Source organism: Clostridium acetobutylicum ATCC 824, from assembly GCF_000008765.1.
Classification (GTDB): Bacteria; Bacillota; Clostridia; order Clostridiales; family Clostridiaceae; genus Clostridium_S; species Clostridium_S acetobutylicum.
The window spans coordinates 3,168,404-3,399,089 of the sequence record NC_003030.1 but is presented as its reverse complement, the minus strand read 5'-3'; the positions used below and the strand labels follow the sequence as shown (position 1 = coordinate 3,399,089).

Genomic DNA, 230,686 nt, shown 5'->3' with positions numbered 1-230,686 from the left:
AAAACATTGAGGTTGTTATTAAATTTGTGGATAATCCGGCCAATTTAAAAAGTTCTGTGGATAATTTAGGAGGAAGCTTTGAGGATTTAGGCTTTGGTTTTGGAATTGTAACTATTCCTATAAGTAATCTTAATAGACTAAATGAGATAACTCAAATTGAGTATGTAGAGCTGCCTAAAAATCTATATGCTGATTTTATGCCTGCAAATACGGCTAGTTGCGTAGAAAGTGCTTGGAATGTTTATAACCTTACAGGTAAAGGAGTGCTTGTTGGATTTATAGATTCAGGAATAGATTATACGCATCCTACATTTATGAATAAGGATGGTACGAGTAGAATCTTATATATATACGATTTAAGCATGGGCGGAAAGGTTTGGAATAATAATGATATAAATAGGGCTATTAAATCAAATAATCCAGCTTCAATAGTTCCAGAAAGAGATCAATTAGGACATGGAACACATGTAGCGGGAATAGCTTGCGGTGGAGGAAATATAGATAGAAGATATTTTGGACCTGCTTATGAAAGTAATATAGCTATGGTGAAAATGACTGGAGAGGGTAAGACAGCCTATGGAAAAAGTACACAGCTTATGCGTGGAGTAAAATTTCTAGTGGATAGAGCAAACTCTATGAATATGCCGCTTGTAATAAATTTAAGTTTTAGCACTAATGATGGTGCCCACGACGGAACAAGTCTTCTTGAACAATATATAGAAAATATATGTTTACTTGAGAAAATAAGTTTTGTGATTTCGGCAGGAAATGAAGGAGATATGGGACATCATGTAGGAGGGGTACTTAGGGAAAGTCAAACTATATCTATGAATATAGCCGAAGGAGAGAGAAGTATAATTCTTCAGCTTTATAAAAGTTTTACACAGGACATAGCTGTGGAAGTTAAAAATCCAGCAAATGTATCCACAGGAGTAATTAACATAAAAGAAGGTTACAACGAAGGGCGTATACAAAATGACAGATATTTTATATATTACAGTGGCCCTAAACCTTTTAGTTTGAATGGAGAAATTTTAATAAATTTGGTATCAGATAATGAGATACTCACTACAGGTACATGGATGATAACAATAACTAAAAGATCTAAAACCGTTGGGAATTATGATATTTGGATGCCTGTAACGGAAGGACTAAATCCAAAAACAAGATTTTTAAGACCTAATGTATATGATACTTTAGGAATACCAGGAACTGTAAGAGATGCTGTAACAGTTGGGAGTTATAATTATTTAACTGGTGCAATATCAAGCTTTTCTGGAAGAGGAAGAGAAACAGGAAATCCTATAAAACCTGATGTTATAGCACCAGGAGAAAATATAGAATCTTCAACTCCTGGAGGAGGCTATGATGCTCTTTCAGGAACTTCTATGGCGTCTCCTACTGTATCAGGAATTTGTGCTCTTTTAATGCAATGGGGTATAGTTCTTAAAAAAGATATATATTTATATGGAGACAGATTAAAGTACTATTTACTTAATGGAGCAAAGAAAGATAGGGAGGACATTACGTATCCAAACCCATCTTTTGGCTATGGTGCAGTATGCATTAGTAATGCACTTAATCTAGCTGTAACTCGTGGAGAAAAAGAATTAAGGCAAACAATAAAGACATGTGCAAATGTGTATTTAAGACCAGATTATTTAAATATTACGGTAGAAGCAGATAGTGATATTATGCAAAAAATGTCAAAGATTGATTATGCCTGTGCATTTCCAATAGGCGATAATTATTATGTTGTAAGTGTGCAGGAAAACAGAATAGATGAACTTTTAAGGGCTATTCCCGAAATTTTATATTATGAGATTCCAGCTTTGTACAGCTTGTGTGCTTTATCTCCTTTGGATACTGCAAATATAAATAAATTTCATGATAATCCTTACCTAACACTTACAGGAAAAGGTGTTATTGCAGGAATTATAGATACAGGAATGGACTATATGAGTAGTGAATTTATGTATGAGGATAATACAACTAGGATTATGACTGTGTGGGATCAAACGGCAACAAATGACACTAACAATACTAATGTAAACTATGGAAGAGAATACTCCGCTGCGGATATAAATGCGGCAATTGCACTTAAGAAAAATAACGGAGATCCTTATAGTAAGGTGAATTTTAAAGATGAAAACAGTCATGGCACAAAGCTTGCTGGAATAATAGGGGGAAGAGGCAAATATGTTGGGGCAGCTCCAGATTGTAGCTTTGCTGTAGTTAAGCTTATTCCACCCAAAAGAGTTACTCTTGAGAGAAATGGAGTTTCAAATCCTAAATGTCCTGTATATGCTAGTAGCTCTATAATTCAGGGCATAAAGTATTTATATGATTATGCTCATAAGGTAAATATGCCTATTGTTATTTATATACCACTTGGAACTAATGAAGGAGGACATGACGGTAATACTCTTATAGAGAGATATATAGATCAAATTTCAAGAGTAAGAGGAGTTGCAGTGGTATGTGGAGCTGGAAATGAAGGGGATACGAACACTCATACCTCAGGAACTCTAAGAAATACTAATGATGTAAATGTTATCGAGGTTAAATCAGGGCAAAACCAAAAGAATCTTCCCATTAATATATGGATTAACAGTCCTGATAGGGTTTCAATAAGTATAACTTCACCATCAGGTGAGATTGTGGAAAAGATTCCACCTAAGTATAAAGGACCAAGTGTAACTAGGCTTGTGTATGAAGGGAGTACAGTTACAGTAGAATACCATTTTCCAGAAGCTTTAACGGGAGATGAGCTTATAAGAGTATATATACAAGATATAAAGCCGGGAATATGGAAATTAAATCTAACAGGTGAGTATGTACAGAATGGTCAATATAATGCATGGCTTCCTCAGAAGGTGCTTTTAGAGGAAGGAACAGAATTTCTAAATCCATCTCAGTATATAACCTTAACGGTACCGTCAACCAGTCAGAGCGTAATAGCCTGTAGTTATTATAATCAGGATAATAATACCTTAATGTCTTCTTCAGGAAGAGGATATACGAGAGATAATAGGATATCACCAATAATTGCGGCTGGTGGATACATGGTGCCAACAGTTGATGGTGATGGTCAGCCAGTAACGCTTACAGGAAGTAGTCCTGCTGCAGCGGTACTTGCAGGAGCAGTTATTTTAATGCTTCAGTGGGGAATAGTTGATGGAAATGATAGAACATTATATTCAACAAAAATAAAGACTTATTTAATAAGAGGCGCAAATAGAAGAGAAGGGGAAGTTTACCCAAATCGTGAAACTGGTTATGGCTTGTTAGATTTAAGTGGAGTTTTTGAAAGGATGAGGAGTAAAAGAAGAGGGGTGTTTGTAAGAATACCTAAAGAAATCAGAAAGTTTTTTATAAAGTAGTAATAAAAGTATAGTAGATGAATATTAAATATAATGAATAGTTTTTATAAGGATGGATTATTATGGCTAAGGGTAGATTGCAAGTTCAAGTATTTCGAGGAGATAATTATACACCAGTAAGTAAGTCAAAGGTTACAATAACACCTACTACTGGAACCTCAACAAAGAATATAGAGCTTAATACAGACAGCTCAGGACTTACACAAGAAATTGAATTAGATACACCACCAATAGAATATTCGATGCGTCCAACGGATCAAATTCCATATGGACTTTATGACATAAGAATTGATGCTGCAAATTTAAATTCACAGCTGATAAAAGGGTGTCAGGTTATGCCAGACAGAGTAGCACTTCAAAATGCTAATTTGACTGGTACAGCCCAAAGACAACAAATAATAATTGAAATACAACCTAATGTACAAGTGGGAAAATATCCACCAAAAATACCAGAGGCTCCAGAAAAACCAGCACCATCGGGACCAAGTGGCTTTGTTGTACTTCCAGAACCAGAAGTACCTCAATATATTGTTGTGCATGCAGGTCCACCAGATTCATCTGCACCAAATTATACTGTAAGGTTTATAGATTATATAAAAAATGTATGTTCCTCTGAGATATTTTCAACCTGGTCAGATAGTACAATAAGAGCTAATGCTTTATGTATAATATCCTTTGTGTTGAATAGAGTTTACACTGAATGGTACAGGGGTAAGGGAAAGGATTTTACAATAACAAACTCAACAGCCTTTGATCAGGCCTTCAGTTTTGGAAGAAATATATATAAAAATATAAGTAATATAGTAGATGATATATTTACAACTTATATTAAGCTTCCAGGAAGGAAACAACCACTATTAACACAATTTTGTGATGGAAAGAATGTACAATGTCCTGGATGGCTTACACAGTGGGGAAGTAAGTATTTAGGTGATCAAGGAAAGACTGCTCCACAAATAATAAGAAGTTTTTATGGTTCCGAAGTTCAATTTGCTACAGCTCAAAAGGTGCAAGGTATACCTATGTCTTATCCAGGTTATGCGTTAAGAGTTGGATCTACGGGAATTCCTGTTAGAACTATACAGACTTATTTGAATAGAATCTCAAATAATTACTCTGCTATTCCTAAGGTTGCTGTTACAAGTACCTTTGGCACTGAAACTAGAAACTCAGTTCAAGCATTTCAAAGGATATTTAATATTCCAGTTACAGGTGTTGTAGATTATGGTACATGGTATAGAATCTCGGATATATATGTTGCAGTAACTAAAATAGCAGAACTTAGAGGAGAAGACTTTGAAGAGGAAGGAATCTTTTATCCACCAATAGCATACCCAGATAGACCTGTTCCTTATATAGATTATCCACAGCTGTAAATAATAATCATTATTTCTTACAAAAGAATACTTAACAAAAACCATTGCATGCTGTATAATATTATCATAGAAACTTAAGTTTTCTATGAAGGGAGAATGAGAAGATGAAGGGAACAGTAGTAGGAACATGGGTAAAAACCTGCAAAAGATTATATGGTGAAACTGTAGTAGAAAATGCACTTGAAAAAGTTGGCTTTGAAAGAAAAAAGATATTTTCTCCATTTGAAGATGTTGAAGATAGCAAAGTAAATAATTTTATTGAAGATATATCAAAGAAGGTTAATGAGGAGAAAAGCATAATATGGGAAAAGATAGGTGAGGATAATGTAATTGCCTTTCACAAAGATTTTCCCGCTTTCTTTGAACATGAAAATTTATATTCCTTTTTTAAATCTATGTTTGATGTGCACGTGGTTATGACTAAAAAGTTTCCAGGAGCTAAGCCACCTCTTATATTGATAAAACCAATATCTAAGAGAGAAGCAATCTTTACATATAGGTCTAAAAGAGGAATGTTTGATTACTTAAAAGGACTTATAAAAGGTAGTGCTAATCATTTTAATGAGAAAATTGAAATTGAAGAGGTAGAAAAAACAAAAGAAAGTGTTGTTCTTAAATTTACCTTCGATAAGGACATATATTATAAGAAATCCTTTAAAATAAACAAATTATTATCACTTGGATTTATAAAAAGCATTCCTGTTAAGATATCAATGTTTACGCTTGTAATTGGAATAATAACTTTTTTACCTATATTAGGATTAGATAATGTTGTGAAAGCATTGGTGTGTTCAGTAATAGAAGCTTTAGCAGCACTTATAGTATCAACATTTTTAATGGGACCTTTAAGGATCATAAAAGAAGAGATAAATAATTTAAGGCAGCACGAGTTTTCAGTTGATGGAGATATAGAAACCTCCGATTTTTGGGAGGATATATATTCAGAACTTAAGGAATATAGTAAGGAAATGACTAAGGATTTTGTAGGCTTTAAAGGACTTACTGATGAAATGAACACATTTGTTGAAAGTATAAATACTATAACAAAAGCTATGGATAGTACTTCAAGAGAGATATCAGAGGTAGTTGAGCAGGTTGCAGATGGTGCTGTAAGTCAAGCTGATAACACTCAAACAAGCGTAGCTGTACTCAATGACAATATAAATGGATTAAAAAGAGTGGTAGATGTTGAGAATCAAAACAAGGTTCAACTAGAAAAGACTATAGGAAAGATAGACAAGAGCTATGAAAGTGTTGATGCTACAAGTAAAAACATCACAAGAAGTATTGATGAATTTAAAATAGTTAAGGATAAGGGACAAGAACTTTCAAATAAGGCTAAGGATATAACGAGTATAGTTTCAATAGTTTCTGAAATATCTGATCAAACTAATTTACTAGCTTTAAATGCGTCAATAGAGGCAGCTCGTGCGGGAGAAGCAGGACGAGGTTTCTCAGTGGTAGCAGAAGAAGTAAGAGAACTGGCAGAGCAGACTAAAGGAGCAGTGCAAAACATTAATAGTAACCTTGAACAGTTTGTAGTAAATATAAATGAGCTTGTTAGCAGAATTGAAACACAATATGGAGTGCTCGAAGGTGAAATATCAACGCTTAAAAATGTAAGAGAATTGAGCAAGGACGCAAATGTATCAGCTAAAGAAGTATCCAACGCGATGATAAGTACAGTTACAGAGTTAAATAAAGAAGCTGAGTCAATATCTCAAATTTACGATAAGATGGAGACACTTGCATCAATAGCAGAAGAAAATTCCGCTTCATCAGAAGAAGTAAGTGCTAGTGTAACAACTTACGCAGCAGAAATAGCAAAATTAACAAATAAGATAGGGGAATTTAAAGAGATAGCAGAGAACTTCAGAAATGATTTGAAGAGATATAAAATTTAGGGCATTTCAGTGAGTTATATGATATTTGAACTTAAAGCTGTGAAAAGTATATAAAAAAACAGGAGAAGTTAGATTAAACCTTCTCCTGTTTTTTTAGCAATTTCTCAAATCAAATTCAGGTATAAAGCTTTCGGAATTTGTTCCAGTATCCTGTATAAAGCCATTTTCTATGCCTATAGACAGGCAATAATCTATAAGGGCATCATAATGTTTTGGGTGTAAAGGTTTATTAATTTCTGGGTAATTTTCAGCTTTAAAGGTAGGAGTGTACTGATTCATAATGCTAACATAAACTGAATTTCCAAAAGTATTGTATATAAAATCCATTACCTTTTTAGAATCAAATAATAGTCCCGGCAGCATTAGATGTCTTATTATAACTCCTTTTTTTATTAAACCATTTTCATCAAATACAGGCGTGCCTACTTGATTAAACATTTCTTGTATAGCGTTAGAGGCTACATTAAAGTAGTTTGGAGCCTTTGAGTATTTAATGGCGTATTTATCATTAAAATATTTCAAATCCGGCAGATATACATCTATGTATCCATCAAGAAGCTTTATAGTTTCTCTATTAACATAACCATTTGAATTATATAAAATAGGTAGAGTAAGTCCTTTTGATTTAGCCATTTTTATAGCCTCTATTATCTGAGGTACATAATGAGTTGGCGTTACGAGATTAATGTTGTGTGCACCTCGATTTTGCTGTTCTAAGAAAATATCACTTAAGCGTTCTATTGAAACTTCTTTTCCTGTTCCCTCAGAGCTAATCTCATGATTTTGGCAAAACACACATCTTAGTGTACAGTTAGAAAAGAACACCGTACCAGAACCATTTTTACCGGATATGCAAGGCTCTTCCCAGGCGTGAAGAGAAACTCTTGCAATTTTAACCTTGTCACTTGATAAACAAAAACCTTTTTTATTTTCTAATCTATTAACGCCGCATTTTCTAGCGCACAGCGTACAATTCTTTAGTGAATCCATTTATAAAAACACTTCCCTCTAATGTTTTATATAGAAATAAATACATTGTACCATAAATATTATACCTATACATCCGAAGGCTGGGTATAAGACTGTTATTAAATTTTTAAAACCTATTTGAGATACAGGCAAAACAATTACTAGAATTATAGCTGTAGATTTTATATAAGAAAAATTAAATAAACTTTCTAGAGTTTTAGCTATACTGTAGATATCAGATACCTCTGTAGATAGCATTTCACACCAAATTATTACAAGCAGTAGTAGCTGAATTATCTTGCTAAAACTGCTAGCTACATAAAGAAGTGGTATTTCATATTTAAATATATATGGAATATTTGCAATCAGTAAATAATTTATCATAGAGGAGATTGCTGTTAGTATTATTGATCCTAGGCAAACACCTAAAAAGAGATTTTTAAGACTAAAATCTCTCTCAGAGCTAAGAGGAACAAGAACACCAGAACAGCATAGTATGTTAAAACCTCCATATAATAAACTTGATAATAGCCAAGAACCCTTTTTTAAAGGAAGAGGGTTGTACAAAAAGCCCTTTGAAGTAAAAAAATACAAACAAAAGATAGTTACTATTACCGTTATCAATAGTGGTACTATAAAAGAATTGACCTTAATTAAGCCTTCTGTATTCTTTAAAGTTATTACTATTGATATAATCAGCATAAATATAATTCCAACCCATTTTGGAATGTTAAAGTATTCATTAAGAAGAGAACCACTACCAGCGAGTATTATGGAGCAGCTCATTACCATAAAGAAACTTGTGAGAAGATTTATTATCTTTCCAAGTATCCCAGGACTTACGACGGATATTATGTCGTTATAGGAATGAAGATTGAATTTCTTGCCTAGTGTTAATATTACAAATCCAACCATTATGTATATTACAGTGCATAAGGCTAAGCCGAAAAAACTGTTGTAGCCATAAGAAGCGAAAAACTGAAATATTTCCTGTCCTGAAGCTAAACCCGCACCAACTATGGTGCCTATAAATACATTTGCAATAATTAATATCGTTTTAAAATTTTTTATCATAAAAATCCCCCATATCATTAAGTAACCTAAGTTATTTTATGAGTTAGCTTATTATTATATATATAATTAAAAATTTTTTATTATAGTACTTTTTATCAAAAAACAATGACTATGTTTGAGAAAATTGAGCAAACTATAATGAGGAAATGACATATTGGGGGAATTATTTATGAAAAGATTCTTCAGTTATATTTGTATTTTATTAATTGTATTTACCAGTACTAGTTGTACAAAAAATGAGAAATTAACCAACATAAATGAATTTCAGATGAACAAGGCAATAGCAACTGTTAATAAGTATATGACAGCATACACGAATAATGATTTTTCAAAAATGCAGCAGCTATACGGTAAAAGTCTTAAAAAGGAAGCTAGCGGTTCGCAGCAATCTGCTCTTAAAATAACCTCTTATAAAATAATGGATACTACAGAAATGGGAACAACTGCAAATATAAGAGTTAATGTGATTAGATCAGATCAAAATTCACCCTACACAAGTATTGATACGGATATTTTTAAGATAAAAAAGAGCAAGGGTAAATATTTGATAGAAAAAATATCTAGTACTAGTGATAAAGAAGTATTTCAATATAAAAGAAATTTGATGGTTAAAATTAAAGATGAGGCAAAAAGCAATATATTAATAAATTTAGTGGGAGTGCCAGAATACTATTTTTCTAAAGGTGATCCATTAAAAATAGACAAAATTAAGGTATCAAAGGATGGATTCAGTTTTTTAAGTGCTTCTAATGATGGAAATATGGCTATTATATCTACAGCTGGAGCTAACCCGCTTATTGGTGTATGTGAAATACAAGATCTTGAGCAGCAAGGTGGTGGAAATGGTGGAAATGGCCAAAATGCTTCCCAAAGTCAAAGTGATCAAAGCTTAAGTGATGAGAGTCAGCCTTTTCAAGTAGCTGCAAAATCAATTAAAGTTATAGATGTATACAAAAATGCTCAGGTTAAAGATATAGCTTATTCTAATGATGATGGAATTATTGCCGTTCAATGTCTTGAAAACAATAGTATGAGAATAAAAATGTATGAAGCTCAATCAGGAGATTTGGTATCCAAACAAGTAGATAAAAAGTTTCCAGCTGATAAGTTCGATTTAACACTTGTAAAGTTTGATGAGAAATATTTAATTTTTGATAGTAAGCCTAGAAATGCTAATGAACCTAAATCTAAGGATAAGGCAGGACAGTGGAGAGTGAATTTAAAAACTTATAAGGTAAGTAAGGCTAAAGGAAAAAGTTGACGGAAAATATAATAGACTATAAAATAAATCGTGTAACGAAAATATCGTTACACGATTTATTTTGGAGGAAAATATGAATAAGAAACAAAAAATTGAAGATATTATAAAATGCAGAAAACAAATAGATTTATTAATACGTGAAAAATATTATAAGTTATCTAAAAAATATGATTTAAGCCTGGAGCAATTTCAGCTTCTTATAGAAATAAATGAGCTTATAGTTGATATAGCACCTACTGTTGGTGAGATAGCAAAGAATATAAATAACTCTCCAAACACAGTTTCCGAAAGAATAACTAGACTTGAGAATAAAGGACTTGTAGAAAAAATAAGAGATAAAAATGATAGAAGAATAAGCAGAGTTTTTTTGACAGAGAGCGGAAAAAAGCTTATAGAAGATATGGACAAGGAATCCAGTGGAACATTTTTATTTGATTTTTTACATGGTATGAAAGAAGAGGACATAAATAATCTTTTAAAATGTTTAAAGGGTTTAGTAGAAAAGATGAGCAAAAGTAAATTATAGTGAAACAATACTAATATAGGTACATATAAGGTAAAGCTGAAGAAATAAAGGGTGAGGTGTGATAAAGGTGAAGGAAGATAAAAATGAACAAGTAAAGAAAAGATGGGGAGATAAGCCCTATTACAGTTTAAATTATTTTTTAAGAGAAAAATTTCAGGATAAGGTATTTAAGATATCTTTAGATGCAGGATTTTCTTGCCCTAATAGAGATGGCACTATAAGTAGAGGTGGCTGCATGTTTTGCAGTGAAAGGGGATCTGGAGATTTTGCGGGTAATAGAAAGTTTTCCATATCAACGCAATTTGAGGATATAAAGGATATGATGAAAAACAAGTGGAAGAATGGTAAGTACATAGCCTATTTTCAGGCATACACAAATACCTATGCCCCAATTAAGGTGCTTAGAGAAAAATATAGTGAGGCAATAAGTAAGGATGGAGTTGTTGGCCTTGCAATTGCAACTAGGCCAGATTGTTTGAGTGAAGAGGTTTTAGATTTAATACAGGAATTTAGCAAAAGAATTTATGTTTGGGTGGAACTTGGGCTTCAGACAGCTAATGATAAAGTAGCGAAAGTAATAAATAGAGGATATGATACTATCGTATTTGATGATGCTGTAAAAAAACTTCGAGAGAGAAAAATAGATGTGGTGGTTCATACTATATTTGGATTGCCAGGAGAAAAACCAAAGGATATGCTTTCAACCATAGATTATGTAGCGCATAAAGAGGTTCAAGGGATAAAGATACACTTACTTCACTTAATGAGGGGAACTCCATTAGTGGAACTTTATAATAATGGACAATTAACTTTCATGAGTGAGGAGGAGTATGTAGAAACTGTTTGCAGAGCTATAACTATGCTTCCTCAAAATATTGTAATACATAGGCTTACAGGTGATGCACCTAGGGACTTACTTATTGAACCTAAATGGAGTCTTAAGAAGTGGGAAGTTCTTAATTCTATAGATAATAGTATGAGGAAAAATAATCTATATCAAGGTTTGTATTTTTCTACAAATAAGTGGATATAAATTTGTGAAATTCATGCATGGATAAACATATCTTTATAAACTACAATGTAAGTATAATACAAAACTAGGGGGAGTTAGTATGGCAGATTTATCTTTAAAGCACATTTATAAAGTTTATGATGGTAATGTTACTGCGGTTAAGGATTTCAATCTTGACGTTGCGGATAAGGAATTTATTGTATTTGTAGGACCTTCCGGTTGTGGTAAGTCAACTACGCTTAGGATGATAGCAGGACTTGAAGAGATAACTAAGGGAGAACTAACAATAGGTGGAAGAGTAGTTAATGATGTTTCCCCAAAGGATAGAGATATTGCTATGGTGTTCCAAAACTATGCTTTATATCCTCACATGACTGTTTATGAAAATATGGCTTTTGGGCTAAAACTAAGAAAAACACCCAAAGATGTTATAGATGAGAAAGTTAAAAAAGCAGCAGAGATTTTAGATATAGCACACCTTCTCGATAGAAAACCGAAGGCACTATCAGGAGGACAAAGACAGAGAGTTGCTATGGGAAGAGCGATAGTAAGGGAACCTAAGGTATTTCTTATGGATGAACCTCTATCAAATTTGGATGCAAAACTTAGAGTTCAAATGAGAACTGAAATAGCCAAGCTTCACAAGGATCTACAAAATACATTTATATATGTTACTCATGATCAGACAGAGGCTATGACTTTAGGAACTAGAATAGTAGTTATGAAGGATGGAGTTATTCAGCAGGTTGATACTCCACAAAATATATATGAAAAGCCAAAGAATATGTTTGTTGCAGGTTTTATTGGAAGTCCTCAAATGAATTTTGTTGATTCTAAGGTGACTGAAGATAGCGGAAAAATTATGGTATCAGTTGAAGGACAAGAAATTCCTGTTTCAGGTGATATCAGTAAAATACTTAAAGAAAATGGTTATATTAATAAAGAAGTTATTTTAGGTATAAGGCCTGAAAATATGGATGAAAGTCCTGAATTTCTTCAAAAGCATAAGGACGCAATAATCAATGCAAAAGTAGAGGTTACTGAACTTATGGGTGCTGAAACATATATACATCTTGCAAAGGGCAAGGCTAATTTTATAGTGAGGGTTAATGGTGCATCTACTTCAAAAGCAGGAGACGAAATTAAAATTGGAATAAATATTAACAAACTTCATGTGTTTGATAAAGAAACGGAAGAAACTATATTATAATTAAGAGGTGAATATGAAAGAGTTAAATACATTTCTTAATGAACTGGAAAATAGGTCTGGTATAGAATTTGAAATATCAACCGAGGATGGGAGCTTAATATATAAAAGCAATTCTTATGTTGAGAGCCATAGCAATGTGTACTATCCATTGAACTTAGGTTATGATAGATTTGTTTTAAGGTTAGATAAAAGCTTTAAGGCATGTGTGAAATTACTTATGTATTCAATAGAAAATAAATACAATGAGATATGTTCAAGGAGATACAAAAATATTCAAAAGCTTCTTGAAGAAGAAGACCTAGAGCAGAATAAAATACTGAATAATATGTTTGTTGGTAGCCCAGTGCTTTTTATTGTAAGGTTAAACTCAAATGTATATGATGGACTTAATATAGTAAATCAAATGTACACTAGTAGTGATATTATAACTATGGTATATAAATCAGATATTATAATTATTGGAGACTTTGAAGATGTATATGACCATGCTGTTAGTATGAGAGAGGCAATTATATCAAACTTATTTTGCAAGTGTGTTGTAAGTTTTAGCGAAATTTCAAAAGATAATTTTAATTTGAAGCAGGCTTATGATAATGCAATAGAGGCATTAGTTTTATTTAGAAGGTTTTCCCTTAAGGAAGAGGTTATTGATTATAATAAACTTTTTCTAGAGAGAATGGCCTATTATATGGACAATAATTTAAAGAAAAAAATAATGTATAAGTTTAAGGATAAATTCGATGAGCTTGACTCAGAAATGCTAAATACAATTGATGAATTTGTTAAAAATGGACTTAATATAAGCAATACTGCTAAAAGACTATTTATTCACAGGAACACGCTTATATATAGGATTGATAAATTAAAGAAAGAAACGGGTTTTGATATAAAAAACTTTAAAGAGGCTGCTGTGTTTGTAATTTCATTTTTAATATGGAAGGAAAATAAATAAAAAAGGCTTTACATTTGTAATGGAAAATTCAAATGTAAAGTCTTTTTTATGGTAACTCAAGGAACAATATTCCTAAAATTACATTAGTTTATTTTACTACATTAAAAAAATATAGTAAAATGTAGAAGATAATTAATAATATCGCAAGTTTAACGATATATATTGGCACTTTAGATAATAATTGGTGCTCTGGAAGGAAGGTAAGTATGAAACTCTGTGCTAATTGTAGTAATGAATTAGAAGATAATAAAAATTTTTGCTTTAATTGTAGAACTGAGGTGATTATATGAGTGGAAAGGATAAGGAAGAGGATTCTATGCAAAAAGAAAGTACTAATTTCAATTCCCAAGGCAATAGGCTTTTAAATAATATCTTAAATCAAAGGAAACTAAACTTCTCAAAAAAAAGTAAACTAGTAATAACGGGACTTATAATAGGTTTAATATTAATTATTCTACACAGCTTATTTTCAAAAATGCAATCTAACCCAGCTACAGCAGTAGAATCACTCAAAACAGCAATCAGTAGAGATGATAGAAGTGAAGTGAAAAATTTAATAAAATCTTCAAATAAGTCACAACACATTAATGAAGATGATATAGAGATTCTTATACAGTATCTTAAAAATCATCATGATTATTCAAAAGGATTATTTAAAGAGTTAAGTAGTCAGGCAGATAAATTAGCAAGTGATTCAGATGCACATTTAAGCTCGAAATACTTTATGAATTTAAAACCAGCAGAAAAGAAGTATGGGATATTTCCTGATTATAAAATATTAGTAAAACCAGCGTATATAACAATTAAAAGCAAAGTTAAGGGTACTAATATTTATATTAATAATAAACAAGTTGGAACAAGTACAAGTGATGATTTTACACACACATATGGACCGTACATGCCTGGAATTTATACGGTAAAGGAATCTTACAGAGGAAATTATGCTAAGGTAGATAAAGTTGTTAAGGTTGATACAACGAAAAACACCGAAGTAAAGAATATTGATTCTGTGAAATATGTTAATGTTACTAGTGAAAATGAGGATGCAGAAGTTTTTATAGATAATAAAAATATAGGCAAAAAAATTAAAGACGTTAAAACTTTAGGACCTATCACTAATAATACAAAGATATATGCTGTTGCAGTTATAAATGGTAAGCAGTATAAGAGTGAAGAAAAGGAGATAGGCGGTGAGTATAATAAAGAGGAGACTCCTAAGCTTTATTTAGATTTTCCTACATACCCAGGAGTACCAAATCCTAATGGGGGACAAGTACAACAGCTTATCAAAAACTATTTAGTCTTCAAATGTGTTGCTGTAAATACTGGTAACTTGGGTGCTATGAATTCTTATATATATCCAGGAAGTGAACTTTCTGATGAAGTAAAGGCTTTAGTAAAAAAGTATCAAAGTAAAGATGAAAAGATAACAACTAAAAGCTGTAATATTACTGGATGTAAGTTCAATCAGGATGGTAAGAGTGGTGTTGTAAATACAGAGGAGGTTTATAATGTGGATAAGTATGGCGTACAGTCAACAAAAGAATATAATTGTTCATATAGTTTTAAATTTAATGGTAAAACAAATACATATCTAGTATATAAACTGTTAGAAAGTGTAAGTAGGTAGTTTTTATAATATATTATTGGAGGAAATATAGTTATGAGATTTTGCACTAAATGTGGTCATAAGTTAGAAGACGAATACAAGGTCTGTCCCAAATGTGGAAGTAGTGTCACAGATAAAAAAAGTCAAGCTTCAGCTTTAAATAAAATCAAAGCTGAAGAAAGCAAGGTTGAGACAATATCACCTGTAAGGAAGAGTATATCAAAAAAAATGATTATAGCAATAGCTTCGGTAGCTGTAGTAGTGATTTTTGTTGGAGTATTTATTTATTTTGGGAAAACTCAATCCAATCCATCGAAAGTAGTAAAAAATTTTGAAGAAGCAGTAGCAAAGAAAGATAAAGCTAAGATAGAAAAATTAGTAGAGTATTCAAATAATAATGCCAAAATGGATGATGCAAGTGCAAATATACTTATTAAATATTTTAATAGCAATAAGTCATATTCAGATAGTGTCTTAAGTGAATTAAATGATGAAGCAGATACGATAAATGCAGACAGCCCTTCACTTACATCAAATTCATATGCCTTTAGGATGGAACGTGAAGGAAATAAGTATTTATTTTTTCCTAATTATAAAATAATAGTAAAGCCAGCCTATGTAACAGTTAAGACAAAATTTAAGGGAACAAATATTTACTTGAACAACGAAAAGATTGGTACCGTAACAAAAGATAATGATAATAAACAATACGGGCCTTTTCTGCCAGGTAAATATACCATAAAAGCAGTGTATAAGGGCAAATATGCAAGCCCAACTGATTCTAAAAATGTTAATACGCTAAAAACTAAAAATAATAAAATTTCAATTGTACTGCTTAAGGATTTAAAATACGTTAAAATTGACAGTGATGAAAAAGATGCAGAAATATTTATAGGTGATAAGGACACAGGAAAAAAGATAAAAGATATTAAAACTATTGGACCTGTTGATAAGAAAACAAGTATATACGGAACTATTAAAAAAGATGGAAAAATAATAAAAAGTGATATTCAAAAGTTAGAGTATTCTTATGATATAAATGGGCCACAAGTATACTTAGATTTCTTTAATTCAAAATATAAACCGGATTCTAATGAGTGGAAGATTAAACAGTTGCTTCAGGATTATACTCTTTACTTTGGAGAAGCTGTAAATGACAATAATATGTCGCTTATACAAAAGTATCTCTACCCAGATAGCGACCTTTATAAACAGCAAGAGGCATATATAAAAGATGCTTATAGTAAAAAAATAGTAGAGATGAATCAGCAGTGTAATATTGTTTCATGTGATTTTAGTAGTGATAGTAAATCAGGTACGGTAGTTACACATGAAGTGTATGACATAGATAGTGATAATGGTGAGACTTATGTTACATCTAAAAAGGAATTTAACTATAAATATACCTTTAAATATAATGATGCAGTAGGAGCTTACCAGCTAGCAAGTGTTGAAAATGTCAAATAATTAATTATGAATCTCCATAAAGATGATTACAAAGAAAAATTTCATCTTTATGGAGAATTTTTTGTTAAATTATTTATTAAAATATTTAGATAATGGTAAAATATTTTTATAAAGATTATAAGGAGTGGGTAGCTTGAAAATAGATTTGATTATATCTGCTGATGATATAAAAGAAGAAAAGGTAAAAAATAAAACTGCTGTTGTAATAGATATGCTTAGGGCAACCTCTGTTATTACAACTGCTTTAAACAATGGCTGCAAAAGAGTGGTACCAGTACTTACAGTTGAAGAGGCTTTAAAAAAGGTAAAAGAATACGGTAAAGATGCTATTTTAGGAGGAGAGAGAAAAGGCCTTAAAATAGAGGGCTTTGATTTTTCTAATTCTCCTATGGAATATACCGAAGATGTTGTAAAAGGTAAAACTTTAATTATGACAACAACAAATGGAACCAGGGCCATAAAGGGATCAGAAACAGCAAGGGATATACTTATAGGGTCTGTTCTTAATGGAGAAGCAGTAGCAGAAAAAATAGTAGAGCTTAATAATGATGTGGTAATAGTTAATGCAGGAACCTATGGAGAATTTTCAATTGATGATTTTATTTGTAGCGGATATATAATAAATTGTGTAATGGATAGAATGAAAAAGCTAGAGCTTACAGATGCAGCAACCACGGCTCAATATGTTTATAAAACTAATGAGGATATAAAAGGATTTGTAAAATATGCAAAACATTATAAGAGAATAATGGAACTAGGATTAAAAAAAGACTTTGAATATTGTTGTAAAAAGGATATTGTAAAATTAGTACCTCAGTACACTAATGGAGAAATTTTATAAGCAGTAAATAATTATAGATACTAGTACATATTATATAGTGAATAGATGTTTTGAGAGGTATTGCCTTTGATTATACTTGTAGTGCTCATATTTTTTGGCGTTTGTATATATTTTGCAGTTGATCTTATAAAAAAAGAGGAAGAACAAAAAAGACACATAATGGTTTTAACAAGACAAAATAATAAAATGAAAAAAGCTTTAAAAGGTTATTCAGATAAAAAAGAAGAAAGGTTTAATAATTCTGTTGTTATAAAGTATATACCTGTTAAGAGTAAAAATGGAGTGGTTAGTAAAAATACTAAGCTTTATATTGCACCTGTATATGATTCTTATATATTAACGAATGTACAAAGCGGAACCAATATAAAAATAATTGATAGTGGACAGATTGAGAATAATTTATGGTACGAGGTAATGATCAATTTGAATATTGATACTAATAATAAGGGATGGATACCTAGTTCAGATTTGATTTTAGAAGAAGATATTATTGAACCTAAATAGAATATTTACAAGTAAAAAATAACTTTTAGAGAACCAATGTTAATTTTATTGGTTCTCTAATTTGTATTGAAGAATTACGCAATGATTTCATCATAAGATACAATGAATTTATCTGCTTTATCCTTTATATCAACTAAGCTTTTAATGGAAGATTCATCATGTACAGCGACAACGGTCATTCCAGCTTTTTTGGCTGACAATATAGCAGGCAAAATATCTTCAAAAACTATGCATTCATGGGGTGATACGCCTAATCTCTTAGCGGCAAGTAGGTAAACATCTGGAAAGTTTTTATCTTTATCAACTTCATCGGTAGTTGTAATTGAGTCAAATAAATCATATATTCCTAGAGGCTTTAGTGCTGCTTCAACTAAAAGATTACAATTACTTGTTGCTAAACCTAACTTTATGTTTTTATTTTTTAAATATAGTAAATATTCCTTAGCATAAGGCTTTAATTTTATATCATCTGCATAATGTTTGTATGCCATCTGAGTCCAATCATCAGTTATCTCTTCAATTGATTCCTTAAGGTTAAATCTTTCTTTAAAATATCTAGCTGTAGCATGAAAACCTAAGTGTTCAATTGCAGCTTTTAAATCATCAGGAAATGATATATTTTTTTTCTTTAAATACTCCACATCGATTGATTGCCAAATCCACATAGAATCTACAAGTGTACCATCCATGTCGAAAATGGCTGCTTTAATTTTACCAGTCATATGCAATCACCTCACAATTATAGGAAATTGAAAGTAAAACCTAGTTAATACATTTAAAAGTTTCAAATCTAAGTATAGGTTAAACTGAGTTTCCATTACGTTATATATTAAGTATAACATGAAAACTAAGCCTTATCGACTGATAAATTTATATTAAAATCTTCTTTCAAAAATATCTACTTTAGATTTATCTCCGAAATCTTCTATTGAGTTAATTCCTATTCGACTTAAAATATCCTTCATTCGTTCACTATCAACAGATATTTTAATTTCAGAACTTTCTGCTGTTTTATTTACACTTTCACGTCCCTGATCTTTGTGAACTATAGCTTTTGGACCACCAACGCAGCCACCAACACAGCCCATACCTTCTAAAAAATTTGCACCTATATTACCAGCCTGCGTTTTATTAAGTATATCCTTACAATCCTTAACACCATCTACTTTTGTGGATTTAAATAAATGATGTTTGTTAGGGAAAATTCTTTTTACAGCTTCATCTACAGAGGTAGATACTCCACCTGTGCGACCATAAAGTCTGCCCTCTCTTGAGGCATAACTCTTTGTATGTGTTTCTGGCAGCTTTTCTGGATCTATATCTAGTACATCAAATATACCTTTTAACTCTTCGAAGGTAAGCACGAAATCTATTGCATCACTTATATCTTGACTTCTAGATTCGGCTTTTTTAGCAATACAAGGACCTATAAAAACCACCTTGCAATTTGGATTTAGTTTTTTTATAACTCTTCCAGAGGCAATCATAGGAGAGACCGAAGGTGAAACGTGTCTAGCTAAATCCTTGTATATTTTTCGTATCATGGAAACCCACATTGGGCAACAACAAGAGGTTATCATTAAATCATCCTTTGAATTTACTAGTTCATTAAATTCAAAAGCTTCCTTTATAGTAAGCATATCTGCAAAAAAAGCCACTTCTACCATATCTGCAAATCCAACCTTTTTAAAAGCAGTTCTAAGCATTTCAAGTGAAACATTTTCTCCAAACTGACCAGCTATGGCAGGTGCTACAGCAGCTATTACTGTCTCATTATTTTTAAATAGATTTAATAGAGGCATAAATTCAATTTTATCCAATATTGATCCAGAAGGACATGAAGTTATACAGTTGCCGCAATCTGTGCATAAATCTTTCTGTATGTGTGAAGTCTTAGTGTTTTTATCTACCAGTATAGCATCAAATGGACATGATTTTTGGCAGGGAGTTTCTCCTTCGTTGCTGTGACAAGAAGAATCGCATTCTTTGATTTTTTCTACTATGTTATCAGTACATTTATAATTTGAGATTGCTTTTTTTAATTCACTTATGTAAGTTTCAGTATCTTTAAATTCAACACTAACGCCACATAAGGATGATATTACTTTTGAGAGCTCTTTTTTATCTACCTCTTCATCTGAAAGGATGTGATATACAAAAGAATCAAAAGTATCGTTGTAATAGGAATCTACGAGTGATTTGAAAAGTTCTATATACTTGTTATTCATATAAAAACCCCCTTAAAATCATGATATACAATATATGCTAACCAAATTTTACAGGATTTATACAGAAGAAAAGTTGTACATTTAAGAAAAGCATGAAAAAACAAAAAGCCAGGATTGTATAAAAATAATAAACATAACCCTAGCTTTGACTTATTATATAAATGTCTAATTGAAAGCTCTTTCATAAGGCTTTGGAAAATCTATATTTATATTCTTAAGTCTTGCTGAACTTAATACGAAGTAAGGATTTCTTAAAAGTTCTCTTCCAAGAGCTACAAGATCAGCACGGTTATTTGAAAGAATTTCCTCTACCATATTTATATCACATATAAGTCCTACAGCTATAGTTGGTACGTTGCACTCATTCTTTATAACTTCAGACAATTTTACTTGATAACCTGGATATAAGTTTATGTGTGCAGGAGCAACTCCACCAGAGCTTACATCAACAACATCTATTAGATCTTTTACTATATTTATAATGTTAACCATCTCATTTGGAGTTATTCCAGAGCCGCCTCTATAGTCTTCAGCAGAAACTCTCAAAAGTATAGGTTTTTCTTTAGGCCATACTTCTCTTACAGCTTCCAATACTTCTTTTAGAAATCTGGTTCTATTTTCGGTGCTTCCGCCGTATTCATCGTCCCTAAAGTTTGATAGAGGAGAAAGAAATTGGTTTATGAGGTAGCCATGAGCTCCATGTATTTCTATAGCATCAAAACCGGCTTTTTCAGCTCTTTTAGCGGCAGCTTTAAATGCCAAAATTATTTCTTTAATCTCATTTTTAGTGAGCTCTTTTGGCGTTTTGCTGTTTTCATCAAAGGCTAATGCGCTTGGAGCAACAGGTTCACCAGAAGTGCCTTCATATTTTCTTCCACTGTGATTTAATTGTATGGCTATTTTCGAACCATACTTTTTAACTTCCTTTACTAAAAAGCTTAACCCCTCTGCATGTTTTTCACTCCATATTCCTAAATCTTTATCGCTTATTCTACCGTTGGGTGTAATGCCAGTGGCTTCTACTATTATAAAACCTACACCGCCTATAGATCGTGTAGTATAATGTACTAAATGAAAATCATTTATATTACCTGTATTATCAGAAGAATACATGCACATAGGTGGCATTACAATTCTATTTTTTAAACACATGTTCTTTATAGTATATGCTTCAAATATCTTCACAATAAGAACCTCCTTACCCTATTAGAGCTTTATTAAAATCTAATGAAGATTAAATTTAAATCCGTTTCTTTAATAAAGCACTCCTTTTATAAACTATACAAATTATTGTTTTATATACATAAATAATGAATAAGGGGATGTAAAACTATCAAAAATAGTTTTACATCCCCTTTGGATTTATTCAAGTGGGTTAATAGGGTTTTTGTTTGTTGCATTAGTTAGAACTGAATTTGTTGGTAAATTATCAAATTCTATATTATATTGAAAACCAGCAGGGTTTAGTGTATTTCCAATTGGTGAGGCAATATAATTCATTATCTCAGTCTCTAGTTCAATAATAATTGAATCCCAATTTCGAACAATTGGTGTAGGGGAAATGTTTGAAATAGATACGGATTGAGATTTAATTGTTTGCCAATTATATGGTGAAGTTTCAAATAATGATTGCGCGGGAGAAAATTTTCCGCAGTAAAACTGCTGATTGTAAGAGTAATCATACTCAGGTGCAGTTCCTATATAAGGCATGATATAAACGTTTGATATAAACGCATTATCTGCAACCATTTTCATAGAAATATTTATTAAGGTTTCTGTTGTTAATGCAGGGAAGGTTATTATGCAGCGTCTATAAAAGTAAGCCGTTTCTCCTGAGGCAATAAGAAAAGGGTTTGTACTGGGCAGATACCATAAATATATAGGTTGTTCAGTATCTCCTGTTGTAGGAGAAGTATTGGTGGTTATATTAGGCCAACCACTATATGGTTCGGCTACAGGTACAGCTACATTGTTTGGGAGATATGGATTACCTGTACCTCCAGAATTTTTGAATAAAGTTGTATTTGGAAGACTTGCTATACGAGCTAATGCCATTTGTTAATCAACTCCTAATCTAATATATTTAAGCTTATGGTTTTTTAGTCAATATATTATATGAGTTGATGAGTTAATATGTACAAGCTGAATGTATTAAATTGAATATAAGTTAAAATATTGAAATAATCGGGGTGACAAGAGTTGAACTTGCGACATCATGCTCCCGAAGCATGCGCGCTACCACTGCGCTACACCCCGCAAATATAAATTTAAATAAAAAAAAACCCTTCCAGGTTTTAATGGTCGGGGTGACAGGGATTGAACCTGCGACCTCATGGTCCCAAACCACGCGCGCTCCCATCTGCGCCACACCCCGTAGGCATATATTATTATATACCATAATATATAAAAAATCAATAGCAAAATAAAAAACTATTTTACTATTGATAAAATTAAATATATAAGTTCTTAATCTTAGATTTTATTCATTTGATTATTCTCATCCTCAACTCCTCGTGTAGGAACTGTCGATATTACAAATCCAACAAAAACAGATACTAGAGCAGGAGCTACTATATTTAAATAAGATACAAATCTTGTTCTGTACATAATATATGCTGCAATACCAGTTATAGCTGCGGAAACTATAAATATATATATGACAAACTTACCAAAAGAACTTATAAACTTCTCGTATATTTTATGCCTTGTAGGACCGCTTATAATACTTCTGAATATAAAATAAGCAGCAAAGATTAATACTATATCAAGTGCTGATGAAATCAAAAAATTGGACATGATAGCTTCCTCCTATTAAATTGTTTTACAGGTATTTTTCCCTATAATATTAATTTTAAACGGAAAAGAAAAAATTAATATTTGCCTAATTATATTGAGAAGTATAAAAAATTACATGCTTACTTATTGCAAGCATGTAATTTTTTATTTATATGAGGATTATTTACTTAAAAACATTTCTCCAATTTTAAAGACATCACCTGCACCAACAGTTAAAAGAATATCGCCGTCATTTAATTTGCTTTTAAAGTAATTTACTATATCTTCAAAGCTGTGTAGGTTTGAAGATTTTACACCATTTTTATTTATAGCCTCAGAAAGCTTTAGAGAGCTTACAACTCCAGTATCCTTCTCTCTTGCAGCATATATGTCAGCTAGAACTAATTCATCTACACCTGAAAAAGAATTTGAAAAATCATCAAACAGACTTAAAGTTCTTGAATAAGTATGAGGTTGAAATACGCAGTAAATTTTATTGTGAGGATAGTTTTTTGCGGCATCTAGTGTTGCTTTTATTTCAGTTGGATGATGAGCATAGTCATCAATCACTGTAATACCATTCTTAACTCCTTTAATTTCAAATCTTCTATGAGTTCCTTTAAAGCTTTTAAGTCCATCGATTATAGATTTATGACTGATTTTAAGAGTTAAAGCTGATGCTATAGCAGAAAGTGCATTTAAAATATTGTGCTTTCCAGGAACATTAAGCTCAATGTTGAATAAAAGTTCACTTGATTTATATACATCGAAAGAACTAAAACCACTTTCATTAAAAGATATATTTTTCGCTCTTATATCTCCGTTATCAATTCCAAAGGATACTACATTGCATGTTGCATTTGAAGCAACTCTAGCAACTCTTTTATCGTCTGCATTTGCTATTAAGTAGCCTTCTTTTGGGATTAAGTTTACAAATTTAGCGAAAGTGTTTTCTATATCATCTATATTTTTATAATAATCAAGATGATCAGCATCTATATTTAATATAACACCTATATAAGGATAAAATTCTAAAAATGAAGCTTTATATTCACAAGCCTCAGTTATAAAATAATCACTTTTTCCAGCAAGTACATTTCCGTTTATGATATCTAAATTTCCACCAACTAATATTGTTGGATCAACATCCTCTGTCAAAGCTATATGTGAAACCATAGAGGTAGTAGTGGTCTTACCATGAGTTCCGGAGATTGCAATATTATATTTATGTCCTTTCATCAATGAACCTAGAAATTCAGCTCTTGTCATTAAGGATATATTATTTTTTCTTGCATAAATTAATTCTGGATTATCTTCTGGAATAGCAGCTGTGTAAACTACTATATCTACATTATTAATATTTTTTTCATTATGACCTAAATATATTTCAGCGCCATGCTCTTTTAATTTATCTATCATTGGAGAGCCGTTCATATCTGAACCTGAAACCTTAAAGCCTCTTTCAAGCAGTATTTCTGCAAGACCGCTCATACTAACTCCACCAATACCAATAAAGTGTATTTTTTTACTTATATCGTTTTTTAGATCAAAAGACATAAAAATTCAACTCCTAACAAAAATAAGTTCTATGCACAGTACTTAATTAAACACTGGTAAATTAAAACTAAATACTCGCTCTTTCATTCTTCATTATACTATATATTATGATTTTATAAAGGATTCATATTGAAAAGTTAGAACTAAAGTGTTAAAAACTATTGCTTAAGGATATAAATAAGAATAAAATAAAAATAATAGGATTTTTTAATATAATTATTAGTAAATTAAAAAATCAGTTTTAAAATAATAGAATAGGTGATGTGATGGAAAAGTTCAGCAGAAATCAAAGGGTTTCGGCTATAACTAAAACTTTGATTGAATGTCCAAACAAAGTGATAAATTTAAATTACTTTACAGATTTATTTAATGCAGCGAAATCAACAATAAGCGAAGATCTGGTAATAGTAAGAGATATTATGGATAAATTAGGATATGGAAAAGTTGAGACTATAGCGGGTGCTTCAGGTGGCGTAAAATACAGTGTTTCAATATCTGAAGAAAAAATTAATATATTTGTAAAAAAATTATGTTTGATTTTACAAGAAAAGGATAGAATAATACCAGGGAATTTTATTTATATGACAGATATAATGTGTAATCCCCAAATAGTACATATGGCAGGGTTAACATTAGCCTCTAAGTTTATGACGTTGGATATAGATTATGTGGTGACGGTTGAAACCAAGGGAATTCCTCTTGCGTATGAGGTTGCAAGACTTCTTGGAGTGCAGCTTGTTATTGTAAGAAGAGATGCTAAGGTTACTGAAGGAGCTACTGTTACTATAAATTATGTTACAGGTTCTCTTAAAAGAATTCAAAGTATGTCTTTATCTAGAAAATGTATGAACAAGGGAAGTAAGTGCGTTTTTATAGATGATTTTATGAAAGCTGGAGGAACAGCGCTTGGAATAATTGATCTTTTAAAAGAATTTGAAAGTGAACTTTTAGGTATAGGTGTTCTTGTAGATAATAAGGAAAATCCAGAAAAGTTAGTTCATGATTATTACTCTATATTGGATTTTAATGGAATAGGTGATGATGGATCAGCTATCGTCGTTCCTTCAATCTGTTAAAAAATAATACGAAATTTAAAAAGTTTAATAATTTTTTTAAATTTCAGAAGGATTATTATAAAATATAAAGAATATAAAGAGTAGATATAATTTATTCTAAAATGTGAGCATCTTGGAGGTGTATTGTATGCAAATTACAGATGTAAGGATAAGGAAAATAACATCAGAAGGGAAAATGAAAGCTATAGTATCAGTAACTTTTGATAATGAATTTGTCGTTCATGATATAAAAGTTATTGAAGGACAAAACGGCTTATTTATTGCTATGCCTAGTAGAAAGACACCAGATGGTGAGTTTAAGGATATAGCTCATCCAATAAATACAGCTACAAGAGAAAAGATTCAAAGTGCTATATTAGCAGAGTATGAAAAAGTTAAAAATGAAGAAGAAACAAAAACAGAGACAGAGGAATAAAGTAAAAAGGAGTTTATTAGCTCCTTTTTATTTTGCGTAAACATATATTGTTTATTAATGGATTTTTTTCAAGTTAAGTATAAAATTTAAATAATCATTGTTTTAAGTAGGGATGAATTAAAACATAGTGAGAATATTGAAATTGTATCTTTAATAAAATATAATAAAATAAAGCTAAGTAGTTATCTTTTAGGATAGTTAGTTATGCAAACAGAAGGGAGTTGAAAGGCGTTATTCTAGAAGTTTTATTTTAGATAACGTATTTAATTATGTATAAATGTGCTTTGATATTAGCTGCAGGTAAAGGCAAGAGGATGAAATCAGATTTGCCAAAGGTACTTCATAAGGTATGCGATAAGGAAATGGTGAACCATGTAATAGATACTATGAGAAAATCAGAACTTCAAGATGTGAATGTGGTTATAGGTAAGGGAGCAGAATTAGTAAGAGAGGCCACATCTAAAAAAAATATAAGCTATTCTTTACAGAGTGAGCAATTGGGAACAGGACATGCAGTTAAATGTGCTGAGGATTTTCTTAGAGGCAAGGATGGAGTTGTAGCTATTTTTACTGGAGATGCGCCTCTTATAACAGAGGATACCGTAAAGAATTTAATTGATTTTCATGAAAAAGGCGGATATAAGGCAACTATTATTACAGCTCTTATAGATAATCCTGAAGGATATGGAAGGATAATAAGAAATGTAGACGGTTCGGTAAAAAAGATAGTAGAGCATAAGGATTGTACAGAGGATGAGCTTAAGGTTAAAGAGATAAATTCAGCAATGTATTGTTTTGATATAAAAAGCTTACTTGAAAGCCTAGATAAATTAAATAACAACAATGTTCAAGGCGAATACTACCTAACTGATGTTATTGGAATTCTTGAAGAAGAGGGCGCTAAAATAGGTGCTATATCAGTTCCTTTTGAAGAAATTTTAGGCGTTAATTCAAGACTTCAGCTTTGTCAGGTTGGCAAGGTTATGCAAAAAAGAATAAATGAAAAACATATGGAAAACGGAAGTACATTAATAGATCCTGATAACACTTACATAGGTGCTGACGTTGAGATAGAGAGTGATACAATAATATATCCAGGCAATGTCCTTCAGGGAAAAACAGTTATAAAAACAGGCTGCGTTTTGTATCCTAATTCAAGAATAGAGGACAGTGTAATCGGAAAGAACGTTACAGTTCAAAGTTCTGTAATACTTGAAAGTAAGGTTGGAGAGGATACAACAGTTGGTCCTTTTGCGTATATAAGACCAGAAAGTAATATAGGAAATAAGGTTAGGATCGGAGATTTTGTTGAGATAAAGAAATCTACTATTGGAAATAATACAAAGGTTTCTCATCTAACATATATCGGAGATGCTGAAGTTGGTGAAGGCTGTAACTTTGGATGTGGTACAGTAGTAGTAAATTACGATGGCAAGGATAAACATAAAACTGTTATAGGAAATAAATCCTTTATAGGATGCAACACTAATTTAGTTTCACCAGTAACAGTGGAAGATAATACTTATATAGCAGCAGGTTCAACTATAACAAATAAGGTTCCAGAGGGATCACTTGCTATTGCAAGGGCGAAACAAGTAGTAAAAGAAGGATGGGTTGATAAAAAAGGATTACTAAAATAAATTAGGGGGACTAAGGTTAAATGATAAACCACGGTAAAAATATAAAAATATTCACAGGAAACTCTTATCCAAGTTTGGCAGAAGAAATAGCTGATATAATTGGCGTTCAAGTTGGAGATTCAAGAGTAGGAAAGTTCAGCAATGGAGAGACAGCGGTTGATATCAATGAGACAGTTAGAGGTACAGATTTATTTTTAATTCAAACTTTATGTGAACCTGTTAATGATAGTATAATGGAACTTTTAATTATGTTAGATGCTTTTAAAAGAGCTTCTGCAGGAAGAATAACAGCTGTAATTCCTAATTATGCTTATGCAAGGCAGGATAGAAAAGCAAAGGCAAGACAACCTATTACAGCAAAGTTAATGGCAGATTTAATACATACAGCAGGTGCAGATAGGGTACTCACTATGGATCTTCATGCACCACAAATTCAAGGATTTTTTGATATACCAGTGGATCATTTAGAAGGAGTACCGATTTTAGCTAAGTACTTTATAAATCAAAATTCGAATACAGATGATTTAATAGTGGTTTCACCGGATATAGGTGGAGTTAAAAGGACAAGAAAGTTTGCAGAGAAACTTCATGCACCAATTGCCATAATTGATAAAAGAAGACCTAAACCTAATGTTTCAGAAGTTATGAGTATTATTGGTGATGTTAAAGGTAAAAAAGCTATATTAGTTGATGATATGATTGATACGGCAGGTTCAATTGTAAATGCAGCTGAAGCATTAGTTAAGATGGGAGCAAAAGAAGTCTCAGCTTGCTGCACACATGGGGTTTTATCAGGTCCTGCAATAGAAAGACTTGAAAATTCACCATTAAAGGAAGTAGTTATTTTGAATACTATTCCAATAGAGGGGGATAAGAGAATTGATAAGATAAAGGTTTTATCAGTTGCTCCGATATTTGCTGAAGCTATAAGAAGAATTTATGAAGACATGCCTGTAAGTAAAATATTTCAAGAAGAATAGTTTTAAGAGTGCTCAAGAGTATTAAAAATATTTTGAGCACTCTTATTTTATACTCAATATAATAAGTTTCTATTAGTTAACATTTTGTAACAATAGTGATTAAGTTGAAAAAATGTGTTAAATTATTATTATGGGTGCTATAAATAAATACTGCTCAATAGATAATTGAAGCAGAAAATGTGTAACATTAAAAGATAAGTAATTATTTTAAATCTATGAATGGTAACCAAAAAGATTCTTAACTTATGAAGTTATAAGTTAATAGACCAGCTGGTTTCCTATACGAAGAATGTTTAGGAGGAGTATTATGGATAGTTCATTAGCTAAGGTTTTAATAGTGGATGATGATGAAAATATATGTGAAGTAATAAAATTATATCTTGAAAGCAGTGGGTATGCTACAAAAATATCCAATGATGGAAAAAGCGCACAGAATGTGTTTGTAGAGTATAAACCTGATATTGTTTTACTTGATATAATGCTTCCACAAGAAGATGGTATAGATGTTTTAAAGTGGATAAGAAAAGCGGACAATACGCCTGTTATAATGCTTACAGCTAAAGGAGAAACTTTTGATAAGGTTTTAACATTAGAACTTGGAGCAGATGATTACATAGTGAAACCATTTGAACCAAAAGAATTAGTAGCAAGAGTTAAAGCAGTCTTAAGAAGAGCTAATTCTGAAAATGTATCAAGCCAAGTATTGAATTTTAATGGACTTAAAATAGATATGGGTTCATATACAGTAATATATAATGAAAAAGATATCAAGATGCCACCTAAGGAGTTCGAACTTCTCTATTATCTTGCGAATAACAAGAACAAGGTCTTTACACGTGAACAATTGCTTTGTGAAGTATGGGGATATGATTACCCAGGCGATTCAAGAACAGTGGATGTGCATGTTAAAAGGCTTAGAGAAAAACTTCATGAAGGTAATGGATGGGATATTCAAACTGTTTGGGGTGTTGGATATAAATTTGAGGTGAAATAATGAGAAAGGGAATTTTCTCAAAAATGATAGCAACATATACTGGCATTATTGCAATAAGTTTTGTTGTGACTTCTGCTGTGCTATCGTTTTGGTTTCAAAATTTTTATTTTTCCCAAAAAAGAAGTCAAATCACTACAGAAGCCAAGTATGTTCAGGCTGTTGCATTTCAATATATAGAAGGCAATATGTCGGTGGCAAGGGTCAATGAAACATTAAAGGAAGTAGTTGCGTATATAAATACGGACATAGGAGCAGACATAGTTGTTATGGATATGTATGGCTACGTGTATGCTGTTTCAAACCCAAAATATGATTACTTAGTTGGAACGCAGGTTAATACTAAAGATTTGAATGAGATAGCTAAGAATCAAGAGGCTATAGAAAAAACTGTTGACTATAGTGAAATATTTAAAAAGCCTGTTAGATTATATGAGATACCTATGATTTTTAATAAATCCTTTGAGGGAGTTATAATGATAGCTACTCCAGCATCAGAGGTAAAGCATTCTGTTAATAGGGTTTATCAGATAATTTGGTTTTCGGCGATAATTGCAATAATTGCAGCATGCATAATTATATACTACTTCTCCCAAAAGATAATAATAAGTCCTTTAAAGAATATAAATGATGTTGCTAGAAAAATAGCTAAAGGAGAAGTAGAAAAGAGGGTAAACATTGAGTCCAATGATGAAATAGGTGAACTCGGTGAATCCTTTAATTTTATGGCAAATGCTATTGAAAAATCTGAAAAAAACAGAAGAGAATTTATATCAAATGTATCACATGAAATACGTTCTCCAATAACTTCAATAAAGGGATTTATTGGTGGTATGCTTGATGGTGTTATTCCAAAAGAAAAGGAAAGATATTATCTATCGCTTACCTATGATGAAATAAATAGACTTACTAGATTAGTAAATGACTTATTGGATTTATCTTCAATAGAGGCAGGTCACCTTAAGCTTAACTTAACTAAAATTGATATAAATGAGATAATAAGATTTACTGTTCTTAAATTCGAAACAAAAATAAAAGAAAAAAAATTAAATGTAGATGTATGCTTTAATAACGATAAAGTATATGTTATAGCTGACAAGGATAGGATAAGTCAAGTAGTTACTAATTTGATAGATAATGCTGTTAAATACGTATATGCTGAAGGCGAGATTAAGATATCTACAAAAGAAAGATATAATAAAGCATATATAACAATATATAATAATGGGCCACAAATCCCTGAAGAGGATTTTAATCATATATGGGATAGATTTTATAAATCTGATAAAGCTAGAACTACTAAAATGAGCACAGGACTCGGACTGCCTATAGTAAGGAGTATACTTACAGAGCACGGGCAGGATATAAATGTTATAAATAAAAAAGAAGGTGGAGTGGAATTTACCTTTACATTAAAGTTGGCCAAATAAATATAAAAGCAATTTATCGAATTTATTACAGTTTATTCACAGTTAATTAAACAATTAACTATATAATAATAAAGAAATCAATCTCATTGAAAAGTGTAGTTTACTGAAGGGTAAAAGATGTGATATATATGCCGGAAATGTCTTTACTATAACAAATAATGTGTATGGGGGTGCACTGATTGTTCAACGATAAAAATGAAATAAAGGATGTATCTTGGAAGGAAGTTAATATGAACAATTCAAATGGGAATGAGGGAAATATTAATTTTAGAAGTAGAAATAAACTTAGATTAAATAAGGTGCTGAAATTTATATCTTTTATAACAATTTCTGCGTTATCCGGTGCAATAACTGCCACATATGTTGTAAATACAAGATACTATGAGCTAGCAGAAAAGAGCAACACTCCTATGTTTCAAGAAAAAAAATCTGTTATAGGGAACAGCAGTGTTCCAACAAATTCAGTAAATAAAGTTTCAGAAGAGGTTGGTCCATCTATAGTTGGCATAATTAATTCAAACGATGCAGGTTCTGATGGAGAAGAGCAAACTATCAGTTCAGGTATAATATTTAAATCAGATGGATATATAGTTACAAATTACCACTTGATAAATGGAGCAAATAAGGTACTTGTGAGACTGTCAAATGCAAAAGCTGGAAAAGAAATTGAAGCCAGTCTTGTAGGTTTCGATAGTGCATCTGATATAGCTATAATAAAAGTCAATAGTCACAATTTGCCTACTGCGATTTTTGGGGATTCTTCCAAGGTTAGAGCAGGTGATCTTGCTATAGCAATAGGAAGTTCTCTTGGAAATGAAGCTTCTGGTTCTGTAACAGCTGGAATAGTGAGTTCCGCAAACAGAAATTTAAAGCTTCAGGATGATGCAAATACTCAAGGTTCAAGTTACAAAGTATTGCAAACAGATGCATCAATAAATCAAATAAATAGCGGTGGAGCTTTGTGTAACGAAAAGGGTGAAGTTATAGGCGTAAACAGTTCTAAAATTGGCTCACAGTATAATTCTGAAGGTATGGGATTTGCTATATCCATAAATCAAGTTAAAGATATAATAGATCAGATAATGAAGAATGGAAAGGTTATAAAGCCCTTTGTTGGTATAGTGGGAGGAGATATTAAGGTAAGGTCCCAAGATAATATGAAGGGTGTTTATGTTAAGGAAGTAGTGCCAGGAAGTGGAGCTGCAAAAGCAGGATTAAGACCAAGCGATATAATTTTAGAATTAAATGGTCAAAGAATATTATCTACTAATGATATTGGCAGTATAGTTAGTAGTAGTAAGATAGGCGATAAAGTACCGTGCAAAGTTAATAGAAATGGAAAAATAGTTAAGATTCAAATAACATTGACCGAGAATATGAGTAAAGATGATTAATGCAAAGTGATTATAATTACAAGTTGTCACTCTTAGTTTTTACTTTAAAGCTTTGTTTGTTGAAGCTTTAAAATATAAATTAATTGTTGACAGTTTTTTTTATTATCTTCATAATATAAGTATTGAAAATTAAAAGAAAGCAGTGATAACAATTGTTTTTAATAGTGGGACTTGGAAATCCAGGTTTAAAATATGAGCATACAAGGCATAACATGGGTTTTGATGCCATTGAAAATATTGCAGCTAAGCACAATATAAGTATAGATAAAAAAGGTTTTAAAGGTTTATACGGAAAAGGAATTATAGATGGTGAAAAAGTAATTTTATTAAAACCGTATACATACATGAATTTAAGTGGAGAAAGTGTGGTAGAGGCTGCAAATTATTATAAAATTAACAAGGAAAATATAGTTGTAATATATGATGATATAAGTCTTGATGTTGGAAAAATAAGAATAAGAACCAAAGGAAGTGCAGGAGGACACAATGGCATAAAAAACATAGTGCTTCACTTATCCTCTGAAGAGTTTCCTAGAGTAAAGGTAGGGGTAGGTGAACCTACTGAAAACCTTGTGAATTATGTTTTGGGAAAATTTAGTCAAGATGAAAGAAAGAAGATAGAAGAAGTTTTAAATATAGTTACAGAAGCAGTTGAATGTATGGTAGTAGATGGTGTACAAAATGCTATGAATAAATTTAACGGCTTAAAGTTATAATAATTTAAGAGGTGTTAAAATGAGACTTGATGGGCTTATGCATCCTCTGAAAGGTAGTAATAAATTTCAAGATGCTATTTATAAAATAAAAAGTAATGAATTTCCTATGGAATTGTCCGGAATTTCTGAATCGGGAAAAAGTTATTTAATAAGTGGGTTGTATGAAGAATTAGACAACCCTTTTTTGGTGATTACAGACAGTGACTCGGAAGCTAAGAAGATATATGAAGATCTATTATTTTACACACAAAGCGTATATTATCTTCCAACAAAAGAAGTTGTCTTTTATAATATATATGCTGTATCTGGAGATTTAAGGTGGGAAAGATTAAAGGTTATAAGAAAAATGATGTCTAGAGGTAAGAAAATAATAGTAACCTCTGTTGAAAACTTAGCAGCGGTTTATTTGCCTGTAGAGTTATATAAAGAATATACCTTTAAACTGACCTTAGGTGATACGGTTGAGGCAAAAGAACTTCAAAAAAAGTTGGTTCAATGTGGATACGAGCATGTTGAAAGTGTAGATGCTAAGGGACAATTTTCTATTAGGGGAGGTATAGTGGATATATATTCTCCTATAGATGATGTTCCTTATAGAATTGAATTTTTTGGTGACGAAATAGAATCAATAAGAAGTTTTAATACTGAATCACAAAGGAGTATAGAAAAGGTAAATAAGATAGAAGTTTTCCCAGCAAAAGAGATAATACTTACTGATGAAGCATTGAATAAAGGATATGAGGCTATTAAAGATGAATTGAATCAGTCGCTTGATAGACTTAAGGGCAATAATGAAGAAAGCTATAATAAGCTTAAAGAAACCATGGAGTATAATCTTGAAGCCTTAAAAGAAAGAGCTGGATTTGAAACTATAGATACTTTTATTCCATATTTTTATGATAATACATCTAGTTTTTTTGATTATCTTAAGAACTCTATCATTTTTGTAGACAATTATGAAAGATGTAAAGGAAAGATAGATAGTGTATATTGTGAATTTGAGCAAAATTATGAAAACTTCCTTGAAAGAGGAGATATCCTTCCAAAGCAAGGTAATATAATAGTTTCTAAGGAAAATATATATGAAATATTAAAAACAGAAAAAAGAATAAACTTAGAATCTATAGGAAGAGCAGCTAATAATAACTTTAGGACTGGAATAGCATTTGAAGAAATCACTCTTTCAAGTTATCAGGGACAAATGGATCTGCTCATTAATGATATAAAGGAATTGAAAGAGGAAAAGTATAGAACGGTTATATTATGTGGAACAAAATCTAAGGGACAAAGGCTTGTTGAGACGCTTGGTGATAGGGGAATCGAGAGTGTGTATAAAGACAGCATTCTTAATGTAGATTATGGGGAGGTTGTCATATCACCTGGAAGTCAGCTTAGAGGTTTCAGGTATCCGGAGATAAGGCTATGTGTAATTTCGGATAAGGAGATATTTGGAACAGCTAAAAAGAAGAAAGAGAAAAGAAAAAATAAAAAAGGTGTAGGAAAGATTAAAAGCTTTACAGAGCTTAAACCTGGCGACTATATTGTACATGTTAATCATGGTATTGGTGTATTCAAAGGCATAAAGCAGCTTGAAGTTCAAGGGCATAAGAAAGATTATCTAGAGCTTAGCTATGCAGTTGATGATAAATTGTATGTACCAGTAGAACAACTTGATTTAGTACAAAAGTATATAGGAAGCGAAGGTAAGGTACCTAAGGTAAATAAGCTTGGAAGTAGTGAATGGACTAAGGCTAAAAATAAGGTTAGGAAGTCCATAAATGAGATAGCTGAGGAACTTGTAAAATTATATGCAGTAAGGACAACTGTTAATGGTTTTAAATATTCAAAGGATACTGTTTGGCAAAAGCAGTTTGAAGAAGAATTCCCATATAATGAAACACAAGATCAACTTCTTGCAATAGATGAAATAAAGAATGATATGGAAAGTGGAAAAGTCATGGATAGGCTTATATGTGGAGACGTTGGATACGGTAAAACAGAAGTCGCCATAAGAGCTGCCTTTAAAACAGTTATGGATGGGAAACAAGTGGCTTTTCTTGTACCAACAACAATACTTGCAGAACAGCATTATAATAATTTTAAAAAACGATTTAAGGATTTTCCTGTCGAGGTAGACATGGTAAGTAGGTTTAGAAGTCAAGCTCAACAGAAGGCAACTTTTAAAGCCTTAAAAGAAGGAAACATTGATATAATAATAGGAACTCATAGAATTTTAAATAAAGAAATTACTTTTAAGGATTTGGGACTTCTTATAATAGACGAGGAGCAAAGATTTGGAGTTTCTCATAAGGAAAAGCTTAAGAAATTTAAGAAGAATATAGATGTTTTAACTTTATCAGCAACTCCTATACCAAGAACTCTTCATATGTCACTTACAGGAGTTAGAGATATAAGCGTAATTGAAACGCCTCCAGAAGAAAGATATCCGGTACAAACTTATGTAGTAGAATACAATGATCAATTAATAAGAGATGCGATAATGAGGGAAATTGGAAGAGATGGTCAAGTATTCTTTGTGTACAATAAGGTGGAGTCAATAAAGGAAATGGCTGCTAATTTAGGGAAGCTTATACCGGAAGCTAGAATTGCAATAGCTCATGGGCAGATGTCTGAAAGAGAACTTGAAAAAGTAATGATTGATTTTATGGAAGGAAATTATGATATATTACTTTGTACAACTATAATAGAGACTGGAATTGATATACAAAATGTAAACACCCTTATAATTTATAATGCTGATAAGATGGGGCTTTCTCAACTTTACCAGCTTAGAGGAAGAGTTGGTAGAACAAATAGGATGGCATATGCTTATTTTACTTACAAGAAAGATAAAATTTTAACAGAGGTTGCAGAGAAGAGGCTTAAAGCAATAAAAGAGTTTACTCAACTGGGATCCGGATTCAAAATTGCAATGAGAGATCTCGAAATAAGAGGCGCTGGAAATATAATGGGATCTGCACAACATGGACATATGGCTACTATAGGATATGATTTATACTGTAGAATGTTAGAAGATACTATAAAGGAAATAAAAGGTGAAATTCAAAATGAACCTGTTGAAACCACTGTGGATTTAAAAGTAGATGCGTATATACCAAGTTTATATATTGAAGATGAAACTTTGAAAATATCAATATATAAGAAGATAGCAGCAATAGATTCCTACGAAGAAATGATGGATGTAAAAGAAGAGCTTGAAGATAGATTTTCTTCAATACCACAGTCAGTTAATAATCTTATGACTATAGCTTATTTAAGAAGTATAGGTAGACAATTAGGTATTCTGGAAATAAAGGATAAAATGACTCAGCTTGAAATTAAATTTGAGAGCAACGACAGAGTTAATAAAAAATTAATAAATGGACTGCTTAAGAATTACAGTAAGTCTATTTTGTTTAAAATGGGCGATAATCCAGTGATTTTGTATAATTTAAAAGATGTAAAGAGGGAAGATATGTTAGAAAATTTACAAAAATTCTTAAAATATATGAAATCTCTAGTTGAAACAAATTAAATTTATGGTAAAATTATAGTTATAAGTTAAAAAATAATAAATGTTAAAAATGGCTTATAATCTTATTTGGAAAAACAAAAAAAGTTAAACAAATAAGTTTACAATTTAATATGCGGGTTCTAGTAAGGAGTTTCAATTATGCATATTCTAAGGTTTGCAGAATCGATGCATGGTGAAATCTAAACTAAATACCTGTAAAAAAACAAAATATAAGAAGCGGGGTATAAAAATGAAAAGCGCAAAACAAATAGCTACTGCACTTTTAGTGGGTATGTTCACTTTTTCTGCTGTGGGATGTAGCATGGTAGAAAAAAGACCTGAGGCTATAAACTCAAAGGTGGTTGCAACAATCTATGGAAACCAAACTATAACTAGGGGGGAAATTGACAAATTAGCAAAAGGTACTGTTGAGCAATTAAAATCTCAGTATGGAGATAGTTATGAAAAAAATGAAGAAGCAGTTGCGGCACTAAAAAAACAAAAGGAACAGATCCTTACAAGTCTTATTGATCAAAAAATATTCTTAAAGAAGGCAAAAGATCAGAAAATAACTTTGACTAAGGATGAAATTAAAACAAATGTAGATGATGTATATGCTCAATATCAGCAAGAATTTAAGACAGAAAGCGAATTTAAAAGTCAGTTATCACAATATGGATATACAGTAGCTGAATTTAAAGATCAGTTAAAAAATAGAGCTATTTCTAATAAATTGATACAGCAAGTAGTAAAAGATGTTAAGGTGTCTGATGATGAGGCAAAGAAGTATTATGATTCTCATAAAAATTCATATACACAAAGCCCTAATACAGTACATTTAGCACATATATTAGTTAAAACTGAAAAAGAAGCAAAAGCTGTAAAGGCAAGAATTGATAAAGGAGAGGATTTTGCAACTGTAGCAAAGCAAGTCTCAACAGATGGATCAAAAGAAAAGGGTGGAGACTTAGGAGACATTCAGGAAAATGACAGTAACTATGATAAAACTTTTATGGCAGCAGCTTTAAAATTAAATGATAATCAAGTTAGTGCTCCTGTACACACTCAATTTGGATGGCATGTAATAAAGTGTATAAAGAAAACAGAATATCCAGTAAAAGATTTTAACAGCGTTAAAGATGATATTAAACAAACTGTTTTAAGCACTAAACAAAAAAGCGTATATCAAAAAACATTAAAGAAATGGGAAAGTCAAGCTAATATAGACAAAAATGAAAAAAACCTTATGTAATGCAAACAAATAGGTAATATAAATTGTGAAGATGAGAAGATTAAACTCATTTTATCAATAAAAAGCAGAAATACTCTCTAGCGAGTATTTCTGCTTTTTTATGGTGAAATATAGATTTATCTTCTCGTTTTTTTATTTGAATTTTATCCTATGAAAAATAAGTAAATGTATGTGCATAAAATTTCAAGATAAGTTGGATACTATAAATGTAAAAATATTTTACATAAACTTAGGAGGGAATAATATGAAGGCAACAGGTATTGTTAGACGTATAGATGACTTGGGGAGAGTTGTAATACCAAAAGAAATAAGGAGAACTCTTAGAATAAGAGAAGGGGATCCTTTAGAAATATTTACAGATAGAGAAGGGGGAGTAATTCTAAAAAAATATTCTCCAATAAATGAATTGAGTGATTTTTCAAAAGAATATGCTGAATCTCTTAATGCATCTATTGGTCACACGGTTATCATATGTGATAGAGATGGCATAATAGCGGTAAGTGGTGGTGCTAAAAAAGAGTATAATGATAAGAGAATCAGCAATGAAATAGAGACTGTAATGGATCAAAGGAAGACATTTAATATGTCAAAGGAGGGTAAGAGCATTCCTGTATACGATGGAGATGATTCCTTAGATAAATACAAGGCACAAATCATATCCCCTATACTTGCAGAAGGTGATGCAGTAGGGGCAGTAATTATTTTTTCAAGTGATGAGGGAGTCCAGTTTGGAGATCTTGAAACAAAAATGGCAGAAACTGCTGCATCATTCCTTGGAAAGCAAATGGAACAATAAAATAAATAAAGTAATAATACCTTCAAATTATAAATATTAATATATTTATAGAGAATTTGGAGGTATTATTAATGAAAAAGCAAACTTTAATAAAAGGAACCTTAATATTAGGTATTACAGGTATATTTGCAAAAATCTTAGGGATGTGTTTTAGGTGGCCTCTTATTATGCTTATAGGTGATGAGGGAATAGGTTACTACCAAATGTCATATCCCTTGTATATGTTTTTTATAGCAATAGCTTCAGGTGTACCAGTTGCTATTTCAAAGATGGTTGCAGAAAGAAATGCTGTTAATGACAGAGAAGGCATTATTCTAGTTTTAAAAAAGGCAGTTTTGCTTATGCTAATTATGGGTGGAGGCTTCAGTTTATTTCTAATAATTTTTTCAAGACAGTTGGTTCATTTTTTTAATTGGAATGAGAAATCATACTATTCATTAATAGGCATATCATTAGCGCCGATTATAATATCCCTGGTAAGCTCATTTAGAGGCTTTTTTCAAGGTATGCAGAATATGGTGCCTACCGCAGTATCACAGATAATTGAGCAAATAGGAAGAGTTTTAGTAGGAGTTGGACTTGCATACATACTTTTGCCAAAAGGAATAGAGTACTCTGCAGGGGGAGCGGCTTTTGGAGCAGTATTTGGGGCAGGGATTGCTGGTGTATATTTATTCATAAAATATACTAGAGCTAAAAGTGAGTTTAAGGGCGTAAAGACAGGAAGAAATTATAAAATATTAAGTGAATTATTATACATAGCAATACCAATATCAATAGGATCAGCAGTTAGCAGTATAATGAGTCTTATAGATTCCATATTAGTACCACAAAACCTAATTAAAGCTGGATTTAACTATAGTGAGGCAACTAAATTATATGGTCAGCTTACAGGTAAGGCTTTTGTACTTATTAATGTTCCACTTACACTTTCTATTGCTTTATGTACATCTCTTATGCCAGTTATTTCAGAGGCTTTTGTACTTAATAGAATGGATGAATTAAAAGGTAGAATAGAATCAGCTCTAAAGATGTCAATGTTAATAGCTATTCCATCTTTTGCGGGTTTATTTTTTATGTCTAATCAAGTTATGACAATAATATTTCCTGGACATTCAAGTGGTGGAGATATACTAAAATACTTAAGTATTAGTATACCTTTTATCGTACTTTCACAGGTGACTACATCGGTGCTTCAGGGAGTTAAAAAATATGCTATCCCTGTCATAAATCTGTTTTTGGCTTGTATTCTTAAGGTGGTAATAAATAACTATTTAGTTCCTATAAAGATGTTCAATGTTTACGGAGCAGTTATTGGCACTATTAGTGGATATATGTTATCCTGTATATTGAATGTAATTGCTGTTAAAATAATTTGTAATTTTAAAATAAAATGGTATGATATAATAATGAAACCGGCGTACGCATCTATTTTGATGATTATAGGAGTTATGTTCTTATATATGAATATTTATACTAAAACTATGAATATGTTACTTAGCTTTGGTATATCAGTATTTTCAGGAATAATAGTGTATTTTATATTTATTATTCTGTTTGGTGTATTCGATTATAAGAGAATAAAAACTAGATTTAAAAGTTTTAGGTGAAGGGAGAGGATTTAATATTGATTAAAGTAGTGGGGCTTGGGCCTGGCTCGAAAAATGCACTGACCCTCGGAACACTTGAGGCAGTTAAAAATTCACAAAATATTTTCTTTAGGACTAAAAAGCATCCAGTGGTAGAGTATTTTGATGAAATTGGTATAAAGTACAGTACATATGATGATAAGTACGAAACAGGCGAAAGCTTTGATGAGGTATATGACTTTATAGCCCGGGATTTGGTTAGTAAGGCTAAGGAGCTTAAAGATATAGTGTATGCTGTGCCAGGTCATCCTCTTGTTGCAGAGAAATCAGTGCAGATATTAATAGAATTATGTGAAAAAGAAAATATAAAAGTTGATATAGTTCCAGCTGTAAGCTTTATAGATGCCTTGATGGAATCGCTTAAGATTGATCCGGTGAAAGGTCTTAAAATAGTTGATGCCTTTGATATTAAAAATCAAATTTTGGATAAGAGGCTTGGAATTGTCATTACTCAAGTATATAATAGTTTTATAGCTTCTGATGTAAAGCTAGCTCTTTTGGAGTATTATAAAGACGATACGGAGATTTATTTCGTGAGAGCAGCTGGAATCGAAAATGAAGAGAGCGTTAGAAAAATACCTCTATATGAATTGGATAGACAAAGTGATATAGATTATCTAACATCAGTGTATGTTCCTTGTGATATTAATAACAATAAGGATTTTTACGATTTGTTAAATATAATGGAAATACTTAGAGGAGAAAATGGTTGTCCGTGGGATAGGGAACAGAGCCATGATACAATAAAGAGGGCGCTTATAGAGGAATGCTATGAGGCTGTTGAGGCAATTGAAAAAAACGATGATGATATGATGGTAGAAGAGTTAGGTGATGTATTATTTCAGGTGGTTTTTCATGCCAAGATAGGTAAAGATGAAGGGTACTTTAACATAAATGATGTGATTTCAGGGATTTGTAACAAGATGATAGAAAGACATCCACATGTTTTTAAAAATGAGCAAATAAAAAATTCTACTGAAGTTTTACAAAAGTGGGACGAAATAAAAAGAAAACAACAGGATTTAAATTCTTATACTGAAGAAATGAAACACATACCCAAAATTTTACCAGCTCTTATAAGGGCTGAAAAAGTTCAAAAAAAGGCTTCAAAAGTAGGATTTGATTTTCGTAATGTTGAAGAGGCGCTAGATAAAGTTTTAGAGGAAACTCGCGAAGTAAAAGATGTATATAAAGGGATAATAAGGGATAGAATAGCAGAAGAAGTTGGAGATTTAATTTTTTCTGTAGTAAATATTGCTAGACTCCTTGACATTGATAGTGAGTTTGCATTAAATTATACTATAGACAAATTTATTAAACGTTTTTATTACATAGAGAAAGCAGCCAAGGATAAAAATCTTAAAATTGAGAGCATGTCTTTGGAGGAAATGAATGCTTTATGGGATGAAGCAAAACTAAAAATTCAATAAAAATGTCCTTTAAAAGAAGGATTTTTATATTATATGCAGAATATGCTTATATGGTTATAGCATACTCTTAAAATTTAAGGAGGTAACAAAAGTGAATAAGGCTGAATTAATCACTAGTATATCAGAGAAAAGTAAATTAACAAAAAAAGATGCGGAAGTTGCATTAAAAGCATTTATAGAAAGTGTTGAAGAAACTTTAGAGAAACATGAAAAAGTTCAATTAGTAGGTTTCGGTACTTTTGAAACTAGAGAAAGAGCAGAGAGAAAGGGAAGAAATCCTAGATCAAAAGAGGAGATAGTAATACCAGCTTCTACTGTTCCAGTTTTTAAAGCAGGAAAAGAATTTAAGGAAAGAGTTAATAAATAATTATCTTAAAATTGGAAATCCCGGTTATTAACCGGGATTTTTAAGATTTTATATAAGATTTAATACTATACTTTTTATCGGAGGATTAGTATGAGGTTAGATAAATATTTAAAAGTTTCAAGGATAATAAAGAGAAGAACTGTTGCTAAAGAGGCTTGTGAAAGCGGAAGGGTATCTATAAATGGCAAAGTAGCAAAGCCTGGTACAGACGTTGAAGAAGATGATATAATAGAAATAAGATATGCAAGCAAAGTCTTTAAAGCAAAAGTAGTTAACATTACCAATCATGCTCTTAAAGAAGATGCAAAAAAGATGTATGAAGTAATTAGTGGTGAGGAAATTTAATGTTATAAAATCTTTCTATCTCACATATATATTAAAAAGTGGGATAGGAGGTAATTTATATGGAAGTTAAAAAGGAATTAAACGCACAAAGCGGTAAAAAAAGTTTAATGACTATAGAAAATAGAAAAAGACTTTTACTTACAGGAGTAAGTGAAGTTGTTAATTTTAATGATGAACAAATAGTTCTTAATACTAATTTAGGATCACTTATAATAAAAGGCAGAGAGCTTAAAATGAATAAATTAGATGTTCAAAATGGTGATATAGCTATAACTGGAACTATAAATGCCTGCGTATACAGCGGTAATGAATCCTCCAATAAAAAAGATAGTATAATATCTAGATTGTTTAAATAGGGTATAAATATGATTTTATCAATTTATGAACAATTAATATTTTTTATATCTAATTTTGTTGCTGGAGTTATAGCAGCATTGTTATTCGATGTATATAGGGTTTTGCTTGTATGTGAACATCCTAATAAAATTGTGACTTTTTTGGAAGATATATTATTTCTAGTTCTAGATGCTATAGTAGTTTTCGTGTTTTTACTGTACACAAATGAAGCTTACATAAATGCGTATGTATATGTGTTCATAATACTTGGATTATGCTTTTATATTAAATTTATAAGTCCTCTGTTTGTGAGTGTCATAAGGAAATTCCTTAATCAGTTTCTAAAATGTGTTAGAATATTGTTTAAATTTATTATATATATTCTTGAGTGTTTATTTTTAAGCAAAAAATAAACATAAATATCTTGAACAAAAGACAAAAAGCTTTTAAAATATATATATAGGTGTTTTAATAAAATTTATAACCTTGAAGGGGAATTGAGTACAAAAATGAAATTGAGTTCAAAAATCAAATATATAGTTTTTTTTATTGTATTGATTAATATGGGCTATATTTTTGTAAATCAACAAATAACCATAAACAGGATAAATAAAAACATTTCAGAAAGTCAAAAGAATATTGACGGTTTGAAAAAGGAAAATCAAAAATTACAGGATGAAATCAAATTATCTAAGACTGATAGTTATACTGAAAAGCTTGCAAGAGAAAAATTAGGTCTTATAAAACAAGGCGAAATCCCTGTAATAGATAGTAAGAAGTAAAAATATAATAATACACAATAAATATCAAGGAGGAGTCTTTTTATATGACCTTAAAGGCAGGAAGTATCTTAACAGGTACTATTGTTAACATTACTAATTTTGGTGCATTTGTGGAGGTTGATGGTAAAACAGGTTTAGTTCATATATCTGAGGTAGCTGATTCGTTCGTTAAGGATATACATGATCATTTAAAAGAAAAAGATAAAGTTAAAGTAAAGGTTCTCTCAGTAGATGATAATGGAAAGATAAGTTTATCAATAAAGCAAGCTATTGATCACAAAAAATCAGTTAAACCTATTGAAATTGACTGGGAAAAGAAAAATACTCAAAATGCCGTTAATTTTGAAGATAAGCTATCAAGATTTTTGAAGGATAGTGAAGAGAAATTCCAGGATTTAAAAAGGCATCAAGATTCAAGAACAAGAGGATATAAGAAAAACACAAGTCATTAATTAAAATATGAATTTAAGCACGGGATAAAATCCGTGTTTTATTTTTTCTTGTGAAAAAGTACAGAAAAAGAGATAGAAGATTAAATATTTTATATTATATTACGATAGTGTATAAGCCTTGATAAAAGCTGGTTGATGAAAGAAATAAGTGTTTTAAAATACTAATATATAAAATTTTATTTAATAAATTTAAATTTATTGTTGACATCTATATAGCTATGGGATATAATAGTTATTGTCGCTGATGAGTGACATGCCGAAGTGGCGGAACTGGCAGACGCACAGGACTTAAAATCCTGCGATGCTAATCACATCGTACCGGTTCGATTCCGGTCTTCGGCACCAATATAAATATCGCGGGGTGGAGCAGCTGGCAGCTCGTCGGGCTCATAACCCGAAGGTCACAGGTTCAAGTCCTGTCCCCGCAACCATAATATGGCGGAATAGCTCAGCTGGCTAGAGCATTCGGTTCATACCCGAAGTGTCGTAGGTTCAAGTCCTATTTCCGCTACCAAGTCAAGAAGCTTTCACAAGTATGTGAAAGCTTCTTTTTTATGTTATGTAGAATTTTATTTTAACTAAATTTTATAAATTATTGTAGGGATAAATGTCTTAAAAAAAATAAAATAAACATCCAACAATTGACAAACATTTCCAAAAGCATTTGATATAATAGGAGATAAACTGGATATGGAAATTACTTACATATTGCTATTTGAAATAGAATAATATGTGGTTTATAGATTGGGGATGTTGATATGCTATATAATAGTGAAGTTATTACATATGAAAGAGCACCTAAATCAGAAAAAGATACAAAAGTAGAAAATATAAAAAAACTATTTATATTAAAAGTATTAATTTATGCAGTGAGTTCATTTGCTATAAGTAGAGTTGTAATGATAAATTCTATGGTACCATTCGGAATAGCTTTTTTAGCATGCGTTTTAATATATAAGAAGAATGATAAAGCTTCGTTTTTAGCAGCTGTGGGAAGTTTGGTTGGTTATATATCGATTAGCGGTGAAGTGAAAGATAGCGTTATGTATGAGATTGGTGTAATTATTATTACGCTGCTTATGGTGGTTATGAAAGAAAAAGAAGATATAAAGAAGTTAGTAACTTCGGCAATATTTTTATTGATAGAATTTATTATGTTTAAAATACTTGTTGAAAAATTAACAGTACAATCAGCACTTATATTTACTTTAATTGAGATAGCATGTGTTTGTTCAGTATATTATATTATTAGGTATGGAATTATATGCCTTGATAACATAAGAACAAAACATCTTTTTACAAATGAAGAGATAATAAGCATGTCAGTTTTGGTGGCTTTAGTTATTTCAGGAACAAGAAATTTTGATATTTATAATGTATCGATAAGAAACGTTTTAGCTATGGTTTTTGTAATTGCTATTTCATATATAGAGGGAAGTTCAGCAGGAGCAGCTGGTGGTATTGCTATTGGAGCAATCATTGGTATGAATAGCAGCGATGTAATGATTTATATAGGAGTATTTGGATTTTTAGGATTTATAGCAGGAGTTTTTAAGGATTTTGGAAAGTGGATTACTGCAGGAGTATATCTTATTATATTTTTGATAATAATTATTTATTGTAAGAATCATGTTGATTTTAGCCTAATGGAAGCAGCTATAACATGTATTATATTTGCGGGGATACCTAATAAGCTTTACAAGAAAATGGAGTGTGAGTTTAATTGGGATAGAAAGCAATCAGATATTACTAATAGATATATTGAAAAGATGAAGGATATTTTTGTTAAAAAGCTTGAGAATTTTTCAGAAGTTTTGTTTACAATGTCTACTACCCTAAATAATCTTGCTGACAATGACAAACTTACAATGAAGAATAAGAGTTGCAGACTAGTTGAAAATTTGGCCGATAGAGTATGCGGAAAGTGTAATATGAACTCAATATGCTGGAAAAGAGAGATATATTATACTTATGCAGCCTTCGAAGAGCTTATACAAAATTTTCAGGAGGGTATAAATAAAATTCCTGATGAGATTGAGAGAAAATGTGTCAGGAGAAAAGAGCTTATAAAGCATACGGACATGATAATAAATGACTATATAATGAACGAGATGTGGAGAATGCAGGTATGCAGTGGAAGAGAATTTATGTCCGCTCAGGTTAAGAATATAGGTACATCTGTTGAGAATATAATAGATGAATTTAGCAATGAATTAAAGTTTAATGTTGATGTAGAGGAGAAAATAATAAGATTGCTAAATAAGATGGGGATACCATATAAGGATATAATGTGTGTAAATGATAAAAGAAACAGAAATCTTGTAAAGCTTACAATGGAAGCGTGTGGGGGAAGACAGATTTGTGTTAAACATGTACTTCCAGTTATTAATGAGGCTGTAGGAACGCTTATGTGTGTAGGAGATGATGGATGCAGTATATGTCCAGAAACTAATTTATGCAGTGTTACTTTTGAGGAGACGCCTAAGTATTATATATCCTCACAAATAGTAAGAGCTTGCAAAGATGGTGAAGAGGTAAATGGCGATAGTTATAGCTTTGGAAAAGGAAAAGATGGAAACTATAATATAATAATAAGTGATGGTATGGGACATGGAGTTCAAGCGGAAAAAGAAAGTAGAGCAGTTATTGATTTAATAGAAAAATTTAATGAATCAAGTCTTAATAGAACTATGGCTATAAATACAGTTAACTCTATAATGACGCTTAAATTTGAAGAAGATGAGAAATTTTCAACGGTAGATTTGTGTAGCGTGGATTTATACTCTGGTGATGCTGAATTTATAAAGGTTGGAGGAGTAACAAGTTTTATAAAGAAAAAAGATAAAATTGAAGTTATAAATGCTAAGACACTTCCTATAGGAGTACTTGATACAGTTGATATGGAGGTTAATCACAAGAAGGTTGAAAATGGAGACATGATAGTAATGATAAGTGATGGCGTAGTTAATTATGATGACGAGAATGCTGGAAAAGTAAATTGGATAATAGATTTTCTTAAAAATAGTAGTGCAAATAAGCCTAAAGAGTTAGGAGAAGCTATGCTAAAAAAAGCTATAGAACTTTCTGGTGGAAAAGCAAAGGATGATATAACCATAATAATTTCTAAAGTATACAGCTTATATTAATTTTTAATTTGAGGTAAAGTATTTGTAAAAATATGATATAATTATAAAGCATAAATATATTATGGGAGTGTTTTTGTTGATAAATGATGTTATCAATACCATAGAAAAAAATTCTATGATTAAACAAAACGATAGAATTGTTGTAGCAGTTTCAGGAGGCCCAGATTCAATTTGTCTCCTTCATATACTATTTAAGCTTAAGGATAAATTTAATACATCCATTTGCGCTGCACACGTTAATCACTGTATTAGGGGTGAAGCTGCAGATAAAGATGAAGAGTATGTGAAAAAATTTTGTGAGAAACTAGATATACAATTTTATGTGAAAAGAGTAGACGTAAATAAAATAGCACATGAAAAAAAGATATCCTCGGAAATGGCAGGACGAGAGATTCGGTATGCATTTTTTGAGGAGGTTAAAGAAAGGTTTAAGGCAAATAAAATAGCTATTGCACACAATGCAAACGACCAAGCTGAAACTATAATGATGAGAATAATAAGAGGAACAGGAACAGAAGGAATTAAGGGAATAAGGCCTGTTAGAGATGGATACTATATACGACCACTTATTGAAATTAGAAGATCTTCCATAGAAAAGTATTGTGAAGATGAAAAGCTTATGCCTAGGATAGATGCTACTAATCTCGAGAGGGATTATAATAGAAATAAAATCCGCTTAGATTTAATACCATATATAGTGAAGAATTTTAATGAGGATATAGTGGGTGCTTTAAACAGATTAGGAGAGCTTGTTACCATTGACAATGATTATTTAGAAAAACTTGCAAAATCAAAGTATAAGTTGTATTGTAATGAATGTGAAAAACAGGTTATAATAAGTAAAGAGGCATTTTCGAATGATACGGCAATACTATCAAGAATTATAAGAAGAGCTGTATTTTATTTAGTCAATAGTAAGTATAATCTTGAGAAGAAACACATTGACAGTATTATAGGATGCCAGAAAAATACTACAGGAAAGCAAATAAATCTACCCAATAATATGAGGGCATATAATAACTATGGTGATATTTGCCTTAGGATAAAAGAAGATGAAAGCTGCATAGGTAAAAAAGAGTATAATCTTCATATGGATAAACTTAATTCTGTACACGAGGAAAATTTAATTATAGGAATAAGGTTAATACATAATTCAAAAGATATAAGACTAGAGGGAAACAAAAATGTAAAATATTTTGATGCAGATAAAGCGGGAAAATATATAACTTTAAGGTACAGATCTGAAGGAGATAAGTTTATGCCTTTTGGTATGAAAAATAATAAAAAACTAAAGGATATATTTATAAATTTAAAAATACCTAGAGAAGAAAGAAATAAGATTCCTCTCATATGTTTTGGTGGTGAAATAGCTTGGATAACAGGGTTTAAAATAAGTGAAAAATTTAAAATAGATAACAACACTAAAAAAATATTAGAAATAAAAATTGAAAGAGAGGAATAATAATGAGAGAAGACATTAAAGAAGTATTGCTTGACGAAGAGAAAATAAACGAAAAAGTTAAGGAACTTGGCAAAAAGATAAGTGAGGATTACAAAGGAAAGGATCTTATACTTATTGGTATTTTGAAAGGTTCTGTTGTTTTTATGGGTAACCTTGTAAAATACATTGACATTCCTTGTGCTATAGATTTCATGTCAGTTTCAAGTTATGGTAATGGCACATCAACATCTGGAATTGTAAAGGTACTTAAAGATTTAGATTCAGATGTTGAGGGAAAAGATATCTTGATAGTTGAAGACATAATAGACTCAGGAGTAACACTAAAATATCTTATGGGACATATATCAGGGAAGAAACCAAACAGCATAGAAATAATTACATTACTTAATAAACCAGAAAGAAGAAGAGTTGAAATAAATGTAAAATACACAGGATTCATAGTGCCAGATTATTTCCTAGTTGGATATGGACTTGACTATGCAGAAAAATACAGAAATCTCCCATATATTGGGATACTAAAAGATGAAATATATGAATAATTAATGGAATATTATATTGTAAACAGTTTTTTGTTATGATACAATCTTTAAATAACACAATTATATACATAGAGAGGGGGGCCTAGATTGAAAAAAATTTCTAGTGCTACGGTCTGGATTGTAGTGTTTTTAGTGGTCATTTTTACTATTTTGATGCTAGTGCAAGGTGGTAAGGCTACTAATACTGTAAGCTTTGATCAATTTCAAAAGCAGTATATGGGAAATAATATAAAAAGTTTTGAAATGAAAGACGATAAGATGACAGTTGATGGTAAATATAAAGATGGTTCATCTTTTGAAACTATCGTGCCTTTAGAAAGACTCAATCAATTTCTTGCGGATCATCCTACTAATGGTGAAATAGGTGAATCATATGCCGCACCAGCCAATATACCTGTTTGGATAAGTTGGATGCCAACTATAATAATGATTTTGGCTATGGTTGTAATATTAGTGCTTTTCATGCAGCAAACACAAGGTGGTACAGGTAAAGGCGTAATGGGCTTTGGAAAAAGTAGAGCAAAAATGTCATCACCTGATGATTTAAAGCAAAAAGTCACCTTTAAAGATGTTGCGGGGGCTGATGAGGAAAAAGGAGAATTGGAAGAAATAGTTGATTTTCTAAAACAGCCTAAGAGGTATATTGAAATGGGAGCTAGGATACCTAAGGGAGTTCTTCTTGTTGGTCCTCCTGGAACTGGTAAGACACTTTTAGCAAAAGCAGTTTCAGGTGAAGCAGGTGTGCCATTTTTCAGTATATCAGGTTCAGACTTTGTTGAAATGTTTGTTGGTGTAGGAGCTTCTAGAGTAAGAGACCTATTTGAGCAGGCAAAAAAGAATTCTCCATGCATAATTTTTATAGATGAAATAGATGCAGTTGGAAGACAAAGAGGAGCAGGACTAGGTGGAGGACATGATGAAAGAGAACAAACTCTTAATCAGCTTCTTGTTGAAATGGATGGTTTTGGAGTAAATGAAGGTATAATAATACTTGCAGCTACCAATAGACCTGACATATTAGATCATGCACTCTTGAGACCAGGTAGATTTGATAGACAGATTCTTGTTGGTGCTCCAGATGTTAAAGGAAGAGAAGAAATTCTTAAAGTTCATTCTAAAAATAAGAATTTAGATGATTCAATACGTTTAGATGTTTTAGCTAAGAGAACACCTGGATTTACAGGTGCAGATCTTGAGAATTTAATGAATGAAGCAGCACTTTTGGCTGTAAGAAATAAAAAGCCTATAATTGGAATGGAAGAACTTGAAGAAGCAACTACAAGAGTTATTGCAGGACCAGAAAAGAAGAGCAGGGTAATAAGTGAAGAGGATAGAAAGATCACAGCTTATCATGAGGCAGGTCACGCTGTATTGATGGAACTTTTACCTTACTCTGACCCAGTTCATCAAATAAGCATAGTTCCTAGAGGTATGGCAGGTGGATATACAATGCATCTTCCTGAAAAGGATAGTTCATACATGTCTAAGAATAAACTTAAAGATGAAATGGTTGGGCTTCTTGGTGGAAGAATAGCTGAGAAGTTAGTAATAGGAGATATTAGTACTGGTGCTAAAAATGATATAGATAGAGCTACTAGTATAGCTAGAAAAATGGTTATGGAATACGGAATGAGCGACAAACTTGGAACTATAACCTTTGGAAAGGATCAAGACGAAGTATTCCTTGGAAGGGATCTTGGAACTAGTAGAAACTTTAGTGAAGAGATTGCAGCTAAGATAGACAATGAAGTTAAGGAATTAATAGATGAAGCATATACTAAAGCTGAGAATCTATTGAAAGATAATATGTCAAAACTTGATGCAGTAGCTAAGGCTTTACTTGAAAAAGAAAAGTTAGAAGCTGATGAGTTTAAAGAAATATTTGAAAATGCTTAATATACTAAAATAGCGATAAGTAATTTGAGAATGGATAATAATATTATTGAAATAATAAACTTATTACCATTCTCTTAACTTATCGCTATTTTTTTCACTATATTATGGTATAATAGTAAAGGTTAATATAAGTAGTTTATATTTTAAGTTTATTACATATAAAAAGGGGTGCATTTAACTCATGAAAACTGATATTGAAATAGCTCAAGAAGCTAAAATGGAACCTATAGTAAAAATAGCAGAGAAGATTGGTTTAAATGAAGACGATATTGATTTATATGGTAAATATAAGTGTAAAATATCGCTAGATGTATTGAAACAAAACAAGAACAAACAAGATGGTAAATTGGTGTTGGTTACTGCTATAAATCCTACACCAGCTGGTGAGGGAAAATCTACAGTTACAGTGGGACTTGGGGAAGCCCTATGCAAAATGAACAAGAATACAGTGATTGCACTTAGAGAACCTTCTCTTGGACCTGTTTTTGGTATTAAAGGAGGAGCTGCTGGAGGCGGTTACGCTCAAGTAGTACCAATGGAAGATATAAATCTTCATTTTACTGGAGATATGCATGCTATAACTTCAGCAAACAATTTACTCTGCGCAGCTATAGATAACCATATTCACCAAGGAAATAGTTTGAAAATAGACCAAAGAAGAATAGTATTTAAAAGAGTTATGGATATGAATGATAGAGCTCTTAGAAGTATAGTAGTTGGTCTTGGAGGAAAAGTAAATGGTTTTCCAAGAGAAGACGGTTTTATGATAACAGTTGCTTCTGAAATAATGGCTATACTTTGTTTGGCAAATGATCTTATGGATTTAAAAGAGAGAATGGGAAAGATACTAATAGCCTATGATTTGGATGGGAATCCAGTATATTGTAGGGATCTCAAAGTTGAAGGTGCTATGGCTATGCTTATGAAAGACGCAATGAAGCCTAATTTGGTTCAAACGCTTGAGAATACTCCAGCTATAATTCATGGTGGACCTTTTGCAAATATAGCCCATGGATGCAACAGTATCTTAGCTACAAAGATGGCGTTGAAGCTTGGAGATTATGTTATTACAGAGGCAGGTTTCGGTGCAGATTTAGGAGCTGAAAAATTCTTAGATATAAAATGTAGGTACGGAAACTTAAACCCTGATTGCGTTGTATTAGTTGCAACAATTAGAGCACTTAAACATCACGGTGGTGCACTAAAGGAGGATTTAAGTAAACCAAATGCAAAGGTTCTTGAAAAAGGACTATCAAATTTAGGTAAACAAATAGAGAATATAAAGAAATACGGTGTGCCTGTTGTTGTTGCAATAAATAAATTTATAACAGACAGTGAAGAAGAAATAAAATGCATCGAAGAATACTGTAGTAAACAGGGAGTAAAGGTATCGCTTACAGAAGTTTGGGAAAAAGGCGGAGAAGGTGGAACAGATCTTGCAAATAAGGTTTTAGACACTTTAGAAAATGAAAAGAGCAATTTTAAGTATCTATATGATGAAAAGCTAAGTATAAAAGAAAAAATGGATATAATAGCTAAAGAAATATATGGAGCAGATGGAGTTCAGTATACTCCTCAAGCAAACAAACAGATAAAAGAAATTGAGAAATTTAATTTGGATAAACTCCCTATATGTGTTGCGAAAACACAGTATTCTTTATCTGATAATCCAGCTCTTTTAGGAAGACCAACTAACTTTACTATAAATGTTAAGGAAGTAAGAGTATCTAATGGAGCAGGTTTTGTGGTAGTTCAAACCGGAAATATCATGACTATGCCAGGACTTCCAAAGACTCCAGCTGCAAATAAAATGGATATATTTGAAGATGGCTCTATAGTAGGTTTATTTTAAAATTTACTTGACCATACATTTTGAAATTGATAAAATAACTTTATTGAATTTTTCAATATAAGTGCTTTGAAATAAGAGAGCAGCTTTTATGCTGCTCTTATTTTTAAGGAGTGTATTAAAAGTGATTTTAGTTTTAGATGTTGGCAATACTAATATAGTGTTAGGAATATACAATGATACGAAACTTACAGCTGAATGGAGACTATCAACAGATGTATTAAGATCTGCTGACGAATATGGAATTCAAGTAATGAACTTATTTCAACAAGATAAGCTCGATCCAACATTAGTTGAGGGAGTAATAATATCCTCTGTTGTACCTAATATCATGTATTCTTTAGAACATATGATAAGAAAGTACTTTAAGATAAATCCATTAGTTGTTGGACCTGGAATAAAAACAGGAATTAATATTAAATACGATAATCCTAAAGAAGTTGGAGCCGACAGAATTGTAAATGCTGTAGCAGCACATGAAATTTATAAAAGATCTCTTATAATAATAGATTTTGGAACAGCAACTACATTTTGTGCAGTAAGAGAAAATGGAGATTATCTTGGTGGAGCAATATGCCCTGGAATTAAAGTTTCATCAGAGGCTCTTTTTGAAAAGGCAGCTAAGCTTCCAAGAGTAGAGCTCATAAAACCAGCGTATGCTATTTGTAAAAATACTATTTCAAGTATACAATCTGGAATTGTTTATGGATACATAGGTCAGGTAAGATACATAGTTGAAAGAATGAAGGAAGAACTGCAGGAGGAAGGAGAAAAAGAACCTCTTGTAGTTGCGACAGGTGGTCTTGCAAAACTTATAAGTGAAGAGGCTAAAAATGTTGATGTAATAAATCCTTTTTTAACTTTGGAAGGGCTCAGAATAATATATGAAAAAAATAGAGTTAAGGTGATCTAATGAAGGTAGGTAATCTTAGTTTTGAAGGAAATGTGTTTTTAGCACCGATGGCAGGAGTAACAGATATAGTATTTAGAAAGATATGTAAAGGTATGGGAGCAGATCTTACATATACGGAAATGGTAAGTGCAAAAGCTCTTTACTATGGAAGTGAAAATACAGAAGAACTCATGAAGATATCAGATGAAGAAGAGTATGCTGCAGTTCAAATGTTTGGGAGTGAACCAGATATAATGGCAAAGGCATGTGAAAAATTCAATGAAGATGATAAAATTTGCATTATAGATATAAACATGGGATGCCCTGCTCATAAAATAGTTAAAAATGGTGAAGGATCTGCACTTATGAAAAGCCCTAAGCTAGCATATGAGATTGTAAAAGCAGTTAAAAAAGCTTCCAATAAACCTGTAACCGTAAAGTTTAGAAAAGGTTTCGATGAAGATAATATAAATGCTGTAGAATTTGCTAAGGTAATAGAGGATGCAGGAGCAGACATGATAACAGTCCATGGAAGAACAAGAGCTCAGATGTATGAAGGAAAAGCGGATTGGGATATAATAAAGGCGGTCAAAAAATCAGTTAGTATACCTGTAATAGGAAATGGAGATATAGTATCAGGAGAAGATGCTGTTAGAATGTTAGAATATACTAATTGTGATGGTGTGATGGTTGCTAGAGCTGCAATGGGAAATCCATGGATATTTAGAGAGATAAAAGCTGCGATTAATTCAACGCAAATCATAAAACCTACTCCAGTTGAAAAATTAGATATGTGTATATTTCACTATAAAGAAGCAGTAAAATATTATGGTGAAAAAAAAGCAGTACGTGAAATGCGAAAAAATATAGCATGGTACATAAAATCACTAAAAAATTGTACAGATATAAAATGTTTAATAAATTCAGAGGAAAGCAGTGATGAGGTTATTGGTATTCTTGAGCAGTATAGAAAAGATTTTCTTTAAAAATTGTAATTAAAATTATGCACAGGAATAAACATATATAAAACAATATATATTGACAATGCAATAATGCTGTTTTATAATTACCTCAATATATACTGTTACAATAATCTGGGGTATGATTCAATTTTTTGTAGAGGGGAGAAAAACAATGAGTCAGGAAAAAAAATATGTTATTACTTATAAAGGCGTAAAAAAATTAGAGGAAGAATTAGAATATTTAAAAACTACAAAAAGAAAAGAAATAACTGAGAAGATTAAGGTAGCTCTTTCTTTTGGTGATTTAAGTGAGAATTCAGAATATGATGAAGCTAAAAATGATCAGGCATTTGTAGAGGGAAGAATAGCCCAAATAGAAAATATGCTGAAGAATGCTAACGTTATTGATGAGAGTGAGCTCAAAAATGATGTTGTAAGTGTTGGGTCAAAGGTAATGGTTAAAGATTATCAATTTGACGAGGAAATCGAGTTTTCGATTGTAGGTTCTGCAGAAGCTGATCCTATAGAAAACAAAATATCGAATGAATCACCTGTTGGCAGTGCTCTTATCGGTAAAAAGGTAGGAGACGAGATAGAGGTTAATGTGCCTGATGGTGTTGATAAATATAAAATATTAGCTATTAAGTAGAGGTGGGATACAGTAATGTCAAATGATGAAAAGCAATTGACAAAGGAAGAAATGAAGGCAATTAAGCTTCAAGCAAAAGAAGAAGCTAAGATGAACGATCTTTTAAAAGAGAGAAGGCAAAAACTTTCCGATGCACAAGAAAGAGGAAAGGATCCTTTTGATGTATATAAAGTTGAAAGAACACACACATCAAAACAAATCGTTGATAATTATGATGAGCTAGAGGATAAAATTGTAACTGTAGCTGGAAGACTTATGTCGAAAAGAGTTCACGGTAAAGCAGGATTTTCCGACATATATGATAGATACGGCAAAATACAACTTTATCTTAAAATTGACGATGTTGGAGAAGAGAAATTAAAAGAATTTAAAACCTTCGATATAGGAGATTTCGTTGTAATAACGGGAAAAGTTTTTAAAACTAAGACAGGGGAAATTACTTTACATGTAACTAAGCTTGAGCTTATTGCAAAATCATTAAAACCTCTTCCTGAAAAGTTTCATGGACTTAAAGATCCAGATTTAAAGTATAGACAAAGATATGTAGATCTAATTATAAATCAAGATGTAAGAGAAACATTCATGAAAAGAACAGCAATTATAAAGGCTGTAAGAGAGTTCTTGGATAATAAGGATTATTTAGAAGTAGAAACACCTGTATTGTCAACTATTGCTAGTGGTGCATCTGCTAGGCCGTTTTCAACACACCATAATGCTCTTGATTTAGATATGCATTTAAGAATAGCTACAGAGCTTTATTTAAAAAGATTAATAGTGGGTGGATTTGAAAAAGTTTACGAAATAGGTAAAGACTTTAGAAATGAAGGAATAGACGTAAGACATAATCCAGAGTTTACAATGATTGAATTATATGAAGCATATGCTGATTATAATGATATGATGGAAATTACGGAGAATATGGTTGCATATGCATGTCAAAAAGTAAATGGAACTACAAAAATAACTTATGAAGGAACGGAAATAGATTTAACACCTCCATGGAGAAGAGTAACTATGGTGGATATAGTTAAAGAACATTCTGGAATAGATTTTTCTACAGTAAAGACTGATGAGGAAGCAAGGGAAATTGCAAAAGAAAAGAAATTAGAGTTAAAGAAGGAATTAAAAGATTGTACAAAGGGAGACATTCTAAACGCTTTATTTGAAGAATATGGTGAAAAGAAGCTAATACAGCCTACTTTTGTATGTGATTATCCTGTAGAAATTTCACCTCTTACAAAGAAAAAGAGAGGAAATCCAGAGTACACCGAAAGATTTGAAGGATTTATATATGGTAGAGAAATATGTAATGCATATTCTGAGCTTAATGATCCTATAGTACAAAAGGATAGATTTATGCAGCAGCTTAAAGAAAGAGAATTGGGTGACGATGAAGCATATCAGATGGATGATGACTTCATAAATGCACTTGAAATAGGTATGCCTCCTACAGGGGGAATGGGAATGGGAATGGATAGATTAGTAATGTTCCTTACAGATTCACCATCTATAAGAGACGTAATATTATTCCCAACAATGAAACCAACACCAAATAGAGATTAGTAATAAAAGACGGCAGAAAGCTTAAATAGTGTCTGCCGTCTTTTATTTATGGGTGCTTTGGAATGCTATACCTATGTAACTAATTGAAAAAAAGCTATTAAATATGATTTAAGGAAAAAAAGTTTAAAAAAAGTGTTGACATTATGTGTGGATATGATATAATAATATTCGTAGTCAAGACATGGAACATTCCGCGATAGCTCAACGGTGGAGCACTCGGCTGTTAACCGATAGGTTGAAGGTTCGAATCCTTTTCGCGGAGCCATTTTATTTTTTGATAATTTAATATCTATACAATGACAAAGATAGAAATTGTATTTTCTTCAAAGAGAGGCTGTGGAGGGTGTAAACGGTCAAGAAAATTCAGTAGTGGAGTCTTTCGAGTATTTTTAAAAGAAAAGCAGGGCTATTGCCAATAAGGGTGGAACCGCGGAAGTAATTTCGTCCCTTTGAGGTGATAGTCTTTTTTATTTTTATAAAATTATATTAGGAGGTAAAAGCAAATGAAAGATGAAAAGACTATGGACAAAATAGTTTCTTTGGCGAAAAATAGAGGATTTGTTTTTGCTGGATCTGAAATATACGGTGGTCTTGCAAATTCATGGGATTATGGTCCTCTAGGTGTGGAACTGAAAAACAATGTAAAAAAATTATGGTGGAAAAAGTTTGTGCAGGATAATACATATAATGTAGGACTTGATTGTGCTATATTAATGAACAGCGAAGTTTGGGTAGCGTCTGGTCATCTTGGAGGCTTTTCAGATCCTCTAATGGACTGTAAAGAATGTAAATCAAGGTTTAGAGCAGATAAAATTGTTGAGGACTATTTAACAGAGCAGGGAGCCGAAGTGGCGAGTGCTGATGGATGGTCAAATGAAAAACTAGAAAACTTCATAAAGGATAAACATATTAAATGTCCTAAATGTGGTAAAGAGAACTTTACTAGTATCAGAAAGTTTAATCTTATGTTTAAAACTTTCCAAGGAGTAACAGAAGATGCTTCATCAGAAATATACTTAAGACCAGAAACAGCACAAGGTATATTTGTTAACTTTAAAAATGTTCAGAGATCATCAAGAAAAAAAGTTCCTTTTGGAATAGGACAGATAGGTAAAGCTTTTAGAAATGAAATAACACCTGGAAACTTTACATTCAGAACTAGAGAATTTGAGCAAATGGAATTAGAGTTTTTCTGTAAACCTGGAACAGATTTAGAGTGGTTTAAATATTGGAAAGATTATTGCTGGAGTTTCTTGTTGGATTTAGGCATTAATAAAGAAAATTTAAGATTTAGGGATCATTCAGCAGAAGAATTAGTATTCTATAGTAAAGCAACTTCAGATATAGAGTATAAATTCCCATTTGGTTGGGGCGAGCTTTGGGGCGTAGCTGATAGAACAGATTATGACCTTAAGAAACATATGGACCATTCAGGAGAGGATATGAATTATTTAGATCCATCAACTAATGAGAAATATGTTCCATATGTAATAGAGCCTTCTTTAGGAGCAGATAGAGTTGCACTTGCATTTTTAATTGATGCCTACGATGAAGAAGAACTTGAAGGTGGAGATCAAAGAATAGTATTACATTTTCATCCACAAATTGCACCTATTAAAGCTGCAGTTCTTCCTTTAAGTAAGAAGTTATCTGAAAAAGCTTTAGATGTATATAGTAAGATTAGTTCTAAATTTAACATTGAATATGATGAAACAGGAAGTATTGGTAAGAGATATAGAAGACAGGATGAAATAGGAACACCTTATTGTATAACTGTTGATTTTGACACTTTAGAAGATGAAGCGGTTACTATAAGAGATAGAGACAGCATGAGTCAGGTAAGAGTTAAAATTGAAGAGTTAGAAAAATACTTAGAAGAAAAAATAAAATAGATTATTTAATAAAGTAAAGGATTTTCTTATAAAAACTGTTGAGGTTTGTAATATAGAAAGTCCTTTATTTTAAAAGCTTGTACAAAAAGAAAAAGCCGGATACTAAAATCCGGCAAAATAGGGTTTAATCATGGGGATATGTTATATGTTCAATTAAAACTTGGGGAATTATATTAATGTTTTCCTTACGGCACTTCTATATTATAGCACAATATATTAATATTTTTCAATACTTTACATAAAAAATATATATTTTTTATGTAAAGTGTCACTATAAAGCAATTACTGTTAATATTTTAGATGTAAAATTTCTATTTGTTATAGTTTTGTAAAGTGATATAATTGAATCTGAAATGGGAGGATTTAGCGATATGAAAAGAGATTTTAATGAATTTGTGAAATTTATAAAAAATAAAAAAACTGCAGTTGTTGGAATGGGAATAAGTAATAGACCACTTATACATTTTCTAAGTAAATTAGGAGCTGAGATAACTGCGTTTGATAGAAAAACAAAAGAAGAATTAGGTGATGAAGTAATTAATGAATTTTCAAGTGAGAACGTAAAGTTTGAGCTTGGAGAGAATTATTTATCTGCATTAAAAGGCTTTGATGTAGTATTTAAAACACCGTCCATGAGAATAGACAGCGAAGCATTAGTGAAAGCAAAACAAGAGGGTGCATATATAACATCAGAAATGGAAGAGTTTATAAAATATTGCCCAGCTAAAATTTTTGGTGTAACAGGTAGCGATGGAAAGACTACAACTACTACACTTATATATAATATGCTTAAAGAAGAAGGTTATAAAACGTGGGTTGGAGGTAATATAGGAACACCTTTGTTTTCAAAAATAAAAGAGGTTTCTACAAAGGATAAAGTAGTATTAGAATTATCTAGTTTTCAACTTATGACAATAGATGTTTCACCTGAAGTAGCAGTTGTTACAAATCTTAGTCCTAATCATCTTGATATACACAAGAACATGGAGGAATATATAAATGCAAAGAAAAATATATTTACCCATCAAAGCAAAGGTAATGTTCTGATAATAAACAGAGACAACGAAATAACAAATAATATGGAGAGCGAAGCTTTAGGAGATTTGTTGAAATTTAGCAGAAACGAAAAGGTCAAAAATGGAGCATATTATAATAAACAAGATGGAAATATATATTTATTTGAAAATAAAATATGCAACAAGGATGATATAAAAATAAAGGGAATGGATAATGTAAAAAACTTTATGGCAGCGTTTTGTGCAGTGAGCAAGGATGTGTCAAAAGAAAGTATGATAAAAGTAGCAATGAATTTTGCTGGAGTAGAGCATAGGCGTGAATTTGTAAGAGAATTAGATGGAGTAAAGTATTATAATGATTCAATAGCATCAAGTCCTACAAGAACTATTTCAGGACTTAATGCTTATGAAAGACCAGTTATACTTATAGCAGGAGGATATGATAAACACATTCCTTTTGAGCCACTTGCAGAAAAAGGGTATGACAAAATAAAGGTACTAATTTTAATGGGAGCTACAAAGAATAAAATAAAAGAAACTTTTGACAAGGTTATTTGTGAGAAAAATATAAAATTACCTATAATACTATCAGATAATTTAGAAGAGGCTGTATGTGAAGCTAAAAAGGTAGCTACTAATGGGGATATTGTAACATTATCACCAGCATGTGCAAGCTTTGATTCTTTTCCTAATTTTGAAGTGAGAGGTAATAAGTTTAAAGAAATAGTAAACAACTTAAAGTAGGAAAAACAAAAAAATATAAATTTTAAACTTTTTTAAAAAATACTGTTGACAAACATATTTAAATGATCTATAATATCTTACTGTAAGTTGTTTGCTACGGTTTAGCCTAGCAAGTGATTTAACTAACAATATTTAAATTGTTGCTAGGAAATGGATCTTTAGCTCAGTTGGTTAGAGCAACCGGCTCATAACCGGTCGGTCCGGGGTTCGAGTCCCTGAAGGTCCACCATGGGGGATTAGCTCAGCTGGGAGAGCACCTGCCTTGCACGCAGGGGGTCAAGAGTTCGAATCTCTTATTCTCCACCAAAAAGAACAGTCAGTGATGGCTGCTCTTTTTTTTATATAATAGTATAAGAAGGTAAAAACAAGGCATACTAAGTTTATATTTGTTTTTTAGTATACCTTGTTTTGTCGTTTTAGGGTCTTATTTTCAAAATTATGTCATAAACTACTCCTTGAGTATCAATATAAGAAATATTGAGTATAATGTAAAAAAACAGAGAGAAAGAGGTATATTTATCTTAAATGATGTTAATAATAAAAGTATATAATACACTATGTGATATTATATTACATGTCGCCGCACTAAGCGACAACATTCAATCTTAAAAACGAAAAAAGTAGTTGACAAGATTAAATGTAGATGTTATTATAATTAAGCTGTCTGAGTGCAGCGAACAATTGAACTTTTAAAATTAAACAGAGAATTAAAGAACCAGCAATTCTTTTGAATAGAATTTATTCTATTTAAATAAATTTAGCGATGAGCTAAAGGAATACAGATTAGCATCTGTATTATATCAAAACTTTTAAATTGAGAGTTTGATCCTGGCTCAGGACGAACGCTGGCGGCGTGCTTAACACATGCAAGTCGAGCGGGGAACTTCGGTTCCCAGCGGCGGACGGGTGAGTAACACGTGGGTAACCTACCTCATAGTGGGGAATAGCCTTTCGAAAGGAAGATTAATACCGCATAATACTCGAGAATCGCATGATTCTTGAGCCAAAGGATTTATTCGCTATGAGATGGACCCGCGGCGCATTAGCTTGTTGGTGAGGTAACGGCTCACCAAGGCTTCGATGCGTAGCCGACCTGAGAGGGTGATCGGCCACATTGGAACTGAGACACGGTCCAGACTCCTACGGGAGGCAGCAGTGGGGAATATTGCACAATGGGGGAAACCCTGATGCAGCAACGCCGCGTGAGTGATGAAGGTCTTCGGATCGTAAAACTCTGTCTTATGGGACGATAATGACGGTACCATAGGAGGAAGCCACGGCTAACTACGTGCCAGCAGCCGCGGTAATACGTAGGTGGCAAGCGTTGTCCGGATTTACTGGGCGTAAAGGATGTGTAGGCGGATATTTAAGTGAGATGTGAAATCCCCGGGCTTAACTTGGGGGCTGCATTTCAAACTGGATGTCTGGAGTGCAGGAGAGGAAGGCAGAATTCCTAGTGTAGCGGTGAAATGCGTAGAGATTAGGAAGAATACCAGTGGCGAAGGCGGCCTTCTGGACTGTAACTGACGCTGAGGCATGAAAGCGTGGGGAGCAAACAGGATTAGATACCCTGGTAGTCCACGCCGTAAACGATGAATACTAGGTGTAGGAGGTATCGACTCCTTCTGTGCCGCAGTTAACACAATAAGTATTCCGCCTGGGAAGTACGGTCGCAAGATTAAAACTCAAAGGAATTGACGGGGACCCGCACAAGCAGCGGAGCATGTGGTTTAATTCGAAGCAACGCGAAGAACCTTACCTAGACTTGACATCTCCTGAATTAGTCCGTAATGGATGAAGTCCCTTCGGGGACAGGATGACAGGTGGTGCATGGTTGTCGTCAGCTCGTGTCGTGAGATGTTGGGTTAAGTCCCGCAACGAGCGCAACCCTTATCATTAGTTGCTAACATTTAGTTGAGCACTCTAGTGAGACTGCCCGGGTTAACCGGGAGGAAGGTGGGGATGACGTCAAATCATCATGCCCCTTATGTCTAGGGCTACACACGTGCTACAATGGTGGGGACAAAAAGATGCAATACCGCAAGGTGGAGCAAAACTCAAAACCCCATCCCAGTTCGGATTGTAGGCTGAAACTCGCCTACATGAAGCCGGAGTTGCTAGTAATCGCGAATCAGAATGTCGCGGTGAATACGTTCCCGGGTCTTGTACACACCGCCCGTCACACCATGAGAGTCGGCAACACCCGAAGCCCGTGAGGTAACCTTTTGGAACCAGCGGTCGAAGGTGGGGTTGATAATTGGGGTGAAGTCGTAACAAGGTAGCCGTAGGAGAACCTGCGGCTGGATCACCTCCTTTCTAAGGAGTCGACATGGAAATGTAATTTCCATGAAGGTTCTTTGTTCTCTGTTTAATTTTGAGAGTTTAATTCTCTCTAAATTTGTACTTTGAAAATTGCATAGTAATCAATATAGAGTAATACTCTAAAGCAAGGCAAAGTTAATTCTTTGTTGTTTGAATTTAAATATATTTACTTAAGGTCAAGCTACAAAGGGCGCATGGTGAATGCCTTGGCACTAGGAGCCGATGAAGGACGTGATAAGCTGCGATAAGCTTCGGGTAGGCGCAAATAGCCTGTGAACCGAAGATTTCCGAATGAGGAAACTCTCATGGGTAACCCCATGAACTGTATACTGAATTCATAGGTATATAGAGGTAAACCCGGGGAACTGAAACATCTAAGTACCTGGAGGAAGAGAAAGAAAAATCGATTTCCTTAGTAGCGGCGAGCGAAACGGAAAGAGCCCAAACCGGAAACTTGTTTCCGGGGTTGCGGTCAGATCATTAAGGCTTTATATCTTAACCGAAGATTTCTGGAAAGTTAAACCATAGAAGGTAATAGTCCTGTAGGTAAAAAGAGAAAAAAGCCCGATCTGTACCAGAGTACCACGAGACACGTGAAACCTTGTGGGAAGCTGGGAGGACCACCTCCCAAGGCTAAATACTACCTAGTGACCGATAGTGAAGAAGTACCGTGAGGGAAAGGTGAAAAGAACCCCAGGAGGGGAGTGAAATAGAACCTGAAACCGTGTGTCCACAACCGATCAAAACACGTTAATGTGTGATGATGTGCTTTTTGTAGAACGAGCCAGCGAGTTACGGTATGCAGCAAGGTTAAGCACTTAAGGTGCGCAGCCGAAGGGAAACCAAGTCTGAATAGGGCGTATAGTTGCATGCTGTAGACCCGAAACCGGGTGACCTATCCATGGCCAGGGTGAAGCGGAAGTAAAATTCCGTGGAGGCCCGAACCACAATGGTGTTGAAAAACCATGGGATGAGCTGTGGATAGGGGAGAAATTCCAATCGAACTCGGATATAGCTGGTTCTCCTCGAAATAGCTTTAGGGCTAGCGCCATGAATGAGTACCGGAGGTAGAGCACTGAATGAGGTAGGGGCTGACAACAGTTACCGAACTTTATCAAACTCCGAATGCTGGATACTTGAATCATGGTAGTCAGACTGCGAATGATAAGATCCGTAGTCAAAAGGGAAACAGCCCAGATCACCAGCTAAGGTCCCAAAGTATAGATTAAGTGGTAAAGGATGTGGGATTTCTAAGACAACTAGGATGTTGGCTCAGAAGCAGCCATACATTAAAAGAGTGCGTAATAGCTCACTAGTCAAGAGATCCTGCGCCGAAAATGTCCGGGGCTAAAATCTAACACCGAAGCTGTGAACTTGTACTTCGTACAAGTGGTAGAGGAGCATCCTGTATGGGCTGAAGTCGTACCGAAAGGAGCGGTGGACTGTACAGGAGAGAGTATGCTGGCATAAGTAGCGAGAACTAAGTGAGAATCTTAGTGGTCGAAAACCTAAGGTTTCCTGGGGAAGGTTCGTCCGCCCAGGGTAAGTCGGGACCTAAGCCGAGGCCGAAAGGCGTAGGTGATGGACAATCGGTTGATATTCCGATACCGCAGAGTAACGTTATGAGAAATGGGATGACGCAGGAGGATAGGATATGCGTACGTTATTGGAAGTACGTCTAAGCACTGAGGATGAAAGATAGGAAAATCCGTCTTTCGTTAAGTCTGGGGTGTAATGGTGAGGTAGTTTACTACCGAAATATCTGATTTCATGCTGCCAAGAAAAGTCTCTATCCAGGAGCTCTGTGCCCGTACCGCAAACCGACACAGGTAGGTGAGGAGAGAATCCTAAGACCATCGGAAGAATTGCTGTTAAGGAACTCGGCAAATTGACCCCGTAACTTCGGGAGAAGGGGTGCCTACGAGAGTAGGTCGCAGAGAATAGGCCCAAGCAACTGTTTATCAAAAACACAGGTTTCTGCTAAAGCGAAAGCTGAAGTATAGGAGCTGACGCCTGCCCGGTGCTGGAAGGTTAAGGGGAATGCTTAGCGCAAGCGAAGGCATGAACTTAAGCCCCAGTAAACGGCGGCCGTAACTATAACGGTCCTAAGGTAGCGAAATTCCTTGTCGGGTAAGTTCCGACCCGCACGAATGGCGTAATGATTTGGGCACTGTCTCAACAGCAAATCCGGCGAAATTGTAGTGCAAGTGAAGATGCTTGCTACCCGCGATTGGACGGAAAGACCCCGTAGAGCTTTACTGTATCTTAGCATTGAATCTCGGTATTGTCTGTACAGAATAGGTGGGAGACTTGGAAGCAGTTCCGTCAGGGATTGTGGAGTCGTCTTTGGGATACCACCCTGACAGTACTGGGGTTCTAACCGGAGGCCATGAAACTGGTCACGGGACATAGCTAGGAGGGCAGTTTGACTGGGGCGGTCGCCTCCTAAAAAGTAACGGAGGCGCCCAAAGGTTCCCTCAGCGCGGTTGGAAACCGCGCGTAGAGTGCAAAGGCAGAAGGGAGCCTGACTGCGACACAAACAAGTGGAGCAGAGACGAAAGTCGGGCTTAGTGATCCGGTGACACCTCGTGGGAGGGTCATCGCTCAACGGATAAAAGCTACCTCGGGGATAACAGGCTGATCTCCCCCAAGAGTCCACATCGACGGGGAGGTTTGGCACCTCGATGTCGGCTCGTCGCATCCTGGGGCTGAAGTAGGTCCCAAGGGTTGGGCTGTTCGCCCATTAAAGCGGCACGCGAGCTGGGTTCAGAACGTCGTGAGACAGTTCGGTCCCTATCCGTCGCGGGCGAAGGAAATTTGAGAGGAGCTGTCCTTAGTACGAGAGGACCGGGATGGACTGACCTCTGGTGTACCAGTTGTCTTACCAAAGGCACGGCTGGGTAGCTATGTCGGGAAGGGATAAACGCTGAAGGCATCTAAGCGTGAAGCCCACCTCAAGATTAGATTTCCCATAACATAAGTTAGTAAGACCCCTGTAAGAACAACAGGTGATAGGTCAGAGGTGTAAGAATGGTAACATTTTAAGCTGACTGATACTAATAGGTCGAGGGCTTGACCAATATAAAGGTAAATATATTAAGATTACTATGCAATTTTGAAAGTACAAAGTACTTTCGAAAACTAAATAAATTAATCCGGTGACCATAGCTTGGTTGTAACACCCGTTCCCATACCGAACACGAAGGTTAAGAACCAAAGCGCCGATGGTACTGCAGGGGCAGCCCTGTGGGAGAGTAGGTCATTGCCGGGTAAAATGTTATTCCGCGATAGCTCAACGGTGGAGCACTCGGCTGTTAACCGATAGGTTGAAGGTTCGAATCCTTTTCGCGGAGCCATTTTATTTTTTGAATAATTATGAATGTACAGGGTGGTTTTATTATATTTAAACCATCCATTTTTGTTTTTTTGTTTTGATTGAAACATTTATGAATATTAAATCTATAATTGCAAAAAATATTATAAACTATAGGGAGGAATAAACAAATGACAGAGTACCAATTAAAGATTAATGATAAAATAAATTTAAGCGATTATAGTAATATTCATGATTACATGGAATTTATAAATAAGGATGATAAATTTACTATAGTAATGGAAAATGGAGATAAAAAAAATGTTGATATAATATGTAATATGCTTGAAAATAATAAGTTTCAAATAAAGCAAAGATACGTAGATAAAAATGGTAAGTGCAATATTAAAGCGCTTAAAATGAATAGATAGATTTATATAGTTCTTGTTTGAATTTTAGAAGAAGAAAAAATGGACAAATAGAAATAGGGTTTAATAGTAAGTATTTAATTTGTATATGTTTATAAAAAGATAATTAGATATTTAGATTAGAACTCTATTTTTATCTTTTAACCTAAAATGGAAGATAAAAAATTATTATGATATAGTATTGAAAAATACAAAATTATGTTATATAATAAAGTCAAAGAAAGTCAAAGTAAAGTTAATATAAAGGGGAAAACATAATGCGATTATCTGATATAATAGAAGAATTTTTAAAGGAATTGATTGCTGAAAACACTGAAAATGAGCTGGAAATACAGAGAAATGAATTAGCTAATCACTTTAGTTGTGCTCCTTCTCAAATAAATTATGTTTTAACAACTAGATTTACTACGGATAAGGGATACTATATAGAAAGTAGGCGTGGTGGAGGCGGATGCATAAGAATTCGTAAAGTTGAATATAGAGAAAATGAAAAAAAGCCGTTTATAAATTCTATTGTGGATAGAATAAAAAATAGTATAACTTATGATGCTGGATGTAAGATAATAGATGGTCTTTTTGATATGAATCTTTTAACATCTAGGGAAGTGGCAATAATAAAGGCCTGTATAAATGATAGAGCATTATTATATGCGGGCGATAAAAGGAATGAGTTGAGAGCCCAAATCATGAAATCTGTGCTTATTATTTTGTCTGTATAATATATTGAAAGGTTGGTGAAAATTATGATATGTGAGGTTTGTCATAAAAATGAGGCTAATGTTCATATAACACAAATAATAAATGGAGATAAAAGAGAATTAAATGTATGTGAAAACTGTGCTCAAAATATTCAAGGAGTTAATATAGCTTCTGATATTGACTTTATTTCTCCATTCTCTTTTCAAAATATTTTAAGTGGAATAATGGATTATATTGGAGGTAGTTCTCAAAGCACTAAATGTGAAGAATTGGTATGTAAAAATTGTGGAACTACTTATAGTGAATTTAAAGATAAAGGATTATTTGGATGTAGCGAATGCTACAAATACTTTAATTCAATGTTATTACCTATTATAAATAGGGTTCAAGGCAACGTTGAACACAACGGTAAAATACCTAAAAAAGCAGGAAGAAAAATAATAAATAAAAATAATATACTAAAACTTAAGGCAGAACTTCAAAAAGCTGTGCTTGAAGAAGAGTATGAAAAAGCAGCAGAACTTAGGGATAAAATAAAAAGCCTTCAAGAAAAAGATGGAGGTGAAAAATGATATGAAAAATTGGCTTAATAGCGATTTAAAAGACAATGATATAGTAATAACAACAAGAATTAGGCTAGCTAGAAATATAAAAGGAATACCTTTTCCAGATAAATTATCCGATGATGAAGGAAGAGATGTAGTAAAAAAAATTAAAGATACACTTATCGTTTCTAATGATGGAAAAGAAAATTTTACATGTATAGATTTATGGAAAAATGACAACAATTGTAATGCAGAGTATCTTGAAAAACATTTAATAAGTAAAAAACTTATAGAAAATTATAATAGATCAGCATTTATACTAAATAAGGATGAGACTATAAGTGTAATGGTAAATGAAGAAGACCATTTAAGACTTCAGGCAATAACTGCTGGGCTAAATTTGGAAGAAGCATACGAATGTATAGATAGAATTGATGACAAAATTGAGGAAAACTTAGATTATGCATTTGATGAGAAAATAGGATATTTGACTGCATGCCCAACAAATATAGGAACTGGCATGAGGGCATCTGTGATGATTCATCTTCCAGCATTATCAATGAATAATGAGATGCCAAGAATATTAAATGCGTTATCCCAAATAGGAATTACTATAAGAGGTCTTTGGGGAGAAGGTTCTAAGGCTATTGGTAGTTTGTATCAAATATCAAATCAAATTACTTTGGGTATGAGTGAAAATGACATTATATCAAATTTAAAAACTGTTGTTGAACAAATTATTAACCAAGAAAATTTATCAAGAGAACAACTGATGAAAAAGTACAAATATGAATTAGAAGATAAAATAGCTAGATCACTTGGAATACTTAAAAACTCCGTAATTCTAGACAGTAATGAATGCTTAAATCTTATTTCGAATGTAAGAATGGGTGTAGAAATAGGAATTATAAATGATATAAGTAAAAAATCATTAAACAATTTGTTAGTTAATACGCAAAGGGCAACACTACAGGAGATTTATAATAAAGAATTATCTAAGAAAGAAGAAAATATAAAGCGAGCCCTTTATGTAAGAGAAAATTTAAGGTAGGTGAATATTTATGATGTTTGGTAGATTTTCCGACAGAGCTCAAAAAATGATTTATTATGCTCAGGAGGAAGCACAAAATTTCAAACATGGATATGTTGGAACAGAGCATATACTTCTTGGCATTTTAAGAGATGAAAATGGGAAAGCTCAATCTCTCTTAGCCAATATGGGAGTTACAATAGAAAAGGTAAGAAGGCTTATAGAGGAGTATGAAGGTTTTGGGGATTCTGATCTTTACAAAGAAGAACCACCTCTTACACCTAGGACTAAAAGGCTTTTGGAAATAAGTTTACTTGAAGCTAGAAATTTAAACCATAACTATATAAACCCAGAACATGTACTATTAGCACTTATAAGAGAAAGTGAAGGAGTAGCATTTACTATTCTTGGTAATCTTGGAGTAGATTTTGAAAGACTTAGAAAAGAAATTTTAGATAGTTTATCTGGTAGAGAAGAGAACACGGGAATAAAAACAAGTTTTAGTTCAAATACTTCAGTTACGCCAACATTGAATCAATACGGAACTGATTTAACACAAATGGCATTAGAAGGAAAGTTGGATCCTGTTATTGGAAGAGATAATGAGACGCAAAGAATATTAGAAATACTTTGTAGGAGAACCAAAAACAATCCATGTCTTATAGGTGATCCAGGAGTTGGTAAAACGGCTATCGCAGAAGGCTTAGCTCAAAAGATAGTTGAGGGTAATATCCCAGAAATACTTAAAGATAAAAGAGTTATTACTTTGGATGTATCATCGTTAGTTGCGGGGTCAAAATACAGAGGAGAATTCGAGGAAAGACTTAAGAAAGTTATGACAGAGATAAAGGCGGCTAAAAATGTAATACTTTTTATTGATGAGATTCATACTATTGTTGGTGCAGGTGGAGCTGAAGGTGCAATTGATGCATCAAATATTTTAAAACCTTCACTTGCTAGAGGAGAAATTCAGTGTATTGGTGCGACTACAACAGAGGAATATAGAAGATATATAGAAAAAGATGCAGCTCTTGAAAGAAGATTTCAGCCAGTAGATGTAGGAGAGCCTAGTAAAGAAGAAGCAGTTCAAATACTTGAGGGACTTAGGGACAAATATGAAGCTCATCATGGAGTAAAAATCACAGATGATGCAATAGAGGCAGCAGTAAATCTTTCAACAAGATATATACAAGATAGATTTTTACCGGATAAGGCTATAGATTTAATAGATGAGGCAGCTGCAAAAGTTAGAATTCAAAACCTTACAGCACCGCCAGATTTAAAAAATCAAGAAGAAGAGCTAGAAAAAACTACACGAGAAAAATCAGATGCGATAAGACTTCAGGACTTTGAAAAAGCAGCTAAACTTAGAGATAAAGAAAAGAAGTTGAGAATTGCTATTGAAGAATTTAAAAAGAATTGGAAAAATACAAGTGATAACGAAAATTATATAGTAACACAAAAGCAGGTTGCTGCAGTTGTTGCTAAGTGGACCAGTATACCAGTTGAAAAACTCACAGAGAAAGAATCAGAAAGGTTACTTAAACTTGAAAGTATACTTCATAAAAGAGTTATAGGTCAAGAAGAAGCAGTTGAGTATGTTTCAAGAGCAGTACGAAGAGCTAGAGTTGGTCTTAAGGATCCTAAAAGACCAATAGGTTCATTTATATTCTTAGGGCCAACAGGCGTGGGAAAAACTGAATTATCAAAGGCATTAGCTGAAGCTATGTTTGGTGATGAGAATAATATTATAAGAATTGATATGTCAGAATACATGGAAAAACATACGGTATCTCGTCTTGTGGGTTCTCCTCCAGGATATGTAGGGTATGATGAAGGCGGACAACTTACTGAGAAAGTAAGAAGAAAACCTTATTCCGTAGTGCTTTTTGATGAAATAGAGAAAGCTCACCCAGATGTATTTAATATATTACTGCAAATTCTTGATGACGGAAGACTTACCGATTCTAAAGGAAAGACTGTAAGTTTCACTAATACAATAATAATAATGACTTCAAATGTTGGAGCTTCTACAATAAGAAAACAAAAGACTTTAGGATTTGAAACGGCAAAAGATGCAGTAAGACAAGAATATGACAAAATGAAAGAAAACATTATGGAGGAACTTAAAAATTCATTTAGACCTGAATTTTTAAATAGAATAGATGAAATAGTTGTGTTCCATAAGCTGGAGGAAAAAGATCTTAGACAAATAGTAAAACTTATGCTTGAATCAGTAAAAGGAAGATTAAAGGAACAAAATATAAAAATTAATTTTACGGAAAAAGCGGAAGAAGTTCTAGCAGAAAAGGGATTTGATCCGACTTATGGGGCAAGGCCTTTAAGAAGAACTATAATAAAAGCTGTTGAAGATAAACTTTCAGAAGAGATATTAAAGGGAACAATAAGTAAAAATGATAATATTTCCGTAGATGTGGATAAAGATAAAGAGTTACTATTTACAAAAGCTTAATAGTTTATAAATGTTTAAGTGACAGGTTGTTAGTCATTTGGTATAAGATAGTATACCATGATAGCATCTGTCACTTATTAATTTTATATGAACTAAGTAAATTGGGCTATTGTATATGTTTATTTTACTGACAAATAAGTGAAAAGTATTGTATAATTATTTATGTACTAATAGGAGTGATTAAGATGAGCAAAGTAAAAAGTTTTTTTGTGTGTCAGGAATGTGGGTATCAGTCAGTAAAATGGCTAGGAAAATGTCCTTCATGTAATAGTTGGAATAGCTTTGTTGAAGAAGAAAGAGTAGAAAACAAAAAAGCAAGTAAGATCACATTAAATAGTGAACCTAAATGTATAAATAATATAAAATCAGGACAGTATGAAAGATATGATACAAATAATACAGAGTTAAACAGAGTACTTGGTGGAGGACTTGTTAAGGGTTCAATTACACTTATATCTGGTGCGCCAGGTATAGGAAAATCAACACTCTTATTGCAAATCTGTCAAGATATAGCTTTAAAATATGGAAAAGTACTTTATGTTTCAGGAGAAGAATCTGAACATCAAATAAAAATGCGTGGAGATAGACTAGGAGTGACTTCAGCTAATATATATATATTAGCTGAAACCAATATGGAGAGTATAGAGAGACATGTTGAAAATATAAAACCTGCTTTTGTTATAATAGATTCAATACAAACTCTGTATAAAGACCAGATAACTTCTGCACCTGGAAGTGTATCACAGGTTAGAGAGTGTGCTAATGATATTATGAGAATAGCGAAGACGGATAATATACCTTTCTTTATTGTAGCACATGTAACAAAGCAGGGGGAGCTTGCAGGACCAAGGGTATTAGAACATATTGTAGATACAGTACTTACTTTTGAGGGACAAAGAACAGAAGAATTTAGAATACTTAGAACGGTAAAAAATCGTTTCGGAACAACAAGTGAAATAGGTGTTTTTGAAATGAAGGAAGAGGGACTTGAGCAAATACACAATCCTTCAAGTTTATTTTTAGAGGAGACAAATTTTAATCAGGAAGGATCAGTTGTAATAGGTATTATGGAAGGAACAAGACCAATTCTTGTTGAAATACAAGCGTTAGTTTCAAAAACAAATGCTGTAATGCCTAGAAGAACTTCTGTGGGAATCGATAGTTCAAGGTTAAATTTAATTTTAGCGGTGTTAGAGAAAAAACTTAAGGTGCCATTCTATAATTGTGATGTTTATGTAAATGTTGTAGGTGGGCTAAATATAGAAGGAACTTATGGAGATCTGGGATTAGCACTTGCTCTAGTTTCTAGTGTTAAGGGAGTAAGTATAAAGCTAGATAAGATGATAGTAGTAGGAGAAATTGGACTAACAGGAGAAGTTAGACCCGTATCATTTTCTGATCGAATTGTTAATGAAGCCGACAAATTAGGTTTTAAAAATATATTAATGCCACAAAAAAATATTAAAAATGACAAAAATATTGCGATAAATATAATAGGTGTATCTTATTTAAAGGAAGCTGTAAATAAAGTTTTTTAAGGGTGATTAAAGTGAATGATTTGAGATTGAAAAAAGATAGGAAGCTTCTAGAAATATTGAAAACAATGGCCCCAGGTACTGATATGAGAGAAGGACTTGAAAATATTTTAAGAGCAAAAACTGGGGGATTAGTAGTCTTAGGTGATAATGAAGAGGTAATGAAATTAAGTGATGGCGGTTTTAAAATCAATTCTGAATATAGTGCATCTTACATATATGAGCTTGCAAAGATGGATGGTGCAATAATTTTAAGTAGTGATTTAAAAAAAATTGTAAGGGCTAATGTTCAATTAGTACCGGATTCTTCTATACCTACATTTGAGACTGGAACTAGACATAGAACAGCACATAGGGTGGCAAAACAAACAGGAAATGTTGTTGTGGCAATATCACAAAGAAGAAATGTAATAACTATTTATAAGGATGATATAAAATATATTTTACGTGATAGTAGTATTATACTTGCAAGGGCAAATCAGGCAATTCAAACTTTGGAAAAGTATGTTGCTGTTTTGGATAGAGTGATGGGAAATTTAAATTTACTTGAATTTGAAGATTTATGTACTCTTCACGATGTTGTGGCAGCCATTCAAAGAACTGAAATGGTAATGAGAGTAGTAACTGAAATAGATAGATATATATGTGAGCTTGGTAACGAAGGAAGGCTTATATCTATGCAGTTAAATGAGCTTGTAAAAAATGTTGAACAGGATGGAATGCTTATAATAAGGGATTACTGTCAAAATGAGATGAATTACAGTAAAGTTTGTGAAACAATACAAAGTATGTCGTCTGAAGAGTTTTTAAACAGTGAAGCTATTTCAAAAGTAATGGGATACGGCGATGTTCCTCTTATAGATACACTTATATCTCCAAGAGGATATAGGATGACAAGCAAAATACCTAGGATACCTTTTATTGTAATAGAGAATCTTGTTAAAAACTTTAAGGAGCTTAAAAAGATTTTAGAGGCGTCTCATGAGGATCTTGATAAGGTTGAAGGTATAGGAGAAGCAAGAGCTAGAGCGATAAAAAGTGGACTTAGAAAGTTAAAAGAGCAAACCATAATAAGAAAGCAATTATAGTGTAAGAGTTATACAATATGTATAACTCTATATATTATCTTAAGTTGTATTTCCCTAATGTATCTATTTTATCGTATTCTCTAAGTAATACATCATATAAATTTATATCAAGAGTATTGCAGAGAGCTGATAAATAGAATAAGTTGTTTCCAATTTCGTTTATTAAAATATCTCTGCAACCTTCACATAGCTTTCCGCTAACGTGAGTTTTTAGACACTTCTTTAAAGCATTAATGTCAGATAAATCATTTGGTATTTGCTGCTTTGAAGCATTTATTTCTATACATCCGCAGCGAGTTACTGATTTTGTCACAGCTCTATTGATTCTTCCTTGTGATTCTTGAAGTTTAGAAAGTATATCTAATAAACTTGAATGCCTTATTAACGATTCATCTACTAAATTTTGAAATTCATCAAAAATTAAATCTTGCATTTTATTCATCTCCTTGAACATATTGGTGATATGTATAAAGTAATTATAAAGAAGTTTGTGGAGTATTTTGTAGGTTGTAATTAAATTGTTTTTTTAGTACATTATAAAATTACTTATACAATTATGCTGCTATATAGAAATGTACTAGAACGATTTATTACCCTTTTGATTTATTTCACTTTATATATTAAAACAATATCTAATTAAATAATAGGGGGATAAATATTTGAAAATATTGTAAACAATCTTGATATATTTGTAGTTTTAACGTATACTTTATTGTTGAAAGCATATAAAATTTATTTTATATTACATTAAGAAAAAAATTACATTTTTTAGATTTAAAATTATAAAACTGTTAATAATTAATAAAGGAGGTGGCTTAAATTGCTAAATAAAATATTGAGAGGACTTTTTACCGTTATAGGATTGGTTTTGGGATATCTATTGGCCAGTATTATGTTACGAGGTAATTATTTTTCTCAACTTAATTTTGTCAAAAATAATGATGTTGAAAAAATAATTTTCATAGTATTTTGTGTATTGCTATTAGGTATAATATTTTTCATAATATCCCCATGGATTAATTCTTTAATATTAAAATTTATGGATTATTTGGAAAGAACTATTCAGAAGATTCCAGTTTCTGAGGTCTTATTTGGAACAGGGGGTGCCATAATAGGACTTATAATTGCTTCTTTATTAGCAAGTTCACTTAATAGATTATCATCAGGTGCATTTGCATATATATTTACAATAATATTTATCATTGTAAACATTATAATGGCTGTTTTTGGTGCAGATGTGGCAATAAAGAAAAGAGAAGAGATTATGAATCTATTTTATAATCTTAGAAAATCAGGAGCTGCAAAAGATAAGAAAACTAAGGGCGTTTCTAAAGGAAGTCCTAAAATTTTGGATACTTCGGTTATAATTGATGGAAGGATATTTGATATATGCCAAACTGACTTTATAGAAGGTACTCTTGTAATACCAGGTTTTGTACTTAAAGAATTAAGACATATTGCCGATTCTTCAGATGGACTTAAAAGGAATAGAGGAAGAAGAGGTCTTGATATATTAAATAAGATTCAAAAAGAGTTAAATATAGAGGTTAAAATTTATGACAAGGATTTCCCAGATATACCAGAGGTTGATGTTAAACTTTTAAAGCTAGCGGAGGTTATGAAGGGAAAAGTAATAACAAATGATTATAATTTGAATAAGGTAGCAGAATTTCAAGGTGTTCCTGTACTTAATATAAATGAACTTGCCAATGCTGTTAAGCCTGTTGTCCTTCCAGGGGAAGAAATGACTATACAAATTATTAAGGATGGAAAAGAGTCTGGTCAAGGTATAGGATATCTTGATGATGGAACAATGATAGTTGTAGAAGGTGGAAGAAGTCATATAGGAGAAACTAGAGAAGTTACGGTTACGTCTGTTCTTCAAACAGCAGCAGGTAGAATGATATTTGCAAGGCAGAAGAATTAAGATAGACAAGGAGTTAATAACTAATGAATTGTGCAATTATAATGGCAGCTGGCAGAGGTAGTAGAATGAAGGTGAATAAGAACAAACAGTTCATTCTTATTCAAGGTAAGCCTATTTTAGCATATACAATAGACAAGTTTCAAAGAAGTCCGTTAATCGATGAGATAATAATCGTGGCAGCTGAGAGTGAAATAAATTTTTGTATGCAAGAAATAGTTTATAAGTACAAATTCAATAAGGTTAAAAATATAGTTTCTGGTGGCAGTGAGAGGCAGCAGTCAGTTATGAATGGCCTTAAAGCTGTTAAATCTGCGAATATTGTATTAATACATGATGGAGCAAGACCATTTGTAGACAATAAAATTATAGAAAATGGAATAAAATATGCTGAAAAGTATGGTGGAGCAGCTTGTGGTGTGCAGCCTAAAGATACTATAAAGATAAAAAGTGAAGATGGATTTTCTGAAAAGACAATTGATAGAAGTAAATTGTTTTGTGTTCAAACTCCACAATGTTTTAAATATGATTCAATACTTAAGGCTCATATAAATGCTGAAAAAGAAGGTATTTTAGCAACTGATGATACCATGATATTTGAAATGTCAGGAAACAAAGTATACCTTTATGATGGGAGTTATGAAAACCTAAAAATTACTACACCAGACGATTTATATGCTGCAGAAACACTATTAAAAAAAAATAGTATACAATAGAGGATACCATAATTCTTGAAAAATAGGATTATGGTATCTTGTTATTTTTAAGTAGGTATTTAAACAAGGTGGCATGCTACCTTATGTGAATTTGATACATCCTTAAGCATTGGTTGAATTTCTTCACAAATCTTTTGGGCATGTGGACAGCGAGTATGAAATCTGCATCCATAAGGTGGATTTGTAGGGCTTGGAATGCTGCCACTAAGTATTATTCTATTTCTTTTTAACGTTGGATCAGGTATTGGTACTGCCGACAGAAGAGCTTTAGTATATGGATGTTTAGGAAAGCTAAATAATTCATCACGAGATGCTAATTCTACAATAATTCCCAAATACATAATAGCAATCCTATCACATAGATGTTCCACAACGCTTAAATCATGCGATATAAATAAATAAGACAATCCTTTCTCATTTCTAAGATCACTAAATAAATTTATTATTTGTGCTTGTATAGAAACATCTAGGGCGGAAATGGGTTCATCTGCAACTATGAACTCTGGATTTAATGCCATAGCACGAGCAATTACTATCCTTTGTCTTTGCCCACCTGAAAATTCATGTGGAAGTCTATTAATATAACTTGGATCTAAACCACATAAAGAGAGAAAATATTTTACCATATCAATAACGTCATCTTTGGTAGCTAAACCATGTTCTAGTAAAGGCTCAGCTATAGCACGTCCTATCTCCATGCGTGGATTTAATGAACTATAAGGATCTTGAAATATATATTGAGCTTTTGAACGCAGCTTTTTTAAATCCTTTTTAGGAAGAGAATATATATCGATATTACTAAAATTTACGTTTCCAGAAGTTTTTGAAGTCATTCTAAGAACTGCCTGACCAAGTGTTGTTTTCCCACTGCCAGATTCTCCAACTAACCCAAAAGCTTCACCTCTATTAATATTAAAACTTACTCCGTCAACAGCCCTAACGTATCCTGTATTTTTACTTAAGAAGGCACCTGCACCTGTAACAGGAAAATATTTTTTTAAATTTGTTACTTCAAGTAGTTTGTTACTCATTTATATCTCCTTTCATAAAGCCAGCATGCAGTTTTATGATTGTTATTTACTGTAAAGGCTGGTGATTTTTTTGTGCATATATCTTTGCAATGTTCACATCTATCATGAAAGTAACATGATTCATTAAGTTTAGATAAATCAGGAACAGAACCCTTTATAGAATAAAGCTTATCTCTATGCTTCCCAATAATTGGTTTTGAATTTAAAAGCCCTTGTGTATATGGATGCTTAGGGTTTTTAAATAGTTCTATAACTGGAGCTTCTTCAATTATCTTTCCAGCATACATTACAATTACATAATCAGCTATTTCGGCAACAACTCCAAGGTCATGGGTAATAAATAAAATTGATGTATTTAAAGTTGATTTTAATTTTTTTAGTAAATCTAAAATCTGTGCTTGTATTGTTACATCTAAAGCTGTAGTTGGTTCATCTGCAATCAAAAGCTTTGGATTAGAACTTAAAGCCATAGCAATAATAATTCTTTGAAGCATACCACCACTTAATTTATGTGGATATGATTTCATTATTTCTTCTGCTCTCGGTAATCCAACTGAATTGATTAAACGGATAGCTTTTTTATAGGCTTCATCTTTATTAATTAATTCATGCTCAAGTAATATTTCTGTTATCTGATGACCTATTGTAAAGACGGGATTTAATGATGTCATAGGTTCCTGAAATATCATTGAAATTTCTTTACCTCGTAACTTCTGCAAATCACTTTTGGATAGTTTTAAGAGATCATTATTTTTATATAAAATTTCACCGTTTATAATTCTTCCAGGTTCATTTATAAGTCCCATTATAGAGAGGGAAGTAACGCTTTTACCACAGCCTGATTCACCAACAATACATACAGTTTCACCTTTTTTAACTGAAAAACTGATGTTATCTACAGCTTTACGTATATCATTATCAATATAGAAATAAGTTTTTAAATTACTGATTTTTAACAAATCTTCTTTCATAGTTACTTATCTACCTTTCATTTTAGGATCCAAAGCATCTCTCAATGCATCACCAAGTAAATTTATTGAAATTACAGTGAGAAATATAGCCAGACCAGGTGGTATCCAGAGCCAGGAGCGTTTTTGAAAATCTATTAAGTTATTGGCCGCATTTATCATATTTCCCCAGGATGGTGTTGGTGGAATTACACCAAGACCAAGAAAGCTTAAGGAAGATTCACTTAATATACCGTCGGCAGTACTCAAAGTAGCAACGACTATTAACAAAGGAAAGGTATTCGGTAGTAAATGATGAAAAATCTTTCTTTTATCACTTAGTCCTAGTATATCAGCTGCTTTCATAAAATTTTGTTCACGAAGAGAAAGAACTTGACCTCTAACCATTCTAGCAAGGCCTGGCCAGCCTACAAAGCTTAACATTAGCATAACGATATAAAGTCTATAATCAGATGGAACTTTTAATTCCGATAGAAGTGCAGCAATTATAATTAAAAGAGGTAATCCAGGAATGGACATCAATATATCGGATAATCTCATAAGTATGATGTCTAATATACCTCCATAATATCCTGATAAACAACCAAGTATACTTCCTAAAAGAAGAGAAAGAATCATGGAAGCAAGGCCAACAGTAAGAGATATTCTACCTGCGTACATTAATCTAGTAAGAACATCTCTACCGTAGTCATCTGTTCCTAATAAATGAGAGATACTAGGAGGCTGTTTAATTAAACTTACATCAATATCATTGTAAGAATAGGGAGAGAAAAATGGGCCTAAAAAATTAAATATGAGTATAGATATAAGGAAAATGATACTCATTATAGCTAACTTATTTTTTAAAATTCTTTTAAGTGTTTGTTTTGATAAGGATTTATTAGAAGTTTTGATATTCTTATTCTTAAAAAGAAACACGTAGTATTCACCCTTTCTATTCTAATCTTATTCGTGGATCTGCTGCTGCATATAAAATATCCGCACAGAAATTACCGAAAATAGTGAGAAATGAAAGTAGCATTGTAAAAGTCATGAGTACGGGGTAATCTCTGAAACTAAGAGCTTCAAGCTGTATTCTTCCTATTCCAGGCCAATTGAAAATTTGTTCAGTTATAATAGCACCTGAAAAAAGTCCGGGGAGCTCGAAAGATAGAAGTGTAATTGCAGGTAGAATAGCATTTTTTAGAGCATGTTTAAAGATGATTTTTCTTTCTTTAAGTCCATTTGCACGAGCAGTTCTTATAAAATCTTGTTTAAGTACGTCTAACATACTACTTCTGAAATATCTTGTAAGTGATCCAATACTTAAGAATGTAAGTATACCAACTGGAAGAATCATATGACGAATTACTTCTAAAATATGAGAAAGTCCTATGGTGGTGCTTCCGGTTTCCACCATACCACCGATGGGTAAAATTTTTAAATCAACTCCAAAGAATTTAATCATTAAAAGGCCTATAAAAAATGATGGAAAAGACAATGATGCAAATACAAGCAGTGTTATTACTCTGTCAAAAAAGGAATATTGTTTTGTAGCTGAGAATATTCCGATTACTAGAGCAATGGACCAAGTAAGAATTAGGGTAACAATAGCTATGATGAATGAGTTCCATATATACTGATTTATTAGAGTTGTTACTGGCTCTAAATATTTCAATGAAAATCCAAAATCTCCGTGCAAAATATTTCTTAACCATATAAGATATCTAACTATGATTGGTTTATCGAAACCATTTAGAACTCTAAGTTCGTGTGCCCTTTGTGGTGTAAGGTTTCGGTTTGAATCTATATAATCTCCAGGCATTAAAGAAAATAAATAGAAAATAATAATGGAGACTCCTATAAGTGTAGGAATCATTTGAAGAAATCTGCGTAATATATATTTTTTCATAAGCATCCTCCTATAAATATTAACCTATACATGCTATAAAAGATTAATAAGGGCATGTATAGGCTAAAAGCTTAATTAGAAACTGTACACAGTTAATTTTCTATCTTTAATTTTGATAAATTAGTAGATGAAACTCCTGCAAAATTATCATTTTCCATACCCTTAATTCTACTGTTCCAAGCCTTTAAGCCCTTCCTATAATCTATTAATATAACTGGTGGGTCGTCTGATAATTCTTTATAGAGTTTTTTATATATTGCTTTACGTTTCTTAACGTTTAAGGTATTTACACCCTCTGAAATTAATTCATCAACCTTTGGATTGAAATATCCACTGACATTTTCAGAAGTTTTTTTAGATGAAAATTCTTCAACAGAGTCATTTGGATCTACAAGTCCGCTTGTGCGTACAGCAGCTAGGTCGTAGTCACCTTTATTTAATTTCTCAACTAAAGTGTTGAAATCCATGATTTCAGGCTCGAAGTCGATACCTAGTGCTTTATAGTTTTCCTTAGCTATAGGTATTGTTTGATCCGTATTTTTTGAAGTTAAGTATGATATCTTAAGCTTTTGACCATTTTTTTCGCGTATTCCATTAGAATTAAGCCGCCAACCATCATCTTCTAATAATTTTTTTGCTTTTTCAGGATTGAATTTATATGAATTAATTCCATCTGTAGTGTAGGACAATACAAGAGGTGAAGTAGGTACGTTAGCCACCTCTCCATAGCCTTTGTATGCTACATCAACAATTTTTTGACGATCAAGACCATAAATAAGAGCCTGCCTAACATTTTTATCTTTTAAGTAAGGTTTTTTGTTATTCATATATACAAAACCATAGTCACTTACAGTGCTAATTCGTATATTGGCAAACCCTAAGTTTTCAAGCTGATCTACGGTGTCTTTGTCTGTGCTAAATGAATCAGAATCAATTTCTCCTGTCTGAAACAATTGAAGGTTTGTATCCTTACTAGTAACCTTAAAAATAAAGTTTTCTATTTTAGGTTTTCCTTTGTAATAATTTTCATTTGCAGTATATCGTATTTCTTGACCGGGAATGTATTTATCAAGTTTATATGGACCTGCGCCTAAAGGTCTTGAGTATAGCGATTTTAAGTAATCAAGATTTCCTTTTTTGTAGTCTTTTCCGTAATAAGCTTTTGATAGTACTTGACCACCTAGCCTAGTTAGGTTTAAGGGATTTATCTTTTCAGTTGTGATTTTTATGGTTAAAGGGTCTACAACGGCAATACCTGATATTGAAGTAGCTTTACCGTTTTTATAATCGGTACTTCCTTTTATATAGCAAGTTGAGATGTCAAAGCTGCCACTATAGGAGGGATCATCTAAAAGTGTCAAGGTAAATGCAACATCATCAGATGTTAGGGGAGAGCCGTCACTGAACTTTAATCTTTTTCTTAAGTGATAGGTATAGGTTAGATTATCAGAGGATATGTCCCACTTTTCTGCTAAATCTGCAATTGGATTCCCTTTTTCATCCGTGCTAACTAGAGAAGGAAAAATAGGATCTGTGGCATTTCCATCCCAGCCATTATCGTAGAAGTATGGAAGAAAAACTCCTCCTGGTTCGCTTATTGCAGCAATGAAGGTATCTTTGCGATTTTTTGCTTTTTCCGGGTTTTTGCTAGGCAAACTAGCTTTAATATATTGATCTTTTAGACTAGATACTTTTGTAGCTTTTGCTGCAGTTGAATTAGAAGTATTTGTGCAGGAAGATAAAAGTGAAGCTATAATTATTGATGGAATAACTACAGTAATAAATTTTCTTTTCAATATTAACACCCCTTATAATTTATAAAATAAAAGGCAGAGTATTTTTCATATTATAAAAAATACTCTGCCTCCAGTTTGTCTGGTAAACAGATGAACTATTAAATTTATTTTGAAGAGACCAGATACAGTAAAGCTTTTAAACTGGTTTCTTTATTTTATACCAACTGAATTATAGTAAACATATATGTTTAGTGCAATTATATTATAAAATTACACTTAAGTCAATAATATGTTTAATTTGATACAAAACACAATAAGAGGTAATAAAACTATTGACACATAATATTTAAAAACGTATAATAATAAATTAAGAAAAACTAATAGTAAAACTGTGATAAAGAATAGTAGAAGCTTCATAAATTCAGAGAGAAAATCCATGGCTGAAAGATTTTCAACCTAGCTTTGAACCTGCTTTTGAGTTTTAATTAATGAGTACAAATTTAGGTGGTACCGCGATCATACTCGCCCTAATACTGGGGGAGTTTTTATTTTTTTTGTAAATAAAATTTATAGGAGGACAATTAAAAATGAAAATGTCAAACATGCTAATGTTAACTTTAAGAGAGAGTCCAGCAGAAGCGGAAATAGAAAGTCATAAACTTATGCTTAGATCTGGAATGATAAGAAAAATGGCATCCGGAGTGTATAATTATATGCCACTAGGATTAAAAGCATTAAAGAAGGTTGAGAATATAATAAGAGAAGAGATGAATGCTGCTGGAGCTCAAGAATTTCTAGCATCAGCTCTTTTACCATCAGAGCTTTGGAAGGAATCGGGGAGATGGGAAGTATTTGGACCAGAAATGTTCAAACTTAAGGATAGAAATGAAAGAGAATTTTGTCTTGGACCTACACATGAAGAGGTCTTTACGGACTTTGCTAGAAGTGAAATAAAGTCATATAAGCAATTACCTGTAAATTTGTATCAAATTCAAACAAAGTATAGAGATGAGAGAAGACCAAGATTTGGTATGATACGTTCAAGAGAGTTTGTTATGAAGGATGCTTACAGCTTTGATAAGGATAATGAAGGATTGGACGTATCTTATAATAAGATGTATGAAGCCTATACTAAAATATTTAAAAGATGTAATGTAAGTTGTAGTGCAGTTGCCGCAGATTCAGGAGCTATGGGTGGATCTGGTTCAGCTGAATTCATGGTTAAGTCCGAAATAGGAGAAGATGAAATAGCTTTTTGTACAGAATGTAATTATGCAGCTAATATAGAGAAGGCACCAGCTGTTCCAGAAAAAGCTGATAAAGAAGAATTAGGGGAACTTAAAAAAGTTGAAACACCTCATGCGAAAACCATAGAAGAGTTAGTGGAGTTTTTTGGTGTGGATTCCAAAAAATTTGTTAAAACTATAATATATAGAGCAGAGAATAAAGTTGTTGCTGTAATGGTAAGAGGAGACAGAGAAGTCAATGAAACTAAGGTTAAAAATGCAGTAGGTTCAGTAGATGTTGAGCTTGCAGATGAAAAAACAGTTAAAAAAGCAACAGGAGCTGAGGTTGGATTTGCAGGACCAATAGGTTTAGATGTGGATTATTTACTTATTGATAATGAAGTAACATATATGTACAATTTTATTGTAGGAGCTAATGAGACAGGATACCACTATGCAAATGCAAATTATGATAGAGATTTCAAAGGTACAGTGGGTGATTTCAGAAATGCTGTTGAGGGAGAAAAGTGTCCTAAATGTGGCAAACCATTAACAATAGCAAGAGGAATAGAGGTTGGTCACATATTTAAGCTTGGAACAAAATATTCAGAGGCTATGAAGGCATACTTTGTAGATGAAAATGGAGAAAGTAAGCCACTTATAATGGGCTGCTATGGTATAGGAGTTAATAGAACTATGTCAGCAGTTGTTGAACAACACCATGATGATAACGGAATAGTTTGGCCTTTATCTGTAGCACCATACGAGGTTATAGTTGTTCCAGCGGTATTTAAAAGCGAAGAGCAAATGAAAGAAGCTGAAAAGTTATATACCGAGCTTAAGAAAATAGGGGTAGATGCCCTTTTGGATGATAGAAATGAAAGAGCCGGAGTTAAATTTAAAGATGCAGATTTAATAGGTATTCCAATGAGAATAACCGTTGGAAAGAAAATATCTGAAGGCAAAGTAGAATTTAAGTGCAGAAACAGTGAAGAAGTAGAAGTTATAGATTTAGATAAAGTTATAGCTAGAGTTGAAGAAGAGTTTGAAAAAAATAACTTAGCGTTGAAATAGAATTGAAAGTTAAATACTGTAGACAAGGAGGAATAACATGAAAATATATAATACTATGACTCGGAAAAAAGAAGAATTTGTTCCGGTAAAGCCTAATGAGGTACAAATGTACGTTTGTGGTCCAACAGTTTATAATTTTTTTCATATAGGAAATGCTAGAACCTTTATTGTTTTTGATACTGTAAGAAAATATTTTGAGTATAGGGGATATAAGGTTAACTTTATTCAAAATTTTACTGATATAGATGATAAAATGATAGCAAAGGCTAATAATGAAGGAGTTAGTGTAAAGGAGCTTGGAGACAGATATATAAAGGAATACTATGAGGATGCAGATGGTCTTAATTTGGAAAGGGCAACTTGTAATCCAAGAGCAACAGAATATATAGGTAAAATAATAGATTTTGTAAAAGGTCTTCAAGATGAAGGTTATGCATATGAAATTGATGGAGATGTATATTTTAATACAAACGCCTTTAAGGAATATGGAAAGTTGTCAGGGCAGAATTTAGAGGATAGAATGGCTGGAGCAACTATAGCAGTTGATGACAGAAAAAAGAGTCCTGCAGATTTTGCATTATGGAAGAGCGAGAAACCTGGAGAACCATCTTGGGAGAGTCCATGGGGGAAAGGAAGACCAGGATGGCATATAGAATGCTCATGCATGGCTCGAGATTTACTAGGTGATACTATAGATATTCACGCAGGAGCTATAGATTTAATTTTCCCTCATCATGAAAATGAAATAGCTCAAAGTGAGGCTAGAACTGGAAAGCCATTTTCAAAGTATTGGATGCATGCAGCTTACTTAAATATAAATAATGAGAAAATGTCTAAGTCATTAAATAATTTCTTAACAGCAAGAGACATTCTTAAGGAGTATGATGCAGAGGTTATAAGATTATTCCTATTATCAGCTCATTATAGAACACCACTTAATTTTACTGAGGAGTCAATAGAGGCTGCTAAGACATCTCTTGAAAGACTTTATAATACAATAAACAATTTGGGAAGCCTTTTAAATAATACAGCTGAGAGTAATGATGATAGTGAATATTTAAAAGCACTGGATAGCTATAGAGAAAAGTTTATAGAAAAAATGGATGATGATTTTAATACAGCAGACGGTATTTCTGTAATATTTGATTTAGCTAAGGATATTAATATAAATATAAATGGAAAATCAAGCAAGGCTGCTGTTGAGAAGGCTATAAGTCTTATGAGAGAACTTGGAAAACCTCTTGGAATACTTCAAAAGGTTGAAAAACATAATCTAGAAGATGAAATACAAAATCTTATAGAGCAAAGACAAAATGCAAGGAAAAATAAAGATTGGGCACTTGCGGATAAAATAAGAGATGACCTTAAAGAAAGAGGAATAGTATTAGAGGATACACCTGAAGGAATAAGGTGGAAGTTTATTGATAAATAATGAATAATAAAAATAGCAGGTTAGAATGTTTTATGAAATGTTCTAATCTGCTATTTTGTTAAATTAAACTTTTGTACATGCATCATTTTTAAAATGTTAAAAGTATAATAGCTTTAATTATCATATTATTATTTTTTTAACTTGTTTGTTGACTTTTAGTTTGCAAAGTGGTAAATTTTAAAGAAAATTATAATTCAAAGATAAGGGAGAGGTGTTATTTTGCGTTTATATGTTTTATCAGTACTAGTTGATAATATTCCTGGGGTACTTACTAGGGTTTGTGGGCTCTTTAATAGAAGAGGATATAATCTTGAAAGTGTAACAGCAGGAGTTACAGAGAATGATAAGATATCAAGATTGACTTTAATAGCAAGTGTTAAAGATGAAAATGAAATAGACCAAATTGTAAAGCAGATAAAAAAGATTGAGGTGGTTCATAAGGTAGTGCTTCTAAATAGAGAAAATTCAGTATGTCGTGAAATAATGCTTATTAAAGTGAATGCTGAGGGAGTGCAAAGACAAGAAATACTAAATACGGTATCCATTTTTAGAGCATCAGTTGTTGATGTTACAACTAAAACTTTCACTATAGAGATAACTGGAAATAGCAGTAAAATAGAAGCATTTCAAAAAATGCTAGAACCTTATGGAATTATTGAAGTTGTAAGCAGCGGAAGCATAGCTATAGAGCGAGGCCAAAATTCTATACTAAGTTAATAATATATTGGAAATCAGAAATATAGATGATTTCCTTTATTTTTCTAAAAATTTTTGCAATTGCAAATTTTTAATAGTCTAATTGATTGATGTATGATGAGAGTTTCTAAACAATAATAAAAGCAAAATGAGTACAAAAAAACAACCACAGACCGCCATGGGGCGAATATCTGTCGCTGTACCACCCAAATTATTACTCTTATAATTATAACGGCGTCTACCGGCGTCACCTAGTCTTTATATTGTTACATATAAATTTCAGCTTGCAACTCTGGAGTGATTTTCAACAACTTTAGCTTATGGGTTCGCACCAACTCCCACTCTCTGAAAGCATATTTTTGTTTACTTTTCTCCGTCATAGTTTTTGAACTTATGATTACTATACTATAAAAAAAAATATGTGTCAATAATCCTTTTTTGTATTTTTTCATGTTTAACAAATTTCCAGTATTAAACTTATTTATCTAAATATTATATTATTAATAATATAATATTTAGAAGAAATGAAATTACTAAATCGTTAAATAATATTGTTTTCAAGATTGACATTATTAAAAAAAGATTACTATATAAAAAATAATAACAATAAAATAAAAATAGTGTTGACATTTTTTGAATTAGGTATTATTATCATTTCATAGTCCAATTGATGATGAGTTGAATTTGTATATCGAGTTTTTAAATAATCAAATAAAAGCTTTAGTCACTATTTAATTAAATGTGAATTTAAAGAAGTACGTTTAAATTTAAAAGTTAGTAGTGCCTTGTTATTGCTTTAAGTTAAAAGTTTGGGTGGTACCGCGCGGCCAGAGTTCTCGCCCCAAGGAGAGAATGTGGGTCGTTTTTTTATACCAAAAATTATTGAACTAAAAGATAATCTGAAATTAAAGAATAATCTAAAAATTTCAATAATCTTAATAGTCATAATTTTAAATCTAATTCAACAAGTTAGGAGGTTACAATATGGGCAAGGAAAAGAAGGTGTACATTTTTGATAGTATACTTAGAGACGGTTCTCAAGCACAAGGTGTTTCCTTTAGTGTGGCTGATAAGATTAAAATAGTAAAAAAGTTAGATGAACTGGGAATTGACTATATAGAAGCTGGAAATCCTAGCTCAAACCCAAAAGATAGAGAATTCTTTGAAGAAATAAGAAGTTTAAAGCTTAAACATTCTAAGTTGTGTGCATTTGGAAGTACTAGAAGAGCAGGTGCAAAGGCTGAGGAAGATGAAGGAATAAAAAAACTCGTAGATAGTGGAGTAAATGTATTCTCTATATTTGGTAAGGCATGGGACTTTCATGTTACAGATATAATAAAAACCTCTATTGAAGAAAATTTAAACATGATTAGAGATAGCATAAAATACTTAGTTTCTTTGAATAAGGAAGTTGTATTTGACGCAGAACACTTCTTTGATGGTTTTAAAAGCAATAAAGAATATGCCATAGAAGTTTTAAATACTGCGAGATTAGCAGGAGCAAAATGGATTGTGCTTTGTGACACCAATGGAGGAACTATGCCAAATGAAGTGAGTGACATAGTCAAGTACTTAGTAAGGGATTTAAACTTTGATAATTTGGGAGTACATTTTCATGATGACAGCGGCATGGCAGTAGCCAATTCAGTTGTAGCAGTGCATTATGGAGTTAATCATGTTCAAGGAACCTTTACAGGTGTAGGAGAAAGATGTGGAAATGCTAATTTATCAAACATAATAGCAAATCTAAGCCTTAAAATGGGCTATAATACCATAAAAAATGATAAGCTTGAATATTTGACAGTGGCTTTTAGATATATATGTGAAGCCTGTAATATGACACCTAATGAGAGGGTTGCTTATGTTGGAAATTGTGCTTTCTCTCATAAAGGTGGTATGCATATAGATGCTGTAAGAAAGAATCCAAAGTCCTTTGAACACATAGATCCATCTAGGGTTGGAAACTCAAGAAGAATACTTGTATCTGAGGTATCTGGAAGGAGTACAATACTTCCAGCTTTAAAAAGGATAAATCCTAAAATAGACAAGGATTCTCCCGAAACAAAGGCAGTAGTTAAAAGAATAAAGGACTTAGAGTATCTTGGATATCAATTTGAAGGAGCAGAAGGAAGTTTTGAGCTTCTTATGAGAAAAGAACTTAACGTATTTAGACCATCTTTTGAACTTGTAGAGTATAAGGTAATTGCTGAAAGGCCATATCTAAGTGACTTAAGTGCTACAGCAATAGTTAAAATAATGGTTAATGGCAAACTTGAAACAACCGCAGCAGATGGTAAAGGACCTGTAAACGCACTTGATAAAGCTTTAAGAAAAGCACTTGGAGTGTTCTACAAAGAATTAGCAAATGTTTATCTTACAGACTATAAGGTAAGAGTAATCAGTGGAACTAAGGCTACAAGTGCAAAAATAAGAGTATTAATTGAGTCTACAGATGGTGTATCAACATGGACAACAGTTGGTGTTTCCTATGACATAATAGAAGCCAGCTGGCTAGCACTTGTAGATTCAGTAGAATATAAATTAATACAATGCAATAAGGAGGAAAATAACAATGAAAAAACCGATGACTATGACACAAAAAATACTTGCGAACCATGCAGGGCTTGATTATGTAGAGGCAGGACAACTTATAACAGCTAACCTTGATCTTGTTTTAGGAAATGATGTAACTACACCAGTAGCTGTTAAAGCATTTAAAACTATGGGAACTAACAAGGTGTTTGATAAGAAGAAAGTAGCTATAGTACCAGATCATTTCACACCTAACAAGGATATAAAATCAGCGGAACACTGTAAGATGATAAGACAATTTGCTAAAAGTAAAGAAATAGAGAACTATTTTGAAATAGGTGAAATGGGAATTGAGCATGCACTTATCCCTGAGAAAGGACTTGCTGTTCCTGGAGATGTAATAATAGGAGCAGATTCACATACCTGTACCTACGGAGCACTCGGAGTTTTTTCAACAGGCGTCGGAAGTACTGATATGGCAGTTGGAATGGCTACAGGTAAAGCTTGGTTTAAGGTTCCAGAGGCTATAAAATTTGTTCTTAAAGGGAAGCCAGCAAAATGGGTGTCTGGTAAAGATATAATACTCCACATAATCGGAATGATTGGTGTTGACGGAGCTTTATATAAATCGATGGAGTATACAGGTGATGGTCTAGAGTATCTTTCAATGGATGACAGATTTACAATTGCAAATATGGCAATAGAAGCAGGAGCTAAGAATGGAATATTTCCTGTAGATGAAAAGACTATTGAATACATGAAGGGTAGAAGTGATAGAGAATTAAAGAAATTTGATGCAGACGAAGATGCTGAATACAGCAGGGTTATAGAAATAGATTTAAGTACATTAAAGCCTACAGTTGCATTTCCACATTTACCTGAAAATACAAAAACTATAGATCAGGTTGGAGAGGTTAATGTAGATCAAGTAGTAATTGGTTCATGTACTAATGGAAGAATGGAAGACTTAAGAATTGCAGCTTCGATCTTAAAAGGAAAGAAAATTAAGAAGGGAATAAGACTTATAGTATTCCCAGGAACTCAAAACATATACCTTGAAGCTATGGAAGAAGGACTAGTTAGAACATTTATAGAAGCTGGCGGAATAGTAAGTACCCCAACTTGTGGACCTTGCCTTGGAGGTCATATGGGAATACTTGCAGAAGGAGAAAGAGCTATATCTACAACTAATAGAAACTTTGTGGGTAGAATGGGACATCCTAAGAGTGAAGTTTACTTAGCAAGTCCAGCGGTAGCAGCAGCTTCAGCAATAGCAGGAAAAATAGTATCACCAGAGGAGGTTTTATAATTATGAAAGTTAATGGAGATGTTTTAAAATATGGAGATAATATTGATACGGATGTTATAATCCCAGCAAGATATTTAAATACTTCGGTACCTGAAGAGCTTGCAAAACACTGTATGGAAGATTTAGATGTGGATTTTCTAAAAAAGTTAAAAACAGGTGACATTGTAGTAGGAGGAAGAAATTTTGGATGTGGATCTTCAAGAGAACATGCCCCAATATGTATTAAGGCGGCAGGAGTTTCTTGTGTTATAGCAAAAAGCTTTGCTAGAATATTCTACAGAAATTCCATAAATATAGGTTTTCCAATACTAGAATGTGAGGAAGCTGTTAATGATGCTAGCACAGGAGATAAGCTTGAGGTTGATTTTATAGAAGGAATAATCAAGAATGTAACTTTGAATAAAGAGTACAAGGCTCAACCTTTCCCGGATTTCATGCTTAAAATCATGAAAAATGAGGGACTTACTAACTGTGTAAAGAAAGGTTTATTTTAATTAAATACATTTTTATTTGGAGGGTTATTAATGAAAGAATATAAGGTGGCCGTTATACCTGGTGATGGAATCGGTGTTGAAATAGTAGGAGAAGCTCTTAAGGTTCTTGAAAAAGTAGGAGCGAAATACGATACTAAGTTTAATTTTACAGAGGTTAAGGCAGGAGGATGTGCTATAGATGAATTTGGAGTACCTCTTCCAAACGAAACTTTAGAAATCTGTAAAAACTCGGATGCAGTACTTTTGGGAGCGGTAGGAGGACCTAAGTGGGATACTCTTCCGGGAGAAAAAAGACCTGAAAAGGCTCTTATGGGTTTAAGAGGTGGACTTGGACTTTATGCTAACTTAAGACCAGCAAAGGTTTATGATATTTTAAAATCTGCATCTCCTTTAAAGGAAGAAATCATAAACAAGGGAGTAGATTTACTTGTTGTAAGAGAGCTTACAGGAGGAATTTACTTTGGAGAAAGAGGAAGAGATATTCAAAACGGAATAAACTCAGCTTATGATACTGAAAGATATAATGTAGAAGAGATAAAGAGAATTGCACATGTTGCTTTTAAAGCTGCTCTTAAGAGAAATAAGAAGGTTACTTCTGTAGATAAAGCAAATATATTGGAATCTTCAAGGCTTTGGAGAGAAACAGTAACAGAGGTTGCAAAGGAATATCCAGAGGTTGAATTAAACTATCTTTACGTTGATAATGCAGCAATGCAGCTTGTACGTGAACCATCACAATTTGATGTAATAGTAACCAGCAACATATTCGGAGATATTCTTACAGATGAGGCTTCAATGGTAACAGGCTCAATAGGAATGCTGCCATCGGCAAGTCTTAGAAATGATACTTTTGGAATGTATGAGCCAATACACGGTTCTGCACCAGATATTGCAGGACAAGATTTAGCAAATCCATTAGCACAAATATTATCAGTTGCAATGATGCTTGAATATTCATTTAATATGACTGAAGCTGCAAGAGATGTAGAAGATGCAGTAGAAAAAGTTTTAAATAGTGGATACAGAACTGGTGATATATACACAGAAGGAAGTAAAAAAGTTGGAACAAAAGAAATGGGTAAGCTTGTTTTAGCTGAACTTTAATAAGTATAAACAGTCAAATCCACCAAAATGAAAAGGAGTGATTTATGTGAATTCTGATAAGGCAATGAAAGGAGTAGAAAGAGCTCCCCACAGATCTCTTTTTAAGGCTTTAGGTTTTATAGATGAGGAAATGGATAGACCTCTTATAGGAATAGCTAATTCTTACAGCGAACTTATACCAGGTCATATGAATCTTGATAAAATAGTTAAGGCTGTAAAAGATGGAATAAGAATGGCAGGAGGTGTTCCTGTAGAATTTGGAACCATTGGAGTTTGTGATGGTATTTCTATGAATCATAAGGGAATGAGTTATTCTCTTCCATCAAGACAGATTATAGCAGATAGTGTTGAGATCGTGGCTAAAGCACATGCTCTTGATGGGCTTGTACTTGTGCCAAATTGCGATAAGGTAGTTCCAGGAATGCTTATGGCGGCTGGAAGAGTTAACATACCTTCAATAGTAATAAGTGGAGGACCAATGCTTTCTGGTAGAACAAATGGAAGGGTCACAGATCTAAACTCTGTATTCGAAGCAGTTGGAGCAGTTTCAGCGGGAAAAATGTCTTTAGAAGAATTAGCTGAGCTTGAGAATACGGCATGCCCTACTTGTGGGTCTTGTTCTGGAATGTTTACAGCAAATTCAATGAACTGTCTTTCTGAGGTTTTAGGTCTTGCGCTTCCTTACAATGGAACTATACCAGCTGTATTTTCAGAAAGATTAAGACTTGCTAAAAAGGCAGGTATGAAAATAGTTGAATTGGTTCAAAAGGACATAAGACCAAGTGACATACTTACAGAAGCTGCATTTATGAATGCAGTCGCAATGGATATGGCACTAGGGGGTTCTACTAATTCACTTCTTCATTTACCAGCTATAGCTTATGAATGTGACGTGGATATTAATTTCGATAAAATAAATGAGATAAGTGAAAAGATTCCGCATGTGTGTAAGTTAAGTCCTGCAGGATTTCATCACATAGAGGACTTGCATATGGCAGGTGGAATACCGGCTGTTGTTAATGGAATTATAAAAAAAGGACTTCTAAATGGAGAGTGTATGACAGTTACAGGTAAAACTTTGTATGAGAATGTGAAGGATGCGAAAATCAAAAACATTGATGTAATAAGAATAGATAATCCTTATAGTGAGACAGGTGGACTTTCAGTATTGAGAGGAAATTTAGCTCCAGATGGCGCTATAGTTAAAAAGGCAGCAGTAGCACCCGAAATGATGCAGCATACTGGTCCGGCTAGGGTATTTAATAGTGAAGAGGAAGTTTCTAAGGCAATACTTGGTGGAAAAATAAATCCAGGTGATGTTGTTGTGATAAGGTATGAGGGCCCTAAGGGTGGACCAGGAATGAAGGAAATGCTTTCGCCAACAGCTTCACTTGCAGGAATGGGACTTGATAAGAGTGTGGCGCTTATAACTGATGGAAGATTCTCAGGTGCTACAAGAGGAGCATCCATTGGACATGTATCTCCAGAAGCGGCAGAAGGTGGTCCAATAGGGTTGGTTGAAGAGGGAGACACAATTGAAATAGATATTGAAAAGAAAACTATAAACCTACTTGTTCCGGAAGAAAAATTAAAAAACAGAAAACCGGAAAAGGTTGAAAAACCTGTGAAGGGATATTTAAATACGTATAGGCAGGGGGTATCATCTGCTTGTACAGGAGCAGTTTTTCATAGTACAAAGGAGTGATGAGAGTGAAATATAACGGTTCCAGAATTATACTTGAATGTTTGAAAGAACAAGGTGTAGATACTATTTTTGGATATCCGGGAGGAGCAGTCTTAAATATTTTTGATGCTTTATATTCATTTTCAGAAATAAGATGTGTACTAACATCTCATGAGCAGGGGGCATCACATGCAGCAGATGGATATGCAAGGGCTACAGGAAAAGTTGGGGTTTGCCTTGCGACCTCTGGACCAGGGGCTACAAATCTTGTAACTGGAATTGCAACAGCGTATATGGATTCAGTACCTATGGTAGCTATAACGGGGCAAGTAGCTACATCATTAATAGGTAAAGATTCTTTTCAAGAAGTTGATATAACAGATATAACTATGCCAATAACTAAGCATAATTTTATAGTAAGAAAAGTTGAAGATTTAGCTGATACTATAAGGAAAGCATTTTATATAGCACAAAGTGGTAGACCAGGTCCTGTATTAATAGATATTCCTAAAGACGTAACGGGAAATGAATGTGAGTACGAACCTAGGAAGCCAGAAAAAATTGAAAAAAGCTCTGTAAGGGATGCGGAGGTAGAAGGGGCTATTGAACTTCTATTAGAAAGTAAGAGGCCTGTTATAATTGTTGGTGGCGGTTGCAATATATCGGAAGCATCAAAAGAGCTTAAAATTCTTCAAGAAAAGCTTAAATGTCCTGTTTGTTCAACTATGATGGGACTTGGGGCATTTAGTGGCAAGGACGATATGTTTACTGGTATGGTTGGAATGCATGGAACAAAGGCATCAAATAAATCTATATGCGAAAGTGATTTAGTTATAGCTATTGGATGTAGATTTAGTGATAGAGTTACAAGTAATGCAGATACCTTTGCTAAAAATGCAAAAATACTTCATATTGATATTGATGAAGCAGAGGTTTCTAAAAATATTAAAGCAGATAGTTTTATTATTGGGGATGTAGAAGAGGTTCTAAAAAAAGTAAATGAGAAGCTTACTGCAAGAGAAGGTAATGAGTGGACAGAATATGCTCTAGGTCTTCTGAAAAAAGATAAATCTAAGGTACTTAGGATAAATAAATGTGACTCTGTAAATCCTGTATATGTAATAAAAAAGTTATATGAACTTACAGATGGAGAAGCAATAATAACAACAGAAGTGGGACAAAACCAGATATGGGCAACTCAAGGATATATTTATACAAAGCCTAGAAGTTTTATAACTTCAGGTGGACTTGGCACAATGGGATACGGATTTGGAGCGGCAATAGGGGCTAGCGTTGGGAAAGATAAAATGACATTTGATATTGCTGGTGATGGAAGCTTTAGAATGAACATAAATGAGCTTGCAACAGTTGTTAGATATAAGTTGCCAGTAAAAATAATTGTATTAAACAATAATGTTCTTGGCATGGTAAGACAGTGGCAGAATTTATTTTACAAGAAAAGATATTCAAGTACTACTCTTGAGAGAGACACTGACTTTGTAAAAATAGCTGAAGGATACGGTGCCCTTGGTTTAAGAGTTGATACAAATGCAGGAGTAGAGTCAGCTCTTAAAAAGGCAATAGATTATGATGGACCAGTAGTAATTGACTTTACCGTTGGAGAGGATGAAATGGCAACGCCTATAGTTCCCCCTGGGGCTGATATTGAAAATATGGTTGTACTTGATTAAAAATAAAAATGGTTATGCAATGATATTAAGTTGTATAACCATTTTTTTATAGAAATTTTAAACTTAAAGCATAAATAAAGGCACAAATTGAATAAAAATTTAAATTAAATTAAATATCAAATTGAATAAAAGAGTAAAGTATTTTATAATTAATATTATTATGTAAAATTAACTAATGAGGAGCTTTTAATATGACAAAAAAAATTTCTACATTCACTTCACTTATTTTTATCCTTGTCATTTGTATAATAGGTTTTATAAAATTTAGAACTATCTTTATGAATGTATTAGTCATACCAGCCAAAATTATTTCAAATTTACGTTTTAGAAAGTTAAATATACCTAATGTACTTATGTACTCAGGATATTACTCTCTTTTATCAATGATTTTTTCAATTATTTTTTGCGTATGTTTAGTATTACTTATTATACATTTATTGAGTAGAGCGCAAGGACCGAATTTTTATTCTTATATAATAAAAATGCTTATTGTAATGGGCATAAGTGGTGCAGTAATATATAGTAATTTTTGGACTATTACAAAAGATAAAATATATGTTAGTTCGCCTGAAACCCTAGGTTCTATCATTAGATATGACTACAATGATGTATCGAGTATAGCTATAAGTGTAGATGATGAAAAAGGTGCTGGACCAGTACTAAAAGTTGATTTAATTGTGAATAAGAATAACCTAGATCTTTGGCAATCCGTTTCTGTTAATGAGAATAATAAAAATAAAGAAGTGAAAGATTTAATTATTACTTTAAAAACAAGATTTCATACTTCTGTAACAGTTAATAAACATGGACATACTGAATATGATAAAGATATAAACTATTTGTTAAATTAATCCTTATTAAAAGAGAAGAATTTATGGGTTGCTATTAGGTAGCAGCTCTATTTTTTATTTTAAGGGATAAATGGAAGCAAATTAATAAATGTGAATGTTTGTAAGAAAAAATTATATATTGTATAATGTAAATGGCATATGCCAAAAATTTTATTTGGTTTTTATACAGATTAAACATAGAAAGGGTGAGTGCTGTGAAAATAGCGATACCTAATAATGAAAATATGATAAATCAGCATTTTGGAAAGAGTAAAAGTTTTATTATAACAACCTTAGAAGATGATAAGATAGTAAATGCAGAAAAGATATCCTCTGTAGAGCTTTTACATCAACATCAAGGTTTAGCTGATTTACTCGTGAAAAATGGAGTAGATGTGGTTATAGTAGGGGGTATAGGGGCAGGTGCCCTCACAGCTTTAAGGCAGAAGGGCTTTAAGGTTATAAGAGGAGCATCGGGAATATATACAGAGGTTATTAAAGAATATATTAATGGTAATTTAGAGGATAAGAATGTAGTATGTAATCATCATGGTGAACATAGTCATCAATAGTTTAGGAACTCTAAATGTTGGATATAAGCTAGCATTTGGAGTTTTTGTTTAATATAGAATAAACTGAAGTCCTTTTTATAGCTTAGAAAATAATTGAGTTTAATGAGAAGTTATATGAAATTGCAAATAAAAATGCGGGGAGGAAATAAAATGTCAAGGCCAACAAAGTTTAGGAAAGTGGATTTTTTTCCTAAGAGCACATGCTTTATTCCATTGGGAAAACCTAAATGTGAAGTCGAAGAAATAGCTTTAAAGATAGAAGAGCTTGAGGCTATTAGATTAAAAGATATTAAAGAATTAAATCAAGAAGAATGTGCTGCTAAAATGGAAGTTTCAAGGCAGACGTTTCAAAATATTATAGATAGTGCAAGAAAAAAGATAGCAATTGCATTAACAGAAGGAAATGCAATTGCTATAGGAGGCGGAAACTTTAAATCGAAATTTTGTAAATTTAAGTGCTTGGATTGCAGAAATACATATGAAATAAATTGTGAGAATGATAAGCATATGTGTCCGTCTTGTGGTTCTAATAATATTGTCTGTAATAAAAAAACAGGCTCTTGTGAAAATCTATGTAAGTAAATACGTTTCTATGAAATTATATAGCATTTATATTATTTTAGATATTTTTGATCGCAGTAGTTTTTATTTGATAATTTTAAAAGGTTGGTATTTTATAATATAAAATACCAACCTTTATACTTCGCCATGATTATCAATTAACCAAGGTGAATTTTTATTTTTTCTTACAACTGTAAACCATTCAACGTTTCTTCCGGTGGTAAATGCACTAGCATCATCTTTCTTGCATTTAACATCAAATGTAACTTTGTAAATTCTTACATTTTCCTCTTTTACCCCATTAACACTTCCACGGCCGTATTTCATGTAGGCTTCCTTTTGCTTTAAGTTTGAATCTTCAACTATATTAATAAGGTTAATAGATTTTAAATTGTCAAATTCAAAGTTCGTGTTGGGTTTGTTTTGCCAAGGTGTTAAAGTAGAAAGTATGCCTGTCCTACTCTTTTCACCATAGTACTTGAAATAATTTTCTATCACTTCATTAGGCTTTAATTTTAGTTTTTCAGAATTAGAAATATTAACTTTTTTCTCTCCTAGAGAACAGCCTGTAAACATAAACATTATAACAACAGCTATTAGTATAAGTTTTCTCTTCATTTTTCCTCCTATTCTTTATCTAAGCTAAGTAATAAAATATTAAATCCTGTGTATATATTATACAAAAAATACATTATAAAGTATAGAGGGGTATAATCATATACTAATTTATAGGATGCTTTCATATAAGGTTTTTTAAAAAATTATATTTATAAATATGTCCACATATGATATAATACTTTAAGACTTTATTGTCTTAGTGCTTTAGCACTTTATCATAGTGAAATTATATTTTAGTGTAAGAAATTTAAAGAATTAACTTTTAGTATATTAGAACAAAAGAGGGGGCAGTTTTAGTGTCTGCAGAGTTAGAGAAAGATAAAAATGGTGAATTAAAGAGAAGTTTAAAAACACGACATATGAATATGATTGCCATTGGAGGATCAATTGGTACAGGTTTGTTTTTTACTAGTGGTAATACAATAAGTACGGCGGGTCCAGGAGGTGCTATTGCAGCCTATGCTATTATGGGGGTGCTTGTGTATTTTTTAATGACATCGCTGGGAGAAATGGCTACAATGATACCAAACGCTGGTTCATTTGAAACCTATGCCTCAAAGTTTGTAGATCCAGCATTAGGTTTTGCATTAGGTTGGAACTACTGGTTTAACTGGGCGATAACTGTTGCAGCAGAATTAGTTGCAGGCGGACTTGTTGTTAAGTTTTGGTTGCCAAATACAGGGACAACTATTTGGAGTATAGGATTTTTAGTTATTTTATTTGGTCTGAATTTGCTATCTGCAAAAGCATATGGTGAAGGAGAATACTGGTTTTCAAGTATAAAAGTCGTAACAATTATAGTATTTCTTATTATGGGAGTGCTTATTATATTTGGAATAATGGGCGGACATGGAGTAGGTTTTAGCAATTGGGTGCTTAAGGATGGAAAAGGGAATTCAGCACCATTTGTAGGTGGAGGAATGGCTATATTAATGAGCTTTTTAACTGCCGGATTTTCTTTTGCTGGCACAGAGGTAGTAGGTTTAGCTGCTGGTGAAGCTGAAAATCCGGAAAAGGATGTACCAAAAGCAATAAATTCAGTTTTTTGGAGAATACTTATTTTTTATATTGGTGCAATTATAGTTATTGGTTTTATCATTCCTTTTAATGATTCTAATTTGCTTAAAAATGGTGTATCAGATATAGCGTATAGTCCATTTACTATAGTGTTTAAAAGATCTGGAATTGCTCTTGCAGCGTCAATAATGAATGCAGTTATACTAACTTCTGTGCTTTCCTGTGGTAATTCAGGTCTTTATGCAGGTTCACGTATGATGTATGCTATGGCTAAAGAAGGAAAAGCACCAAAGATATTTGGTAAATTAAATAAAAGTGGTGTACCACTAAATGCTCTTATTTTTACTTCTGTTATTGCATCAACAGCGTTTTTTGCATCGCTTATTGGTGACGGTAAGATATATTCAATTCTTTACAATTTATCGGGTATAACAACATTTATAACATGGCTTGGAATAGCAATTTGTCATTATAGATTTAGAAAAGCTTATATTGCTCAAGGAAATAAAATTGAAGATTTAAAGTATAAGGCTTTATTGTATCCATTTGGTCCTATATTTGCAATGATACTTTGTACAGTAGTTTTATTTGGTGCTAATATATGGGTGTTTCAAGCAAAAACCTTCAGTTGGTTCGATTTTACAACTAACTATGGAAGCATTCCTTTATTTTTATGTTTTTATTTTATATATAAAAAAGTGCATAAAACAAGGATAGTTTCTTTAATGGAGTGTGATCTTAATAAGTAGAGGATAGAAGAATTTTTATGCCTTAAACGGTGACAAGAATTAAAGTTTTAATCCACTAAAGGAATAAATATCTAAATTTTATGTTGACACTATATTCTGAATATTATATAATTACATTACAATTTAGTTGATACAAGTCTGTGAATAGAAGTAGTAGCTATTAAGAAATTGGTTAAAGCGAGTCGGGTTAGTGTGAGCCGGTACCGTAGCTTGTAGTGAATGGATCTATGAGACGATGCTGTGAAAGAGGTATTCAGTAGTAGCATTCGGAAAGTCTACCGTTAAAAGGACAGGATATCGAAATTGTAATTTCCGTATCTGTAAAAGATGATCTATTTATTTACTTAGATTAAAATGGGTGGCACCACGGACCACTTCGTCCCATACAAAGGAACGAAGTGGTCTTTTTGCGTTTTTTATTAAAATTTGAAACTAATATCGTAGAACTTTTAAAAGCATAGTTGCACAGATAAAAGACATAATAATCTAAAAATTTTTAATGTTTTGAAAAAAGGAGAGTGTGTTATGTACAATATTTCAGAAGAACAGTTTAATGATAACAAAAAGTTAAAAAAAGCATTTCAAGTTATTTACGAGGAAAATGGAGATGAGATAACTCCAATATCATTATTTTATAATCTAGAAGGGAAAAACAAGTTCTTGCTTGAGAGTAACTTATTTTCGGAATCTAAAGGAAGATATTCTTTCATAGGAGCTAATCCTTATGCAATAATAAAAGGATTTAGTAACAATACTGAAATTATTAGGAATGGCTATGTAAAAAAAGTAGAAGATAAATTCCTTAAGGTTGCAAGAAAGCTTACTGAGGAAGGAAAGATTGAAAAGAGTAAATATCCTTTTTGTGGTGGAGGAGTAGGGTATGTAGGCTACGACATAATAAAGCAATACGAAAAAATACCCAGCTTAAATGAAGATGATTTAAAAATACCAGATGCTATTCTCATGTTTTATAAAAAAATTATCTGCTATGACCATGTGAAAAACAGTATTGTATACATCTATAATGTGTTTAGAGAAGATGATAAATCCTACAAAGAAATCAAACAAGAACTTTTTGAATTGAGTGAAATTTCAAAAAAAACTAGAGAAATGCACAAGCTTCCGGAAAGTCATAATCCAGCTAATATAAGTTCTAATTTTACAAAGGATGAATTTTGCAAAATGGTAAAAAAAGCTCAGGAATATATAGTTAAGGGTGATATTTTTCAAATGGTTCCTTCTCAAAGGTTTGTAATGGATATAGATGAAAGACCGTTTAATGTGTACAGAAGGCTTAGAGGCAAAAATCCATCCCCATATCTTTTCTATATAGACTTTAATGATTTTCAGGTTACAGGTTCATCGCCCGAGAGTTTGGTATGTGTGTTTAAGGATAGGGTAATAACAAATCCAATAGCGGGAACAAGACCTAGAGGAAAAAATGAACAAGAGGATATTAAGCTTAAGAGCGAGCTTATAAATGATGAGAAGGAAATAGCGGAACATTCAATGCTTTTAGACCTGGCTAGAAACGATATAGGGAAAATAAGTGAGTTTGGCACAGTTACTGTGGATAAGTTTATGGAAGTGGAATTGTATTCACATGTTATGCACATAGTGTCTAAGGTTTCTGGAAGGCTTAAAAAAGAATACGATTGCTTTGAAGCTTTAAAATCATGTCTTCCAGCTGGTACAGTGTCAGGAGCGCCTAAAATAAGAGCTATGGAGATAATAGACGAATTAGAGAACACAAAGAGAGGCTGTTATGCAGGTGCAGTCGGGTATTTTTCTTATGACGGAAACATGGATACATGTATTGCTATAAGAACTCTTGTCATAAAAGAAGGTAAAGCATATGCACAGGCAGGCGGTGGAGTTGTGTATGATTCCATCCCTGAAAATGAGTACGAAGAGAGTATGAATAAATCCCAAATTCTTAAGGAAGTGATATAAGTGATTTTAATAATAGATAATTATGATTCCTTTACTTATAACCTATATCAATATGTGGGTGAGATATACAAGGATGTAAAAGTTGCAAGAAATGATGAAATTTCGCTAGAGGATATAAAGAAAATGAAGCCAGAAGGAATAATAATTTCTCCGGGACCTGGCACTCCTTATGATGCTGGAATTTCTATAGAAGTCGTTAAAAGATTAGGTGAATTTATACCTATTCTAGGAATTTGCTTAGGACATCAATCTATAGCCGAAGCCTTTGGAGGCAAAGTAATTGGGGCACAGACTATTATGCATGGTAAGACATCTGTAATAAAGCATGACGAAAAGGAAATTTTTGAAGGTATAAAAAATCCTTTAAAAGTCATGAGGTATCATTCTCTTGTTGCTGATAAATATAGTTTTCCTAATGAACTTTATATAACAGCAGAAACTGATGATGGAGTAATAATGGCAGTAAGGCATAAAAGATACAAAATATTCGGAATTCAATTTCATCCTGAGTCATACTTTACGGAAGATGGAAGAAAGCTTATTAAAAACTTTTTAGGGGGTATTTGTAATGTTAAAGGATGCTATTAAAAAAATTGTTCGATTTGAAACTTTAAGTGAGAATGAAGCTTATGGCGCGATGAATGAAATTATGGACGGAAAAGTAAGTGAAATAGATATGGCAGCTTTTTTAACTGGTCTTAGAATGAAGGGTGAAGAGGTAGAAGAAATATTAGGCTGTGCGAGGGCCATGAAGGAGCATGCTGTTAAAGTAGAGGTGAACAATTTATACGCTATAGATACCTGTGGAACAGGAGGAGATGGTGGAAAAACCTTTAATGTGTCCACTTGCTCAAGCATAATTGCAGCAGCGGGAGGAGTTAAGATAGCTAAGCATGGTAATAGGGCAGGTTCTAGTAAAAGTGGAAGTGCAGATGTATTAACAGAGCTTGGGGTAAGTATAAATCTAAAGCCAGAAGAGGTTAAAAGAGAAATTGAAGAAAAGGGTATGGCTTTTATATTTGCACAAAGTTATCACAAGGCTATGAAAAATGTTGCCCCTGTGAGAAAAAGCCTTGGTTTCAAAACCATATTTAATCTTTTAGGACCACTTACAAATCCATGCAATATAGGTGGGCAGGTGCTTGGAGTATTTGATCAAAAATTAACTCATCCATTAGCAGAAGTTCTCCTTAAGTGTGGATTAGAAAAAGCAATGGTTTTAAATGGATGTGATGGCTTAGATGAAATAACTATAACAGGCTCAACCTTTGTAAGTGAAATAAAAGACGGAAGAATAAAAGATTATGTAATAAAACCTGAGGATTTTGGAATCAAGCGTTCTAAAATTGAGGATGTAAGGGGCGGAACTCCTAAGGAAAACGCAGAGATAATAATAGATATTTTAAAGGGAAAAGGTGGACCTAAAAGAGATATTGCAGTTTTAAATGCAGCAGCAGCCCTATATATTGGGAAAATCACAGAAAACTTAAAGGACGGAGTAAGGCTAGCTTGCAATATTATAGACAGCGGTAAGGCGTTTCAAAAATATGAAGAACTTGTATAGGAGGGATTTTAGTTGATACTTGATGATATTGTTCGTGATAAAAAGCTCCAGCTTATAGAGGATAAAAAGGCGCTTAGCTTAGATGATATAAAATCAAAATTGAATTCTTTAAATTTAGATAAGAGAAATTTTAAAGAAGCTCTCGAAAAAGAAAATATATCTATAATAGCAGAAATTAAAAAGGCATCACCATCTAAGGGAGTTATAAGGGAAGATTTTAATCCCGTAAAAATAGGACAAATTTATGAAAATATAAACATAGATGCAGTGTCGATTCTTACGGAAAAGAAATATTTCCTGGGAAAAAATGAATACATTAAGATTGTAAAAGAAGTGAACTCTAAACCCATACTTAGAAAGGATTTTATAGTAGATGAATATCAACTTTATGAAGCCAAGCTTATAGGAGCAGACGCTGTTTTGTTAATAGCAGCAGTACTTAAAGATAAGCTGGAATGCTTTTACAATAGAACACTGGAACTTGGACTTGATTCTATAACTGAGGTTCATAATGAGGAAGAAGCAAAATTAGCGTCTGAAATTGGTTGCAGCATAATAGGAATAAACAACAGAGATTTAAGGGATTTTTCTACAGATATTACAACTACAAAGAGGCTTATGAAATACGTACCAAGGGATAGAATAATTGTTTCAGAAAGCTCAATAAAAACACCAGAAGATATATTGTATTTGAGATCAATAGGAGTGAATGCTGTTTTAATAGGTGAAACCTTTATGAGAAATATAGATGATTTAAAGGGTATAAATGAATTTTTAAAGAAGGCTAAGGATAATGGTTAAAATTAAGGTATGTGGAATAAGAAGAGAAGAAGATATAGAAATAGTAAATAAGTATAAGCCTAACTATGTAGGTTTTGTATTTGCTAAAAGTAAGCGTCAGGTCGATATGTACAAAGCAGAAAAACTTGCAGACAAACTAGATGTATCTATTAAAAAAGTTGGTGTGTTTGTAAATGAGGACATAGAAAAGGTAAAGGAAGTTTCTTTTAGAGTAAAACTTGATATAGTGCAGCTTCATGGGGATGAAAATGAAGAATATATAGATAAATTAAAGGGATTTAAAGTATGGAAAGCAGTTAATGTAACAGCTGGTAAAGATGTAGAAAAATTTAAAAATTACAGAATAGATGCTTTTTTAGTAGATGGATATGATGGCACTAATAGAGGAGGTACTGGGAAGAGTTTTAATTGGAATTTACTTAAGGAAAACCAAGATAAAATACTAAAGCCAATTATTGCAGCGGGTGGCTTAAATATAGACAATGTTGAAAAATGTATAGAGGTACTTAACCCTTTTGCTGTAGATGTTTCCAGTGGAGTAGAGACAGATGGCTTTAAGGATGAAGAGAAGATAAAAAAATTTATAATGAGAGTGAGGAAGTTTAAATGAATGGAAGATTTGGAAAATTTGGAGGACAGTATGTTCCAGAGACATTAATGAATGCAATAAATGAACTTGAGGTTGAATTTAATAAGGCAATAAATGATGAAAAATTTATGATGGAATACAAGTATTATCTTGAAAAATATGTTGGAAGAGAAACACCACTATATTTTGCTGAAAACATGACAAAGAATCTTGGTGGAGCAAAAATATATCTAAAAAGAGAGGATTTAAATCATACAGGTTCCCATAAGTTAAATAATGCTTTAGGACAAGTACTTTTGGCAAAGAGAATGGGAAAAAAGAGAGTCATAGCAGAAACAGGAGCAGGACAGCATGGAGTTGCTACGGCTACAGCAGCAGCTTTGTTTGGATTAGAATGTGAAGTGTTTATGGGAGCAGAAGATGTTGAAAGGCAAGCGCTTAATGTGTTTAGAATGAAGATATTAGGAGCAAAAGTGAATTCAGTAAAATCGGGCACTAATACTTTAAAGGATGCAATAAACGCAGCTATGAGAGATTGGGTTACGAATATAGACAATACTTACTATGTAATAGGTTCAGTAATGGGTCCGCATCCGTATCCAACTATAGTAAAAGACTTTCAAAAGATTATAGGAGAAGAGGCTAGAAAGCAGATATTAAAAGCAGAAGGAAGACTTCCAGACTATGTTGTTGCATGTGTAGGAGGGGGAAGTAACTCCATGGGTATATTTTATCCTTTTATTAAGGATGAAGGAGTGAAGCTTATAGGTGTTGAAGCAGCTGGGCTCGGGATTGATACTCCAATGCATGCGGCAACGCTTACAAAAGGAAGTGTAGGTATAATACATGGAATGATGACTTATGTGCTTCAAGACGAAGATGGTCAAATAACTCCAGCATATTCAGTATCTGCGGGGCTTGATTATCCAGGAGTGGGACCACAGCATTCTTACTTAAAGGAAAAAGAAAGAGCAAGCTATGAGGCTGTAACTGATAAAGAAGCCTTAAAGGCGTTTTTGTATTTATCGGAAAAGGAAGGAATAATACCTGCGCTTGAGAGTTCTCATGCAGTAGCCTATGCTATGAAACTGGCACCTAGCCTATCAAAAGATGAGATTGTTATTATAAATCTTTCTGGAAGAGGAGATAAGGATGTAAATACTGTAATGAAAAATATGGAGGAAAATAAAAATGGCAAATAAAATTGATTTGAAATTTAAGGAGTTAAAATATAAAAACAAAAAAGCTATGATTCCATTTGTTACAAGTGGATATCCTGATGTTGAAACGACAAAGAAAATAGTTATTGAAATGGAGAAATCCGGAGCTGATTTAATAGAGCTTGGAATACCTTACTCAGATCCCGTTGCAGATGGTCCTATTATACAAATATCTTCATCTGGAGCTCTTAATAATGGACTTAAGATAAAGGATATAATGAATATGGTAAAAGAGGTACGTAAAAATGTTAAAATACCAATAGTCTATATGGGATACTTTGGATGTGTTTTTAAATATGGATTAGAGAAGTTTATTAAAGATTCCAAAGAATCTGGCGTAGATGGAATAGTAATACCAGATTTACCTCTTGAAGAAAGAGAAAGGGTGAAAGAAATAGCAGACAGATATGAATTTTATATAATACCACTTGTAGCACCTACTTCAGAGGATAGAATAGGTAAAATAGTTAATGGGGCCAAGGGCTTTATATATTGTGTTTCTACTAATGGAGTTACTGGAGTTAGAAATATTATAGCTAATGATGTTAAAGCTTATATAGATGTAGTTTCAAAAGCTTCGAATGTACCTAAATGCATAGGCTTCGGCATATCTAGTCCAGAAATGGCACAAAAGATGAAAGAATATTGTGATGGAGTTATTATAGGAAGTGCTGTTATGAAAATTGTTGAGGAGGATATACCAAAGGAAGAGATGATTCGTAAAGTAGGAGAATTTATTTCACAGGTTAATGAAGTATTATAAGCATAAAAAGTTTTTTTAGAAGTTGGGAAGACAGCCTGACTTCTTTTTACGTATATTATAACCAAAAAACTTCGAGAATCATTTTTTATATGATATAATCTTTTTTATAATATCTTTATCATAGATAAATGAATAGTTTTTATTATTTAAAACTGATAAAATTAGGAGATGCTTTAATGGATTTTAATATATTAAATGATAAATTTACAAAGACAAGAGCAGTACAGCTGAATCCCTTAGTATTAGCTTTTGTAGGAGATGCTGTTTACGAAAATTTTGTGAGGATATACATAGTAGATAAATACGATGAAATGACAGTACATAGGCTTCACATAAAGGCAATTGAATTTGTAAAAGCTCATGCACAAAGTACCTTTATGAAGGAAATTTATGACGAGTTAAATGAAGAAGAGGTAAGGATATATAAGAGAGGAAGAAATGCAAAATCAGCTACTTCGCCTAAAAATGCTGATATATGCGAGTATAGAGCGTCAACTGGTTTTGAGGCTTTAATAGGATATCTTTATCTAACAAATCAAATTGATAGGCTAAATTTTATATTAGAAAAGGTCGTAGAAATAAAGGAAAATAGCAAAGGGTGAAGATAAATTGAAGATAACTAATTTTGAGCAAACAGGATTATGTGAAATTGAAGGAATATTAAGTATAGAAAATACTGAAAATATAGAAGTTAGTGAGTTAAGAGAAATTTTAAAGTGTGCAAATGTTTCTTTTGTTTTAGAAGGAATTAATAGGCTTCAAAGTACTTTGATATGTGAACTTAAGGCATCATATGTTCAGCAAAGTCAAAGGTATGTAACACTTAAAGAAAATTCTTTTGATCTTCCAGACTTAAGGCATGAAGACGAATTAAAAGCAAAAGAGCTACTTAGAAAAGCTTTTGAACTTTATGAGGAGATGTCACGTCTTAAAGAGGGACAATTTAAAGGGAGACCTAAAGCCGAAAACTATTTATATGGTATACCTATTGAGGATGCTAGATATATACTTCCTTTAGCCTGTAAGACGAATATAAGCATGGCAATGAACGGGGAAAAGCTTATAGATTTCTTTTACTTGCTTAATGATAGACATTACAGTGAAATTTTTAGCGATTTAAAAAAGCTTGTTTTAAGTAAGTTGCCGGAAAAGCTTTCCTTGTTTTTATCAAAGCTAAAAAGTAATTATAATCGTAAACTTATTGAAAACTTTTATAAATCAGCGTTTGATAAAATAAGTGAATGTGATAATATAGTTCTACTTAATTCTTTTGAAGACTTGGATCTTAAGGTTGGACTTGGTGCTATAACCAGTACTCACGATAAAACTCCGTCAGAGGTTATGGAGCTTTGGGGAGACAATGCTACAGAAAAGGCAAAGGGTGTATCTGAAAGAGTATTAGGATATGGTCATGAGAGTATAGCAGAGCAAGCAAGAACTACCTTTGGAATGATGTGCAGTATGGTAACTTATCATCAACAGATAAGGCATAGGTTATCTGAAAATCATAGGGAAGCTTTATTTAATATAATACAAGATGAAAAAAGAGAAGTAGTAGTTCCAAGTACCGTTAAGGAATCTGAATTTTATAATAGATTTGTTGAATTAACACATGAATTTAAAAAGTTTAGAAAATATGTGCTTAAAGAATATGGTGAAGAGAAATCGCTAAATTTTCTTCTTAACTGTGATCGAATAAAGCTTGTTATATCAACAAATGCGAGAATAGATTGTCAGATGTTGGCTGATAGAATATGTTTTAATGCTCAATGGGAAATAAGGGAACTTTCAACTAAGAAGCTTGAAAAACTAAGAAAGCTATCTCAAGTATTATATGTTAAGGCGCTTCCTTCATGTGTATTTGGAAAGTGCAAAGAAGGAAAATTTACTTGTGGAAAACAAATGATTATGAAAAATAAATTTGCTTAAAATATGTATTTTGGAGGAAATATGGATAATAAAGAAAGAGAAGATTTAATAGAAGGTAGAAATGCTGTGATAGAGGCATTAAAATCTGATTCAACTATAGAGCAAGTATTAGTTTCTAGTGGAAAAAGTGAAGGTTCCATAAATGTAATACTTGCAAAAGCTAAAGAAAAAGGAATACCTGTTAAATATGTTGATAGAAAAAAGCTAGATAAGATATCTAATGGAGGAGTACATCAAGGTGTAATAGCCATATCAACGCCTTATAATTACTGTGATGTAGATGATATCATTTTAAATGCAAAGGAAAAGAATGAAGATCCTTTTATACTTGTGTTAGATGAAATAGAAGATCCTCATAATTTGGGCTCTATTATAAGGACTGCTGAATTATGTGGAGTACATGGAATTATAATACCTAAAAGAAGAAATGTAGGTGTGACCCCAACAGTATACAAAACTTCTGCGGGTGCAGTTAAATACGTAAAAATAGCCAAAGTAAGTAACATAAATCTTGCAATAGATAAGCTTAAAAAAGAGGGAATTTGGGTTTATGGAGCAGAAATTGATGGAGAAAATTACTGCTACAATCAAAATATGACTGGGGCCTTAGCTCTCGTAATAGGAAGTGAAGGAAGGGGAATTTCAAAGCTCACAAAGCAAAAATGTGATGTGCTTGTAAAAATCCCAATGGTAGGTAAAGTCAACTCTCTTAACGCATCTGTTGCTGCAGGTATTGTTATGTATGAAATTTTAAAGCAAAGAATTGTAAAAAGAGGATAGGAAAATTGAAAACTATTCTTGTGGATGGGTACAATGTTATAAATAGTTGGGGAAAACTCAATTCTATTAAGGATGATGTGAGTTTAGAGAGTGCAAGAGATAAGCTTATAGAGGTATTAGTAGAATACGGCGAATTTACGAATTGCAAGATTATAGTTGTTTTTGATGCGCATCATATCCCTGGGAACACTGGAGAAAAGATTAAAATGTACGATAAATTTACTATAGTGTATACAAAGGCAGGAGAAACAGCAGATAGTTTTATTGAAAGATATGTAAATAAAGTTGGAAGAAAATCTGAAGTTTGTGTAGTTACATCCGATAATTTAGAACAGCAGGTTGTTTTTCAAAGAGGATCTACTAGAATGTCTTCCATAGAATTTTATAATGATGTACAAAAAATTCATGGGAGAATAAGCAAAAAAGCTGAGAAAATTAGAAATGAAAAGAAGTATAATCGGTTAGAAGATAGAATTGATAAAAATATAATGGAAAAACTGGATAAAATAAGAAAAAATCTTTGAAAATATTGACTTGAAAAATATTACTATTGTATAATTGTTTTGTGGGTTACATAGGGGGGATATCAGTGGAAAATGAGATTGCTAGCAATCGGCAAATTAATTTTGATGACAAACTAGATGAAGAAATAGTAATGATGGCAAAACTCGGGGATGAGAAATCACAAGAATACTTAATTAACAAGTATTCTAATTTTGTAAAAGTAAAAGCAAAATCATATTTTTTAATAGGTGCAGATAAAGAGGATATATGTCAAGAGGGAATGATAGGACTGTACAAGGCTATAAGAGACTTCAAGCCTATCAAATTAGCTTCTTTTAAGGCTTTTGCAGAAATCTGCATAACTAGACAGATAATTACGGCAATAAAGACAGCAACAAGACAAAAGCATATACCGCTTAATACATATGTTTCTTTGAACAAGCCGATATATGATGAAGATTCTGATAGAACATTATTTGATGTAGTATCAAGCGTCGAAGTATCTGATCCAGAAGAACTTATTATAAGCAAAGAAGAAGTAGCAAAGATAAGAAAAAATATGCTTAAGGTACTTTCTAGCTTAGAAATAGAGGTTTTAGAGTCTTATTTAGAGGGAAAATCGTATCAAGAAATTGCAAAAGATTTGGACAGATGTTCTAAATCAATAGATAATGCACTTCAAAGAGTTAAAAGAAAATTGGAAAAGTGTTTGGAAAAAAGATAAAATATATTGACAAAGAAAATTGTTGATAGTAAAATTAATAATTGGTATATAGCTCATAACTTTGAGCATTATAAGAGTGTGCGGGAATAGCTCAGTGGTAGAGCACTAGCTTCCCAAGCTGGGTGCCGCGGGTTCGATACCCGTTTCCCGCTCCAATAAAGTTGCCCATGTGGCTCAGTAGGTAGAGCGTCACCTTGGTAAGGTGGAGGTCGCCAGTTCAAATCTGGTCGTGGGCTCCAAAACTTATTGCATAGAACACACCAGGAACAGTTTACATGAATGGACTAAGTTTCGTCATGTTTTTAGTGTTTGCTTGTAGTTATATACATAATGCTAATTATGCATATAGATAATGGTGTTCTATAATAAAAATTTTTAATACATTACTAATTGTGGTGTAATACAATAAATATTAATTGTTTACCATAAGTATTAAGGAGGAACCAAAAATGGCAAAGGAAAAATTTGAAAGAACGAAACCACATGTAAACATAGGAACAATAGGACACGTAGATCACGGTAAAACAACATTAACAGCAGCAATAACAACAATATTAGCAAAAGAAGGAAAAGCAAAAGCATTCAATTACGAAGAGATTGATAAAGCACCAGAGGAAAAAGAAAGAGGAATAACAATCAACACAGCACACGTTGAGTATGAAACAGAGAATAGACACTATGCTCACGTTGACTGCCCAGGACATGCTGACTATGTAAAGAACATGATTACAGGAGCAGCGCAAATGGATGGAGCAATCCTAGTAGTAAGTGCAGCAGATGGTCCAATGCCACAAACAAGAGAGCACATACTATTGGCATCAAGAGTTGGTGTTGAATATATAGTAGTATTCTTAAATAAAGCAGACCAAGTAGATGATCCAGAATTAATCGACTTAGTAGAAATGGAAGTAAGAGAGTTATTAAACGAATATGGATTCCCAGGCGATGATACACCAATCGTAGTAGGAAGTGCGTTAAAAGCATTACAGAATCCAGATGATGCAGAAGCAATAAAACCAATAAAAGACTTAATGGCAGAAGTAGATGCATACATCCCAACACCAGAAAGACCAACAGATAAAGCATTCTTAATGCCAATCGAAGATGTCTTCACAATAACAGGAAGAGGAACAGTTGCAACAGGAAGAGTTGAAACTGGAACATTAAAAGTTGGAGACGAAGTAGAAATCGTTGGAATGAAAGATGAAATAACAAAAGTAGTAGTAACAGGCGTAGAAATGTTCAGAAAAATACTTGATAGTGCATTAGCAGGAGATAACATCGGAGCATTATTAAGAGGAGTACAGAGAGAAGACATCGAAAGAGGTCAGGTATTAGCAAAACCAGGTTCAATAACTCCACATAATAAATTCGTAGGTCAAGTATACGTATTAAAGAAAGAAGAAGGCGGAAGACATACACCATTCTTCAATGGATATAGACCACAATTCTATTTCAGAACAACAGACGTAACAGGATCAATCCAGTTACCAGATGGAGTAGAAATGGTAATGCCAGGAGACCACATAGATATGACAGTTGAATTAATAACAAAAGTAGCAATGGGAGACAACTTAAGATTCGCTATCAGAGAAGGCGGAAGAACAGTTGGATCAGGAGTTGTTACTAGTATAATAGAGTAATAAAAGAGAAGTTGTTTTCCTACATGTGTAAGCGGACTGGGTGACAGACCCAGTCCCTTTAAGTAGGATAAAGTTAATTATAAAAATAAAGTAGAAAAAAACTAATGAGTCCTTGATATGTGTTTGACACGCTGTAATAATTGTGATAATATATTGAGGTAGTGCGTATTTTAGCAAGGCATAGGAAATTTTCTTAAAAATTGGGAGGTGTAGATTGTGAGAGTAAAACTAACACTAGCTTGTACTGAGTGCAGACAGAGAAATTACAACACAATGAAAAATAAGAAAAATGATCCAGATAGATTAGAAATGAAAAAATATTGTCCATTTTGCCACAAACATACACTTCATAAAGAGACAAAATAGCATATCGGGCCGTAATTTCATAAATAGGATGTGAATAAAAATGGCTGCTAATGTAAAAAATAGAAATGTGGAAAAATCACCATTAAAAGGTTTTGTTGGATTTTTTAAGGATCTTGGGGCTGAAACTCATAGGATTACTTGGCCTTCAAAATTGGATCTTAAAAAAACCACAATAGCGGTACTCACTTTTTGTGCTGCGTATATTATAGTGGTAGCAATAATGGATTATGGTTTTAATAACCTCTTTAGGGTGATCTTTAAGTAAGATGTAAGGGAGGTTATGGGTTCAGAAAAAAATTCTGTTCCATAAAATTATGAGTGAAAAAGCTAAATGGTATGTTGTACATACATATTCCGGTTATGAGAATAAAGTAAAAGCAAACATTGAAAAAACCATTGAAAACAGAAATTTGCAAAATCTAATTATGGATATTCAAGTTCCACTTCAAGAGGAAGTTGAAGAAAAGGATGGAAAGAAAAAAGTAACTTTGAAAAAAGTATTTCCAAGTTATGTCCTTATAAAAATGGTAATGACTGATGAATCATGGTATGTTGTTAGGAATACAAGAGGATGTACTGGATTTGTTGGCCCAGGATCAAAACCTGTTCCTTTGACTGATGATGAAGTTAAATCAATGGGCATAAGGGAAAAAGTAGCTAGCATAGATATTGTTGTTGGTGAAAATGTAAAAGTTATTTCTGGTCCACTTATGGATCAAGTAGCTCTCATCCAAGAAATCAATTTAGAAAAAGGCAAATTAAAAGGCTTAGTTAATATGTTTGGCAGGGAAACTCCTGTTGAGCTTGATTTTAATCAAATAGAAAAACTAGATTAGTAAGGGTAATACCTTATAGGAGGTGTAAGTTTCATGGCAAAGAAAGTAGTAGGTTTAATAAAACTACAATTACCTGCAGGAAAAGCAACTCCAGCACCACCAGTTGGTCCAGCATTAGGACAGCATGGTGTAAATATCATGGCATTCTGTAAAGAATACAATGCTAAAACTGCTAATCAAGCTGGATTTACTATTCCAGTTGTAATTACAGTTTATCAGGATAGATCTTTTAGTTTCATACTTAAGACTCCTCCTGCAGCAGTTTTGATAAAGAAAGCAGCTGGTATTGAAAGTGGTTCAGGCGTTCCTAACAAGAATAAAGTTGGTAAAATAACTAAAGAACAAGTTAAGGAAATTGCTCAAACTAAAATGCCAGATTTGAATGCAGCATCTTTAGAAGCTGCAATGAGCATGATAGCTGGAACAGCTAGAAGCATGGGTGTAGAAGTAGTAGATTAGTTTTTAAAATAGTGGGAGGTAAAACCGTTATTACCACAAAGGAGGATTAAAAATGGGCAAGAAGTATATCGAAAGTGCAAAATTAGTAGATAAAAACACTCTTTATGCTCCAGATGAAGCAGTAGATTTAGTTGTGAAAACATCTAAGGCTAAATTTGATGAGACAGTAGAACTTGCTGTAAGGCTTGGAGTAGATCCAAGACATGCAGATCAACAAGTAAGAGGTGTTGTTATTTTACCTAATGGAACTGGTAAAAAAGTAAGAGTTTTAGTTTTTGCTAAAGGCGATAAAGCTAAAGAAGCAGAAGCAGCAGGTGCTGATTATGTAGGAGCAGAAGAATTAGCAACAAAAATACAAAGTGAAAATTGGTTTGACTTTGATGTTGTTGTAGCTACTCCTGATATGATGGGTGTAGTAGGAAGATTAGGAAGAGTTCTTGGACCAAAAGGTTTAATGCCAAATCCTAAATCAGGTACTGTTACATTTGACGTAGCAAAAGCATTAACAGAAATCAAAGCTGGTAAAGTTGAATATAGAGTAGATAAAACTGCTATTGTTCACGTTCCAGTAGGAAAAAGTTCATTTGGTGCAGAAAAGTTAAAACAAAATTTCCATGCATTAATGGATGCAATAGTAAAAGCTAAACCAGCTTCAGCTAAAGGACAATATGTAAAATCAGTAGCTTTATCAAGCACAATGGGTCCTGGAATAAAGATAAATCCTGTTAAAGTGTTAGATTAGTTTCAATTTTATAGTATTATTAAATATGTAAATACTCCGTAGAAAGTAGGTGCGTGAGCGTAACGGATAACCAACCTACCGAGGATTCCAATATATATGAAAGTATATGGTCTCTTCGTACGTCTGCGGAGGGGCCTTTAGTTTATTATAAAGAGTCAGTTTTTACTGAGGAGGTGTTTATTGAAGTGGTAAATAAGAATAGACAATTAAAAGAACAAAAAGTAGCAGAGATAAAAGAAAAGATGGGAAAAACCGAAGCTATGATAATGGTTAAGTACCAAGGTTTAAATGTTGAGGAAGACACAGAGCTTAGAAAAGCTTTAAGAGAAGCTGGTGTTGAATATAGAGTATACAAAAATTCATTAGCAGTACGTGCAATAAATGAATTAGGATACGAAGGAATTGCTCAATATTTAGAAGGACCAATAGCTATAGCTATGAGTTATGATGACCCAACAGCTCCAGCAAGAATAATAAACGATTTTGCTAAAACTCATAAGGCATTAGAATTAGTTGCAGGATATGTTCAAGGAGAAGTATTTGACGTTAATAAAGTTAAAGAACTTGCTTCTGTTCCAGCAAAAGAAGTGCTTATTGCAAAATTACTTGGAAGTTTCAAAGCTCCTTTATCAAATTTCGCTTATCTTTTAAGTGCAATTAAAGATAAAAAGGAAGCAGAAGAACAAGCTTAATACAAATAAAAAATAATTAGAATGATAAAAAATTTTGGAGGTGCCATAAAAATGACAAGAGAAGAAATTATAGAAGCTATAAAAGGTATGTCAGTTTTAGAATTAAATGAATTAGTAAAAGCATGTGAGGAAGAGTTCGGTGTTAGCGCTGCAGCTCCAGTAGCAGTAGCAGGCGCAGCAGGTGCAGCAGGTGCAGCAGCTGGTGAAGAAAAAACTGAATTTGACGTTGTACTTGCAGAAGCAGGTGCTAAGAAATTACAAGTTATAAAAGTTGTTAGAGAATTAACTGGTCTTGGATTAAAAGACGCTAAAGCTTTAGTTGATGGAGCTCCTAAGACTATTAAAGAAGGCGTAGCTAAAGAAGAAGCTGAAAGCATGAAAGCTAAAATAGAAGAAGCAGGCGGAAAAGTAGAATTAAAATAAGATTTTACAGCAAGATATTTGTTAAAAGCACTCCTTTCGGGGTGCTTTTTTAGGACTTAATATACATGACGTAGAATCTTAATATAAAATCTATTTTTATATTATTATGATAAAAATAGTTGAAATATAAAGTTTTTATATAAATTATAGTTTCTGCGATATCTAAAAAAACTATATAGAGATGTTTTACTGTAAATAAATTAAAACATATAAAAATGGCTTGAAAAGGGTGTTGACAATTCAAATTATTTATGGTAAAATAACGAAATGCAATGGAATGTTTAATTATATAATAATATTAATTGTATTTTTATTAATTAAATGGTTATAATAAAGAAATAGTTGTTTAATGTACGCAATCCAAAAGTGTACTTTATTGTAGTGCATTTTTGGTTATTTTAGTTTATACAAGGGGTGAAGGCTAATGATACATCCTGTCCAAGTTGGTAAAAGAACTAGAATGAGTTTTTCTAAACTCGATGAAATTGGGGTAATGCCTAATCTTATTGAGGTACAGTTGGATTCATATCAGTGGTTTTTAGACAATGGGCTTCAAGAGATATTTGATGACATTAATCCAATTCAAGATTATACAGGAAATCTCATACTAGAATTTATTGGTTACAAGCTCGATATGGATAATATCAAATATTCCGTTGAGGAATGTAAAGAAAGAGACACCACTTATGCGGCACCACTTAAGGTTAAAGTAAGATTACTTAATAAAGAAACTGGTGAAGTAAAAGAACAAGAAGTATTTATGGGTGATTTTCCTTTAATGACAGAGCAGGGAACATTTATAATAAATGGTGCAGAAAGAGTTATTGTAAGTCAGCTTGTTAGATCACCAGGAGCTTACTACGATTATATAGTAGACAAAAATGGTAAGAAATTATTTTCAGCAACAGTAATCCCTAACAGGGGGGCGTGGTTAGAGTATGAAACTGATTCAAACAGCGTTATCCATGTTAGAATAGATAAGACAAGGAAGTTGCCAATTACTATACTTGTAAGGGCAATGGGATTTGGTTCTGATGCCGAAATAGTTAATTATTTTGGAGAAGAAGAAAGACTTAAGGCTACTATAGAGAAAGACAACACTAAAACTAGAGAAGAGGCTCTTCTTGAAATATATAAGAGACTTAGACCTGGTGAACCACCAACCGTTGATAGTGCATTTTCTCTTATAAATTCTTTGTTTTTTGATCCTAAAAGATATGACTTATCTAGGGTTGGAAGATACAAATTCAATAAGAAATTAGCAGTTAGCATAAGAATAGCTAATAAAACAGCTGCCAAGGATATTGTGAACCCTGAAACAGGTGAAATTATTGTAGAAAAAGGTCAAAGAATAAGTAAAGAAAAAGCGTTAGAAATTCAAAATTCAGGTATAAATTCAGTTGATATTTCAGTTGACGACAATATAATAAGAGTTATTGGTAATAATTTTGTTGATATAAAAAGTTACATAAAGTTTGACATAAGCGATTTAAATATTAGAGAGCTAGTATATTATCCTGTTCTCAAAGAAATTTTGGAGAACTATACAGATGAAGAAGCGATAAAAGAACAGCTTAAGAAGAATGTTCATAAGTTAGTTCCAAAACATATTATCAAAGATGATATGTTTGCAACAGTAAGCTATGAGTTAGGATTAGCTTACGGAATTGGTAATGTAGATGATATAGATCATCTTGGAAATAGAAGAGTTAGATCTGTTGGTGAATTGCTTCAAAATCAATTTAGAATTGGTCTTTCAAGAATGGAAAGAGTAGTTAAAGAGAGAATGACTATTCAAGATCAAGAAGTTATAACTCCACAAGCTCTTATAAACATAAGACCAGTGGCTGCATCAATTAAAGAGTTCTTTGGAAGTTCACAGCTTTCTCAGTTCATGGATCAGATTAATCCTCTATCAGAGCTTACACATAAGAGAAGATTGTCTGCGTTAGGACCTGGAGGACTTTCGAGAGAAAGAGCAGGATTTGAAGTAAGAGACGTTCATCACTCTCATTATGGAAGAATGTGCCCTATAGAGACACCAGAAGGACCTAATATAGGACTTATAAACTCACTTGCAACATATGCAAAGGTAAATGAGTATGGCTTTGTAGAAACTCCTTATAGAACTGTAGATAAGGAGCAAGGAAGAGTAACTGATGAAATTCATTATATTACAGCGGATGAAGAAGATCGTTGTTTAATAGCAAGAGCTAATGAAGCTTTAGATGAAAATGGATATTTTATAGATAAAAAGATAACTGTAAGAGCTCCAGATGAAGTTTTAGTTGTTCCTGCAAATGAAGTTGATTTAATGGATGTTTCAGCAAGGCAGATGGTATCTGTCGCAACTGCTATGATTCCTTTCCTTGAAAATGACGATGCCAGCCGTGCCCTTATGGGATCAAACATGCAACGTCAGGCTGTTCCACTTTTGAAACCTCAAGCGCCTGTAGTTGGTACTGGTATAGAGCATAAAGCAGCGGTAGATTCAGGAATTCTACCTAAGGCTAGAAATGCCGGAGTTGTTGAGTATGTAAGTGCAAATGAAGTAAGAGTAAGACGTGATAGTGATGGCGGAGTTGACACATACAGACTTCTTAAGTTTAAAAGATCAAACCAAGGTACGTGCATAAATCAAAGACCTATTGTAGAAAAGAATGAAAAGGTTGAGAAGGGAACTGTTTTAGCAGATGGACAGTCAACTGATTTAGGAGAGATTGCACTTGGTAGAAACATAAGAATGGGATTCATAACATGGGAAGGATACAACTACGAGGATGCTATGCTTATATCAGAGCAGCTTGTTCGTGATGATGTGTTTACTTCTATCCATATAGAAGAGTATGAAGCAGAAGCTAGAGATACAAAGCTAGGACCTGAGGAAATAACTAGAGATATACCAAACGTTGGTGAGGATGCTCTTAAGGATATTGACGAAAGAGGAATAATAAGAATAGGTGCTGAAGTTAGATCAGGTGACATACTTGTTGGAAAGGTTACACCAAAGGGTGAAACTGAACTTACAGCAGAAGAAAGACTTTTAAGAGCAATATTTGGTGAAAAAGCAAGGGAAGTAAGAGATACATCTCTTAGAGTTCCACATGGAGAAGCTGGAATAATAGTTGATGTAAAAATATTCACAAGGGAAAATGGTGATGAATTACCTCCTGGTGTAAATGAGCTTGTAAGATGTTATATTGCGCAGAAAAGAAAAATATCTGTCGGAGATAAAATGTCAGGAAGACATGGTAATAAGGGTGTTATTTCAAGAGTATTACCTGAAGAAGATATGCCTTTCTTACCAGACGGAAGACCTCTTCAAATATGTCTTAACCCACTTGGAGTTCCTTCTCGTATGAATATAGGTCAGGTTTTGGAAGTTCATCTTGGCTGGGCTGCTGCTAATCTAGGATGGCATATTGCTACACCAGTATTTGATGGAGCATTGGAGCCAGAGATAGTTGAATGCCTTAAGAGAGCAGGATATGCTGAAGACGGTAAGACTGTACTATATGATGGTAGAACCGGAGAGGCTTTTGATAATAGAGTTACAGTAGGGTATATGTATATACTTAAACTTGCCCATCTAGTTGATGATAAGATTCATGCTAGATCAACTGGTCCGTACTCGTTAGTAACACAACAGCCATTGGGTGGTAAAGCTCAATTTGGTGGTCAGAGATTTGGAGAAATGGAAGTTTGGGCACTTGAAGCTTATGGTGCTGCACATACACTCCAAGAAATACTTACAGTAAAATCTGATGATGTTGTTGGAAGAGTTAAAACATATGAGGCTATAGTTAAAGGTGAAAATATACCTGAACCAGGAATACCGGAAGCATTTAAGGTTCTTATTAAAGAGCTACAAGCATTATGCCTTGATGTTAAAGTGTTATCTGATAATAACAATGAAATAGAATTAAAAGAATCAATAGAAGATGAAACTGAAGATTTGGATGTTAATATAGAGGGTAATGAAGATTCTAAAGTGGAACCAATAAGGCCACAAGATGTTCAAGAAAATGTCAGCGGAGAAAATGTAGATGCTGGCTATGAAAATGAAGATGTAGATATCGATTATGAAGATTTAGATATAGATGATCTGAAAAATGGATTAGGGCTTGAAGATTTCAATGATGAACATTAATTATGAAGGGAGGACGTACCCTTGGAATTAAATAAATTTGATGCATTGCAAATAGGATTGGCTTCACCTGAAAAGATAAGAGAGTGGTCCAGAGGGGAAGTAAAAAAACCAGAAACTATAAACTATAGGACATTAAAACCTGAAAAAGACGGTCTGTTCTGTGAAAGAATATTTGGACCAATAAAGGATTGGGAATGTCACTGCGGAAAATATAAAAGAGTTAGATATAAGGGTATAGTTTGCGATCGATGTGGAGTAGAAGTAACTAAATCAAAGGTTAGACGTGAGAGAATGGGGCATATAGAACTGGCAGCCCCAGTATCTCATATATGGTACTTTAAAGGTATACCATCACGTATGGGACTTATACTTGATATGTCTCCAAGAGCTTTGGAGAAAGTATTGTATTTTGCATCTTATCTTGTTTTAGATCCTAAAGAAACTCCTTTACTTAAAAAGCAGCTTTTAAATGAGAAAGAGTATAGAGAAGCAGCTGATAAGTATGGCGAAGAATCATTTGAAGCTGGAATGGGTGCAGAGTCAATTAAGAAGTTACTTCAAGAAATAGACTTGAATCAATTATCAGAAGAACTTAAGGAAAACTTGAAAACAAGTACAGGACAAAAAAAGGTAAGAATTATAAGAAGACTTGAAGTAGTTGAGTCATTCAGAAAATCCACTAATAAGCCAGAGTGGATGATAATGGATGTAATACCTGTAATACCTCCTGACTTAAGACCTATGGTTCAATTGGATGGTGGAAGATTTGCTACTTCTGATTTAAATGATTTATATAGAAGAGTTATAAATAGAAATAATAGATTGAAAAAATTATTAGATCTTGGAGCACCAGATATAATAGTAAGAAATGAAAAAAGAATGCTTCAAGAAGCTGTTGATGCTCTTATAGATAATGGTAGAAGAGGAAGACCTGTAACAGGACCTGGAAATAGACCATTAAAATCATTATCTGACATGCTTAAGGGTAAGCAAGGAAGGTTTAGACAAAACTTACTTGGAAAACGTGTTGACTATTCAGGACGTTCTGTTATAGTTGTTGGACCAGATTTAAAAATGTATCAGTGTGGACTTCCAAAAGAGATGGCACTTGAATTATTTAAGCCTTTTGTAATGAAAAAACTTGTTGAAACAGGAGCTGCACATAATATAAAGAGTGCAAAGAGAATGGTTGAAAGAGTTCAGAATCAAGTGTGGGATGTACTTGAAGAAGTTATTTCTGATCATCCAGTAATGTTAAACCGTGCCCCTACACTACATAGACTTGGAATTCAAGCATTCCAACCTATATTAGTAGAAGGAAGGGCAATAAAACTTCATCCACTTGCATGTACAGCATATAACGCAGATTTTGATGGAGACCAGATGGCTGTTCACGTACCGCTATCGGTTGAAGCTCAAGCAGAGTCAAGATTTCTTATGCTTGCAGCACATAATATATTAAAGCCTTCAGATGGTAAGCCAGTTTGCGTACCTACTCAGGATATGGTACTTGGATCATACTACCTTACAATAGATAAGGATGGAGTTAAGGGTGAAGGAAAAGCCTTTACTAATGTTGATGAAGCACTAATGGCATATCAACTTGGAGAGATTGATATACATGCTAAAATAAAAGTAAGATTAGAAAAAGAAATAGATGGAAAAATGGTAAGTGGAATAATAGAAACTACCATTGGAAAACTTATTTTCAACGAATCTATACCTCAAGATTTAGGATTTATAGATAGAAGTATTGCCGGAAATGAATTACTTCTTGAAATCAACTTCCTTGTTGGTAAGAAGAATTTAGGTGGAATAATAGATAAATGCTATAGAAAGCATGGACCTACTAAAACTAGTATTATGCTTGATAAGATAAAAGCAAAAGGATATCATTATTCAACAATAAGTGCTATAACAGTTTCAACTTCTGATATGACTGTACCACCTAATAAAGGAGAGCTCATGTCTGAGGCAGAAACAGCAGTTGAAAAAATAGAAAAGATGTATAGAAGAGGATTCATATCCGATGATGAAAGATATGAAAGAGTAATATCCACATGGACTAAAACAACTGAAAAAGTTGCAGATGCCCTTATGGATAATCTTGACAGATTTAATCCTATCTTCATGATGGCTGATTCTGGAGCCAGAGGTTCAAAGAGTCAGATTAAACAGCTTGCTGGAATGAGAGGACTTATGGCAAATCCTTCTGGTAAGATAATAGAGCTTCCTATAAAAGCTTCCTTCAGAGAAGGTCTCGACGTATTAGAGTACTTTATCTCAACACATGGAGCTAGAAAAGGTAATGCGGATACTGCTCTTAAAACAGCCGATTCAGGATACCTTACAAGAAGACTTGTTGATGTAAGCCAAGACGTTATAGTAAGAAATGAAGATTGTGGAGCAACAGAGGGTTTTGAAGTTTCTGAAATAAAAGAAGGAAACGAAGTAATTGAAAGCTTATCTGAAAGATTAATAGGAAGATATACATCAGAAGATATAATAGATCCTACAAGTAAAGAAGTTCTTGTAAAGCAAAATGAATATATAGATGAAGATAAGGCTATAAGAATAGAAAAAGTTGGAGTTAAGAAAGTAAAAATAAGATCTGTATTTACATGTAATTGTAAATATGGAGTTTGCGCAAAATGTTATGGAATGGATATGGCAACTGCTGAAAAGATAAGCATGGGAGAAGCGGTTGGTATAGTAGCAGCACAGTCAATTGGAGAGCCTGGTACACAGCTTACAATGAGAACATTCCATACAGGTGGAGTTGCAGGATCAGATATAACTCAAGGTCTTCCAAGAGTTGAGGAATTGTTTGAGGCAAGAAAACCTAAGGGACTTGCAATTGTAAGTGAAGTATCTGGTACAGTAAGAATAGAAGAGACTAAGAAAAAGAGAATAGTATTTATAGCTACTGAAAGTGGAGAAGAAGTAAGTTATGATATACCATTTGGTTCTAGTCTAAAAGTTAAAAATGGTGAGACTATAGGTGCTGGAGATGAAATCACAGAGGGTTCTGTAAATCCTCATGATATTATCAGAATAAAGGGAGTAAATGCTGTTAAAAATTACTTGCTTTCTGAGGTTCAGAAGGTGTATAGACTACAGGGTGTTGATATAAACGATAAGCATCTTGAAGTTGTAATTAGGCAGATGACGAGAAAAGTTAAAGTAGAGGACTCAGGTGATACTGAATTACTTCCAGGAACTATGATTGATATATTTGATTTTAGGGATGAAAACAAAAAAGTAGAAGAGAATGGTGGAAGACCTGCTCAAGCCAGAGTATCATTGCTTGGTATAACAAAAGCAGCACTAGCTACTGATTCGTTCTTATCAGCAGCATCATTCCAAGAAACTACAAGAGTTTTAACAGATGCAGCAATAAAAGGAAAATCAGATCCTCTTGTTGGATTAAAGGAAAATGTAACTATAGGAAAGCTAATTCCAGCAGGAACAGGAATGAATAGATACAAGAACATAGAAATAGATCCATTGGTTACTGAAACAAACGCTGATGATGAAAATTTTATAGCAGAAGATAAAATTGAAGGTTAAAGAGCATTTTATTGACATAGCAATTCATAGATGCTAAAATAGAAACTGCGTGTAGTTTTCAGAATGAACAATAATTAATATTGTAATATATTGTAGAGGTAAGCTATTACTTTGCCTCTACAATTAAATATTAAGGAGGATCAGTTTATGGTAAACAGGTTGCCGAAGAATAAAGTAGTAGGCATGAAACAGTCTCTTAAAGCTATAAATGAGAAAAAAGCTCAAATGGTTTATATAGCTAAAGATGCAGAAAGTGAGTTGTTTCAAACTGTTGAAAAATTGGCAAATGAACATTCTCTACAAATAGTATATGTAGATACTATGAAGGAATTAGGCAAATTATGTAATATTGATGTTGAAGCTTCAACTGCTGTAGTTTTGAAGTAATGTTGTGCTGAAATTACATATTTGTGTAAATTAATGTGCTATTAAGTAAAATTTTTAATAGATTGATATGATTATAAACAGGAGGTGAAAACATGCCAACAATAAGTCAATTAGTAAGAAAAGGCAGAAAGACATTAGCAGCAAAGTCAACTGCACCAGCATTAAAAGAGTGTCCTCAAAAGAGAGGAGTATGTACAGTCGTAAAGACAACAACTCCTAAAAAGCCTAACTCAGCATTAAGAAAAATAGCCAGAGTTAGATTAACAAATGGATATGAAGTAACTGCTTATATCCCAGGAGTAGGTCATAACCTTCAAGAACATAGTGTTGTCCTCATAAGAGGAGGAAGAGTTAAGGATTTACCAGGTGTTAGATACCATATTGTAAGAGGAACTTTGGATGCAGCAGGTGTTGCTGATAGAAAACAAGCTAGGTCTAAATACGGTGCTAAAAAGCCAAAGCAAAAATAGTTATCGTATTTAGTAGTGCTATGTCTTCGGCATTTATATAGATATATTGAGTATTATTTATTCATCTAAATTGAGTTTATATGCTTTATTAGAATAGCTATAAAATTTGCAGGAGCAAAGCACTTTGCGGTTTTATAACCGAGTACCTATGAACTTAAATTAAAATTGTTAAGGAGGGAAGAAAAGTGCCAAGAAAAGGACATATAGCTAAAAGAGATGTATTACCAGATCCATTATACAACAGTAAGGTTGTTACAAAATTAATAAACAACATAATGGAAGATGGAAAAAAAGGTGTAGCACAAAAAATTTGCTACAACGCTTTTGAGTATTTAAAAGAAAAAACTGGCAAAGAACCTATGGAAGTATTTGAAGCTGCAATGAATAATGTAATGCCTTTGCTTGAGGTAAAAGCAAGAAGAATCGGAGGAGCTACTTATCAGGTACCAATAGAAGTAAGACCTGAAAGAAGACAGACTCTTGGAATAAGATGGATGCTTGCAGCAGCAGATAAAAGAGGCGAAAAATATATGCACTTAAAGTTAGCTGGAGAATTATTAGATGCTTCAAATAACACAGGTGCTGCAGTTAAGAAAAGAGAAGATACTCATAAAATGGCAGAAGCTAATAAAGCATTTGCACATTATAGATACTAATAAAAACTTATGTTTTTAAGTTGAAGTTTATTACACTTTAACTGATAATTATCATTATTTTTAATGATAGTGACTAATAAAGTTTTTATATACTTTATGAAACTGTTTTGGTTTTCTTAACCAAAGCAGTTTTGTCAGATTTAGTTTGTTTAATGAGAGGAGGAAAAAATAGTGGCTAGAAAATATCCTTTGGAAAAATTTCGTAACATAGGAATAATGGCACACATTGATGCCGGAAAGACCACAACTACAGAGCGTATATTATTTTATACAGGAAAGACTCATAAAATTGGTGAAGTTCATGAAGGTGCAGCTACAATGGACTGGATGGTTCAAGAACAAGAAAGAGGTATAACAATAACCTCTGCAGCAACAACTTGTTATTGGAAGGATCATGAAATTAATATAATTGATACACCAGGACACGTAGATTTCACAGTTGAGGTTGAGAGATCTCTTAGAGTTCTTGATGGAGCAGTTGCTGTATTTGATGCAAAGGGTGGTGTTGAACCACAATCTGAAACCGTATGGAGACAGGCGGAAAAATATAACGTTCCAAGAATGGCGTATATAAATAAGATGGATATCTTAGGTGCTGACTTCTATAGATCAGTTCAAATGATGAGAGATAGACTTAGTGCAAATGCAGTACCTATACAAATACCTATAGGTAAAGAAGATAATTTCCTTGGTCTAATTGATTTAATAAGAAATGAAGCAATAGTATATACAGATGATTTAGGAACTACTATGGAAGAACAAGAAATTCCTGCAGATATGAAGGAATTAGCTGAAAAATATAGATCTGAAATGATTGAAGCTATTGTTGAATTAGACGAAGAATTAATGAATAAGTACTTAGAGGGAGAAGAAATCTCCGTAGAAGAAATTAACGCAGCATTAAGAAAAGGTGTTATTGCGAATGAAATAGTTCCAGTAACATGCGGATCTTCATATAAGAATAAAGGTGTTCAGCAGATGCTTGATGCTGTTGTTGAATATTTACCATCACCATTAGATATACCTCCAGTTAAAGGAGTAGATGAAGATGGAAATGATGATGAAAGAAAAGCTGATGATAGTGAGCCTTTAGCTGCATTAGCATTCAAAATTGCAACAGATCCATTTGTTGGTAAGCTTGCGTTTACTAGAGTTTACTCTGGTGTTATGAAAGCTGGAAGCTACGTTTTAAATTCAACAAAAGGAAAGAAAGAGAGAATTGGAAGACTTGTAAAAATGCACTCTAACCACAGACAAGAAGTTGAAGAACTTGAAGCTGGAGAATTAGGTGCTATAGTTGGTTTGAAATTAACAACTACAGGTGATACTCTTAGTTCCGAAGACAATCCAATTATTCTTGAAAAAATGGAATTCCCTGATCCAGTTATAGAGGTTGCTATTGAGCCAAAAACTAAAGCTAGTCAGGAAAAAATGGGTATAGCACTTGCTAAACTTGCAGAAGAAGATCCAACATTTAAAACTTATACTAATCAAGAAACTGGTCAGACAATTATAGCAGGTATGGGAGAATTGCATCTTGAAATAATTGTTGACAGACTTCAAAGAGAATTTAAAGTTGAATGTAATGTTGGTAAGCCTCAGGTTGCTTATAAAGAAACTATAAGAAAACCGGTTAAGGCAGAAGGTAAGTTCGTAAGACAGTCAGGAGGTCGTGGACAGTACGGTCACGCTGTTATTGAAATGACTCCAACTGAAGGCGAATACGAATTTGAAAATGCTATAGTTGGTGGAGCTGTACCAAAAGAATATATACAGCCTATTGATAATGGTATACAAGAAGCATCTTTAAGTGGTATCATAGCAGGATATCCTACAGTTAATTTTAAAGTTAGGTTAGTTGATGGTTCTTACCATGATGTCGATTCCTCAGAAATGGCATTTAAAATAGCTGGTTCTATGGCATTTAAAAATGCTATGACTAAAGCTGATCCAGTTATATTAGAGCCAATAATGAAAGTTGAAGTAACAGTTCCAGAAGAGTACATGGGAGATATAATGGGAGATGTTAATTCAAGAAGAGGAAGAATTGAAGGAATGGAGCAGAGAGCAGGAGCAGAAGTTATAAGAGCATTTGTTCCACTTTCAGAGATGTTTGGTTATGCAACTTCACTTAGATCAAGAACTCAAGGTAGAGGAGTATTTACTATGCAGTTCGATCATAATGAAGAAGTACCTAAAAATATCCAAGAAAAAATAATTGGAGAAAAAAAATAGAATATATATATTGTTAGGAGGAAATAAAAATGGCAAAGGAAAAATTTGAAAGAACGAAACCACATGTAAACATAGGAACAATAGGACACGTAGATCACGGTAAAACAACATTAACAGCAGCAATAACAACAATATTAGCAAAAGAAGGAAAAGCAAAAGCATTCAATTACGAAGAGATTGATAAAGCACCAGAGGAAAAAGAAAGAGGAATAACAATCAACACAGCACACGTTGAGTATGAAACAGAGAATAGACACTATGCTCACGTTGACTGCCCAGGACATGCTGACTATGTAAAGAACATGATTACAGGAGCAGCGCAAATGGATGGAGCAATCCTAGTAGTAAGTGCAGCAGATGGTCCAATGCCACAAACAAGAGAGCACATACTATTGGCATCAAGAGTTGGTGTTGAATATATAGTAGTATTCTTAAATAAAGCAGACCAAGTAGATGATCCAGAATTAATCGACTTAGTAGAAATGGAAGTAAGAGAGTTATTAAACGAATATGGATTCCCAGGCGATGATACACCAATCGTAGTAGGAAGTGCGTTAAAAGCATTACAGAATCCAGATGATGCAGAAGCAATAAAACCAATAAAAGACTTAATGGCAGAAGTAGATGCATACATCCCAACACCAGAAAGACCAACAGATAAAGCATTCTTAATGCCAATCGAAGATGTCTTCACAATAACAGGAAGAGGAACAGTTGCAACAGGAAGAGTTGAAACTGGAACATTAAAAGTTGGAGACGAAGTAGAAATCGTTGGAATGAAAGATGAAATAACAAAAGTAGTAGTAACAGGCGTAGAAATGTTCAGAAAAATACTTGATAGTGCATTAGCAGGAGATAACATCGGAGCATTATTAAGAGGAGTACAGAGAGAAGACATCGAAAGAGGTCAGGTATTAGCAAAACCAGGTTCAATAACTCCACATAATAAATTCGTAGGTCAAGTATACGTATTAAAGAAAGAAGAAGGCGGAAGACATACACCATTCTTCAATGGATATAGACCACAATTCTATTTCAGAACAACAGACGTAACAGGATCAATCCAGTTACCAGATGGAGTAGAAATGGTAATGCCAGGAGACCACATAGATATGACAGTTGAATTAATAACAAAAGTAGCAATGGGAGACAACTTAAGATTCGCTATCAGAGAAGGCGGAAGAACAGTTGGATCAGGAGTTGTTACTAGTATAATAGAGTAATAAATGACAGTAAAAATAGGGAGAGGACGCTCTTCCTATTTTTTATATTAATTTAACAATAAGTTATTGCAAAAACATTAAATCAGGTGTATAATATAAGAGTTGTTATGTGAAAATGGCGATGAAGCAAGAGGTAGCCGGACTTACGGGGAATTCTTGCCGAGTATGTCACGGTCTTGAACCGGGCGACGGTTATTCCGTAATTTTATGTCATGTGTGTACATATATGAAACACCAGGTACAGTTTACAGAATGCCCGTTGTTGTACGTATTAAGTTTAGACGTGCGATGAAAAGGAGGGAAATGAATTGGCAAAGCAAAAAATAAGAATAAGATTAAAAGCTTTTGATCATACAATATTAGATCAATCAGCTGAAAAAATTGTTGAAACTGCAAAAACAACAGGAGCTAAAGTAGCAGGTCCAGTACCTCTACCAACAGAAAAGGATGTTGTAACAATACTTAGATCCCCACATAAATATAAGGATTCTAGAGAGCAGTTTGAAATCAGAACTCATAAAAGACTTATAGATATAATAAGTCCATCACCAAAAACTGTTGATGCTTTAATGAGATTAGATTTACCAGCTGGCGTTGATATTGAAATAAAACTTTAATATTTAGTTATAAACGGTTATGATTGCTAAGCAATCCGCTAATACGTTTAGGAGGTGCGATGATGAAAAAAGGTATACTAGGAAAAAAACTTGGTATGACACAAATATTTAATGAAGAAGGAAAAGTTGTTCCTGTAACAGTTATAGAAGCAGGTCCATGTGTAGTAATTCAGAAGAAAACTTCAGAAAAAGAAGGATATGATGCTATACAGGTTGGATTCGGAACTATAAGGGAAAAACTTGTTAATAAGCCTTTAAAAGGACACTTTGCAAAAGGAAATGTTGAACTAAAAAGATTTGTAAAAGAATTCAGATTAGAAGATACAAGCAGCTATGAAGTTGGTGCTGAAATAAAGGCTGATATATTTGCGGCAGGAGAAAAAGTTGATGTATCAGGAGTTTCAAAAGGTAAGGGATTCCAAGGTACAATAAGAAGATGGGGAGCACATAGAGGACCTATGTCTCACGGATCAAAATTCCATAGAGCAGTTGGTTCAATGGGAGGATCATCAGATCCATCAAGAACTTTTAAAAGCAAAAAAATGCCAGGACATATGGGCCATGTAAACACAACAGTATTAAATGTTGAAGTTGCAAAGGTTATTCCTGAAAAGAACCTTATATTAATAAAGGGCGGAGTTCCTGGACCAAACAAATCATTTGTAGTTATAAAAAATTCAGTTAAAGCTTAGTTTTTTAGGAAAGGAGGATGCAGAATGCCTACAGTAGAAGTATTCAATAAAGAAGGTAAGAAAGTTGAAGACATCGAATTGTCTGAAAAAGTTTTTGGAGCTAAAATTAGCGAAAGTGCACTTCACCAAGTAGTAGTTGCACAGCTTGCAAATAAAAGACAAGGAACACAAAGTGCTAAAACTAGAACAGAAGTTTCTGGAGGTGGAATAAAACCTTGGAGACAAAAAGGAACTGGTAGAGCAAGACAGGGTTCAATAAGAGCACCACAATGGATTCATGGTGGAGTTGTATTTGCACCAAAGCCTAGAGATTACAGAATCTCAATTCCAAAATCAATGAGAAGAACTGCAATGCTATCAGCTCTTACAAGTAAGGTTAATGATAAAGAAATGATCGTACTTGATGAATTAAAGATAGATGCACCAAAAACTAAAGAAATAGTTAAAATGCTTAATGCATTTGAAGCAAAGAAAGCACTTATAGTTGTTGCTGAATCTGATCAAAATGTATACAAATCAGTTAGAAATATACAAGGTGCTGCAGTAATACCAGCTAATAACTTAAATGTCTATGACATATTGAAATATGATAAGTTCATAGTAACTAAGGAAGCTGTATCAAAGATTGAGGAGGTGTATGCATAATGTATACAAATAGCCATGATATAATTAGAAAACCTGTTATAACTGAAAAAAGTATGGCTGAAATGGCAGATAAAAAATACACCTTTATAGTAGATCCACATGCAAACAAAGTACAAATTAAAAAAGCAATCGAAGAAGTTTTTGGAGTGAAAGTTGAGAAGGTAAATACTTCAAACATACTCGGAAAAACAAAGAGAGTTGGAGTGCATGTTGGTAAAAGAGCGGATTACAAAAAAGCTATAGTTAAATTAACTGAAGATAGCAAAGCAATCGAGTTCTTTGAAGGAATGCAATAAAAAAGCAGTTATTGGTATAATGCCAGAAAAGCTGAAAAAAAGGAGGAATATAAATGGCAGTTAGAGGCTTTAAGCCTACTTCTCCTGCAAGAAGACAGATGACAGTATCTACATTTGAAGAAATAACTACTGATGTACCGGAAAAATCACTGTTAGTTTCTTTAAATAACAAAGCAGGAAGAAATAATAATGGTAAGATAACAGTTCGTCATAGAGGTGGCGGAAACAGAAACAAGTACAGGTTAATAGATTTCAAAAGAAATAAAGATGGAGTTCCAGCTAAGGTTACTACAATAGAGTATGATCCAAATAGATCAGCTTATATAGCTTTAGTAGTATATGCTGACGGAGAAAAGAGATACATAATTGCTCCTACTAAATTATCAGTTGGGGATACTGTTGTATCAGGTCCAGATGCAGATATAAAAATTGGTAATGCACTTCCAATAAAAAATATACCTGTTGGTACAGTAATTCATAATGTAGAATTAGCAGCAGGAAAGGGTGCACAATTAGTAAGAGCGGCTGGTTCATCAGCACAGCTTATGGCTAAAGAAGGAAACTATGCACAGTTAAGACTTCCAAGTGGAGAAATGAGATATGTTAGAATTGAATGCAGAGCTACAATTGGTACTGTATCAAATTTAACACATGACATTGTTAACATCGGTAAGGCTGGAAGAAAGAGACATATGGGAATAAGACCTACAGTAAGAGGTTCTGTCATGAACCCTAATGACCATCCACACGGTGGTGGAGAAGGTAAATCACCAGTTGGTCGTCCAGGTCCAGTTACACCATGGGGTAAACCAGCATTGGGTTACAAGACTAGAAAAAATAAGAAGTATTCTGACAAACTTATTGTTAAGAGAAGAAATGATAAGTAGTTTTGAAGAGAATATTAAGTTCTCTTCCTACTATTATTTATATAGGTTTATGAAGGGAGGCCAACAAAGTGAGTAGATCAATAAAAAAGGGACCTTTTGTAAAAGAATCTTTACTCAACAAAATAGTTGAAATGAATAAGGCTGGAGATAAGAAAGTTGTAAAAACTTGGTCCAGAAGTTCAACTATTTTCCCAGAAATGATAGGTCATACTATAGCTGTTCATGATGGAAGAAAACATGTTCCTGTTTATATAAGTGAAGATATGGTAGGACACAAACTAGGAGAATTTGTTCTTACAAGAACATTCAGAGGTCACGGAAATACAGAAAAGACAACATCAGTTAAGTAGTAAGTGAAAGGAGGCAGTTTTTATGGAGGCTAAAGCTATAGCTAAATACGTTAGAATGTCCCCAATGAAAGTTAAAATCGTTCTTGATTTAATAAGAGGAAAAAATGTAAATGAAGCTTTTGCTATATTACAATATACACCTAAAGATGCTGCAGTTGTTATAAACAAAGTGCTAAAATCTGCAGTAGCAAATGCTGAAAATAATTTTAATTTAGATGGAAACAGATTATATGTTTCAGAAGCATATGCAGGTCAGGGACCTACATTGAAAAGATTTCAACCTCATGCACAGGGTAGAGCATTCAGTATAAAGAAAAGATCAAGTCACATAACAGTGATTGTAAAAGAAAGAGATTAAGAAGGAGGGAAATATATTGGGTCAGAAAGTTAATCCGCACGGTTTAAGAGTCGGCGTTATTAAAGAGTGGAACGCAAAATGGTATGCAAATAGTAAAAACTTTTCGTCATATCTAGTACAGGATAACAAGATAAGAAAATTTGTTAAAAATAAACTTTCAAGTGCTGGAGTTTCTAGAATTGAAATAGAAAGAGCAGCAAAAAGAGTTAAGCTTAATATACACACTGCTAAACCTGGAATGGTTATAGGTAAAGGTGGTCAAGGAATAGAAGCTTTAAAGAAAGATTTAGTTAATTTTGTTGACAAAGAAAATGTTCTTATCAACATAGTAGAAGTTAAAAATAGTGATGCAAATGCACAGCTTATGGCTGAAAATATAGCACAACAACTTGAAAGAAGAATATCTTTCAGAAGAGCTATGAAACAAACAATACAGCGAGCTATGAGAACAGGAGCTAAAGGAGTCAAAACTGCTTGTGCTGGAAGACTTGCTGGAGCTGAAATAGCAAGAACTGAACAGTATCATGAAGGTACAATTCCACTTCAAACATTAAGAGCTGATATTGATTATGGATTTGCAGAAGCCGATACTACTTATGGAAAAATAGGAGTAAAAGTATGGGTTTATAATGGTGAAATTCTTCCCACTAAAAAAATTGAAAAAAAGGAAGAAGCTAACGCATAAGGGAGGAGGAATACGTTATGTTAATGCCTAAAAGAGTTAAACATCGTAAGGTTCAGCGTGGTAGAATGAAAGGTAAGGCTACAAGAGGTAACTTTATCGCATATGGTGATTTTGCAATTCAAGCTACTGAGTGTGCTTGGATAACAAGTAACCAAATAGAAGCTGCCAGAATAGCTATAAATAGATACGTTAAAAGGGGAGGAAAACTTTGGATAAAGATTTTCCCTGATAAACCAGTAACTCAAAAACCAGCTGAAACCCGTATGGGATCTGGTAAGGGTTCTCCAGAATATTGGGTAGCAGTAGTTAAACCAGGAAGAGTATTGTTTGAAATGTCTGATGTTACCGAAGAGCAAGCAAGAGAAGCATTTAGACTTGCATCACATAAACTTCCTATAAAAACTAAGTTCGTAACTAGGAAGGACTTTGAAGAAATGGGTGGTGAAGCAAATGAAGGCTAAAGAACTAAGAGAAAAAGCACCTGAAGAATTAAATTTACAATTAAATGATTTAAAGACAGAATTATTTACTTTGAGATTTCAGTTGGCTACTGGTCAGCTAGAAAATCCTATGAGAATAAAGGAAGTTAAAAAATCAATAGCCCAAATTAAAACCATCCTTAGAGAAGAAGAATTAAAGGCGTGTGAGGATTAATAGTTGAAAGGAGGCTTATATTTTGGAAAGAGGAAACAGAAAGACAAGAATTGGTAGAGTTGTATCCGATAAAATGGATAAAACAATAGTTGTTGCAGTAGAGACAAAAGTTCGTCATCCTTTATACGGAAAAACTGTAAATAAGACAACTAAATTTAAAGCTCATGATGAGAAAAATGAAGCTAAACTTAATGATAGAGTACAAATAATGGAAACAAGGCCATTGTCTAAAGATAAAAGATGGAGACTTGTAGAAATAGTTGAAAAGGCTAAATAATTTGTCCAGAAAGGAGGATATTTAGATGATACAAGCACAAACAATGTTAAAGGTTGCAGATAATTCTGGAGCTAAGGAAATAATGTGTGTTAGAGTATTAGGTGGTTCCAAGAGAAAATGGGGAAACATTGGTGATATAATAGTTGCTAGCGTTAAAAGTGCAACACCAGGTGGTGTTGTTAAAAAGGGTGAAGTTGTTAAGGCAGTTGTAGTAAGATCCGCAAAGGGTTTAAGAAGAGCTGACGGTTCATATATAAAATTTGACGAGAATGCAGCAGTTTTAATAAAAGACGATAAACAGCCAAGAGGAACTCGTATTTTTGGACCGGTTGCCAGGGAGTTAAGAGATAAAGATTTTAACAAAATATTATCATTAGCACCTGAAGTTCTATAATAGGGAGGTGGCTTTAATGGCAAATAAAATTCATGTGAGAAAACAGGATTCGGTTGTTGTTATATCTGGTAAAGATAGAGGAAAAATTGGAGAAGTATTAGCAGTTAATCCTAAAAAGGGAACTGTTTTAATTAAAGATGTTAACGTAGTAGTTAAACATCAAAAAGCTAACAAAGAGAATATGCAGGGCGGCTTAATTAAAAAAGAAGCTCCAATAAATAGTGCAAAAGTAATGTTATACTGCACAAAGTGCAAGACTGCTACAAGAATAAGTAAAAAAGTACTTGATGACGGAACAAAAGTTAGAGTATGCAAAAAGTGTGGAGAAACATTTTAAATTCTGAAAGGAGGTACACTTAATGGTTCCAAGACTTAAAGAAAAATACGAAAAAGAAGTTATTCCAGCTTTAATGGAAAAATTTCAATATAAAAATATAATGGAAGTTCCAAAGCTTGAAAAGATTGTTATAAACATGGGCGTTGGAGAAGCTAAGGAAAATCAGAAAGTTTTAGAATCAGCTGTTGCTGATATGCAATTAATTTCAGGTCAAAAGCCTATATTAACAAGAGCAAAAAAATCAGTAGCTAATTTTAAAATAAGAGAGAATATGCCTATAGGTTGCAAGGTTACATTAAGAAAGAATAAAATGTTTGAATTTGCAGACAAATTAATGAATGTAGCTTTACCTAGAGTTAGAGATTTCAGAGGAGTATCAAGTAAATCTTTTGATGGAAGAGGAAACTACGCATTAGGAATAAAAGAGCAATTAATATTCCCAGAAGTAGAGTATGATAAGATAGATAAAGTTAGAGGTATGGATGTAATCTTTGTTACAAACGCGAAGACAGATGAAGAAGCAAGAGAATTGTTAAGATTCCTTGGTATGCCATTTGCTCAATAATAAGGAGGGAAAAATATGGCACGTAAAGCTTTGATAGAAAAGTGGAAAAAAGAACCTAAGTATTCAACAAGAGCTTATACAAGATGCAAAATATGCGGAAGACCACATAGTGTGCTAAAAAAATATGGAATTTGCCGTATTTGTTTTAGAGAACTTGCATATAAAGGTGAAATACCTGGATGCAGAAAAGCAAGCTGGTAGTTGAATTATTGATTGAAAGGAGGCACAAAATATGGTTATGACAGATCCAATAGCAGATTTACTAACTCGTATAAGAAATGCTAATGTTGTTAGACATGGAGTAGTTGAGCTACCTTCTTCAAAAATTAAGAAGGCAATGGCAAACATATTGCTTCAGGAAGGTTACTTAAAAGATATAGAGGAGTACAATGACGGAGTTGTACCAATGTTAAGATTATCCATGAAATATGGAAAAGGAAAAGAAAGAATAGTTACTGGTTTAAAGAGAATATCAAAACCAGGATTAAGAGTTTATTGCAGAAAGGAAGAAATTCCTAAAGTATTAAACGGACTTGGAATAGCAATTATATCCACATCTAAAGGAATAGTTACTGATAAAGAAGCTAGGAAATTAGGATTAGGCGGCGAAGTACTTTGCTACGTTTGGTAGTAAGGAAACAGGAGGTGTATTTTTAAATGTCGAGAGTAGGTAAACAGCCAGTTGAGATACCTAGTGGTGTAACAGTTACAGTAACACCAGACAACGTTGTTACTGTAAAGGGCACAAAGGGTCAATTAGAAAAGGCTATGCATAAAGATATGAAAATTGCAGTTGAAGATAATAAAGTTGTGGTTACAAGACCTAGTGATAGCAAAAATCACAAAGCACTTCATGGATTAACAAGGGCGTTAATAAATAACATGGTTATAGGTGTTACAGAAGGTTTTTCAAAAACATTACAATTAGTTGGTGTTGGTTATAAAGCACAACTTAAGGGTAAAAGCTTAATATTAAATCTTGGATATTCACATCCAATAGAAGTTGCAAGTATTGAAGGAGTAACTTTTGAAATTCCAGATGCAAATACAGTTGTTGTAAAAGGAATTAATAAAGAATTAGTAGGATCCGTAGCAGCTGATATAAGAACATTTAGAAAACCTGAACCATATAAGGGTAAAGGAATTAAATATAGCGATGAAGTTATAAGACGTAAGGAAGGCAAAACTGGTAAGTAGTAAGAAGGGAGTGAAAGGATAGTGTTAAACAAGGTTCAATCAAGAAAAAGACGTCACTTGAGAGTACGTAATAAAATTTCTGGTACTCCTGAAAGACCAAGACTTGCTGTATATAGAAGTGAAAAAAATATATATGCACAGGTTATTGATGATGTGAACGGTACTACATTAGTTTCAGCATCAACTTTAGATAAAGATTTCTCAGCTAAGGCTGGAAGTAATAAAGAAGCTGCTAAACTTGTAGGAGGAATCGTTGCTAAAAAGGCTTTAGATAAAGGAATAAAGCAGGTTGTTTTTGATAGAGGTGGATACATATATCACGGAAGAATCAAAGAACTTGCTGAAGCAGCAAGAGAAGCAGGATTAGAGTTCTAATATCTGAAAAAAGGAGGGAAATCAATGAGAATAGATCCTAGCACATTAGATCTTAAAGAAAAGGTTGTATTCATAAACAGAGTAGCTAAGGTTGTTAAAGGTGGTAGAAACTTCAGATTCACTGCATTAGTAGTTGTTGGAGATGAAAATGGCCACGTTGGCGTTGGTACTGGAAAATCAGCTGAAATACCAGAAGCTATAAGAAAAGGCATAGAAGATGCTAAAAAGAACTTAGTTGAAGTTGCAATTGTTGGAACAACAGTTCCTCATGAAATATATGGAGAATTTGGTACAGGAAGAGTTTTAATAATGCCTGCATCAGAAGGAACAGGAGTTATAGCTGGTGGTCCAGTTAGAGCCGTGCTTGAATTAGCTGGATTAAATGATGTAAGAGCCAAATCATTAGGTTCAAATAACCCAAGAAATATGGTTAACGCAACAATTAATGGTTTATCAAGATTAAGGACTGTTGAACAAATAGCAGCCTTAAGAGGAAAAACTGTTGAAGAAATTTTAGGATAGGAGGAGTAAGAAATGGCTAAAATTTCAATAACATTAAAAAAGAGTTTAATTGGAAGAAAAAAAGATCATATAGCTACAGTTAATGCTCTTGGACTTAAGAAAATAGGTCGTACAGTAGAGCATGAAGATACTCCTCAAATTAGAGGTATGATAAAAAAAGTTGATTATCTTTTAGAGGTAAAATAAAGATAAACGAGGAGGTGCAAATTATGAAACTTCATGAATTGAAACCTGCAGCAGGATCAAGAAAAGCTCCTAAAAGAGTTGGAAGAGGTACTGGTTCTGGCTTAGGAAGAAACGCAGGAAAAGGAGAAAAAGGCCAAAACGCAAGAAGTGGTGGCGGAGTAAGACCAGGATTTGAAGGTGGTCAGATGCCATTATATAGAAGATTACCTAAAAGAGGATTTACAAATATATTTGCTAAAACAATTACAGCAGTAAACGTAGATAGATTAAATATTTTTGAAGATGGAACAGAAGTAACAATTGATGCGCTGATAGAAAAAGGAATAATTAAAAAAGTTAACGATGGAGTTAAGATTTTAGGTAACGGAGAACTCAAAAAGAAATTAGTAGTTAAAGTTAATAAATATTCCAAATCAGCAGCTGAAAAAATAGAGGCAGCTGGGGGAAAAGCTGAGGTGATATAAATGTTATCAACCTTACGTAATGCTTGGAAAGTTCCAGAATTAAGAAAAAGAATGTTATTTACAATTGCGATGGTTCTAATTTTCAGAATGGGAAATTATATTCCCGTTTCTGGAGTAGACACATCAAAAATATTGAATTTAACAAACCAATCAGGCTCTCTTTTCGGACTTTATAATATGATGACAGGAGGAGCTTTTAGTCAATTTAGTATATTTGCAATGGGTGTTATTCCATATATTAATGCATCTATTATAATGCAGTTATTGACAGTAGCTATACCTTCACTTGAACAACTTTCAAAGGAAGGTGAAGAAGGAAGAAAGAAGATACAGAAAATCACAAGGTATATTTCGGTTCCTTTGGCTGCACTTCAATCACTTACATTTTATGCAGTAATAAGAAGTGCTGGAGCAATGCAAACTAATTCTAAGTTAAGTGTGTTCTTAATAATATTAACACTTACAGCCGCTTCAACATTCTTAATGTGGTTAGGCGATCAGATAACTGACAAAGGAATAGGAAATGGTGCATCACTTATAATATTTGTAAATATTATATCTAGATTTCCATCTACTATTTATAATATAGTTAAGTTACAATCGGCTGATACTGTGAATATAGTTGAAATTGTTGTAGTTGCTGTTATAGCTTGCGTATTATTTGTAGGAGTTGTTATAGCAAGCTTGGCAGAAAGAAGGATACCCGTACAGTATGCTGGAAAGGCAGTTGGAGGAAAAGTTGCAAGAAAGCAATCTTCTCATATTCCTATTAATATGAATGCATCATGTATTATAGCTATAATATTTGCTATATCAGTTATGATGTTTCCTACAACAATTTCTCAATTTTGGCCTACAGCAAAAATTACTAAATTTTTAACTGGAAGCGAGTATAGTCCATTTAAGCAAAATACAATACCTTATATGTTATTGTACCTTGTATTAATATTGTTCTTTACATGGTTTTATACTCAAATAACATTTAAGCCAGAAGAAATGTCTGAAAACATCCATAAATCTTCAGGTTTTATTCCAGGAATAAGACCAGGTGAACCTACAACTAGATTTATAGAAAGAGTGCTTGATAAAGTGTCAATTTTAGGTGGATTATTTGCTTCCGTTATAGCTATAGCACCTATGATAGTTGAAGCCAACGGTTCATTTCAAGGCATACATTTTGCAAGTACTGGATTATTGATTGTAGTAGGAGTTGCACTAGAAAATCTAAGGATCATGCAGTCACAATTGACTATGAGACATTATCATGGATTTTTAAATGAATAATATGTAGATTGGGATGATTAGATGAAAATAATTTTATTAGGTCCTCCAGGTGCAGGAAAAGGAACTCAGGCAAAGTTAATAAGCAGTGAATTCTCTATTCCTCACATATCAACAGGTGATATATTTAGAGCTAATATAAGTGGAAAAACAGAACTTGGAATGAAGGCTAAAGGATATATGGATAAAGGTCTTCTAGTTCCAGATGAATTAACTATAGATATAGTTAAGGATAGAATATCTAAAGATGATTGCAAAAGTGGATTTTTACTAGATGGCTTTCCAAGAACAGTAAATCAAGCAGAAGCCCTTGATAAATTTCTTGTAGGCAGAAAAGAAAAAATTGATTGTGCATTGTTAATAGACGTTCCAAGAGAAAAAATATTTAACAGAATGACAGGAAGAAGAGTTTGTAGTAAATGTGGAGCTAGTTATCACATTGAATATAATCCTACTAAAGTGGAAGGTATATGTGATCTCTGTGGTAGTCCTGTGGTTCAAAGAAAAGATGATTCAGAGGATACAGTTAAAGAGAGATTAGATGTTTATGATAGACAGACTGAGCCACTTGTAGTATATTATAGAAATGAAGCAGTTCTTAAATCAGTTGATGGTACTCAGGATATAGATAAAGTTTTTGAGGATATAAGAAATGTCTTAGGAGAGATATAGATGATTATAATTAAAAACGACACTGAAATTGAGTATATGAGGCAAGCTGGAAAAATAGTTGGGGAAACACTCAACATGCTTGAAAAGGCTGCAAAGCCAGGTGTAACAACTGCAGATTTAGATAGATTAGCTGAAGATTTTATTAAGAAATACAATGCAATTCCTTCATTTAAAGGATATGGTGGTTTTCCAGCATCAATATGTACATCAATAAATGAAGAAGTTATTCATGGTATACCATCTAAGCATAGGGTTCTACATGAAGGTGATATTATAAGTGTAGATTGTGGTGCTATTTTAAACGGATACCAAGGGGATGCTGCTAGGACTTTTGCTATTGGAGAGATATCAGAGGAAGCTGCAAAGCTTATTAAAGTGACTAAAGAGAGCTTTTTTAAGGGCGTAGAAAAGGCTGTTATCGGAAATAGACTTACAGATATATCACACTCTATTCAGGAGTATGTAGAAAGTTTTGGATACGGTGTAGTTAGAGATTATGTTGGTCATGGAATAGGAAAAGAAATGCACGAAGATCCAGAGGTGCCGAATTACGGTAGACCAGGTAGAGGACCAAAACTTGTTCACGGAATGGTGTTGGCAATTGAGCCAATGGTTGATGTTGGAACTTATATGGTGAAAACACAGAGTAACGATTGGACTGTAGTAACTCAAGATGGTAGTTTAGCTGCTCATTATGAAAATACAGTTGCTATATTGGATAACGGACCTGAAATACTGACTTTGTGTGAATAACGAGGTGAATATATGAATGAAAATTATCTTGGTAAGGTAGTTTATTCAAAAGCCGGAAGAGATAAAGATGGTTGTTTTATAATTGTTGGAGTAATTGATGATAAATATGTATATATTTCTGATGGTGATTTGAGAAAAGTTGAAAAACCTAAGAAAAAAAAGCTGAAGCACCTTTCCATTACAGATATGGTTTGTGAGGATGTAAGAGCTGAGCTCAAATCCAATTATCCCATAAGTAATTCAGCCATCAGAAAATTTCTTGAGTCAGTATGTACCAGTAAGGAGGTTTGATTACCTTATGTCAAAAGAAGATGTAATTGAGATGCAGGGTACGGTTTTAGAATCGTTACCTAATGCAATGTTTGAAGTTGAACTTGAAAGTGGTCAAAAGATCTTGGCTCATATTTCAGGTAAACTTAGAATGAACTTTATAAGAATATTGCCCGGAGATAAAGTAACAGTTGAGCTTTCACCATATGATTTAACTCGTGGAAGAATCACCTGGAGGGCAAAGTAATAAGGAGGGTTAACCATGAAAGTAAGACCATCAGTTAAACCAATTTGCGAAAAATGCAAGGTCATAAAAAGAAAAGGCAAAGTAATGGTTATATGCGAAAATCCTAAGCATAAGCAAAAACAGGGTTAATAAAGTTAATATGTGTTTTAGGACGGCTGCCAACAAAAAGGTTAAACACTTTGTTGCCTAAAACTTTATAATATAAATAATAAATATATACAAAACCAGGAGGTGTAAATGTCAATGGCGAGAATAGCCGGTATTGACCTACCAAAAGAAAAAAGAGTTGAAATAGGTCTAACTTATATATATGGTATAGGACTAACAAGTTCAAGAAAAATTATAAAAGCTACAAGTGTTAATCCTGAAACTAGAGTTAAGGATTTAACTGAAGAAGAAGTTAATGCATTAAGAGATTACATTAACAAGAACTTCAAAATCGAAGGTGATTTAAGAAGAGAAGTAGCTTTAAATATAAAGAGATTAGTTGAAATTGGATGCTACAGAGGAATCAGACATAGAAGAGGACTTCCAGTTAGAGGACAAAAAACTAAAACAAATGCAAGAACAAGAAAAGGTCCAAAGAAGGCAGTTGCTTCTAAGAAGAAAAAATAGTATAAGATAAGGAGGGAAGGAGAAAAGTATGGCTGTACAGAAAAATAAGAAAACTAGAAGAAGAAAAGAGAAAAAAAATATAGAGCACGGTTGTGCACATATTAAATCAACTTTTAACAATTCTATAGTTACTATAACTGATGTTAATGGAAATGCTTTATCATGGTCAAGTGCAGGTGGATTAGGATTTAAAGGATCAAGAAAAAGCACTCCTTTTGCTGCTCAAATGGCTGCTGAAACAGCTGCTAAAACAGCAATGGAACACGGACTTAAGAGTGTTGATGTGTTTGTAAAAGGACCAGGATCAGGAAGAGAAGCTGCAATAAGATCATTACAGGCTGCAGGATTAGAGGTTACATTAATAAAAGATGTTACTCCAATACCACACAATGGCTGCAGACCACCAAAAAGAAGAAGAGTTTAATAGAAATATAGGAGGTGTGAATATTTAATGGCTAGATATACTGGAGCTGTATGCAGATTATGCAGAAGAGAAGGTTTGAAATTATTCCTTAAGGGTGATAGATGCTATACAGATAAATGTGCATTTACAAGAAGAGGTTATGCACCAGGAGTACATGGACAGAGCAGAAAGAAAATTTCAAACTACGGATTACAATTAAGAGAAAAACAAAAAGCAAAAAGAATATATGGAGTTCTTGAAAAACAATTTAGAATATACTATAAAAGAGCTGAAAGAATTAAAGGAATATCAGGTGAAAACCTACTTAAGCTTTTGGAATTAAGACTTGATAACGTGGCTTACAAATTAGGCTATGGTAGCTCAAGAAAAGAAGCAAGACAATTAGTTACTCACGGACATTTCCTTGTAAATGGAAAGAAAGTAGATATACCTTCATATACATTAAAAGTTAATGAAGTAGTATCTGTTAGTGAGAAGAGTAGAGGAACTGAAAAATTCAAGACTTTTGCAGAAAATCCAAAGACTTTACCAGCATGGATTGAAGCAAACTATGATAATTTTGAAGCGAAAATAGTTGCAGAGCCAAATAGAGAGGATATAGATACTCCAATTAAAGAGACATTGATCGTTGAGTTATATAGTAAGTAATTTGACTGTATTCAGTTACCCTCAATATAGGTTGCCATTTTATTTTTAAGGAGGGTTATAGATATGTTGGAAATAGAAAAACCTAAAATAGAATGTGTTGAGTCTACAGAAGATGGTTCTTATGGCAGGTTTGTTGTAGAACCTCTTGAAAGAGGATATGGAATTACCCTGGGCAATTCATTAAGAAGAATACTTCTTTCATCTTTACCAGGAGTTGCCGCTAATTCAGTGAGAATTGAGGGAGTACTTCATGAGTTTTCAACTGTTAAAGGAGTAAAAGAAGACGTTACAGAATTGATACTTAACATTAAAGCTTTATGCCTCAAAATGGAAGGTGAAGATTCTAAAGTAATATATATAGATGCACATGGACCTGGAGAGGTTACAGGCGCTGATATAAGAACTGATGGATCTGTAGAAGTTATCAATAAGGATTTACATATAGCAACTCTCGATGAAGATGGAAAGCTATATATGGAAATTGAAGTTAACAGAGGCAGAGGTTATGTTACTCAGAATAAGAATAAAAGAGATGACATGCCTATAGGAACAATAGCAGTTGATTCAATATATTCTCCAATCAAAAGAGTGAATTTCACTGTTGAAAATACAAGAGTTGCTCAAATAACTGATTACGACAAACTCACCATAGAAGTATGGGGAAATGGTACTATAAGACCAGAAGAAGCAATTAGTTTGGCAGCAAAGATACTTATAGAGCATTTTAAATTATTTATGACTCTTACAGATCATGCAGATGATGTGGAGATAATGGTAGAAAAAGAAGAAGATAAGAAGGAAAAGGTTCTTGAGATGACTATCGAAGAACTTGATCTTTCAGTTAGAAGTTATAATTGCTTAAAGAGAGCAGGAATAAACACTGTTCAAGAATTAACTCAAAGATCCATGGAAGATATGATGAAAGTTAGAAACCTTGGAAGAAAATCTTTAGAAGAAGTTGAACAGAAACTTAAAGCTTTAGGATTATCATTAAAGTTAAATGATGAATAGTTAAAGTAAGGAGGTATAGGCATGGCATCAGGTTATCGTAAATTAGGTCGTCCTACTGACCAAAGAAGAGCAATGCTTAGAAATCTAGTTACTAGTTTTTTAAAGCATGGTAAAATAGAGACTACTGTAACAAGAGCAAAAGAAACTAGAAGTTTAGCAGAAAAAATGATCACTCTTGCAAAGAGAGGAGATTTACATGCTAGAAGACAAGTTCTTAGCTTTGTAACAGAAGAAACAGTTGTTAAAAAATTATTTGATGAAGTTGCTCCAAAGTACAGCGAGAGAAACGGTGGATACACTAGAATCTACAAAATGGGACCAAGAAGAGGCGACGGAGCAGAAATTGTTATACTAGAATTAGTGTAGTTACTAATTTAAAGGGATTAAGCTAGCTTAGTCCCTATTTTAATAAATAAATAAACTGCTTTGCAAGTAGAGGTGTTCGTATGTATAATAAAATGGTGGAATGTAAAAATGTAGTATATCAGTACAAAAATGAAGACGAATCTAAGAATACCACTGCAGTTAATGATGTTACCTTAGAGGTAAATGAAGGAGAATTTTTAGTTATATTAGGAAGAAATGGTTCTGGTAAGTCAACACTTGCTAAACATTTAAATGCCCTTTTGGTGCCTACTGATGGAAAGGTAATAGTTGAAGGGCTTGATACTTCAAATGAAGAAGATGTATGGACCATAAGAAGTAAGACAGGTATGGTATTTCAAAATCCGGACAACCAAATAGTAGCTACAATTGTTGAAGAGGATGTTGCATTTGGACCTGAAAATTTAGGTGTTAAACCATCAGAGATAAGGGAAAGAGTAGATAATGCTCTTAAGAGTGTTGGAATGTATGAGTACAGAAAGCATGAACCTCATTTATTATCTGGTGGTCAAAAGCAAAGGGTAGCTATTGCTGGTGTTTTAGCTATGCATCCTAAATGTATTGTATTTGATGAGTCCACTGCTATGCTTGACCCAAAAGGAAGAGAAGAAGTTGTAAATACTATAATGGATTTAAATAAAAATTCTCATATAACTATAATTTTAATAACACATTATATGGAAGAAGCGATTAATGCAGATAGAATAGTAGTAATGGATAAAGGAAAAGTTATAAAAAGTGGAGTTCCAAGAGAAGTTTTCAAAGATGTAAAGACAATGAAGGAAATAGGACTTGATGTACCTCAAATGACAGAACTTGCATATGAACTAAAAAAAGAAGGTATTAATGTTAAAGATGATATACTTACAATAGATGAGATGGTGAATGAATTATGCCGATTAAAATAGAAAATTTAACATATACTTATATGCCTGGGACACCTTTTGAAAAGAAAGCACTTGATAATGTAAATATTACAATTGAGGATGGTGAATTTGCAGTATTTATAGGTCATACAGGCTCTGGAAAATCAACTTTGATTCAACAGATTAATGGACTTTTAAAACCCACTTCTGGAAGTATTTTTATTGATGATGTGGATATAACGGATAAATCAGTTAAACTTAATGATATAAGAAAAAAGGTTGGACTTGTATTTCAATATCCTGAATATCAGCTCTTTGAGGAGACAATAGAAAAAGATATAGCGTTTGGTCCTAGAAATATGGGATTAAGTGAAGAAGAGGTTTCTACAAGAGTAAAAAAGGCGATGAAAATGGTTGGACTCGAGTATAATGACTTTAAAGATAAATCACCCTTTGAATTAAGTGGTGGTCAGAAAAGAAGAGTTGCTATTGCTGGAGTAGTTGCCATGGAGCCTAAGGTTTTAATACTGGATGAACCGACAGCTGGTCTTGATCCAAAGGGGAGAGATGATATTCTCTATGAAATAAAAAAGCTTCAGAAAGAATATAAGATGACCATAATTCTTGTATCCCATAGCATGGAAGATGTTGCAAAAGTAGCTGATAAGATTTTTGTCATGTATGATTCAAGATGTATATTAAGTGGAAATTTGGATGAGGTTTTCAATGAAATAGATACACTTGAAAAAGTAGGTCTTGCTGTTCCTAAGGTTACTTACCTTGTCAGGAAGCTTAGAGAAAAAGGCTTCGATATATCTAAGGATATATTTACGATTGAAGCAGCAAAAAAGGAAATTCTTAGAGTATTGGAGAGTGCTAAGAGATGATTAAGGATATAACGATAGGACAGTATATACCTGGAAAATCATTCATTCATAAACTGGATCCTAGAACAAAAATTTTACTGTCTCTTGTTTATATAGTTAATTTGTTTTTAATAGATAAATTTAAAGGATATATTTTTATAACAGCTTTTACGCTTTTTATAATTTTTATATCTGGTATTAAAATGAAATATATCTATAAAAGCTTAAAGCCTATATTATTGCTTATAATATTTACTGGGGCATTAAATATCTTTATGACACCAGGAGCTGCGGCACCCTTATTTCATTGGAGCTTTATACATATATACAAGGAAGGGCTCGTTTTAGCAGCATTTATGTCTATAAGATTAATATTTCTCATAATAGGTACGTCTATGCTTACATACACGACCTCACCAATTGAGCTCACAGATGGAATTGAGAAATTGTTGACCCCATTTTCAAAAATAGGACTTCCAGCACATGAATTTGCAATGATGATGACAATAGCTCTCAGATTTATACCTACTTTAATAGATGAAACGGATAAAATAATGAAGGCACAAATGGCAAGAGGTGCAGACATTGATTCTGGAAACATAATAAAGAAAGCCAAAAGTCTTATACCTATACTTGTACCTTTATTTATAAGCTCATTTAGAAGAGCAGATGAGCTTGCAATGGCAATGGAATCAAGATGCTATAGAGGCGGAGAAGGAAGAACAAGAATGAAGCAGTTAAAATTTACCTCACGGGATTGTGTAGCAGTATTTTTCAGTGTAGTTTTAGTTGGAGTTTCAGTTTTAAGCAATTACTTATAAATAGGTGTTATTATGAAAAATGTTAAATTGACATTAGAATATGATGGTACTAACTATTGTGGATGGCAAAAGCAAAAGAATGTTGTTACTGTTCAAGAAGAGGTAGAGAAAATAATAGGTGAAATAACAGGAGAGAAAATTGATGTTATTGGTTGTAGCAGAACTGACTCTGGAGTTCACGCAAAAGCCTATACATGCAATTTTAAGACAAACACAGTTATACCGCCTGAGAAGTTTTATCTCGTACTAAATTCAGTATTGCCAGATGATATAGTAGCTCTCAATTCTGAGGAAGTACCAATGGATTTTCATTCACGTTTTGATAACAAAGGAAAAACTTATAGCTACACCATTTTAAATAGACTACAAAGAGCAGCTATTGACAGAAATTATGTTTATCAATATGGGCATAAATTAAATTGTGATCTTATGCGTGAGGCAACTAAATATATTTTGGGAACTCATGACTTCACATCATTTAAGAGCACGGGCAGTAAAGTTAAGTCTAATATTAGAACCATATATGAAGCCAGAATCGTAGAGGATGAGAATAAAGTAATTTTTTATGTTACGGGTGATGGTTTTTTGTACAATATGGTGAGAATAATAGTAGGAACACTTTTAGAAGTAGGAGAAGAAAAGATAACTCCTCTAAATGTGAAAACTATTGTAGAATCAAAGGATAGGACAAAAGCAGGAAGAGTCGTTCCAGCTAAGGGGTTATGTCTTGAAAAAGTTATGTATTAAATTATATTATAGTGAGCGTGATTATTGACATGACTGCCAGGTTATAGTATAATTTAAATGTTTGTTAAATGATTAAAAGATCCACTAGCCCCGGATCTTAGACATAGAAGAAACTCGTAGAATAGAAACAGATTTGTTGAAGGAGGAAAAACCATGAAATCGTACTTAGCGAAACCACAGGAAATCGAAAGAAAATGGTATGTTATTGATGTTGCAGGTAAGCCACTTGGAAGAGCTGCAAGTCAAATAGCTTCAATTTTAAGAGGAAAAAATAAGCCAATATACACTCCAAATGTTGATACTGGAGATTACGTAATAGTTTTAAATGCAGAAAAAGTTCTTTTAACAGGAAAAAAAGCAGATCAAAAAATGTTTAGACACCATACTTTATATCCAGGTGGATTAAAGGAAATGTCATATAAAGATGCAATTGCTAAGAAAGCTGACTTCGTATTCTATGAAGCAGTTAGAAGAATGCTTCCAAGCGGTGTATTAGGAAGAAAAATGATTAAGAAATTAAAAGTATATAAAGGCGAAGAGCATAATAATGAAGCTCAAAAACCTGAAGTTTTAGAGTTGAAATATTAATTAAACGCCGGAAGGAGGATTTAAAATGGCAAAAGTACAATATATGGGAACAGGAAGAAGAAAAGAAGCAGTAGCTAGAGTTAGACTTGTACCTGGTGAAGGTAAAGTTGTAATAAATAAGAGAAGTGCAGAAGATTATTTTGGACTTGAAACTTTAAGATTTATAGTTAATCAACCTTTAAATCTTACAGGAACTAAAGGAAAATTCGATGTTTTAGTTAATGTACATGGTGGTGGATTCACAGGCCAGGCAGGAGCTATAAGACACGGAATTTCAAGAGCTTTATTAAAGGCTGATGAAACTTTAAAAGGTGAACTTAAAAAAGCAGGATTCTTAACAAGAGATCCAAGAATGAAGGAAAGAAAGAAATACGGTCTTAAAAAGGCAAGAAGAGCACCACAATTCTCAAAGAGATAGTCTATATTACATATGGATTAATAGAAAGCTTACAATTTGTAGTGTTTCAAAAGTTGTGGGAAATGTTAAAAGGATGTTGTTATCACTAGCAGCATCCTTTTATTTAATTAAATAGGTATAACTTAATATTTTTCAGGGGAGCTTGTTTTCAGGCTGAGAGGAAGTAATTGAACTTCGATCCATATACCTGATTTGGATAATGCCAACGTAGGAAATAGGTTACTTGATTTACTGGAGAGAATGCCAAAGGGTATTCTCTTTTTTATTTTAAGGAAAAGTAATTTATATATTAAAAATACAATTTTTGGAGGGATGAAAAATGCTTAAGGAAAGACTTGAAAATGTGAGAGGGACAAATCCTTTGATACATAATATAACAAATTATGTTACTGTTAATGATTGTGCAAATATTCTTCTTGCCTGCGGGGCTTCACCGATTATGGCAGATGATATTGGGGAGGTAGAGGAGATTACATCCATTTGCAGAGGGCTTAATATTAATATAGGTACTCTTAATGAAAATACTATTGAGTCAATGCTTAAAGCTGGAAAAATGGCGAATAAGTTAAAGCATCCAGTTATTTTAGATCCTGTGGGAGTGGGTGCTTCAAAACTTAGACGTCAAACTGCTTTAAAATTGCTTGAGGAGGTTAAATTCACTGTTATTCGTGGAAATATCTCTGAGATAAAGGTACTTGCCTTGGGTCAAGGTATAACTAAAGGTGTAGATGCTGATGTCAATGATAAAGTAAAAGATGATACATTAGATAATGTAATTAATTTTGCTAAAGGATTTTCTAAAAAAACGGGTGCTGTGATTGCAATTACAGGAGCCATTGATATTATAGCTAATGAAAGCAAGGCGTATGTTGTAAGGAATGGTAATCCTAATATGAGTAAAATTACTGGTACAGGTTGCATGTTAAGCGCAATGACAGCAGCATATATAAGTGCGAATGTTGATAGTCCATTAGAAGCAACCTTAGCTTCGGTTTGTGCTATGGGGATTTGTGGAGAGCTTGCATATAACAGACTGTCTAAAAGGGATGGCAATTCTTCTTACAGAAATTATATTATCGATGAAGTTTTTAATTTAGATGGTGATAAATTAGATGATGCTGCAAGGTATGAAAGCTATTAAAATTATGTAAGGAAATGAGGTTTTGAAGTTGATTAAAAAGATATTAACTATTGCGGGTTCAGACTGTAGTGGTGGAGCAGGTATTCAAGCTGACATCAAGACCATTACAGCACATAAAATGTATGCAATGAGTGCCATTACAGCATTAACTGCACAAAATACAACAGGAGTTTATGGAATCATGGAAGCGACTCCAGAATTTGTTGAAAAACAGCTTGAGTGCATATTTACTGATATTTGTCCAGATGCAGTAAAGATAGGGATGGTATCTAGTGGTGAAATCATTAATGTTATAGTAAAAAAGCTTAGGGAATATAAAGCAGAAAATATAGTAATTGATCCTGTTATGGTAGCTACTAGTGGAAGCAAACTATTATCTGATCAAGCTATGGAAAAACTTATAACATGTCTTTTGCCGCTTGGAACTTTAATAACTCCAAATATACCTGAAGCTGAAGTGCTCTGCGGCTTTAAAATTAAAAGTGAACAGGATATGGTAAGAGCAGCAAAGAAAATTTCTGAAAAAATTAATGTAGGAATTTTAATTAAAGGTGGGCACTTAGTGGATAATGCAACTGATTTATTTTATAAAAATGGATATATTGAGTGGTTTAAATTAGAGAAAATAGATAATCCTAATACACATGGAACAGGGTGTACTCTATCGTCGGCTATTGCTTGTAATTTAGCACAGGGCATAAGTATTAGCGAAAGTATTAAAAATGCAAAAGAATATTTGACAGGGGCACTTAGAGCAGGACTTGATTTAGGAAAGGGTTCAGGTCCTCTTGAACATACCTATAAACTAAAAAATTGGTGAAATTCAAAGATTAAAAGGAGAGGTGGTAATTCCACCTTTTTGTTAATTTAGTAATATATATATATAGTGATTACATAAGTAAATAATAGGATGATTATTTTATCTTCTATATTTTATTGCAGTATGATATAATATTATGGGTTATGTTGTTGGTTTATAGGGGTTAAAAATGAGATTAAAGCTTTAGGTTATAATGTTTAAATTACTAAATAAAAAATATAAATATTGTAGGAGGAGTATTATGTTTAGTTTATCCCCAAAAGATGATAAATTTTTTGACCTTTTTATTGAAAACTCAAATACTATCTATGAAACTTCTTTATTATTTAGAGATTATGTAAATAATCCAGAAGATAGCGAGAACAAATTGAAAGTTATAAAAGATATGGAACACAAAGGCGATCATCAGCAGCATAATATTATAAACGAATTAAATAAAACTTTTGTAACCCCATTTGACAGAGAAGATATTTACAGTGTCGCTACACTTATGGATGATATTATTGACCTTATGGAAGCAAGTAGCAGTAGATTTGTAATGTTTGATGTTCATAACACTACAGAAGAAGCTAAATTTCTTGCAGAATTAGTTGTTAAAGCAGCTGAAGAAATTATAACCTTAATGACTGAATTTAAGAACATGAAAAAAAGTAAAAAATTGCAGGAATGTATAGTAAATTTAAATAAAATAGAAGAAGAAGGGGACTTGAATTTCAGAAGAGCAGTAAGAATCTTATTCACAGAATACACTGATCCGAAAGATTTTCTTCATGTAATAAAGTGGAGAGAGATATATCAATATATGGAAAGAACTTTAGATGCATGCGAAACATTAGCTAATGTTATAGAAGGAGTTGCTATGAAGAATGCTTAATTCTGCTGTGCTTATAACAATTATTATTGTAATTTTGGCTATATCATTCGATTTTCTTAATGGTTTTCACGATAGTGCTAACGCTATAGCAACATCAGTTTCAACAAGAGTTTTAAGCATGAAATCTGCAGTTATTATGTCTGCTATTTTGAATTTTTTAGGAGCATTCATGAGTGATAAGGTAGCTAAAACTGTTGGAGATGGTATAATAGATCCTTCTAAAATAGTACCTAGTGTTATAATAGTTGCACTTATTGCAGCGATTATATGGAACTTAATTACATGGTATTTGGGAATACCAAGTAGCTCTTCTCATGCACTTATAGGTGGACTTATTGGTGCAGCAGTAATGTATAAGACTAGCTTTGGTGTTGTAAATTGGATTGGATTCTTTAATAAAATAGTACTTTGGTTATTTTTATCACCTGTAATAGGTTTTGTTGTTGGATATATATTTATGATATTAATTGAGTGGCTATTTCATCGCTCTAAACCCGCATTTGTAAGCAGAGTATTCTCTAAAGCACAAATTGTATCAGCTATGCTTATGGCTTTAAATCATGGTGGAAATGATGCACAAAAATCAATGGGTGTAATAACAATGGCACTTATGAGTTCTGGTCTTCTTAGCTCCTTTACTGTGCCGGCATGGGTTAAAGCAGCATGTGCAATTGCAATGGCATTTGGTACATCCTTTGGAGGCTATAGAATTATAAAAACTATGGGTATGAATATGGCTAAATTAGCGCCTGTAAATGGATTTGCTGCAGAAACAGGTGCAGCCGCTGTAATATTTTCAGCTACCATGTTCCATGCTCCAGTAAGTACAACACAAATAATTTCAACATCAATAATGGGTGTTGCCGCATCTAAAAGAATATCCTCAGTAAGATGGATGGTTGCAAAGGATATTCTTATAGCATGGATTATAACTATGCCAGTATGTGCGGGTATTGCAGCATTATTAGCACTTTTTATAAGATAACTTGATAATATTATAGTACATAGAAGTTAATATCAATCTATGCAATGTTAAATGCATATTAAAATATACGAAACTCCTTAACATTTTAGTTTTAAAGCGAATATTTTTAGTTTTTTTGCCAAAAATATATATAAAATTAAACAGTGTTAAGGAGATAATAGTATGTTAAAAAGAGATAATTTTTTTAAGGTGTTTATAAAAGTTTTCAGCGTTTTTATAGCTGTAACTTTTGTATTTTCAGTAATGCCTAACAATGTAAATGCAAAAACGGGAAAAAAAATTATACTGATAGATCCAGGGCATGGAGGTATTGATGGCGGTGCTAATTTAAAGGATGGTACTTTGGAAAAGGATATAAACCTTGCAATAGGATTAAAACTTAAGAAAAACCTTGAAAAAAAATATAAGGTTGTTATGACAAGAGAAGAAGATAAAGGACTTTATTCCGAAAATACTAGTACCATAAGAAAGAAAAAAGAAGAGGATTTAAATAACAGATGCAAACTTAAGAGTACTTCAAAGTGTGATGTTTTTTTAAGCATTCATCTAAACATGTTTCCGCAGTCGCAGTACAATGGAGCGCAGGTTTGGTATGCTAACAATGATGCAAGTAAAAAACTAGCAGGTATACTTCAGAGTAATTTTAAAGAAAACCTTAATAAAAATAATAAACGAAAAGAAAAGGTTTCAATTAATGATTACAGAGTATTAAGAAATAGCGGAGAAGTTCCGTCTGTTATTATAGAATGTGGATTTCTTTCTAATCCCGATGAAGCTGCTAAGCTCAAAGATGGAGGCTATCAGCAAAAGTTAGCAGATACTATTGAACAATCATTAAATGAATTTTTTAATAAATAGAATATGTACTATTTCAAAATAAAGGCTTGATATGTCTTTATTTTGTTTTATCTTATGGGTATAATAAAATTTGAGAAGGTGTTGTATATGCGAGAAATAGATTCAAAAGTAATAACAGAAGTGGTAAAGAAATTATGCATAGAGACGAACTATTATTTACCACAAGATATAAAAGAAAAAATAAATAAGTATTATGAAGAAGAAGAATGGGATATAGCAAAAGATGTGCTAAATAATATAAAAGAAAATATCGATATATCTTATGACGAAAATGTACCAATATGTCAGGATACTGGTATGGCATGTGTTTTTTTGGATATAGGACAAGAGGTTCATGTAATAGGAGAGTTAATTGAGGACGCTGTAAATGAAGGTGTAAGACAAGGATATAACGAAGGTTATTTAAGAAAGTCGGTAGTTAAAGATCCTTTAAGAAGGGTAAATACCAATGACAATACTCCAGCAATAATACATTATAATATAGTTAAAGGTGATAAAATAAAGGTAACATTAGCACCAAAGGGGTTTGGCTCTGAAAATATGAGTAAAATAAAGATGCTTAAGCCTGCAGAGGGAATTGAAGGTGTAAAAAAATTTATTTTGGATACTGTTGAAGAGGCTGGACCTAATCCATGCCCACCTATGGTGGTTGGAGTTGGCATTGGAGGTACTTTTGAGAAAGCCGCGTTTTTAGCTAAAAAAGCACTTATAAGGCCTATAGATGTACATAATGAAGACGAGTTTTATAAAGAAATAGAAGAAGAAATGCTATACAAAATAAATAAGCTTGGAATAGGACCTCAAGGATTTGGAGGAAGAACTACCGCTATTGGCGTAAATATAGAAACCTATCCAACACATATAGCAGGTCTTCCGGTTGCTGTAAATATTAGTTGTCATGTAACTCGTCATAAAAGCGAAGAAATTTAGGGAGGCTTTTATTATGGAAAAATTAATAACTTCTCCAATTAGACAAGAAGAAATACAAGATTTAAGAGCTGGGGATAGAGTGCTTATAAGTGGATACATTTATACAGCAAGAGATGCAGCGCATAAGAGACTTATAGAACTTCTAAACGAGGGAAAAGATCTTCCTATTGATATTCAAAATCAGATTATATACTATGCTGGGCCAACACCTGCAAAACCAGGGAAGGTAATAGGATCTGCTGGTCCTACAACTAGTGGTAGAATGGATGCATTTGCTCCAAGGCTTCTTGATATGGGTTTAAAGGGCATGATAGGTAAAGGAGCAAGGTCAAAGGAGGTTGTTGAATCTATTATTAAAAATAAGGCAGTGTATTTTGGAGCAGTAGGGGGAGCAGCTGCACTTATTTCAAAATCTATAGTGGAATCTAAAATTATAGCTTACAGTGATTTAGGATCTGAGGCTATAAGAAAGCTTAAAGTAATAAAATTTCCTGCAGTAGTTATAATTGATACCGTTGGAAATAATCTTTATGAAATAGGAAGAAAAAGTTACCTGGATAAATTTGTGCACGAATAAAATACTCAGTGGTGAAATAGTTACAGGAAACCTTGAAAGGAGTATAGTAGAGAAGTTACTTCTCGTCAATTACTATGGGTGATAATAATATATTAGAACAAAATGATACTAAAAATTCTTTGAGGAGATTTCTTTTAGATAAGTATAAAATGACAGTAGTAGTTGTGTCAGTAGATCATGTAGGTATTAATGGTAATAATTATTCAATTGATACGACAGTTGACAAAATAAGTACCACAATTTCGCAAAAATTTGTAACTACAGTATTTCTTAAGATTATAAAGATCATAGAAGAAGTACCTGTGATATTTATAGTTATTGATGAAGATTCATCTAGAGTAGCAAATGTAATAAAAGACATAAAGGAAAGAAATTTTATCAGAGCATACATGGATGTAGAGGTCTTTGATAGAAATGAAGAAAGTGTTTTAAAAGAAAGAATAATGGGATAAACAATAATCACGGGGGTTTGAAAATTTCAAAACCCCCGTAATTAGCTATTGAACATCTATATTATACTTTTTACATTTTAAAGATACAGTTCTATGAGTTATTCCTAGAATTTTTCCAACCTTATTGTAGCTTTTATATTTTTTCATAGCGATAGTTAAAATTATTTTTTCATAGTCTTCTAATTTTAAAAGTGGACTATTATCATCAATCTTTACAATGTCGTTTTGAGGAGCAATATTTGTTATATAAAATGGTAGGTCCTTCAACATTATTACTCCATCGTCGCACATGTTTATAGATCTTTCTATAATATTTTCAAGTTCTCTTATATTTCCCGGCCAGTTATAATTCATAAAACATGAAAGACAACTTTCTTCAATTTTCTTTACCGGTTTATTGAGTTTTTTACTTATGTTATTTATAAAGTGCTCAACTAAAAGATTTATATCTTCTTTTCTTTTCCTTAGAGGGGGAAGAAATATGGAAAGTACGTTTAATCTATAGTATAAATCTTCCCTAAACTCACCAGTTTTAAGCATTTCTTCAAGGTTTCTGTTAGTTGCGGCTATAATTCTAACATCTACCTTTTGGGTTTCAATACCACCAACGCTTTCAAATTCTCGTTCTTGAAGTACTCTAAGAAGTTTAACCTGCATTGATTTAGGTATATCACCAATTTCATCGAGAAATATTGTTCCTGTATTTGCTATAGCGAATTTTCCAGGTTTAGACTTAACAGCACCTGTAAAGGCACCTTTTTCATAGCCAAAAAGTTCACTTTCTATTAAATTTTCAGGTATTGCAGCACAGTTAACTCTTACAAATGGCTTGTCCTTTCTTGGGCTTCCATTATGAATAGCTTTTGCGATAAGTTCTTTACCAGTACCACTTTCGCCTCTTATCAAAACTGTAGAAGTTGAATCTGCTGCCTTATCAGCTGTTATAAGAACATCTCTAAGAGAGCTGCTGTTGCCTATTATATTATTAAAGGAAGCACTAAGCTTATTGTGTCTTTTAAGCTCATCCTTATAGTAATTAAGTTCTTCCTCTGATTTTTCAAGCTCTTTTGCCATTTTTATAATCTCATCTGCTTCTTTAGAAATTGAGATTACACCTTTGAAGGTTTCTCCTATAAAAATTGGCACAACTGTACATATGATACCTACATTATTTTTAGTATAGACTACATTTTCAATAGGCTTTTTTGAGTTGAAGACTTTCATTCTATATCCATCAGGTGAAATTTTCATAAGGTCTTTTCCAAGTACATCCTCTGATTTAATGTTAAGGCATTTTTCGTAAGTTGGATTTATGTAAGAGATTTTTCTGTTTTCGTCGATAAAACATATTAGATCATGGGAAGTTTCTAGTATTTTTTGAAAGCGTTCGTTAAGCTCTTTTATGCCTACCAGCTCTGAAATATCTTGAAATACACATAAAGCGCCAATAACATTATTGTTTGAGATTATAGGGCAGCAGTTAGATATTACTATATGTTTGTTTATGTGTTGAGTTTTTCCTAGCTTTTTCTCTTTAGTTTTTATAACAAGAGGAGTATCTGAAGTTGGAATAATATCTAATACTGGCATACCAATAACACTTTCAATGTTTTTATCCATAATGTTAAGAGCGTAGTCATTTATAGAAGTTATATTGCAATTTATGTCTACCACTATAATACCCATAGGTATGTTTTCAAGTACATTTTCATTGACTAATGTACTTTCTTCAATTATTGCATCTATATTTGAAAAAGACTTAATATTCTCACCGAGGCTTTTAGTTATATAATTACTCAACTCTATAACAGCCCTTTGACCATTTGTAGTATCTTCGAAGCAGGAAATTTCTACAAGTTCATTTTCTTTGATTTTAAGAGAAAGTAGTGCCAGCATACTTATTGCAATTGGTTCTTTAGCGTTCATTTGCTTTACATATAAATTAATACCGTATTTTTCTTTAAGCTTAGATGCTTCGTGAACTATCATTGCTGCAATTCTAGTGTGAACTCCGTTTTTAATATTTACTGTAATACAATTTTTAAACATAGCAATCCTTTCTTATGAATGCATTTTAAAATGATAAAGTAGTTTATTTTAAAATTATTGATAAAAATAATCAAAATTCCTAAAAAGGTATGATAATTTTTATCAAGTATATTGTACACCTAAAATAGAGGAATAGCTATATAAATTTTGGTGAAAATAAATATAAAACCAATAAAATAAAATATATATGATAAAAAGTATCAAGTTGTGAAAATTAAATTCGACATAAATAAGTTAAATATATATAGGTATAATTTACATAGACATAAAAAATAGCATGTCTGAATACCTTTAATATAGGCGATGCTTTAAGGTTTTGTGTTAAAGCTTAATTAATTAAAAAAAATGTAATATAGTAATTTGATCAAGTTGGCATGATAATTGCTATATATATTTATACAATAATGAATGTATTTGATAGGAGGATAACAATGATAAAAAAAGGAATATCTGCCTCAAAAGGATATGCTATAGGACATGTTTTTATTAAAGCCGATAATGAAGTTAAAATAGTTGAAAAAAAGATAAGTGATATAGAAAGCGAAAAAGCTAGACTCCAAGGTGCAGTTGAAAAAGCAAGAGAGCAACTCACAAAAATCAAAGAAAAAGCAGAAAAAGATTTAGGTGCTGATAAAGCAGCAGTATTTGAAAGTCATATGATGTTTCTTGATGATCCAGATTTTATTGGTTCAGCAGAAAATATAATCTCAGACGAAATGATTAATGCTGAAAAAGCACTTGAAAACGTAATGAAAAATTATGTAGCAATCTTTGAAGGCATTGAAGATGAATATGTAAAAGAGAGAATTGCAGATGTAAAGGATGTTGGAAATAGAGTTTTACAAAACCTTGCAGGAAACGATATGACTTCTCTTGCAGATGTAGATAATAACACAGTTGTAGTTGCACATGATTTAACACCATCAGATACAGCTCAACTTGATAAAAATAGAGTAATAGGTTTCTTAACAAATATAGGTGGAAGAACTTCACACAGTGCTATAATGGCAAGAACACTTGAAATACCAGCTGTTGTTGGTCTTCAAGACATAGTAGAAAGTGTTAAGAACGGAGATACAATAGTAGTAGATGGAGCAGAAGGGATTGCTATAATAAATCCTGATGAAGCTACATTAAAAGAGTATGAAGCTAAAAAAGCAGAATATGAAAAGAAACAAGAAAAATTAAGAGAACTAATAAATGTTGAAACAAGAACTAAAGAAGGAAAAAGAGTTGAAGTTTGCGGTAATATAGGAAAGGCTAAAGACGTAGAGGCTGTTCTTCAAAACGGTGGAGATGGAGTAGGTCTTTTCAGAACAGAATTCTTATACATGGATAGAGATCAAATGCCTACAGAAGATGAGCAATTTGAAGCTTATAAAGCTGTAGTAGAAAAAATGGGCGAAAAACCAGTTGTAATTAGAACTTTAGATATAGGTGGAGATAAAAAGCTTCCATACTTACCTCTTCCAGAAGAAATGAATCCATTCCTTGGATACAGAGCTATAAGACTTTGCCTTGGAAGAAAGGATATCTTCAAAATTCAATTAAGAGCGCTTTTAAGAGCTTCTGTATATGGAAACTTAAAAATAATGTTCCCTATGATATCTTCACTTGAAGAATTCTTAAGTGCTAAAGAAGTTCTTAAAGAATGTATGGGCGAACTTGATAAAGAAGGAAAGAAATACAACGCTAAACTTGAAACAGGAATCATGGTTGAAATCCCAGCAGCTGCTGTTAATTCAGAAGAACTTGCGAAATATGTTGATTTCTTTAGTATAGGAACTAACGATCTTATACAATACACTTTGGCAGCAGATAGAATGAATGAGAAGGTTTCATACCTTTACAATCCAATGCACCCTGCTGTACTTAAATTAATCAAAATGACAATTCAATCTGCACACAAAGAAGGAAAATGGTGTGGAATGTGCGGAGAAATGGCTGGAGATGAAAAAGCAATACCAACTCTAGTAGAGTATGGCTTGGATGAATTCTCAATGAGTGCATCTTCAATCTTAACAGCTAAAGAATTGATAATGAAAGCCTAAAAAAATCATTTTATATAAAGTTTTTTGCATTATATTTTGCAAGGAGTATTTATGGAGATTTTTATAATCTCTGTAGATACTCTATTTTTTATACAAAAATAAGCCCCGAAGGGCTTTGATTATTATATTACTGAACTTGAGAATCTGTTATATTATTAAATAAAATATAATCTTTTCTAGCAGGTGAAAAATCATCTGCAGGAACATTGAATATATAGTAAGATTGAAGAGTTTGGTTATTTGATCTAAGATCATACCAATTGTTAAAGTTATTAACTTCACTTGCAGTTAAAGAATATTTTCTTATAGTTGAATTTTTCATTAGTAAAGTTAAAGTATTGTTTCTTTCTTCTACAGGAACATCGTCGGAAATAATTTCAAAAGATTCTATGGTAGTAAAGTATACAGTACGTCTTATAACAGATGAGGAGGCATCTACTGGTAAGTTAAATGTGTAAGAGTCAGAGAAAGTACCGCCATTTGCCCTAAGATTGTACCAATTTGTGAATTTAGTGAATTCATCTTTTGTTATAGTATACTGTCTTGTAGTTGAGTCCTGCATAAATATAGTTAAATTAACAGTATTATTTTCTACGGTAACATTGCAGGAAGCTGTTTTACCATTATCAGTAGTAGCAGTAACAGTAACAGTTCCAGGTTTTACAGCTGTAATTTTACCAGAAGCATCAACAGTAGCAATTGAAGGATCACTTGAAGTCCAGGTTACATTTTTATCTACTGCATCAGTAGGTGTAATAGTAGCAGTTAAAGTATCATTAGCACCCACAGTTAAATTATCAGTAGTTTTGTTTAGTGATATTGTAGTGTTGGAATCTTTTACATTAACCGCACAAGAAGAGGTTAAATTGCTACCATCATTAGTAGTGGCAGTAATAATAGCTGAGCCGGCTTTTACAGCTGTAACTTTACCAAAAGTATCAACATTGGCAATTGAAGGATCACTTGAGGTCCAAGTTAGTGATTTATCAGGAGCGTTATCTGGAACTACTACTTGTGATAAAGTATCAGTTTGTCCAACGGTTAATGTTTCTGATGTTTTATTTAAGGTTAAATTTTTGTCTAGTTGAATTAGATAACCAGAATCATCTATATCGAATGCATCCAGTGTAGAATTATTTCCTAAATCAATTTGTACAACATGAACACCTTCAGTTAAATTATTTTCTTGAAATCCTAAAGCTTGAGGTATTAGAGAGCCTTTTATTTGATCAAATTGACCTATTTTTGTACCATCAACAGTTACAAAGTTAGAATTACTTCTATCTGGATTATAACTCATTAAAATTCTAAATTTAGAACCGTAAAATTTAATTAGTGCAGTTCCAATACCATATTTTGTTGAACCATTGTAATATACATTAGATGGGTAATCATTAAATGATCCTTTAAATAACATTTTTGGATTAGTATCGTCATATCTTGCCCAACCTACTTCTGGATGAAATAGTTGATTTCCAACTTTAGCGCTATTTACAGCAGTACCATTTAGATTAGAGGTACCTATTTCAATAGCGTCACTATTATTAGTAGCGAAAACATTTGTGAAGCAACCTAAAATTACAATTAAAAAGACTAAAAAGAAGACTTTTATTCTTTTATTCATAGTTTTCCTCCTGTATTTTTTTACTGAACTTGAGAATCTGTTATATTATTAAATAAAACATAATCTTTTCTAGCAGGTGAAAAATCATCTGCAGGAACATTGAATATATAGTAAGATTGAAGAGTTTGATTATTTGATCTAAGATCATACCAATTGTTAAAGTTATTAACTTCACTTGTAGTTAAAGAATATTTTCTTATAGTTGAATTTTTCATTAATAAAGTTAAAGTAGTGTTTCTTTCTTCTACAGGAACATCGTCGGAAATAATTTCAAAAGATTCTATGGTAGTAAAGTATACAGTACGTCTTATAACAGATGAGGAGGCATCTACTGGTAAGTTAAATGTGTAAGAGTCAGAGAAAGTACCACCATTTGCTCTAAGATTGTACCAATTTGTGAATTTAGTGAATTCATCTTTTGTTATAGTATATTGTCTTGTAGTTGAGTCCTGCATAAATAGAGTTAAATTAACAGTATTATTTTCTACGGTAACATTGCAGGAAGCTGTTTTACCATTATCAGTAGTAGCAGTAACAGTAACAGTTCCAGGTTTTACAGCTGTAATTTTACCAGAAGCATCAACAGTAGCAATTGAAGGATCACTTGAGGTCCAGGTTACATTTTTATCTACTGCATCAGTAGGTGTAATAGTAGCAGTTAAAGTATCATTAGCACCCACAGTTAAATTATCAGTAGTTTTATTTAGTGCAATATTTGTAGCATTATCAACAGATACCTTTTGATGAGTTACTTCTGATATATTTCCAGCTTTATCTATTGCTGCAATGTGGACATAAAAATCATTTTTATATGAATTATTCAAAGTATAATTTGTTGAAGTTGTAGTAATTGTATTACTAGGGATTGTATCAGAATTTTGATCCACTACAATAGAATAACCGGCTATACCAGTTGTAACAGTTCCCGTTTTTGTATCTGAATCTACTTTTGTCCCATCATTTTTTCCTGTTGCTTCAACATAATAATCATAAGTACTTCCGTTGTCTGTAGATGAATAATTTAGGGAAATTTGATTTTTGAAAGTATCGTTAGTTACGGAATTTATAACAGGTTTACTTGGTGCATCTACATCTTGGCCTTTATGATCATCCCAAGAAGTTTGATCTGTTACTTGTGCTAGATAAAATAAGGTATTTGCAAGTAATTTTTGTTCATCAGAGGTTGCTTGTCCGTTCGAATGTCCTGTTTGTATAACTCCTGTATTATTCCAAGTACTTAAATAGAAGTTTCCAGGATTAATCATGTCATCAGCAGTATAAGATTTATGAGTGAATCTTACCCAAATATCTCCGTATGATATTTGAGAATTATGTGTTACAGGTACAGATAAGTTGTTACCAATTTTCCAAGGAAAATTCACTAACAAACCTGTTTTTACTGTAGTAAGATTAGACGTTGTAGAACCAGGTGACAAAATTGTTCTACCATCACCAACTGCTGCACCTGTATATAACTTAGCATCTGATGGGAATTTTACGTTTGCGTAATTGTCTAGATTTGAATAATTTTGATTTATGCTGTCATGTCCAAAAAGAACACCTTTGCCGCTTTTTATAAATGATTCAACTACAGCTTCCGAAGTCGCATTTAAGCCTTCAGAATTATTACTATCCCATGAACCAAGCATAATAACATCATACTCATTTCCATTACTATCTTTTATATTAGGATTAGAGTTAAAAGTACTTAGCGGGATTTCATCAACTTTTATAATTCCTTTTCCATATCCGTTTATATCGTCTGTATTAGAAGTTTCCATCCACCCCTTAAGGTTGTTTCCTAAGTCCGGATAAATATTTAATACATGAATTTTATCTGTATTTGTACCTTTACAAGGGATAGTTTGAAATTGTGTGTCGGTTGATTTTTTGGAATACAGCTTATAGGAATAATCTTGAGACGCACCAGACATATTCCATTTTAAATCATTGTAATTTCCTTCATTATTAGGTGTGACGGTTAAATCTAGTTGAGGTGTACTTGCTGGTGTTGTAGTATCAGCAGAAACGTTATTAGTAGTTGTTGTAAATGAAAAAACAAATGCAGCTATTATTAAGGTACTAAAAATTCGTTTTGTTTTCATGAAATCACCCTTTACTTTTAATTTTTTGTAATACAACAGAATGTAACACATATTTTATTATATATGTAATAAAAATGAAATTCAAACATAAAATTACCATAATATACATAAATATAGGGATAGTGCCAAATAACCGCTTTTTACTAATAAAATATAGAATGGTTTTAGTTAATTTTAATTACACTGTAAACATATTTTGTATTGCCACGATAAACAATAGTATATATACTAGAATACATAAGGCAAAAAGGTGATATTAAATGGATAAATCGAAAAAAATTTACAAAAAAGCTCTTTTAAGTTTTGAAAAAGGACATATAGATAAAGCAATTCAATTGTGTGAAGAATGCATATCAATGGATATAAATAATAGTGCGGCATTGGATCTTAAGGGAATGCTGTGCTATTTTAAGGGCAATTTAAATGAAGCTAAGACAGTGTGGAAGCTTAATGTGAATGCTAATAGAGATGTATCGGCAAAAAAATATTTAGAAGATACAATAGAAGATGAGGCGAGGTTAAATTACTATATAATAGCACTTAAACGTATAAAAAATGTAGAAATAAAAGAAGCCTTGGAACTTTTAGATAAGTGTTCAGAGAGCTCATATAATTGTATAAATGTTGATAATCATAAGGCTATTTGCTATATAAGGCAGGGAAGATATCAGAAAGCCATTGAAAGCATTGAAAAGGTGCTTAAAGTTGATGCAAATAACGAAATGGCACTTAAAAGCAGAAAAGAATTAATAGATTTAGGTGTTATAAAAGGTGCTTTTAATATGAAAAAGGTATATAAGCCTGCGGCAGCTATTGTTGTAATACTTCTTTTGGTGTTAGGTACCGTTGAAATAAAAAACTATATTAAAAATAATAGAACCCAGACTAAAAAGACTATAATGAAAAAAACAGCCCCAAATAAAACTGTTAAAAAGGAAGTTAAGAAGCCAGTTGAAAAACCTAAAGTACCAAAAAAGGAAGAGGTATTTAATACTGAAGAGCTTCAGACGGCAGTGAACAATAAGGATTTTAACAAGATTTATGATTACGAGGAAAAGTGGAAGGATAATAAAAATATTAAAGTTAATGATAAGATTTTGTTATCTAAGGCAATGGATATGCTTCTAGGTGATGGAGTTCAATATTTTTATAAGGCAGGTACAGACCTTATAAAAAACAAGAATTATGAGGGGGCGAAGGACAATCTTTTAAAAGCATATAAATATGGAGAAAAAAACTATCTTTATTCTGATATAATTTATTTTATTGCAGAAACCTATAAAAATACTAATGATGCTGAAAGTGCAATGAATTATTACAGTATGTATGATCAAAAATTTGAAAAGGGAAGTTATGAGGAAACTGTTCTTTATAATTTAGCTATTATGAATAAGGATGTAAATATTGACGTTGCAAAAAAATATGCTGAGAAGCTTTCAAATAATTACCCTAAATCAATTTATAATAACTCCAATATATCTGCTATAATTAATAAATAAGATAAATGCCTAGAAAAAATTTATATTATAAGGTTTATGTGCTTATAATATAGATAAATAAAAGATTGACATTATTTTGAGGCATGATAAAATATAAGTACACTATACCCTATAGGGGTATAAAGGAGGAGTAATAATGGTAAAAGAAATTAATGAGTCTATTTTTGATGAAGAAATAAAAACTTCAGGAGAGCCTGTAATAGTTGATTTTTGGGCTCCATGGTGCGGACCTTGCAAAATGCTTGGACCTATAATTGATGAATTATCTGAAGATCTTGATGGTAAAGCAAAATTTACAAAGGTTAATGTAGATGAGAATCCTGGAATAGCAAGTAAGTTTGGAATAGCAAGTATACCTACAGTTATGATATTTAAAGATGGAAATCCTGTTGAAACTTTAGTAGGTTTTAGACCTAAGCAATCAATCACAGCTTCTATAGAAAAGCACATGTAATAAGATGGAAAGATATGATATTGCTATAATCGGAAGTGGACCTGCTGGTTTAGCTTCCGCAATAAATGCAAAAACAAGAAATAAAAGTGTTATTGTTTTTGGCAGCAGTGATTTAAGTAAAAAATTAACCTTGGCGCCTGTAATAAATAATTATCTCGGATTTTATGGGATAAGAGGAGCTGAGCTTCAGGAAAAGTTTAAAGAGCATATAGATAATATGGGTATACAAATAGAAAATGTTAAAGTTAATAACATATATGCAATGGGAGAGTATTTTTCTATAATGACCAGCAAAGATACTTATGAAGCATCAAAAGTTATACTTGCCATGGGAATGGAGCATACAAAACCACTAAAAGGTGAAGATAAATTTTTGGGAAGAGGAGTTGGCTATTGTGCCACTTGTGATGCTCCTTTATACAAAGGTAAAATTGTAACCATAGTGGGGTATAATAAGGAAGCCGAAAGTGAAGCTAACTATTTAGCTGAACTAGCTTCAAAGGTATACTATGTTCCAAGGTATAAGGATGAATATCAGCTAGTTTCTGCAGTAGAGATTGTTAAGGATGTTCCTGTTGAAATTGTTGGCGACAAAAAAGTGGAAAAGCTTAAATTAAAATCAAGAGAACTTGAAACTGATGGAGTTTTTGTACTTAAGGATAGCGCGCCTCCAGAGCAGCTTGTCCCTGGTCTTTATGTTGAAGATGGACATATAAAGGTAAATAGAAAAATGGAGACTAATATTGATGGCTGTTATGCTGCAGGTGACTGTACAGGAAAGCCTTATCAATATATGAAGGCAGTTGGAGAAGGACAAGTAGCAGCACTTAATGCTGTGGAAAAATTATATACAAAAGCATAAGGATGATTTTTTTCATTTTACTGCTGAAGGCCTACTGAAAGGTTTTTGCAGTAAAGTGAAAGAAAAATCACCCTTATTTTTTTAGATATAAGATATACCTATATCAGCTATTCTTTATATGTTTTAAAAAATACATGGTTGCCTATAACTTTTACGTTTTCTTTTTGTATGTTATTCATCCATGAGGATGTTGATATTCTTGGGTTATAAAAATACATGGCTTTAGGTGTAGGATCCTTACCATGTAAAGCATCCATAACTGCATTGTAACATTCTTGATTTGGTGTTACCTCTATTTTACCATCTCTAATACATGAAAATGCATATTTTTGTTTAATTACATCACCTATGGATTTTGGAAACTCAGGATTTTGAAGCCTATTCAAAATTACTGAGGCTACAGCAACCTTCCCCTCATATGGTTCTGAACAGCTTTCAGCATATACCACCTGTGCCATTAAATTAATATCATTATTGGTGATATAAATAGAATTGCCATCTGGATTGAAGACTTGAACAGAATCTACTTTTTCATCATATAAGTTTTTCTCAACTTTATCATCTTTTACAATAGATAAAGGATTATAAGGTATTCCCTCCTTTGGTTTTAAAAGAATTTGTGCACTGCAGGTATTAGGTAGGCAGCACCAACTTAAAGTGAATAATATAATAGCCCAAATAAATTTTTTCATTAATCTTCCTCCTTTTATTCTACGAGGTTAGCTGACGGATTCGGTAAAGGCACAAACCTACGCATATATTATGCGATTCACCCCAAAAATTGGTTTCCCCGTTTTTAAAATTTAGGCTAATGATATTATGCACAAGATTATGAAAAAAATTCATTTAAATATAAAAAATCTAAAAGCATTGAAATTAGTCCTATAAGAGGTAAATTATTATTTAAATAGCTTGTTAAATTCCTTAAGATCCTCTTCTGTTTTGCTAAATTTGTATTCGGAATCACTATATAATTTATTTATTTCAGAAGTTGATAAGTAGGTATCAGATGAATTTTCTTCGTATGTTAAAGCAGGTACAAAAGAATTTATGTAAGATTTATAATCATTTACTGTCTTTTTTAGTGCACAGAAAATTTCAACTTTACTCTGAGGAATTGATAGACAATTTAGGCTCTGTTCAAAGTTATTAAGAGAAGATTCATTTTCTTCTACTTTTCTTAAGGCAGAGGTATATGATATCTTTTTATCCCTAGCATTTTCTGCATAAGAATTAAAATTAGTTACTATGGAATTAAACTGAGATACTAAATTAGGAAAACTTGAATTAAACTCATCTAACTCAGAGGTAGAAACAGCATTGTATTTTTTTAAGGCTTCTTTTTCAGAAAAATAGTGTTTTGAATTATATATAAGAGTTATGAATTTATCTATTTTTAGAAAATCTTTTTTTACACAATTTATTCTGGCGTAATTTTTAAGACAAGAAGTTCTATACTTATCTAAGGCATTAATAGAAGAGGTCAAATTGGGATCATCTGAATTATTTATACATAAAATAAGCTGTTTATAGGCTAAAATATTATCGTTCAAACCTATTTTTAAATCCTGAGTTACATACTTATACTTGTTTACTTGATGTAATTTGCTTAAATTCTTCTGAGTTTTAATAAGAAATGCGATGCTTTTTAAAGCTTGGGTTTTTGTTTTTTCTGTGTCAAAGGTTGGTGAGATGTTGTTTGCGCCGTTAATTGAAACTGCAATTTTATTTAAGGAATTTTCATAATCCCTGTAATAATTTATGATAAATACATTGTAGGTTATAAAGAATACAAGAATGCACGATAATATGGACGTAACCATTAATAGCGCTGTTTTTTTATTAAAAAAGTTTTTCTTCATGTATATCACTCCTTATGTATATAGTTATGTAAAAATCCATATATATATTCTTTTATTTACAAGGGTGGATTGGGCATTTATTAATAAAAAATTATAAATTTAAAATATATAATTTCATTTGCTTAGTGTATAATTAAGTGTGGGATTGTAATACATACGGAGGTGAAAAGTTTGGATATAATAGACATAATAGAGAACTCACTTAAGGGATTAAATATGTGGTCCATAGTTGATATACTAGTTGTTACATATATTTTTTATAAAACCTACAGCATAATAAAAGAAACGAGGGCTATGCAGCTATTAAAGGGTGTACTTTTGATAATTTTACTTATACCTTTAAGTGATATTTTTCATCTTACTATGCTAAATTGGATTCTTCAAAGGACCATAACTATTGGAGTTTTTTCTATGGTAATAATTTTTCAACCTGAAATAAGAAGAGCTCTTGAAAAAATAGGGAGAAGTGCGTTTGTTGAAGGTCACATTCTTCAAGATAAGGATACTGTGGAAAAGATATTAAGTGAAGTTGTTACTAGTGTTAAAAATTTAGCTGAAAGTAAAACTGGAGCTCTTATTATAGTAGAGCAGTCTACGGGATTAGAGGATATAATAGGTACCGGGACGAGGGTAGATGCTAAGGTGTCAGCAGCTTTACTTGAAAATATATTTGTTGTGAATACTCCGCTTCATGATGGAGCTACAATTATAAGAAATGACAGAATAGCAGCAGCAGGATGTTTTTTGCCACTTACTGCAAATAACGATATTAATAAAAAGTTAGGAACAAGGCATAGGGCAGGAATAGGCATATCTGAGAATTCAGATGCTTTAGTTATAATAGTATCAGAGGAGACGGGAAATATATCTTTAGCGATAAATGGAAGATTGACTAGAAATTACACTCCTCAAAAGTTAAAGGATATATTGATGAATATAATAATAAACAGATATACTAAAAAAATTACTTTTTGGGAGAAGGTGAAAGGGTGGAGAAAAAGACTAAACAAGAAATAGTAATTAGAATAATGTGTTTTATAGCGGCATTTTGTTTATGGCTTTACATAAGTAATTACGAAAATCCTATTAAAACTTATAAGATTAAAAATATTCCAGTAACTATAAATAACACAGATGTTTTAAAAGATAACAATCTCGCCCTGGCACCAAATCAAAAATTTCAAATTACTGTAACAATAAAGGGAAATGCGACAGATGTGTATAGAGTTAAGCCTAGTGAGTTTAAAATAGCAGCGGATATAAGCGCTTATGCTGTAAAGAAAGGTGAAAATAAGATTCCAGTAGAGATTGTTAAGTCTCCAGGAAATGTTAGCATAGTTCAGGAAGAAAATATGTGGGTTAATGTAAAAATTGATAAGATTATTAAAAAAAATGTTAGTGTTGTAATCAAAAAGCAGGCAAAAAGCAATTATTTAACAGGAATATATGATGCTTTTCCAACACCATCAAAGGTAAGTGTTTCAGGTGCATCAGAGATAGTTTTAAATGTGGATCATGTTGAGGGAATTGTGGATATTAAAAATGAGGATGAGGATAGTTTTGTATCAAAGGTTAAGCTTGAAGCTGTAGATGCTAAGGGAAATGTAATAGGAAATGTTGCTATAGATAATAAGGAAATTGATGCGACGCTTACAAAAAGAAAGAAGAGTAAAACAGTTGGTATAAATGTAAAGACCACTGGGCAATCACCTAGCGGTGTAAAAATAAAATCTATCACACCAAGCACTAATACTATACAAATAGTAGGTGTAGGTGATAATGTAAATAATCTTTCCTCAATAGATACTGAACCAATAGATTTATCTAAGATTTCAGTAGGAGAGACAGTTCAGGTAAAGCTTATAGTTCCAGAGGGAGTTAGGCTTACAAATTCTAATGACAGTATAAATGTGAGATTAGATACGGACAATACTGTTCAAAAGACCTTTAAGGTGAATATAACTACATCAAATTTAGGTCAAGATTTAAAGGCACAGCTTTCTAATACCACATTAGATGTTGTTGCGTCAGGTTATGGAACAGATATAAATAATGTTAAAGATGGAGATATAAAAGCAAATTTAGATTTGAGTAATTTAGCAGAAGGTAATTACAGCCAAAGTGTAAATGTAACTCTTCCTTCGGGACTTACTAAAGTATCTCAGGATGTTGATAAAGTAAATGTAACTATAACAAAGTAAGGAGAAATAAATAACGTGATAAGAATTAATAATATAATTTTAGATATAGATGAGGATTTAGAAAACTTAAAAAATAAAGCGGCTAAAAAACTTAAGGTGTCCAAAGAATCATTTGAAAGTTTTAAAATATTAAGGGAATCTATAGATGCAAGAAAAAAAGATGTAATAAAATTCAACTATTCTGTTGAGGTTAAATGCAAAAATGAGAGCAAAATAATATCCAAGATTCATGGTAAAGATGCGATTTTGGAAAAGAACAAAGAAGAGGAAAGGTTCCAGTTTGGTAATGAGAAGTTAAAGCATAGACCAATAGTTATTGGTACAGGACCATGCGGTATGTTTGCTGCCCTTACTCTTGCAGAAAATGGTTATGCACCACTTGTGATTGAAAGAGGAGAAAATGTTGAAAAAAGAACGGAGACTGTGGATAACTTTTGGAAAACTGGAGTACTTAATACAGAATCTAATGTTCAATTTGGAGAAGGAGGAGCAGGAACTTTTTCAGATGGTAAGCTTACAACTAGAATTAAGGATCCTAGATGCACGTATGTTTTAGAAGAGTTTATAAAAAGTGGTGCACCTGAGGAGATAGGTTATGTAGGCAAGCCACACATAGGAACAGATATATTAAAAAAAGTTGTTAAGAACATAAGAGAAAGAATAATATCACTAGGTGGGGAAGTGAAATTTAATAGTAAGCTTGAGGACATAATTATAAAAAATGACAGTATAGAGGCTGTGGTTGTAAATGGAGCTGAGATTCCATGTGAGTGTCTTGTGCTTGCTATAGGGCATAGTTCAAGGGATACCTATGAGATGCTTCACAAAAAAGGTATATTTATGGACCCAAAACCTTTTGCAATAGGCGTTAGAATAGAGCATCCACAGGATTTTATAAATGAAAGCCAATATGGAAAGTATAAAAATCATCCAAGACTTAAAGCAGCAGATTATAAATTAACTCATACTACAAAGGATAAAAGAGGGGTATACAGCTTCTGCATGTGCCCGGGTGGTGAAGTGGTTGCGTCTTCTTCAGAGGATGAAAGACTTGTATGCAATGGTATGAGCTATTATAAAAGGGATCTTGAAAATGCAAATGCAGCTCTTGTTGTAACGGTTAATAGTGAAGATTTTAAAGCTTCAAAGGAACTCTATAATAAGGATATAAGCGATAATAGTCCGTTAATAGGCATGGAGTTCCAAAGGTACTATGAACATCTTGCATATTTAGCTGGTGGGGGAAACTACAATGCACCTATTCAGCTTGTTGGGGATTTTATGAAGGATACAGTAAGCAGTAAATTAGGAAGCGTAAAACCATCTTATACTCCAGGATATAAATTTGCGAGCTTATCAGAGTGTTTGCCACCTTATGTAATAGCTGCACTAAAAGAGGGGCTTGTAAATTTTGATAAAAAAATAACAGGATATATGCTCTCTGACGCGGTAATGACTGGAATAGAGACTAGAACATCCGCTCCATTAAAGATAACTAGAAATGAGTCGCTTGAAAGTATTTCACTAAAAGGACTATATCCATCAGGTGAAGGGGCAGGATTTGCAGGAGGCATAATATCAGCGGCTGTGGATGGAGTTAAGTCAGCAGAAAGTATAATGAGAAAATATAAAATATAAATAATTTTCTAAAAAACTTAACTTCATGTGAAAAGTTTGTTAAAATATAAATGAGCACGTTAATCATTTAACATAGATAATTAAATAGTAAAAGGGAGTGTACGACCAGTGATTAAGAGTTTTAATGAAATTATCATGAAGGTAAAGAGCAAAGAAATGAAAAAAGTTGCTGTTGCTGTAGCACAAGACGAGCCAGTACTTGAAGCAGTAAGAGATGCTAAGAAAAATGGTATTGCAGATGCTATTCTTGTTGGAGACCATGACGAAATCGTGTCAATCGCGCTTAAAATAGGAATGGATGTAAATGATTTTGAAATAGTAAACGAGCCTAACGTTAAGAAAGCTGCTTTAAAGGCAGTAGAGCTTGTATCAACTGGAAAAGCTGATATGGTAATGAAGGGACTTGTAAATACAGCAACTTTCTTAAGATCTGTATTAAACAAAGAAGTTGGACTTAGAACAGGAAAAACTATGTCTCACGTTGCAGTATTTGAAACTGAGAAATTTGATAGACTATTATTTTTAACAGATGTTGCTTTCAATACTTATCCTGAATTAAAGGAAAAAATTGATATAGTAAACAATTCAGTTAAGGTTGCACATGCAATAGGAATTGAAAATCCAAAGGTTGCTCCAATTTGTGCAGTTGAGGTTATAAACCCTAAAATGCCATCAACACTTGATGCAGCAATGCTTTCAAAAATGAGTGACAGAGGACAAATTAAAGGTTGTGTAGTTGACGGACCTTTAGCACTTGATATAGCTTTATCAGAAGAAGCAGCACATCATAAGGGAGTAACAGGAGAAGTTGCTGGAAAAGCTGATATCTTCTTAATGCCAAACATAGAAACAGGAAATGTAATGTATAAGACTTTAACATATACAACTGATTCAAAAAATGGAGGAATCTTAGTTGGAACTTCTGCACCAGTTGTTTTAACTTCAAGAGCTGACAGCCATGAAACAAAAATGAACTCTATAGCACTTGCAGCTTTAGTTGCAGGCAATAAATAAATTAAAGTTAAGTGGAGGAATGTTAACATGTATAGATTACTAATAATCAATCCTGGCTCGACCTCAACTAAAATTGGTATTTATGACGATGAAAAAGAGATATTTGAGAAGACTTTAAGACATTCAGCTGAAGAGATAGAAAAATATAACACTATATTTGATCAATTTCAATTCAGAAAGAATGTAATTTTAGATGCGTTAAAAGAAGCAAACATAGAAGTAAGTTCTTTAAATGCTGTAGTTGGAAGAGGCGGACTCTTAAAGCCAATAGTAAGTGGAACTTATGCAGTAAATCAAAAAATGCTTGAAGACCTTAAAGTAGGAGTTCAAGGTCAGCATGCGTCAAATCTTGGTGGAATTATTGCAAATGAAATAGCAAAAGAAATAAATGTTCCAGCATACATAGTTGATCCAGTTGTTGTGGATGAGCTTGATGAAGTTTCAAGAATATCAGGAATGGCTGACATTCCAAGAAAAAGTATATTCCATGCATTAAATCAAAAAGCAGTTGCTAGAAGATATGCAAAAGAAGTTGGAAAAAAATACGAAGATCTTAATTTAATCGTAGTCCACATGGGTGGAGGTACTTCAGTAGGTACTCATAAAGATGGTAGAGTAATAGAAGTTAATAATACACTTGATGGAGAAGGTCCATTCTCACCAGAAAGAAGTGGTGGAGTTCCAATAGGAGATCTTGTAAGATTGTGCTTCAGCAACAAATATACTTATGAAGAAGTAATGAAAAAGATAAACGGCAAAGGCGGAGTTGTTAGTTACTTAAATACTATCGATTTTAAGGCTGTAGTTGATAAAGCTCTTGAAGGAGATAAGAAATGTGCACTTATATATGAAGCTTTCACATTCCAGGTAGCAAAAGAGATAGGAAAATGTTCAACCGTTTTAAAAGGAAATGTAGATGCAATAATCTTAACAGGCGGAATTGCGTACAACGAGCATGTATGTAATGCCATAGAGGATAGAGTAAAATTCATAGCACCTGTAGTTAGATATGGTGGAGAAGATGAACTTCTTGCACTTGCAGAAGGTGGACTTAGAGTTTTAAGAGGAGAAGAAAAAGCTAAGGAATACAAATAATAAAGTCATAAATAATATAATATAACCAGTACCCATGTTTATAAAACTTTTGCCCTATAAACATGGGTATTGTTTTTTTTTTATTTTTTTCTGATAAATTTCTTTAATATAACATAATAAACAAAATAACTAATCCACATGCCAATATTTGCACCAAGAAAATCCACTAAAACATCTGAAACAAGCGATGTTCTTCCTGGAACATATAATTGATGAAATTCATCAAGCACCGCATAAAAAAGACATATAAACCATATGTAAACAACAGCATACCGTCCTTTAAGGCCTAAGCTGAATATAATTATTGTGACAACACAAGCAAGTAAGAAGTATTCAAAGGCATGGGCATTTTTTCTTATAAAGATGTTTATTTTCTCATCTCTCGGGTTTGTTGGAAGCTTAGTGTAGCTTCTTTGATTTTCTCCCTTTAGTTTTCTGTAAAAGTTCCTTAAATCATTTGTTATCCTATAACTTCTATCATTAGATACATTGGCATTTTGAGAGGAGTTATAAAATATAAAGCTAAAGCAAAGAATGCAAAGTAAAATTAAAAAAATTTTTTTCATGTTTTCAAGCCTCCCTATATTCTATAGATTATACCATAAAAGCAATATTGTAAGTGATGAAATTTATGTTAAGACAATTTATGCAGAGTATTTTCGATAAAAATTGATTCTTAGGTAATTAGTGGTATATAACCATATAAATTCATCATATAACAATCTGATACATGAAATTAAAAGGTTATATATACAAATTTTAACGAATTTATCAGAAAAATAATGAAATTTTTAGAGAGTTAGTGTATAATATGTTTTAGAAAGTATTAAATGTTTTTTAATTACAGGGGGGGCATATATTGCAGAATTTAGAATTAGAAGATAAAAAAGTTGTATTTATGCCAGAAGAAAGCCTTGATAAGGGTATTGGGTATTTTATAATAAAAAGAATTATAGATGTATTTGGATCACTTGTAGGAATAATATTCTTAAGTCCTGTTATGCTCATAGTAATTGTTGCAATAAAGTTGGACTCAAAGGGTCCTATTATTTTTTCCCAAAAAAGAGTAGGGCAAAATGGAAGAATATTCAATATGTATAAATTTCGTTCTATGGTTGAAAATGCAGAGAGGCTTTTAGGCAAACTTCAGGATAAAAATGAAATGTCAGGCCCCATGTTTAAAATGAGTGATGATCCAAGAATAACAAAAGTAGGAAGGTTTATAAGAAAAACTAGTTTAGATGAACTCCCTCAGCTCTTTAATGTTTTAAGAGGGCATATGTCGCTTGTAGGACCGAGACCTAACTTACCTAATGAAGTAAAGGAATTTAATGAGTTTCAGAAGAGAAAGTTTATGGTGAAGCCGGGATTAACTTGTTATTGGCAGGTTATGGGCAGAAGCTCTATAGGCTTTGAGGAATGGATTGAGCTTGATTTGAAATATATAAAAGAGAGAAGTACATTTGTTGATTTGAAGCTTATATTCAGAACGTTTTTTTTACTTTTCGGAGACAAAAATGCAATGTAAGGAGGAGTCACATGCTTTGTGCACTAATAATGGCGGGTGGAAAAGGAGAACGTTTTTGGCCGCTATCTACAGATGAAAAGCCAAAACAGTTTTTGAAGCTTTTGAGTGATAAAACCATGATTCAAATGACTGTTGAAAGGCTTGAAAGTTTAATTGATATTGAAAAAATATTTGTGGTAACAGGTGAGAGATATGTTGATATTTTAAGGGAACAGCTTCCGAGGCTTCCTAAAAGAAATATAATAGTTGAACCCGTTGGTAGAAATACAGCACCTTGTATAGCACTTTCTGCTTTTGTAATAAACAAATACTATAAGGATGCTTCTATTGTTGTGCTTCCATCTGATCATTTAATAGTAAACGAGGACAAGCTTCTAGATGCTATAAGGTCGGCTGAGGAGTTCATAGAGAAAAATGATAATTCTATAGTTACCCTTGGAATGGAGCCTACAAGAGCGGAAACAGGATATGGATACATAAAGTCAGGAGAAGTAAAAGAAGAGATAAGTGGTTTTAAGATAAAAAAGGTTGATGAATTTGTAGAAAAGCCGAACAAAGAAAAAGCTGAAGAATATGTTAAAGCCGGAAACTTTCTTTGGAATGGAGGCATGTTTATATGGAAGTGCTCTACAATTTTTAAGTTGACTGAAAAATATTTAAATAAAACCTATAACATATTAAGGAGTATATCTGAAGCTAATGGCGATGAGTTTAATGTATTGCTTAAGAGAGAGTATGTAAAGGTAGATAACATATCAGTTGATTACGGAATAATGGAAAAAGCAGATAGCATATACGTAATTCCTTGTGATTTTGGCTGGGATGATATAGGAACTTGGCATGCTGTTGAAAGATACAGAGATAAGGATGAAGACAATAATGTTTGTGTAGGTGACATTAAAAGTATAGACAGCAAAAATAATATATTGGTTGGAAAGAAAAAACCAATAGTTGTTGTTGGACTTTCAGATGTATTTGTAGTTGAAAGTGATGACATTATTTTTGTTGGTAAAAAGGATGATATTGAGAGAATAAAAGAGATTAAGAAAAAAGTGATAAAATAATCAGATTTGAGGTACGCATTGATGAAGGTTGCACTAGTACATGACTGGCTTACCAATATGGGTGGAGCAGAAAGAGTAATTATAAATTTAAAAGAAATATATAAGGAAGCACCTATATATACTTCCTTATATAATCCAGATAAATTAGATGATGAGTTAAGAAATATTGATGTAAGAACATCATTTCTTCAAAAGCCTAAAAATATTAAAAGAGGGCATCAGAAGTTACTTCCTTTTATGCCAATGGCTTTTGAGAGTTTTGATTTAAATGAGTATGATATTGTTTTGAGTAGTTGTTCTTCTTGTGCTAAGGGAGTAGTTACTAATCCTAATACTATGCATGTTTGTTATTGCCATACACCAATGAGATATGCATGGGAATATTACTATGAATATGCAGATGAGTGGGGACTAAATAAGTTAAAAGGGAAACTTCTTAAATATGTAATGAATTATATAAGACTATGGGATGGTGTTTCATCTAAGAGAGTTGATTATTATATAGCTAATTCTCAAAATGTAGCAAAAAGAATATGGAAACATTATAAGCGAGAAAGTGTTGTTATTCATCCTCCTGTAAGGTGCAAGTTATTCGATATAAGTGATGTTAATGAAGAGTATTTTTTAATAGTGTCTAGGTTAGTTCCATATAAAAGAATAGATTTAGCAGTAGAGGTTTTTAATGAATTAGGTTTACCATTAGTTGTAATAGGCGGTGGAAAAGATTTAGATAGATTAAAGAATATGGCAAAGGATAATATAAAATTCTTAGGAAGACAGTCTGATGAGGTTATTAAAGAGTACTACTCTAAATGCAGGGCTTTTATATTTCCAGGAGAAGAGGATTTTGGTATAACACCTCTTGAAGCTCAGGCAAGTGGAAGGCCGGTTATAGCTTATGGAAAGGGAGGAGCGTTAGAAACTGTAGTTAGTGGAGTTACTGGAGTATTTTTTAAAGAGCAGACAGTTGACTCATTAAAAAGTGCTGTCAATGAATTTGAAAAAATTAATTTTGATAAGAGTGTCATAAGAAGACATGCAGAAGAGTTTGATGAGGAGATATTTAAGAAAAAGATTAGAGAATATTTAAGTAGATCATATGATGAATTTAAAAAATTAAAAAAATGGAAGGTAATATAATGACACAAAATTTAAGAGTAATAATTGATGCGCGTATGGTTAATAAGCATCTACATGGGATTGCTCGATATACTTATGAAATAATAAAACATATGTCATATGAAGATAATGTGGAGATGATACTGCTCGTGAATGATTTAGAAGAAGCAAGTAAAATCTTTGGTCAATTTAATAACATAAAATTTAAAAGGATGAGATCTAAGTTTTTATCTATTTTTGAACAAATTGAATTGCCTATGATTGTTAATAAGTATAAAAATATGGCTATATTTCATTCGCCTTCTTTTGTTGCAAGCCCGTTTATAAAGTGTAAGATGATTATGACAATACATGATTTGAATCATCTAAAATTTCCTCAATATTATACACCTTTTCATAAGTATTATTACAAATACATAGTAAAGAAATGTGCGTTGAAAAGTAAAAAAATATTAACTGTTTCTGAATTTTCTAAGGAGGAAATTTTTAAGTGGATAAAGTGTGATAGGGATAAAATTAAAGTCACGTATAATGGAATTGATCCTAAATTTCATGTGATAAGTGATGCAGAGAAATTAAAAAAAATAAAAGAAAAATATAAGTTGCCAGATAGATTTATTTTATATATCGGTAACTTAAAGCCACATAAAAATGTTGAAACATTAGTAAAAGCTATGAGATTTATTGACGGCAAAGTTAAATTGGTAATTAACGGAACAATAAATAAATCTATAAGTGAGATTTTAGACAAATTTAATTTGCTCGAGAAAGTTAAATTTATAGGTTATGTTAATGAGGATGAATTACCACTACTGTATAATTTGGCTAGCGTTTTTGTGTTTCCATCATTATATGAAGGATTTGGGCTACCACCATTAGAGGCTGCTGTGTGTGGATGTAAAGTTATTATCTCTGATATATCGTCATTGAGTGAAATTATGAGTGATTATGGAGTTAAGGTGAATCCTCTAGATTCAAAAGGAATGGCAAGAGAGATTAAAAAAATATTAGAAAATAGTAGTATAGATATTTGTAATAAAGAAAAAGAAACTTTTGTTCAAAAATATAGTTGGAATAAAACTAGTAGTAAGACATTAGAAATTTACAAAGAAATAAATAAAGAATTTTTGTGAAGACATATTAGACTATTGTATTAATTCCAGTATCAAGTTAAAAAAGAAAGTAATTAGATTATACAGTAATATAAAATTATAAATGGCACAAGGGAGTTACTTATGAAATCTATATATATAATTTTGGTAAATTACAACAATTTTCAAGATACAATTGAATGTGTCAAAAGTTTAAGGAAGATTAAAAATTATCATAATTACAAAGTTATTATAGTTGATAATGACTCTAAGAATGATTCAGTTAGTAAAATAAAATCTTTTTTACAAGATTGTTTACTAATAGAATCAAAAAAGAATTTAGGGTTTGCGGGTGGAAATAATTTGGGGATAAAATATGCAATGAAACATAATGCTGATTATGTGCTACTACTCAATAATGATACAGTAGTTGAAAATGATTTTTTAGATAAATTACTTGAGGTCCATGAAAATTATGGGAATGTTGGTATAGTTGGTGGTAAAATCTATTACTATTACGATAAAAATCGTATATGGTATGCTGGTGGTAAAATAAATAAATTTACTGGAAAAACTAAGCATATAGGGGTAAATGAAATTGATGAAGGGCAATATAATAATATCTCCATAACAGGATATGTAACAGGTTGCATGATGCTTATTAGTAAAGGAGCAATTGAAAAATGTGGGGTTATGGATGAGAAATACTTTTTGTATTATGAAGAAACAGACTGGAATGTTAGAATAAAAAATGCTGGATTCAAAATTATGTATACACCTTTATCTAAAATATACCATAAAGTATCTTCAACTACAGGTAAATCAGATTTGATTATGAGCTATTATTATGATAGAAACAGATACTATTTTGTTTTTAAAAATTTTAATTGGGTATGTAAGCTCTCTGTGACGTTATATATCTTAGTAAGATTGTATGCAAAATTATTTAAGGCAATCGCTATTAATGATGTTAAAAGAAAACATTTGATAGAGTATACCATAATCAGTATAAAAAATAACATCATGGGAGAAATTCGAGTATGAAAGTATGTATGATATCTGGTGCATTGCCACCAATTAAATGTGGAGTAGGAGACTATAGTGATATATTATGCAGTCATTTAAATAAAAATTCAAATATAGATTTAAGTGTAATAACATCGTATGATGCAAATAAGAGTTATGATTATAAAATTTACAATGAAATTAAGAGTTGGAATATTACTGAATTGGGTAGAGTGTTGAAATTAATAAAGGGAATAAGTCCTGATATAGTACATATTCAATATCCTACTGTATCATATAAAAAGGGAATGATGATAAATATATTGCCATATTTTTTGCACAAGAAATATAAGGTTATTACTACACTACATGAATATACTGATAGCAGTATACTTGGAAAAATTAGAACAAATGTGGGAGTATTACCTTCTGATTTAGTTATAGTTGTTGATGATAGATACAAGAAGGATTTGGAGAAGAAGAAGTTATTTAATAAGGTAAGAATAGAAAAAATAAATATAGGAAGTAATATTCCAAAATCCCAAAAAACTTATGGTGAAATCTTATCTCTGAAAAATAAATTGCTATTTCATGATAAGAAAAAAATTATTGGTTACTTTGGATTTGTAAATAATAAAAAAGGGATAGAAAATATTCTGTTAGCAGTAAAGTGTTTAAAGGATAGCGGATATAAAGATGTTCAATTTAATATTATGGCAGAACTTGATGCAAGTAATGCATATCATAATAAAATACTTAAGATGATTATTGATTTGGGATTGAATAAAGACGTTTTAATAACTGGATATTTAAGGAAACAAGTTGTTGGAGATTATGTTAAAGCTTGTGATGTTATGGTTCTGCCATTTTTAGATGGTTTATCATCTAAAAATGGTAGTTTTATATGTGCATTACAGGAAAAAAGAAGCATAATAACAACAAAACCTCAAATAGATAATGTTTATAATAAATACAAGGATGAAAGATATGTATATTTTGTTGACAGAGTAAATAATTACAAGGAAATTTATAATGGATTGATTGACTTACTTTTTCAAAATAAGTTTTCAACAGTTGGAAACAATTTAAATGATTTTTCATGGGAAAGTATAGCTGATGAACATTATAAAGTTTACAAACTATTAGAAAACTAGAGAAGAGCTATAAAGAGATGAACGTATAGATTAGATTAAGTTGATATAGTGTTTTTTAATAAGTATCGTTAATGAAAAGGTGATGAGATTGGAAGGTGCCATAAAAAAAGTTTATTTAGTTGTATTTTTTTTGTATTTTGCGTCACTTCAATTATGGAACAATATACTTAGTAAAGATTATAGCAAAATACAATATATAATATTTGGTGTATATGTGATATTTATATTTACATATTTTTTGAAAAGTATATTCAGTAAAAATAGATATAGTACTATTTTGTATGTTTTAATTTTAATTATGATTCTATATTATATATTTGTTATAACAAATGGAATTGAGTTTGGAAATCCAGCTAGAATGGCTATTGGAATTAATCAGTATATATTATATTCAGTATCATTTTTTGTTCCGATAGTTATATTATATAAGGAGCTGAATTTAAAAAGCATTGAAAAGATTTTTGCTATACTTTTAATTATAAATTTTATTACGTCTGTATTGGCAGCTTATGAGTATTCCACTGGAAAATACATTATTAATCAAAATCAAGATATTGGTGAAATATATATTACTGGGGTTAATATGGTCAGAGCAAAAGTATTTAATGGGTCATATTTATCATTAGGAGGATTTATAGGCCAACTAGCTATTCTTAATTTGTACTTTTTGCTTAGTAATAAATATAAAAGGTTAAAGATAGTATTCGTAATATCTTTCTTTGTTGATATTTTAGGGATAGTATCAACAAATTCTAGAGGACCTTTTGTTGCAACTGGGATTGCAATTTCTGTATTTTTTATTATCTATTACATATATATAATGGGACGAAAGCAGACTATATATAAAAAGATTTGTGTGATTATTTTAGCTTTTTTTGTTCTTATACTTATATTATTAGGATTGAGTTACTTAACAAGTTATACAGGAAATGTTAATAATCAGGTTTTGAATTATTTAATTTATAGGGCTAAAAGTATTTTTGACTGGAATTCAGATGGAAGCAATCTTCTTAGAAAATATTATTGGATTAGCTTTATTAACTTATTCAGAAGGAATTTCTTGTATGGGATAGGTATATCATCTACGGGTGCCCTTGTGGATACTGTAAGTATTGGTCCAACGGAAAGTGGAGTATTAAAAAGATTTGTTGAATTGGGAATATTTGGAGCTGCGATTTATTACTTATTTGTTTGTATAGTTTTTGTGTCTGTTTTTAGATGTTTAAATAAATTAAAAGATAATTATGAAAAGAAAATAGTTATAATTACACTTTTTTCGGCTGTATTTTGTTTATTTATTAATGATATTACATATCAAATATTTGAAAATTTTCAGGTTATGTTTTTTAATTGGTTTATATACGGGATGTTGGTTGTGATGCTATTTAAAAAAGAAAAGTTAGATTAAGAGGTGAATAAATGAAAAATATACTATACATATCTTTGGTTGATTGGTTTTGGATAAAACAAAGACCTCATCATATGGCAGAAATCTTAAGTAGATGTAATAATGTAACTTATTTTAGTAGAATGCCATGGAAAAGAAATTCTAACTTCGTTATTACAGACAAAGTGGGAAGTGATGATATTGGTAAAACTACTATTATAAAGAATGAAAATATGAAAATTATAAGGAAAAAAGGTATACCAAAAGAAAGAAAATTTAAAGTTATTAAGAAAATCAATGTAAAATTATTCAAAAATTATTTGTTGAAATTGGATAAAGAAAATAACTATGATGTAATAATAATCACACATCCGAGTCAATTGCATATCATACCAAACAACTTTTTTATAAATAAGGAAATTGTATATGATTGTATGGATGACTATAAGTGTTGGACTGGATGTGATAAGGATAAGATTGTTAAAAGTGAAAAATATATTATTGAAGTAAGTGATATTATTGTTGTTTCAAGTGAAAAATTATATAAGAATATTTTAGAGTATGATAATAAGTTAAAAAGTAAAACTGTGGTGATAAATAATGGTGTTGATATAGATAATTTTAGTGTAAGCAAATTAAAAAAAATTAACGAAATTAATATATTTAAAGACAATAATAAGAAGAAAGTTGGATATGTAGGTACAATTAGTAATTGGTTTGATTTCGAATTGTTAAAAAATACGGCTGAAAAGCACCAAGAGCTAGATTTTTATATTATTGGACCAATCGAAGAAGGGATAAATATAGATGGTTTTAAAGAAATTAAAAATGTTATATTTACAGGTTCGCAACCATATTATAGTGTTCCAAATATATTAAATAAGTTAGATATTGCCGTAATGCTGTTTAAAAAAAATGATTTAATTGAAGCAGTGAACCCAGTTAAAATTTACGAATACCTTGCTATGGGAAAGGCAGTTGTGGCATTGAGGTATAAAGAAACTGAAAAATTTGGAGATTTAATATATACTTATGAATCAAAAGAAGAGTTTGAGAATATTTTAAGCTTAGCTATAAACGACAATGGAAATTATGTGGACAAGAGAATTGAATTTGCAAGAGACAATAGTTGGCAAGCAAGGGTAGAGAAGCTTAATGAATTGATATATAAAAGAATAGGGAGAAAGTAGATGTGAAGGAAAGAAAGGGTTTAAAGAAATATAGTACAATAATAAATAATTTTTTATCACTTTTTGTATTACAAGGATTAAACTATATATTGCCATTAATTACAGTGCCGTATCTAGTAAGAACTTTAGGACCAGAAAAGTATGGTGTTACAGTATTCGCAACTGCATTTATTACATATTTTCAAATTATAACTGACTATGGCTTTAACTTATCTGCAACAAGAAAAATTTCAATGAACAAAAAATACAAGAAAAAAATTGAAGAAATATTTAATTCTGTTATGTTAATTAAGTTAGCTTTGACTATTTTGTGTTTTATAGTTATGTTAGTTATAGTCTTTTGTTTTAAAAGGTTTCAAGCAGACTATAAGGTATATATTTATACTTATGGAATGATCATTGGTAATTTTTTATTTCCAGTATGGTTTTTTCAGGGGATTGAAAAAATGAAGTATATAACAATAGTTAATGTAATTGGTAAGGTAATGTTTACAATTTTTATATTTATTTTTGTTAGAACTTCTAAGGATTACTTAAATGTAGCTTTATTAAATTCATTCAGTTATATATTAATAGGAATCATTAGTCTATTAATTGTAAAGATTAGATTTAAAATAAAGTTTAGGATTCCCAAAACTAGTATAATTAAAAAGGATATAAAAGAAGGATGGTACATATTTACTACATCTTTTTTAACTAATATATTAACATCTACAGGAACTTTTATTTTGGGGTTATTTGTAAATGAAAAGGTTGTAGGATATTATGGTGCTATTGATAAAATAGTTAAGGCACTTGTGAGTATGTTTTCACCTGTAACTCAAGCTATATTCCCACATATAAGTGAATTGTTTAAATATAGTCATAAAGAAGCAAAGAATGAAATTATTAAGTTTAGCAAATATGTAATGTTTTTTACAACAATCATGTGTATAGTAATTGTTTTGTTTAACAAAACAATAATTTATATATTGTATGGCAATAGATATATAATGTATTCACATATATTAGCTTATATGTCTGTATGGATATTTTTAAGTATTTTAAATAATTTTATTGGAATTCAGTATCTTATAGGAAGTGGAAATGGTAAGTATTATAGTAGAGCATTTACTATTGCTTCAATTATAACACTTATATTATATATAGGAACTGTTGAGTTTATTTCATATAATTCTATAATATTAGGATCAGTAGTGGGTGAATTAGCATTAACTATTTCAATGATTTACTTCATAAAAAGTAAGCTTTCAAATGACAATAGCTGCAAGGGAGATGTAGTGAATGAGCAAAATTAAAGTTATTTCAATATTTGGGACAAGGCCAGAAGCTATAAAGATGGCTCCTTTGGTTAAAAAACTGAAAGAAAATAAAAATTTTCAAGCAAAAGTATGTGTTACAGCACAGCACAGGGAGATGCTAGATCAAGTTCTTAGTTTGTTCAATATAGAGCCAGACTTTGATTTGAATATAATGAAAAATAAGCAATCTCTTACAACGATAACTTCAAGTGTTTTACATGGGTTAAGCGAAATATTTTCTGCTGAAAGACCAGATATTATTTTAGTACATGGAGATACAACTACAACGTTTGCAGCATCACTTGCAGCCTTTTATGAAAAGATAGCTATTGGGCATGTTGAGGCTGGACTTAGAACTTATGATAAATATTTTCCTTTTCCTGAAGAAGTAAATAGAAAACTTACTGGAGCAATTGCAGATATGCATTTTGCACCGACAGTAAAATCTAAAAATAATCTTTTAAGAGAAGGTGTAAAAGAAAAAAATATATTTATAACTGGAAATACTGTGATTGATGCTATGAAATACACAGTGGATAGTAATTATGTATTTAAAAATGATCAATTAAATAAATTGGACTACAAACATAAAAAGATTATTATGGTAACTGCACACAGACGTGAAAATTGGGGCAAGGGTATAGAGAATATATGCACGGCATTAAGGAGAATTGTAGAAGAAAATAATGATGTTGAATTGGTCTATCTTGTACATTTAAATCCTATAGTTAAAAATGTTGTGTACAGAAATTTAAATAATATAAATAGAGTTCATTTGCTCCCACCACTTGATACAAAGGAAACTCATAATTTAATGAATAAGTGTTTTATGGTTATGACTGATTCAGGCGGGCTTCAGGAAGAAGCACCTCATCTTGGAAAACCTGTACTTGTATTAAGAAATGTAACAGAAAGACCAGAAGCAGTTGAGGCTGGAACAGTTAAATTAGTAGGAACTGACATTAAAAATATTGTAGATGAGACTTGCAGAATAATAAATAACAAAGATGAATACGAAAAGATGAGTAGAGCTATAAATCCATATGGGGATGGAAGAGCATCAGAAAGAATAGTAGATTATATGCTAGATTATTTTCATTCATTAGTGAAAAATCATTAACAATATAAAACTGATTAAAGTGTTATTTACTATAAACTAATTAAATATGTTTATTTATACATAGAAGGAGGTAATTATGAAATCTAAAAAGAAATTCGGTTTTTTGTCAAAGTTTTTTATTACAATTCTTATTTTAATAGTAGTGATAGGTGTAACTGCTGGAGGTTACTTTTACTCAAAGACAAGTAAAATGAAAAAAACGACTATATCAAAGAAACCTTCTGATTTAGGAATAACACAGAAGAATCAAAATGAATTACAGAAGTATGATGATACTATAAACATAGCATTTTTTGGACTTGATAGACGTCAAAAAACTGATATATCACGTTCGGATTCCATTATGATTTTAACAATGGATCCAACACATAAAAAGCTTAAGTTATCCTCAATAATGAGGGATACATATGTAAATGTTGATGGACATGGTATGACTAAGATAACTCATGCCTACGCTTATGGTGGTCCTCAGCTGGCGATAAAAACTATAAATGAAAATTTTAATTTAAATATTAAGGATTATGTAACTGTTGACTTTTATGGACTTGAAAAAATTATAGACAAGCTTAATGGAGTGGAAGTAGATGTCCAGCCAGATGAGGTTAATTATCTAAACAGCTATATAGATGAAGTTTCAAAGTATGAGAAAGTTACTCCCAACCATGTTTCTTCAGCAGGGAAACAACTTTTAGATGGTAGACAAGCTGTTGCCTATTCAAGAATTAGATACACAGCGGGTGGAGACTTTCAGAGGACAGAAAGACAAAGGACTGTGCTTATGGCAGTTTTCAATAAGATGAAAGCACAAGGAAAAAGTAATATGCTAAGTATGATGGATGAACTTCTTCCTTATGCTGAAACTGATTTAGGAAGTCTTGATATTGCAAAGTATGGAGCTAAGTTTCTTTCATCGAATATAGATTCTATTGATCAAGAGAGATTCCCAGTGGATGGATACTGTAGTGGCATTACAGTTGATAATGTTTGGTATCTAAAAACAGATTTAGGTGTAACTTCAGATCAAATGAAAAAATATATATTTGAAGATGTAAAGCCAACACCTAAAGCATCACTTGTAAATATACCTGCTAAATAAAAATATTACAAAAGAAAGAGGTGATTAAATGGTAGATATACATTCGCACATAATTCCAGGAATTGATGACGGTTCAAATTCACTTGAAACTACTTTGAAAATGATGGAGATAGCAAATGAAGCAGGTTTAACTAAAATGGTAGCTACTTCTCACTATTTCAGGGGAAGATTTGAAAACAGTATTTCTGCCATTACAAGCGAAGCAGAAAAACTGAATAGTATCTTTAAAAAGAAAGCTGTGGATATAGAAGTTATACCCGGACAGGAAGTTTTTATAGATAATCACACACTTGAAGCTCATAAGAATGGAATAATTGGCTGCATTAGAGATACAAATTACATGCTTGTGGAATTCGATATGATGTCGCTTTTAGAAAATGCAGCAGATATATTGTACGAGATTCAAATAAGAGGTATTAAGCCTATTATAGCTCATCCTGAAAGGTATACTTATATTCAAAGAGATTTGTACAAAATAAATGACCTTATTGATGAAAATATTTATTTTCAGGTAAATGCAGGAAGTATAGAAGGGCTTTTTGGAAAGACTGTACAAAAAACGGCAATTAAGTTAATAGAAGAAGGCTTGGTTAGCTTTATTGCTTCCGATGCACATTCTGCAGGAAAAAGATGTCCAGGTTATGAAGGAGCACTTAAGCTGGTGGCTAAAATTGATAGTGTATTGCCTGGGAAATTTGTAAAAAATGCAGACTTACTTATAGAAAATCAGGAAATTAAGGCGAGGAGTCAAAAACTAAAAAGAAAAAAAGGTTTTTTCACTTTTTTTAAATAGACAAACTTAAGATTTATGTACAGGGGGAAAATTAATGGAACAAGGAAATGATATAGATTTTACTGGATTTATTGATGTGCTTAATAAAGAAAAGGCTATGATAGCTTTAGTGACAATATTCTTTGTACTATTTTCAGCTATTTTAAGCTTTTTTATAATAAAACCAACGTATCAAGGTCATGTTACTGTGATAATCGGAAGAAATGATTCAAAATCCAGTACAAATGAACAGTATAATGATGTTATGATGTCACAAAATCTTACAAAAACTTATGCTCAAATTGCAGAATCTAGATCTGTGGCAAGTAAAACTGTAAGTAAATTAAGTAATGGTACTACAATAGATCAGGTATCAAAGGTTGTGAGTGTTACACCAGAGACGGGTACTCAAATAATAGATATAACAGCAAATGCAAAGTCACCTGAAGAAGCAGCGGACTTAGCGAATGATTTTTCTGACAGTTTTGTAGCAGTTTCAAAGGAAGTTTATACAGCTGGTGATGCAAGAATAATAGATAGAGCAACAGCACCTAAATCGCCTATAAAGCCTAAAAAGCTTATCAATATAGTAGTTGCTTTTGTTTTGGGACTTTTTGTATCAATAGGTATAGCCTTTATTAAGGAATATATGGATAAAACTATAAAAACTCAAGATGATATAAAGAGACATTTAGATTTGCCAGTACTTGGGGTAATACCTAGTTATGAAGAGGAATAAAGGGGGAGAGAAATGTTAGTAGTTAAGGATAAGCCTAAATCACCTATATCTGAAGCTTATAGAACACTTAGAAGTAATATACAGTTTTCAAGCTTTGATAAGGATATGCAGTTAATACTTATAACTAGTTCAGGACCAGGAGAGGGAAAGTCAACTACCTCTTGTAATTTAGCTTTGGCTATGGCGGAAGCTGGAAATTCAGTGCTTTTACTAGATTGTGATCTCAGAAAACCAAGTGTTCATAAGAAATTTAAGATATCAAATAATATCGGTTTGTCAAATGTATTAGCTGGACAAACTAAATTTGAAAGTGCAAGTCACTGGTATAATCAAAATTTATGCATACTTACAGCAGGTAAAATTCCTCCAAATCCTGCGGAAATGCTGTCTTCAAAGAGAATGAAGGCATTTTTGAATGAGGCAAAAGGAGTTTTTAAATACATAATACTTGATGCTCCGCCTGTAATAGCGGTAACTGACCCACAAATCTTGTCAACTATGGTAGATGGAGTGGTTTTAGTCGTGAGCTCAGGGGTTGCGGATATAGAAGCAGCTAAAAGGGCGAAGGAACTTTTAGAAAATGTAAATGCCAATATAATTGGTTCAGTTTTAAATAGAGTTGATACAGAAAGTAGAAGAGGATATTATGGAGGTTATTATTACTACTACGGTGATGAGGGAGAAAAAGTAAAAAAACATAAAGATAGATAAAACTACATAAATAAAAACTAAAAAAGATGATTTTGTTCATTAAAAAGTTGTATGTATATACACCTTAAATGACAAAATCATCTTTTTTTATTTCTAAAGTATAAAAATATATAATACGATAATAAAAAAAAGGATATTATAGTAAATAATTAGATGTAAATACACAAAAGGTTAAAATAAACTGCTGAAATAGTATGAAAGCTGATGAAAAAATAAAAAAAATAGTGTATAATGATACTAAAAAATAAAATGATACTAAAAAATAATAAGTTCAGTTTAAAACTTAAAGGGAGGGACATATATTGCAGGATTTGGACCTAGAATATGACAGAATTACAGTTGAGCCTTATAAGGATTATGACAAGAGTAATGTATATTATATATCAAAACGAGTTATAGATATAGTATTTTCTATAATTGGTATAGTTGTGCTGAGCCCTCTTATGCTGGCAATATGTATTTATATTAAAATAAGTTCAAAAGGCAATGCAATTTTTTCACATATAAGATTAGGATATAGGGGTAAGCATATAAAGGTATACAAATTTAGAACTATGGTTCAAAATGCAGAAACAGTTTTAAAAAATATGACACCCGAACAAAAAAAGGAGTTTGAGGAAAACTTTAAACTTGAATATGATCCCAGAGTAACCAAGGTGGGAAGATTTCTAAGGAAGACAAGCCTCGATGAACTTCCTCAATTTTTTAATATATTAAGGGGAAACATGACTTTAGTTGGTCCAAGACCTATAGTTGAGGCCGAATTAAATAAGTATGGCAGATACGGAAAGAAGTTATTAAGCGTTAAACCTGGTCTTACAGGACTTTGGCAAGTTAGCGGAAGAAGTGATATTTCGTATAGCGAAAGAGTTATGCTTGATATGCAGTACATAGACAATAGAAGCTTGTGGCTTGATATTAAAATATTGTTTATGACCTTTATAGTAGTTATAAAAAAAGAAGGAGCAATGTAAGGGGGAAGCGTAATATATGCTTTGTGCACTAATAATGGCTGGGGGAAAGGGAGAGAGATTTTGGCCTCTATCGACAGACGAAAAGCCAAAGCAATTTTTGCAGTTATTAAGCGATAAAACAATGATTCAAATGACAGTTGAAAGGCTTGAAGATCTAATTGATATCGAGAGAATTTTTGTGGTAACAGGAGAGAGATATGTTGATCTTTTAAAAGAACAGCTTCCCAATCTTCCTGAAAAGAATATAATAGTTGAACCTGTTGGAAAGAATACTGCGCCTTGTATAGCACTGTCAGCTTTTGTGATAAATAAACACTATAAGGATGCAAATATAGTGGTTCTGCCTTCAGACCAGTTAATAGTTGACGATAGTAAGCTTTTAGATACTATAGCGGCAGCAGAGAAATTTATAGATCAAAATAAAGCTTCAATAGTTACACTTGGAATGGAACCTACTAGAGCGGAAACAGGTTATGGATATATAAAATCAGGGAACTTAGAAAAAGAAATAAGCGGCTTCCAAATTAAAAAGGTTGAAAGTTTTGTGGAAAAACCTGATAAAAAGAGTGCTGAAAGCTATGTTGAAGCTGGAAACTTTCTTTGGAACGGTGGAATGTTTATATGGAAGTGTTCTACAATTCTTAAGCTAACTGAAAAATACTTAAATAAAACCTACAATATTTTGAATGAAATAGCTGAAGCAAATGATACTAACTTTAATGAAACTTTAAAGAAAAAGTATGTAGATGTTGAGGCTATATCCGTTGATTATGGAATAATGGAGAAAGCGGACAACATATACGTAATTCCATGCAGTTTTGGTTGGGATGACATAGGAACTTGGCATGCTGTTGAGAGATATAGAGATAAAGACGAGGATAACAACGTCTGTGTAGGAGATATAAAAAGTATAGATAGCAAGAATAATATACTAGTTGGTAAGAAAAAACCGATAGTTGTGGTTGGGCTTTCAGAGGTATTTGTGGTTGAAAGTGATGACATAATATTTGTTGGAAAGAAAGAAGATATTGAGAGAATAAAAGAGATTAAGAAAAAAGTTAAAGAATAATTAGGACTTATGTAAAGAGGTATTTAAAATGACGAAAAAACTTTTATTTTTCACAAGTAGATTGCCCCTGAATCCGTTATCAGGTAGAGAAATGAGCTTGTATTACTATATAAAATATCTACATGAAATGTATGGATACGATATTATAGTAGTTACTTTTGATGAGAAAACTGAAGTTGTAGACACTCCAAATGAGTATATAAGAACACTTTATAAAATAAAGGCCCCAGGAAAAAAGGCACTTTTATCTAATTTTTTTAGTATGGTATTTGTAAAGAGAATGCCACTTCAGGTTGCTTTGTATTATTCGGCTGATACCAAGGAAGCTGTGGAGAAAATCGTTAGCAGAGAAAATCCTGATATAGTAATGGCAGATATGGTTAGAACCAGTGAATACTTAAAGGATTTTAAGGGAAAGAAAATATTTGATATGGATGACATGCTTTCGGTAAGGTATGGAAGACAACTGGAATCAAAGGGAGGAATAATAAATCCTTTTGGAGCATATTCTAATAAGTTGCCAAGCTTTGTTTCTAAGATACTGGATAACAATTTTATTAAAAGAAAAATACTTCAGTATGAATGTAATGCCTTAAGTAATTATGAAATGAAGATTTCTAAAAGTTATAATGCTGTGGTTTTAGTGTCTGATAGGGAAAGAGATCGTTTAAACGCTAAATTAAAGGAACAAAAGGCTGTGACGGTTTCTACTGGAGTTAATTGTGATTATTTTTCTAAGGTTGATGTTAAGGTTAAAGAAAATTTAATAAGCTTTTTAGGAGTTTATTCTGCTCCACACAATGAAGATGCAGTGTTGTATTTTTATAATAGTATATTTCCAATTATAAAAAAAGAGAATCACAATATAGTACTAAGATTAGTTGGTGGAAATGCCACGGATTCAATTAAAAAACTTAAAAATGATAAAGCTGTTGATATAGAGGGAAGAGTAGAGGACGTAAGAAGATATATAAAGGAAAGTAGAGTGTTTATAGCTCCACTTAGATTTGGAAGCGGAATAAAAACAAAGATACTTGAAGCAATGGCTATGGGGGTTCCAGTGGTTACGACATCTATAGGAGCGGAAGGTATGGATGCAGAGAACTATAAGGATATGATAATTGAGGATGATGAAGAAAAATTTGCAGAAGCAGTACTTAGACTTATAAGTGATAAGGAATTATATAATAAGATTTGTTCAAATGGTAAGGAATTTGTCCGTAATAATTATGATTGGAATATTAAAATGAAATCATGGAATGAAGTGTTTAACCTAATAAATAAAGGGTGATAGTATGCAGGCATTAATTTTAGTTGGTGGTTTAGGGACGAGATTGAGATCAGTTGTAAAGGATAGACCTAAACCAATGGCTTTGGTAGAAAATAAACCATTCTTGGAGTATTTAATAAGAAAGTTAAAGAGCAATGGTATAAGTGATATTATACTTGCAACTGGATATATGAGTGAATTTATAGAAAACTACTTTAAAGATGGTAGAGAATTTGGTGTTAATATTGTATATTCAAAGGAAACCACTCAGCTTGGTACAGCTGGTGCAATAAAAAACGCTGAAGAATACCTTAAAGAGGAATTTTTTGTTTTAAATGGTGATACGTACTTTGATGTTGATTTTGAATCTGCATATAAGTTTCATAAGAATAATAAAAGCTATTTCACCATGATTTTAAGAGAAACATCAGATGCATCAAGATATGGAGCTGTTGAATGTAGTGATGATAATAGAGTTGTAAGTTTCATTGAAAAGGGTGGCATATCAAAATCAAACTATATAAATGGCGGAATTTATATAGTGAAAAAAGAGATTTTTAAAGAAATTGAAAGAGAAAAAAAGGTTTCATTGGAAACTGAGATTATACCAAAAGTTTTAGGTGAGGAAGTTATATATGGCTACAAATGTAACAATTATTTTATTGATATAGGAGTGCCAGAGGATTACATCAAATTTTGTACTAAGGTAAAAGGGGAGAGTGGAAATTGATTATAAGAGCTAAAGCACCACTAAGAATAAGCTTTGGTGGAGGCGGAACTGATGTTGAGCCTTATTGCAATGAATATGGTGGGGTAGTATTAAACACAACAATAGATAAGTATGCCTACTGTTCAATAGTTCCCAATAACACTGATAGCATAGTAGTTAATTCTTTAGATTTTGATATGACGGTTAAGTATAACTGCAATGAAAATCTGGTATATGATGGTAAGCTTGATTTAGTTAAAGCTGCATTAAAAAGAATGAATATAAATAAAGGCTGTGAGGTTTACCTTCAGTGTGATGCTCCAGCAGGCTCAGGGCTCGGTACATCTTCTACAGTAGTAGTGGCGCTTTTAGGTGCTATGGCAAAATGGAAGGGTGTTGTACTTGATCAATATGCTCTAGCATCCATTGCCTATGAGGTTGAAAGAAAAGATTTGAAAATAGACGGAGGCTATCAAGATCAGTATGCCGCTGCATTTGGTGGCTTTAATTTTATGGAGGTAGACGGAAGCGATGTGGTTGTAAACCCTTTAAAAATAAATAAGGGAATAACTAATGAACTTCAATACAATCTACTTTTATGTTATACGGGAAATGTTCACGTTTCAGCTAATATCATAAAGGATCAGGTTAATAATTATGTAGAGAAAAAGGAAGAAGTAGTAAATGCTATGCACGAGATAAAGGCTTTAGCATATGCAATGAAGAAGGAGCTACTTAGAAATAATTTAAATAACTTTGGAAGTTTACTTCATTACGGTTGGGAAATGAAGAAGAAAATGAGCAGCAGAATATCAAATCCACAAATAGATGAACTATATGAAGCAGCATTAAAAAAAGGAGCTCTTGGAGGAAAGCTTTTAGGAGCTGGTGGAGGAGGATACCTTTTAGTTTATTGTCCATATAATAAAAAGCATGTTGTTGCCGAAAGTCTTGAGAAGATGGGAGGACAACTAACAGATTGGAACTTTGATTTAGGTGGAATGCAGAGCTGGGTGGTAGACGATTCTAGATGGAATTATAACGAAATTGCAGTTGCCACAACAGAGGGCAAATATAAATTTGGCATTAATACTATGGAGGATATTGGATGAAGAACTTTATAGAGGCTCAAATAAAGTCAAGTATAGAGGCTAAGGAGAAAATTTTAAAAGACGGACAGTATATAGAACAAATTCAAAGTATTGTGGAAATTGTAATACAAGCCTATAAATTGGGGAAGAAGGTTTTGCTATGTGGAAATGGTGGAAGTGCAGCAGATTCTCAACATATAGCGGCTGAATTTGTAAGTAAGTTTAGGCTTGATAGAAAGGCACTCCCAGCAATAGCTCTAACTGTAAATACATCTGTTTTAACCTCAATAGGAAATGATTATTCCTATAAAAATATATTTGAAAGACAGGTTGAGGCATTTGGAAAAGAGGGAGATGTGCTAATAGGAATAAGTACTAGTGGTAATTCGGAAAATATAACACTAGCTTTTAAAAAAGCAAAGGAGATAGGAATAACCACTATTGGTTTTTTAGGTAAGGATGGAGGAGAAAATAAAAATTACTGTGATTTTCCTTTAATTGTACCGTCAGAGGATACTCCTAGAGTTCAAGAGGCACATATAATGATAGGACATATTGTATGTGATATTGTTGAAAAGGAATTGTTTGGAGAGAAAGTGGATGAATAAGGCAGTTTTTCTTGATAGAGATGGGACAATAAATGTAGAGAAAAATTATCTTTATAAAATAGAAGATTTTGAATTTACAGAAGGAGCCGTAGAGGCTATAAAGCTTTTAAATCAGAATGAATATAAGGTTATAGTTATAAGTAATCAGGCTGGAGTGGCAAGAGGGTATTACACAGAAGAAGCTGTGGATAAACTTCACGAGTATATTCAAAAGCAGCTTAAAAAGTATGATGCTCATATTGATGCCTTTTATTATTGTCCACACCATCCAATTCATGGGGTTGGAAAGTACAAGCTTCAATGTAAATGTAGAAAGCCTGAGGATGGTTTATATAAGAGAGCAATAAAAGATTTCAACATAGATGTGGAAAAATCTTATGCAGTTGGGGATAAGCTTTCAGATTTAATTCCAGCTGTTGATAATAACATCAAGTCTTTTTTAGTTATGACTGGGTATGGCAAAGAGGAAGTAAAAAATATTAAAACTGATATGAGAATAACAAAAAACTTATATTCTTTTGTTACAGAAATCATATGAACCAAAAAGGAATGATAGGATGAGTTTAACAAATGTATTATTTTTAGCAGAAGAGCTTAGAGTTGGTGGTGCTGAGACTTATTTTTATAAGATAGAAAATAAAATAGATTTAAAAAAAATTAATTTTTATACAGCAGCAGTTAATGGAAGATGCTTTGATAAGTTAAATAATAAACACATGTATTTTGAATACGAAAAAGGATTGTTTAGTAAGATAAAAACTATCAAAAAAATTGTTATATCAAAAAATATTAATGTGATACATGCTAATTCTTTAAGGTTAGCTATTATTTCATCAATAGTAAAAAAGCTGTACAAAAAGGATTTAAAAATAGTTTATACGAAGCATAACTTAACTATACTAGAGAAAATACACACAAAATTATTTAGTGCATTTGTTAATAAGAATGTAGACATAGTTTTAGCGGTTTGCAATAAGGATAGAGATAATATGATTTCTATAGGTGTTAGTGAAGAAAAAGTTAAAGTTATTCCTAATAGTATAGATTTAAAACATTTTAAGTTTAATTCTAAATACTTAAGAGATGCTGGAAAAGACTTTAAAGTTGGAATGTTATCTAGATTATCTAAAGAAAAGAACCACGAGTTTTTTTTGGATATAGCTGAGAAAGCTGATTTTAGGGCTCTAATTGGAGGGGACGGTCCTCTTAGAGAAGAGATTAATAATAGGATAGAAAAAAGTAATCTAAAGAAAAAAGTTAAGATGCTTGGTAACATAGAGAATTCCTACGAATTTTTGTCTAGTGTAGATGTAATGCTTTTGGTTTCAACTCGTGAAATATTTCCTATGACCTTATTAGAAGCAATGGCGGTTGGAACAATAGTTATAAGCGTTGATATCGGTGGAATTAGAGATTGCGTCATCAATGATAAAACAGGTTATGTAATAGATGATTACCAGAGTGAAAAGTTTATAACTAAGATAAGTGATATTCTTTCGGATTATGATAAAAACAAAGAGTTAATAAGTGCGGCTAGAGAATTAGTTGAAAATAGCTTTAATTTAGATATTACCATTGATGAGCTTCAAAGGTTGTATGGTGAGGTGGGATTATGAAAATTTTAATAATTACTCCAAGTTGTCCTTATCCTCCGCATAAATCAGGAGGAGCTTTGATAATTTACAATTTACTAAAGCAGAATAAAAGTGTAGGTAATACTATAGATTTGTTATATTATGATGAATACGATAAAGAGGCAGAAAAAGAAATAAGAAAGTATGCTGATAGTGTATATAATAAAAATTTACGTGTAAGAATAAGTCCTCTTGATAGAATGTTGAGTATTTTAAAAGGAATTCCATATGGGCTATATCAATACAAACATTCTTTGCTAAAAAGCTATTGTTATGAGCTTCAGAAAAATCACTATGATGTTGTATTCTTTGATCAATTTTCAAGTGTGCTTTTTCAGGATATGATAAATTGCACTAATAAAATATTTTTTGAGTGTGATTGTGTAAGCTTATTTTTCCATAGAAAGTATAAGATGGGGCAAAAAAATCTTATAGGTAAGGTATATAACGGCCTTCAATATAAATACTACAAAAAAATTGAAAAGAATTATTATAAAAAGTTTAATAAAGTTTTCTTTGTTTCTGAGAGTGATGCATTGTATGTAAAAGACAATTTCAAGGAAAGTGCAGCTAATATTGATCACATAAATTTAGGAGTTAACATAGAAAATTTCGACAGCGACAAGTATGATAATTTAGATCTAAAGGAAAAGAGCATTGTATTTACAGGAATCATGAATTATGCACCTAATAAGGATGCTGTTTTATATTTTTATAACAAGATTTTACCTGAAATAATAAAAAAATATCCTGATATAAAGTTTTATATTGTGGGAAAAAATCCAGACAGTGACGTACAGAGTTTAGAAGGAAAAAATGTTGTTGTTACAGGTTTTGTTGATGATATAGCAGAATATATCGCAAAGGCTTCAGTATATGTTTCTCCACTAAATTATGGAACGGGAATGAAGAATAAAGTACTAGAAGCTATGAGCATGAACAAGGCAATAGTAGCAAGTGAGGTTAGTGTTGAGGGAATAAATGAATTAAAAGATGGAGTAAATATATTCATTGCAAAAGATGATAAGCAGTGGATAGATAAAATATTATTGCTTTTATCAAATGATTCTGTAAGAAAAGATATTGGAGCAAATGGAAGAAATATAGTTAAATCTTATTATAGTTGGGAAAAGGCTTATATGAAATTATTCAGTAGATAAGGAGGCATTTTTTTTGAAAGATGAAGTACTTATATACAGTTGGGTAGGAGAGGAGAATATTGGAGACGAGCTTATTCTGAAAAGTATCGTAAGAATGATAGAAAAAATAGATGACAGACTTAAGGTAAATGTCATGGGAACTAAACCTAAAGTTATAAATAAAATTCATAACCATTTGGGGCTAAATAGAATTTCAACTTACATAAATTGGACTTTAAAATCTATTTTAAGAGCAATCTTAAAGCATAATATATTTAAGGCTATTTTAAATATATTATGTTCAAATAAGCTTATAATAGCCAGTGGTGGAGCACTTTCTGATTGGAATCCTAGTTCTACTAAAACAATATTTTTCCTTATAGATTTGTTTTATTTTATGAATAGGCCAATATGTATGATGGGTGTAGGAGCTGGTCCAATACTTCATGAGAAATCAAAAAAAAGGTTTTACAATAAGTTGAAAAAATTAGAAGTTATAACTGTTAGGGATGAAGAATCTTATGAACTTTTAAAGAGTATAGGTCTTAAGAATGTTATCTTAACTAGCGATTCTGTTTTCAATATATGCAGTATAATACAAAATAAATATCCAGAGAAAGACGTAACAGAAAAAAAAATTTCATTTGTTTTGGCTAAGCTTTTTAAAGATAATACAAAGGAGCTTAAAGAATATAAAGAAGAAATTATTAAGACTATCAATAGATTAAAAAAAGAAAACTGGAAAATAAAACTGGTGCCCTTTCATTATTCTGAGGATATAGGGTTCTTAAAAAGTATAAATCAGAAATGTAATGTTGAAATCTTAAATTCACATGATATGTATGATACTATTGGAGAGCTGAATAATGAAAATATAATTGTTGGAATGAGATATCATTCTGTTATAATGTCGTTGGTGCTAGGAAAAAAGGTGATTCCTTTAATTTATCATCCTAAGGTTTATAGTGTTGCAAGACGATTTGAAATTTTAGATATAGCAGAGAATGTTGGAAATGGTGGCAATTGGATTGGCAGTAATATTAGTAGTGAAAGACTATTAAAAAATATAGAAAAGTTATATAAGAGTGATGAAAACACAGCTAAAAATAGAGGTAAGGTTCTAAGAATTGTAAAACAAAATGACTTGAACAACGAGATTTTGGCAAGGTTTTTAAGACACAGTAATGTTTTAGAAGTTGTTTCCTATAATGTTCAAAGACACTAATGGAGGAATTATGAATATATTATTTGTTTCAGATTTGGGAAGTTTAGGTGGAGGAGAAACTAGTTTATTTAACTTGATAAATGAGTTTGCTAGTGACAATAAAAAATATAATATAAATAATTTTCTTATGTGTAAAACAGAAGGTAAATTAGTGGATAAGTGTAGGGGGATTAATGTTCCCTGTAAGGTTTTTGATTTTAAAGCTGCCTTTAAAAGCTTTAAGTTTAGGGAAATATCTAAAGCAATTAAAGTTATTAAAGAATTTTTGTATTCAAATAATATAGATGTAATACAGTGCAATGAATGGAGTAGTGCGGTATTATTTAGCATCATAAGCAAAGTTTCAAGTAAAAATTGTAAGATTATTTGGATATGCCATGGACAATGGTATAAATTTAATCTTATAAAAAGAGTATTGGTCAATTCTCTAATTAATAGAATAATTTCTGTTTCGGAAAGTGTTCAGAACAACTTGATAATAAATAAGCTCAATAAGAGAAAGCTTTTAAAGCAGAATCTTGGTATTGATTTAGATAGGTTTAGGCTAGGAAATGGTGATAAACTTAGAGAAGAATTGCATATACAGAAGGAAGATAAAGTTTTAGGAGTTATAGCAAGATTTCAGCCAATTAAGGGGCAAAAGTTAGTTATTGAAGCAGCAAGGGATATTGTAGAGGCGGGGTACAAAAATTATAAATTTCTTTTAGTTGGAGATAGTATTTTCAATAATCCCAAGGATAGTATGTATAAAAATGAAGTAATAGAAATGATTAAGGAATATAAACTTCAGAAAAATGTTCTTATACTTGGAGAGAGAAATGATGTACCCGATATTTTAGCTCTTTTGGATGCGTTAATAGTTCCTTCAATTAATGAATCCTTTGGAATGGTAGTTGTAGAAGCATTTGCAGCAGGATGTCCAGTTATATCAACACCTTGTGATGGACCAATGGAAATAATAAAAAATGGTTACTCCGGTGTAATAATTAATGAAAGAAATAGTGAAAATTTAAAAGATGCTATAACGGACTTAATGAAGGAAGAAACTGACTTAGAAATGATGAAAATAAACAGCATGAAAGAAAGTAAAAAATATGATATAAGTAACATAGCTCAATTTTATTGCAAACAGTATGCTCTATTGTGTAAGTAGTTGAGCATAGGGGGACAAAGTATGGTATTAACAAAGAAGTATGATAAATTAGGACATATACTATTGAACGTATTTATAGTGTTTTGCACATTTGAGGTTTTTATAAAAGGTGTTTTAACGCTGCAACAGGAAAGCTCTTCAGGTGTGAATGCTATTAAAATTGGTATATTACTTTTTATGATTTTTGCGATTGTACTTAAGGGAAAAATCAAAGGAATGACGACTAAAATCAAGGGAATAATGTTTATTTATTTAGTGTTTTTTATAGTGTTAGGCCTTAAAATTCTAAGCATAAATCAAATGTCTGATATTACAGGATGGCTAAGTGATAATAATAATTTAAATTATATATTTAGTTTTGTATGCTTTATTATTATTTTAAACATTGATATAAAAAGGGAAAGTGTAATAAACACGCTAATTGTATCATCAACTGTTGTAATGGTAATTTCATTTATATTCTTTATAAAAAATAATTATTATGGTTTAGCAGCTCCAGATATAATACAGGCTTATAGTATGGGGTTTCTAAATAAAACTAGAATGCTGTCAATTTTTGCATCACCAAATCATGCAGGATTGTATTTTGTTATGGTTTATTTAATAGTTGATTTTAGAGGTCAAAAGAATCTAGCGATGCTATTCAAATTATATAAGTTCTTGCTAATAGTATGCATAATGCTAACGCTTTCTAGAACAGCTATTGGAATACTCTTGTTATATATTATTATAAAAATAATACGCAGCAAAAATGCTAAAAGTGTTGTAAGGTTTGGTATAATTTCTTTAATGGTTGTGTTAATAGGTATTACTCTATGGATTGCTATAAGTAAATACAATGTTTATTTCTTTTCTGCAAGCTACATAAAAGCAGATAACAGATGGATCAAATGGCAGGTAGCAATAGAATATATAAAGAAATACTGGGCAATTGGAGCTCCATTTAACATAAAAGTACAGATGTACGCCTATGTTAATTCAGCTATAACAAGTGTAGAATTCTCAGATAACTTATTTTTAGAAATAGCCTCTAGATTTGGAGTGCCTCTTATAGCTTGTATTTTTATATTTATGATAAAAAATCTTAGAAGAGCCTTTAACGAAAAGAAAATTACAGATATAACTAAAATTTTAGTTTTTATAATAAGTTCAATAACAACTGGTTCAATACATTTTACCATTCCAATGATATTGTTCATAGTATATTGTGACAAGTTTGATTAGATATTTGCTTGTATGAGAGGGGAAAAAATGGCTAAAGATAAGAGGATATCCCTGTTAAAGGTTACTTCAATGGTTATTATAATAAACTTATTATCTAAGATAACAGGGTTTATTAGAGATTTTATTACAGCGTCTAAGTTTGGTACGAGTGTATCTGCTGATGCTTTTTCAATGTCTTCTGTTGTTCCGAATATAATATTTGCTATACTTGGAGCAGCTATCGTAAATACTTTTGTACCTATATTTAATGATGTTATTGTAAATAAGGGAGAAAAAAGGGCTTTTAAGTTTTCTAATAATGTTATAACTGTATTGACTTTATTGTCAATAATTTTAACTTTGCTGGGAGAGATATTTTGTCCGCAATTTGTTAAATTGATAGCACCGGATTTTCATGGCTATAAGTACTTATTGACAATAAAGTTAACAAGAATATTTTTATTGATAATCATAGTAAATACTTGGGTATTTTTATCTACTGCTATATTGCAGGCAAAGGAACATTTTTTAATACCCTCTTTAATAGGAATTCCATATAATTTATTAGTAATTGTGTATTTGCTATTTTTTAGTTCTAAATATGGTGTTTTGGGATTAACTGAAGTTATTGTATTTGCTATGTTTGTTCAATTTTTAATTCATGTGCCTTCTTTAGCACGTATGAAATATAGATACAAACCTGAGTTTAATATTTCCGATGGATATTTAAAAAGTATGGTTGTCTTACTAATTCCAATATTACTAGGGACAAGCGTTCAGCAGATTACATCTCTTTTTAATGGGAGATTTTCATCATCACTTGAAACCGGGAGCGTTGCAGCTTTAAGTTATGCATCTAGACTTAATTCGTTAGTTATGGACATATTTGTTATATCAATAGTTACAGTTATATATCCAAAAATGACAAAGCTATCCTCAGAAAACAAAATAGGAGAATTAATTGAAAGCTTTAATATTTCTATAAGATCAATAACTATAATTTTGTTTCCTATAATAACAATAATATTAATTGAAAGTGTGCCCATAGTAAAAATATTGTTTCAGAGAGATGCATTTGGAAATAAATCAACGTTGATGACTTCAACAGCCTTATTTTATTATATTATAGGTATCATTGCAGCTGGACTTAGAGAAGTTTTATGTAGGATGTTTTATGCACTAAAGGATACTAGAACGCCAATGATAAACTCCGCAATTACTGTGCTTGTAAATGTAGTTTTGGCATACTATTTAAAAGATGTTTTAAGACTTGGAGGTATTGCTTTAGCATCATCAATAGCTGCTTATGTATCTAGTATTTTACTTTTTATAAAGCTAAACTCAAAGCTTAAAAATATTAATTATAGAAAAACAATAGGTGTCACCATAAAGGTTATTTTTGCGTCAATAGGCATGGGAATATTCTTAAAGGTACTCTATCAGATAGTAGGACAAGCTTTGCTTAAGAAAGCAATAATAATTGAGATTATTGGATTTGGTGGAATTACTCTAATAGCGCTATTAATATACATGCTGATTTTATACTTAATGAAGGTAGAGGAAATAAATATGGTATCAGCATTTTTATATAAAAAAATTAAAAGAGGTTAAGAGGAGAAAATTATGAAAACTAAAGATAAAAAGAAATTTGGATTCTGGAAAAAGTTTTTTATTGTCTTTTTCATTTTAATCTTTGGAATAGGAGCTTCTGGAACAGCTTACTTTTATTCCAAAACCAGTAAAATGAAAAAAACAGAAATATCAAAGAAGCCATCTGAGCTTGGAATATCTAATAAAACACAAGACGATTTAAGCAAGTACAGTGATACTGTAAATATTGCATTATTTGGTGTAGATAGGCGATTAAAAACAGATGTTTCTCGTTCTGATTCTATAATGATATTAACAATGGACCCAGCACATAAAAAGCTTAAGTTATCCTCAATAATGAGAGATACATATGTAAATGTGGATGGACATGGTATGACAAAAATAACTCATGCTTATGCCTATGGTGGACCGCAACTTGCAATAAAAACTATAAATGAAAATTTTAAATTAAACATAAAGGACTATGTAACTGTGGATTTTTATGCACTTGAAAAAATTATAGATAAGCTTAATGGTGTGGAAATAAATGTTCAATCTGATGAAGTAGGATATCTTAATGGATATATAGACGAGGTTTCAAAATATGAGAAGGTCACTCCTAATCATGTTACTTCATCTGGTAAACAGCTTTTGGATGGAAGACAAGCTGTAGCTTATTCAAGAATTAGATACACAGCTGGTGGAGATTTTGTGAGAACTGAGAGACAGAGAACTGTGCTTATGGCAGTTTTTAATAAATTACAAGCTCAAGGAAAAAGCAATATGGTAAGTATGTTTGACGAAATTTTACCTTATACTGAAACAAATATGGGAAGCATTGATATTGCAAAGTATGGAACAAAATTTATTTCATCTGATATAAGTAATATAGACCAAGAAAGATTTCCATTAGATGGGTATTGTAGCGGTGTTACTGTTGACAATGTTTGGTATCTTAAAACTGATTTAAATGTAACTTCTGATCAAATGAGAAAATATATATTTGAAGATGTAAAGCCTTCGCCTAAAGCTTCACTTGTAAATATACCAGAAAAGTAAGGGGTGGTTAAATGGTAGATATTCATTCACATATAATTCCAGGAATTGATGATGGTTCAAATTCTCTTGAAACAACATTAAATATGATGAGTATAGCAAAAGAAGCAGGAGTAACTAAAATGGTTGCTACTTCCCACTATTATAGAGGAAAATTTGAAAACAGTATTTCAGTTATTGAGAAAAAAGCAAATGAGTTGAACTATACATTAAAGGAAAAGGGTGTAGACATTGATGTTATACCAGGACAAGAAGTGTTTATAGACAATTATACTCTTAAAGACTATAAAGAGGGGATAATAGGGACTATAAATAATACAGACTATATGCTTGTTGAATTTGATATGATGTCACTTGGCGAGAATGCAATAGATACTTTATATGAGCTTCAAATAAAAGGAATTAAGCCAATTATAGCTCATCCTGAAAGATACACTTATATTCAAAAAGATATTTATAAAATAAATGAATTAATGGATGAAAATATTTATTTTCAAGTAAATGCAGGAAGCATCGAAGGACTTTTTGGAAAGACTGTACAAAAAACAGCATTAAAGTTAGTAGAGGAGGGTGTAATTAGTTTTATTGCTTCAGATGCACATTCAGCTGGAAAAAGATGCCCTGGTTATGAAAAAGCACTTCATGATTTGACAAAAATTGATAAAACATTAGCCGAAAAGTTTATAAAAAATTCGAATTTGCTTCTTGAAAATGAAAAAATTGAAAATAAAGTACGAAAATTGAAAAAGAAAAAGACTTTTTTCTCTTTTTTAAAATAAAAAGACTAAAACTATTTATAACATAGAGCTTTTAGTTTATAATGTAATAGTTATAATGAAAATAATGATACAGATTTAAAATACATGGGAGGTTAATCGATGGAACAGGAAAATGATATAGATTTTACTGGGATTTTTGAGGTTTTAAATAAAGAAAAAGCGATGATTGCGGCAGTAACCATATTTTTTGTATTATTTTCAGCTATCTTAAGTTTTTTTATAATAAAACCAACTTACCAAGGACACGTTACAGTTATAATAGGAAAAAATGATTCAAAGTCCAGTACAAATGAGCAGTATAATGATGTTATGATGTCACAAAATCTTACTAAAACATATGCTCAAATTGCACAATCTAAACAAGTTGCGGATAAAACTGTAAGTAAATTAGCTGATGGAACTACAGCAGATCAGGTTTTAGGACTAGTGAGTGTTACGCCTCAAACAGGTACTCAAATAATAGATATAACAGCTAATGGAAAATCACCTGATAAGGCAGCAGATTTGGCAAATGATTTTTCAGATAGTTTTGTAGAAGTGTCAAAGGCAGTTTACACAGCAGGCGATGCTAGAATAATCGATAGAGCGACAGCACCTAAATCACCAATAAAGCCTAAAAAAATGATAAATATTGCTATAGCTTTTATTTTAGGGCTTTTTATATCTGTAGGTATAGCCTTCATTAAAGAATATATGGACAAGACTATAAAGACGCAGGAAGATATAAAAAAGCATTTGGATTTACCTGTACTTGGTGTAATACCTAATTATGAAGAGGAATAAGGGGAGAGAGACATGTTAGTAGTTAAAGATAAGCCTAAATCACCTATAGCAGAGGCTTACAGAACACTTAGAAGTAATATACAATTTTCAAGTTTTGATAAAGATATGCAGCTAATACTTGTAACTAGTTCGGGACCAGGCGAGGGAAAATCAACTACTTCGTGTAACCTGGCGTTAGCTATGGCAGAAGCAGGAAATTCAGTACTTCTTATGGACTGTGATTTGAGAAAGCCAAGTGTGCATAAAAAGTTTAAGATATCTAATAATGATGGATTATCCAATGTATTAGCGGGACATACTAAATTTGAGAATGCAAGCAACTGGTATAGCAAAAATTTATGTATACTAACGGCTGGAAAAATTCCTCCAAACCCTGCAGAGATGTTGGCTTCAAAGAGAATGAAAGCTTTTTTAGCTGAGGCAAGAGGAGTTTTTAAGTATATAATACTTGATGCACCACCAGTAATAGCAGTAACAGATCCACAGATTTTATCTACTATGGTTGATGGAGTGATTTTAGTTGTGACTTCAGGTGTTGCAGATATAGAAGCAGCTAAAAGGGCGAAGGAACTTTTAGAAAATGTAAATGCTAATATAATAGGTTCAGTTTTAAATAGAGTTGATACTGAAAGTAGAAAAGGCTATTATGGCAGCTATTATTACTATGGACATGAAGAGGAAAACTGATTAAATAATAAATCCTTTTGGAGGGAAAACAAAAAATGCAAAGGACAAAAAGTATAGATATAGCTAAAGGAATTGGAATATTACTGGTTTTATTAGGGCATAGATCTATACCTAATATTATGGTGAAGTTTATTTATTCATTTCATATGCCTTTGTTTTTTGTTATATCTGGATATTTATATAATGCTGACAAATATACAGAATATACTTCATATATTAAACATAAGTTTAGAACTATAATTATACCTTATATATCATTTTGGATTATTTCACTAATAGTAGAAGTTATAGCTATGAATTTTAATATACTGGATAAGCTTAGCTTTAGACAAGCAGTAAGTGAATTCTTTTATTTAACCCCAAGCGGATTTTGGAATGGGCCCTTATGGTTTTTAATGTGTTTATTTGTAGTATGTGTCCTATACTATCCTATTAGTAAGCTTTCACGTAATAAATGGATTATGGTACCTTTTATATTGATATTCCTAGCTTTGGGATGGAGCACATCAGTATTTAAAGTTTATTTGCCTTTAAAATTAGACATAGCATTTACAGGTCTTGTGTTTTATGCACTAGGCAATTTCATTAAAGGCGTAAAAATAAATATAAAAATAAACACAGTTCCGGTACTATTTATAATGCTTGCTTTAACATTAGTACTTTCAGTTGCAAATAATTCTATAGTTCAGATGATAGTTGGCAGATATGGTATTTATCCAATGTTTATTTTAGCGGCAATTGCTGGTTCTATGACCGTTATTATATTTTCAAATTTGATAAGAGAATCAAAGCTTCTAGAATGGCTTGGAAAAAATAGTTTGTTTATTATGGGACTGCACTTTATTGTGTTTATAGTAATTTTAGATCCTATACAAAAATTACTTAGTATACCTCAAAGTAATTTCTTTTTAAGAAGTTTTATAACTTTAATAGATATATTAATATGTATAGCTGTATTAAAACCAGTTATTTCAGCTATAAAGAAGTATTTACCTTTTATGACGGGGAGTAGGAAAGTAAGTACAAAAGGGGAAAACTATGAAGGATAAACGTTCGCTTGAGATGGATGTCATAAAGGGACTAGGTATTATTGCAATAGTAATAGGACATACTGAGTCTCCTTTGCTTAGATTTGTATATTCTTATCACGTTGTATTATTTTTCTTTATATCGGGATATTTTTACAAGGATAAATATACTCATAAACCAATAACACTGATTAAAAAGAGAATAAAGACCTTGTATATACCTTTTATAGCTTATGAACTTATTTTTTTAGTGCTGCATAATTTCTTTATAAAGTTCAATGTTTATCATTTTAAGTATTATTCCATGGGGGATTTTATAAGCTCCGCAGCTAAAATTTTAACATTTCATGAAATACAATCGGAAGTACTTGGTCAATTTTGGTTTATAAAGGTATTATTTATTACTAATATAATATTTTTTCTTATTGATTTTGTTTTTTGCAAAATTAAAGGTTTTAAAAAGGAAATTTTACAAGGTATATTGTTTTTAGTATTATTTGTCATTGATGTAGTTGCAACACAACATATAGGTAATAATAAAACTGCATTTACAGTTCCTACAGCTAGTCTTGTTCCTGTTAGTTTATTAGCATTTTGGGCGGGAAATATATATAAAAAGTATAAAGCACATGTTTCGTTAAATATATATTTTGCAATAATAAGCTTAATAGGAATAATTATAAGCTGCCAATTTGTGGGCACTAATATGGGCAACTTTTTTATATATCCGGCGGTATTTTTGGTAAATTCCGTGCTAGGAATATATTTAAATTTGTATTTATCCAAAATATTAGTTGAGAAAAATGCATATAAGATTATTGAAATCATAGGAAAAAATAGTTTAACTATTTTAGCGCTTCATATAATTTGCTTCAAAGCTATTAATTTAGCGCAAATATATATATATAACTTAAGTTACTCTTATTTAAGTCATAGAATAATAAATATGAATAATTTTTGGTGGATTGCTTATTCTATAGTAGGAGTACTTATACCAGTAATTTTGGCTTTGGGCGCAAATAAGGTCTTACTTTTCTTAAAAAAAATAATAAGTAAACAATTAGCATAGGTTAGATGGTTTTGTTCATTTGTACAAGTGTTTTCAAATAAACAAAATCATCCTTTTTAAATTTACACATTATTAAAAATATATATTTTAAAGTTCACACAATTATTACGTATATGTTGTATAATAAATAAATCTAGTATAATCAAGCTTAAAATGCATATAATGCATAAAAGTTTGATGCTATAGAGTTAAATACTAATGTAATAATATTACTTTTATGTAAAAATAAGAGGTGGTGAAAAATCAATGTTGATTGTTAAGGATAATCCTAAATCTCCAGTAGCAGAATCTTATAGAACCTTAAGAAGTAACATTCAGTTTTCAAGTTTCGATGAAGAAATTAGAGTTATACTGGTTACAAGTTCAGGGCCAGGTGAAGGAAAATCAACTACGGCAGCTAATTTAGCACTTGCCATGGCTGAAACAGGAAATCAAGTTTTAATTGTTGACTGCGATTTAAGAAAACCAAGCATACACAAAAAATTTAAATTATCTAATAGTTCTGGTTTATCAAACATAATAGCGGGACAAGCTAAGTTTGAAGATTCGGCTCATTATTTTAATAAGAAACTTTGTGTTTTAACCTCTGGTAAAATACCACCTAATCCTGCAGAAATGCTTGCATCACATAAAATGAAAGAATTCTTAAATGAATCAAAAGGAGTATTTAAATATATAATACTTGATACTCCTCCTATAATAGCAGTAACGGACCCTCAAATTCTTTCTACTATGGTAGATGGTGTGATTTTAGTTGTAAGTTCTGGGGTGGCTGAAATAGAAGCAGCTAAAAGAGCTAAAGAACTTTTAGAAAATGTAAATGCCAACATACTTGGAACAGTTCTTAACAAGGTAAAAGTAGGTAGTAGAGGTTATTACAGTTATTATGGCAACGAAGGTAAAAGGGGAAAGAGGCGTAAAAGAAAAAGGAAACTGTTTAAGTAGAAAAAATAAAAATTTAATGGATTTTTTATCATAAAGCAAGTATTCCTGTAATAGAACAGATAAAAAATAAACTTTTACAAAAAAGCTGTAGTAGTTTTAGCTTAGAGCTACTATAGCTTTTTTACTGAAGCTTTCTAAGTTCTGTTCCATCAGTTTTCATAATGTAATTTGAGTTTCCATCATTAGTCGTTCCGTCGAAGAAAACAAAACTATTTATAACATTTATATTTGATATTTTTGAAATTCTATTAGAATTAAATACTACTTTATTTAAGTTATTGTTATTAATTCTAAAGAATAGATTTCGTTTATTATCACTTGAATATAGCAAATTTCCACTAAAATTTAAGTAATGAGATGAAGTACTGTCTACCTGTTGTTTCTCACTCCCATCATTTTTGATTTTATAAACCGTTCCGTTATCTGAATCATTTGTATAGTATATAAAGTCATTAAAAACATTTATGTAAATTGAAGTGTCATCGTTTAGTTTAGTATCATCTTCTCCGGTATTCTTTATTCTATACAAAGAATTTCCAAGAGTTTCATTTTGATAGTATATATAGTTGTCAACAACTGTGATATAGGAGGAGTATGAATCGTTTAGTTTTTGTCTGTCTGAACCATCAGTTTTTATCTTATATAATTTATTTCCGTCATTTTCATTCTGATAATAAAGATAGCCCTTTGAAAGATTAAGATAAAACACTTTATCATTGGTTAATTTTGAAGTTTTTAAGCTTGACTTATTGATTTTATAAAGTCTCCCTTCATCGGACACATTTCTATAGTAGAGAAAATCCTTATCTGAATTTAAATAGTAGGCTTTGTCAGAGGTTAGCTTTGTTTTATTTGAGCCATCATAATTCATTTTGTATATTCCTGTAGCACCATAGGTTATAGAGTAGTATATGTAATTCGTGTCTTCGCAGGCAGTACCATAGTTGCTAATATTTCCAACGGAATTTCCATTACCATAACAATCTTTTTCATACTTTTCATAAAAAATTTTATTTTTGTTAGGTTTAGGTGTATTGTTTGAGGCTTTACTAATAGTGGTATTTTTGCAACCAGTAGCTAAAAAAAATATTACAAGAGTAACTATTAAGACAATTTTTTTCATAACTAGCACCCCATTTTTGATAAATTTAGTTAATAGTTATATACTATATAAAGTTTAACCAATATTATGATAAGTAAAACACTAAAAAGAAATAGAATACATATCTATCAGAGGTTTTAATTTTATTATGATTAATAAATATACTTATATTAGTGATTTATTGATTAGAAATATAGTTAGAAAAGATAAGGGGCATAGTGACTATAATTGATTCATTTGACATAAATAATATCTTGTAATATAATACGATATAAGCTATAATATATTAATATTAAGGAAAATAGTGTAGAAAGGGAAAAGTACTTTTAGGAAAGCTTATAGAGAGCAAGGAAATGGTGGAAACTTTGCAGCTTAAGTTTAAGGAAAATCACCCTGGAGCTGGAGACTGAAATTATAGTAAGTTTTTTCGTAATTCTGCGTTAAAGAATAGGGTATTAAAAAGTGCCTGAAGATTAAACCATAGGTGGTATATAAGCGAATGTAACTTCGTCCTATTTTAGGGCGGAGTTTTTTATTATATGTGAATGAAAAAATAGGAAAGTTAGTAGTTGTGAAACTTATGTATGTAAGCGAATTCTCTACTAGTTTTTCTATGACTAACGTTTTGGAAAGGAGTTTCATAATGTATAAGAAAGTTGATTCTAGCAAATCGTTTGTTGACATTGAAAGAGACGTACTAAAATTATGGCATGAAAAGGAAATAGTGAAAAAAAGCTTTAACTCAAATCAGGATGGTGAATATTTTAGTTTTTATGATGGTCCACCAACTGCAAATGGAAGACCCCATGTAGGTCATATTATTACAAGAGTAATGAAGGATTTAATTCCAAGATATAAAGTAATGAAGGGCTACAAGGTTCCAAGGAAAGCTGGATGGGATACTCACGGACTTCCTGTAGAGCTTGAGATAGAGAAGAAACTTGGAATTTCAGGAAAACCTCAAATAGAGGAATACGGAATAGAAAAGTTTGTTAAAGAATGTAAGGAGAGTGTTTTCTCATATGTTAGCTTGTGGAAGGATATGTCCGAAAAGCTAGGTTATTGGGTTGACATGGAAAATCCTTATGTAACTTATCACAATGATTATATAGAATCCGTATGGTGGGCTTTAAAACAAATGTGGGATAAGGATCTTTTATATAAAGGTCATAAAATAGTTCCGTATTGCCCTAGGTGTGGAACTGCGCTTTCTTCTCACGAAGTTGCTCAAGGATACAAAGATGTAAAAGAAGCAACAGCTTTTGTTAAATTTAAAGTAAAAGGTGAAGAAAATAAATATATATTAGCATGGACAACAACACCATGGACACTTCCAAGTAACGTAGCACTTGCTATTAATAAGGCTTACGATTACGTAGAGGTTATAAACAATGGAGAGCATTTAATACTTGCAAAAGCACTTTTAACTGTACTTGAAGGAGAATATGAAGTAGTTTCTGAGTTCAAAGGTGAAAAACTTTTGGGAATGGAATATGAACAGCTATTTAAATTTGCAAATCCTGATAAAAAAGCATTTTATGTTGTACACGGTGATTTTGTAACTTTATCAGATGGTACTGGAATAGTTCATATAGCGCCTGCTTATGGTGAAGATGATAACATGCTTGGTAAAAAATACGATTTGCCACTTATAAATTTAGTTAATGGTGAAGGTAAATTTGTGGATGAAGTTGAACCATGGAAGGGATTGTTTGTAAAGAAAGCAGATCCTAAGATTCTTGAATACATGAAGGAAAATGGAACTTTATATAAGTCAGAGAAGTTTACTCACTCATATCCTCACTGCTGGAGATGTGATACACCACTTTTATATTATCCAAGAGATAGCTGGTTTGTAAGAATGACTTCTTTAAGGGATAAACTAGTTGAAAATAATAATAAAATTCACTGGTATCCAGATAACATAAGGACAGGAAGATTTGGTAAGTTCGTTGAAAATGTTATAGACTGGGGTATAAGCAGAGACAGATATTGGGGTACACCACTCCCAATTTGGCAATGTGAATGCGGTCATAGAGATTGCGTTGGAAGTATTGAAGAGCTTAAAGAGAAGGGAATCAATGTTCCAGAAAACATAGAGCTTCATAAACCATACATTGACGAAGTAAAACTTACATGTCCTAAGTGTGGTAAGCCTATGACAAGAACCGAAGAGGTTATAGACTGCTGGTTTGATTCAGGTTCAATGCCTTTTGCACAGCTTCATTATCCTTTTGAAAACAAGGAAGTGTTTGAAAATACCTTCCCAGCACAGTTTATATCAGAAGCTGTTGACCAAACAAGAGGATGGTTCTATACATTGCTTGCAATTTCTACATCAATATTTGATAAGAGCTCTTTTGAAAATTGTATAGTATTAGGTCACGTTCTAGATAAACATGGACTAAAAATGTCAAAGCATAAGGGAAATGTTGTAGATCCATTTGATGTTTTAGATAATCAGGGAGCAGATGCTTGTAGATGGCATTTCTACACATCAAGTGCACCATGGCTTCCAACTAGATTTTCACAGGAAGATGTAGCAGAAACTCAAAGAAAATTTTTAAGTACTTTGTGGAATGTATATTCATTCTATGTACTGTATGCGGAAATAGATAAATTCAATCCAAATGACTATAAGGATTTTGTTTCTGGAAATGTTATGGATAAGTGGATTGTATCTAGGTTAAATACACTTACAAAGGATGTTGGAAATTACCTTGATTCATATGGAATAACTCAAGCAGCGCTTGAAATACAGGATTTTGTAGATGATCTTTCAAATTGGTATGTAAGAAGAAATAGATCAAGATATTGGACTCAAGAGCTTACTGATGATAAGGTAGGAGCATATGTAACTTTATATAGAGTTCTTGTGACTTTGTCAAAGGTTGCAGCACCATTCATACCATTCATGACAGAGCAGATATATCAGAGTTTAGTTACTAGTATAAATGAAGGTGCAGAGGAAAGCGTACATCTTTGTAAATGGCCTGAATACGATGAAAGTCTCATAGATAGCAGTCTTGAAGAGGAAATGAAGCTTGCTATATCAATAGTTAAGCTTGGAAGAAGTGCTAGAAATGGAGCTAATATTAAAAACAGACAGCCACTTTATGAAATGCGTGTAAGTACAAAAGCTCTTCCAGATTATTATGGAGATATAATAAGAGATGAACTTAATGTTAAAAAGGTAGAGTTTGGCGCAGATCTTTCTAAATATGTTAACTTTGAAATAAAGCCTAATTTACCTGTGCTTGGTAAGTCTTATGGAAAACTTATTCCTAAGATAAGAAAAGAAATTTCTTCAATGGATCAGATGAAGCTTGCTGAAAGAGTAAGAAGTGGAGAGGCTGTAAAGATTGATGTAGATGGTACTGAAATAGAACTTAACAGCGAAAATCTTCTTGTTACAATGCAGGGACTTGAGGGCTTTGCATTTGCAGGTATTGGAGAAATAGGAATAGTTCTTGAGACAACAATAACTGATGAACTTAGAGAAGAGGGCTATTTAAGAGAAGTATTAAGTAAGGTTCAAAACATGAGAAAAGAAAGTGGTTTTGAAGTTGCTGATAAAATAGAGATTTACGTTTCAGGAAATGAGAAACTTGAGAATGTAATTAGAAAATTTGAAGATACTATTAAAAAGGAAACATTAGCAACCGATATAATATATAGTGAAAATAAGGAAGCTGCTATTTACAATATAAATGGGGAAGAACTTAACGTATTTGTTAAAAAGAATTGTTAATCCCTAAGTATTGGTGACAAATGTTAAAAGTATAAGTGATAAGTGGTAGGATCATAAATAAATTTTAGACCTACTGCTTATCATTTATTATTCTAATGATATTAATTGAAATTTTAAGTATATGTTATATAACAATAGAAAATTTGCGTTTTACCAGGAAATATGTTATAAAAAGATTATAACTATTAGTTCAGGTGAGATACAATTATAATAGCTTAAATATAGAATTATAGGAGTGATTTTTATGGCTGCCTCTATTAAAGATGTCGCTAGAGAAGCGAGAGTATCTATTGCAACAGTTTCAAGAGTTCTAAACAATGTAGACGTTGTAAATGAAGAGACTAAGAAAAAAGTAATGGAAGCAATTAAAAAGTTAGATTATAGACCTAATATCGTAGCAAGAAGTTTAAAAACGCAAAGAACAAGAACAATTGGAATCGTTATACCTGATATATCAAGCCAGTTTTACCCAGAGATAGTAAGGGGAGCGGAAGATGTGTCTAATATATATAATTATAATGTAATTTTATGTAATACAGATTTAGATATATCGAAAGAAAAAGATTACATTAGAGTTCTTAAGGAGAAGATGGTTGATGGAGTTATTTACATGAGTAATTCCTTAGCACCTGAAATACTTCAATTATTAAGAGATCTTAAGATTCCTACAGTGCTTGTTGAGACAAGGGAAAGTGAAGACGAGAATGCCTTTCCAAGTGTAACAATAGATAATGCTAAAGCTGCCTATGATGCAGTAAATTATTTAATTAAAAAGGGTAACAATAAAATTGCTTATGTAGGTGTAAACCCTAAATTAAAAAATAATGCTAGAGCTATAATCTATGAAGGATACAAGAAGGCTCTTTTAGATAACAATATTCCGCTTAATGAAAATTTAATACAATTTGGTGGTTTGAAGGCTATAGATGGAACAGACGGAATAAATGTTATAATTAAAAAGGAAAAGATTGATGCTGTTTTTTGTGCATGTGATGAGATAGCTATGGGAGCTATAAATGCACTTAGAGAAAATGGTATAGATGTTCCAAAGGATGTAGATGTTGTAGGCTTTGACAATATTTATACATCATCAATATTTTATCCAAAGCTTACTACAATAGAGCAACCTACTTACGATATGGGATCTGTTGGAATGAGAATGCTTATAAAAATAATAAATAAAGCAGAACCAGAATGTCTTCATTATGTACTTGATTACAATATAATTGAGAGAGATTCATGTAAATAAAATATAATTTATAGGAAAAACGGTTAAATTAAGTTTTACATTGGTTTTCTTGTAAAACCCTCACGCAAAAGTTATAAGTGTGGGGGTTTTATTTTGCATTAAATTCTCATAAAATTATGTCTAATATAATTTAGTATCAATATTTTGCTCCTAATGAAATTAAATTTGAATAATTGTAAATATGTGGTATAATGTTATAAGAAATGGAAAATATAACCATATACTATAGATTATTTTACAATAAAACTTTATTAATATGGGGGAGTTTGAATGGATACTAAAATTAAAGTAAAGGAATTATTTTCTTACTTGTTAAGTATAAAAAACATGAATGAAGACGTAATAAGAGATGTAGGGAAATATGATAAATTATATTGGAAAAATCAGCTTAAAAGCAATAAAAATATAGTTGTTAATCTGGATAATTCACAGGAAATATGGTTGGAAATAAGAAAGGAAAATAAAGAATTGTATGATTCTTTTTTTCAGCTTTATTTGCGAATACAGAAGAACAATGAAAATATTGAAATTGTGTGCGGAAATTACATGCTTTCATGGTGCAAGGATGATAGAAAGATATTCCACCCTATATTTACAACAAAAATGGAATTGAGTTTCGATGCGGAAAATGCGAAATTTATATTAAAACCATATGACAACAAAACTATTCTTGAATTGGATATGTTTTCGGGAATAGCAATTCCTAATATGGACGAGATAATAAAGGTTAAAGAGGAATTTGAGAAAAGCTGCTTGGATATTCGTGAAATGAAAAATGTTAAGGATATTCTATATAAGGTTACACACTATCTTAGTGCTGAAATAAATCCTAAAGGTGAAATACAAAAGCATGTATCATCAATTAATTCAATAAAACCCTCAAAGTATCCTGTGTTTTATGATGAAGCGGTTATAATTGTGAGGAAAACTGACAATAGACTTTGGAACAAAGAGCTTTTGAGTATTATAGATAGTATAGAGGATGGGTATCCAATTCCGGCGCCAATAAAGGCTCTTGTTGAAACTCAAAATATCGAAGAGAATAATGAAGAAGTTGAGGCTTGGAAAAAGATAAATGATAATTTATTATTTCCGCTTCATTACAATGAGGAACAAAAGGAAATTGTAAAGAAGCTTTCTGATAATTTTGGAGTCGTTGTTCAAGGACCTCCTGGTACAGGAAAGAGTCATACTATAGTAAATCTCATATGTCATTTACTAGCTAACGGAAAGAGAGTTTTGGTAACAAGCCAGACAGGAAGGGCGCTTCGTGTGCTTTCGGATAAAATACCTAAAGAAGTAAAACCTTTATGCATAAGTCTTTTAGGGGATGATACTAAATCACTTAAGGATCTTGATGATTCAGTAAGAAGAATAACTGAAAATCTATCATTAAATCCAAGCGATGTAAGTAAGGAAATAAAGCCATTAGAGAATGAGCTTATGTTTTGCAGAAAGTATCAAGAAAAAACATATAGCAAGATAAAAGAATTGGAGTGTATTGAGAATAAAAAGCTAAACGTAGGTGGAAGGGCAATGACCCTTATGGAGATAGCGAAATGGGTTAATAAAAATGAAAAACAGCTTAATTGGATAGAAGATGAAATTCCTATAGATTTAAAGTGTCCATTCACTAATCAACAGTTTGGACACTTTATATACCTACTAAATAATGTTGGGATAGATGATTTGCAGAAGGTGAATTCTTCTCTAAAAGTTTTAGGTGAAGTTCCTGAGTATGAGGAGATTTTAAGAAATTTTCAAAATTACACAGTTAAGGATCATAGTAAGGACAAGATAAATTTAAAAGGATGGGCTATAAACTATAAAAAAGAGGTTAATATAGATCATGATAAGGTTATACAGCTAATTGATAGAGCTGAAAGTAAGATGGAGGAGATTGAGAAGAGCTGGCTTAAAAATGTTATGACATGTTACTATTTTAGCGATATTGAGAGACCTGAAATAAAGAATTTGTTTGTTAGAAGCAGTGAGTACATACGCCGTCTTTCAGATATACAAACTATAATTGTTTCGCATAAAATCACAATGCCAGAAGACATGAATTTTCAAAAGTTTTCAAAGGATTTCAAAAGCATATATGCTAGGGCTAAAAATAAAGGCAAAATCAATAAGTTTTTTAAAATTAGACATAGAAATTTAAATTATATTTTTAATGAGTGTGCTGTTGATGGAGAGGATCTTCAATTTGGAGATAAGATTGAAATATTAAAGCTTTTTTTGGAAAAAGTGGATATTCAAAACAAGTTAATGGAGCTTTGGAATAGTAGTGTAAGAAAATTCAAAGGAGATGAAATTAAAAAGTTTGATTCGAATACTTTTATAAAGCTTGAAAAGCAGGTAAAGGATATTGGAGATATAGTTAATTGGAATGCCAATTATAAAAATAAGATACTCCTTAATATGGAAAATATAACGTTTTTAAATAAAATGGATTGGTATAAAAAGGAGACTTATACAAAGATAAAAAAAGGTGTAATTAGCATTAAAAGTATTGCTGAATATGAAAAAGCAAAAGCATTTTTAAATGGGCTGGTTAAGTTATCGAGAAATACCTATGGAATGGAACCTATGGCAGAAGCCATTGAAAGTAGAGATATCAAAAAAATTAAAAAGGCATACTCTGAAGTTCAAAGGCTAAAGAACATGGTAGAGACGGTAAAAGAGATAAATTCTCTTAAAAATAAAATCGAAAAAATAGCACCTATATTTACTAGTAAGCTTTTGAATTCTGAAAAAAGAAGTCAATATAAGAATTTAAATGCTGCTTGGAAGTGGAAGCAAATGAATGATATACTAGAAAAATCACATAGGTTAAAGACGGAAAATCTTGAAGAAATAATTGAAAATGAAAAAATTAAGGAAAGAGTACTTATTAGAAGGATTGTATCGAAAAAAGCTTGGCTAAATGAAATTAATAATACAACAGATATTCAAAAAAGAAGTCTTTATGCATGGCTTCAAGCTGTAAAAAGGATAGGTAGGGGAACAGGAAAATTTGTATTGAAGTATAGGAAAATGGCTCAAATGGAAATGGAAAAATGTAAAGATTGTATACCTGTTTGGATAATGCCTTTAAATAAGGTTATAGAAAATATCGGACTTAATTCCAATCTATTCGATGTTGTAATATTTGATGAGAGTAACCAAAGTGATATATTTGGTATAAGTGCTCTTTTTAGAGGCAAGAGAGCTGTTATAGTAGGGGACGATAAGCAAATAAGTCCTCAAGCGGTTGGAATTGAAGAAGGAAGTGTAGATGAACTTATAAATAGACATCTTAAGGGAATACCACATTCTCAATGGTTTGATTTACAGACAAGCCTTTACAATACTGCACTTAGAGTATTTCCGGACAGACTTCTTTTAAGAGAACATTTTAGATGTGTACCTGAAATAATAGGGTTTAGCAATATGGTAAGCTACTCAAATGAGATAATACCGCTTAGATATCCGAAGGCAAAAGAGGCCTTTAGTGAACCTGTGAAGGTTGTTAAGGTAAAAGACGGATTAAAGGATAATATAAGGCAAACAAATGAAAATGAAGCAAAGGCAATTGTAAATAGTATAATAGAATGTTGTTCAGACACCAAATATGATAACATGACTATGGGAGTTATATCTCTTCTTGGAGAACAGCAATCTGAACTCATTGAGAGTATGCTTAGGCATAAACTAGGAGAGAAGGAAATGCTTAAAAGAAAGATTTTATGTGGAGATGCATTTTCTTTTCAAGGAGATGAAAGAGATATAATGTTTTTATCTTTGGTAGTTTCAAATGGAAGTAAAATCTCCGCACTAACACGTGAAGCGGACTTAAGAAGATTTAACGTTGCTGCTAGTAGAGCGAGAAATCAAATGTGGGTATTTTATTCAGTAGATGAGGACAAGCTGAGCGATAATTGTGTTAGAACGAAATTTTTAAGGTACTGTCTTGATCCTGCCTTAAATAAAAATAAAATTAATAAAGAGAAGATGGTTCTTGCAGATGAGTTTGAAAAGGATGTCTTCAATAATATAAGAAAAAGAGGATACAATGTAAAGCCTTTTGATGATCTTAGAAAATATAAAGTTGATTTTATAATAGAAGATGCTTCAAATAGAATTGCTATTGCTTGTGACAGTGGAAATTATAATGACCTTGAAAATTGGGAGAAGCAAAGAGAAAGGCAAATGGCACTTGAAAGGGTAGGATGGAAGTTCTATAGGCTAAAGGGAAGTGAGTTTTATAGAAATCCAGAGTTAACAATGGATGCACTCTGTGGCAAGCTAGAAAATATGGGTATAAAAAGTATAATTACTTAGGGTAGTAGGTTGGCTAAAGGTAAGACTTGGATTTGAAGAATATCAATTCAAGTTTTATCCTAGTAGTCAACCTATATTTTTTTGTAGATTAGTATAATATATCCTTGTGTTATATAGCAGGCTATTATAAAATTAATCTAAATGTAAATTTTTAAACCTGACCAATAATTTGAATGTGGGTGATAAGCTATGAAATATAAACTAGTATGTATAGATATGGATGGAACACTTCTAAATAGCAAACATTGTGTAAGTGGAGAAACTAAGGAAGTAATAAGAAAAGCATATGCGAAAGGTGTGGATATAGTTATAACTACGGGAAGAATATACGCAAATGCTGCATTTTATTCAAAGTTGATTGGTGTAAAATCACCTGTTATTGCATCAAACGGAGCAATTATAAGAGGAAGAGATAATAATATTATTTACAAAAATGTCCTTAGTTCAGACACCCTTTCAAGAATTTTTAATGTATGCAGTAGACTAAAGGGAAATATAACTCTTCATACACACGATAGTATTATTTGTTCAAGCAAATTTGCTTATATTGTAATGTGGGTTATTTTTATAGGATCTATCATAAAAAATAATGAAAATACACTAAAGATAAAATACGTTAAAAATTATAGTGCATATATAAACGGGCTTAAGGAAAGCAATGATATTATAAAATGCGAAATAATTGATAAGGATGTAAAGAAGATATCAGCAATAAGAGAAGAGTTAAAAAGAATGAATGACATAGAGGTTGTAAGCTCATCAAGACATAATATCGAGGTTACATCAAAAAATGTCTCTAAGGGTAATGCTATAAAGAGTTTAGCTGAATTTTACGGTATAAAGAGAGAAGAAATAATAACAATAGGTGATAGTGAAAATGACTTATCAATGATAGAGTATGGCGGACTTGGTGTTGTCATGGAAAATGGTTGTGAAAGTGCAAAGAAGCTTGCTGATTATATAACTGATACAAATGATAATAATGGTGTAGCAAAGGTTATAAAAAAATTTATAATGGAAGATGGCAATTAAACTGTTAAGATAGATGGTTTTCTATGAAAGTTGATATTAAATTTTACATAATTAGGGATAGAATTAATTGCAGGATTGCCAGTGAATGCTATTAGTAGAGAAAATTATTACAATTTTAAATATGTTGTTTTCAAATAATATACATGTATGATATAATTATGAAGTAAAAAAATTGAAGGGAAACTTATTATGGATAAAAATGAAGAGTTTTTACGTAGAATAGAGAATTTTAAAAGTGAAAAATCAAAATTAAAACAAAATTATAATATGATGAGTTTGCTTAGGTTTATAGTTTTTATTATGGCTATTTCCTTTACATATTTTTTAGTAAAAAACCCATCAATATTCATACTTTTAGGTACAATTTTGTCATTTGTTTTGTTTGTGTATATTTTAAAAATACATGAAAAGATATCGGATAGACTTGAAGTAGCAAACAATTTAGTGGAAGTAAATGAAAAATACTTAAAGAGAATAGATGGTACATGGACATCATTTCAGGATTTTGGAGAAGAGTTTCAAGATGAAGAGTATCCGTATCTTGGGGATTTAGATATATTCGGAAAAAAGTCTTTATTTCAATTAATAAATACTTGTGTGACTTTTTTAGGTAGAAAGAAATTAGCTGAAACTCTAAAGAAGCCAGATAAAAATATTGAAAAGATAAGAATGAGGCAGAAAGCTGTAGAGGAGCTTAAGGATAAAATTGACTTTTGTCAAAATGTAGAGTCTCAGGGCAATTCTAATGAACTTGGTACTGATCCAAGCGAGCTATTTAATGATCTTGAAAATACAGAGCATTTGTTTAAGAATTTTCTTGTTGAGGCATTTATAAGAATTTTGCCAGTAGTGTCTATAGTAGTTAGTATTGTTATAATATATATGAAGCTTAAAGCTTACTATTGGGTTATAGCAGCACTATTTGTACTTCATATGCTTATAAATATCATGGGATACTTAAAGGTAGCTCCGCAGTTAAGAATAATATATAAAATAAGAAAAGATTTAAAATCTTATTTTAGAATACTAGATATTATAGAGAATGAAGATTTTAAAAGCGATTATTTAAAGGAATTAAAATCAGTTTTGTATTTTGAAAATAAACCAGCATATAGAATATTTAAGAGTTTAATAAGTATAACTGAAAAGCTAGAATTTAAGAATAATATTTTTGGATACGTTATTTTTGGAATCATAATGCTTTGGGATTATCAATGTGTTTTCGAATTTGAAAGATGGAAAGATAGATATGGAAAGATTGTTTCTAAATGGGTTGATGCTATAGGGGAATTTGAGAGCCTTTCAAGTCTTTCTGTTATTTTTAGATTAAATAGCCACATGGTGTTTCCAGAACTCTCAGAGAGTGGACTTGTATTCTCAGGAAAAGAAGTTGGCCATCCACTGATAGGTGAAGAAAAAAGAGTAAATAATGATGTTGATATGAATAATAAAATATTTGTAATAACAGGAGCTAATATGGCAGGTAAAACTACCTTTTTAAGGACTGTTGGAATAAATTTAGTTTTAGCCTACGCAGGTGCACCGGTTTGTGCATCAAACTTGAAATGTTCAGTGGTAGATATATATACGTCTATGAGAATAACAGATGATTTAAATAATGGTATGTCTACATTCTATGTTGAACTTATGAGAGTAAAGAAAATGATAGAAAATGTGAAGAAAAAAACTCCTATGATTTTTCTTATTGACGAAATATTTCATGGAACTAACTCTAATGATAGAATAGCCGGTGCAAAAAAAGTTCTTAAAATATTGAATGAAAATTGGATTTTTGGATTAATTTCTACACATGACTTTGAGCTATGCGAACTAGAATCAGATGAAAAGCGTAGAATAAAAAATTATCATTTTTCAGAAACATATTTAGAGGATAAAATAATCTTTGACTATAAGCTTAAGGATGGACCTTCAGATACTACAAATGCTAAGTATTTAATGAAGATGATAGGAATAAATGTAGAGTAATTTTATAGTAAGAAAAAAGCTAAGGAATAGCAATCCTTAGCTTAATTTAGAAATGAGTATAAATTAAAGAAAGTTAAAATCAATCTTTAATTAATTATTGCTTGAAATGTTAATTTAAAATGTGAACTGTTACAGTTCTTCGTCCCCAATTAAGTGCATCTTGTTTAGAAGAGAAGAATAAATCTATTCTATTTCCGATTATGTCTCCACCAGTATCATCTGCGACAGCATATCCGTAACCATCTACATAAAGTCTTGCTCCTGGCCTAATAACTCTAGGATCTACAGCTACCGTGCTGTAGCCATTAGGATTTCTTACAGTAGGAGTTCCAAGAGATGTAAGACCATCATCAGAGTAACCAGTGGCTTCTAACGAAATTACAGAACCACTTACAGCTGGTGGCTGTGAGCTTGGGCTAGCAAGAAGTGCCTTACTGTTGTTAGCACTGTTAGCTTTGTTAGCTTTGTTAGCGTTTGCCGCGGCGGCTGCTGCTGCAGCTGCCTGTAACTCTTTTTGACGTTGTTCCTCGGCTGCTTTTTCAGCTAATAGGTTTTGTTCCTTTTGAGTCGTTTTAGCAAGTAAATCCTTTTGCTGTCCAACATTTTTGTTTAGACTTAAAAGCATTTGTTCATTATCTTTCTTTAGTGCCAACAGTTTTTGGTTCTCGTCATTAAGCGATTGTTGTGTTTTGCTTATGTCTTCTTTTTCGCCTTTTACATTACCAATAACATTTTTATCAAATTCAATTACTTTCCCAATAGCATTCGCCTTTGAAGCAAAATCATTAAAACTTTTTGAAGAAAAGAGTATGTTTAGATATGAATTTGTTCCGTTCATATACATTGCTCTCAATCTTTTGTTAAATAAATTTTGCTGTGAATTCAAAGTGTTTTTAGTAGCATCCAATTTCTTCTGGTTAGATTCCATATCAGTATTTAACTTGTTCATATCTTTTTTGTTGTTATCAACTTTTTTAAGTACATCTTGAATCTTACCGTCTAAGTCTTGAATTTTGTTCTGTATGTTTTTTTTGTCTTCCTGCGTTTGTTTTAACGCATCGTCGTTATTAGATGGTTGTGCAGCTAAAGCATTACCAACATTATTGTTGAAAGTAATGATTATAGCCAGCATTGTAATAACAGATAAAAAAACTCTCTTATTCAATTGCTTTCCCCCTCAGTGTAAATATAACTTTCTTTATGATAACACATTAATCAATTTATGTAAAATCTGGAGCAAGATTTTGGAAGCTGAAGTAAATTATAATTAAAAAACTGTTATATAATACAATTAAATGATAAAATATATGTGTAGGAGTTTTTTTATTTATGCTTAAGATGATAATAATTAAGGAGTGGTAATAATGTGTGTAAGGTTAGAAAATGAAAATTTTAAGGCAGAGTTATCAGAAAGTGGGGCAGAACTTACAAGCTTAAAGAGTAAAAACACTGATAATGAATATATTTGGACTGCTAATTCAAGTTACTGGGGAAGGCACGCTCCTATTCTATTTCCTATAGTTGGAAAGGTTAAGGATAATAAGTATAGGATAGCAGATAAAGTATACAATCTTTCTCAGCACGGTTTTGCTAGAGATATGGAATTTGAAGTGGAAGACAATGCTAGTGATAGAGCAGTATTCAAACTTGTATGGAATGATGAAACCTTGGAGAAGTATCCTTACAAATTTGAACTAAGAGTTATATACGTGTTAAAAGATAGTACTGTTGATGTAACATACAATGTTAAAAATGTAGATGACAAGGATATATTCTTTTCAATAGGGGCACATCCAGGCTTTAATTGTCCTGTTATAGGGAAACAATCGGAGAATGACGAATTACAATTTGAAGACTATTATATTGAATTTGAGAAAAGAGAGACTACAGGAGTAGTTAAACTAAACAGCAGCAACTTACTATCCAGGAATACCTCACCGTTTTTATATGCATCTAATATTTTGAATTTAAGTGAAAAATTGTTTAAACAAGGAGCGTTAATATTAAAGGATTTAGATTCTACTAGCATATCTCTAAAAAATGATAAAAATACCACTAGTGTAACTGTATCCTTTGAGGGCTTTCCTTATGTTGGATTATGGTCTAAGCCAGAAGGAGCACCTTTTGTTTGTATAGAACCATGGTTTGGTCATGCAGATTATGAAGATTTCAATGGAGATTTTAGAGAAAAAGAGGATGGATTGAAACTTGAGGTAGGAAAAGAGTTTGAATGTACATACTCCATAACTATTGGAGAATAGAAAACTTACAATTTAACACTTTAATACGCTAAAGTTTTGTGATATAGTATATTTATATAACAAAGTTCAAATTATACATGTATCAGAATGAAGGTTAAGTTAGGATGCATGTATAATTTGAAAATTTATGTAGTTTTATTTTAATGAAATTTTAGTGGGTAGAGGTGAAAAAATGAGTAAGTTTTGGAATGAACGTGTAAAGAAACTAGAGCCATATGTTCCAGGAGAACAGCCAAAGGATCAAAAATATATAAAATTAAATACAAATGAAAATCCATATCCTCCGTCACCTATGGTTATAGAAGCAATAAAAAAAGAGGCTGATTATAAGCTTAAACTTTATCCGGATCCTAATTGTGATTCACTTAAAAGAACTATTGCTGAATACTATGGTATATCAGATAAAGAGGTATTTGTTGGTAATGGTTCTGATGAGGTTTTAGCGTTTTCCTTTATGACATTTTTTAGTCCAAGGAAAACTGTATTTTTTGCAGATATAACATATAGTTTTTATAAGGTATATGCCAATTTACTTAATTTAAATTGTGAGCTTATTCCTTTAAAAGAGGATTTTTCTTTAGATTTAGATAATTTTTGTAGGTGTAATGGAGGTGTAATTATTCCTAATCCTAATGCACCTACAGCAAAGTATATTGGACTTAGTGATATAAAAAAGATATTGGATTGGAACAAAGATTCTGTAGTTATTATAGATGAGGCTTATATTGATTTTGGTGGAGAATCAGCAGTTAAGTTTATAAAGGATTATAAAAATCTTTTAATTGTTCAAACTCTATCAAAGTCAAGATCGCTTGCAGGACTTAGAATTGGATTTGCTATGGGGAGTCCTGAGCTTATAGAGGGCTTATCCAGAGTAAAAAATTCTATAAATTCATATACATTAGATAGGCTAGCTATTGTTGGAGCAGAAGCTGCTTTTAAAGATAAAGAATACTTTGAGGATGCGAGACGAAAAATTATAGCAACAAGGGAAAGAGTGTCAACTGAATTAAAGCAGATTGGTTTTAAGGTTATAGAGTCAAAGGCTAATTTTATTTTTATAAGCCATACAACAATTTCTGCTGAAAGTATATTTAACGAACTTAGAAAAAGAGGCATATTAGTAAGATACTTTAAAACTGCAAGGATTGATAATTTCTTAAGAGTTAGTATAGGAACTGATAAGGAAATGAGCGAATTTATGGATAAAATTAAAGAGTGCATTGCGTAAAGTAATAAAAAATACACTGTACCTAAAGGGTAAGTGTATTTTTTTATTTAAAGTAGGTATAATTATTAATAACTAAAACTTATAGAAAATTTATAATTAGTTTATAGCGTATTAATTATTGAGGAGTATACTGGAATTTAACAAATAAAATTAGCAGTGTAAACATATTTTATGCGTATTTTAAGGGGTGTACTTTTTGAAGAATAAAGTTGGTATAATGTACGATAACATAAGCGGGAATACTGGTGATGTAGCAATTGGTATAAGTCTTAGAAAAATAATGAAGGAACTAAAAGTTGATTTTGATGAAATTCTTCTCAATAATATTGATGTATTAAAGTACAATACTGTGATTATAGGAGGAGGACATTTATTAAGAGAGAATAGTGACTTTTTTTACGATAAGTTTAAATTGAGAGGACCCAATATATTGAATTCTGTTGGTGTAGTTGGAAATCCTAATGATCTTCAATACCTTGAGGAATACAAATATGTAACTTTTAGAAGTGAAGGAGATAGAAAAAAAGCTGGCTACCTTAATAAAAAAAGTAGTGTAGTTCCGTGTACCACAATGCTTTTAGATGATTTACAAGATTTCCCTATTCATATAAAAAGACCAGCTATAGGGGTACATCTTATTCCTAATATTTTTTCCAAGGAAGAAGAAGGCTTATTTGTAAAGTGGGCATCTAAGCTTCCATATACAATATATTTTATTCCTATAACGCACTATAATTACGACTATATCTATATGAGTAAATTGAGTCAAAGAATTTCTAATTCTAGAGTACTTCCTATAATGAAACCTCTTGAAATATTCACTTTTATAGGGAAATTAGATTATCTTATAACTTGTTCGCTGCACGGTTCTATATTTTCATACATACATAATGTACCGTTTATATTGATGGAACAAGAAAAATCTAGATTTTTTCTAGAAGATAGAGGACTTCAGGGATATTTGTTTAGCAATTTAAAAGAAATAATAGGTTTAACAGAAAAAGTAATAAATAATCCTTTGGACTACTCTAATTTGATTGTTAAAGATAAAAAAATATTAGAAGAACATGTAGAAAATATAAAACAAATTGTGCCTAACAATAGTACATACATACTGAGTAAAGAGTGTACCGAGAGTGATGAAATAACGCAGTTAAATCTTCAAAATGGAATTCTACAAATAAATTTAAGTAAATTAACCTATGAATTAGAAGCTTACAAGAAAGAGATTAAGGGAATAAATTTTAGACTTAAGGATGAAGAAAGTAAGCATATGTATTATAAAAAAGAGCTGAAGAAGATTTATAGATCACGTGGATGGAAGGCTTTGAAAAAATTCTATTCATTAAAGGATTTTATATCAAAAAAAATTAATGGAGCCTAGATTACTTTAAATTACTCCATGAGAAAATATAATTTAAATTTATATAAAGTTATCGAGTTATAATGTTTATCCTCGATAACTTTTGTTTTAGACAGTCTAGAAATAGGTTATGATGACAAAATGGTGGTCGTAAGCGAACAATATTATTTATGGGTAATTAGAGGGCCCGAGCTTTCTTCAGGATGAACTTCCAGTAGAAGAAGCTCAATTAAATGTAAAGTTGGTTAATGATGTTGCACCGTACAGAACAAGAAAAGTAAGAATACTAAATGGAGCACATACAGCACTTGTTCCAGTAGCTTATCTTTATGGATTAGAAACTGTTAGAGAAGCTATTGATCATGAAGTTGTTGGAACCTTTATAAAGGAAGTAATATATGAAGAAATAATTCCTACTTTAGTCAATGATGATATTCCAGAAGAGGAATTAGTACTTTATGCAGATTCTATTGTTGAGAGATTTAGAAATCCTTTTATACATCATTACTTAATTAGTATAGCTTTAAATTCTATGTCAAAGTTTGAGACTAGAAATTTACCTTCATTGTTAGAGTACATAAAAATTAAAGGGGAGTTTCCTCATAGACTAGTTTTTTCATTGGCGGCTTTAATGTATTTCTATAAAGGAAAAAGAGGCAGTGAAGAAATAAAATTATCAGAGGATGAACATGTTTTAGAGTTTTATAAAAAATCATGGGATAACTGTGATTGTAGTAGGGAAGGCATAAGGAATTTGTTTGAGTCAGTTTTAGCGTACAAGGCTATATGGAAAATGGATTTAAATAAGGTTGAAGGATTAACAGAGGCTGTTGCTGAAAATATAATTAGTATTATTGAAAAGTTAGGAATCAAAAAGGCTTTAGAACTTCATTTGGATGCTGTAAGAATTTAATAAAGGTAAAATTAAAAAAAGTTGTCTCAGTCTAAATATGGCAGAGATAACTTTTTTATTATATATGTTTTGGTATAATTGTATTTAAAGAAATAGACATTTCAGTTGGAGAGAAGTGATATTAATGTATAGATTAAAAAACAAATTAAAAACACATCAAGTAAAATTGTTTTTAATTATGACCTTCTTAGGTACGTATATATTGTGGGGAATTTTATTATCATCATCTAAAGGTATTTTGAATAAATATATATATTTAAATAATACATATTATACATTTTTAAGGATATTAGGAGCTGCAATGCCGAGTATTATAGGAATATTTCTTACAGCATACTTTTATGGAAAGAAGGAGATAAAGAAATTATTGCAAAGCTTAACTAAATGGAAGGTTAATATATTGTTTTATATAGCGGCAGTATTTTCTTTAAATGCACAAATACGTATTGTAGAGTTTGCTTGTAAATTATTAGGAATGAAAGTTGAAGTAGCAATGAATATGCAGGCTAGTGGATTTAAAACTAGTAGTATTTTAGGTATTATGACTTTATTCTTGGCAATAGTTTTATTTTGGGGACCTTTAGAAGAAAAACTTGGTTGGAGAGGTTTTTTACTTCCTAGGCTTCAAAGTAGGTTTCACCCGGTTTTTTCAGCAGTAGTAATAGGAGTAATATGGTCATTGTGGCATTTACCTATGTTTTTTTTACCGAATACAGGATATAACTCAATTGTTGAATATATTTTAGTAACTGTAATTTTATCCTTGGAAATGACATGGTTATATAACAAAACAGGAGGAAGTTTATTAATAGCAATTTTAGTTCATGGATTTGATAACACTTACCCATTAATACTTGGCTTTTCTGGTAAACAAATTCATAAGGTAGACTTATATCAAGTGTTTTGATTGTAATTATTATAGTGATTGATATGTTTAGAAAACCATTAAAAAAAATTGTTTGGAAAGAAAGATATATAGATGTATAGTTAAAAGGTAAAATTCAAAAAATTAATGTTAGGCTATTTAGTAATAAATTAGCTATGCTTTACTTTGGTGAGAAGGAGAATGATAGGAAGTGAAATCAACATTAATAGTAATTGGAAATATCATATTGGTTATATTAATTTTATTTATATATACAATGCTTTGGTATTATATAGGAGCAAAAGGAAAGGGAATAATTTTTGGTGTTAATCTTCGCAAAAAAGAAGGGTTGAAAGCGGTAGCTTATTGGGGGATATTTTGGTTTTTAGCATTTTCTTTCATACTAAGTGTTGCGTCAAGGAGTACTATATCAATAAATAATAAAATTACAGGAATTTTAACCTATTTAGGGGCTATCTCATTAGCTTTATTTTGCTATCTAATAATTATCTTTCCCATAACAGATTTAATAAGATTTATTTTAAATAAACTTGGATTTAGTGGTTCTTTAAGAGAATATATGAGTATAATTTATGGTAGAGGAATTTCAATTTTTATTGCAGTTATAATTATAATTTTATTCGGATTTTGGCATGCAATTCATCAAACAACAACAAATTATAATATAAGTATAAATAAGAAAGCGGGAAAACTTAAGCAGTTAAATGTTGTTATGGTTTCTGATGTACATATGGGTATAATGATTAGAGAACGTGGAATTGACAAACTTGTTACTTCAATCAATAAGCTTAAGCCTGATGTGGTTTTTTTCTGTGGAGATATGGTAGATGAAAGTACTCCAACCTCTCTTGAAAAGTATTACAGCAGCGCTTTTAAGGAAATAATATCAAAGTATGGAGTGTATGCTATTACTGGAAACCATGAGTATGCAACCCAAAATTCTGAAGTGGCAATGAACTATATGAAAAAGGCGGACATTAAGGTTTTAGAAGATAAGGCAGTTAAGGTTGATAATAGTTTTTATGTGATTGGAAGAAATGATGCAGCTGGTGGAAAGGTAAAACCTTTAAATGAAATTATGAAAAATGCGGATAAAAGGTTGCCTATTATAGCATTGAATCATAGGCCAGTTGCATTAGAAGAGGCTGAAAAAAACGGCGTGGATTTACAGCTTTCAGGACACACTCATGAAGGACAAATTTTTCCGTTTAATTTCACCACAAAATTAGTATTTGAAGATGATTACGGATATTTAAAGAAGAAGGATTTTAATTTGATTGTAACATCAGGATATGGTACGTGGG

General features: G+C 32.0%; 213 protein-coding genes, 11 tRNA genes, 3 rRNA genes, 1 pseudogene, 2 riboswitches and 4 other annotated features (2 of these 234 cut by a window edge). Of the genes and pseudogenes, 203 read left to right on the top strand and 25 right to left on the bottom strand.

The genetic code is table 11. From position 1 onward, the window contains the following. The 3 genes from CA_RS16710 to CA_RS16700 form a co-directional block, all read left to right on the top strand. Window positions 1-3,383 carry the 3' portion of a S8 family peptidase gene (locus CA_RS16710; RefSeq protein ID WP_338121644.1) on the top strand. Its footprint begins 118 nt before the window's first position, so the window shows 3,383 of its 3,501 coding nt (coding positions 119-3,501); the start codon falls outside the window, past its left edge; it ends in the stop codon at window positions 3,381-3,383. Window positions 3,384-3,445: 62 nt separating this feature from the next. Next, complete coding sequence (locus CA_RS16705; protein ID WP_010966518.1) at window positions 3,446-4,759, top strand: peptidoglycan-binding domain-containing protein; 1,314 nt, start codon at window positions 3,446-3,448, stop codon at window positions 4,757-4,759. Window positions 4,760-4,863: 104 nt separating this feature from the next. Further along, entirely contained in the window at window positions 4,864-6,663 is a 1,800-nt protein-coding gene (locus tag CA_RS16700) for a heme NO-binding domain-containing protein (RefSeq protein ID WP_010966517.1), read from the top strand. Between the two features lie 93 nt (window positions 6,664-6,756). Here the strand turns inward: CA_RS16700 and CA_RS16695 are convergent, their stop codons facing one another. Both CA_RS16695 and CA_RS16690 read right to left on the bottom strand, forming a co-directional pair. Beyond that, a complete protein-coding gene (locus tag CA_RS16695; RefSeq protein WP_010966516.1) occupies window positions 6,757-7,653 on the bottom strand; it encodes a radical SAM protein in 897 nt (298 codons plus the stop codon). An 18-nt stretch (window positions 7,654-7,671) separates the two neighbouring features. Next, complete coding sequence (locus tag CA_RS16690; protein ID WP_014519045.1) at window positions 7,672-8,706, bottom strand: YkvI family membrane protein; 1,035 nt, start codon at window positions 8,704-8,706, stop codon at window positions 7,672-7,674. A 169-nt stretch (window positions 8,707-8,875) separates the two neighbouring features. Between CA_RS16690 and CA_RS16685 the strand changes: the two genes are divergently transcribed. The 9 genes from CA_RS16685 (at window position 8,876) to CA_RS16640 (ending at window position 18,088) form a co-directional block, all read left to right on the top strand. After that, the gene (locus tag CA_RS16685) at window positions 8,876-9,967 is read left to right on the top strand and encodes a hypothetical protein (RefSeq protein ID WP_010966514.1); all 1,092 of its coding nucleotides are present in this window, start codon (window positions 8,876-8,878) and stop codon (window positions 9,965-9,967) included. A 73-nt stretch (window positions 9,968-10,040) separates the two neighbouring features. After that, window positions 10,041-10,493, top strand: a complete 453-nt coding sequence (locus tag CA_RS16680) for a MarR family winged helix-turn-helix transcriptional regulator (protein ID WP_013913609.1) — start codon at window positions 10,041-10,043, stop codon at window positions 10,491-10,493. Between the two features lie 58 nt (window positions 10,494-10,551). Next, window positions 10,552-11,526 (top strand): TIGR01212 family radical SAM protein, encoded by a 975-nt coding sequence (locus CA_RS16675; RefSeq protein WP_010966513.1) that lies wholly within the window; start codon window positions 10,552-10,554, stop codon window positions 11,524-11,526. Window positions 11,527-11,605: 79 nt separating this feature from the next. Continuing rightward, window positions 11,606-12,715 carry an ABC transporter ATP-binding protein gene (locus CA_RS16670; protein ID WP_010966512.1) on the top strand — a complete coding sequence of 370 codons (1,110 nt, stop codon included), beginning with the start codon at window positions 11,606-11,608 and terminating at the stop codon, window positions 12,713-12,715. Between the two features lie 13 nt (window positions 12,716-12,728). Beyond that, complete coding sequence (locus tag CA_RS16665; RefSeq protein ID WP_010966511.1) at window positions 12,729-13,667, top strand: PucR family transcriptional regulator; 939 nt, start codon at window positions 12,729-12,731, stop codon at window positions 13,665-13,667. 286 nt (window positions 13,668-13,953) lie between these two features. Continuing rightward, window positions 13,954-15,297, top strand: a complete 1,344-nt coding sequence (locus CA_RS16655) for a TcaA 3rd/4th domain-containing protein (protein WP_010966510.1) — start codon at window positions 13,954-13,956, stop codon at window positions 15,295-15,297. A gap of 33 nt (window positions 15,298-15,330) precedes the next feature. Continuing rightward, window positions 15,331-16,743, top strand: a complete 1,413-nt coding sequence (locus tag CA_RS16650) for a zinc ribbon domain-containing protein (RefSeq protein ID WP_010966509.1) — start codon at window positions 15,331-15,333, stop codon at window positions 16,741-16,743. Between the two features lie 133 nt (window positions 16,744-16,876). After that, window positions 16,877-17,584, top strand: a complete 708-nt coding sequence (locus tag CA_RS16645) for a 2-phosphosulfolactate phosphatase family protein (protein ID WP_010966508.1) — start codon at window positions 16,877-16,879, stop codon at window positions 17,582-17,584. Window positions 17,585-17,650: 66 nt separating this feature from the next. Further along, window positions 17,651-18,088 (top strand): hypothetical protein, encoded by a 438-nt coding sequence (locus CA_RS16640; protein ID WP_010966507.1) that lies wholly within the window; start codon window positions 17,651-17,653, stop codon window positions 18,086-18,088. A 74-nt stretch (window positions 18,089-18,162) separates the two neighbouring features. Here the strand turns inward: CA_RS16640 and CA_RS16635 are convergent, their stop codons facing one another. The 8 genes from CA_RS16635 to murC form a co-directional block, all read right to left on the bottom strand. Further along, the gene (locus CA_RS16635) at window positions 18,163-18,810 is read right to left on the bottom strand and encodes an HAD family hydrolase (RefSeq protein ID WP_010966506.1); all 648 of its coding nucleotides are present in this window, start codon (window positions 18,808-18,810) and stop codon (window positions 18,163-18,165) included. Window positions 18,811-18,963: 153 nt separating this feature from the next. After that, entirely contained in the window at window positions 18,964-20,316 is a 1,353-nt protein-coding gene (locus tag CA_RS16630; protein ID WP_010966505.1) for a [Fe-Fe] hydrogenase large subunit C-terminal domain-containing protein, read from the bottom strand. A 165-nt stretch (window positions 20,317-20,481) separates the two neighbouring features. Further along, a complete protein-coding gene (gene namA, locus CA_RS16625; protein ID WP_010966504.1) occupies window positions 20,482-21,501 on the bottom strand; it encodes an NADPH dehydrogenase NamA in 1,020 nt (339 codons plus the stop codon). A 177-nt stretch (window positions 21,502-21,678) separates the two neighbouring features. Beyond that, window positions 21,679-22,371, bottom strand: coding sequence for a hypothetical protein (locus tag CA_RS16620; RefSeq protein ID WP_010966503.1), 693 nt, complete (start codon window positions 22,369-22,371; stop codon window positions 21,679-21,681). 129 nt (window positions 22,372-22,500) lie between these two features. Continuing rightward, window positions 22,501-22,572: transfer RNA gene (locus CA_RS16615), tRNA-Pro, on the bottom strand. Window positions 22,573-22,614: 42 nt separating this feature from the next. Then, window positions 22,615-22,690: transfer RNA gene (locus tag CA_RS16610), tRNA-Pro, on the bottom strand. A 98-nt stretch (window positions 22,691-22,788) separates the two neighbouring features. Then, entirely contained in the window at window positions 22,789-23,112 is a 324-nt protein-coding gene (locus tag CA_RS16605) for a hypothetical protein (protein ID WP_010966502.1), read from the bottom strand. Window positions 23,113-23,271: 159 nt separating this feature from the next. Beyond that, window positions 23,272-24,648 carry a UDP-N-acetylmuramate--L-alanine ligase gene (murC, locus tag CA_RS16600; RefSeq protein ID WP_010966501.1) on the bottom strand — a complete coding sequence of 459 codons (1,377 nt, stop codon included), beginning with the start codon at window positions 24,646-24,648 and terminating at the stop codon, window positions 23,272-23,274. Between the two features lie 266 nt (window positions 24,649-24,914). Between murC and purR the strand changes: the two genes are divergently transcribed. From purR to disA, 47 genes are all read left to right on the top strand, one after another. Next, window positions 24,915-25,724: a pur operon repressor gene (gene purR / locus CA_RS16595; protein ID WP_010966500.1), complete on the top strand. Its 810-nt coding sequence runs from the start codon at window positions 24,915-24,917 to the stop codon at window positions 25,722-25,724. Window positions 25,725-25,851: 127 nt separating this feature from the next. Continuing rightward, window positions 25,852-26,139, top strand: a complete 288-nt coding sequence (gene spoVG / locus CA_RS16590; protein ID WP_010966499.1) for a septation regulator SpoVG — start codon at window positions 25,852-25,854, stop codon at window positions 26,137-26,139. Window positions 26,140-26,408: 269 nt separating this feature from the next. Further along, window positions 26,409-27,779 carry a bifunctional UDP-N-acetylglucosamine diphosphorylase/glucosamine-1-phosphate N-acetyltransferase GlmU gene (gene glmU / locus CA_RS16585; RefSeq protein WP_010966498.1) on the top strand — a complete coding sequence of 457 codons (1,371 nt, stop codon included), beginning with the start codon at window positions 26,409-26,411 and terminating at the stop codon, window positions 27,777-27,779. A gap of 20 nt (window positions 27,780-27,799) precedes the next feature. Further along, window positions 27,800-28,759, top strand: coding sequence for a ribose-phosphate diphosphokinase (locus CA_RS16580; protein WP_010966497.1), 960 nt, complete (start codon window positions 27,800-27,802; stop codon window positions 28,757-28,759). Between the two features lie 307 nt (window positions 28,760-29,066). Further along, window positions 29,067-29,753, top strand: coding sequence for a response regulator transcription factor (locus CA_RS16575; RefSeq protein WP_010966496.1), 687 nt, complete (start codon window positions 29,067-29,069; stop codon window positions 29,751-29,753). Continuing rightward, window positions 29,753-31,180: a HAMP domain-containing sensor histidine kinase gene (locus tag CA_RS16570; RefSeq protein WP_010966495.1), complete on the top strand. Its 1,428-nt coding sequence runs from the start codon at window positions 29,753-29,755 to the stop codon at window positions 31,178-31,180. Before CA_RS16575 ends, CA_RS16570 begins: the two co-directional genes overlap by 1 nt. A gap of 230 nt (window positions 31,181-31,410) precedes the next feature. Continuing rightward, window positions 31,411-32,574 (top strand): S1C family serine protease, encoded by a 1,164-nt coding sequence (locus tag CA_RS16565; RefSeq protein WP_010966494.1) that lies wholly within the window; start codon window positions 31,411-31,413, stop codon window positions 32,572-32,574. Window positions 32,575-32,726: 152 nt separating this feature from the next. Continuing rightward, window positions 32,727-33,290, top strand: a complete 564-nt coding sequence (pth, locus tag CA_RS16560; protein ID WP_010966493.1) for an aminoacyl-tRNA hydrolase — start codon at window positions 32,727-32,729, stop codon at window positions 33,288-33,290. Window positions 33,291-33,309: 19 nt separating this feature from the next. Next, the gene (gene mfd, locus CA_RS16555) at window positions 33,310-36,825 is read left to right on the top strand and encodes a transcription-repair coupling factor (RefSeq protein ID WP_010966492.1); all 3,516 of its coding nucleotides are present in this window, start codon (window positions 33,310-33,312) and stop codon (window positions 36,823-36,825) included. A gap of 229 nt (window positions 36,826-37,054) precedes the next feature. After that, window positions 37,055-38,056: a peptidylprolyl isomerase gene (locus tag CA_RS16550; RefSeq protein WP_014519041.1), complete on the top strand. Its 1,002-nt coding sequence runs from the start codon at window positions 37,055-37,057 to the stop codon at window positions 38,054-38,056. A 244-nt stretch (window positions 38,057-38,300) separates the two neighbouring features. Then, on the top strand, window positions 38,301-38,852 hold the full coding sequence (gene spoVT / locus CA_RS16545) for a stage V sporulation protein T (RefSeq protein WP_010966490.1): 552 nt from the start codon (window positions 38,301-38,303) through the stop codon (window positions 38,850-38,852). Between the two features lie 71 nt (window positions 38,853-38,923). Beyond that, window positions 38,924-40,462, top strand: coding sequence for a putative polysaccharide biosynthesis protein (locus CA_RS16540; RefSeq protein ID WP_010966489.1), 1,539 nt, complete (start codon window positions 38,924-38,926; stop codon window positions 40,460-40,462). 17 nt (window positions 40,463-40,479) lie between these two features. Next, a complete protein-coding gene (gene mazG / locus CA_RS16535) occupies window positions 40,480-41,931 on the top strand; it encodes a nucleoside triphosphate pyrophosphohydrolase (RefSeq protein WP_010966488.1) in 1,452 nt (483 codons plus the stop codon). 91 nt (window positions 41,932-42,022) lie between these two features. Then, window positions 42,023-42,298, top strand: a complete 276-nt coding sequence (locus tag CA_RS16530) for an HU family DNA-binding protein (RefSeq protein WP_010966487.1) — start codon at window positions 42,023-42,025, stop codon at window positions 42,296-42,298. A 90-nt stretch (window positions 42,299-42,388) separates the two neighbouring features. Then, window positions 42,389-42,643 (top strand): RNA-binding S4 domain-containing protein, encoded by a 255-nt coding sequence (locus CA_RS16525; RefSeq protein WP_010966486.1) that lies wholly within the window; start codon window positions 42,389-42,391, stop codon window positions 42,641-42,643. A 59-nt stretch (window positions 42,644-42,702) separates the two neighbouring features. Continuing rightward, entirely contained in the window at window positions 42,703-42,999 is a 297-nt protein-coding gene (yabP, locus tag CA_RS16520; protein ID WP_010966485.1) for a sporulation protein YabP, read from the top strand. Between the two features lie 9 nt (window positions 43,000-43,008). Then, window positions 43,009-43,392 (top strand): spore cortex biosynthesis protein YabQ, encoded by a 384-nt coding sequence (gene yabQ / locus CA_RS16515; RefSeq protein WP_010966484.1) that lies wholly within the window; start codon window positions 43,009-43,011, stop codon window positions 43,390-43,392. 96 nt (window positions 43,393-43,488) lie between these two features. Continuing rightward, complete coding sequence (locus tag CA_RS16510) at window positions 43,489-43,761, top strand: FtsB family cell division protein (protein ID WP_010966483.1); 273 nt, start codon at window positions 43,489-43,491, stop codon at window positions 43,759-43,761. Window positions 43,762-43,805: 44 nt separating this feature from the next. Next, window positions 43,806-44,213 (top strand): S1 domain-containing RNA-binding protein, encoded by a 408-nt coding sequence (locus CA_RS16505; RefSeq protein WP_010966482.1) that lies wholly within the window; start codon window positions 43,806-43,808, stop codon window positions 44,211-44,213. Window positions 44,214-44,468: 255 nt separating this feature from the next. Continuing rightward, window positions 44,469-44,558 (top strand) — tRNA-Leu (locus CA_RS16500). A 10-nt stretch (window positions 44,559-44,568) separates the two neighbouring features. Continuing rightward, window positions 44,569-44,644 (top strand) — tRNA-Met (locus CA_RS16495). 6 nt (window positions 44,645-44,650) lie between these two features. Continuing rightward, window positions 44,651-44,727, top strand: a tRNA-Met gene (locus CA_RS16490). Between the two features lie 244 nt (window positions 44,728-44,971). Further along, the gene (spoIIE, locus tag CA_RS16485; protein ID WP_010966481.1) at window positions 44,972-47,359 is read left to right on the top strand and encodes a stage II sporulation protein E; all 2,388 of its coding nucleotides are present in this window, start codon (window positions 44,972-44,974) and stop codon (window positions 47,357-47,359) included. A 76-nt stretch (window positions 47,360-47,435) separates the two neighbouring features. Then, window positions 47,436-48,821, top strand: coding sequence for a tRNA lysidine(34) synthetase TilS (gene tilS, locus CA_RS16480; protein WP_010966480.1), 1,386 nt, complete (start codon window positions 47,436-47,438; stop codon window positions 48,819-48,821). Between the two features lie 2 nt (window positions 48,822-48,823). Then, entirely contained in the window at window positions 48,824-49,360 is a 537-nt protein-coding gene (hpt, locus tag CA_RS16475) for a hypoxanthine phosphoribosyltransferase (RefSeq protein ID WP_010966479.1), read from the top strand. 87 nt (window positions 49,361-49,447) lie between these two features. After that, entirely contained in the window at window positions 49,448-51,256 is a 1,809-nt protein-coding gene (gene ftsH / locus CA_RS16470; RefSeq protein WP_010966478.1) for an ATP-dependent zinc metalloprotease FtsH, read from the top strand. A 181-nt stretch (window positions 51,257-51,437) separates the two neighbouring features. Further along, a complete protein-coding gene (locus CA_RS16465; RefSeq protein WP_010966477.1) occupies window positions 51,438-53,108 on the top strand; it encodes a formate--tetrahydrofolate ligase in 1,671 nt (556 codons plus the stop codon). 121 nt (window positions 53,109-53,229) lie between these two features. Further along, entirely contained in the window at window positions 53,230-54,018 is a 789-nt protein-coding gene (locus CA_RS16460; protein WP_014519040.1) for a type III pantothenate kinase, read from the top strand. After that, a complete protein-coding gene (gene dusB / locus CA_RS16455) occupies window positions 54,018-54,983 on the top strand; it encodes a tRNA dihydrouridine synthase DusB (protein WP_010966475.1) in 966 nt (321 codons plus the stop codon). Before CA_RS16460 ends, dusB begins: the two co-directional genes overlap by 1 nt. Window positions 54,984-55,131: 148 nt before the next feature. Next, complete coding sequence (gene greA, locus CA_RS16450) at window positions 55,132-55,608, top strand: transcription elongation factor GreA (RefSeq protein ID WP_010966474.1); 477 nt, start codon at window positions 55,132-55,134, stop codon at window positions 55,606-55,608. Between the two features lie 15 nt (window positions 55,609-55,623). Further along, window positions 55,624-57,171: a lysine--tRNA ligase gene (gene lysS / locus CA_RS16445; RefSeq protein ID WP_010966473.1), complete on the top strand. Its 1,548-nt coding sequence runs from the start codon at window positions 55,624-55,626 to the stop codon at window positions 57,169-57,171. A 190-nt stretch (window positions 57,172-57,361) separates the two neighbouring features. After that, a tRNA-Asn gene (locus CA_RS16440) sits at window positions 57,362-57,436 on the top strand. Between the two features lie 238 nt (window positions 57,437-57,674). Continuing rightward, the gene (locus CA_RS16435; protein ID WP_010966472.1) at window positions 57,675-59,063 is read left to right on the top strand and encodes a glycine--tRNA ligase; all 1,389 of its coding nucleotides are present in this window, start codon (window positions 57,675-57,677) and stop codon (window positions 59,061-59,063) included. A 371-nt stretch (window positions 59,064-59,434) separates the two neighbouring features. Beyond that, on the top strand, window positions 59,435-60,823 hold the full coding sequence (murD, locus tag CA_RS16430) for a UDP-N-acetylmuramoyl-L-alanine--D-glutamate ligase (protein WP_010966471.1): 1,389 nt from the start codon (window positions 59,435-59,437) through the stop codon (window positions 60,821-60,823). Between the two features lie 152 nt (window positions 60,824-60,975). After that, window positions 60,976-61,052 (top strand) — tRNA-Ile (locus CA_RS16425). Window position 61,053: 1 nt separating this feature from the next. Further along, window positions 61,054-61,129, top strand: a tRNA-Ala gene (locus CA_RS16420). Window positions 61,130-61,633: 504 nt separating this feature from the next. After that, window positions 61,634-63,139, top strand: a 16S ribosomal RNA gene (locus CA_RS16410). A gap of 180 nt (window positions 63,140-63,319) precedes the next feature. Continuing rightward, window positions 63,320-66,225 (top strand): 23S ribosomal RNA (locus CA_RS16405). Window positions 66,226-66,299: 74 nt separating this feature from the next. Further along, window positions 66,300-66,416, top strand: a 5S ribosomal RNA gene (gene rrf / locus CA_RS16400). Together the 16S, 23S and 5S rRNA genes with 1 tRNA gene alongside form the textbook arrangement of a ribosomal RNA operon. Window positions 66,417-66,426: 10 nt before the next feature. Next, a tRNA-Asn gene (locus CA_RS16395) sits at window positions 66,427-66,501 on the top strand. Window positions 66,502-66,649: 148 nt separating this feature from the next. Further along, on the top strand, window positions 66,650-66,889 hold the full coding sequence (locus CA_RS16390) for a hypothetical protein (RefSeq protein WP_010966470.1): 240 nt from the start codon (window positions 66,650-66,652) through the stop codon (window positions 66,887-66,889). Window positions 66,890-67,143: 254 nt separating this feature from the next. After that, window positions 67,144-67,605 carry a CtsR family transcriptional regulator gene (locus CA_RS16385; RefSeq protein ID WP_010966469.1) on the top strand — a complete coding sequence of 154 codons (462 nt, stop codon included), beginning with the start codon at window positions 67,144-67,146 and terminating at the stop codon, window positions 67,603-67,605. Window positions 67,606-67,629: 24 nt separating this feature from the next. Next, the gene (locus CA_RS16380; protein ID WP_010966468.1) at window positions 67,630-68,157 is read left to right on the top strand and encodes a UvrB/UvrC motif-containing protein; all 528 of its coding nucleotides are present in this window, start codon (window positions 67,630-67,632) and stop codon (window positions 68,155-68,157) included. A 1-nt stretch (window position 68,158) separates the two neighbouring features. Beyond that, window positions 68,159-69,181, top strand: coding sequence for a protein arginine kinase (locus CA_RS16375; RefSeq protein ID WP_010966467.1), 1,023 nt, complete (start codon window positions 68,159-68,161; stop codon window positions 69,179-69,181). Window positions 69,182-69,191: 10 nt separating this feature from the next. Next, entirely contained in the window at window positions 69,192-71,633 is a 2,442-nt protein-coding gene (locus CA_RS16370) for an ATP-dependent Clp protease ATP-binding subunit (protein ID WP_010966466.1), read from the top strand. A gap of 185 nt (window positions 71,634-71,818) precedes the next feature. Continuing rightward, a complete protein-coding gene (gene radA, locus CA_RS16365; protein WP_010966465.1) occupies window positions 71,819-73,171 on the top strand; it encodes a DNA repair protein RadA in 1,353 nt (450 codons plus the stop codon). Window positions 73,172-73,182: 11 nt separating this feature from the next. Then, entirely contained in the window at window positions 73,183-74,256 is a 1,074-nt protein-coding gene (gene disA / locus CA_RS16360) for a DNA integrity scanning diadenylate cyclase DisA (protein ID WP_010966464.1), read from the top strand. 34 nt (window positions 74,257-74,290) lie between these two features. Here disA and CA_RS16355 read toward each other — a convergent pair whose 3' ends face one another. Next, a complete protein-coding gene (locus CA_RS16355; protein WP_010966463.1) occupies window positions 74,291-74,689 on the bottom strand; it encodes a hypothetical protein in 399 nt (132 codons plus the stop codon). Between the two features lie 387 nt (window positions 74,690-75,076). On the opposite strand from CA_RS16355, the gene CA_RS16350 reads away from it, so the two are divergent. Both CA_RS16350 and ispD read left to right on the top strand, forming a co-directional pair. Continuing rightward, window positions 75,077-76,183: a PIN/TRAM domain-containing protein gene (locus CA_RS16350; RefSeq protein ID WP_010966462.1), complete on the top strand. Its 1,107-nt coding sequence runs from the start codon at window positions 75,077-75,079 to the stop codon at window positions 76,181-76,183. A gap of 23 nt (window positions 76,184-76,206) precedes the next feature. Further along, the gene (gene ispD / locus CA_RS16345; protein WP_010966461.1) at window positions 76,207-76,896 is read left to right on the top strand and encodes a 2-C-methyl-D-erythritol 4-phosphate cytidylyltransferase; all 690 of its coding nucleotides are present in this window, start codon (window positions 76,207-76,209) and stop codon (window positions 76,894-76,896) included. Between the two features lie 59 nt (window positions 76,897-76,955). On the opposite strand, the gene CA_RS16340 is transcribed toward ispD, so the two are convergent. The 5 genes from CA_RS16340 to CA_RS16320 all read right to left on the bottom strand — a co-directional run bounded on the left by CA_RS16340 (window position 76,956) and on the right by CA_RS16320 (window position 82,591). Beyond that, on the bottom strand, window positions 76,956-77,927 hold the full coding sequence (locus CA_RS16340; protein ID WP_010966460.1) for an ABC transporter ATP-binding protein: 972 nt from the start codon (window positions 77,925-77,927) through the stop codon (window positions 76,956-76,958). Continuing rightward, on the bottom strand, window positions 77,924-78,898 hold the full coding sequence (locus CA_RS16335; protein WP_010966459.1) for an ABC transporter ATP-binding protein: 975 nt from the start codon (window positions 78,896-78,898) through the stop codon (window positions 77,924-77,926). The genes CA_RS16340 and CA_RS16335 overlap by 4 nt, the downstream gene beginning before the upstream one ends. A 6-nt stretch (window positions 78,899-78,904) precedes the next feature. After that, the gene (opp4C, locus tag CA_RS16330; RefSeq protein WP_010966458.1) at window positions 78,905-79,813 is read right to left on the bottom strand and encodes an oligopeptide ABC transporter permease; all 909 of its coding nucleotides are present in this window, start codon (window positions 79,811-79,813) and stop codon (window positions 78,905-78,907) included. Between the two features lie 16 nt (window positions 79,814-79,829). Beyond that, window positions 79,830-80,786, bottom strand: a complete 957-nt coding sequence (locus CA_RS16325) for an ABC transporter permease (protein ID WP_010966457.1) — start codon at window positions 80,784-80,786, stop codon at window positions 79,830-79,832. Between the two features lie 92 nt (window positions 80,787-80,878). Next, on the bottom strand, window positions 80,879-82,591 hold the full coding sequence (locus CA_RS16320) for an ABC transporter substrate-binding protein (RefSeq protein ID WP_242663035.1): 1,713 nt from the start codon (window positions 82,589-82,591) through the stop codon (window positions 80,879-80,881). 518 nt (window positions 82,592-83,109) lie between these two features. Between CA_RS16320 and CA_RS16315 the strand changes: the two genes are divergently transcribed. The 12 genes from CA_RS16315 to CA_RS16260 all read left to right on the top strand — a co-directional run bounded on the left by CA_RS16315 (window position 83,110) and on the right by CA_RS16260 (window position 97,748). Then, complete coding sequence (locus tag CA_RS16315; protein WP_010966455.1) at window positions 83,110-84,822, top strand: proline--tRNA ligase; 1,713 nt, start codon at window positions 83,110-83,112, stop codon at window positions 84,820-84,822. 37 nt (window positions 84,823-84,859) lie between these two features. Beyond that, window positions 84,860-86,254 (top strand): cysteine--tRNA ligase, encoded by a 1,395-nt coding sequence (gene cysS / locus CA_RS16310; RefSeq protein WP_010966454.1) that lies wholly within the window; start codon window positions 84,860-84,862, stop codon window positions 86,252-86,254. 219 nt (window positions 86,255-86,473) lie between these two features. Next, the gene (gene ilvN / locus CA_RS16305; protein ID WP_010966453.1) at window positions 86,474-86,971 is read left to right on the top strand and encodes an acetolactate synthase small subunit; all 498 of its coding nucleotides are present in this window, start codon (window positions 86,474-86,476) and stop codon (window positions 86,969-86,971) included. A gap of 155 nt (window positions 86,972-87,126) precedes the next feature. Continuing rightward, window positions 87,127-87,339 (bottom strand) — a binding site (T-box leader). Between the two features lie 595 nt (window positions 87,340-87,934). Then, the gene (cimA, locus tag CA_RS16300) at window positions 87,935-89,578 is read left to right on the top strand and encodes a citramalate synthase (RefSeq protein WP_010966451.1); all 1,644 of its coding nucleotides are present in this window, start codon (window positions 87,935-87,937) and stop codon (window positions 89,576-89,578) included. Beyond that, the gene (gene leuC / locus CA_RS16295; protein ID WP_010966450.1) at window positions 89,523-90,791 is read left to right on the top strand and encodes a 3-isopropylmalate dehydratase large subunit; all 1,269 of its coding nucleotides are present in this window, start codon (window positions 89,523-89,525) and stop codon (window positions 90,789-90,791) included. Before cimA ends, leuC begins: the two co-directional genes overlap by 56 nt. A gap of 2 nt (window positions 90,792-90,793) precedes the next feature. Continuing rightward, a complete protein-coding gene (gene leuD, locus CA_RS16290) occupies window positions 90,794-91,285 on the top strand; it encodes a 3-isopropylmalate dehydratase small subunit (RefSeq protein WP_010966449.1) in 492 nt (163 codons plus the stop codon). A 30-nt stretch (window positions 91,286-91,315) separates the two neighbouring features. Next, a complete protein-coding gene (leuB, locus tag CA_RS16285) occupies window positions 91,316-92,389 on the top strand; it encodes a 3-isopropylmalate dehydrogenase (protein WP_010966448.1) in 1,074 nt (357 codons plus the stop codon). 46 nt (window positions 92,390-92,435) lie between these two features. Further along, window positions 92,436-94,094, top strand: coding sequence for a dihydroxy-acid dehydratase (gene ilvD, locus CA_RS16280; protein WP_010966447.1), 1,659 nt, complete (start codon window positions 92,436-92,438; stop codon window positions 94,092-94,094). Window positions 94,095-94,099: 5 nt separating this feature from the next. Then, window positions 94,100-95,764, top strand: coding sequence for a biosynthetic-type acetolactate synthase large subunit (gene ilvB / locus CA_RS16275; RefSeq protein WP_010966446.1), 1,665 nt, complete (start codon window positions 94,100-94,102; stop codon window positions 95,762-95,764). A gap of 191 nt (window positions 95,765-95,955) precedes the next feature. Continuing rightward, window positions 95,956-96,615: a hypothetical protein gene (locus CA_RS16270; protein ID WP_010966445.1), complete on the top strand. Its 660-nt coding sequence runs from the start codon at window positions 95,956-95,958 to the stop codon at window positions 96,613-96,615. A 194-nt stretch (window positions 96,616-96,809) separates the two neighbouring features. Further along, entirely contained in the window at window positions 96,810-97,166 is a 357-nt protein-coding gene (locus CA_RS16265; protein ID WP_010966444.1) for a NifB/NifX family molybdenum-iron cluster-binding protein, read from the top strand. A 150-nt stretch (window positions 97,167-97,316) separates the two neighbouring features. Further along, window positions 97,317-97,748: a DUF134 domain-containing protein gene (locus CA_RS16260; RefSeq protein WP_010966443.1), complete on the top strand. Its 432-nt coding sequence runs from the start codon at window positions 97,317-97,319 to the stop codon at window positions 97,746-97,748. 114 nt (window positions 97,749-97,862) lie between these two features. Here CA_RS16260 and CA_RS16255 read toward each other — a convergent pair whose 3' ends face one another. Further along, entirely contained in the window at window positions 97,863-98,345 is a 483-nt protein-coding gene (locus CA_RS16255; protein WP_010966442.1) for a DUF4829 domain-containing protein, read from the bottom strand. Window positions 98,346-98,641: 296 nt separating this feature from the next. Between CA_RS16255 and CA_RS16250 the strand changes: the two genes are divergently transcribed. The 76 genes from CA_RS16250 to CA_RS15870 all read left to right on the top strand — a co-directional run bounded on the left by CA_RS16250 (window position 98,642) and on the right by CA_RS15870 (window position 155,539). Further along, a complete protein-coding gene (locus CA_RS16250) occupies window positions 98,642-100,111 on the top strand; it encodes an amino acid permease (protein ID WP_010966441.1) in 1,470 nt (489 codons plus the stop codon). Window positions 100,112-100,242: 131 nt separating this feature from the next. Further along, window positions 100,243-100,498, top strand: a binding site (T-box leader). Between the two features lie 138 nt (window positions 100,499-100,636). Further along, window positions 100,637-102,064 (top strand): anthranilate synthase component I, encoded by a 1,428-nt coding sequence (gene trpE / locus CA_RS16245; protein ID WP_010966440.1) that lies wholly within the window; start codon window positions 100,637-100,639, stop codon window positions 102,062-102,064. Beyond that, window positions 102,065-102,652: an anthranilate synthase component II gene (locus CA_RS16240; RefSeq protein ID WP_010966439.1), complete on the top strand. Its 588-nt coding sequence runs from the start codon at window positions 102,065-102,067 to the stop codon at window positions 102,650-102,652. Then, window positions 102,633-103,628, top strand: coding sequence for an anthranilate phosphoribosyltransferase (gene trpD, locus CA_RS16235; protein WP_010966438.1), 996 nt, complete (start codon window positions 102,633-102,635; stop codon window positions 103,626-103,628). Before CA_RS16240 ends, trpD begins: the two co-directional genes overlap by 20 nt. A 12-nt stretch (window positions 103,629-103,640) precedes the next feature. Continuing rightward, window positions 103,641-104,429 (top strand): indole-3-glycerol phosphate synthase TrpC, encoded by a 789-nt coding sequence (gene trpC, locus CA_RS16230; RefSeq protein ID WP_010966437.1) that lies wholly within the window; start codon window positions 103,641-103,643, stop codon window positions 104,427-104,429. After that, window positions 104,422-105,039 (top strand): phosphoribosylanthranilate isomerase, encoded by a 618-nt coding sequence (locus tag CA_RS16225; protein ID WP_010966436.1) that lies wholly within the window; start codon window positions 104,422-104,424, stop codon window positions 105,037-105,039. Before trpC ends, CA_RS16225 begins: the two co-directional genes overlap by 8 nt. Next, window positions 105,036-106,220: a tryptophan synthase subunit beta gene (gene trpB / locus CA_RS16220; protein ID WP_010966435.1), complete on the top strand. Its 1,185-nt coding sequence runs from the start codon at window positions 105,036-105,038 to the stop codon at window positions 106,218-106,220. The genes CA_RS16225 and trpB overlap by 4 nt, the downstream gene beginning before the upstream one ends. Beyond that, window positions 106,210-107,001 carry a tryptophan synthase subunit alpha gene (gene trpA, locus CA_RS16215; protein WP_010966434.1) on the top strand — a complete coding sequence of 264 codons (792 nt, stop codon included), beginning with the start codon at window positions 106,210-106,212 and terminating at the stop codon, window positions 106,999-107,001. Before trpB ends, trpA begins: the two co-directional genes overlap by 11 nt. A gap of 176 nt (window positions 107,002-107,177) precedes the next feature. Then, a complete protein-coding gene (locus tag CA_RS16210) occupies window positions 107,178-107,603 on the top strand; it encodes a Mini-ribonuclease 3 (protein WP_010966433.1) in 426 nt (141 codons plus the stop codon). A gap of 7 nt (window positions 107,604-107,610) precedes the next feature. Continuing rightward, complete coding sequence (locus CA_RS16205) at window positions 107,611-108,930, top strand: FAD-dependent thymidylate synthase (protein WP_010966432.1); 1,320 nt, start codon at window positions 107,611-107,613, stop codon at window positions 108,928-108,930. A 21-nt stretch (window positions 108,931-108,951) separates the two neighbouring features. Then, window positions 108,952-109,710 carry a 23S rRNA (guanosine(2251)-2'-O)-methyltransferase RlmB gene (gene rlmB, locus CA_RS16200; RefSeq protein ID WP_010966431.1) on the top strand — a complete coding sequence of 253 codons (759 nt, stop codon included), beginning with the start codon at window positions 108,952-108,954 and terminating at the stop codon, window positions 109,708-109,710. Between the two features lie 5 nt (window positions 109,711-109,715). Then, window positions 109,716-110,234 (top strand): NYN domain-containing protein, encoded by a 519-nt coding sequence (locus tag CA_RS16195; protein ID WP_010966430.1) that lies wholly within the window; start codon window positions 109,716-109,718, stop codon window positions 110,232-110,234. A gap of 65 nt (window positions 110,235-110,299) precedes the next feature. Beyond that, a complete protein-coding gene (sigH, locus tag CA_RS16190; protein ID WP_010966429.1) occupies window positions 110,300-110,938 on the top strand; it encodes an RNA polymerase sporulation sigma factor SigH in 639 nt (212 codons plus the stop codon). A gap of 80 nt (window positions 110,939-111,018) precedes the next feature. Then, window positions 111,019-111,093 (top strand) — tRNA-Gly (locus CA_RS16185). An 8-nt stretch (window positions 111,094-111,101) separates the two neighbouring features. Further along, window positions 111,102-111,177, top strand: a tRNA-Thr gene (locus CA_RS16180). Window positions 111,178-111,387: 210 nt separating this feature from the next. Next, the gene (gene tuf / locus CA_RS16175; protein WP_010966415.1) at window positions 111,388-112,581 is read left to right on the top strand and encodes an elongation factor Tu; all 1,194 of its coding nucleotides are present in this window, start codon (window positions 111,388-111,390) and stop codon (window positions 112,579-112,581) included. 216 nt (window positions 112,582-112,797) lie between these two features. After that, window positions 112,798-112,947, top strand: coding sequence for a 50S ribosomal protein L33 (gene rpmG, locus CA_RS16170; RefSeq protein ID WP_010966428.1), 150 nt, complete (start codon window positions 112,798-112,800; stop codon window positions 112,945-112,947). A 40-nt stretch (window positions 112,948-112,987) separates the two neighbouring features. Beyond that, window positions 112,988-113,212: a preprotein translocase subunit SecE gene (secE, locus tag CA_RS16165; protein WP_014519038.1), complete on the top strand. Its 225-nt coding sequence runs from the start codon at window positions 112,988-112,990 to the stop codon at window positions 113,210-113,212. A gap of 49 nt (window positions 113,213-113,261) precedes the next feature. Further along, a complete protein-coding gene (gene nusG / locus CA_RS16160; RefSeq protein ID WP_010966426.1) occupies window positions 113,262-113,783 on the top strand; it encodes a transcription termination/antitermination protein NusG in 522 nt (173 codons plus the stop codon). A 33-nt stretch (window positions 113,784-113,816) separates the two neighbouring features. Next, window positions 113,817-114,242, top strand: a complete 426-nt coding sequence (gene rplK / locus CA_RS16155) for a 50S ribosomal protein L11 (RefSeq protein ID WP_010966425.1) — start codon at window positions 113,817-113,819, stop codon at window positions 114,240-114,242. A 52-nt stretch (window positions 114,243-114,294) separates the two neighbouring features. After that, window positions 114,295-114,984, top strand: a complete 690-nt coding sequence (gene rplA, locus CA_RS16150) for a 50S ribosomal protein L1 (RefSeq protein WP_010966424.1) — start codon at window positions 114,295-114,297, stop codon at window positions 114,982-114,984. Between the two features lie 18 nt (window positions 114,985-115,002). Beyond that, window positions 115,003-115,134, top strand: a sequence feature (ribosomal protein L10 leader region). 35 nt (window positions 115,135-115,169) lie between these two features. Continuing rightward, window positions 115,170-115,676 (top strand): 50S ribosomal protein L10, encoded by a 507-nt coding sequence (gene rplJ, locus CA_RS16145; protein ID WP_010966423.1) that lies wholly within the window; start codon window positions 115,170-115,172, stop codon window positions 115,674-115,676. Window positions 115,677-115,727: 51 nt separating this feature from the next. Continuing rightward, on the top strand, window positions 115,728-116,099 hold the full coding sequence (gene rplL / locus CA_RS16140; RefSeq protein WP_010966422.1) for a 50S ribosomal protein L7/L12: 372 nt from the start codon (window positions 115,728-115,730) through the stop codon (window positions 116,097-116,099). 424 nt (window positions 116,100-116,523) lie between these two features. After that, a complete protein-coding gene (gene rpoB / locus CA_RS16135; protein ID WP_010966421.1) occupies window positions 116,524-120,249 on the top strand; it encodes a DNA-directed RNA polymerase subunit beta in 3,726 nt (1,241 codons plus the stop codon). A 21-nt stretch (window positions 120,250-120,270) separates the two neighbouring features. Continuing rightward, a complete protein-coding gene (rpoC, locus tag CA_RS16130; RefSeq protein WP_010966420.1) occupies window positions 120,271-123,819 on the top strand; it encodes a DNA-directed RNA polymerase subunit beta' in 3,549 nt (1,182 codons plus the stop codon). Window positions 123,820-123,966: 147 nt separating this feature from the next. Further along, window positions 123,967-124,206 (top strand): ribosomal L7Ae/L30e/S12e/Gadd45 family protein, encoded by a 240-nt coding sequence (locus CA_RS16125; protein WP_010966419.1) that lies wholly within the window; start codon window positions 123,967-123,969, stop codon window positions 124,204-124,206. Between the two features lie 92 nt (window positions 124,207-124,298). Then, entirely contained in the window at window positions 124,299-124,676 is a 378-nt protein-coding gene (gene rpsL / locus CA_RS16120; protein ID WP_010966418.1) for a 30S ribosomal protein S12, read from the top strand. Window positions 124,677-124,861: 185 nt separating this feature from the next. Next, entirely contained in the window at window positions 124,862-125,332 is a 471-nt protein-coding gene (rpsG, locus tag CA_RS16115; protein WP_010966417.1) for a 30S ribosomal protein S7, read from the top strand. A 171-nt stretch (window positions 125,333-125,503) separates the two neighbouring features. Continuing rightward, the gene (gene fusA / locus CA_RS16110; RefSeq protein WP_010966416.1) at window positions 125,504-127,567 is read left to right on the top strand and encodes an elongation factor G; all 2,064 of its coding nucleotides are present in this window, start codon (window positions 125,504-125,506) and stop codon (window positions 127,565-127,567) included. Window positions 127,568-127,596: 29 nt separating this feature from the next. After that, complete coding sequence (tuf, locus tag CA_RS16105; RefSeq protein ID WP_010966415.1) at window positions 127,597-128,790, top strand: elongation factor Tu; 1,194 nt, start codon at window positions 127,597-127,599, stop codon at window positions 128,788-128,790. Window positions 128,791-129,098: 308 nt separating this feature from the next. Next, window positions 129,099-129,407: a 30S ribosomal protein S10 gene (gene rpsJ, locus CA_RS16095; RefSeq protein ID WP_010966413.1), complete on the top strand. Its 309-nt coding sequence runs from the start codon at window positions 129,099-129,101 to the stop codon at window positions 129,405-129,407. A 62-nt stretch (window positions 129,408-129,469) separates the two neighbouring features. Next, a complete protein-coding gene (gene rplC / locus CA_RS16090; protein WP_010966412.1) occupies window positions 129,470-130,099 on the top strand; it encodes a 50S ribosomal protein L3 in 630 nt (209 codons plus the stop codon). A 24-nt stretch (window positions 130,100-130,123) separates the two neighbouring features. Then, the gene (gene rplD / locus CA_RS16085) at window positions 130,124-130,744 is read left to right on the top strand and encodes a 50S ribosomal protein L4 (RefSeq protein ID WP_010966411.1); all 621 of its coding nucleotides are present in this window, start codon (window positions 130,124-130,126) and stop codon (window positions 130,742-130,744) included. Then, window positions 130,744-131,040, top strand: coding sequence for a 50S ribosomal protein L23 (rplW, locus tag CA_RS16080; protein WP_010966410.1), 297 nt, complete (start codon window positions 130,744-130,746; stop codon window positions 131,038-131,040). The genes rplD and rplW overlap by 1 nt, the downstream gene beginning before the upstream one ends. A 53-nt stretch (window positions 131,041-131,093) precedes the next feature. Beyond that, the gene (gene rplB / locus CA_RS16075) at window positions 131,094-131,927 is read left to right on the top strand and encodes a 50S ribosomal protein L2 (protein ID WP_010966409.1); all 834 of its coding nucleotides are present in this window, start codon (window positions 131,094-131,096) and stop codon (window positions 131,925-131,927) included. Between the two features lie 68 nt (window positions 131,928-131,995). Next, entirely contained in the window at window positions 131,996-132,277 is a 282-nt protein-coding gene (gene rpsS / locus CA_RS16070) for a 30S ribosomal protein S19 (RefSeq protein WP_010966408.1), read from the top strand. 22 nt (window positions 132,278-132,299) lie between these two features. Then, entirely contained in the window at window positions 132,300-132,635 is a 336-nt protein-coding gene (rplV, locus tag CA_RS16065) for a 50S ribosomal protein L22 (protein ID WP_010966407.1), read from the top strand. Window positions 132,636-132,651: 16 nt separating this feature from the next. Beyond that, window positions 132,652-133,320, top strand: coding sequence for a 30S ribosomal protein S3 (rpsC, locus tag CA_RS16060; protein ID WP_010966406.1), 669 nt, complete (start codon window positions 132,652-132,654; stop codon window positions 133,318-133,320). 17 nt (window positions 133,321-133,337) lie between these two features. Continuing rightward, window positions 133,338-133,781 (top strand): 50S ribosomal protein L16, encoded by a 444-nt coding sequence (rplP, locus tag CA_RS16055; protein WP_010966405.1) that lies wholly within the window; start codon window positions 133,338-133,340, stop codon window positions 133,779-133,781. After that, entirely contained in the window at window positions 133,771-133,974 is a 204-nt protein-coding gene (gene rpmC / locus CA_RS16050; RefSeq protein WP_010966404.1) for a 50S ribosomal protein L29, read from the top strand. Before rplP ends, rpmC begins: the two co-directional genes overlap by 11 nt. Before the next feature lie 22 nt (window positions 133,975-133,996). Beyond that, window positions 133,997-134,251, top strand: coding sequence for a 30S ribosomal protein S17 (gene rpsQ / locus CA_RS16045; RefSeq protein WP_010966403.1), 255 nt, complete (start codon window positions 133,997-133,999; stop codon window positions 134,249-134,251). 25 nt (window positions 134,252-134,276) lie between these two features. After that, complete coding sequence (gene rplN, locus CA_RS16040; RefSeq protein ID WP_010966402.1) at window positions 134,277-134,645, top strand: 50S ribosomal protein L14; 369 nt, start codon at window positions 134,277-134,279, stop codon at window positions 134,643-134,645. 16 nt (window positions 134,646-134,661) lie between these two features. After that, window positions 134,662-134,982, top strand: coding sequence for a 50S ribosomal protein L24 (rplX, locus tag CA_RS16035; protein WP_010966401.1), 321 nt, complete (start codon window positions 134,662-134,664; stop codon window positions 134,980-134,982). A gap of 22 nt (window positions 134,983-135,004) precedes the next feature. Further along, window positions 135,005-135,547, top strand: coding sequence for a 50S ribosomal protein L5 (gene rplE, locus CA_RS16030; RefSeq protein WP_010966400.1), 543 nt, complete (start codon window positions 135,005-135,007; stop codon window positions 135,545-135,547). Between the two features lie 15 nt (window positions 135,548-135,562). Continuing rightward, window positions 135,563-135,748, top strand: coding sequence for a type Z 30S ribosomal protein S14 (locus CA_RS16025; protein ID WP_010966399.1), 186 nt, complete (start codon window positions 135,563-135,565; stop codon window positions 135,746-135,748). 31 nt (window positions 135,749-135,779) lie between these two features. Then, window positions 135,780-136,178 carry a 30S ribosomal protein S8 gene (gene rpsH, locus CA_RS16020; protein ID WP_010966398.1) on the top strand — a complete coding sequence of 133 codons (399 nt, stop codon included), beginning with the start codon at window positions 135,780-135,782 and terminating at the stop codon, window positions 136,176-136,178. Between the two features lie 26 nt (window positions 136,179-136,204). Then, a complete protein-coding gene (rplF, locus tag CA_RS16015) occupies window positions 136,205-136,744 on the top strand; it encodes a 50S ribosomal protein L6 (protein WP_010966397.1) in 540 nt (179 codons plus the stop codon). A 21-nt stretch (window positions 136,745-136,765) separates the two neighbouring features. Next, entirely contained in the window at window positions 136,766-137,119 is a 354-nt protein-coding gene (rplR, locus tag CA_RS16010; protein WP_010966396.1) for a 50S ribosomal protein L18, read from the top strand. 24 nt (window positions 137,120-137,143) lie between these two features. Further along, complete coding sequence (gene rpsE, locus CA_RS16005) at window positions 137,144-137,641, top strand: 30S ribosomal protein S5 (RefSeq protein ID WP_010966395.1); 498 nt, start codon at window positions 137,144-137,146, stop codon at window positions 137,639-137,641. A 12-nt stretch (window positions 137,642-137,653) separates the two neighbouring features. Beyond that, the gene (gene rpmD, locus CA_RS16000; RefSeq protein WP_010966394.1) at window positions 137,654-137,827 is read left to right on the top strand and encodes a 50S ribosomal protein L30; all 174 of its coding nucleotides are present in this window, start codon (window positions 137,654-137,656) and stop codon (window positions 137,825-137,827) included. Between the two features lie 23 nt (window positions 137,828-137,850). Then, window positions 137,851-138,291, top strand: coding sequence for a 50S ribosomal protein L15 (gene rplO, locus CA_RS15995; RefSeq protein WP_010966393.1), 441 nt, complete (start codon window positions 137,851-137,853; stop codon window positions 138,289-138,291). Beyond that, window positions 138,292-139,575 carry a preprotein translocase subunit SecY gene (gene secY / locus CA_RS15990; RefSeq protein ID WP_010966392.1) on the top strand — a complete coding sequence of 428 codons (1,284 nt, stop codon included), beginning with the start codon at window positions 138,292-138,294 and terminating at the stop codon, window positions 139,573-139,575. Window positions 139,576-139,596: 21 nt separating this feature from the next. After that, complete coding sequence (locus tag CA_RS15985; RefSeq protein ID WP_010966391.1) at window positions 139,597-140,244, top strand: adenylate kinase; 648 nt, start codon at window positions 139,597-139,599, stop codon at window positions 140,242-140,244. Continuing rightward, complete coding sequence (gene map, locus CA_RS15980) at window positions 140,245-140,997, top strand: type I methionyl aminopeptidase (RefSeq protein WP_013913605.1); 753 nt, start codon at window positions 140,245-140,247, stop codon at window positions 140,995-140,997. A 12-nt stretch (window positions 140,998-141,009) separates the two neighbouring features. Then, complete coding sequence (locus CA_RS15975; protein WP_010966390.1) at window positions 141,010-141,288, top strand: RNA-binding protein; 279 nt, start codon at window positions 141,010-141,012, stop codon at window positions 141,286-141,288. 7 nt (window positions 141,289-141,295) lie between these two features. Beyond that, complete coding sequence (gene infA, locus CA_RS15970; RefSeq protein ID WP_010966389.1) at window positions 141,296-141,514, top strand: translation initiation factor IF-1; 219 nt, start codon at window positions 141,296-141,298, stop codon at window positions 141,512-141,514. 15 nt (window positions 141,515-141,529) lie between these two features. Beyond that, window positions 141,530-141,643 (top strand): 50S ribosomal protein L36, encoded by a 114-nt coding sequence (gene rpmJ / locus CA_RS15965; protein WP_002509257.1) that lies wholly within the window; start codon window positions 141,530-141,532, stop codon window positions 141,641-141,643. Between the two features lie 114 nt (window positions 141,644-141,757). Continuing rightward, window positions 141,758-142,129, top strand: a complete 372-nt coding sequence (gene rpsM, locus CA_RS15960; RefSeq protein WP_010966388.1) for a 30S ribosomal protein S13 — start codon at window positions 141,758-141,760, stop codon at window positions 142,127-142,129. Between the two features lie 28 nt (window positions 142,130-142,157). Continuing rightward, window positions 142,158-142,553, top strand: coding sequence for a 30S ribosomal protein S11 (gene rpsK / locus CA_RS15955; RefSeq protein WP_010966387.1), 396 nt, complete (start codon window positions 142,158-142,160; stop codon window positions 142,551-142,553). A 27-nt stretch (window positions 142,554-142,580) separates the two neighbouring features. Beyond that, window positions 142,581-143,201, top strand: coding sequence for a 30S ribosomal protein S4 (rpsD, locus tag CA_RS15950; protein ID WP_010966386.1), 621 nt, complete (start codon window positions 142,581-142,583; stop codon window positions 143,199-143,201). Window positions 143,202-143,264: 63 nt separating this feature from the next. After that, a complete protein-coding gene (locus tag CA_RS15945) occupies window positions 143,265-144,212 on the top strand; it encodes a DNA-directed RNA polymerase subunit alpha (RefSeq protein WP_010966385.1) in 948 nt (315 codons plus the stop codon). 21 nt (window positions 144,213-144,233) lie between these two features. Next, window positions 144,234-144,578, top strand: a complete 345-nt coding sequence (rplQ, locus tag CA_RS15940) for a 50S ribosomal protein L17 (protein ID WP_010966384.1) — start codon at window positions 144,234-144,236, stop codon at window positions 144,576-144,578. An 80-nt stretch (window positions 144,579-144,658) separates the two neighbouring features. Next, window positions 144,659-145,504: an energy-coupling factor transporter ATPase gene (locus CA_RS15935; RefSeq protein ID WP_010966383.1), complete on the top strand. Its 846-nt coding sequence runs from the start codon at window positions 144,659-144,661 to the stop codon at window positions 145,502-145,504. Beyond that, window positions 145,489-146,349 carry an energy-coupling factor transporter ATPase gene (locus CA_RS15930; protein WP_010966382.1) on the top strand — a complete coding sequence of 287 codons (861 nt, stop codon included), beginning with the start codon at window positions 145,489-145,491 and terminating at the stop codon, window positions 146,347-146,349. The genes CA_RS15935 and CA_RS15930 overlap by 16 nt, the downstream gene beginning before the upstream one ends. After that, on the top strand, window positions 146,346-147,149 hold the full coding sequence (locus CA_RS15925) for an energy-coupling factor transporter transmembrane component T family protein (RefSeq protein WP_010966381.1): 804 nt from the start codon (window positions 146,346-146,348) through the stop codon (window positions 147,147-147,149). Before CA_RS15930 ends, CA_RS15925 begins: the two co-directional genes overlap by 4 nt. Window positions 147,150-147,161: 12 nt before the next feature. After that, window positions 147,162-147,896: a tRNA pseudouridine(38-40) synthase TruA gene (gene truA / locus CA_RS15920; protein ID WP_010966380.1), complete on the top strand. Its 735-nt coding sequence runs from the start codon at window positions 147,162-147,164 to the stop codon at window positions 147,894-147,896. Window positions 147,897-148,049: 153 nt separating this feature from the next. Beyond that, window positions 148,050-148,484, top strand: a complete 435-nt coding sequence (gene rplM / locus CA_RS15915) for a 50S ribosomal protein L13 (RefSeq protein WP_010966379.1) — start codon at window positions 148,050-148,052, stop codon at window positions 148,482-148,484. 25 nt (window positions 148,485-148,509) lie between these two features. Continuing rightward, window positions 148,510-148,902 carry a 30S ribosomal protein S9 gene (gene rpsI / locus CA_RS15910; RefSeq protein ID WP_010966378.1) on the top strand — a complete coding sequence of 131 codons (393 nt, stop codon included), beginning with the start codon at window positions 148,510-148,512 and terminating at the stop codon, window positions 148,900-148,902. Window positions 148,903-149,026: 124 nt separating this feature from the next. Beyond that, window positions 149,027-149,133: riboswitch (TPP riboswitch) on the top strand. A gap of 88 nt (window positions 149,134-149,221) precedes the next feature. Further along, window positions 149,222-150,043, top strand: a complete 822-nt coding sequence (gene thiM, locus CA_RS15905) for a hydroxyethylthiazole kinase (RefSeq protein WP_010966377.1) — start codon at window positions 149,222-149,224, stop codon at window positions 150,041-150,043. 31 nt (window positions 150,044-150,074) lie between these two features. Beyond that, on the top strand, window positions 150,075-150,863 hold the full coding sequence (gene thiD, locus CA_RS15900; RefSeq protein WP_197736829.1) for a bifunctional hydroxymethylpyrimidine kinase/phosphomethylpyrimidine kinase: 789 nt from the start codon (window positions 150,075-150,077) through the stop codon (window positions 150,861-150,863). Between the two features lie 241 nt (window positions 150,864-151,104). Then, window positions 151,105-151,737 (top strand): DUF47 domain-containing protein, encoded by a 633-nt coding sequence (locus CA_RS15895; RefSeq protein ID WP_010966375.1) that lies wholly within the window; start codon window positions 151,105-151,107, stop codon window positions 151,735-151,737. Further along, a complete protein-coding gene (locus CA_RS15890) occupies window positions 151,730-152,722 on the top strand; it encodes an inorganic phosphate transporter (protein ID WP_010966374.1) in 993 nt (330 codons plus the stop codon). The genes CA_RS15895 and CA_RS15890 overlap by 8 nt, the downstream gene beginning before the upstream one ends. Before the next feature lie 162 nt (window positions 152,723-152,884). Next, window positions 152,885-153,580, top strand: a complete 696-nt coding sequence (cwlD, locus tag CA_RS15885) for an N-acetylmuramoyl-L-alanine amidase CwlD (protein WP_010966373.1) — start codon at window positions 152,885-152,887, stop codon at window positions 153,578-153,580. A gap of 87 nt (window positions 153,581-153,667) precedes the next feature. Beyond that, window positions 153,668-154,510, top strand: coding sequence for a fumarate hydratase (locus CA_RS15880; RefSeq protein ID WP_014519031.1), 843 nt, complete (start codon window positions 153,668-153,670; stop codon window positions 154,508-154,510). A gap of 13 nt (window positions 154,511-154,523) precedes the next feature. Continuing rightward, window positions 154,524-155,087, top strand: a complete 564-nt coding sequence (locus CA_RS15875) for a Fe-S-containing hydro-lyase (protein WP_010966371.1) — start codon at window positions 154,524-154,526, stop codon at window positions 155,085-155,087. A 74-nt stretch (window positions 155,088-155,161) separates the two neighbouring features. Continuing rightward, on the top strand, window positions 155,162-155,539 hold the full coding sequence (locus tag CA_RS15870) for a citrate lyase holo-[acyl-carrier protein] synthase (protein WP_010966370.1): 378 nt from the start codon (window positions 155,162-155,164) through the stop codon (window positions 155,537-155,539). A gap of 45 nt (window positions 155,540-155,584) precedes the next feature. Here CA_RS15870 and CA_RS15865 read toward each other — a convergent pair whose 3' ends face one another. Further along, window positions 155,585-157,588, bottom strand: coding sequence for a sigma 54-interacting transcriptional regulator (locus CA_RS15865; RefSeq protein ID WP_010966369.1), 2,004 nt, complete (start codon window positions 157,586-157,588; stop codon window positions 155,585-155,587). A gap of 431 nt (window positions 157,589-158,019) precedes the next feature. On the opposite strand from CA_RS15865, the gene ptsP reads away from it, so the two are divergent. Then, on the top strand, window positions 158,020-159,639 hold the full coding sequence (gene ptsP / locus CA_RS15860) for a phosphoenolpyruvate--protein phosphotransferase (protein ID WP_010966368.1): 1,620 nt from the start codon (window positions 158,020-158,022) through the stop codon (window positions 159,637-159,639). A 127-nt stretch (window positions 159,640-159,766) separates the two neighbouring features. Here the strand turns inward: ptsP and CA_RS15855 are convergent, their stop codons facing one another. Then, entirely contained in the window at window positions 159,767-161,263 is a 1,497-nt protein-coding gene (locus tag CA_RS15855; protein WP_010966367.1) for an Ig-like domain-containing protein, read from the bottom strand. Between the two features lie 20 nt (window positions 161,264-161,283). Continuing rightward, window positions 161,284-163,368: an Ig-like domain-containing protein gene (locus CA_RS15850; RefSeq protein ID WP_010966366.1), complete on the bottom strand. Its 2,085-nt coding sequence runs from the start codon at window positions 163,366-163,368 to the stop codon at window positions 161,284-161,286. A 260-nt stretch (window positions 163,369-163,628) separates the two neighbouring features. Between CA_RS15850 and CA_RS15845 the strand changes: the two genes are divergently transcribed. The 3 genes from CA_RS15845 to CA_RS15835 all read left to right on the top strand — a co-directional run bounded on the left by CA_RS15845 (window position 163,629) and on the right by CA_RS15835 (window position 166,183). Then, window positions 163,629-164,867: a tetratricopeptide repeat protein gene (locus CA_RS15845; protein ID WP_010966365.1), complete on the top strand. Its 1,239-nt coding sequence runs from the start codon at window positions 163,629-163,631 to the stop codon at window positions 164,865-164,867. Between the two features lie 136 nt (window positions 164,868-165,003). Continuing rightward, the gene (gene trxA / locus CA_RS15840) at window positions 165,004-165,321 is read left to right on the top strand and encodes a thioredoxin (protein ID WP_010966364.1); all 318 of its coding nucleotides are present in this window, start codon (window positions 165,004-165,006) and stop codon (window positions 165,319-165,321) included. A gap of 4 nt (window positions 165,322-165,325) precedes the next feature. Then, complete coding sequence (locus CA_RS15835; RefSeq protein ID WP_010966363.1) at window positions 165,326-166,183, top strand: NAD(P)/FAD-dependent oxidoreductase; 858 nt, start codon at window positions 165,326-165,328, stop codon at window positions 166,181-166,183. A 107-nt stretch (window positions 166,184-166,290) separates the two neighbouring features. Here the strand turns inward: CA_RS15835 and CA_RS15830 are convergent, their stop codons facing one another. Both CA_RS15830 and CA_RS15825 read right to left on the bottom strand, forming a co-directional pair. After that, entirely contained in the window at window positions 166,291-166,875 is a 585-nt protein-coding gene (locus CA_RS15830) for a cell wall hydrolase (protein WP_010966362.1), read from the bottom strand. A gap of 3 nt (window positions 166,876-166,878) precedes the next feature. Beyond that, a riboswitch (cyclic di-AMP (ydaO/yuaA leader) is annotated at window positions 166,879-167,000 on the bottom strand. A gap of 82 nt (window positions 167,001-167,082) precedes the next feature. After that, window positions 167,083-168,045 (bottom strand): hypothetical protein, encoded by a 963-nt coding sequence (locus tag CA_RS15825; RefSeq protein ID WP_010966361.1) that lies wholly within the window; start codon window positions 168,043-168,045, stop codon window positions 167,083-167,085. 171 nt (window positions 168,046-168,216) lie between these two features. Here CA_RS15825 and cdaA point away from each other — a divergent pair, with 171 nt between their 5' ends. The 5 genes from cdaA (at window position 168,217) to buk (ending at window position 173,993) form a co-directional block, all read left to right on the top strand. Next, window positions 168,217-169,062, top strand: coding sequence for a diadenylate cyclase CdaA (gene cdaA, locus CA_RS15820; protein WP_010966360.1), 846 nt, complete (start codon window positions 168,217-168,219; stop codon window positions 169,060-169,062). Continuing rightward, on the top strand, window positions 169,035-170,246 hold the full coding sequence (locus CA_RS15815; RefSeq protein WP_010966359.1) for a CdaR family protein: 1,212 nt from the start codon (window positions 169,035-169,037) through the stop codon (window positions 170,244-170,246). The genes cdaA and CA_RS15815 overlap by 28 nt, the downstream gene beginning before the upstream one ends. Window positions 170,247-170,261: 15 nt before the next feature. After that, window positions 170,262-171,884 carry an NAD(P)/FAD-dependent oxidoreductase gene (locus CA_RS15810; RefSeq protein WP_010966358.1) on the top strand — a complete coding sequence of 541 codons (1,623 nt, stop codon included), beginning with the start codon at window positions 170,262-170,264 and terminating at the stop codon, window positions 171,882-171,884. A 108-nt stretch (window positions 171,885-171,992) separates the two neighbouring features. Beyond that, window positions 171,993-172,898, top strand: a complete 906-nt coding sequence (ptb, locus tag CA_RS15805) for a phosphate butyryltransferase (RefSeq protein WP_010966357.1) — start codon at window positions 171,993-171,995, stop codon at window positions 172,896-172,898. Between the two features lie 27 nt (window positions 172,899-172,925). Next, entirely contained in the window at window positions 172,926-173,993 is a 1,068-nt protein-coding gene (gene buk, locus CA_RS15800) for a butyrate kinase (RefSeq protein WP_010966356.1), read from the top strand. An 80-nt stretch (window positions 173,994-174,073) separates the two neighbouring features. On the opposite strand, the gene CA_RS15795 is transcribed toward buk, so the two are convergent. Then, window positions 174,074-174,559: a VanZ family protein gene (locus tag CA_RS15795; protein ID WP_010966355.1), complete on the bottom strand. Its 486-nt coding sequence runs from the start codon at window positions 174,557-174,559 to the stop codon at window positions 174,074-174,076. A 293-nt stretch (window positions 174,560-174,852) separates the two neighbouring features. On the opposite strand from CA_RS15795, the gene CA_RS15790 reads away from it, so the two are divergent. The 34 genes from CA_RS15790 to CA_RS15625 all read left to right on the top strand — a co-directional run bounded on the left by CA_RS15790 (window position 174,853) and on the right by CA_RS15625 (window position 209,282). Then, on the top strand, window positions 174,853-175,521 hold the full coding sequence (locus CA_RS15790; RefSeq protein ID WP_010966354.1) for a sugar transferase: 669 nt from the start codon (window positions 174,853-174,855) through the stop codon (window positions 175,519-175,521). An 11-nt stretch (window positions 175,522-175,532) separates the two neighbouring features. Then, window positions 175,533-176,585: a mannose-1-phosphate guanylyltransferase gene (locus CA_RS15785; protein WP_010966353.1), complete on the top strand. Its 1,053-nt coding sequence runs from the start codon at window positions 175,533-175,535 to the stop codon at window positions 176,583-176,585. 21 nt (window positions 176,586-176,606) lie between these two features. Beyond that, on the top strand, window positions 176,607-177,725 hold the full coding sequence (locus CA_RS15780) for a glycosyltransferase family 4 protein (RefSeq protein ID WP_010966352.1): 1,119 nt from the start codon (window positions 176,607-176,609) through the stop codon (window positions 177,723-177,725). Beyond that, window positions 177,725-178,837 (top strand): glycosyltransferase family 4 protein, encoded by a 1,113-nt coding sequence (locus CA_RS15775; RefSeq protein WP_010966351.1) that lies wholly within the window; start codon window positions 177,725-177,727, stop codon window positions 178,835-178,837. The genes CA_RS15780 and CA_RS15775 overlap by 1 nt, the downstream gene beginning before the upstream one ends. Before the next feature lie 102 nt (window positions 178,838-178,939). Further along, window positions 178,940-179,839, top strand: coding sequence for a glycosyltransferase family 2 protein (locus CA_RS15770; protein ID WP_010966350.1), 900 nt, complete (start codon window positions 178,940-178,942; stop codon window positions 179,837-179,839). Next, window positions 179,836-180,954, top strand: coding sequence for a glycosyltransferase family 4 protein (locus tag CA_RS15765; RefSeq protein WP_010966349.1), 1,119 nt, complete (start codon window positions 179,836-179,838; stop codon window positions 180,952-180,954). Before CA_RS15770 ends, CA_RS15765 begins: the two co-directional genes overlap by 4 nt. 88 nt (window positions 180,955-181,042) lie before the next feature. After that, window positions 181,043-182,362 carry an O-antigen ligase family protein gene (locus CA_RS15760; RefSeq protein ID WP_010966348.1) on the top strand — a complete coding sequence of 440 codons (1,320 nt, stop codon included), beginning with the start codon at window positions 181,043-181,045 and terminating at the stop codon, window positions 182,360-182,362. An 11-nt stretch (window positions 182,363-182,373) separates the two neighbouring features. Next, entirely contained in the window at window positions 182,374-183,531 is a 1,158-nt protein-coding gene (locus tag CA_RS15755) for a glycosyltransferase (RefSeq protein ID WP_010966347.1), read from the top strand. Window positions 183,532-183,533: 2 nt separating this feature from the next. Further along, the gene (locus tag CA_RS15750; protein ID WP_010966346.1) at window positions 183,534-184,829 is read left to right on the top strand and encodes a flippase; all 1,296 of its coding nucleotides are present in this window, start codon (window positions 183,534-183,536) and stop codon (window positions 184,827-184,829) included. After that, entirely contained in the window at window positions 184,816-185,952 is a 1,137-nt protein-coding gene (wecB, locus tag CA_RS15745; protein ID WP_010966345.1) for a non-hydrolyzing UDP-N-acetylglucosamine 2-epimerase, read from the top strand. The genes CA_RS15750 and wecB overlap by 14 nt, the downstream gene beginning before the upstream one ends. A gap of 76 nt (window positions 185,953-186,028) precedes the next feature. Beyond that, window positions 186,029-187,048, top strand: coding sequence for an LCP family protein (locus CA_RS15740; protein WP_010966344.1), 1,020 nt, complete (start codon window positions 186,029-186,031; stop codon window positions 187,046-187,048). Between the two features lie 28 nt (window positions 187,049-187,076). After that, window positions 187,077-187,841 carry a tyrosine-protein phosphatase gene (locus tag CA_RS15735; protein WP_010966343.1) on the top strand — a complete coding sequence of 255 codons (765 nt, stop codon included), beginning with the start codon at window positions 187,077-187,079 and terminating at the stop codon, window positions 187,839-187,841. A 34-nt stretch (window positions 187,842-187,875) separates the two neighbouring features. Further along, complete coding sequence (locus CA_RS15730; RefSeq protein WP_010966342.1) at window positions 187,876-188,559, top strand: YveK family protein; 684 nt, start codon at window positions 187,876-187,878, stop codon at window positions 188,557-188,559. Window positions 188,560-188,571: 12 nt separating this feature from the next. After that, window positions 188,572-189,270 (top strand): CpsD/CapB family tyrosine-protein kinase, encoded by a 699-nt coding sequence (locus CA_RS15725; RefSeq protein ID WP_010966341.1) that lies wholly within the window; start codon window positions 188,572-188,574, stop codon window positions 189,268-189,270. A gap of 302 nt (window positions 189,271-189,572) precedes the next feature. Further along, window positions 189,573-190,244: a sugar transferase gene (locus CA_RS15720; protein ID WP_010966340.1), complete on the top strand. Its 672-nt coding sequence runs from the start codon at window positions 189,573-189,575 to the stop codon at window positions 190,242-190,244. 16 nt (window positions 190,245-190,260) lie between these two features. Then, on the top strand, window positions 190,261-191,313 hold the full coding sequence (locus CA_RS15715; protein ID WP_010966339.1) for a mannose-1-phosphate guanylyltransferase: 1,053 nt from the start codon (window positions 190,261-190,263) through the stop codon (window positions 191,311-191,313). A gap of 28 nt (window positions 191,314-191,341) precedes the next feature. Beyond that, the gene (locus tag CA_RS15710; RefSeq protein ID WP_010966338.1) at window positions 191,342-192,604 is read left to right on the top strand and encodes a glycosyltransferase family 4 protein; all 1,263 of its coding nucleotides are present in this window, start codon (window positions 191,342-191,344) and stop codon (window positions 192,602-192,604) included. 4 nt (window positions 192,605-192,608) lie between these two features. Beyond that, on the top strand, window positions 192,609-193,313 hold the full coding sequence (locus CA_RS15705; RefSeq protein ID WP_010966337.1) for a nucleotidyltransferase family protein: 705 nt from the start codon (window positions 192,609-192,611) through the stop codon (window positions 193,311-193,313). Beyond that, on the top strand, window positions 193,310-194,404 hold the full coding sequence (locus tag CA_RS15700) for a GHMP kinase (protein WP_010966336.1): 1,095 nt from the start codon (window positions 193,310-193,312) through the stop codon (window positions 194,402-194,404). The genes CA_RS15705 and CA_RS15700 overlap by 4 nt, the downstream gene beginning before the upstream one ends. Next, on the top strand, window positions 194,401-194,991 hold the full coding sequence (locus CA_RS15695; RefSeq protein ID WP_010966335.1) for a D-sedoheptulose 7-phosphate isomerase: 591 nt from the start codon (window positions 194,401-194,403) through the stop codon (window positions 194,989-194,991). The genes CA_RS15700 and CA_RS15695 overlap by 4 nt, the downstream gene beginning before the upstream one ends. Next, window positions 194,984-195,529, top strand: a complete 546-nt coding sequence (gene gmhB / locus CA_RS15690) for a D-glycero-beta-D-manno-heptose 1,7-bisphosphate 7-phosphatase (RefSeq protein ID WP_010966334.1) — start codon at window positions 194,984-194,986, stop codon at window positions 195,527-195,529. The genes CA_RS15695 and gmhB overlap by 8 nt, the downstream gene beginning before the upstream one ends. Window positions 195,530-195,548: 19 nt before the next feature. Further along, the gene (locus CA_RS15685; RefSeq protein ID WP_010966333.1) at window positions 195,549-196,607 is read left to right on the top strand and encodes a glycosyltransferase family 4 protein; all 1,059 of its coding nucleotides are present in this window, start codon (window positions 195,549-195,551) and stop codon (window positions 196,605-196,607) included. After that, window positions 196,604-197,785, top strand: a complete 1,182-nt coding sequence (locus CA_RS15680; RefSeq protein WP_010966332.1) for a glycosyltransferase — start codon at window positions 196,604-196,606, stop codon at window positions 197,783-197,785. The genes CA_RS15685 and CA_RS15680 overlap by 4 nt, the downstream gene beginning before the upstream one ends. A 13-nt stretch (window positions 197,786-197,798) precedes the next feature. Continuing rightward, entirely contained in the window at window positions 197,799-198,989 is a 1,191-nt protein-coding gene (locus CA_RS15675; protein ID WP_010966331.1) for a polysaccharide pyruvyl transferase family protein, read from the top strand. Window positions 198,990-198,999: 10 nt separating this feature from the next. After that, complete coding sequence (locus CA_RS15670) at window positions 199,000-200,142, top strand: glycosyltransferase family 4 protein (RefSeq protein WP_010966330.1); 1,143 nt, start codon at window positions 199,000-199,002, stop codon at window positions 200,140-200,142. A gap of 21 nt (window positions 200,143-200,163) precedes the next feature. Continuing rightward, window positions 200,164-201,366, top strand: a complete 1,203-nt coding sequence (locus CA_RS15665) for an O-antigen ligase family protein (RefSeq protein WP_010966329.1) — start codon at window positions 200,164-200,166, stop codon at window positions 201,364-201,366. 27 nt (window positions 201,367-201,393) lie between these two features. Then, the gene (gene murJ / locus CA_RS15660) at window positions 201,394-202,956 is read left to right on the top strand and encodes a murein biosynthesis integral membrane protein MurJ (RefSeq protein ID WP_010966328.1); all 1,563 of its coding nucleotides are present in this window, start codon (window positions 201,394-201,396) and stop codon (window positions 202,954-202,956) included. Between the two features lie 12 nt (window positions 202,957-202,968). Continuing rightward, window positions 202,969-203,994 (top strand): LCP family protein, encoded by a 1,026-nt coding sequence (locus CA_RS15655; protein WP_010966327.1) that lies wholly within the window; start codon window positions 202,969-202,971, stop codon window positions 203,992-203,994. Window positions 203,995-204,005: 11 nt separating this feature from the next. Then, window positions 204,006-204,770: a tyrosine-protein phosphatase gene (locus tag CA_RS15650; RefSeq protein ID WP_010966326.1), complete on the top strand. Its 765-nt coding sequence runs from the start codon at window positions 204,006-204,008 to the stop codon at window positions 204,768-204,770. A 99-nt stretch (window positions 204,771-204,869) separates the two neighbouring features. Continuing rightward, a complete protein-coding gene (locus tag CA_RS15645) occupies window positions 204,870-205,553 on the top strand; it encodes a YveK family protein (protein WP_010966325.1) in 684 nt (227 codons plus the stop codon). 12 nt (window positions 205,554-205,565) lie between these two features. Beyond that, window positions 205,566-206,240, top strand: coding sequence for a CpsD/CapB family tyrosine-protein kinase (locus CA_RS15640; RefSeq protein WP_010966324.1), 675 nt, complete (start codon window positions 205,566-205,568; stop codon window positions 206,238-206,240). A gap of 35 nt (window positions 206,241-206,275) precedes the next feature. Continuing rightward, window positions 206,276-207,289, top strand: a complete 1,014-nt coding sequence (locus CA_RS15635; protein ID WP_010966323.1) for an acyltransferase family protein — start codon at window positions 206,276-206,278, stop codon at window positions 207,287-207,289. Further along, on the top strand, window positions 207,279-208,337 hold the full coding sequence (locus CA_RS15630) for an acyltransferase family protein (protein WP_010966322.1): 1,059 nt from the start codon (window positions 207,279-207,281) through the stop codon (window positions 208,335-208,337). Before CA_RS15635 ends, CA_RS15630 begins: the two co-directional genes overlap by 11 nt. Before the next feature lie 246 nt (window positions 208,338-208,583). Beyond that, a complete protein-coding gene (locus tag CA_RS15625; RefSeq protein WP_010966321.1) occupies window positions 208,584-209,282 on the top strand; it encodes a CpsD/CapB family tyrosine-protein kinase in 699 nt (232 codons plus the stop codon). A 121-nt stretch (window positions 209,283-209,403) separates the two neighbouring features. On the opposite strand, the gene CA_RS15620 is transcribed toward CA_RS15625, so the two are convergent. Then, window positions 209,404-210,405 (bottom strand): DUF5050 domain-containing protein, encoded by a 1,002-nt coding sequence (locus tag CA_RS15620; protein WP_010966320.1) that lies wholly within the window; start codon window positions 210,403-210,405, stop codon window positions 209,404-209,406. Between the two features lie 277 nt (window positions 210,406-210,682). Then, window positions 210,683-210,902 (top strand) — a binding site (T-box leader). A gap of 125 nt (window positions 210,903-211,027) precedes the next feature. Here CA_RS15620 and ileS point away from each other — a divergent pair. The 5 genes from ileS to CA_RS15595 all read left to right on the top strand — a co-directional run bounded on the left by ileS (window position 211,028) and on the right by CA_RS15595 (window position 222,728). Then, the gene (gene ileS, locus CA_RS15615) at window positions 211,028-214,135 is read left to right on the top strand and encodes an isoleucine--tRNA ligase (RefSeq protein ID WP_010966319.1); all 3,108 of its coding nucleotides are present in this window, start codon (window positions 211,028-211,030) and stop codon (window positions 214,133-214,135) included. A 244-nt stretch (window positions 214,136-214,379) separates the two neighbouring features. Next, window positions 214,380-215,384 carry a LacI family DNA-binding transcriptional regulator gene (locus tag CA_RS15610; RefSeq protein WP_010966318.1) on the top strand — a complete coding sequence of 335 codons (1,005 nt, stop codon included), beginning with the start codon at window positions 214,380-214,382 and terminating at the stop codon, window positions 215,382-215,384. 270 nt (window positions 215,385-215,654) lie between these two features. After that, a complete protein-coding gene (locus CA_RS15605) occupies window positions 215,655-219,710 on the top strand; it encodes an AAA domain-containing protein (RefSeq protein ID WP_010966317.1) in 4,056 nt (1,351 codons plus the stop codon). A 189-nt stretch (window positions 219,711-219,899) separates the two neighbouring features. Beyond that, entirely contained in the window at window positions 219,900-220,742 is an 843-nt protein-coding gene (locus CA_RS15600; protein WP_010966316.1) for a Cof-type HAD-IIB family hydrolase, read from the top strand. Window positions 220,743-220,931: 189 nt separating this feature from the next. After that, complete coding sequence (locus tag CA_RS15595) at window positions 220,932-222,728, top strand: MutS family DNA mismatch repair protein (protein WP_010966315.1); 1,797 nt, start codon at window positions 220,932-220,934, stop codon at window positions 222,726-222,728. A gap of 109 nt (window positions 222,729-222,837) precedes the next feature. Here CA_RS15595 and CA_RS15590 read toward each other — a convergent pair whose 3' ends face one another. Then, complete coding sequence (locus CA_RS15590) at window positions 222,838-223,893, bottom strand: 3D domain-containing protein (protein WP_010966314.1); 1,056 nt, start codon at window positions 223,891-223,893, stop codon at window positions 222,838-222,840. 199 nt (window positions 223,894-224,092) lie between these two features. Here CA_RS15590 and CA_RS15585 point away from each other — a divergent pair, with 199 nt between their 5' ends. The 6 genes and pseudogenes from CA_RS15585 to CA_RS15560 form a co-directional block, all read left to right on the top strand. Further along, a complete protein-coding gene (locus CA_RS15585) occupies window positions 224,093-224,989 on the top strand; it encodes an aldose 1-epimerase family protein (protein ID WP_010966313.1) in 897 nt (298 codons plus the stop codon). Window positions 224,990-225,161: 172 nt separating this feature from the next. Further along, window positions 225,162-226,220 (top strand): histidinol-phosphate transaminase, encoded by a 1,059-nt coding sequence (hisC, locus tag CA_RS15580; RefSeq protein ID WP_010966312.1) that lies wholly within the window; start codon window positions 225,162-225,164, stop codon window positions 226,218-226,220. Between the two features lie 196 nt (window positions 226,221-226,416). Continuing rightward, complete coding sequence (locus tag CA_RS15575) at window positions 226,417-227,604, top strand: polysaccharide pyruvyl transferase family protein (protein ID WP_010966311.1); 1,188 nt, start codon at window positions 226,417-226,419, stop codon at window positions 227,602-227,604. A gap of 99 nt (window positions 227,605-227,703) precedes the next feature. Then, window positions 227,704-228,496, top strand: a pseudogene (locus tag CA_RS15570) (tagaturonate reductase); the annotation flags it as partial. A 124-nt stretch (window positions 228,497-228,620) separates the two neighbouring features. Then, window positions 228,621-229,403 (top strand): type II CAAX endopeptidase family protein, encoded by a 783-nt coding sequence (locus tag CA_RS15565; RefSeq protein WP_010966310.1) that lies wholly within the window; start codon window positions 228,621-228,623, stop codon window positions 229,401-229,403. Window positions 229,404-229,572: 169 nt separating this feature from the next. Continuing rightward, a protein-coding gene (locus tag CA_RS15560) for a metallophosphoesterase (protein WP_010966309.1) crosses the window boundary here: on the top strand, window positions 229,573-230,686 show its 5' portion. It continues 65 nt past the right edge of the window; 1,114 of the gene's 1,179 nt are visible here — the first part of the coding sequence; its start codon is at window positions 229,573-229,575; its stop codon lies off the right edge, out of view.

Coding starts and splice junctions, on each gene's coding strand:
- CA_RS16705 (WP_010966518.1), top strand. CDS start 3,446: ATGGCTAAGGGTAGATTGCAAGTTCAAGTATTTCGAGGAGATAATTAT.
- CA_RS16700 (WP_010966517.1), top strand. CDS start 4,864: ATGAAGGGAACAGTAGTAGGAACATGGGTAAAAACCTGCAAAAGATTA.
- CA_RS16695 (WP_010966516.1), bottom strand. CDS start 7,653: ATGGATTCACTAAAGAATTGTACGCTGTGCGCTAGAAAATGCGGCGTT.
- CA_RS16690 (WP_014519045.1), bottom strand. CDS start 8,706: ATGATAAAAAATTTTAAAACGATATTAATTATTGCAAATGTATTTATA.
- CA_RS16685 (WP_010966514.1), top strand. CDS start 8,876: ATGAAAAGATTCTTCAGTTATATTTGTATTTTATTAATTGTATTTACC.
- CA_RS16680 (WP_013913609.1), top strand. CDS start 10,041: ATGAATAAGAAACAAAAAATTGAAGATATTATAAAATGCAGAAAACAA.
- CA_RS16670 (WP_010966512.1), top strand. CDS start 11,606: ATGGCAGATTTATCTTTAAAGCACATTTATAAAGTTTATGATGGTAAT.
- CA_RS16665 (WP_010966511.1), top strand. CDS start 12,729: ATGAAAGAGTTAAATACATTTCTTAATGAACTGGAAAATAGGTCTGGT.
- CA_RS16655 (WP_010966510.1), top strand. CDS start 13,954: ATGAGTGGAAAGGATAAGGAAGAGGATTCTATGCAAAAAGAAAGTACT.
- CA_RS16650 (WP_010966509.1), top strand. CDS start 15,331: ATGAGATTTTGCACTAAATGTGGTCATAAGTTAGAAGACGAATACAAG.
- CA_RS16635 (WP_010966506.1), bottom strand. CDS start 18,810: ATGACTGGTAAAATTAAAGCAGCCATTTTCGACATGGATGGTACACTT.
- CA_RS16630 (WP_010966505.1), bottom strand. CDS start 20,316: ATGAATAACAAGTATATAGAACTTTTCAAATCACTCGTAGATTCCTAT.
- CA_RS16620 (WP_010966503.1), bottom strand. CDS start 22,371: ATGGCATTAGCTCGTATAGCAAGTCTTCCAAATACAACTTTATTCAAA.
- CA_RS16605 (WP_010966502.1), bottom strand. CDS start 23,112: ATGTCCAATTTTTTGATTTCATCAGCACTTGATATAGTATTAATCTTT.
- murC (WP_010966501.1), bottom strand. CDS start 24,648: ATGTCTTTTGATCTAAAAAACGATATAAGTAAAAAAATACACTTTATT.
- purR (WP_010966500.1), top strand. CDS start 24,915: ATGGAAAAGTTCAGCAGAAATCAAAGGGTTTCGGCTATAACTAAAACT.
- spoVG (WP_010966499.1), top strand. CDS start 25,852: ATGCAAATTACAGATGTAAGGATAAGGAAAATAACATCAGAAGGGAAA.
- glmU (WP_010966498.1), top strand. CDS start 26,409: ATGTATAAATGTGCTTTGATATTAGCTGCAGGTAAAGGCAAGAGGATG.
- CA_RS16580 (WP_010966497.1), top strand. CDS start 27,800: ATGATAAACCACGGTAAAAATATAAAAATATTCACAGGAAACTCTTAT.
- CA_RS16575 (WP_010966496.1), top strand. CDS start 29,067: ATGGATAGTTCATTAGCTAAGGTTTTAATAGTGGATGATGATGAAAAT.
- CA_RS16570 (WP_010966495.1), top strand. CDS start 29,753: ATGAGAAAGGGAATTTTCTCAAAAATGATAGCAACATATACTGGCATT.
- CA_RS16565 (WP_010966494.1), top strand. CDS start 31,411: ATGAACAATTCAAATGGGAATGAGGGAAATATTAATTTTAGAAGTAGA.
- mfd (WP_010966492.1), top strand. CDS start 33,310: ATGAGACTTGATGGGCTTATGCATCCTCTGAAAGGTAGTAATAAATTT.
- CA_RS16550 (WP_014519041.1), top strand. CDS start 37,055: ATGAAAAGCGCAAAACAAATAGCTACTGCACTTTTAGTGGGTATGTTC.
- spoVT (WP_010966490.1), top strand. CDS start 38,301: ATGAAGGCAACAGGTATTGTTAGACGTATAGATGACTTGGGGAGAGTT.
- CA_RS16540 (WP_010966489.1), top strand. CDS start 38,924: ATGAAAAAGCAAACTTTAATAAAAGGAACCTTAATATTAGGTATTACA.
- CA_RS16525 (WP_010966486.1), top strand. CDS start 42,389: ATGAGGTTAGATAAATATTTAAAAGTTTCAAGGATAATAAAGAGAAGA.
- yabP (WP_010966485.1), top strand. CDS start 42,703: ATGGAAGTTAAAAAGGAATTAAACGCACAAAGCGGTAAAAAAAGTTTA.
- yabQ (WP_010966484.1), top strand. CDS start 43,009: ATGATTTTATCAATTTATGAACAATTAATATTTTTTATATCTAATTTT.
- CA_RS16510 (WP_010966483.1), top strand. CDS start 43,489: ATGAAATTGAGTTCAAAAATCAAATATATAGTTTTTTTTATTGTATTG.
- CA_RS16505 (WP_010966482.1), top strand. CDS start 43,806: ATGACCTTAAAGGCAGGAAGTATCTTAACAGGTACTATTGTTAACATT.
- spoIIE (WP_010966481.1), top strand. CDS start 44,972: ATGCTATATAATAGTGAAGTTATTACATATGAAAGAGCACCTAAATCA.
- hpt (WP_010966479.1), top strand. CDS start 48,824: ATGAGAGAAGACATTAAAGAAGTATTGCTTGACGAAGAGAAAATAAAC.
- CA_RS16465 (WP_010966477.1), top strand. CDS start 51,438: ATGAAAACTGATATTGAAATAGCTCAAGAAGCTAAAATGGAACCTATA.
- dusB (WP_010966475.1), top strand. CDS start 54,018: ATGAAGGTAGGTAATCTTAGTTTTGAAGGAAATGTGTTTTTAGCACCG.
- greA (WP_010966474.1), top strand. CDS start 55,132: ATGAGTCAGGAAAAAAAATATGTTATTACTTATAAAGGCGTAAAAAAA.
- lysS (WP_010966473.1), top strand. CDS start 55,624: ATGTCAAATGATGAAAAGCAATTGACAAAGGAAGAAATGAAGGCAATT.
- CA_RS16435 (WP_010966472.1), top strand. CDS start 57,675: ATGAAAGATGAAAAGACTATGGACAAAATAGTTTCTTTGGCGAAAAAT.
- murD (WP_010966471.1), top strand. CDS start 59,435: ATGAAAAGAGATTTTAATGAATTTGTGAAATTTATAAAAAATAAAAAA.
- CA_RS16390 (WP_010966470.1), top strand. CDS start 66,650: ATGACAGAGTACCAATTAAAGATTAATGATAAAATAAATTTAAGCGAT.
- CA_RS16385 (WP_010966469.1), top strand. CDS start 67,144: ATGCGATTATCTGATATAATAGAAGAATTTTTAAAGGAATTGATTGCT.
- CA_RS16380 (WP_010966468.1), top strand. CDS start 67,630: ATGATATGTGAGGTTTGTCATAAAAATGAGGCTAATGTTCATATAACA.
- CA_RS16375 (WP_010966467.1), top strand. CDS start 68,159: ATGAAAAATTGGCTTAATAGCGATTTAAAAGACAATGATATAGTAATA.
- CA_RS16370 (WP_010966466.1), top strand. CDS start 69,192: ATGATGTTTGGTAGATTTTCCGACAGAGCTCAAAAAATGATTTATTAT.
- radA (WP_010966465.1), top strand. CDS start 71,819: ATGAGCAAAGTAAAAAGTTTTTTTGTGTGTCAGGAATGTGGGTATCAG.
- CA_RS16355 (WP_010966463.1), bottom strand. CDS start 74,689: ATGCAAGATTTAATTTTTGATGAATTTCAAAATTTAGTAGATGAATCG.
- ispD (WP_010966461.1), top strand. CDS start 76,207: ATGAATTGTGCAATTATAATGGCAGCTGGCAGAGGTAGTAGAATGAAG.
- CA_RS16340 (WP_010966460.1), bottom strand. CDS start 77,927: ATGAGTAACAAACTACTTGAAGTAACAAATTTAAAAAAATATTTTCCT.
- CA_RS16335 (WP_010966459.1), bottom strand. CDS start 78,898: ATGAAAGAAGATTTGTTAAAAATCAGTAATTTAAAAACTTATTTCTAT.
- CA_RS16325 (WP_010966457.1), bottom strand. CDS start 80,786: ATGAAAAAATATATATTACGCAGATTTCTTCAAATGATTCCTACACTT.
- CA_RS16315 (WP_010966455.1), top strand. CDS start 83,110: ATGAAAATGTCAAACATGCTAATGTTAACTTTAAGAGAGAGTCCAGCA.
- cysS (WP_010966454.1), top strand. CDS start 84,860: ATGAAAATATATAATACTATGACTCGGAAAAAAGAAGAATTTGTTCCG.
- cimA (WP_010966451.1), top strand. CDS start 87,935: ATGGGCAAGGAAAAGAAGGTGTACATTTTTGATAGTATACTTAGAGAC.
- leuC (WP_010966450.1), top strand. CDS start 89,523: ATGAAAAAACCGATGACTATGACACAAAAAATACTTGCGAACCATGCA.
- leuD (WP_010966449.1), top strand. CDS start 90,794: ATGAAAGTTAATGGAGATGTTTTAAAATATGGAGATAATATTGATACG.
- leuB (WP_010966448.1), top strand. CDS start 91,316: ATGAAAGAATATAAGGTGGCCGTTATACCTGGTGATGGAATCGGTGTT.
- CA_RS16270 (WP_010966445.1), top strand. CDS start 95,956: ATGACAAAAAAAATTTCTACATTCACTTCACTTATTTTTATCCTTGTC.
- CA_RS16260 (WP_010966443.1), top strand. CDS start 97,317: ATGTCAAGGCCAACAAAGTTTAGGAAAGTGGATTTTTTTCCTAAGAGC.
- CA_RS16255 (WP_010966442.1), bottom strand. CDS start 98,345: ATGAAGAGAAAACTTATACTAATAGCTGTTGTTATAATGTTTATGTTT.
- trpE (WP_010966440.1), top strand. CDS start 100,637: ATGTACAATATTTCAGAAGAACAGTTTAATGATAACAAAAAGTTAAAA.
- trpD (WP_010966438.1), top strand. CDS start 102,633: ATGTTAAAGGATGCTATTAAAAAAATTGTTCGATTTGAAACTTTAAGT.
- CA_RS16225 (WP_010966436.1), top strand. CDS start 104,422: ATGGTTAAAATTAAGGTATGTGGAATAAGAAGAGAAGAAGATATAGAA.
- trpB (WP_010966435.1), top strand. CDS start 105,036: ATGAATGGAAGATTTGGAAAATTTGGAGGACAGTATGTTCCAGAGACA.
- trpA (WP_010966434.1), top strand. CDS start 106,210: ATGGCAAATAAAATTGATTTGAAATTTAAGGAGTTAAAATATAAAAAC.
- CA_RS16210 (WP_010966433.1), top strand. CDS start 107,178: ATGGATTTTAATATATTAAATGATAAATTTACAAAGACAAGAGCAGTA.
- rlmB (WP_010966431.1), top strand. CDS start 108,952: ATGGATAATAAAGAAAGAGAAGATTTAATAGAAGGTAGAAATGCTGTG.
- tuf (WP_010966415.1), top strand. CDS start 111,388: ATGGCAAAGGAAAAATTTGAAAGAACGAAACCACATGTAAACATAGGA.
- secE (WP_014519038.1), top strand. CDS start 112,988: ATGGCTGCTAATGTAAAAAATAGAAATGTGGAAAAATCACCATTAAAA.
- nusG (WP_010966426.1), top strand. CDS start 113,262: ATGAGTGAAAAAGCTAAATGGTATGTTGTACATACATATTCCGGTTAT.
- rplK (WP_010966425.1), top strand. CDS start 113,817: ATGGCAAAGAAAGTAGTAGGTTTAATAAAACTACAATTACCTGCAGGA.
- rplA (WP_010966424.1), top strand. CDS start 114,295: ATGGGCAAGAAGTATATCGAAAGTGCAAAATTAGTAGATAAAAACACT.
- rplL (WP_010966422.1), top strand. CDS start 115,728: ATGACAAGAGAAGAAATTATAGAAGCTATAAAAGGTATGTCAGTTTTA.
- rpoB (WP_010966421.1), top strand. CDS start 116,524: ATGATACATCCTGTCCAAGTTGGTAAAAGAACTAGAATGAGTTTTTCT.
- CA_RS16125 (WP_010966419.1), top strand. CDS start 123,967: ATGGTAAACAGGTTGCCGAAGAATAAAGTAGTAGGCATGAAACAGTCT.
- rpsL (WP_010966418.1), top strand. CDS start 124,299: ATGCCAACAATAAGTCAATTAGTAAGAAAAGGCAGAAAGACATTAGCA.
- tuf (WP_010966415.1), top strand. CDS start 127,597: ATGGCAAAGGAAAAATTTGAAAGAACGAAACCACATGTAAACATAGGA.
- rplC (WP_010966412.1), top strand. CDS start 129,470: ATGAAAAAAGGTATACTAGGAAAAAAACTTGGTATGACACAAATATTT.
- rplD (WP_010966411.1), top strand. CDS start 130,124: ATGCCTACAGTAGAAGTATTCAATAAAGAAGGTAAGAAAGTTGAAGAC.
- rplW (WP_010966410.1), top strand. CDS start 130,744: ATGTATACAAATAGCCATGATATAATTAGAAAACCTGTTATAACTGAA.
- rplB (WP_010966409.1), top strand. CDS start 131,094: ATGGCAGTTAGAGGCTTTAAGCCTACTTCTCCTGCAAGAAGACAGATG.
- rplV (WP_010966407.1), top strand. CDS start 132,300: ATGGAGGCTAAAGCTATAGCTAAATACGTTAGAATGTCCCCAATGAAA.
- rplP (WP_010966405.1), top strand. CDS start 133,338: ATGTTAATGCCTAAAAGAGTTAAACATCGTAAGGTTCAGCGTGGTAGA.
- rpmC (WP_010966404.1), top strand. CDS start 133,771: ATGAAGGCTAAAGAACTAAGAGAAAAAGCACCTGAAGAATTAAATTTA.
- rplN (WP_010966402.1), top strand. CDS start 134,277: ATGATACAAGCACAAACAATGTTAAAGGTTGCAGATAATTCTGGAGCT.
- rplX (WP_010966401.1), top strand. CDS start 134,662: ATGGCAAATAAAATTCATGTGAGAAAACAGGATTCGGTTGTTGTTATA.
- rplE (WP_010966400.1), top strand. CDS start 135,005: ATGGTTCCAAGACTTAAAGAAAAATACGAAAAAGAAGTTATTCCAGCT.
- CA_RS16025 (WP_010966399.1), top strand. CDS start 135,563: ATGGCACGTAAAGCTTTGATAGAAAAGTGGAAAAAAGAACCTAAGTAT.
- rpsH (WP_010966398.1), top strand. CDS start 135,780: ATGGTTATGACAGATCCAATAGCAGATTTACTAACTCGTATAAGAAAT.
- rplF (WP_010966397.1), top strand. CDS start 136,205: ATGTCGAGAGTAGGTAAACAGCCAGTTGAGATACCTAGTGGTGTAACA.
- rpsE (WP_010966395.1), top strand. CDS start 137,144: ATGAGAATAGATCCTAGCACATTAGATCTTAAAGAAAAGGTTGTATTC.
- rpmD (WP_010966394.1), top strand. CDS start 137,654: ATGGCTAAAATTTCAATAACATTAAAAAAGAGTTTAATTGGAAGAAAA.
- rplO (WP_010966393.1), top strand. CDS start 137,851: ATGAAACTTCATGAATTGAAACCTGCAGCAGGATCAAGAAAAGCTCCT.
- secY (WP_010966392.1), top strand. CDS start 138,292: ATGTTATCAACCTTACGTAATGCTTGGAAAGTTCCAGAATTAAGAAAA.
- CA_RS15985 (WP_010966391.1), top strand. CDS start 139,597: ATGAAAATAATTTTATTAGGTCCTCCAGGTGCAGGAAAAGGAACTCAG.
- map (WP_013913605.1), top strand. CDS start 140,245: ATGATTATAATTAAAAACGACACTGAAATTGAGTATATGAGGCAAGCT.
- CA_RS15975 (WP_010966390.1), top strand. CDS start 141,010: ATGAATGAAAATTATCTTGGTAAGGTAGTTTATTCAAAAGCCGGAAGA.
- infA (WP_010966389.1), top strand. CDS start 141,296: ATGTCAAAAGAAGATGTAATTGAGATGCAGGGTACGGTTTTAGAATCG.
- rpmJ (WP_002509257.1), top strand. CDS start 141,530: ATGAAAGTAAGACCATCAGTTAAACCAATTTGCGAAAAATGCAAGGTC.
- rpsM (WP_010966388.1), top strand. CDS start 141,758: ATGGCGAGAATAGCCGGTATTGACCTACCAAAAGAAAAAAGAGTTGAA.
- rpsK (WP_010966387.1), top strand. CDS start 142,158: ATGGCTGTACAGAAAAATAAGAAAACTAGAAGAAGAAAAGAGAAAAAA.
- rpsD (WP_010966386.1), top strand. CDS start 142,581: ATGGCTAGATATACTGGAGCTGTATGCAGATTATGCAGAAGAGAAGGT.
- CA_RS15945 (WP_010966385.1), top strand. CDS start 143,265: ATGTTGGAAATAGAAAAACCTAAAATAGAATGTGTTGAGTCTACAGAA.
- rplQ (WP_010966384.1), top strand. CDS start 144,234: ATGGCATCAGGTTATCGTAAATTAGGTCGTCCTACTGACCAAAGAAGA.
- CA_RS15935 (WP_010966383.1), top strand. CDS start 144,659: ATGTATAATAAAATGGTGGAATGTAAAAATGTAGTATATCAGTACAAA.
- CA_RS15930 (WP_010966382.1), top strand. CDS start 145,489: ATGCCGATTAAAATAGAAAATTTAACATATACTTATATGCCTGGGACA.
- CA_RS15925 (WP_010966381.1), top strand. CDS start 146,346: ATGATTAAGGATATAACGATAGGACAGTATATACCTGGAAAATCATTC.
- truA (WP_010966380.1), top strand. CDS start 147,162: ATGAAAAATGTTAAATTGACATTAGAATATGATGGTACTAACTATTGT.
- rplM (WP_010966379.1), top strand. CDS start 148,050: ATGAAATCGTACTTAGCGAAACCACAGGAAATCGAAAGAAAATGGTAT.
- rpsI (WP_010966378.1), top strand. CDS start 148,510: ATGGCAAAAGTACAATATATGGGAACAGGAAGAAGAAAAGAAGCAGTA.
- thiM (WP_010966377.1), top strand. CDS start 149,222: ATGCTTAAGGAAAGACTTGAAAATGTGAGAGGGACAAATCCTTTGATA.
- CA_RS15895 (WP_010966375.1), top strand. CDS start 151,105: ATGTTTAGTTTATCCCCAAAAGATGATAAATTTTTTGACCTTTTTATT.
- CA_RS15890 (WP_010966374.1), top strand. CDS start 151,730: ATGCTTAATTCTGCTGTGCTTATAACAATTATTATTGTAATTTTGGCT.
- cwlD (WP_010966373.1), top strand. CDS start 152,885: ATGTTAAAAAGAGATAATTTTTTTAAGGTGTTTATAAAAGTTTTCAGC.
- CA_RS15880 (WP_014519031.1), top strand. CDS start 153,668: ATGCGAGAAATAGATTCAAAAGTAATAACAGAAGTGGTAAAGAAATTA.
- CA_RS15875 (WP_010966371.1), top strand. CDS start 154,524: ATGGAAAAATTAATAACTTCTCCAATTAGACAAGAAGAAATACAAGAT.
- CA_RS15870 (WP_010966370.1), top strand. CDS start 155,162: ATGGGTGATAATAATATATTAGAACAAAATGATACTAAAAATTCTTTG.
- CA_RS15865 (WP_010966369.1), bottom strand. CDS start 157,588: ATGTTTAAAAATTGTATTACAGTAAATATTAAAAACGGAGTTCACACT.
- ptsP (WP_010966368.1), top strand. CDS start 158,020: ATGATAAAAAAAGGAATATCTGCCTCAAAAGGATATGCTATAGGACAT.
- CA_RS15855 (WP_010966367.1), bottom strand. CDS start 161,263: ATGAATAAAAGAATAAAAGTCTTCTTTTTAGTCTTTTTAATTGTAATT.
- CA_RS15850 (WP_010966366.1), bottom strand. CDS start 163,368: ATGAAAACAAAACGAATTTTTAGTACCTTAATAATAGCTGCATTTGTT.
- CA_RS15845 (WP_010966365.1), top strand. CDS start 163,629: ATGGATAAATCGAAAAAAATTTACAAAAAAGCTCTTTTAAGTTTTGAA.
- trxA (WP_010966364.1), top strand. CDS start 165,004: ATGGTAAAAGAAATTAATGAGTCTATTTTTGATGAAGAAATAAAAACT.
- CA_RS15835 (WP_010966363.1), top strand. CDS start 165,326: ATGGAAAGATATGATATTGCTATAATCGGAAGTGGACCTGCTGGTTTA.
- CA_RS15830 (WP_010966362.1), bottom strand. CDS start 166,875: ATGAAAAAATTTATTTGGGCTATTATATTATTCACTTTAAGTTGGTGC.
- CA_RS15825 (WP_010966361.1), bottom strand. CDS start 168,045: ATGAAGAAAAACTTTTTTAATAAAAAAACAGCGCTATTAATGGTTACG.
- buk (WP_010966356.1), top strand. CDS start 172,926: ATGTATAGATTACTAATAATCAATCCTGGCTCGACCTCAACTAAAATT.
- CA_RS15795 (WP_010966355.1), bottom strand. CDS start 174,559: ATGAAAAAAATTTTTTTAATTTTACTTTGCATTCTTTGCTTTAGCTTT.
- CA_RS15785 (WP_010966353.1), top strand. CDS start 175,533: ATGCTTTGTGCACTAATAATGGCGGGTGGAAAAGGAGAACGTTTTTGG.
- CA_RS15780 (WP_010966352.1), top strand. CDS start 176,607: ATGAAGGTTGCACTAGTACATGACTGGCTTACCAATATGGGTGGAGCA.
- CA_RS15775 (WP_010966351.1), top strand. CDS start 177,725: ATGACACAAAATTTAAGAGTAATAATTGATGCGCGTATGGTTAATAAG.
- CA_RS15770 (WP_010966350.1), top strand. CDS start 178,940: ATGAAATCTATATATATAATTTTGGTAAATTACAACAATTTTCAAGAT.
- CA_RS15765 (WP_010966349.1), top strand. CDS start 179,836: ATGAAAGTATGTATGATATCTGGTGCATTGCCACCAATTAAATGTGGA.
- CA_RS15755 (WP_010966347.1), top strand. CDS start 182,374: ATGAAAAATATACTATACATATCTTTGGTTGATTGGTTTTGGATAAAA.
- wecB (WP_010966345.1), top strand. CDS start 184,816: ATGAGCAAAATTAAAGTTATTTCAATATTTGGGACAAGGCCAGAAGCT.
- CA_RS15740 (WP_010966344.1), top strand. CDS start 186,029: ATGAAATCTAAAAAGAAATTCGGTTTTTTGTCAAAGTTTTTTATTACA.
- CA_RS15735 (WP_010966343.1), top strand. CDS start 187,077: ATGGTAGATATACATTCGCACATAATTCCAGGAATTGATGACGGTTCA.
- CA_RS15730 (WP_010966342.1), top strand. CDS start 187,876: ATGGAACAAGGAAATGATATAGATTTTACTGGATTTATTGATGTGCTT.
- CA_RS15725 (WP_010966341.1), top strand. CDS start 188,572: ATGTTAGTAGTTAAGGATAAGCCTAAATCACCTATATCTGAAGCTTAT.
- CA_RS15715 (WP_010966339.1), top strand. CDS start 190,261: ATGCTTTGTGCACTAATAATGGCTGGGGGAAAGGGAGAGAGATTTTGG.
- CA_RS15710 (WP_010966338.1), top strand. CDS start 191,342: ATGACGAAAAAACTTTTATTTTTCACAAGTAGATTGCCCCTGAATCCG.
- CA_RS15705 (WP_010966337.1), top strand. CDS start 192,609: ATGCAGGCATTAATTTTAGTTGGTGGTTTAGGGACGAGATTGAGATCA.
- CA_RS15695 (WP_010966335.1), top strand. CDS start 194,401: ATGAAGAACTTTATAGAGGCTCAAATAAAGTCAAGTATAGAGGCTAAG.
- gmhB (WP_010966334.1), top strand. CDS start 194,984: ATGAATAAGGCAGTTTTTCTTGATAGAGATGGGACAATAAATGTAGAG.
- CA_RS15685 (WP_010966333.1), top strand. CDS start 195,549: ATGAGTTTAACAAATGTATTATTTTTAGCAGAAGAGCTTAGAGTTGGT.
- CA_RS15680 (WP_010966332.1), top strand. CDS start 196,604: ATGAAAATTTTAATAATTACTCCAAGTTGTCCTTATCCTCCGCATAAA.
- CA_RS15670 (WP_010966330.1), top strand. CDS start 199,000: ATGAATATATTATTTGTTTCAGATTTGGGAAGTTTAGGTGGAGGAGAA.
- CA_RS15665 (WP_010966329.1), top strand. CDS start 200,164: ATGGTATTAACAAAGAAGTATGATAAATTAGGACATATACTATTGAAC.
- murJ (WP_010966328.1), top strand. CDS start 201,394: ATGGCTAAAGATAAGAGGATATCCCTGTTAAAGGTTACTTCAATGGTT.
- CA_RS15655 (WP_010966327.1), top strand. CDS start 202,969: ATGAAAACTAAAGATAAAAAGAAATTTGGATTCTGGAAAAAGTTTTTT.
- CA_RS15650 (WP_010966326.1), top strand. CDS start 204,006: ATGGTAGATATTCATTCACATATAATTCCAGGAATTGATGATGGTTCA.
- CA_RS15645 (WP_010966325.1), top strand. CDS start 204,870: ATGGAACAGGAAAATGATATAGATTTTACTGGGATTTTTGAGGTTTTA.
- CA_RS15640 (WP_010966324.1), top strand. CDS start 205,566: ATGTTAGTAGTTAAAGATAAGCCTAAATCACCTATAGCAGAGGCTTAC.
- CA_RS15635 (WP_010966323.1), top strand. CDS start 206,276: ATGCAAAGGACAAAAAGTATAGATATAGCTAAAGGAATTGGAATATTA.
- CA_RS15630 (WP_010966322.1), top strand. CDS start 207,279: ATGAAGGATAAACGTTCGCTTGAGATGGATGTCATAAAGGGACTAGGT.
- CA_RS15625 (WP_010966321.1), top strand. CDS start 208,584: ATGTTGATTGTTAAGGATAATCCTAAATCTCCAGTAGCAGAATCTTAT.
- CA_RS15620 (WP_010966320.1), bottom strand. CDS start 210,405: ATGAAAAAAATTGTCTTAATAGTTACTCTTGTAATATTTTTTTTAGCT.
- ileS (WP_010966319.1), top strand. CDS start 211,028: ATGTATAAGAAAGTTGATTCTAGCAAATCGTTTGTTGACATTGAAAGA.
- CA_RS15610 (WP_010966318.1), top strand. CDS start 214,380: ATGGCTGCCTCTATTAAAGATGTCGCTAGAGAAGCGAGAGTATCTATT.
- CA_RS15605 (WP_010966317.1), top strand. CDS start 215,655: ATGGATACTAAAATTAAAGTAAAGGAATTATTTTCTTACTTGTTAAGT.
- CA_RS15600 (WP_010966316.1), top strand. CDS start 219,900: ATGAAATATAAACTAGTATGTATAGATATGGATGGAACACTTCTAAAT.
- CA_RS15595 (WP_010966315.1), top strand. CDS start 220,932: ATGGATAAAAATGAAGAGTTTTTACGTAGAATAGAGAATTTTAAAAGT.
- CA_RS15585 (WP_010966313.1), top strand. CDS start 224,093: ATGTGTGTAAGGTTAGAAAATGAAAATTTTAAGGCAGAGTTATCAGAA.
- hisC (WP_010966312.1), top strand. CDS start 225,162: ATGAGTAAGTTTTGGAATGAACGTGTAAAGAAACTAGAGCCATATGTT.
- CA_RS15565 (WP_010966310.1), top strand. CDS start 228,621: ATGTATAGATTAAAAAACAAATTAAAAACACATCAAGTAAAATTGTTT.